Below are 227,088 nucleotides of genomic sequence, written 5' to 3'. Positions count from 1 at the left end.
CACAGTGGGCTCCATAAGCACTCATCAGGAGCCACACCATGAGCCTAAGACTGGGCGACATCGCCCCCGACTTCGAACAGGATTCCAGCGCCGGCAAGATTCGCTTCCACGAATGGCTGGGCGACAGCTGGGGTGTGCTGTTTTCCCACCCTGCGGACTTCACCCCGGTGTGCACCACCGAGCTGGGTTTCACCGCCAAGCTCAAGGATGAATTCGTCAAACGTGGCGTCAAGGCCATCGCCCTGTCGGTAGATCCGGTGGACTCGCATCACAAGTGGATCGACGACATCAACGAGACCCAGAACACCGTGGTCAACTTCCCGATCCTGGCCGATGCAGACCGCAAGGTCTCGGACCTCTACGACCTGATCCACCCGAATGCCAGCGATACTCTCACCGTGCGCTCCTTGTTCGTGATCGACCCGAACAAGAAGATCCGCCTGACCATCACCTACCCGGCCAGCACCGGGCGTAATTTCCATGAAATCCTGCGGGTGATCGACTCGCTGCAGCTGACCGACAACCACAAGGTGGCAACACCGGCCAACTGGCAGGATGGGGATGAGGTGGTCATCGTGCCGTCACTCAAGGACGAGGAAGAGATCAAGAAACGCTTTCCCAAGGGCTATCGCGCGGTGAAGCCGTACCTGCGTCTTACCCCACAACCCAATCGTTAAGGCTTATATCGCCATCGCCGGCAAGCCCGGCTCCCACAGTTGACCGCATTCCCCTGTGGGAGCGGGGCTTGCCCGCGATGGCGGCCTCATGAACAGCACAGGCTGCAAGTTGCAAACCGTCTCACACAGCAGGGGTTTTCAGGCCGTTTCCACGGCCTTTTTTTTCGCCTGGGGATTGATCAATCGCTTATGTTTTTATGGAATAAACAAATGAATAAATAAGATTTATAGATATATAAATCTGCTGATAAGGTCTATCCCATCTTGGCGCCATCGCCGTACAGCGAACCGCCGACACTTGCTCAAGGAATCTCCTGCATGCTGGTCGTAACACTTGGAGGCAGTCCCAGCCAGCGTTCCCGCTCTGGGGTCTTGCTGGATAAAACCCGTCAGTGGCTGCAACAGCAGGGCGTGGAAGTAGTGAGTTACCAGGTACGGGACTTCCCGGCTGAAGACTTGCTGCATGCGCGCTTCGACAGCCCCAAGGTGATCGACCTGCTGCAACAAGTCGCCAATGCCGACGGCCTTGTGATTGCCACGCCGGTGTACAAGGCGTCGTTTTCCGGGGCGTTGAAGACCGTACTGGACCTGCTGCCGGAGCGTGCGTTGGCCCATAAGGTGGTGCTGCCGATGGCGACCGGCGGCAGCATCGCCCACATGCTGGCGGTGGACTACGCCCTGAAGCCGGTGCTGTCGGCCCTCAAGGCCCAGGAATTGCTCCACGGTATTTTTGCCGAAGACAGCCAGATCGCCTATGGCGAAGGCAGCGTGCAGGCGCAACTGGTGCCGGTACTCGAACAGCGTTTGCACGAAGCCCTGGAGCAGCTCTACAGCGCCATGGCGCGCCGGCCAAAACCGCTGGACCCTGACGTATTGAATGAACGTTTGTTGAGTGCTCGCTGGAGCATCTGAGCCTCACCCCGAAAAGCTGGAAACACTCACCTTACTCAGCCGACAACGGCCAAGCAGGTGCAGCCAAAACCCTAATCGCACAGTTGGAGAGAGCGCCATGCGCACTGTCATCTTGCGTCGTGGTCTGGTCGCACTCTTTGCTGCGGCTGTGTCCCTCGGCGCCATCGTTCAAGCCCAAGCCGCCGAGACCTTGCGGATCGGTTATCAGAAGTACGGCACCCTAGTGCTGCTCAAGGCCAAGGGCACCCTGGAAAAACGCCTGGCCGACCAAGGCGTGCAGGTGCAGTGGACCGAGTTTCCCGGTGGACCGCAATTGCTCGAGGGCCTGAACGTCGGCTCCATCGACTTCGGCGTTACCGGCGAAACCCCACCGGTGTTTGCCCAGGCGGCTGGCGCCGATCTGCTCTACGTCGCCTACGAACCACCCGCGCCTACCAGCGAAGCGATCCTGGTGCCCAAGGATTCGCCGATCAAATCGGTGGCCGAGCTCAAGGGTAAAAAGGTCGTGCTCAACAAAGGCTCCAACGTGCACTACCTGCTGGTGCGTGCCTTGGAAGACGTCGGCCTCAACTACACCGACGTGAAGACCGTGTTCCTGCCGCCCGCCGATGCCCGTGCTGCGTTCGAGCGTGGCAGCGTGGACGCCTGGGTGATCTGGGACCCTTACCAGGCCGCCGCCGAGAAGCAACTACAAGCGCGCACCCTGCGAGACGGCACCGGGATTGCCGACAACCATCAGTTTTACCTGGCCACCAAACCCTACGCCGAACAGCACCCGCAAGTGATCAAGGCGTTGGTGGAAGAGGTGCGTGCGGTAGGCGAATGGTCCAAGGCCAACCCGCAGGAAGTGACTGAGCAGGTCGCCCCACTGCTCGGCCTGCCGGCAGATATCACCCTCACGTCGGTGAAACGCCAGGGCTACGGCGCGCTGTTCCTGACCCCGGAAGTGGTCGCCGCCCAGCAGAAAATCGCAGACACCTTCTACCAACTCAAATTGATCCCCAAGCCCTTGAGCATCAAGGACGTGATCTGGACGCCACCCGCCGCGGTTGCCAAAGCGCCGTAATCCGACTTCATTCAGGAGACAACTCCATGAGCCTCAATATTTTCTGGTTCCTGCCCACCCACGGCGACGGTCACTACCTTGGCACCGCCGAAGGCGCCCGCGCTGTCGACCACGGTTACCTGCAACAGGTGGCCCAGGCTGCCGACCGCCTGGGTTTCGGCGGGGTGTTGATCCCTACGGGCCGCTCTTGCGAAGACTCGTGGTTGGTGGCCGCCTCGCTGATCCCCGTGACCCAGCGCTTGAAATTCCTGGTTGCCCTGCGCCCTGGGATCATCTCCCCGACCGTGGCCGCGCGTCAGGCCGCGACCCTGGATCGCCTGTCTGGTGGCCGTGCGCTGTTCAACCTGGTCACCGGTGGCGATCCGGAAGAACTGGCTGGCGACGGATTGTTCTTGAGCCATGAAGAGCGCTACCAGGCGTCGGTGGAATTCACCCGCATCTGGCGCCGTGTGCTGGAAGGCGAGACCGTGGACTACGACGGCGAGCACATCAGCGTCAAAGGCGCAAAATTGCTCTACCCACCGATTCAACAGCCACGCCCGCCGCTGTATTTCGGGGGTTCCTCCGAAGCCGCCCAGGACCTGGCGGCCGAACAGGTCGAGATGGTGCTGACCTGGGGCGAGCCGCCGGCAGCCGTGGCGGAAAAGATCGCGCAGGTACGCGCCAAGGCCGCAAAACTGGGGCGCACGGTGCGCTTTGGTATTCGTTTGCATGTGATCGTGCGCGAGACCAACGACGAAGCCTGGAAAGCCGCCGACAAACTGATCTCCCACCTGGACGACGAGACCATCGTCCGGGCCCAGGCGTCCTTGGCGCGCTTCGATTCGGTGGGCCAGCAACGCATGGCAGCCTTGCACGGCGGTAGCCGTGACAACCTGGAAGTCAGCCCCAACCTGTGGGCTGGCGTCGGCCTGGTACGTGGCGGCGCAGGGACGGCGCTGGTGGGCGATGGCCCAACGGTTGCGGCGCGGGTCAAGGAGTACGCGGACCTGGGTATCGATACCTTTATCTTCTCCGGTTATCCACACCTGGAAGAGTCGTATCGGGTCGCCGAGCTGTTGTTCCCGCACCTGGATATCGAACGTCCCGAGCTGCCAAAAAGCGCCGGCTACGTCAGCCCGTTTGGCGAGATGGTGGCCAACGACATCCTTCCCAAAGCTGCGTCGCAGAGCTGAGGCGCCGTTATGGACTTAGAAAAAATCAGCCATCGCGTGGCGCCTTGGGTGCTGCCGATCTTATTGCTGGCGGTGTGGCAGTTGTCGGTGTCGGCGGGTTGGTTGTCGACGCGCATTCTGCCAGCGCCGAGTGCGGTGATCGAAGCCGGGGTGAACCTGGTGGTCAGCGGCGAAATCTGGACGCACCTGGCCATCAGCGGCTGGCGCGCCGGTCTGGGCTTTGTGATCGGTGGCAGCATCGGTCTGGCCCTGGGCTTTATCACCGGCTTGTCGAAGTGGGGCGAACGCTTGCTCGACAGCTCCGTGCAGATGATCCGCAACGTGCCGCACCTAGCGCTGATTCCGCTGGTGATCCTGTGGTTCGGCATTGATGAGACCGCGAAAATTTTCCTGGTGGCCCTGGGGACCTTGTTCCCGATCTACCTGAACACTTACCACGGCATTCGCAATGTCGACCCGGCATTGGTGGAGATGTCGCGCAGCTATGGCTTGTCCGGTTTCAGCCTGTTCTGGCAAGTGATTCTGCCGGGCGCGCTGCCGTCGATCCTGGTGGGGGTGCGCTTCGCCCTGGGCTTCATGTGGCTGACGCTGATCGTGGCGGAAACCATTTCGGCAAGTTCCGGCATCGGTTACCTGGCGATGAATGCCCGTGAATTCCTGCAAACCGACGTGGTGGTGCTGGCCATCGTCATGTACGCCATCCTCGGCAAACTGGCCGACCTGGCAGCCCGCGGGCTGGAACGTGTGTGGCTGCGCTGGCACCCGGCGTACCAAGTCAAAGGAGGTGCAGCATGACGGCTCAACAACCTCCGCGTCTGTTGAAGGGCATCCCGCTGGCAGTGCGCAAATTGCGCAAGGCCTTTGGTACCCGCCAAGTGCTCAAAGAGATTGACCTGCATATTCCCGCGGGGCAGTTCGTGGCCGTGGTCGGCCGCAGTGGTTGCGGCAAAAGTACCTTGCTGCGCCTGTTGGCGGGGCTGGACAAAGCCAGTGGCGGCGAGCTGCTTGCCGGCTCCGCGCCACTGCACGAAGCGATTGAAGATACGCGGTTGATGTTCCAGGAAGCGCGCTTGCTGCCATGGAAGAAGATCATCGATAACGTCGGCCTGGGCCTCAAGGGCGACTGGCGGCCCAAAGCGCTGGATGCGCTGGAAGCGGTTGGCCTGGCCGAGCGCGCCAATGAATGGCCGGCGGCGTTGTCCGGTGGCCAGAAACAGCGCGTGGCACTCGCACGGGCGTTGATCCATCAGCCGCGCCTGTTGCTGCTTGATGAGCCGCTGGGCGCACTGGATGCCCTGACCCGCATCGAGATGCAGCAACTGATCGAAAACCTGTGGCGCAAGCACGGTTTCACGGTGTTGCTGGTGACCCACGACGTCAGCGAAGCCGTGGCGATTGCCGACCGCGTGATTCTGATTGAAAACGGCGAAATCGGCCTCGACCTGAACATCGACCTGCCACGCCCACGGGCCCGTGGCTCACACCGCCTGGCCGCGTTGGAAGCCGAAGTGCTCAACCGCGTGCTGTCGCTACCCGGTTCCCCACCGGAACCCGAACCTGTTTCACCGCTGCCGACGCAATTGCGTTGGGCTCAATAACTCACACAGGAAAAACACCATGACTATTAAAGCCATCAACGTGCGTAACCAGTTCAAAGGCACCATCAAGGAAATCGTGGTCGGCGACGTGCTGTCGGAAATTGACGTGCAGACCGCGTCCGGCATTGTCACTTCGGTGATCACCACGCGTTCGGTCAAGGAGTTGGAGCTGGTGATTGGCAGTGAAGTGATTGCCTTTGTGAAATCCACTGAGGTGTCGATTGCCAAGTTGTGATTGGCGTCGCCCTTGAGATTGCTATCGCAGGCAAGCTCACATTTTGATGTGTGAACGCATTCAAATGTGGGAGCTGGCTTGCCTGCGATGAGCATAGGTATCTACACAACTTCGGCACGACGCTAAATCTGTGGCGAGGGAGCTTGCTCCCGTGACGGCCTGGCAGCCGACACAGATATAACTGATGCCCCGCGATCCAATGTGGGAGCTGGCTTGCCTGCGAAGACGGCCTGACAGTCAACACAGTTGGACCGTGTACATATCCATTCCTGCGGTAACGGCCACTTAGGGTTCCGCCCTGACGGCGGCTCACTTTGCAAAAGCGGCAAAGTAAGCAAAACGCTCTTGCCCCACCACTCGGCACCTCGCTTAGGCTCGGTGTGCCCGTAATCCGCCAGTGATTTGGGGGGGCCGCCGCCACGCGCCATCCATGGCGCGGGGCGGCTAAACCGGCATCCCTGCCGGTTTACCCCCCAAATCCCTGTCGAATTCCGGCCAGCGTGGTTTAACGGGGCGCCTAAGATCAAAAGCAGATCAAGATCAAGATCAAGAGCGGCTCGCTTCGCATCGTGGTTACCGTTGAGCTAACAGAGTTATGTAGATACCTATGCTGCGATGAGGCCGGCCCAGACAACACAGCATTCAGCGCTTGGGCAGATAGGCCGGCAAATAAAGCCCCACATACGCATCAAACACCCGCATCCCTTCCTCCGCCATGCGCGGCGTAATCAGCCCATGCTGATGCACCGAGCGCGCGTACACGCGATCGCTCAACTCCAGTGCCAGGGCAAACACATCCACATCGCTCGGTAGCGTTGGCACTTCAAAGTGGCGATTGAACACCGCCAGCATCAAGTCGCCTAGTTCCAGATCATGCTGGCGATCAGCCTGGGTCACTTCGGTCAACCCATGCTGGGCCAGGATCAACTGGCGCGCCGCGGCATCGTTGCTGTAGATGCTGAGCATGCGTTGTTCAACGATGTAGGACAGGTCGCGCCAATGCTTGAGAGATTCATGCTCGATGGGCGCCTGGATGGCAGCGCGAAAGGCTGCGTGAACGTCAGCGGTCAACGCTTCAAGCAACGCCGGCACACTGGCGAAAAAGTGGTACACCGATGACGGTGGAATCTGTGCCCGTTCGGCCACGCTGTAGATCGACAAGCTCGCCACACCTTCGGTGGCCAGCAAAGTGCGGGCGGCGTCCAGAATCGCGTCGATCCGGGCCTGGCTGCGGGCGCGGGGTTTGCGAACAGTGGCGGGGCGGGTGGTCATGGATGTCTCCTACAAGGCAGCAGGCATTGTATGAGCAGGAATCTGTGTTGTCTGCCAAGCCGCCTTCGCGAGCAAGCCCGCTCCCACATTTAACTGCATTCCAAAGTTGAGACCCCTGTGGGAGCGGGCTTGCTCGCGAAGAGGCCAACTCGGTCTACCGGTAGAAACCCATAAAAAAACGCCACTGACCAAAATCAGCGGCGTTCTTTTATTGCAGCAACCGCTTACACGGTATGCAGGTACCAGTTGTACTCAAGGTCGGAGATGGAGTGTTCAAACTCCTCCAACTCACTTTCCTTACAGGCGACGAAGATATCGATGTATTTAGGATCGATGTACTTGGCCATCACCTCGCTGTCGTCCAACTCGCGCAGGGCATCGCGCAGGTTGTTCGGCAGGCTCTGCTCGTTCTGCTCGTAGCTGTTGCCTTCCACCGGAGCGTTCGGCTCGATCTTGTTGGTCAGGCCGTGGTGTACGCCCGCCAATACCGAGGCCATCAGCAGGTAAGGGTTGGCATCGGCGCCAGCCACACGGTGTTCGATACGCACGGCATCGGACGAGCCGGTGGGTACGCGAATCGCCACGGTGCGGTTATCCAGGCCCCAGCACGGCGAGTTCGGCACGTAGAACTGTGCGCCGAAACGACGGTAGGAGTTGACGTTGGGGCACAGGAACGCCATTTGGGCGGGTAGGGTCTCCAGCACACCGCCGATCGCGTGACGCAATGCGGCGTTCTGCTCGGGATCCTCGCTGGCAAAGATGTTCTTGCCGTCCTTGTCCAGAATGGAAATGTGTACGTGCAGCCCGTTGCCTGCCTGGCCTGGGTAAGGCTTGGCCATGAAGGTGGTGTCCATCTCATGGTCGTAGGCGATGTTCTTGATCAGGCGCTTGAGCAGTACCGCGTAATCGCAGGCCTTGATCGGGTCGGCGACGTGGTGAAGGTTCACTTCGAACTGCGCCGGGGCACTTTCCTTGACGATGGCATCGGCCGGAATGCCTTGCTCCTTGGCACCTTCCAGAATGTCCTGGAGGCAGTCGACGTATTCGTCGAGGTCGTCGATCAGGTAGACCTGTGTCGAGTGCGGGCGTTTGCCGGAGATCGGCGAGCGGGGCGGTTGTGGGCGGCCGTTCACGTTCTCCTGGTCGATCAGGTAGAACTCAAGCTCGAAGGCGGCGCAGATGGTCAGACCGAGGTCGTCAAACTTGGTAACAACTTGGCGGAGCACTTCGCGCGGATCGGCGAAGAAAGGTTCACCTTCGAGTTCGTGCATGGTCATCAGCAGTTGCGCGGTAGGGCGCTTTTGCCAGGGTTCATTGCACAGGGTGTCGGGGATTGGATAACAGATTCGGTCAGCATCACCGATGTCCAGGCCCAGGCCGGTGCTTTCCACCGTAGAGCCGTTGATATCCAGGGCAAATAAAGAGGCAGGCAGGTTAATGCCCTTCTCGTAAACCTTGTGGAGGCTGGTGCGTTCGATGCGCTTACCGCGCACCACACCATTCATATCCGCAATTAGAAGGTCTACGTACAGAACCTCAGGATGATCCTTAAGGAACGCGTTCGCTTCGTTAAGCTGAACGGCACGCGGGGGTACCGACATGATGCAACACCTTTGTTGTTAAAAATATCAATCATTGATCTTTTCTGGTTTCAGTCAACCCGAACGGCCTGCCGAAGTCAAGCGAGGCATTTTTGCCCTAAAAAAGCGCCACGAAGCCTTTTTTGCGGGGTTTTGGGGCGATTTTTTGGGTTTGAGGGGCTTGGGACCTGCAGGCTTGAGCGGGCCGTGTAGGATTTTTTACGGGGGTGTTGTGTAAAAAAATGAACAAGGCTAAGCTCGATTCAAACCCATAACAGCAATAATACCGGGGTGCTTCATGTTTCACCTGCCGCCAATCGGCGTCTCTGCCTGCTCCAGCCAGGCTTTGTCCGCAGATCGTTCGCCCCGCGTGAATGTCCAGGCACCGGCCAATATTCTTGACGGCCCGGCCGATCTCCTTTTTGCCATCTCCGACGCCACTGAGCGACCCTCATCCGCCGTGCCGATCATAATTGCGCACAACTTTGGCCTGAGGAATGCAACCCATGGGCAAATGGCAGGTAAGCTCCTACCCTGAATGAAAAAACGACGCGGATGCTGCGTCAACCAACGCCTGGCCTTTAATGGATGCCAGGAAACCCAGCCCAGAGGCATTTATGAGTAACAACCTCGACCAGCTCACCGATTGGTTGAAAGACCACAAGATCACAGAAGTCGAATGCATGATTGGCGACCTCACCGGTATTACCCGGGGCAAGATCTCGCCGACCAACAAGTTCATTGCCGAAAAAGGCATGCGCCTGCCCGAGAGTGTTCTGTTGCAGACCGTGACCGGCGACTATGTCGAAGACGACATCTATTACGAATTGCTCGACCCGGCCGACATCGACATGATCTGCCGCCCCGACCAGAACGCGGTATTCCTGGTGCCCTGGGCCATCGAGCCGACCGCCCAGGTGATCCACGACACCTACGACAAGCAAGGCAACCCTATCGAGCTGTCGCCGCGTAACGTGCTCAAGAAAGTCCTCAAGCTCTACTCCGACCGCGGCTGGCAGCCCATCGTGGCGCCGGAGATGGAGTTCTACCTGACCAAGCGCTGCGAAGACCCGGACTTCCCGCTGCAACCGCCGATTGGCCGCTCCGGCCGCCCGGAAACCGGTCGCCAGTCCTTCTCTATAGAAGCAGCCAACGAATTCGACCCGCTGTTCGAAGACGTCTACGACTGGTGCGAACTGCAGGAACTGGACCTCGACACCCTGATCCACGAGGACGGCACCGCGCAGATGGAAATCAACTTCCGTCACGGCGATGCCCTGTCCCTGGCCGACCAGATTCTGGTGTTCAAGCGCACCATGCGCGAAGCCGCGCTCAAGCACGACGTGGCCGCCACCTTCATGGCCAAGCCCATGACCGGCGAGCCCGGCAGCGCGATGCACCTGCATCAGAGCATCATCGACATCGCCACCGGCAAGAACGTCTTCTCCAATGAAGACGGGACCATGAGCCAACTGTTCCTCAACCACATTGGCGGCCTGCAGAAATTCATCCCTGAATTGCTGCCTTTATTCGCCCCCAACGTGAACTCGTTCCGCCGCTTCCTGCCCGATACCTCGGCGCCGGTGAACGTGGAATGGGGCGAAGAAAACCGCACCGTCGGCCTGCGCGTACCGGATGCCGGCCCGCAGAACCGCCGCGTGGAAAACCGCCTGCCGGGCGCCGACGCCAACCCGTACCTGGCGATTGCTGCCAGCCTGTTGTGCGGCTACATCGGCATGGTCGAAGGCCATAACCCGAGCGCGCCGGTGGTGGGCCGCGGTTACGAGCGACGCAACCTGCGCCTGCCGTTGACCATCGAAGATGCCCTGGAACGCATGGAAAACAGCAAGACCATCGAGAAATACCTGGGGCAAAAATTCATCACAGGCTACGTCGCGGTCAAGCGGGCCGAGCATGAAAACTTCAAGCGCGTGATCAGTTCGTGGGAGCGGGAATTCCTGCTCTTCGCCGTCTGATGCGCCGGGCGCGCCCTTCAAACGGCGCGCCTTCACTGAAAAGTCTAGGAGATTGGTATGTCCAGCAACAACCCGCAAACCCGTGAATGGCAAGCCTTGAGCAATGATCACCACCTGGCGCCGTTCAGCGACTTCAAGCAATTGAAAGAGAAAGGCCCAAGGATCATCACCAAAGCCCACGGCGTTTACCTGTGGGACAGCGAAGGCAACAAGATCCTCGACGGTATGGCCGGCCTGTGGTGCGTGGCGATCGGTTACGGTCGCGATGAACTGGCCGATGCCGCCGCCAAGCAGATGAAAGAACTGCCGTACTACAACCTGTTCTTCCAGACCGCACACCCGCCGGTATTGGAGTTGGCCAAGGTCATTTCCGATGTCGCGCCGGCTGGCATGAACCACGTGTTCTTCACCGGCTCTGGCTCCGAAGGCAACGACACCATGTTGCGCATGGTCCGCCACTACTGGGCGATCAAGGGCCAGCCCAACAAGAAAACCATCATTGCCCGCAAGAATGGCTACCACGGCTCTACCGTGGCCGGCGCCAGCCTGGGCGGCATGACCTATATGCACGAGCAGGGCGACTTGCCGATCCCGGGCATTACCCACATCGCGCAGCCGTACTGGTTTGGCGAAGGCGGCGACATGAGCCCCGAGGAATTCGGTGTGTGGGCCGCCAACCAGTTGGAAGAGAAAATCCTGGAGCTGGGCGTGGACAACGTCGGCGCCTTTATTGCCGAGCCGATCCAGGGTGCCGGTGGCGTGATCGTGCCGCCTGCCACGTACTGGCCGCGCATCAAGGAAATCCTCGCCAAGTACGACATCCTGTTTGTCGCCGACGAAGTAATCTGCGGCTTCGGCCGTACCGGTGAGTGGTTCGGTAGCGATTTCTACGACCTCAAGCCGCACATGATGACCATCGCCAAGGGCCTGACCTCGGGCTACGTGCCCATGGGCGGCCTGATCGTGCGTGACGAAGTGGTGGCGGTGCTTAACGAAGGTGGCGATTTCAACCACGGCTTTACCTACTCCGGCCACCCGGTGGCCGCGGCCGTGGCGCTGGAAAACATCCGCATCCTGCGCGATGAAAAAATCGTTAACCGTGTGCACGACGAAACGGCACCGTATTTGCAAAAGCGTCTGAGGGAACTGGGCGATCATCCGCTGGTGGGTGAAGTCCGCGGCGTCGGTATGCTCGGTGCGATCGAGCTGGTGCAGGACAAGGCGACGCGCAAGCGTCATGAAGGCAAAGGCGCGGGCATGATCTGCCGAACCTTCTGCTTTGAAAATGGCCTGATCATGCGCGCCGTGGGCGACACCATGATCATTTCGCCGCCACTGGTCATCAGCAAGGCTGAAATCGATGAGCTGGTAACCAAGGCCCGCCATTGCCTGGACCTGACTTTGGCTGCCTTGCAGGGCTAAGTGCTAGGCTCAGTGCGCGGTGCACCGGGCAGTTAAAAATGCAGGGGCTTTGGTTGAAAGCCGGCCCCTGAACTTGCCAGACTGTCGCCCTGTTTTGTTGCCCTTCGGTTGGGCCGTAAAACATACAACGCTTGTGGCCCAAAAAAGAAAAAATTGGAGCATCACCAAATGAAGGCATTAGGTTTGAAGAACGCTGGCAAGACCCTCCTCGCCTTGTCCCTGATGGGTGCAATGGCGGGCGCGGCCCAGGCAGACAATAAAGTGCTGCACGTCTACAACTGGTCCGACTACATTGCACCGGACACCATCGCCAACTTTGAAAAAGAGTCGGGCATCAAAGTGGTGTACGACGTTTTTGACAGCAACGAAACCCTGGAAGCCAAGTTGCTGGCAGGCAAGTCCGGCTACGACATCGTTGTGCCGTCGAACAGCTTCCTCGCCAAGCAGATCAAGGCCGGTGTCTACCAGGAGCTGGACAAGTCCAAGCTGTCCAACTACGACAACCTGAACAAATCCCTGCTCAAGGCTGTATCGGTCAGCGACCCGGACAACAAGCACGCCTTCCCGTACATGTGGGGCTCGATGGGCATCGGCTACAACCCGGAGAAGGTAAAGGCCGCACTGGGCGTGGACAAGATCGACTCCTGGGACGTACTGATGAAGCCGGAAAACATCGCCAAGCTGAAAAGCTGCGGCGTGAGCTTCCTCGATTCGCCAACCGAAATGCTGCCGGTAGCGCTGCATTACCTGGGCCTGCCGACCGACACTACGAAGAAGGCTGATCTGAAACAGGCCGAAGACCTGTTCATGAAAATCCGTCCTTCGATCGGCTACTTCCACTCCTCCAAGTACATCTCCGACCTGGCCAACGGCAACATCTGCGTGGCTGTGGGCTACTCGGGTGACATCGAACAGGCCAAAACCCGCGCGGCTGAAGCCGGTGGCAAGGTCAAGATCGCCTACGACATTCCCAAGGAAGGTGCTGGCAGCTTCTTCGACATGGTCGCCATTCCCAAGGATGCCGAAAACGTCGAGGCTGCCTACGCATTCATGAACTACCTACTCAAGCCAGACGTCATGGCCGCGATCACCAACAGTGTGCGTTTCCCGAACGGTAACGAGAAAGCCACTGCCCTGGTCGATAAAGACATCACCAGCGACCCGGGTATTTATCCGTCGGCCGAAGTGCAATCCAAGCTCTACGCCATTGCCGACATGCCGGCGGCAACTCAGCGTGAAATGACCCGTAGCTGGACCAAGATCAAGTCCGGTAAATAACGCCAGAAACCTGTAGGAGCGAGCTTGTGTGGGAGCGGGCTTGCTCGCGAATGCGGAGTGTCAGCCAGCATATGTATCAACTGATACGCCACTTTCGCGAGCAAGCCCGCTCCCACACAAAACAGCTCTCACAAATTAAATGACAGAAAGTTTTGCCGGATCGGTTTATCGACGGTAAGTTGCGCGCCGGTTTTGTTGCCGGGCAACAACTTCAAGGCCCCAACTATTCAAGAGGACCTCCACTTGCCAATTTCTTTATTTCGCAAAGCCATGCTGGTGGGTGCAGGTATCACGCTGGCTGCCAGCGTACAGGCCGCACCGACGGTGCATATTTATAACTGGTCGGACTACATCGGCCCCGACACCCTGGCCAACTTCGAAAAGGCCAGCGGTATCAAGCCTGTGTATGACGTGTTTGACTCCAACGAAACCCTGGAAGGCAAGTTGCTCGCCGGGCGTACCGGCTACGACGTCGTGGTGCCGTCCAACCATTTCCTGGGCAAGCAGATCAAGGCTGGAGCGTTCCAGAAGCTCGACAAGTCACTGCTGACAAACTACGCCAACCTCGACCCGGTGCTGCTCAAGCGCCTGGAAAAGAACGACCCGGGCAACCAGTACGCGGTGCCGTACCTGTGGGGCACCAACGGCATTGGCTACAACGTCGACAAAGTGAAGGAAGTGCTGGGCGTCGACAAGATCGACTCCTGGGCGGTGTTGTTCGAACCGGAAAACATGAAGAAGTTGGCCACTTGCGGCGTGTCGTTCATGGACTCGGCCGATGAAATGCTACCGGCGGTACTCAACTACATGGGCCTGGACCCCAACAGCACCAACCCGGCCGACTACAAGAAAGCCGAGGAAAAACTGCTGAAAGTGCGGCCCTACGTGACCTACTTCCATTCCTCCAAATACATCTCGGACCTGGCCAACGGCAACATCTGCGTGGCGGCCGGTTTCTCCGGCGATGTGTTCCAGGCCAAGGCCCGTGCGGCGGAGGCAGGCAAAGGCGTGAACATCGCCTACACGATTCCCAAAGAAGGCGGCAACCTGTGGTTCGACGTGCTGGCGATTCCCAAGGATGCCAGCAACGTCAAGGAAGCCCACGCCTTCATCAACTATTTGCTGCAGCCTGAGGTGATCGCTCAGGTCAGCGATCAAGTCGGTTACGCCAACCCTAACCCAGGGGCGGACAAACTGATGGAGCAATCGATACGCACCGACGAAGCGGTTTACCCACCGCAGGCGGTTCTCGAGCGGACATTCGTCAACTTTGAGCTACCCCCGAAAGTGCAGCGTTTAATGACCCGTAGCTGGACCAAGGTCAAGACGGGCAAGTAAGGCTAAAACTATCCAAGGCTGGCCCGCATTGGGCCGGCTGCACAGTTTTTTTTGGGAGTTTCGTAAATGGCAGTTGCCTCCGGCGCCTATAAGAAAGCCCTCGAGGGCGACCAGACACCGAAAAAGGTGCTGGTCAAAATCGACCGGGTCACGAAGAAGTTCGACGAGACGATTGCCGTGGACGATGTGTCCCTGGAAATCAAGAAAGGCGAGATCTTCGCCTTGCTCGGCGGTTCGGGTTCGGGCAAATCCACCTTGCTGCGCATGCTTGCAGGTTTCGAGCGCCCAACCGAAGGTCGCATCTACCTCGACGGTGTGGACATCACCGACATGCCGCCCTACGAGCGGCCAATCAACATGATGTTCCAGTCCTACGCCTTGTTCCCGCACATGACCGTGGCGCAGAACATCGCCTTCGGCTTGCAACAGGACAAGATCCCCAAGGCTGAAGTCGACGCACGCGTGGCCGAGATGCTCAAGCTGGTGCAGATGAGCCAGTACGCCAAGCGCAAGCCGCACCAATTGTCCGGTGGCCAGCGCCAGCGTGTGGCCTTGGCCCGTTCCTTGGCCAAGCGCCCGAAACTGCTGCTGCTCGATGAGCCGATGGGCGCACTGGACAAGAAGCTGCGCTCGCAGATGCAACTTGAGTTGGTGGAGATCATCGAGCGCGTTGGGGTGACCTGCGTGATGGTGACCCACGATCAGGAAGAGGCCATGACCATGGCCGAACGCATCGCGATCATGCACCTGGGCTGGATCGCTCAGATCGGCAGCCCCATCGATATCTACGAAACTCCCACCAGCCGCCTGGTGTGCGAGTTCATCGGCAACGTCAACATCTTCGACACCCAGGTGGTGGACGACGCCGAAGGCCACGCGGTGCTCAAGTGCCCGGACCTGGACCGCGACATCTACGTGGGTTACGGCATCGCCACCTCGGTGGAAGACAAGTCGGTGACCTACGCGATTCGCCCGGAAAAACTGCTGGTCACCACCGAAATGCCGACCTGCGAACACAACTGGTCCAGCGGCAAGGTACACGACATCGCCTATCTGGGCGGCCACTCGGTGTTCTACGTGGAGCTGCCGAGCGGCAAGCTGGTGCAGTCTTTCGTCGCCAACGCCGAACGCCGTGGCCAGCGCCCAACCTGGGGTGACCAGGTGTACGTGTGGTGGGAAGACGACAGCGGCGTGGTACTTCGCTCATGAACATGAAGAAATTCAAGCGGCGCTTGGATCGCATCGTGCCCAATGGCAAGCAGGTGGTCATCGGGATTCCCTTCCTCTGGCTGTTCCTGTTTTTCGCACTGCCGTTTTTCATCGTGCTGAAAATCAGCTTTGCCGAAGCCGATGTGGCGATCCCGCCCTATACCGAGATCTATACCTACGTTGAGCAAAAGCTGGAGGTGGTGCTGAACCTGGCCAACTACAGCTTGCTGGCGGGCGACGAGTTGTACATCGCCGCTTACCTGGGCTCGCTGAAGATGGCGTTTTTCAGCACGCTGCTGTGCCTGCTGATCGGCTACCCGATGGCCTACGCCATTGCCACCGCGCGCAAAGAGATGCAGACCGTGCTGGTGCTGCTGATCATGATGCCCACCTGGACCGCGATCCTGATCCGGGTGTATGCGTGGATGGGCATCCTCAGCAACAACGGCCTGCTCAATGGCTTCCTGATGTCCATGGGCTTGATCAACGAGCCACTGCAGATCCTCAACACCAACATCGCGGTGTACATCGGCGTGGTCTATTCGTACCTGCCGTTCATGATCCTGCCGCTGTACGCCAACCTGGTTAAGCACGACCAGAGCCTGCTGGAAGCCGCCTCCGACCTGGGGTCGAGCACCTTCAACAGCTTCTGGAAAATCACCGTGCCGCTGTCCAAGAACGGCATCATCGCCGGTTGCATGCTGGTGTTTATCCCGGTGGTGGGCGAGTTCGTGATTCCTGAACTGCTCGGCGGCCCGGAAACCCTGATGATCGGTAAGGTGTTGTGGCAAGAATTCTTCAACAACCGTGACTGGCCGGTGGCGTCTGCCCTGGCGGTGGTGATGCTGGCGATCCTGATCGTGCCGATCATCCTGTTCAACCGCAGCCAAGCCAAAGAGCTGGAGGGCAAGATATGAAGCGCTTTCGTTTCTCCAGCTTCATGCTGGTCGCAGGCTTGTTGTTCATCTACCTGCCGATGTTGATCCTGGTGATCTACTCGTTCAACGAATCCAAGCTGGTGACAGTGTGGGGCGGTTGGTCGATCAAGTGGTACGTGGGCCTGTTGGACAACACCCAGTTGATGGGCTCGGTGGCCCGCTCCCTGGAAATCGCCTGCTACACGGCGGTGGCGGCGGTGGCGTTGGGTACCCTGGCCGCCTTCGTGCTGACGCGCATCAGCCAGTTCAAGGGCCGCACGCTGTTCGGCGGCCTGGTGACGGCACCGTTGGTGATGCCCGAAGTGATCACCGGCCTGTCGCTGTTGCTGCTGTTCGTGGCCATGGCGCAGATGATCGGCTGGCCCCAGGAGCGTGGCATCGTCACCATCTGGATCGCCCACACCACCTTCTGTGCGGCGTATGTGGCGGTGGTGGTGTCGGCGCGCTTGCGTGAGCTGGACCTGTCGATCGAAGAAGCGGCGATGGACCTGGGCGCGCGGCCGTGGAAGGTGTTCTTCCTGATCACCATCCCGATGATCGCGCCATCGCTGGCAGCGGGCGGCATGATGTCGTTCGCGTTATCGCTGGACGACCTGGTACTGGCCAGCTTCGTGTCGGGCCCCGGTTCCACCACCTTGCCGATGGAAGTGTTCTCGGCGGTGCGTCTGGGGGTTAAACCCGAGATCAACGCCGTGGCGAGCCTGATTCTGTTGGCGGTGTCGCTGGTGACCTTCCTGGTGTGGTTCTTCAGCCGTCGGGCCGAAGAGCATCGCAAGAAGGCTATTCAGCAAGCGATTGAAGAAGCCGCAGCGGATGGCTGGCAGCAGCCGGACAAGCGCCGGGCGCCAGCGCCGGTCTGACTGCCGGAACAGGGTGAAAATGTGGGAGCTGGCTTGCCTGCGATGGCGGTGTATCAGTCACTTATTAGGTGCTGACCCACCGTCATCGCAGGCAAGCCAGCTCCCACATTTGATTGCATTTCAGGTTGATTATGCAGCCCACGGCGACGTGCGGATCACCTGCACAAAATTCATCGGCTTGAACCCCGGCTCCTGGTCCGCCAGCACGTCGGTCTTAACATTGCCAAACGTGGTCTGCGGGCGATGGCGCAAGCCGTCGGCGAACGCGCAGATAATGCACTCCTTGAACCCTTCACCCCGTGGATGCGCGTGCACCACCGCTTCGCGCTGCGCGCTGCTGAACGCGGCGTAGTCGATGCCCAGCACGTCCATCTCCACACCGGCGGTCACCAGCGCTACGGTGGGGCGCAGGTGTTTCGGCACACCCGGCGTGGTGTGCAGGGCGATGGACAACCACACTTGTTCGATATCGTCATCGCTCAACCCATAGGGCTTGAGAAATGCGGCGGCGGCGTTGGCGCCGTCCACTTCAAAACGCTCGTCGTCACTGCGGTGGCCTTCCACCAGGCCCAGGTCATGGAACATCGCGCCGACGTAGAGCAACTCCGGGTTGTAGGCCAATTGCTTGCGCTCACCGCTCAAGGCGCCGAACAGGAAGACGCGGCGCGAATGGTGGTAGAGCAGGTCCGATTCGACGTCGCGGATGTATTCGGTGGTGGCCTTGGCCAAGGCGCTGTCAGGGATCTGGATACCGGCTATGGTGGTGCTCATGGTGGATCTCCTCTGGAAAGACTTCAGTCTGGTCCCATGACCCTGAAGCGGCTATTGCGACAGGGAGGCGATCCCGGCCAATGTGCCGCCACATCGTGCCAAGCATGTAGGCGATCCCCTGTGGGAGCTGGCTTGCCTGCGATAGCATCACCTCGGTGTACCTGCGGTACCGAGTCGTCTGCATCGCAGGCAAGCCAGCTCCCACAAGGGAGTCGCGTTTATCCAGTTGGAAAAAGGTATTTGTGACCATGGGCAAAACCGTCGCCATCCTGATCTTCCCCGGTGTCCAGTCGCTGGACGTGAGCGGGCCGATGGATGTGTTCTGCGAGGCCAACCGCTTCCTGGCGCCCGAGGATCACTATCGGCTGGAAGTACTCGGCTTTGGCCACGGCGCCATGGCGGCCTCCAACGGTTTGTCACTGCAGGCGCACAAGCACTACAGCGAAGCCCGGCAACCCTATGACCTGTTGCTGGTCGCCGGTGGCCCGCAGTTACCCTTCGAAGATTTCGGCCCCGAGTTTGACGCTTGGCTGCGCGCGGCCGCCGCGAAGGCGCAGCGCTTTGGCTCGATCTGCAATGGCGCCTTCATGCTGGCCCGTGCAGGTCTGCTGGACGGCAAGACCGTCACTACCCATTGGAACGATGCCGCCAGCCTGGCGCGCCTGTGCCCCTCGGCCCAGGTCGAAGCCGACCGTCTCTATGTGCAGGACGGCAAGCTCTACACCTCCGCTGGGGTTACGGCGGGTATCGACCTGTCGTTGTACTTGCTGGCCCAGGATCACGGCCCGGAAGTGGCCCTGAGCGTGGCCAAGCGCCTGGTGGTGTTCACCCAGCGCTCGGGCGGGCAATCGCAGTTCAGCCCGTTCCTCACGCCCCATGCCGAAACCACGTCGGCGGTGGCGCTGGTGCAGCTGTACGTGCTGGCCAACCTGACGGGAGACTTGACCATTGCCGACCTGGCCAAGGCGGCCAATATGAGTGCGCGTAATTTCTCGCGGGTGTTTGCCCGTGAAGCGCGGATTACGCCGGCGGAATTTGTCGAGAGGGCGCGCGTGGATGCGGCGCGCGTGATGCTTGAAAGCAGCCACGCACCCCTTAAGACCGTGGCCTATCAATGCGGCTTTCGCGACGCCCAGCACATGCGCAGTGTGTTCAACCGCCGGCTGGGCGTCACGCCGCAACAGTTCAGGCTTAACTTTGCGGCGCCGGTTTGAGCGTGTCGTAGGCTGCGTGATCGTTCCTACGCTCTGCGTGGTAACGCCTCTTGGGACGCTCTGCGTCCCGCTTCTAAGGGCGGACGCGGAGCGTCCATGGCTGCATTCCCACGCGGAGCGTGGGAACGATCATCGGGCGGGCAGCAGTTTCAAGGTGCCGCGGGTATTGGCCGTCACTTCCTCCTCACTGAAGTGCGCCTGCTCATACCTGCCCTCGATATAGCTCTGCGCCTGGTCGCCATAGTGCGTATCAAAGGGCACACCGCTTTGCCCCACCGGGTTGATGGTGAGGGCGTGGGCCGGGTCGGCGAAGTCGATCAGGCGCCGTGTCGACGGACCGTAGGTCACAGGCCACGGCGCCGGGCCAATCGGGGCGGTCTGGTTGTTCGGCACTTCGTGGCTGCCCGGTGCCGGGAACGGGCCGACGTTGAAGATTTTATCCAGCGGTTTTTGCAGGCCCAGCGGGTGGCCGTGGGTCAGGGTGTGCGCCTTGCCCCACTGCCACTGTGCCGGGTCATCGCCGAACGTAGCCTTGAGGTGGGCCAGGCTATTGTCCCAGGCGAGCTTGACGGTGTCGGCCCGATTGCCGTTCCACCAGGGCGAGTCTGCCGACGCGGCCAGGCGGGGCAATGCGGCGTCGATCACGCGGGTGCCGAGCAGGGTCTTGAACAAGGCATCGCCGAGTTTGGGGTGAAAGGTTGCGTCGCTGAGGTTGAACAGCAACTGGTTGAACAGCGTGGCATTGGTGGAGTCCAGCGGGTAGTCACCCTTCCAGTTGGCAAGCTGTTCCACCAGTTTGAGTTGCGCCTGGTCCTTGACCACCTCGCGCAGTACCGGCAACAGCGATGCCAGCAGGCGTGGGCCGTAGGCGGTGGTGGTGCCCAGTTGCAGGGCCTGGCTGTTGGTCACATCCCACTTCACGCTTGTGTCGCTCAACTGCGCGTTCAACTGCTGGCCGCGGTCAGCCAGGTTGTAATAACCGGGGATCGGCATGCCGGTGGGCGATGCCGGCTGGGCATTGGCGGACACCACATAGCCGCGCGGCGGGTTTTCTTCCTGGGGGTTGGCACTGAAGGGGTAGAAACCCAGCTTGTCGGCCTGGGCAGTGCTGCCGTCGAGGATGAACGCCGGGTCGACGCCGGCCGGGCGGATCGGCAACTGCGCTGCCGCCCACCAGCCGATATCGCCTTTGGCATTGGCCCACACGATGTTCAGGCCAGGCGCCGAAACCTTGGCGGCTGCGGCGCGTGCCTTGGGCAGGGTGTCGGCACGGTTGAGTTGGTAGAAACCATCGAGGATCGGGTTTTCACTGTCCAGAAATGCCCACCACATGGCAATCGGTGTGCTGCCGGCGTTCTCACCGAGCACGTCGTTGATGATCGGGCCGTGGGGCGAACGGCGCAGGGTGAGGGTTACCGGCGCCTGGCCCTTGACCTGGATCTGCTGCTCGCTGCTGCTCATGTCCACCCATTGGCCGTGATACCAAACCTGGTTGGGGTTGTCCGGGTTGACCTTCTCGGCGACCAGGTCGAGGTCGTCGTTCTGGAACATGGTCAGGCTCCAGCCGAAGTCCAGGTTGTGCCCCAGGAACGCCACCGGTACCAGCGCGTTGTGGTAGCCGTACAACTCGAAGCCTGGCGCCGACAGCTGCGCCTCGTACCAGACCGAAGGCACCGAGAAACGGATATGAGGGTCACCCGCCAGCAACGGTTTGCCGCTTTGGGTATGGCTGCCGCTGACGGCCCAGGCATTGCTGCCTTCGAACTGCGGCAGGCCGTTGTCGGCCAGGGCCTGTTCGCTCAGGGCGGCGATGGCGCCAAGGGTCTGCCAATCGCTGGCCGCCAGGTTGAGGGCGCCCTTGGGTTGCCAGTCGAGATCGAAGACGTTCAAGTAGGCGCTGCCCAGCCGGTCGCGCACATAGGTCAGTACCGGCTCGGTGCGAAAGGCTGCTGCAAAGCTGTAGGCCATGTACCCGGCGACGCTGATGCTGTCTTCGGCGGTAAACGGGCGCTTGGCGATGCCCAGCACATCGAATTCCATGGGGCTGGCGTGGCTGTCCTGATACTGGTTGATCCCGTCCAGGTAGGCTTGCAGGGCCTTGGACGAGGCTGAGCCAGGGTCCATGTGCTCCACATAGCTCAAGGCACGCTCGCGAATGCGCAGGCTGCGAAACAGTTTGTCGGTCTCCAGCAGCTTGGGCCCCAGCACCTCGGCCAGTTCGCCACGGGCCAGGCGCCGCATGATCTCCATCTGGAACAGGCGGTCCTGGGCATGCACATAGCCCAGGGCGCGGTACAGGTCGGCTTCGTTTTCGGCGCGGATATGCGGTACGCCACGGTCGTCGTAGCGCACCGTGACCGAACCTTGCAGGTGCGCCAGCGTCACCGTGCCCTGGCGCGTGGGTTGTTTGCTGTAGACGTACCAACCGACGCCCAGGGCGACCAGCACAATCAGCACCGCAAAAACCTGCAAGACGCGCTTCATGAACATTCCTTACGAGAGTGGACGGACTACAGATCCTTAGGCCACGAACAATAGCAGCCTACCGCGAGGGTGTGAGTGGCATTCACTTCGCGTCCGGCTCCGAGGGCCTTGAGGATCGGCTCGATAAAACTGTTGCTGGCGTTGCACGTCAGGCCTTCGCTGTAGGGGCCGAAATACGCCAGCTTGCCGGTGCGGTCCCAAATGCCCACGGCCGGGCTGGCGGGGAGCTGGTCCGCGCCGGGCAGGGTATCGAGGACTTTCAGGTGGCGCAGGTTCTCGGGCAACTGGCCGTGGCTGCCGGGTTTTTGCAGGGCATAGAACTCCACCCCTTGGGGCGCGTACTGCTCGATCAACTCGCCCAGGTGTTGCTGGTTACCGACATTGCACGGGCACGCCGGGTCCCAGAAGTGCACCAGGCGAATCGGGCCAGGGCCGCTGAGAGCTGCGGGTAGTTGCAGCGCATCGCCGGAAAATACCGCGGTGTGTTCGCTGAAGGCGCGCAGGTAGCGGCCCTGGAACCAGTCATAGGCCGCCCACAGCACCCCGGCGCAGATAACCAGGATCAGGCTGGCGAACAGGGCGTTACGGTAGGGCGGTCGCATTGGATGTATCCTCGCAGGTCGCGTAGCTTGCCATGCTTGTCCTGACAGATGAATATCGCAGCTCGATATTCATCTTCACCGCAAGTCTGGAAGCCTTTATGCCCGTCACCTTTGACCCTGATCATCTGCGCGAAAGCTTGCGCCCCCTGGTGGATGCGCAGCCGCTGTCAGCCGAGGCGAGGGTTTACCAGCGTTTCTACGGGCTCGACCTGGCCGCACGTCAGGTGCCGGCGGTGAGCCGCCTGGGGCGCTTGCAGGTGGATGGGTTCGAGGTGGTGGCCCAGGTCTGGTGGCCGCCAGCGCCAGTGGCGACGATGTTCCTGTTCCACGGTTTCTACGATCACATGGGGCTGTATCGCCATGTGGTGGACTGGGCGTTGGGCCAGGACTTCGTGGTGATCGCCTGCGACCTGCCTGGCCATGGCTTGTCCAGCGGCGCACGCGCCAGCATCGATGACTTTGCGGTGTACCAGAGCGTGGTGCAGGCCTTGTTCGTCGAGGCCAAGGCGCTGCAATTGCCGCAACCCTGGCACCTGTTCGGACAAAGCACCGGCGGCGCCATCGTGGTGGACCATCTGCTCAACCACGGCGCCCAAAGCCCGGCCCAGGGCAAGACCTTCCTGCTGTCGCCGTTGGTGCGGCCGCGTGCCTGGGGTTGGTCGCAGGTCAGCTATTACCTGCTGCGCCCGTTCGTCAAAGGCATCGCCCGGCGTTTCAGCGATAACTCCAACGACCCTGCGTTCAAGCCGTTCCTGGAAGCCGACCCGCTGCAGCCTCGCCAATTGCCTACCGCCTGGGTGGGGTCGCTGGCGCGCTGGATCAAACGCATCGAAGCCGCACCACGCAGCCCCCGGCGCCCGGTGATCGTGCAGGGTGAGGAAGATATGACGGTGGACTGGCAGCACAATTTGCAGGTGTTGCGGGGTAAGTTCGACCGGCCTGAGGTGTTGATGCTCAAGCAGGGGCGGCATCACTTGGCCAATGAAATTCCGCAGATTCGCGAAGCATATTTTAACTTCCTCACGGATCACCTGAAATAACGCAGTCCAAATGTGGGAGCTGGCTTGCCTGCGATAGCGGTGTCACTGACACAGCGCAATCGCAGGCAAGCCAGCTCCGACAGGGTTTACTGCGTCAGGCTTGAGGTGCTTTGACCAACGGCAAGCCCTGCGCGAATGGCTGCAAGGGCGGCCTGGTAATAGGCCTTGCCCTCCGGCGACTCGGCAAAGGTGGCGAACTCTTCCAGCTCCGGGTCGGACAAATCCCGATAGACATACAGCAAGGTATTGTTCAAATCCTTGTCGATCTGCTGCATCAACCGCTCACGCTGGCCATTCAACATTCCTTGCGCCTGACCGCCGCCGAGCAGGCCAGGGATCATCTGGCTCAAGCTGTCGGCCGCCACGCCAGCAATCGCCAGGCTGACCTCGGCGCCGGCCTCGCGGGCGGGCAGGGCCTGGGCCAAGTGGCCGATGATCAGGCTGCGGGTGGCATCGGCTTCAAGTTTAGGCAGACCCTGGGCGTTTTTTGCCAGTTGGTCGCGGCGCGTGGCCAGCAACTCGGCGGCGACGATCTTGCGGCCCAGGGGCGATTGGAAAAACGCCAGGGCAGGTTTCGGGTCGGGCAAGTGCTTGCGCAATTGCGCCTCGGCACGCTGGTCCATGGCCTGGGCGGCAAAGCGTTTATTGCTGTTGTCCACCAGCGCCTGGTACACCACCGGCGGCAGGCTATTGCGGTAGCGCTGCTGGGCGGCACTGAGGGCGTCATTGAAGTGCGCACGTTGTTCGGCCCAGCCGGCGACCTTGTACAACTGGTCATGGCCGTCTGCCCAGGCGGGCAAAACGCAGAACATCAACACAGAAAAAAACAAACGACGCATAAGGACTCCTGTCAGTCGGCCACTATTGTCCGTGTCGGGCGTAGGATTTGTCGAGAAGTCCTATCAGTCACCTGACTAAAGTGTATTCAGACGCTCAACGGCGCTGTCGGATTTTCAGGCGTATGGATACTATGCGCGCCATGCAAATACCCCTCGATCACCCGCTGCTGCAACGCATCGTCGACGACCTGGCCGAAAAAGGCTGGTCGCAGCAAAATGGCTTCCTGCCCCAGGCTCTGACCCTGGAGCTGGCGGCTGAGTGCCGTAAACGTGCGGCGCAAGGTGAACTGGCGCCCGCAGCAGTAGGTCGGGGGCCGGCCCAGGAGATTCGCGAGGGCATTCGCGGTGACCATATCCAGTGGTTGGAGGAGGGGGACGCGCCTATCTGCGATACCTACATGGGCGTGATGGACGGCCTGCGCCTGGCGATGAATCGCAGCCTGTTCCTGGGCCTGGAAGATTTCGAAAGCCACTTCGCGATGTATCCGCCGGGCGCGTTTTACCTCAAGCATGTAGACCGTTTTCGCGACGATGACCGGCGCATGGTCTCGGCGGTGATCTACTTGAACGACGCCTGGCTGCCTGAGCATGGCGGCCAACTGCGCATGTACCTCAAGGGCGGTGTCGAATACGACGTGGTGCCCACCGGGGGTTGCCTGGTGGTATTCCTGTCGGGCGAGGTGCCTCACGAAGTCCTGCCCGCTACGCGCGAACGCCTGTCCCTGACGGGCTGGTTTCGCCGGCGGGGCAATGAGCCGTTTTAAGCATGGAAAAGATTCTGGTCAGCCGCTGCCTGCTCGGGCACAAGGTGCGCTATGACGGCGGGGCCAGCGGCCCATTCGACCCACTGGCAGCGTGGCAAGCTGAAGGCCGCGTGGTTGCCATCTGCCCGGAAGTGGCGGGCGGCTTGCCCACGCCGCGGCCATCGGCCGAAATCCCAGGCGGGCAGGGCATCGACGTGTGGGAAGGCCGCGCCCAGGTGCTGACGGCCGAGGGCGAAGACTTCACCAGCGCCTTTCTCGACGGTGCCCGCCAAGCCTTGGCGCTGGTGCAACGGCATCACATCCGCATCGCCATTCTCAAGGCCAACAGCCCATCCTGCGGCAATCTGTTGACCTATGACGGCACCTTCAGCGGGGTGAAGGTCAGTGGCGAAGGCGTCACGGCGGCGCTGCTCAAGCGCCATGGTGTGCAGGTGTTCAGTGAGTTGCAGTTGCCAGAGGCGGCGATCGCCCTCACGCAGCTTTAATGAAGCTTAAACAGATCAAATGTGGGTGCAGCTTGCCTGCTCCCACATTTATTGCACCTTGAGCCATTTCTGCGACAGCGCCTTCAACCGGCCATCGTCCTTAACCCGCTTCAACGCCCCGTTCAAACTGGTCTTGAACGCCGGGTTGCCCTTCTGGAACGGGATCGCCAATGCCGGCTTCTGGTGATAAGGCTCACTGAAATCGAAACGATCCTCAAGCTCGGCAGTCATAGCCATATGGTTAATGGCCACGTCGTACTTGCCGGTTTCCACACCGGACAGCAGGTCCGCGTTATCGGTGGTAATAAACGAGGAGCGCACCTCCATCTCCTTGGCCAGCAGTTCACCCAGCTCCACTTCAAAGCCGGCGAGTTTGTCGCCCTCTTTGAAATTGTACGGCGGGGTGTTGGCTTCCAGGGCGATGCGCAGTTCACCGCGATCGTTGACGTCGTCAATCAGTTCGGCATGAGCCAAGGGGCTCAGAAGAGGAAGCAACAGCAACAGGCCAGGCGAAAAGCGCATGGTCACTCCTAAAGAATTCGTACAGGCGAGGCGCCGTTCAGCAACGTTTTGTTATGGTGTCGGGTGCCTTGGACCGCAATTTATCGCGAAGTTGTCATAACCCTACAGATTTCACCGAAAAACTGGAGAAGCGAATGAAAGCCCTTTTGTCCCGTGCAACGATTGCCAGCCTTTTGCTGGGTACCTCGATGTTGGCCAGTGCCGCAGACCTTCCTCGTACACCTGCGCCTGAAGGTGCCGAAGTGTTCATCGTCTCGCCGAAAGATGGCGCCACCGTTGATAAAACCTTCACCGTCAAATTCGGCGTCAAGAAGCTGGACCTGGAACCGATCGACAAGCAAGTGCCTAACGCCGGGCACCACCACCTGCTGGTAGACCAGAAGGTGGAGTCGCTCAACGCCAATGAGGCGATCCCGGCCACGCCTACCTCGATTCACTTCGGCAAGGCGCAGACCGAAACCGAGCTGACCCTGACGCCAGGCAAGCACACCCTGCAACTGGTGGCCGGCGACAACGTGCATCGCCAGTTCGAGCCCACAGTCGCTTCGAAAGTGATCACCGTTAACGTCAAATAAGCGTTATTCGGGCAAAAAAATGGGAGACCCCTGCGGGTCTCCCATTTTTTATCCAGCGCTTGAAGCCTTAGAACAACACGCGGCTACGAATAGTGCCGTTGATGTGCTGCAGCTTCTCTTGCGCCAGGTCCGAGTACTCGGCGTCGACGTCGATCACCACGTAGCCGACCTTCTCGTTGGTCTGCAGGAACTGACCGGAGATGTTGATGCCGTTTTCCGCGAAGACCTTGTTGATCTCCATCATCACGCCAGGGATGTTCTGGTGGATGTGCAGCAGGCGGTGCTTGCCCGGGTGAGCCGGCAGGGCCACTTCCGGGAAGTTGACCGACGATACCGAGGTACCGTTGTCGCTGTACTTGACCAGTTTTTCCGAGACTTCCAGGCCGATGTTGGCTTGGGCTTCAGCGGTGGAGCCGCCGATGTGCGGGGTCAGGATCACGTTGTCCAGGCCACGCAGCGGGCTTTCGAAGATGTCATCGTTGGAGCGTGGCTCCACCGGGAACACGTCGATGGCAGCGCCGATCAGGTGCTTGTCCTTGATCGCGTCGGCCAGGGCATCCAGCTCGACCACGGTGCCGCGAGCGGCGTTGATCAGAATCCCGCCTTTCTTGATCGCACGGATTTCCTTCTCACCGATCATCCACTGGGTCTCGGCCGTTTCCGGAACGTGCAGGGTGACGATGTCGGACATGCCCAGCAGCTCGGTCAGGCTGGCCACTTGGGTGGCGTTGCCCAATGGCAGCTTGGTCAGGGTGTCGTAGAAGAACACCTGCATGCCCAGGCCTTCAGCCAACACCGACAGTTGCGTGCCGATCGAGCCGTAGCCGACGATGCCCAGCTTCTTGCCGCGGATTTCGAAGGAGTTGGCCGCGCTCTTGATCCAGCCGCCACGGTGGCAGGAAGCGTTCTTCTCAGGGATACCGCGCAGCAGCAGGATGGCCTCGGCCAGCACCAGCTCCGCTACGGAACGGGTGTTGGAGTACGGTGCATTGAACACCGCGATGCCGCGCTCGCGCGCTGCATTGAGGTCGACCTGGTTGGTGCCGATGCAGAAACAGCCGACAGCCACGAGTTTCTTGGCGTGGTCGAAGATCTCTTCGGTCAGCTGAGTGCGGGAGCGAATGCCGATAAAGTGCGCGTCGGCGATCTTTTCCTTGAGCTGGGCTTCCGGCAGAGAACTGGTGATGTACTCAATGCTGGTGTACCCGGCGGCTTTCAGAACGTCGACAGCCGATGGGTGGACGCCTTCCAGAAGAAGGAACTTGATCTTGCTCTTATCGAGAGAAGTCTTGCTCATCTGCGTAAACCTGTATCCCGGAGAAAATTGGCAGGGAGTCGAGCAGCCGGATGTGCCCTGATTCACCAATACTGTTTCTGTTTGACGGCGTCTGTTGCCGTCATGCTGCGTTGCCGCTCCTCCCCATAGCCAGCTATGAGTCGTCGCGGCGCCTTGCCTGACGACAACAGCCACTCGTCAAACAGAAACGTATTGGTAAATCAGGGCACAGAGCTGACCCGGACGGCAGGAAAGCCGTCACCGCAGAAACGCCCTTTGGGTCTGTCCTGCGGGGGCGGTATGCTAGCATACGCACCCCGCTAAACACCTATTCCTGCGACGTGAAGCGTTCTCAGGATGACCATGAATTGTTCGAGAGTTCTGTCGATGACCCATCCTGCCCTGATTGATGAGCTAAAGACCCTGGTTGAGCCCGGCAAAGTGCTGACCGACGCCGACTCCCTGGAGGCTTACGGCAAGGATTGGACCAAGCACTTCGCCCCCGCACCCACCGCTATCGTATTCCCGAAGACCACCGAGCAGGTGCAGGCCATCGTACGGTGGGCCAATGAGCACAAGGTGGCGCTGGTGCCATCGGGCGGGCGCACGGGCTTGTCGGCTGCTGCCGTTGCCGCCAACGGCGAAGTGGTGGTGTCGTTCGACTATATGAACCAGATCCTCGACGTGAACCTCACCGACCGCACCGCCGTGTGCCAGCCGGGTGTGGTCACCAAGCAACTGCAGAACGTCGCAGAAGAAAACGGCCTGTATTATCCGGTGGACTTCGCCTCGTCCGGTTCCAGCCAGATTGGCGGCAATATCGGCACCAATGCCGGCGGGATCAAAGTGATTCGCTACGGTATGACACGCAACTGGGTGGCCGGCATGAAGGTCGTCACCGGCAAAGGAGATGTGCTGGAGCTGAACCGCGACCTGATCAAGAACGCCACCGGCTACGACATGCGCCAGCTGTTTATCGGCGCCGAGGGCACCCTGGGCTTTGTGGTCGAAGCCACCATGCGCCTGGACCGTGCGCCAAAGAACCTCACGGCGATGGTGCTCGGCACGACTGATTTCGACTCGATCATGCCGGTGCTGCACGCCTTCCAGAGCAAGCTGGACCTGACCGCCTTCGAATTCTTCTCGGACAAGGCCCTGGCCAAAGTCCTTGGCCGTGGCGACGTGCCGGCGCCGTTCGAAACCGAGTGCCCGTTCTACGCGTTGCTCGAATTTGAAGCTACCACCGAAGAAGTCGCCAACCACGCCCTGGAAACCTTCGAACATTGTGTGGAGCAGGGCTGGGTGCTGGATGGCGTGATGAGCCAGAGCGAAACCCAGCTGCACAACCTGTGGAAGCTGCGCGAGTACATCTCCGAAACCATTTCCCACTGGACGCCGTACAAGAACGACATCTCGGTGACCGTTTCGAAAGTGCCGGCCTTCCTGAGCGAAATTGACGCGATCGTCGGCGAACACTACCCGGACTTCGAAATTGTCTGGTTCGGCCATATCGGCGACGGCAACCTGCACCTGAACATCCTCAAGCCGGAAAACCTGAGCAAGGATGAGTTTTTCGCCAAGTGCGCCACCGTGAACAAATGGGTATTCGAGACCGTCGCCAAGTACAACGGCTCGATCTCCGCCGAACACGGGGTGGGCATGACCAAGCGCGATTACCTGACCTACAGCCGTTCACCGGTTGAAATCGAATACATGAAGGCCGTCAAAGCCGTGTTCGACCCTAACGGGATCATGAACCCCGGCAAGATCTTCGCTGTTTAACCGCACCTGAAGGAGTCGTTCCATGAGCTACCAGCACAAGTATGTCGACGGCACCAACATCCACTTCCCGGTGGGTAAAGTGGTGTGCATCGGGCGTAACTACGCCGAACACGCCAAGGAACTGGACAACCCGGTGCCTACCGAGCCGCTGCTGTTCATCAAGCCGGGCAGTTGCGTGGTGCCGTTGGAAGGCGGCTTTGCCATTCCGACCGAACGCGGTTCGGTGCACTACGAGGCGGAAATCGCCGTGTTGATCGGTAAGCCTTTGTCCGCCAAGCCGAGCCGGGAAGAAGTGCTGGACGCCATCTCGGGCTTCGCCCCGGCCCTGGACCTGACCCTGCGCGACAAACAGGCCGAGCTCAAAGCCAAGGGCCTGCCGTGGGAAATCGCCAAGTCGTTCGATGGCGCGGCGGTGATTGCCCCCTTCGTGGTCAGCAGTACCTTTGCAGACGTGACCGATATCGGCATTCGCCTGAGCATTAACGGCGAAGTGCGCCAGGACGGCAACAGCGCGCAGATGCTCAACCCGATTGTGCCGATGATTCAGTACATGGCGGGTTGCTTCTCCCTGCAAGCGGGCGACGTGATCCTGACCGGCACACCGGCGGGCGTTGGCCCGTTGAATGTGGGGGATGAAGTGGTGTTGGAGCTGGCGGGTGTCAATCGCTTCGAAAGCGTTGTGCGCTAAATCACTGCCAAACTGCGATCAAACTGTGGGAGCGGGCTTGCCCGCGATGGCGGTGTGACAGTCACTGAATAGTTGACTGAACGCCCTCAATCGCGGGCAAGCCCGCTCCCACAGTTGTTTGTGTACATCTGCAGGATCCGGCGTTTTGCATTTTTTTCACACGCCATCCGGATAATTCCCTGCTCTTGCGCGCGGGGCCTTGAATCCTGTGCTATCCCCTACAGCTGACTTTCCGGAAAAGCGCTCAATGGTCGTGCCTCTGCCTACTTCGAAAACCTCGCTCCGCTCTCGCTTGTCCATGCGCTGGTATTCCTGGGTGTTCTTGGCCGGTGCCATTTTGTATGGCGTGGCCTGGGCCATGCACTGGGACGATCGCGGTCTGCTGTGGGTGCTGGAGCGTTTCGAAAGTTCGGCTGAGCGCCGGGAGAGTGTGTGGCTGCCCGACTATCACGCGGTGATCGACGCCAAGTTGCTGCCCGGTATGGAGAAGGATGAGGCTTCGGACCTGTCCTACAACCCTCAGACCAAAACCCTGTTTTCGGTGATGGGCAAGAACCCCTTCCTGGTCGAACTGAGCCTGCAAGGCGATGTGTTGCGCAAAATGCCGCTCAACGGTTGGAACAACCCGGAAGGCGTGGCGGTGATGGAAAACGGCTTGATGGCGGTGGTCGATGAACGCGATCACAGCCTGACCGTGGTCAAGGTCGACGCCGGCACTACGGCGCTGAACAAGGCCGATTTCCCCAGTCATGACCTGGGCCCGTCCAAAGATCAGAACAAAGCCTTTGAAGCCGTCACCTGGGACAAGCGCAACCAGCAGTTGGTGCTGGGCGAAGAGCGTCCGCCGGCCTTGTTCACCTGGAAAAGCGATGGCAATACGCTGACCGGCGACAAGCAAAAACTCGCCAGCACCGAACTGGATGTGCGCAACCTGTCGGCCCTGTCCATCGACCCCCGTACCGGGCATTTGCTGGTGTTGTCGGCCGATTCCCACCTGCTGCTGGAACTGGATGAAACGGGCGAGCAAGTCAGCTTCATGACCTTGCTTGGCGGCTTCAATGGCCTGAAAGACACGATCCCACGTGCCGAAGGCGTGACCATGGACGAGAGCGGCAATCTGTACATGGTCAGCGAGCCAAACCTGTTCTATCGCTTTGAAAAGCAGAAATAACTGACGAATTACGTCAGAGTTATCTTTATAAACGGCATTCGCCAGGCAGCCCGGTGCGTTTAAGTTTAAATTCAGGTGACCTTGATATCTATTCGCCAGTTTTTTCTCTGAGCCCGCCCCGATGCGTCGACTTGCCCGCCCCAAACCTGCTGTTTTTATCCTGCTGTTGCTCGCCTTGGTCGCTGCCGGGCTGGTGGCACAGCAGTTCCGTCTGTTCGAACGCGCCTGGTTCAACTGGCAGGTGTGGTACCAGCCTGCGGATGAGCGCGCCATTGGCCTGGCGGACTACCGTGTCACCCTCGAAGGCCAGGTGATAGAAGGGCTCGACGACGATGTCTCGGCCCTGACCTACGACCCCGTGCGCAAAAGCCTGTTTACCGTCACCAATAAAAACGCCGAACTGGTCGAGTTGTCGCTGGAGGGCAAGATCCTGCGGCGCATTCCGCTGGTGGGCTTTGGCGATGCCGAAGCGGTGGAATTTATCAGCGACAACATCTACGTCATCAGCGATGAGCGCCAGCAGCGCTTGATCAAAGTGCATGTGGACGATGACACCACGTTCCTCGACGCTGCCGATGCGGAGCAAATGACCCTGGGCGTGCACGTTGGCGGCAACAAGGGCTTTGAAGGGTTGGCCTACGACTCGGTGGGCAAGCGCTTGTTCGTGGCCAAGGAACGCGACCCCATGCTGATCTACGAGGTGCACGGGTTTCCCCATTTCAAGCCGGAAAAAACCTATTCGGTACATGTGATCAACAACCCCAAGCGCGATGCCGGGCTGTTTGTGCGCGACCTGTCGAGCCTGCAATACGACGAACGCAGTGGCCATCTGTTGGCGCTGTCGGATGAGTCGTTCCTGGTCTTGGAGCTCGATATTGATGGTCGCCCTCTAAGCAGTCTGTCGTTGCTTAAAGGGCGCCATGGCCTGAGCAAGCGCGTGCCCCAGGCCGAAGGGATCGCCATGGATGACGACGGCACGCTGTACATGGTCAGCGAGCCCAACCTGTTTTACGTGTTCAAGAAACCCTGATCAGAACATCCATTGCACACCCAGCGAATAACCGGTCTGGCTGCCTTCAGCATGCCCGAGGCGGCCATTGACCTCGGCAAACACGCCCAACTGTGGGGTGATCGCCAGTTGGCTGCCCAGTTGTGCGCGAGCGAAGCTCTTATCCACTGAGCCCAGCCTGGCGGTGCGGGCCTGGCCATCGGCGCGTGCGGTGAGTTGCAGGTCGTCCAGGCGGCCGTCGGCCAATTCCTTGACCCAGGCGATGTCGCCGTAGGGCATCAGGTTCAGGCCAAAGGGCAGGGCAACAGCGCCGCGCACGCGCCAGCCGAGGCTGGCTTCCAGCGAGTCGAAAGACTGCTCTTCGTACTCCAGGGCCGTGCGCAGGTTCTGCTTTTCGTGGAACTTGTCGATGCGGTAATGGCTGTAGTCCAGGCCGGCGAACGGCCCGCTCTTGATCGCGCCAAAGTCAAAGTCATAGCCACCCAGCACCCGTGCGCCCAACGCCAGGGCATCGGTGTCGCCCGTCAGTTGCTGATTGAGCAGGATCGGCCCGCCATTGGCCTGGATGACCAGGTTGCGCTTGGAGTCGAAGCGGGTGTGGCCCAGGCTCAGGTCACCGGCCAGCCAGCTTGGCCCGCCATCGTTGAGCAGCGCATAGACGGCTGCCTGCCAGGTGTCGCTGTCGAGCTTGCCGCGATGTTCCAATTTGTCGCGCCCATTGAGGTAGCTGAGGCTGGCGCCGATATTCAGGCTTGAAGTCAGTTGGTAGTCACCGAGGGCATGCAGACCCACGCGCCGGGCTTCGGGGTTGGGGGCCGTGTCGAAGCCGCTGTCCGGGTTGTATTCGCCATCCACACCGATCTCGCCATCAAAGCTTGCGACCTCGCGGCTGGCCGCTTGCAGGGTCAGCCAGCGGCGATCATGCAGGCGCACCAGGGCCTGATGCTGGCGCTGCAGGTTGTCTTGCATATTGCGCGCAACGGCACCGCCAGAAGCGGTCGAGGCCATCAGGTCGGCGTTGGTCAGTTCCAGCACCAGGCGGCTGAGCAGGCGTGAATAGTCACGCAGGCGCTGGTCAATGCGCGCCTGGCCGAACGCATCGGTCAGCACGGCTTGGTTGTCTTCGTTCGGGTCGTGCCAGGTCGAGCCGCCGGGGATTTTCGGGTTGTCGGTCTGGGTGTAGCCGTCCAGGTCGCCCAGTTCCCAGTTGGTGGCCTCTATATAAAGGATCGGGATATTCAGCGGTTCGAACGCTTCACCATCGCTGCAGCAGCCGGTGCCCTTTGGGTACTGCGGGTCCAGGCCGGGGTTGCTGAACAAGGGGATGTTCAATTCCCTGGCGATCTGGAAGGTGTGCTCGCGCAAGGAGGCCAAGGCCGGGTTGGCGGTGCTGTTCTGGCCGGCGTGGGCGTACATCATGTCGCCGGTGATCAGGCTGTCGAGGTTGATCATCGCGAGCATGTTGGCGCGCTGGCTGGCGCTGAGTGAGTCGACAAAGGCACGGGAGCCGCGCAGGCCTTCTTCTTCGGCGCCGAAGCCAACGATTTGCAGGCCATTTTCCAGTGACAGGCCGCCGAGGTTCTTCGCCACCTCGGTCAACACGCTGGCGCCGGAACCGTTGTCATCCAGGCCTTGCAGGGTCGGGCGGCCGAAGTAAGTGTCGAAGTGCGCGCCAATCACCACGTATTGGGCCTTGGTACCAGCGGCAGAGGCCACCACGTTTTGCGAAGCCCGGCTGCCGTTGTTCCAAGTGAAGTCCTGGCGGCTGAAGTTATAGGCCGTGCCCATCTGGCTCTGCATCCAGTCGGCTGCTCCGGCAAAATTTGCCGTGCCGCGATATCGGCCAGGGTAGTCGTTGATCAGTTTTTCCAGGGTGGTGTTGGCGTGCTGGCCGTAATCGTAGGCCTGGGTATGCGTGGACAGCAGGGCACCGGCAACGCTGATGGCGAAGGCTAGAGGCTTTATCACAAGGTCTTCCTTGAGGTGAGGGGGACGTTCAAGCCCAGACCCTTTGCACAATGCGCGCCTCATTCCATGGGCGGCTGCGAATTGGCGCATTGTTAAACGCGTGGGTCGCGTGGCTGTAATTTGTAACGGATTGGATACCAGGCGGGGCAGGGGATGCCGTGACAGAGCGCACGGTTTTGGCGAGGAGTGCTGCGAAAAGTAGCGTTTTTGTTACATCGCTCTAGAGTCGAGCGCTAACACATGTGGGAGCTGGCTTGCCTGCGATGGCATCGCCTCGGTATCCATTGATACACCGAGTCGTCTGCATCGCGGGCAAACCCGGCTCCCACAAGGTCAGGCCTTGAGGGTTTTCACGCCTTCCGGTGTGCCCAGCAGCAATACATCCGCCGGGCGCGCCGCGAACAGGCCGTTGGTGACCACGCCCACAATGGCGTTGATCTGCGTCTCCAGCTCCACCGGGTTGGTGATCTGCATATTGAACACGTCGAGGATGATGTTGCCGTTGTCGGTCAACACACCTTCGCGGTACACCGGGTCGCCGCCCAGTTTTACCAGCTCGCGGGCCACGTGGCTGCGGGCCATGGGGATGACTTCCACCGGCAGTGGGAACGTGCCCAGCACGGGGACCAGCTTGCTCGCGTCGGCGATGCAAATGAAGGTCTTGGCCACGGCCGCGACAATCTTCTCGCGGGTCAGGGCCGCGCCGCCGCCTTTGATCAGGTTCAGGTGCTCGTCGCTTTCATCCGCGCCGTCGACGTAGAACTCCAGGTCGCTCACGGTGTTGAGCTCGTACACCGGAATGCCATGGCCCTTGAGGCGGGCAGCGGTGGCTTCGGAACTGGCCACGGCGCCGTCGAACGCGCCCTTGTGCTGGGCCAGTGCGTCGATAAAGCAGTTGGCGGTGGAGCCGGTGCCGACACCGACGATGCTCTTGTCGTCGAGTTTAGGAAGGATTAAATCGACAGCGGCCTGGGCCACTGCCTGTTTGAGTTGATCCTGGGTCATGCGGGCTCCGGAACGGGCGGGGAATTAACGAGGGCGGCGAGTATAACCCAACAAAACCTCGGGATTCGTGTGGTCGCCCGGCCAAACGCTGGGTTAGACTCCTTGGCCCTGCCCAACCCGTGAAGTAGATGCCTGCCGATGCTTGAACACTACGTCAAAAAAATCCTCACCTCGCGTGTTTACGACATCGCTGTCGAAACCCCCTTGCAGACTGCCCGCCAGCTCTCCGAGCGGCTGGGTAACAAGATTTGGCTCAAGCGCGAAGACTTGCAGCCGGTGTTCTCGTTCAAGATTCGCGGCGCCTACAACAAGCTGACCCAGCTCAGCGCCGAAGAACGTGCGCGCGGCGTCGTCACCGCGTCGGCCGGCAACCATGCCCAGGGCCTGGCCCTGGCGGCCAAGGTGCTGGGGGTGAAAGCCACCATCGTGATGCCCAAGACCACCCCGGAGATCAAGGTCGAAGGCGTGCGCTCCCGTGGCGGTAAAGTGGTGTTGCACGGTGATTCCTTCCCGGAAGCCCTGGCCTACTCGCTCAAGCTGGTCGACGAAAAAGGCTACGTCTACATCCACCCCTACGATGATCCGCACACCATTGCCGGGCAGGGCACCGTGGCGATGGAAATCCTGCGCCAGCACCCAGGGCCGCTGGACGCGATTTTCGTACCGGTGGGCGGCGGCGGTCTGATCGCCGGGATTGCGGCGTACGTGAAATACCTGCGCCCGGAGATCAAGATCATCGGCGTGGAGCCTGACGATTCCAACTGCCTGCAAGCCGCCATGGCGGCGGGCGAGCGCGTGGTATTGCCGACCGTCGGCCTCTTTGCCGACGGCGTGGCAGTGGCGCAGATCGGCCAGCACACCTTCGACATCTGCAAGCACTATGTGGATGAAGTGATCACCGTCAGTACCGATGAAATCTGTGCGGCGATCAAGGACATCTACGACGATACCCGCTCCATCACCGAGCCGGCCGGCGCGCTGGGCGTGGCCGGGATCAAAAAGTACGTCGAGACCCGCGGTGTCAGCGGCCAGACCTTTGTCGCCATCGACTCGGGCGCCAACGTCAACTTCGACCGTTTGCGCCATGTGGCCGAGCGCGCCGAACTCGGTGAAGGCCGTGAGGCTATCATCGCGGTGACCATCCCCGAGCGGCCGGGCAGCTTCAAGGCCTTCTGCGAAGCGGTGGGCAAGCGCCAGATCACCGAATTCAATTACCGCTACCACTCCGGCAGCGAAGCGCACATTTTCGTCGGCGTGCAGACCCACCCGGAGAACGACCCGCGCAGCGCGTTGGTAGCCAGTTTGACCAGCCAGGGTTTCCCGGTGCTGGACCTTACCGAGAACGAACTGGCCAAGTTGCACATTCGCCATATGGTCGGCGGGCATGCGGCCAAAGTCAGCGACGAGTTAGTGTTTCGTTTCGAGTTTCCGGAGCGGCCGGGGGCGTTGTTCAACTTTCTCCACAAGCTCGGCGGGCGCTGGAACATCTCGATGTTCCACTACCGCAACCACGGCGCGGCTGACGGCCGAGTGGTGGCGGGCTTGCAAGTACCGGCGGACGAGCGCCACCTGGTGCCTGCCGCGTTGGCGCAAATCGGTTACCCGTACTGGGATGAAAGCGAAAACCCCGCTTACCAGCTGTTCCTCGGTTGAGCGACTACGCTGACTGAGCGGCCTATAAGGAATAGAGACCATGGAAACGCTGACTACCCTCAAGGTGATCCACATCACCGCCACCGTATTGCTGCTGCTCAGCGGCCTCGGCCTGGCCGTATTGGCGTGGCGTAAACGCAGCGCCGGCCCGGCCGCGACCGTGCAGCGCCCCTGGGCATTTGTATGGCTGCTGATGGGGATTTGCCTGGTGAGCATGCCATTTACCGGGTGGTGGCTGGTGCACCTGCTCGGCTGGCCACTGGGGCAAACCTGGATCTTGGGCTCCAGCATTCTCTACACCGTGGCGGCGCTGGCCTGGTTCTGGCTGGTGGCGCGGCTCAATCGGCTGCGCAAGGGCGAGGGCGGGAGCCTGAATTTCACCCTGGTGCTGGCGGTGGTCAGCCTGGTGGGGTTTGTGGCGATTGCCGGGCTTATGGGCGCCAAGCCTGTTTGAAACCGCGTCGCCTTCATCGCAGGCAAGCCAGCTCCCACACTTGACCGGATTCAAACATGAGAACAGAGTCAAAATGTGGGAGCTGGCTTGCCTGCGATAGCGTTGTCAGCTGCGCAGCGTAATCACCGGCCAACCCCGTTTCTGGGCCTCAGCACGAAGATTCGGATCCGGATCCACTGCCACCGGGTGCGTCACCTGCTCCAGCAACGGCAAATCATTCATCGAATCGCTGTAGAAGTAGCTGTCTTCCAGGCTATGCCCGGTTTCTTCCAACCAGCGGTTCAAACGCGTCACCTTGCCCTCGCGAAAGCACGGCACATCGGTGCTGCGCCCGGTATAACGGCCATCCACCATTTCGCACTCGGTGGCGATCAGGGTCTCGACGCCCAGGCGTTCGGCAATCGGCGCGGTGACGAAGCGGTTGGTGGCGGTGATGATCACCAGCTTGTCACCGGCGGCGCGGTGCTTGGCCAGCAGTTCAACGGCCTTGGGGAGCATGATGGGCTCGATGCAGTCGCGCATGTAGTCGTTGTGCCACGCGTCCAGCTGGGCCATCTCGGTGCGGCCGAGGATTTCCAGGCAGAAGTTCAGGTAGGCGGCGTTATCCAGCCGGCCGGCCAGGTAGTCCTGGTAGAACTCGTCGTTGCGGGCCTTGTAGGCTACCGCGTCGAGAATCCCGCGTTCACACAGGTAATCGCCCCAGGCGTGATCGCTGTCACCGCCCAGAAGGGTATTGTCCAAGTCGAATAAAGCCAGGCGCATTGCAGTTACTCGCTGAAAAGTCTGTAAAAAGGCGTCCAGAATACGGTCTTTTCACAAGAGTGCACATAAGGTAAGAAGCCTCGTTGCCGCTGGAACAACCTTTGTGGAACAATGCGGCGACATGCGTTTGCGAGGTTGTTGCCGTGATCGACCCCGATGGTTTCCGTCCTAATGTCGGCATTATTCTGACGAATGATGCCGGACAGGTGCTATGGGCTCGCCGAATCAACCAAGATGCCTGGCAGTTTCCTCAAGGTGGAATCAACCCCGACGAAACCCCTGAAGACGCCTTGTACCGTGAGTTGAACGAAGAAGTCGGCCTTGAGCGCGAAGATGTGCAAATTCTGGCCTGTACCCGTGGCTGGTTGCGCTATCGTTTGCCGCAACGCCTGGTGCGTACCCACAGCCAACCGCTGTGCATCGGCCAGAAGCAGAAATGGTTTCTTTTGCGCCTGATCTCCAACGAGCAGCGGGTGCGGATGGATTTGACCGGTAAACCGGAGTTCGATGGCTGGCGCTGGGTCAGCTATTGGTATCCGTTGGGCCAGGTGGTGACATTCAAGCGCGAGGTTTATCGTCGCGCTCTCAAAGAGCTTGCCCCGCGCCTTTTAGCGCGCGACTGACGACGGAGTTCGACCCCGAGCCATGCTCAATACGCTGCGCAAGATCGTCCAGGAAGTTAACTCCGCCAAGGATCTCAAGGCGGCGTTGGGGATTATTGTGTTGCGCGTCAAGGAAGCCATGGGCAGCCAGGTCTGCTCGGTTTACCTGCTGGACCCCGAGACCAACCGTTTTGTGCTGATGGCCACGGAGGGCTTGAACAAGCGCTCCATCGGCAAGGTCAGCATGGCGCCCAATGAAGGTCTGGTGGGCCTGGTGGGGACGCGTGAAGAACCCCTGAACCTCGAGAACGCGGCCGATCACCCGCGTTATCGCTACTTTGCCGAAACCGGTGAAGAGCGCTACGCCTCGTTCCTTGGCGCACCGATCATTCACCACCGCCGTGTTGTCGGCGTGTTGGTCATCCAGCAAAAAGAGCGTCGCCAGTTCGACGAAGGCGAAGAAGCCTTCCTGGTGACCATGAGCGCGCAACTGGCCGGGGTTATCGCCCACGCCGAAGCGACCGGCTCGATTCGCGGCCTGGGGCGCCAGGGCAAGGGCATCCAGGAAGCCAAGTTCGTCGGCGTACCGGGTTCGCCAGGCGCCGCGGTGGGTACCGCGGTGGTCATGCTGCCGCCAGCCGACCTCGATGTGGTGCCGGACAAGAGCGTCAGTGATATCGACGCCGAGATCAAACTGTTCAAGACCGCCCTCGAAGGCGTGCGCGCCGACATGCGCAACCTGTCGACCAAGCTGGCCACCCAGTTGCGCCCCGAAGAGCGTGCGCTGTTCGACGTGTACCAGATGATGCTCGACGACGCGTCCCTGGGTAACGAAGTCAAGACCGTGATCAAGACCGGCCAGTGGGCCCAGGGCGCGTTGCGCCAGGTGGTCACCGATCACGTCAACCGTTTCGAAATGATGGACGACGCCTACCTGCGCGAGCGGGCATCGGATGTGCGCGACCTGGGTCGCCGTCTGTTGGCGTACCTGCAGGAAGACCGCAGCACCAACATGGTCTTCCCCGATAACACCATCCTGGTCAGTGAAGAATTGACCGCCACCCAGCTTGGCGAAGTGCCTGAAGGCAAGCTGGTAGGCCTGGTCTCGGTATTGGGTTCGGGTAACTCCCACGTGGCGATCCTGGCCCGCGCCATGGGTATCCCGACGGTGATGGGCCTGGTGGACCTGCCGTATTCCAAGGTCGATGGTATCGACATGATTGTCGACGGGCATCGCGGCGAGGTATTCACCAACCCCAGCGACGTGCTGCGCAAGCAATACGCCGAGGTGGTGGAAGAAGAGAAGCAACTGGCCCAGGGCCTGGATTCGCTGCGCGAGCTGCCGTGTGTCACCCCCGACGGCCACCGCGTACCGCTGCTGGTCAACACCGGCCTGCTGGCGGATGTAGCCCGTGCGCAACAACGCGGCGCCGAAGGGGTGGGTCTGTACCGCACCGAAGTGCCGTTCATGATCAACCAGCGTTTCCCGAGCGAGAAGGAGCAGCTGGCGATTTATCGCGAGCAACTGCAAGCCTTCCACCCGTTACCGGTGACGATGCGCAGCCTGGATATTGGCGGCGACAAGTCACTGTCCTATTTCCCGATCAAGGAAGACAACCCCTTCCTTGGCTGGCGTGGTATTCGCGTTACCCTCGACCATCCCGAAATCTTCCTCGTCCAGACCCGCGCCATGCTCAAGGCCAGCGAGGGCTTGAACAACCTGCGTATCCTGCTGCCGATGATCTCCGGCACCCATGAACTGGAAGAAGCCCTGCACCTGATCCACCGCGCCTGGGGCGAAGTGCGCGACGAAGGCGCCGATGTGCCGATGCCGCCGATTGGCGTGATGATCGAAATCCCGGCGGCGGTGTACCAGGCCAAGGAACTGGCGCGGCAGGTGGACTTCCTGTCGGTAGGCTCCAACGACCTGACCCAGTACCTGCTGGCCGTGGACCGTAACAACCCACGGGTGGCCGACCTCTACGACTACCTGCACCCGGCGGTGCTGCAAGCGCTGCAACACGTAGTGCGCGACGCCCATGCCGAAGGCAAGCCGGTGAGTATCTGCGGCGAAATGGCCGGCGACCCGGCGGCGGCGGTGCTGTTGATGGCGATGGGCTTTGACAGCCTGTCGATGAACGCCACCAACTTGCCGAAAGTGAAGTGGATGCTGCGCCAGGTGGAGTTGAGCAGGGCCAAGGATTTGCTCGCCGAGTTGATGACCATCGACAACCCGCAAGTTATCCACAGCTCGCTGCAATTGGCGCTGAAAAACCTGGGGTTGACCCGGATGATCAACCCGGCCTCGGCCAAAACCCTCTAGACCGAGGCGCCTTCATCGCAGGCAAGCCAGCTCCCACCTGTGGAATGCATTCCCCAGTGGGGGCTGGCTTGCCTGCGATAGCGGTGGTCCAAGCAACGCTAAAACATCAGGTCCACCTCACCCAGCCGCCCACCGTGCGGGCCAAAGCTGCGCTCCAGCATCCGCCGCGTCCCATCGGCATTCACAATCAGCGCTGTGCTTGCCCGTGTCCCATAACTGGGGCTGGCGATAAACACGCTCGACAGCAGGCTTTCGGTCGCCAGGCCTACGCCGGTGTCCGGCAACTCAGCAAACGGGGCAGTCTGCGGGTCGCTGAGAATTCCCAGCAGTGCCTCAGGCTCGGGGTTTTCCAGCACGGCGCTGAACGCTGCTTTGGCCTTCACCAGCTTCGGCCATGGCGTATCCAGCCCGGCATTGGATAACCCGTACACCCCAGCCTTCAGCAGCGTAGGCTCGGTGTCATTGGCGTTGTAGTGCCACAGCTCATCCTGCGTGCCCACCAGCAGGTTGAACCCGGCATATTCAATCGAGCGGCCATTCACATCGGCCAAATAATCGTCGATCGGCAGCGAACCGCTGAGAAACCGCGCAACCAGTTCGCCGCGAGACTTGCGTGCCGGTGGCTGGTGCGGGTCGCGGATGTTGGTCAAGGCGGCAAAGCGCCCATCCGCGTTCATCCCCAGCCAGGTGCCCCCGGCCTCCTGATCGCGACCGGCATAGACCTGGGGCGCATCCGCCCACTGGGTCAGCGGCAGGCTGGGGCGGGCGTAGAACTCATCGCGGTTGGCCGCGACGATCAGTGGCTGGGCATGGCCCGGTCGCCAGGCGAAAACAATCAGGCACATCGGGTGACCCCTTTTGTGTTTTTGCCACTCTACCCACAGACGCGCCGGTGTTCCATCGTCTCGAAGTTGGGCCGCGCACCTCTGATCCGTTAACATGCCGGGCTGTTTGGTGTGTATGTGAACTTCTTAATTTGATCTCGCAGCTGTAACGCAGGCTTAATCGCACATCGGCATGGTCCGGTGCGTCATGACTAAATGTTTTAACGAGGAGTCGCAATGCTGCCTTACCCGCAGATCGACCCGGTGGCCCTGGCCATCGGTCCGCTGAAAATCCATTGGTACGGGTTGATGTACCTGATCGGCATCGGCGGTGCCTGGCTGCTGGCTTCCCGGCGCCTGAACCGTTTCGACCCGACCTGGACCAAGGAGAAGCTCTCCGACATGGTGTTCTGGATGTCGATGGGCGTGATCGTCGGCGGGCGCCTGGGGTATGTGCTGTTCTACGACCTGTCTGCGTATCTCGCTAACCCGACCCTGATCTTCGAAGTGTGGAAGGGCGGCATGGCGTTCCACGGTGGGTTTATCGGCGTGATGATTGCCGCCTGGTGGTTTGGTCGGCGCAATGGCAAGTCGTTCTTCCAGCTGATGGACTTCGTCGCACCCTTCGTGCCGATCGGCCTGGGCGCCGGGCGCATTGGTAACTTTATCAACGCCGAGCTGTGGGGCAAGCCGACCGACGTACCGTGGGCGATGGTGTTCCCGCCGTTCAGCGACCCGGCGCAATTGCCGCGCCACCCGTCGCAGCTGTACCAGTTCGCGTTGGAAGGTGTGGCGCTGTTCCTTATTCTCTATATCTTCTCGCGCAAGCCACGCCCAACCATGGCCGTGTCGGGCATGTTCGCGCTGTTCTACGGGTTTTTCCGCTTTATCGTCGAATTCGTACGGGTACCGGATGCGCAGTTGGGCTACCTGGCGTGGGGCTGGCTGACCATGGGTCAGGTGCTTAGCCTGCCGATGATCCTGGCGGGCCTGGGCATGCTGTGGTGGGCGTACAATCGCCCGCAGCCGCTGAAGAACGCCGCGCTTTAAATTCGAATGCCAAGACCAGGAGGTCTTGGCTTCAACGATACGGGTAAAAACATGAAGCAATATCTCGAACTGCTGCAGGACGTCGTGACCAATGGCCTGACCAAGGGCGACCGCACGGGCACCGGCACCAAGGCTGTGTTTGCGCGTCAGTATCGGCATAACCTGGCCGACGGCTTCCCGCTGCTGACCACCAAGAAGCTGCACTTCAAAAGCATCGCCAACGAACTGATCTGGATGTTGAGCGGCAACACCAACATCAAGTGGCTCAACGAAAATGGCGTGAAGATTTGGGACGAGTGGGCCACCGAAGACGGCGACCTGGGGCCGGTCTACGGCGAGCAGTGGACCGCCTGGCCGACCAAGGACGGCGGCACGATCAACCAGATCGACTACATGGTGCACACGCTCAAGACCAACCCCAACAGCCGTCGCATCCTGTTCCACGGCTGGAACGTCGAATACCTGCCGGACGAAACCCAGAGTCCGCAGGAAAACGCGCGTAACGGCAAGCAAGCCCTGCCGCCGTGCCATTTGCTGTACCAGGCGTTCGTGCATGACGGCCATCTGTCGATGCAGCTGTATATCCGCAGCTCCGACGTGTTCCTGGGCCTGCCGTACAACACCGCTGCGCTGGCGTTGCTGACCCACATGCTGGCCCAGCAGTGCGACCTGATCCCCCACGAGATCATCGTCACCACCGGCGACACCCACGCCTACAGCAACCACATGGAACAGATCCAGACCCAGTTGGCGCGTACGCCGAAAAAACTGCCGGAACTGGTGATCAAGCGCAAGCCTGCGTCGATCTACGACTATAAGTTCGAAGACTTCGAAATCGTGGGCTACGACGCCGACCCAAGCATCAAGGCCGACGTGGCGATCTAAAGCCTGTTGCGGGAAGAAATTGTGGGAGCTGGCTTGCCTGCGATAGCGCAGTGTCAGGCGACGTCAATGTCGCTGGTCCACCGCCATCGCAGGCAAGCCAGCTCCCACATGGGTTCGGTGTTCGCTTGAGTTAATGGCCGTGGCTTCTGCCCACATGCGAAGGCTCGGCCTCGCTGGCCGAAATCCCTCCGCTGACCTCCAACTGCTGCAAGATCCCGCACTGGTTCCCACCGCCGCAACGTTGGCGCAAGTCCAGCAGTTGCTCCTGCAAGGCCAGCAATCCATCGATCCGCGCTTTCACATGATGGATATGCTCGTCGATCAACGCATTTACGCTTTCACACTGGTCCTGGGGGCTGTCACGCAGCCCCAGCAGGCTGCGTATTTCTTCGAGGGTCATATCCAGGCTGCGGCAGTTGCGGATAAAGGTCAGCCGCTCGGTGTGCGCCTGGGTGTATACGCGGTAGTTGCCGTCGGTGCGTGCCGGGGGCGGCAGCAGGTTTTCCTTCTCGTAATAACGGATGGTTTCCACCGGGCAATCGGTGAGTTTGGCCAGTTCGCCGATCTTCATCGCAGCAATCTCCAAATGGGTGCTTGACCCTATAGTGGCTACAGGGTCTTTACTTGGCAACAGGCACCTTTACGGACGCGACCTGATGAGCCACTCCATTCATACCCCGCACAAGCACGACCACAAGCATGATCACGATCACGATCACGATCACGATCACGCTCATGACCACGGCCATGATCACAAACATGACCATGGGCCTGCCAAACTCACGCCAGTGGATAACCACGGCCATTCCGGCTCCTGCTGCTCCGGCGCTGCCGGGCCTGCCATCGTGACCTTGAGTGAAGCGCCCACCGCCGGCTCGCGCCTGAGCACCTTCCGCATCGAAGCCATGGACTGCCCTACCGAGCAGACGCTGATCCAGAACAAGCTGGGCAAGCTCGCTGGCGTGCAGCAACTGGAATTCAACCTGATCAACCGCATCCTCGGCGTCACCCATGACCTGCCGAACACGGCGCCGATCATTGAGGCAATCAAGTCCATCGGCATGCAGGCCGACCCTATCGAAGAAGGCAGCCCCGCTGCCGCGCCGCCCGCCAAGAAACATTGGTGGCCGCTGGCGGTGTCGGGCGTGGGTGCCCTGGGGGCTGAGGTGTTGCACTTCACTGGTGTGGCGCCCACCTGGGTAATCGCGCTGGTGGCGTTGGTGTCGATTCTCAGCGGCGGCCTTACCACCTACAAGAAGGGCTGGATTGCCCTGAAGAACTTCAACCTCAATATCAATGCCTTGATGAGCATCGCGGTGACGGGCGCGATCCTGATTGGCCAGTGGCCGGAAGCGGCGATGGTGATGTTCCTGTTCACCGTGGCCGAGTTGATTGAGGCCAAGTCCCTGGACCGGGCGCGCAACGCCATCAGCGGCCTGATGCAGATGACCCCGGAACAGGCCACGGTGCGCCAGGTCGACGGTTCCTGGTTGGAACAAGAGGTCAAAAGCATTGATCTTGGCGCGATTGTCCGAGTAAAACCCGGCGAGCGCATCGGGCTCGACGGTGAAGTCACGGCCGGCCAGTCCACCATCGACCAGGCACCGATCACCGGGGAAAGCCTGCCGATAGAAAAAACCGTGGGCGATAAAGTGTTTGCCGGCACCATCAACCAGGCCGGCGCCCTGGAGTACAAGGTCACCGCCGCGGCCAACAACTCCACGCTGGCGCGGATCATCCACGCGGTGGAACAGGCTCAAGGCGCACGCGCCCCAACCCAGCGGTTTGTCGACAGTTTCTCCAAGGTCTACACCCCGGCTGTCTTCCTGTTTGCCCTCGGTGTGGCGGTGATTCCGCCGCTGTTCATGGCGGGCGTGTGGTTTGACTGGATCTACCGCGCCCTCGTGCTGCTGGTGGTGGCCTGCCCTTGTGCCTTGGTGATCTCCACCCCGGTGACCATCGTCAGCGGCCTGGCAGCAGCGGCGCGCAAAGGCATCCTGATCAAGGGCGGCGTGTACCTGGAGGGTGGCTACAAGCTCGACTACCTGGCCCTCGACAAGACCGGCACCATCACCCACGGCAAACCGGTGCAAACCGACTACCTGCCGCTGTTCCCGAATATCGAAGACAGCGCGCCGGCCCTGGCGGCCAGCTTGGCATCGCGTTCCGATCACCCGGTGTCCCTGGCGATTGCCAACGCGGCTGTGGATAAAAACCTGTCGACTCACGCTGTGGATAACTTCGAGGCCCTGGCCGGGCGCGGTGTGCGGGGTGACATCAACGGCCAGACCTATCACCTGGGTAACCACCGCCTGGTGGAAGACCTCGGCCTGTGTTCCGCGGCCTTGGAAGAGAAACTCTTTGCCCTGGAAAAACAAGGCAAGTCCGTGGTGTTGCTGTTGGACAAGTCTGGCCCGCTGGCGCTGTTTGCCGTGGCCGACACGGTCAAGGAGAGCAGCCGCGAAGCCATCCAGCAGTTGCACGACCTGGGCATCAAGACCCTGATGCTCACCGGCGACAACACCCACACTGCCAAGGCCATTGCGGCCCAGGTGGGTATCGACCAGGCCCAGGGCGACCTGTTACCCACCGACAAACTGCAAGCCATCGAAACCCTCTACGGCCAGGGCCATCGGGTGGGCATGGTCGGTGACGGTATCAACGACGCCCCGGCCCTGGCTCGTGCCGAGATCGGCTTTGCCATGGCCGCAGCGGGCACCGATACCGCTATCGAGACCGCCGACGTGGCGCTGATGGACGATGATTTGCGCAAGATTCCGGCTTTCATTCGGTTGTCGCGGCAAACGTCGAGTATCCTCAAGCAGAACATCGCCCTGGCGCTGGTGATCAAGGCGATCTTCCTGGCCGTCACGTTCATGGGCATGGCGACCATGTGGATGGCGGTCTTCGCCGACATGGGCGTGAGCCTGCTGGTGGTGTTCAATGGCCTGCGCCTGGTGCGCAAATAGAGGATGAGAGGGTGGTGTGCTGAGTGCTGAGTTAAAGGCGTTTTTCATGGTCGCCCGCCTGGGCAGCATTACCCAGGCGGCGAAGAAACTCGGCTTGAGCCAGCCCACGGTGACCACCCAGATTCGCAACCTCGAAGGCCACTACGGCGTCGAGTTGTTCTACCGTGGCGGCCGCCGCCTCACCGTCAGCGACGAAGGCGCGCGGCTGTTGCCGATGGTCAAGGCGCTGTTGCAGCAGGAAGCGGATATCGAGTTTTTCCTGCGCAACAACGGCCAGGTGCAGGGTGCGCTGAGAATCGCCGCAACGGCGCCGTATTACATCCTCGATCTGGTCAAAGCCTTTCGCGAGCGCCTGCCCCAGGTGGACGTGTCGGTGGAAATCGGCAACTCCCAGCAGGTGCTTGAGGCGCTGGACGATTACCGCGTCGATGTCGCGGCCTCATCGCAATTGCTGGAAGACGCCCGGCTGATCCGCCGCGTGCTGGGCACCGACCCGCTGGTGCTGGCGGTGCACCGCAATCACCCGTTGGCCAAGCTCGATCACGTTTCGTTGAGCGCGCTAGTCGGGCATACCTTGCTGATGCGTGAAGCGGGCTCCACTACCCGCAGGCTGACTGAAGAGATGTTGAAGAATGCGGGTGTCGGATATGGGCCGTTGTTGGAGATTGGCAGCCGTGAGTCGATTCGCGAGGCGGTGCTGCGCAATATCGGCATCAGCATCATCGCCCGCCAGGAAGTGCCCCATGACCCGCAGTTGCGCGTGCTGACCATCGAGAATGCACCGCAGATTCCGGAGTATCTGTATTGCCTCAAGGAGCGCAAAGGAGCGCGCCTGCCGGCGGCGTTCCTTGGCCTGGCTCAGGAAATGTCACCCCTCTGAACATTGATGGCGGCTTTTAAATAGCCATCGCAGGCAAGCCAGCTCCCACATTTTTGATTGGTGAACCCATTCAAGTGTGGGAGCTGGCTTGCCTGCGATAGCGGTCGTGAGTCCTACACAAATCCACCAATACCACTATCACCTCCTTTTGCCTTTCTGCCACACCCGCTACGCATTGCCTCCCTAGCATGGCCTTCATCCGTTCGATGAGGTGCCACCATGCACACAGCCCTGACCCAACCCGGCGCACCGATGAAAGTGCGCGCAATCCAGAAACGCTTTGGCGCCTTCACCGCGCTGGACAACGTCTCCCTGGACGTCGCCGCCGGCGAGCTGGTGTGCCTGCTGGGCCCTTCCGGCTGCGGCAAGACCACACTGCTGCGCTGCATCGCCGGCCTGGAGCGCCAGGACAGCGGTGAGCTTTACCTGGGCGAGCGGGACGTGTCCTTGCTGCCACCCCAGGCGCGGGACTACGGCATCCTGTTCCAGTCCTACGCGTTGTTTCCCAACCTCAGCGTTGAAGCGAACATCGGCTACGGCCTCAACGGCAGCGGCCGCGATGAAGTGCGCAAGCGGGTCGCGCAGATGCTTGAGCTGGTGGGGCTGGTGGGCAGCGAAAAGAAGTACCCCGGCCAACTCTCCGGCGGCCAGCAACAGCGCGTCGCCCTGGCCCGCGCACTGGCGCCGGCGCCGTCGTTATTGCTGTTGGATGAGCCGATGTCGGCCCTCGATGCCCGGGTGCGCGAGCACCTGTGCACCGAACTGCGCCAACTGCAGCGGCGCCTGGGCATCACCACCTTGATGGTGACCCACAACCAGGACGAAGCCATGTTGATGGCCGACCGCATCGCCGTGATGAACAACGGCAAGGTCGAGCAGTACGCCACGCCCCAGGAAATCTACGACCGCCCGGCCACGCCGTTCGTGGCGGAGTTTGTCGGCCAGGGCAACTGGTTGCCGTTCAGCCGTAACAGCGCCAGCCATGCCCAGGTGGGTGGGTTGAACATGCGCCTGGCTGAGGACGCGGGTGTCGCCCAGTCCGGCCGCTTGTTTTGCCGCCCGGAAGCCATTTGCGTCAACCCGCCGGTGCATGAAGAAAACCTGTTCCCGGCCAAGGTTCGCGAGATTACCTTCCTCGGCAACCGCTGCCGCATGAGCTTTGAGTTGGAACAATTGCCGGGCCATGCGTTGCTGGCTGAACTGGCGCCGGAAGCGATGCCGCGCCTGGGCGCCCAGGACATCTGGGTGGCGTTGCCGCCGCGCAGCCTGCAGGTGTTTGCCTGAGATGGGGGCTGTGATGACATTGCCGGTGCTGCGTCAGGTATCACGCGCCGAGTGGGGCGACCGCCTCTTCGTGGTCGGCGGCAAGTGGCTCTGGCTGGGCCTGTTAGTGGTGGCGGTGCTGTTGCCGCTGTTGGCGATCTTCTGGCGCGGCTTCAGCAGCGAAGCCGGGCAGGGCGGTGGCTTGGTAGCCGCTCGCGAACTGCTGGGCAGCGCCAACTTCCACTGGTTGCTGGGCAATAGCCTGAAAGTTTCCCTCAGCGTCGCGGCCATCGTCGTACCGCTGGCCTACTTGTTTGCCTATGCCCTGCAACGCACGCTGATCCCCGGCAAGTCCATCTGGCGCGGCCTGTCATTGCTGCCATTGATGGCGCCGTCGATGCTGCCGGGCATTGCCCTGGTTTATCTGTTCGGCAACCAGGGCCTGCTGCGCGGCTTGTTCTCGGAAAATATCTACGGCTTCTGGGGCATTGTGCTCGGTGAGGTGATCTACACCTTTCCCCATGCCTTGATGATTTTGCTGTCGGCGTTGTCCCTGGCGGATGCACGCTTGTTCGACGCCGCTTCGAGCATGGGTGCCAGCCCGGCACGGGCGTTTCGCAGCATTACCTGGCCGGCCACGCGCCAGGCGGTGTTCGCCGCATTCTGCCTGGTGTTCACCCTGACCATCACCGACTTCGGAGTACCGGTGGTGGTGGGCGGCGATTATCAGGTGCTGGCGCTGGAAGCCTACAAGGCGGTGGTCGGCCAGCAACAGTTCGGTCGCGGCGCATTGATCGGCATGGTGTTGCTGCTGCCGGCACTGTTCAGCTTTGGCGTGGATGCGTGGTTGCGCCGTCGGCATGGCAACGCGATGAGCGGTCGCGCCCAGGTGTTCCAGCCAGCGCCATCGCGGCTGCGCGACGGGTGCTATCTGGCCGTCGTGCTGCTGATTTGCGCGGCGTTGCTGCTGGTGTTCGGCATGGCGGTGTACTCCTCGCTGGTGAAGTTCTGGCCCTACAACCTGTCGCTGTCGCTCAACCACTACCAATTCGAAGACACCGCCGGCGGCGGCTGGCTGGCCTATCGCAACAGCCTGACCATGGCGCTGTGCACAGCGTTGATCGGCAGCGTGCTGATTTTCACCGGCGCCTACCTGATGGAAAAAACCAAGGGCCAGAAGAACCTCAACCTGGCGCTGCGCATGCTCAGCTTCGTGCCGATGGCCGTGCCGGGCCTGGTCCTGGGGCTGGGCTACGTGTTCTTCTTCAACCTCAACGGCAACCCGTTGCATGTGTTGTACGGCAGCATGGCGTTGCTGGTGGTGTGCACCACTGCGCACTACCTGACCACCGCGCAGATGACCGCGACCACTGCCTTGCGCCAGTTGGACGCCGAGTTCGAAGCCGCCGCGTTGTCCCTCAAGGCACCGTTGTACCGCCACTATCTGCGCGTCACGGTGCCGATCTGCCTGCCGGCGCTGCTGGATATCCTGCGCTACCTGTTTGTCTCGGCGATGACCACCGTGTCCGCCGCGATCTTCCTCTACAGCCCCGACACCATCCTCGCCGCCGTCGCCGTGCTGAACATGGACGACGCCGGCAATGTGGGCGGCGCGGCGGCCATGTCGACCCTGATCCTGTTCACCTCGGCCAGCGTCTCGCTGCTGCTGGCGTGGGCTTCACGTGGCGCGCTGCGCCGCTCCCAAGCCTGGCGCCAGCGCGCACCTGGCCAATAAAACATCCCTGAAGGAGGTGCTCCATGTTCAAGCCCCTGGCGCTGGTCGCTGCAGTCCTCACGGCATTCAGCCTGAATGCCTTCGCCAAGACCGAGTTGACCGTGTACACGGCCCTTGAAGCCGAGCAATTGAAGACCTACAAAAAAGCTTTTGAACAGGCCAACCCCGACGTCGAGATCAAGTGGGTGCGCGACTCCACCGGCATCATCACCGCCAAACTGCTGGCCGAGAAAGACCGCCCCCAGGCTGACGTGGTGTGGGGCCTGGCCGCCTCCAGCCTGGCGATCCTCGATCAGCAAGGCATGCTCGACAACTACGCGCCCAAGGACCTGGACAAGATCGGCAAGCACTACCGCGACGCCGCCAACCCTCCGGCCTGGGTGGGCATGGACGTGTGGGCCGCCACCCTCTGCTTCAACACCGTCGAAGCCGAGAAGCAGGGCCTCACCAAACCGGTGAGCTGGCAGGACCTGACCAAGCCCGAATACAAGGGCAAGATCGTGATGCCTAACCCGGCGTCTTCAGGCACCGGCTTCCTGGATGTCAGCGCCTGGCTCCAGACGTTCGGCGAGAAGCAAGGCTGGCTGTACATGGACGACCTGCACCGGAACATCGGCCAGTACGTTCACTCCGGCTCCAAGCCGTGCAAGCTGGCGGCGTCCGGTGAGTTCCCGATTGGCATTTCCTTCGAATACCCGGCGGTTCAGCTCAAACGCCAGGGCGCGCCGCTGGAGATCATCCTGCCCAAAGAGGGCCTGGGCTGGGAGATCGAAGCCACCGCTGTGATCAAGGGCACTGCCCATGCCGACGCGGCGAAAAAACTCGCCGACTTCTCTGCTAGCACCGCGGCGATGGACCTGTACAAGGAAAACTTCGCCGTGCTCGCGCAACCGGGTATCGCCAAGCCGCAGACCGAATTGCCGGCAGACTATGAGCAACGGTTGATCAAGAACGACTTTGTCTGGGCTTCCAGGAACCGTGACAGCATCCTGGCCGAATGGCGTAAGCGTTATGACGGTAAGTCGGAGAAGGTAGCCGGTCAGTAGGACTTTCGTTAGGGCTGATGGCCTCATCGCAGGCAAGCCAGCTCCCACATTTTGATGTGTGAACCCGTTCAAGTGTGGGAGCTGGCTTGCCTGCGATTGCGGCCTCAAGGACAGGAACATCATGTCATGACACAACACAGCGATTTACTGATCGTCGGCGCCGGCATCCTCGGCCTCTCCCACGCCTATGCCGCCGCCAGGCGCGGCCTCAAGGTCAAGGTGTTCGAGCGCAGCGCCACGCCATTGGGCGCCTCAGTGCGCAACTTCGGCCAGGCACTGGTCACCGGTCAACCACCAGGGCCAATGCTGGACCTGGCGCGGGAAAGCCGCGAAATCTGGGGCCAGTGGGCGCAAGCGGCGGGCCTGGCGCTCAAGCGCAATGGCTCCTACCTGTTCGCCCGCACCGAAGCCGAAGAACATCTGCTCGAAGCCTTCTGCGCCGGGCGCGCGCGGGAGCACGGCTACAACGTACAGCTGCTGCAAGGCGCTGCCATGAACGACCTGTACGCCGGCCAGTTCCGCCATCACCGCGCCGCCTTGCATGGCAAGGATGACCAGCAGCTGTACTCCCGCGAGGCGATCCCGGCGCTGATCCATTACCTGAGCCAGCACTTGCACGTGGAGTTTCACTTCTCCACGCTGGTACGTGACGTAGAGCCGGGCCAGCTGCACAGCACGGCCGGCAGCTTTCGCGGGGAGCAGATCGTTGTCTGTTCAGGCCACGACTATCAAACCCTGCTGGCCGAATCCATCGCCCCGCTCAACCCGCACACCTGCCGCCTGCAAATGCTGCGTGCGCGGCCGGTGCTTAATCTGAACCTGCAACACGCCCTGCTCACCGGCTTAAGTTGCGTGCATTACGGCGCTTTCGCCGACCTGCCGGAAGCCGCTGTGGTCCAGGCGCAGATTCTGCGCGAAACGCCACATTTGCAGGAACACGGCATTCACCTACTGATCAGCCCCACGCCCCATGGCGAACTGATCATCGGCGACTCCCACCATTACGACAGCGACCCGACGCCCTTCAATGCCGAGCAGATCGATGACTGGATGATCGAGCTGGCGCAGCAGACCCTGGGGTGCAACATCCAGGTGGTCGAGCGCTGGCAAGGCGTCTACGGCGCTCGCGGCCCCGGGCCGTTTTCGTTTGTGCAGGCGGCACCTGGCGTCAGCGCTGCCTTGATGCACACCGGCGTAGGGATGAGCGTGGGGCCGGCCATGGCCGAGCGCAATATCCGCAGGTTATGGGGAGAAGCGTGATGAACCCGGAACAGGCAGGCATTGGCGGTTCAGGTCTGGTCCAGGCGTTGGGCCAGGGCTTCAACCTGCTCCTGGCGCTCGGCCTGGCTTAGTTTCGCGTGAGGGTTGAGGGATGACCATTGCGGATAGGCGCGGGCCTTGTTCAAGGCGTCGGGCAGTTTGCCCTCGCGCCAGGTTTTGTCCTGGGGCGTGTCGACCTTGATGCTGTGCATCGCCGCATGGCCGCGCAGGTTCAAGGCCTTGAGCAGTTGGCGTTGGCGCAAGGCGAGCAGGCGCAATACGCTGTCGTCGACGGTCAGCTCGCGCTGGCCCTTGATCTTGCCGAGCAGGCGACTGCCGTAGCTGCGTGCGGTTTGCAGGGCGCCACCAGCGATAGCGCCTGCCAGGGCCGCGGCGCCAAGGGTCAGGCCGCCGACCAGTAGATCCACGCCAGCACCGGCAGCGGCTCCGGCAGCTATCCCGCCGCCGACCCGCACGCCAAGTTGCTTGAGGGTTTCGGGGTTGAACAAGTCATCGCCCCAGCGACCGTCGAGCAGCGGCAGGTCGCTGGCCGCCGCGTCCTGTGGGCGAAAGCCGAACAGTTTGAGCAGGGCTTCAACGCACTTTTGTTCGCGTTGGCGCACGGCCTTGCGTAAGTCGCTGACGGCTTGGGGCTCATTCTCGGTTGTCACACTGCGACGGCAGGCCGCGCAGTCGATCAACAGTTCGGCGATCAAGCGGGCGGCGCTTTGCTGGCGGGCCTGGCGCTGGGCTTCTTGATCGAGGATCAGGCGTTCCAACTGCGGCCGTGAGTTTTCCAGCAGCAGGGCCAGGCTTTCATACAGCCGGCGTTCGCCGTCTTCGGGCGGTGCCACGCTGTCGAAACGCACCAGCGCATGCAGGCCGAGGCGGGCCAGGGCTTCGCGCCAGTCCGGTTCGCGGTGGTCGCTGCTGCTGACGAAATTGAGCACCGGCAACAACGGCTTGCCGCAACTGGCTAGCACTTGCAGCTCGTCGCGGTACTTGGCCAGCACCGGCTCGCGAGCGTCGATCACGTACAGGCCGGCATCCGAGGCCAGCAATTGGCGCAACACCTTGGCTTCCTGTTCGAAACGCTGGCGCGCCTCGCTGCCTTCCAGGAAACGCGCCAGCCGCGCAGGGCCATCCAGGCGTTCGCCGGGGCGGTCGAGGCGTTCCAGGTAATCGAGCAGGGCGATGGCGTCTTCCAGGCCGGGAGTGTCGTACAGCTCCAGCAAAGCTTCGCCATCTACCGATAGGCGTGCACCTTCCACGTGCCGCGTGGTGCTGGGGCGATGGGACACTTCGCCAAAGCCGACATCGCGGGTGAGGGTGCGCAACAATGAGGTTTTGCCCACGTTGGTATGGCCGACCACGGCGAGTTTCAGCGGTTTAGTCATGACCTGTCTCCAGCCAAGTGAGCGGCGCGCAATCGGCAAACGACACTTCAAGCTGTTGCAACGCGGCATGCCAGTCGCCCAGGCGCTCGGCGTCCAGCGCCTGGCCCGGTGGTGCCTGCAGCAGCCATACGCGAGTGTCGGTGGCGCTGCGTGCCAGCTCGGCGATCAGTGCCAGGCTGCCACGGTCGGGCGAGCGGCGCGGGTCACAGGCGATGGCCAGGCGCGCGGGTGGGAAACGGCTGAGTTGCTCCAGCAGTTTGTTGCGTGATTCGCGGCTGTCGAGGATGCCGGCGTTCTTGACGTTGGCAGGCAGTTTGGGGGGCCAAGGGTGTTGGTCGTCGAGTTCGATGGCGACCAGCAAGGCGCCATCACTCTCCAGCTCACTTGCGCCGCCGCTGATCGGGTGCAGGTGATCGGGCGCCACATCGTTGACCCCCAGGCGCTCGCTGCTGGGCATCAGGCGTTCGCGCAGTTGGGCGTAGCCGGGCAGGTTGAGGTCCAGGTGCAACGCTGCGCGCCCGCGTTTCCATCGCCACAGGCACAGTAAGGCAAGGATCAACCGCGGCAGCAGACCGTAGACCAGCAACACGCCCACCAACCAGGCCGCCCAGGCCTGGCGGGCGCTTTCGATATTCAGCGCGGAGTCGCCGCTGGCGCGGATCATCTCCACGGTGGGCACATTGAAACCGAGCAGAGCCGGGAATGTGCCGAGGGCCTGGGTCACGGCGACAAAGGTATCGGCGCCGAGAATGGTGGTTTCCCACACAAACCCATAGCGGCGGGTGGCGAGCAGGGTCAGCAGGATCACCAGGGCGCTGAGCAAGGCCAGCAGCCACAAGCTGTTGACCAGCACACCCACCGCCCAGCGATTGAGTTTTTGCCGTTGCAACAACAGCAGCAGCGCGGGTGCCAACTGTGCGGCCTTGGCGTCACGGGCCAGTTTCTCGCTGAGCCACAACCACAGCCGGCCAAGGCTGGCGCTGTGTTCGCCGGCAAACAGCAGGCCCAGGGCCCAACTGATCAGCAAGATCAGGTTCAGGCCGAGCAGGCTGCCCAAGGCCCAGAACACATTCACCGGGGCCAGGCCATTACCCAGCGCGGCGAACGCCAAACCGGCGCCGCTGATGACGGCGACCGCCGCCAGTAACAACAGCGCCAGGCGTGCGCCTTGCAGCCAGCGGCTGAGCGCGGCGGCCAAACCATCGCGCTCGGCCAGGTGCAGCGCACGCTGCTGGATGCGCGTGGCCAGGTCGCCCCCGGCGGTGCGGGCCAAGCGGTTGGCTTCCAGGTCTTCCAGGGGGCCGGCGTGTTCTTCCCGCAGGCGCACGGTTTCTGTCAGCCAAAGTCTGTGCAGCGGGTTCAGTGCAGTCACGCGCCGTCCTGTCGTGTTGATGAGGTTGGAGCATAACCGCTGGCTCGCCGCTCTGGTATTCTCGTCGCCATGAAAAAAACTCTCCCTTTAAGCCTGATCGCAGCCCTCGGTGAAAACCGTGTGATCGGCGTCGACAACAGCATGCCCTGGCATTTGCCGGGGGATTTCAAATATTTCAAAGCCACCACCCTTGGCAAGCCGATCATCATGGGGCGCAAGACCTGGGACTCCCTGGGCCGACCGCTGCCGGGGCGCTTGAACCTGGTGGTCAGCCGTCAGACCGATCTTGTGCTGGAAGGTGCGGAAGTTTTTCCTTCACTGGGTGCAGCGGTCGAGCGCGCTGAGGAGTGGGCCAAGGCGCAAGGCGTGGACGAGCTGATGCTGATCGGCGGCGCGCAGCTATATGCGCAGGGGCTGGAACAGGCCGATCGCTTGTACCTGACCCGCGTGGCGCTGAGCCCGGAAGGGGATGCGTGGTTTCCGCAGTTTGATGGGAACCAGTGGAAGCTGGTGTCGAATGTCGAGAATCCGGCTGAAGGTGATAAGCCGGCCTACAACTTCGAGGTGTGGGAAAAAGCCTAAAAGCATCGCAGGCAAGCCAGCTCCCACAGTTTGATGTGTGAATACATTAAATGTGGGAGCTGGCTTGCCTGCGATAGCGGTCTATCAGACCTGCGCTAACTCGGCATGCTCATCGGCATCCAGCAACGCTTTATCCGTCTGCCCCATGATCTGGCTGGTAATCGCCCCCGCCGTCATCGAACCATTGACGTTCAACGCCGTACGGCCCATGTCGATCAACGGCTCCACGGAAATCAACAGCGCCACCAGTGACACCGGCAAGCCCATGGCCGGCAGCACGATCAGCGCGGCAAAGGTCGCACCGCCGCCCACGCCGGCAACGCCCGCCGAACTCAAGGTCACTATCGCCACCAGGGTCGCGATCCACAGCGGGTCCAGCGGGTTGATGCCCACGGTCGGCGCGACCATCACCGCCAACATCGCAGGGTAAAGACCGGCACAACCGTTCTGGCCGATGGTCGCGCCAAACGAGGCGGCGAAGCCGGCGATGGATTGCGGGATGCCCAGGCGACGGGTCTGCGCTTCAATGCTCAGCGGGATGCTTGCAGCGCTGGAGCGGCTGGTGAAGGCGAAGGTCAGCACCGGCCAGACCTTGCGGAAGAAGCGCAGCGGGTTGATCCCGGCCAAGGACAGCAGCAGGCCGTGCACCACGAACATCAGGCCCAGGGCCAGGTACGACACCACCACGAAACTGCCCAGCTTGATGATGTCTTGCAGGTTGGAACCGGCGACCACTTTGGTCATCAGCGCCAGCACACCGTAGGGGGTCAGCTTCATCACCAGGCGCACCAGGCGCATCACCCAGGCTTGCAGGGTGTCGATGGCGTTAAGGACTTTCTGGCCTTTTTCCACGTCGTCCTTGAGCAGTTGCAGCGCGGCAACCCCAAGGAACGCGGCGAAAATCACCACGCTGATGATCGACGTCGGCTTGGCCCGGGCCAGGTCGGCGAACGGGTTGGCCGGTACGAACGACAACAGCAACTGCGGGATATTCAGGTCGGCAACCTTGCCTGCGTAATCACTCTGGATCACTTGCAGGCGCGCCATTTCCTGGGTGCCGGCCACCAGGCCTTCGGCGGTGAGGCCGAACAGGTTGGTCAGGCCGATGCCGATCAGGGCCGCGATGGCCGTGGTGAACAGCAGCGTGCCGATGGTCAGGAAGCTGATCTTGCCCAGGGACGAGGCGTTGTGCAGGCGTGCCACGGCACTGAGGATCGAGGCGAATACCAGCGGGATCACGATCATTTGCAGCAGCTGCACATAGCCGTTGCCGACCAGATCAAACCAGCCGATCGAAGCTTTGAGCACCGGGTTGCCGTCGCCGTAGATCGTATGCAACGCCGCACCGAACAGCACGCCAAGCACCAGGGCGAACAGGACCTTCTTGGCCAGGCTCCAGTTTGTACGGCGGGTTTGTGCCAGGCCCAGCAACAGGGCCACGAACACCAATAAATTGAGAATCAGGGGCAGATTCATTGAAGCTCCGTTGAGAAGGCAGCCAATCGCGTGAGCCTGCGATTGCGAACCGGGAAGCCTAACAGCTTGAAATATATTGATTTAATACCAATATGGAATGGCGACTGTCGTTTTTGGAATAAGTGTTTGACGCCCAAGCGTATGCGCTTGGCGCAATCGCGACGTCAGCGGTCGCGCTCGGGCGATAACTGTCATACGGATTTGTTAGCGTCGATGTCTTTCACTTGAGGGAGACAACGCCTATGAAGCTCGCGCCGAAACTATTGGTATCCGCCGCCTTTTGCCTCGGGCTCGCCAGCCAGGCGTTTGCCGCCACCGAGTTGAAACACTGGCCGGCACCTGCCGCCAAACAACTCAATGAAATGATCGCCGCCAACGCCAACAAGGGTAACTACGCGGTGTTCGATATGGACAACACCAGTTACCGCTACGACCTTGAAGAGTCCTTGCTGCCGTTCATGGAAAACAAGGGCCTGATCACCCGCGAAACCATGGACCCTTCGCTCAAGCTTATCCCCTTCAAAGACACCGCCGACCACAAGGAAAGTCTGTTCAGCTACTACTATCGCCTGTGCGAAGTCGACGACATGGTCTGCTACCCCTGGGTTGCGCAGATTTTTTCCGGCTTCACCCTCAAGGAACTCAAAGTGCAGGTCGACGAGCTTATGGCCTCCGGCAAGCCCGTGCCGGTCAGCTATTTCGAAGGCGACGTGGTGAAAAAATCCGAGGTACAGCCGCCAAAAGTCTTCACCGGCCAGGCCGAGCTGTACAACAAGCTGATGGAAAACGGCATCGAGGTATATGTGATGACCGCCGCGTCCGAGGAGCTGGTGCGCATGGTCGCGGCTGATCCGAAGTACGGCTACAACGTCAAACCCGAGAACGTTATCGGCGTGACCACGATGCTCAAGGACCGCAAGACCGGCGAGCTGACCACCGCACGCAAACAGATCACTGCCGGCAAGTATGATGAGAAGAGCAACCTCGGCCTGGAACTGACCCCCTACCTGTGGACCCCGGCGACCTGGATGGCCGGCAAGCACGCGGCGATCCTCACCTACATCGACGAATGGAAAAAACCAGTGATTGTCGGCGGTGACACACCGACCAGCGACGGCTACATGCTGTTCCACGACGTTGACGTGGCCAAGGGCGGCGTCCACCTGTGGATCAACCGCAAAGACAAGTACATGACCCAACTCAACGGCATGATCGCCAAGCACGCGGCGGCGCAAGCCAAGGAAGGGCTGCCGGTGACGGCGGACAAGAACTGGGTGATCGTCAAGCCGGAAGAGATCCAGTAAGACCGAGTCACTGCATCGCAGACAAGCCAGCTTCCACCGTCGACCGCATTCTCATGTTGGGCGCGGTCAACTGTGGGAGCGGGCTTGCCCGCGAAGGCGGTCTTAAGAACACCGCAGACTCAAAGGCAAAATAGATATCAATTGCGAACTAATCTCATTCTTTGCTAGCGTGCGCACTCCCTGAACCGTCCGTTCTTCTCAAGGTAGTGCTGTGTCCTCCTGGAATACGCAGATCGCGCGCCTGTTCGCGGAGCAGAAGAAAGCCCTCGAAGCCTTCGTCACGCGCCGCACCGGCAGCGCCCAGGTGGCTGCCGACCTGACCCAGGAATCCTTCCTGCGCCTGGCGCGCCTGGAGTCCGGCGAGAAGATCGATAACCTACCCGCGTTCCTCTTCACCATTGCCAGCAACCTGGTGCGCGACCACCAGCGCCAGGCTATCCGCCGCGAGCGTCTGGATGCCGGCGCACCGAGCGAAGAACTGCCCTGCAGCAACCCCGGTGCCGACGAACAACTGGCCGCCTATCAGCAGGAGCAACTGATGCAGGATGCGATCCTGGGCCTGCCCGAGGCGACTCGGCAGATCTTCCTGCTCTATCATGTCGACGAGCTTTCCTACCGCGAGATTGGCGAACGCCTGTCGATCAGCCCGCGCAGTGTGGAATACCAATTGCGTCGCGCCTTGATTGAATGCCGTGGGTACATCAAGACGCGCCTAGCCTGCGATGCACAAGGACGTCGGTAATGACTGCCCTGCCTACTGCTGATGTGTTGTTCGAAGAGGCGTCCGGCTGGTATTTCCGCCTGCACGCCGAGGACTTGACCCCGGCTGAAATGGACGCCTTTGCTGCGTGGCTCGGTCAGGGCCAGGCGCAGGATGATGTCTGGCAGGAAGTGCAGGCGATGCTCGGCGGCCTGCGTGAGCCGGCGCGCGTCATTCGCCGTGCCGAGCAGGCCACCTGGCGTACACCGCTGCGGCGCTGGGCGTATGCGGCTGCCGTGTTGCTGGCCGTGGGCCTGACCGTGCAGAACACTCCCTGGCTTGACCGCTTGCGCGCCGACTACGCCACTGGCACTGGCGAGTCGCGCAGCATTGAACTGGCCGATGGTTCCCACCTTCAACTCAACACCGACAGTGCGGTGCAAATCCGCATGAGTGCGGGTGAGCGGCAGATTCGTTTGCTGCGTGGCGAAGGTTTCTTCGATGTGACCAAGGACCCCGCACGGCCCTTCGTGGTGCAGTCGGGCGACGGCTGGGTGCGAGTGGTCGGCACCCAGTTCAGTGTGGCGCGGCGGGATGACCAGACGCGTGTGCAGGTGGCGCAGGGCAAGGTTGAAGTCAGTGCAGGGAGCGGCACGCCGGTCTATCTGGAACCGGGGCGGGCCGTGGAGTATCAGGACCGGCACCTTGCACACGTCCACGGTTTCGACCCGGCCAGCGGCTTTGCCTGGCGTCAGCGGCAACTGGTGTTCCGTCAGCAACCTTTGTCGGTGGTGGTCTCTGAACTGAACCGTTACTGGCCCGGCAAGACGCTGGTGCTCGGTGATGCGTTGCGCAGTCGGGTAGTGTCCGGCGTGTTCGAAATCGACAAACCCGATGCCGTGCTCAAGGCGTTGGAATACACCCTCAACCTGCGTGCCGAGCACTACACCCCGTATTTGCTGGTGTTGCGTGAAGGCAATGCGTCCTGACGGCAATTTCTCAAAATATTTTCAGGGTTTCCCCGCAAGCCATCGTCCTTGATCACTGAGGCGTAAATAGTAAGCACTCTCAAGTAGTGCGGCGCCGATCACAGACTTTTGTACCGGGGAGCACCATTCATGGCACACCGATTCGCCACACGGCCCTTGCTGGCCTTGGCCATTTCCTTGGCTAGCTGTATCGCGCCGTCGTACCTGCAGGCCGCTGAGGCCAACCAGGCCCAGACCTACCGCTTCGATATTCCCGGGCAGGGCCTGGACGCTGCGCTGGCGGCGTTCTCGGCGGTGACGCGGGTTCAGGTGCTAGTGAATGGGGAGTTGACCCAGGGGGTGATATCGCCGGGTGTGAAGGGCAACCTGGGGCAGCGTGAAGCCTTGGGGCAACTGCTCGGCGGCACGGGACTGAGCGCGGCGTTTATCAATGCCGATACCGTCACCCTGGAAAAACGTGTGGTACCAGGTTCAGCCCTGGAAGTGGGCGCCACCACCATCACGGCCGAACGCCTGGGCGTCACCACCGAAGGCACGGGCTCGTACACCACGGGGGCCGTGACCCTGGGCAAGGGCGAGCAAAAACTCAAGGACATCCCGCAGTCGGTCAGCGTCATGACCCGCAAGCAGATGGATGATCAGAACACCACCAAGCTCTCTGAAGTGGTCAAGCGCACGCCCGGCCTGACAGCGACCAAGTCTCCCGGCTCCGGTATGTTCATCTTCTCCCGTGGCTTCGAGGTTGGCACCCTGCAATACGACGGTGTGGGGATTCCACGTAACACTTACACCTTGGGCAGCTATCTCACCGAAAACATGGCCATTTACGACCGCGTCGAGACGCTGCGCGGCCCGGCCGCCTTGCTGCAAGGTGCCAACAGCCCCGGCGGCACCATGAACCTGGTGCGCAAGCGCGGGCAGCAAGCGCCGACGGCGACCATTACCGCCAAGGCTGGCTCATGGGACCACTACGGCACTCAGGTCGATGTCGGTGGCCCGCTGAACGCCGCAGGCACCTTGCGCGGACGCTTCGTGGCGGATTACGACACCACCGATTCCTTCGTCGACTATGCGGGCGGCTGGAACCAGACGGTTTATGGCGCCGTCGACTACGATTTCACTCCCGACACCACCGTCGGCCTGGGCATCAGTAACCAGAAGGGCCATTCGCGCCCCAACTTCATGTCGTTGCCCCGTTATGCCGACGGCAGTGATATCGGTCTGCCGCGTTCGACATTTGTCGGCGCCAGTTGGAACCGCAGCGTCAACAATCAGACTCAGGTGTTTGCCGACATCGAGCACCGCTTCAACGATAACTGGAAAGTGAAAGCCGCACTGGTAGCCATGGATGAGCACAACGACGCAACCTACCAGGCGACGTGGGACACGGTACCCGTCGGCGGTGGCGCTGTGCCCTATGTAGATTGGATCACCGACTTCAATACCAAGAGCCGCGGCGCGGATGTGTATGTAAACGGCAAGTTTGAGGGGCTGGGCTTCCAGCAGGAAGTGGTGCTGGGCGCCAACTATTCCAAGCTCACCACCGACGACCAGTGGGCACGGGCTTCAAACCCCGGCGCGGATATCTTCAACATCGACCACAACCGCCCACAGCGCGACAAGTACCAATTGTTCCAAGAGGGTGCCGCCTCGAAGAGCTGGTATGACATTCGCCAGAAAGGCATCTATGGTACCTGGCGTGTGAAAGTCCTGGACCCGCTGACGTTGATCGTCGGTGCGCGTACCAGTTGGTATGACTATTCCTACATTGGCCAGAGTGGTTTCAAAGGCACATATGGTGCCCCGCAAGACAATACCACCCAGTCCAATGGCAAGGTTACGCCCTACGCCGGCCTGGTCTATGCGCTCAACGAGCAGTGGTCGGCCTACGCCAGCTATGCCGATGCCTTTGAGCCGCAAACCAACCTGACCACCTCCGGCTCCCTGCTCAAGCCTATCGAGGGCAAAAACTACGAGTTGGGCATCAAGGGAGAGCTGGCTGACGGGCGCCTCAATACCTCGTTTGCGATCTTCCGTTACGATCAGGAAAACCGTAGCGTGCAGGACCTGCAAGGGCCAATGAACTGCAATGGTTGGTACTGCTCGGTCGCCTCTGGCAAGGTCCGCAGCCAAGGCTTTGAAGCCACACTCAGTGGTGAGGTGCTGCCAGGCCTGCAGCTGGCCTCCAGCTACACCTACAACACCACTGAATTCCTCAAGGACGACACCTACGAAGGCAAGATTTTCAGCACTTGGACCCCCAAGCACTTGCTCAAGGTCTGGGGTGATTACCAGTTGCCGGGCGATTGGCAACATTGGAGCGTGGGTGCCGGTGTGACCGCGCAAAGCAGCACCGAAGCCTATGACCGTACGTTCAGCGTGCCGGGCAATGCATTGTGGGATTCGCGGGTGGCCTACAAGATCAACCAGGAATTCACCGTGGCGGCAAACCTGAACAACATGTTCGACAAGAAGTATTACATCCCGGCCTACAACGCGAACTGGGGCAGCAACTACTACGGGGACCCACGCAATGTGATGTTCACCATGACCTATACCCCACAGTTCTAAGAGATTACCTATATCCAATGCGGGGGCTGGCTCGCCCGCAATGGCGGTGTGCCAAACAAGAACTCACCGGCAGGCCTATAGCTATCGCAGGCAAGCCAGCTCCCACAGTTGATCCTCGGTGTTGTGGAGGTTTTGGCCAGGCATAAAAATGCCCCGCACCTGGCGGGGCTTTTTTATGCACGGGGCTTACAGGCCGTCGAGCATGGCTTTGTTGCGTACCGCACCTTTGTCGGCACTGGTGGCCAACAACGCGTAGGCCTTCAATGCGGTGGTGACTTTGCGCGGGCGCTTCTCCACTGGCTTCCAGCCTTTCTTGTCCTGCTCAACGCGGCGTGCTGCCAGTTCTTCATCGCTGATCAACAGGTTGATCGAGCGGTTCGGGATGTCGATCAGCACCTTGTCGCCATCCTGCACCAGGCCAATCGCGCCACCGGCAGCGGCTTCCGGCGAAGCGTGGCCGATGGACAGGCCCGACGTGCCGCCGGAGAAACGGCCGTCGGTCAGCAGGGCGCAGGCTTTGCCCAGGCCTTTGGATTTCAGGTAGGACGTGGGGTAAAGCATCTCCTGCATACCCGGGCCGCCTTTGGGGCCTTCGTAGCGGATGATCACGATATCGCCTTCCTTGACTTCGTCCGCGAGGATGCCGCGTACCGAGCTGTCCTGGCTTTCGTAGATCTTGGCGCGGCCTTCGAAGACGTGGATGGACTCATCCACGCCTGCCGTTTTGACCACACAGCCGTCGAGGGCGATGTTGCCGTACAGCACGGCCAGGCCGCCTTCTTGCGAGTAGGCGTGCTCGACACTGCGGATGCAGCCGTTTTCACGGTCGTCATCCAGGGTGTCCCAACGGGTCGACTGGCTGAACGCCGTCTGCGTCGGGATACCGGCCGGGCCGGCCTTGAAGAAGGTGTGCACGGCTTCGTCGTCGGTCTGGGTGATGTCCCACTTGGCGATGCCTTCGGCGATGGACTTGCTGTGCACGGTCGGCAGGTCAGTGTGCAGCAGACCACCACGGGCCAGGGAACCGAGGATCGAGAAGATCCCGCCGGCGCGGTGCACGTCTTCCATGTGGTACTTCTGGATGTTCGGCGCGACCTTGCACAGTTGCGGCACGTGACGGGACAGGCGGTCGATGTCGCGCAGGTCGAAATCGATCTCGGCTTCCTGGGCGGCGGCCAGCAGGTGCAGGATGGTGTTGGTGGAACCGCCCATGGCGATGTCCAGGGTCATGGCGTTTTCGAACGCCTTGAAGTTGGCGATATTGCGCGGCAACACCGACTCATCGTTCTCGCCGTAGTAACGCTTGCACAGCTCGACGATGGTACGGCCGGCCTGCAGGAACAACTGCTCACGGTCGCTGTGAGTGGCCAGTGTGGAACCGTTGCCCGGCAAGGCGAGCCCCAGGGCTTCCACCAGGCAGTTCATCGAGTTGGCGGTGAACATGCCGGAGCACGAACCACAAGTCGGGCAGGCGCTGCGCTCGTATTCGGCGACCTTCTCGTCAGAAGCGCTGGAATCGGCGGCGATCACCATGGCGTCGACGAGGTCGAGGCCGTGGGAGGCGAGCTTGGTCTTGCCGGCTTCCATCGGGCCGCCGGAGACGAAGATCACCGGGATGTTCAGGCGCAAGGCAGCCATCAACATGCCGGGGGTGATCTTGTCGCAGTTGGAGATGCACACAATGGCGTCGGCGCAGTGGGCGTTGACCATGTACTCCACGGAGTCGGCGATGATCTCGCGGCTCGGCAGGGAATACAGCATGCCGTCATGGCCCATGGCGATACCGTCGTCCACGGCGATGGTGTTGAATTCCTTTGCCACGCCACCGGCGCGTTCGATCTCGCGGGCGACCAGTTGGCCCAGGTCCTTGAGGTGGACATGGCCCGGCACGAATTGGGTGAACGAGTTGGCAATCGCGATGATCGGCTTTTTGAAGTCGTCATCTTTCATCCCCGTGGCACGCCACAGCGCGCGCGCACCGGCCATGTTGCGGCCGTGGGTGGATGTTTTCGAGCGGTAATCAGGCATTGGAGCACTCCGGGCGGCTAATCAAGTACTAAAGGGGAGTGAGCTTCTAATTGACGACTGGAACACTCAGAAAATGGCCGTGTGTCCGGAAGTTGCCACTCGCGTCGCGGGATCGCCGCTTGCTTGGGCCTCGAGCTCATAAACCCGCCGGGGGATGACTGGCGATGAATAGGGCCGATTCTACACCGCTGGCGGCTGGAGGGAATGGGCGCAACCTTGAAGTTAGCCGCTACAGGACGTGCGGGTGGCGCCGTGCCCATGAGTTCAACGCAAGGGCGGCGAGGCTCAGAATCAGAAAACACAAGCCAAGCGCAGTACTCAACTGGTGAGTAAAGGTGCTGATAAACGCACTGATACAGCCGCCAGCAATGAACAGCACTGCCGCAACGGCGGAAGCCGCGGCTCCCGCATTGTCTGGAAATAGGCTCATGGCCTTGGAGTTGGAAATGGGCCGGGTGATGGTGGTGCCCGCCGTGCAGAGCAGCATGGGCACCAACACTGTCGGGGTTGATAAGCCGAACAGGTAAGCCAACAGCAGCATGACCACGCCAGAGATAGCGATCAGAACCAGCCCGACTGCCATCTGGGTAGCCGCCGGCAGCCGTTTGTGCAGGACGCCTGCACAGAGGCCACCCACTACGTAGGCGGCGCCGTAGAGAAGCAAGGTCAATGAGTACTCATGGGGTGACAGCTTTAACTGGTCCATGAAAATGAGCGGTGACACAACGATGAATGAGAAATGACAGGCGAAGGTGATCGCGGAGATCGTGGCGTAGCTGGCGAAATGTCTGTTGGCGAAAACCTTGGCGTAGGCCCTGAAAATACCCCGCTCGCTTGGCGCGGTTGGAGGGAAGCCGCCATGCAGTAATCGGTGAGCCATAATCCACGTTGCGGCACAGAGGGCGATAAACGCGTAGAAGCTGGCTTTCCATCCCCAGTGCAATTGCAGCCATGCGCCCAGCACCGGGGAAATCGAGATGAAGATGCCTCCGGCCGTGGCCATTGCTATGCGCAACCGCTCCTGTTCCCTGCCGAAAAAAAGGTCCTGCACCAGCGCTTGGGACAGTATGAAACCACCGCAGCCTATGGCCTGAATGACTCGGAAGAACAGGAATTGGGGTGTGTTTCTGGCGGCCAGACACCCGGCTGCACCCAGGATGGCCACTACCATACTGGCCAGTAGTAACTTCTTGCGGCCGACCCTGTCGGACAGCGGGCCGATCAGCAGCATTGAGCAGGAAAACCCAATGGCGAACAGGCTGACGGATCGAGCGATATGGGTGGTCGAGGTATGGAAGTGTTCCGCCAGGGCGGGAAAGGAGGGCAGTACGACGTCAAGGGGGAAGACGCCCAGCAAAGTCATGCTCATCAGCCAGAAAACCAAGAACGGTTTTTCAGCCTGTGTAATTGCCTTCGACATGCGCGAGCCTCGGTTCCATGAGAGGGGCGCGGATCGAGTCTGCGCTACTGAAAGTCAAAGCCTGGGGCAGTACGACATTTCCTGAAAACCTGTAGGAACCCGTAAGTCCCTACAGGGGAACGCCATCAGCTATTGGGCAACAACCGGCACGTAATGCTCTTGATATAGCGCGTTTCGGCAATCGCTGGGTGCACCGGGTGGTCCGGGCCTTGGCCGCCACGTTCGAGCATCTGGATGTTGCGGTCCAGGTGGCGGGCGCTGGTCAGCAGGATGTTCTGCAGGTCGTCTTCCGGCAGGTGCATGGAGCAAGAAGCACTGACGAGGATGCCGTCTTTGCTGAGCAGGCGCATGGCTTGCTCGTTGAGGCGGCGGTAGGCGCCTTCGCCGTTCTTCATGTCTTTTTTGCGTTTGATGAAGGCCGGTGGGTCGGCGACGATCACGTCGAAGCGTTCTTCGCTGGCTTTCAGTTCTTTAAGCGCTTCAAAGACGTCGCCTTCGATGCAGGTCATCTTCTCGGCAACGCCGTTCAGCGCGGCGTTGCGCTCTACGCCGTCGAGGGCGAAGGCGGAGGCGTCGACGCAGAACACTTCACTGGCACCAAAGGCGGCGGCTTGCACGCCCCAGCCGCCGATGTAGCTGTACAGGTCCAGTACACGCTTGCCCTTGGCATACGGGGCCAGGCGGGCGCGGTTCATGCGGTGGTCGTAGAACCAGCCGGTCTTTTGGCCCTGGATCACCGGGGCTTCGAATTTCACGCCGTTTTCTTCCAGCGCCACCCACTCCGGCACCAGGCCGAACACGGTTTCGACGTAGCGGTTGAGGCCTTCGGCGTCACGCGCGGCGGAGTCGTTCTTGAACAGGATGCCGCTGGGCTTGAGCACCTGGGTGAGCGCAGCGATCACGTCGTCTTTATGCGCTTCCATGGTCGCCGAGGCGATCTGCACCACCAGGATGTCGCCGAAACGGTCGACCACCAGGCCCGGCAGCAGGTCGGAATCACCGTAGACCAGGCGGTAGAACGGCTTGTCGAACAGGCGGTCACGCAGGGACAGCGCCACGTTGAGGCGGTGTACCAGCAGCGACTTGTCCAGCGGCAACTTGATGTCGCGCGACAGCAGGCGGGCACAGATCAGGTTGTTCGGGCTCATGGCCACGATGCCCAGGGTCTTGCCGCCGGCCGCTTCCAGGATAGCCTGGTCGCCTGCCTGGAAGCCGTGGAGTGGGGTGGCGGCCACGTCGATTTCGTTGCTGTAGACCCACAGGTGGCCGTTGCGCAAACGACGATCGGCGTTGGCTTTGAGACGCAGGCTTGGCAGGGACATGACGTCGCTCCGGAAAAAAGAGCGGGAGTATACCCTTTGCGCACTCTTTCATGTGGGAGCTGGCTTGCCTGCGATGCGGGCGGTGCGGTGTATCAGACGTACGGTGGTGATGCTATCGCAGGCAAGCCAGCTCCCACATTCGATCGGGTTTCACTTGGGTTTTTGGGTGTCGGCCACATCTGCATAAGGGGTAGAATTCGCGCCTAGCCCAGAGTGTGTACTTATGTCCCAAGAGCTTTCCGCCGAGCAGATCCAACAGGCCCTGCAAGGCATCAGCGTGCCGCCTCAACCGCAAATCATGGTGGATTTGCAGATGGAGCAGTACATGCCCGACCCGGACCTGGAAGTGATTGCAAGGTTGATCTCCCAGGACCCGGGCTTGTCCGGCGCGCTGCTCAAGATCGTCAATTCGCCGTATTACGGCCTGAGCAACAAAATTGCATCGATCCAGCGCGCGGTAAACCTGTTGGGCAGCCGCTCAATCATCAACTTGATCAACGCGCAGTCGATCAAGGGCGAGATGAGCGACGACACCATCGTCACCCTCAACCGCTTCTGGGACACCGCCCAGGATGTGGCCATGACCTGCCTCACACTGGCCAAGCGCACCGGCTCGCAAACCGTCGACGAGGCCTATGCCTTGGGCCTGTTCCACGATTGCGGCGTGCCGTTGATGCTCAAGCGCTTCCCCAACTACATGTCCGTGCTGGAACAGGCTTACGCCAACGCCGGCCCTGATTGCCGCGTGGTCGATACTGAGAACAATGCGTTCCACACCAACCATGCCGTGGTCGGCTACTACACCGCCAAATCCTGGCGCCTGCCGGAGCATGTCACCGACGCCATCGCCAATCACCATAACGTCCTGGCGATTTTCAGCGATGAGACGTCGCGCAACCCGCAGCTCAAGAACCTGCTGGCCATTTTGAAGATGGCCGAGCATATCTGTTCGTCCTATCGCGTACTGGGTAACCAGGCGGTGGACCATGAGTGGAATGCCATCGGCCATCTGGTGCTGGATTACGTGGGCCTGTCGGACTACGACTTCGAGAGCCTGAAGTTGTCGATCCGCGAACTGGGCGCGCACTGACCCGTCATTCAAGAGGTACACATGCCCGAGTTACCAGAAGTCGAAACCACCCGACGCGGCATTGCCCCGCACCTGGAAGGCCAGCGCGTCAGCCGCGTGGTAGTGCGTGAGCGGCGCCTGCGCTGGCCAATTCCGGAAGACCTGGATGTGCGCCTGTCGGGGCAGCGCATCGTGCTGGTGGAGCGCCGGGCCAAATACCTGTTGATCAATGCCGAAGTGGGCACCTTGATCAGCCACCTGGGCATGTCGGGCAACTTGCGCCTGGTTGAGGTAGGTATGCCGGCGGCCAAGCATGAACATGTGGATATCGAGCTGGAATCGGGTATGGCCCTGCGCTACACCGACCCGCGGCGCTTCGGTGCGATGCTCTGGAGCCTCGACCCGCACAACCATGAGTTGCTGATGCGGCTGGGGCCGGAGCCGTTGACCGACCTGTTTGATGGCGAGCGTTTGTTCCAGCTGTCACGCGGCAAGTCCATGGCGGTGAAGCCGTTCATCATGGACAACGCGGTGGTGGTGGGCGTGGGCAATATCTATGCGACAGAGGCGCTGTTTGCAGCGGGGATTGACCCGCGCCGCGCCGCCGGGGGAATTTCACGCGGGCGTTATTTGAAGCTGGCGATTGAGATCAAGCGGGTGCTGGCCGCTGCCATTGAGCGGGGCGGTACCACGTTGCGGGACTTTATCGGTGGCGATGGGCAGCCGGGGTATTTCCAGCAGGAACTGTTCGTGTATGGCCGGGGCGGCGAGGCGTGCAAGGTCTGCGGCACTGAGCTGCGCAATGTGGTGCTTGGGCAGCGGGCGAGTGTGTTTTGCCCTAGGTGTCAGAGCTGATGGTTGGTTGAGGGCTGATATCGCTATCGCAGGCAAGCCAGCTCACACATTTGAAGGTATTCACATATCCAAGTGTGGGAGCTGGCTTGCCCGCGATGAGGCCTTTACGGGCAATGAAGAGGCTTAGGCCTTACCGGTAATCTTGCGGTACTTCTCCATCAACTGCTCTTCAGTCTCAGGGTGTGCCTCATCCAGCGGAATGCAATCGACCGGGCACACCTGCTGGCACTGCGGCTCGTCGTAATGACCGACGCACTGGGTGCACAGGTTAGGGTCGATCACGTAGATCTCTTCGCCCTGGGAAATGGCGGCGTTCGGGCACTCGGGTTCGCAGACGTCGCAGTTGATGCAATCGTCGGTGATGATCAGGGACATGGAAACTCCTGCCAGGGCACTCTGCCAAGGCATCTGAAAACTAATGCGCGCAATTGTGCCGCATTGGCGCCCGCAGTGCGAGCCTGTCTCTGTGGTGAGGGATGAAAGGATTGGGACTGCTGCGCAGTCCAGCGGGAGCAAGCTCCCTCGCCACAATGAGTCTTACTTCTTGAAGCGCAATGTCAGTGCATCAGCTACAGCTGGATGCACGAACTTGGTGATATCTCCGCCCAAAGCAGCGATTTCACGAACCAACGTCGAGGAAATGAACGAATAACGCTCCGACGGCGTGAGGAACAGGCTTTCCACGTCCGGCGCCAATTGGCGGTTCATGTTGGCCAGCTGGAATTCGTATTCGAAGTCCGACACCGCACGCAGGCCACGCAGGAACACATTGGCGTTCTGCTCCTTGGCGAAATGCGCCAGCAATGTCGAAAAACCCACTACTTCCACATTCGGCAGGTGCTTGGTGACCTCTTGCGCCAGCTCCACACGTTGTTCCAGGGGAAACAGCGGGTTTTTCTTGGGGCTGGCCGCGACCGCGATGATCACATGGTCGAACAGGCGAGAGGCGCGTTCGACCAGATCGCCATGGCCTTTGGTAATCGGGTCGAAGGTACCTGGGTACAACACTCGGTTCATCGCGTCGTCCTGGCGGAGTCCGTTGGGGAACCGGATGGTATCGCAGCATTACCGGTGGGCCAAGTCGACTTATGTAGATAGATAACGTGAATACCCTGTCTTTTCATGCCGTTTTCAGACGTTCGGCCAATGCGCTCGCCAGTTGCGCGGTCAATCCGTACACCGACAATTGCGGGTTGGCGCCAATGCTGGTGGGGAACAGCGAGCCATCGTGGATCGACAGGTTACGCAACTGATGATGGCGACCCAGGCTGTCGGCAACGGCATTTTTCGGATCTTCACCCATGGCACAACCGCCCATCACGTGGGCGCTGCCCAGGGTGGTGCGATGCAGTTCCAGGCTCAGACCGTCGATCACGCTGCGCGCTTCGGCCAAGTTGTTCACAAAGCGCGCGTCGTGATGCAGGGGCTTGACCGATTTGGCCCCCGCCGCGAACTGAATCTCGGCCATGCTGTGGAAGGCCCGGCGCAGGCCGTCCCAGGCGTAGGGCGAGACCTGATAGTCGAGCACTGGGGTGCCGTCACCGCGTAACTCCACCGTACCGCCCGGGCTGTCGGGGTGAAAGCCGTCGCGCAGCAGGGCGAGCATGGCGTGGGTGTGGGGTAATTGGTTCATGTCCAGGGCGTTCTGGTTGCCATAGCCACCAAACAGGGTGCTCGCCAGGCCTGGATGCAGGGGCGGTGCTTCCAGTTTGTAGGACATTTTGCCGGTAGTGCCGTCCTGCCATTGGAAATGGTCGGAGTAGATCGATTGCGGCGCACCGTAGAAGGGGTTGATCACCTCGTCGAACAGCCCAGCGGAGAAATTGACCAGGTGCAGGAAGGTGCGCTTGCCCAGCCGCGAGTGTGGGTCGGGCGCGTCCGAGCGCATCAGCAGGGCCGGGCTATTGATACCGCCGCCCGCCAGCACATAGTGCTTGGCTTTCACGCTGATCTTGCGCCCTGTGGGCGCTACGCAGCGTTCGTCCATGGCCACGCATTCGAGGCTGCTGATGGTGTCGCCGCTGTATGTGAGCCGTTCGGCGCGGGCCAGGTAAAGCAGTTCGCCGCCCTTTTCCAGGGTGGACGGGATGGTCGTCACCAGCATTGACTGCTTGGCGTTGACCGGGCAGCCCATGCCGCAATACCCCAGGTTGAAGCAGCCGCGCACATTGCGCGGGATCACATGCCAGCTGTAGCCGAGCTTTTCGCAGCCTTTGCGGATCACATCGTTATTGGCATTCGGCGGCAGCGCCCACGGCGCGATGCCCAGACGCTGTTCCATTTTTTCGAACCAGGGCGCCATTTCGGCGCTGCTGTGGCCTTTGACCGCATATTCGCTGGCCCAATGCGCGAGGGTAGCGTCAGGGGTGCGAAAGCTGGAGGTCCAGTTGATCAAGGTGGTACCGCCCACCGCCCGGCCCTGCAGGATGGTGATAGCGCCGTCCTTGCTCATGCGGCCGATACCTTCCTGGTAAAGGCTGGCGTAGGCTTCGTCTTCCAGCAGCTTGAAATCACTGCTGGTCTTAAGCGGGCCTTCTTCGATCAGCAACACCTTGTAGCCGGCGGCGCTGAGGATTTCGGCGGTGGTAGCGCCCCCGGCGCCGCTGCCGATGATGGCGACATCCGCTTCCAGGGTCAGGTCGTTATCCAGGGCGGCGCCATTGTGGGTTTTCCAGCCACGGGCCAGGCCGTCGCGGAACAGATCGGGTACGGGCATAGGTGTGCTCTCTTATTCTTGTCGGAAGATGCAATCTTGGGGGATTGCCCAGGCTAGATCTTGGGCGGGCCGGGGTAGCCGCAATGGGCCCAGGACTCGGGCCGGAAGTACCAGGCCATGATCACCAGTTTGAGCAGCGAGCCCTGGCCCATGCGCAAAAGGTTCAGGTAACTGTTTTCCCAGCGGTGCAGGAAATTGCGGATCTGTTCGCTGCTGGCGTTTTCCCAACTGCCCCAGATACCGGTCAGCGGGCCGCGGGTAATGCCCATGCCCAGTACGTCGAATAATTGCTGGGTGAGCTTGAACATCTCGGGCGACAAGTGCTGCAGGCTGTAATCGAGCTTTTTCAGGGTGTCTTCAATACCGGCAAGCACTTGCTCGGCACTGGCCGCTCCTTCTAGCAGCACCGGGATTACCGCCCGCAAGAACGGCAAGTCGCTGGTGCGCAACATCGCAAAGCCGCTGGCTGGCGTACTGCTGGAGCAACCGCTGAGGCTGGCGCCCAACCCGGCGGTGGCGAGGAAGGCGCTGGCACACAGGCCGATTTTCAAGACGCCGCGCCGTGACAGCGCGGGTGAATCAGTCAGGCTGGGGTTCATTGTTTTTATAGTCCCGAAGGTGGCGGTTATCAGCGGATAAACAGCTTCTGGATCAGCTTCTGGATCGACTTGCCATAGGGCGGGTAGATCAACTTCGCTGCGTTCAGGCGCTGTTTGACCAGCACACCCTTGGCCTTGCTGAACGTCAGAAAACCTTCGTGACCGTGGTAATGGCCCATGCCTGACGGGCCGATACCACCGAACGGCATATCGTCCTGGGCGACGTGCAGCAAGGTGTCGTTCAGGCACACACCGCCGGAATGGGTTTCGTGGAGCACCCGCGCTTGTTCGCCTTTGTTGTAGCCGAAGTAATACAAGGCCAGTGGGCGTGGGCGCTGGTTGATGTAGGCAAAGGCTTGGTCAAGGCCGCGATACGGCACGATGGGCAGGAGCGGGCCGAAGATTTCGTCCTGCATCACGGTCATGTCGTCGCTGACATTCAACAGCAGGCTGTGGGCCATTCGCCGAGCCTGGCCTTGCTCGTACAGCGGGATCAAGGTGGCGCCTTTGTCGATGGCGTCCTTGGCGTAGGCATTGAGCCGGGCCAGTTGGCGTTCGTTGATGATGGCGGTGTAGTCCGGGTTGTCGGCCAGCGTCGGATAAAACCCGCGCACGGCTTTGGAATAGGCCTCGACAAAGCCCTCCACGCGATCTTCCGGTACCAGCACATAATCTGGTGCCACGCAGGTTTGCCCGGCGTTCAAGGCTTTGCCGAAGGCGATGCGTTCGGCAGCATCCTTGAGCGGCACGTCGGCCGAGACAATGGCTGGCGATTTGCCGCCCAGCTCCAGGGTCACCGGCGTGAGGTTTTCGGCCGCCGCACGCATCACGTGCTTGCCTATGCTGGTAGCGCCGGTGAACAGCAGGTGATCGAAGCGTAACTTGGAAAACGCCATGCCCACGTCAGCTTCGCCCAGCACGACGCACACCAGGTCCTCGGGGAAGATCTTGGCCAGCAACGCCTTGAGCAGCTCGCCGGTGGCCGGCGTGGATTCGCTGAGCTTGAGCATCACCCGGTTACCGGCAGCCAATGCCCCAACCAGCGGGCCGATGGCCAGGTACAGCGGGTAGTTCCACGGCACGATGACGCCGACGACGCCCAGTGGCTGGTAAATGACTTTGGCTGAGGCGGGCTGGAAGGCAATGCCTACAGCGCGGCGGGAAGGTTTCATCCAGCCCTTGAGGTGTTTGCTCGCGTAGTGAATGCCATGCAGGCTAGGCATCAATTCGGCAAACAGGGTTTCGTCGGCGCTGCGATGGCTGAAATCCTGGCTGATCGCATTGATCAGCGCCTGGCGTTCGTCGCTCAGCAGATCCCGCAGAGCTTTGAGCCATTGCTGGCGCTGCCCGGCCGGCGGCATCGGGTTGGCGGCATAGGCGCGGCGTTGGGCGTCGAACAGGTCCTGGAGTTGATCCAGCGCCTGGGAATCTTGCAGGTAGGCAACGTTGGCAGACATGGCGCGGCACCGATTGTTATTGGTCTGCCTGGATTTTTAGAGTCATTGCTCTAAATTGTCAAATAACATTGCAGTAACATCCAGATTTATCCTGGCCGGGTTAGGCCGTAAGATGCCCCATCCCGTGTATAGAAGCTGATCCCCTATGGCACCACGAGTAAAGACCAGCGAGCGCATTGTGCAAACCAGCCTGGAGCTTTTTAACCAGCAGGGCGAGCGCAGTGTCAGTACCAACCACATTGCCGCCCACATGGAAATTTCCCCGGGCAACCTGTACTACCACTTCCCTAACAAGCAGGCGATCATCGCCGTGCTGTTCCGCGAATATGAAGCGTTGGTAGACAGTTTCCTGCGCCCACCCCAGGGACGCACGATGGTGGTGGAGGATAAACGCTTTTACCTGCAAGCCGTATTGGCCGGCATGTGGCGTTATCGCTTCCTGCATCGCGACCTCGAACACCTGCTGGAGAGCGACCCGGAACTGGCGACCGGCTACCGGCGTTTTTCCCAGCGTTGCCTGATCCAGGGCGGCGCGATCTACCAGGGCTTTGTCGATGCCGGCATTCTCAATATGGACCCGGTGCAAACCGAAGCCCTGACCCTGAATGCGTGGATCATCCTCACCTCGTGGGTGCGCTTTTTGTGTACCACCAATGAAAAATCCACCCACCTGAGCGCCGAGGCGATCAAGCGTGGGGTCTATCAGGTGCTGGTGCTGGAGGCGGGGTTTGTCACGCCGCAGGCCAAAGAGGCGGTGGACGCCTTGTTCAAAGAGTTTTATGTGCCGTTGAATCAGGCACTGGAAGAAGTGAAGTAAGACCTTTCCCCTTTGTATTCACAGGAGTCAGTCATGCCGCTTGCCCAACTGATCAGCCCCCAGCAATTGGCCGAGCGCCAACAGTCGAGCGGGTGGGTGATCCTGGATTGCCGCTTTGCCCTGGAAGACCCCGACTATGGCTTGTGCAGTTACGCCGAAGGGCATATCGAGGGCGCGCAATACGCCGACCTGGAGCGCCACCTGAGCGGCCCGGTGACCAAGGGCGTGACCGGTCGTCATCCTTTGCCGGCGGCGGACACGTTCGCCAGGCAACTGCGGGCCTGGGGTATCAGTGCCGACACCGATGTGGTGCTGTATGACGACGGCCCCGGTGCCTACGCCGCCCGTGCCTGGTGGCTGCTGGCCTGGCTGGGCAAGCGTGATGGCGTGTTTATTCTGGATGGGGGCCTCAAGGCCTGGCATGCCGCCGGTTTCCCCCTGAGCCTGGATGCGCCCGTGGTTGAGCCAGGTACCTTCGCCGGTACGCCGGGTCATCGTCTGTTGCTGGATGCCGAACACCTGCAAAAGCGCCTTGGCCAACCCGGCCTGACCTTGATCGACGCCCGCGCCCAGCCGCGCTTTCGTGGCGAAGTAGAACCCATCGACCCGATTGCCGGGCATATCCCTGGCGCGCAATGCGCGGCGTTCAGTGAAAACCTGGGCAGTGATGGTCGTTTCTTACCGGCTGATCAGCTCAAGCAACGCTTTGCCGCGCAGCTGCAAGGGCGCCCGCCGCAGGAGTTGGTGGCGTATTGCGGGTCTGGGGTGACGGCCTGCCATAACCTGTTTGCGTTGAGCCTGGCGGGGTACCCGTTGGGTAAGTTGTATGCGGGGTCGTGGAGTGAGTGGATTACCAATCCGGCGCGGGAAATTGCGAAGGGCGACTAAACGATCGGTGTGAACACTTGCTTAAAATGTGGGAGCTGGCTTGCCTGCGATAGCGGTGGGCCAGCTCCCACACTATTGACCGTATTGGGTCTGGAGCCATTGCGGGATCCGGCGCTCCAGATAGTAACCAGGACGCTTCAGCGAACCCTCCACAAACCCCACATGCCCGCCCTTGGCCAGCAACTCGAACTCGGTGCAGGCCGACAGCTCACTGGCGTCAGGCAAGCTGTGCGCAAACACAAACGGATCATCAGCCGCCTGGATAATCAGCGTCGGCGTGCGGATACCGCCCAGGTAATAGCGACTGGAGGCGCGGCGATAGTAATCCTCGGCACTCAAGAAACCGTGCAGCGGCGCGGTTACCCGCCCGTCGAAGTCCCAGAACGTGCGCATCTTTTCCAGGGAGCCAAGGGCCTCGAGGGTTTTGAGCCCATCCTCACGACCGTCCTGCAGGAATTGGCGTTGCTTGACGCGGATATACGCCAGCATCTCGCGCATGAAGTGCTTCTGATACACCCGCGAGAACCCCAGCCCAATGCGATCCGCGCATTGATCCAGGCGAAACGGCACCGACACCGCCGCCGCGCCCTGCAGCCCTGAAGCCTCGCCGGTTTCCCCCAAATGCTTGAGCAACACGTTGCCGCCCAGGGAGTAACCCACCGCGTACAAGGGCGCCAAAGGCCGCTTGGCGCGCAGATGAGCGATCGCGGCTGCCAGGTCTTCGCTGGCGCCGGAGTGATAGCTGCGAGCCAGCAGGTTGGGCTCGCCCGAGCAGCCGCGCCAGTTCAACGCAGCACTGGCCGAGCCTTGGGTGGCGAGGACTTTTTGCAGGCCGGCCACATAGGGCGAATTGGACGAACCGGTCAGCCCATGCAACACCAGCACCAAGGGCGCTTGCACGTCATGGGGGCCATGCCAGTCGAGGTCGAGAAAATCGCCGTCCTCCAGCCACAGGCGTTCGCGCTGACGCTCGATGTGGGTGGTCGGCCGCCACAGCGGCCCCCACAGTGTCTGCAAGTGTGGGTTGCCGAGGCCGAAGGCGGGTTTGAATAAATCGGAAGAGGGGGTCATGAAACTCTCGGTAGCCAGTGAGCTCGCCGTGGCAAGCTCCCCAGCCACAGGTTAAGCGGCGTTTTCGACCAAACGATGCCACAACGCGTAATACACCCGCCCGGACTTCTGCTCCCGGTGCAGGCGCCAGCCACTTGGCAGGCCGAGCGTGGACGGCGCGGTCTCGCTCTCAGTGTAGATCCAGGCATCCGGTGCCAGCCACTGGCGCTCTTCGAGCAAGGCACACACGGTCGGCAGCAGGTTCTGGTTGAACGGTGGGTCGAGGAACACTACGTCGTATTCAGTCGCTGCCTGGGTTTCCAGGTAGCGCAGCGCGTCGGCCGTCTGCACCTGGCCGGTGGTGCAACGCAGCGTGCCCAGGTGCTCCTTGAGGCTGGACACCGCCACATTGCTGGCGTCCAGCGCCTGGCCCTGGGCCGCGCCACGGGACAGCGCCTCCAGGAACAGCGCGCCGCTGCCGGCGAACGGGTCCAGCACTTTGGCCCCGCCTATGTACGGCGCGAGCCAGTTGAACAGGGTTTCACGCACGCGATCGGGCGTCGGGCGCAGGCCCACGACGTCGGGGAAGCTCAGCTTGCGGCTGCCCCATTCACCGCCAATGATGCGCAGTTGGCCCACACCGTTATGCACGTTGTGGACAGGTTTTTTCGGGCGAGATGAACTGGCCATTAATGCTCCGGAACCCCGAGCGGCTGCTCGGCAGGTTTATCAGTGGGGGGCGGTAGTGGCTTTTGCGCAATCGTCGGGCCGGCGGTCACGATGACCATCTTGTCGGCGCTCAAGTGTTTGTTCATTGCAGCCTTGACCTGATCGACGGTCAGGGCCTGGGATTGTTTCATGAAATCTTCCAGATAGCTCAGCGGCAGGTTGTAGAAACCCATGGCGCCCAACTGCCCGACGATATCGGCGTTGCTGGCGGTGGACAGCGGGAAGCTGCCGGCCAGTTCGCGCTTGGCGTCGTCCAGTTCCTTTTGCGTCGGGCCGTTCTTGAGGTAATCAGCCAGTACATCCTCAACCAGGCGCAGGGTGCCGCCGCTCATTTCGGCGCGGGTCTGCAGGTTGATCATGAACGGGCCGCGCACCTGCATCGGTGAGAAACCGGAGTACACGCCGTAGGTCAGGCCGCGTTTTTCACGCACCTCGCTCATCAAACGGGTACCGAAGCCGCCGCCGCCAAGGATCTGGTTGCCCAGGGACAAGGCTGCGTAGTCCGGGTCGGCGCGGTCGATGCCCAATTGCGCAAACAGCAGGTGGGTTTGCTTGGACGGAAACTCGATACGGCTCAGGCCGGCTTTTGGCTCGGTCGGTTGAGCGATCTTGGCCATGGCCGGGCCTTTGGGCAGCGATGCCGACACTTTGGCCGTCATGGCCTCGGCTTCTGCACGGGTCAGGTCGCCGACGACCGCAATCACCGCATTGCCCGCCGCATAGGCTTTGGCATGGAACGCCTTCAGCTGTGCCAGGGTAATTTTCGGCACGCTTTCTGGGGTGCCTTCGCTCGGATGCGCGTAAGGATGGTCGCCGTACAGACGCTTGAACAGCTCGATGCTCGCCAGTTTGCCGGGGTTCTGTTTCTGGTACTCGAAACCGGCCAGGATCTGGTTCTTGATCCGCGCCAGGGAATCCGCCGGGAACGTCGGCTGGCCAATCACCTGGTCGAACAGGGCCAGGGCGGCGGTGCGCTTATCGTTGTCGCTCAGGCTGCGCAGGGTCACCAGCGCCATGTCGCGATAGGCGCCGTTGCCGAAATCGGCCCCCAGGCCTTCGAACCCACTGGCGATCTGGCTGACATCCTTGCCCGGCACACCTTCGTTAAGCATGGCGTTGGTCATCAGCGCCAGGCCTGGCACGTCGCCATCCTGGCTGCTGCCGGCGGCAAACAGCAGACGCATGTCGAACATCGGCAATTCGTGGGCTTCGACGAACAGCACCTTGGCGCCTTCGGCGGTGGTCCAGGTTTGTACGTCGAGCTTGCGGTTGGTCGGTGCCTTGCCATCCAGTTCCGCCAGGGACTGCAGGGTGCTGGCCGTTTGAGCCTTGTCCAGGGCCTGGCTGGCGACCGACTCGCTCGGGCGCAAAAAGTAAACGGCGCTGGCCGCCATCAGGGTGACGGCGATCAGGCCGGGCAGGATCAGGCGGCTGTTTTTGCGATCACTCATGAGCGGTCTCCTCTGGCAAAACATGGGCGACGCTCAGACGTTCGCGGGTGAAATAAGTGCGTGCGGCCTTCTGGATCTCTTCCGGGGTCACGCTTTGCAGATCGGCAAGCTCCGTGTCCATGAGCTTCCAGGACAGACCAACGGTTTCCAGGGAGCCGATGGCCGTGGCCTGGCTGGTGATGGAATCACGCTGGTACACCAGGCCGGCAATGACCTGGGCACGGATGCGCTCCAGTTCTTCGGCGGTCGGCGGTTTGGCCTTCAACTCATCGAGCAGGCGCCACAGGCCGGCTTCGGCTTGGGCGACCGTTTTCTTCTTCTGCTGGTTCGGCGTGGCCGAGAGGGTAAACAGGCTGTCGCCACGGGTATAGGCGTCGTAGTTGGTGGAAGCCGCGGACACAAGTTCCTCACCGCGCTCCAGTTGCTCGGAGATCCGTGCGCTGTAGCCGCCGTCCAGCAGGGCCGAGATCAGGCGCAGGGCCTGCACCGAGCGTTTGTCTTCGGCGGTGGCCAGGCCAGGCACGTTGAAGCCCAGGAACACGCTTGGCAGTTGGGTCTGCACGTGCAGGGTCAGCAGGCGCTCGCCGGGCTCGGCCAGTTCCATCGGGATTTTTGCCGGCGGCACGTCACGCTTGGGGATCGGGCCGAAGTAACGTTGGGCGAGGTTTTTCACCTCGTCCGGGGTCACGTCGCCGACCACCACCAGGGTGGCGTTGTTCGGCACGTACCAGGATTGGTACCAGTGGCGCAGTTCCTCGACCTTCATGCGGTCCAGGTCGGCCATCCAGCCGATGGTCGGCGTGTGGTAGCCACTGGCCGGGAACGCCATGGCCTTGAAGCGCTCGAACGCCTTGGACATGGGGTTATCGTCGGTGCGCAGGCGGCGTTCTTCCTTGATTACCTCGATTTCCCGGCTGAACTCGTCTGCCGGCAGGCGCAGGCTGGCCATGCGGTCGGCTTCCAGCTCAAAGGCCACACCCAGGCGATCACGGGCCAATACCTGGTAATACGCGGTGTAGTCGTCGCTGGTGAAAGCGTTTTCTTCGGCGCCCAGGTCGCGCAGGATCAGCGAGGCTTCGCCGGGGCCAACCTTGGCGCTGCCCTTGAACATCATGTGTTCCAGGGCGTGGGACAAACCGGTCTGGCCCGGTGTTTCGTAGCTTGAGCCAACCTTGTACCAGACCTGGGAAACCACCACCGGCGCGCGATGATCTTCGCGCACGACCACTTTGAGGCCGTTATCGAGGGTGAATTCATGGGTGGGTTGTGGATCGGCAGCCAAAGCTGAGAGAGGCAGACAAACTGTGCTGAACAGCAGGCCTGCGGCGCGGCGGGCTAGAGCATTCATTCGTTTTTAAACCTGTTGGGCTGCCCGCTTGGTCTTAGCGTCGGCGGGCGAGGAGGTGCTAGGATACTGATCCGACTTAAGGACGGCCACTGCGGCTGTCTTGTTGAGGCTCTATTTAGGCCTTACAAAATGTTGCGCATGAACGAGCTGGCTAAAAAACAGTCTGTTACGCATCGAATTTTATTTACCGACGCGCCCTGTGGCGCGTCGCTACCTTGAGATAGCCGTCTCCATGTTTGGTTCCAACGACGACAAGAAGACCCCAGCTGCGGCTGGCGAGAAGAAAGGCCTGTTCGGATGGCTGCGCAAAAAGCCGCAGGAAACCGTCGTCGAACAGCCGCAGGTTCACGCTGAACCGACCCCTGAACCCGTAATAGAAGCCGAACCGGTTGCCGAGACGCCAGTTCCGGTGGTGTTGCCGATGGCTGAGCCGGTGTTGCAGCCGGTCGTCGAGGCCGAGCCGGAACCTGAGCCTGCGCCCGAGCACAAGCCCTGGTTGGATCTGCCGGTGGCCGAAGAGCCTGTGGCGTTGGTAGAGGATGTTCAGGCCGAGCACGTCGTGCCGCCGATTCCTGCAGTGGTTGAGCCGGCGCCGGTAGAGGTGGTGGCTGAAGTACCGCCCGTCGTTGAAGTGCCGGCACCGGTTGTTGCCGCACCTGCCGTCGTCGAGCCAGAGCCTGTCGTCGCCACCACCGAAACCAGCAAAACCGGATTTTTCGCGCGCCTCAAGCAGGGCCTGAGCAAGACCAGCGCCAGTATTGGCGAAGGCATGGCCAGCCTGTTCCTGGGCAAGAAAGTCATTGATGACGAGCTGCTGGAAGACATCGAGACCCGCCTGCTCACCGCCGACGTGGGCGTCGAAGCCACCGCCGTGATCATCCAGAGCCTGACGCAGAAGGTCGCGCGCAAGCAGTTGACCGACGCCGACGCCCTGTACAAATCCCTGCAGGCTGAGCTGGCCGCCATGCTCAAGCCGGTTGAAGCGCCGCTGGTGATCACCCCGAAAAAGCCGTTCGTCATCCTCGTTGTAGGGGTTAATGGCGCTGGCAAGACCACCACCATCGGCAAGCTGGCCAAGAAGCTGCAAGGTGAAGGCAAGAAAGTCATGCTCGCCGCCGGTGACACCTTCCGTGCCGCAGCCGTCGAGCAGTTGCAGGTGTGGGGCGAGCGCAACAAGATCCCGGTGATTGCCCAGCACACCGGTGCCGACTCTGCGTCGGTGATTTTCGATGCTGTGCAAGCCGCCAAGGCGCGCAACATTGACGTGCTGATTGCCGACACCGCCGGTCGCCTGCACACCAAAGACAATTTGATGGAAGAGCTGAAGAAAGTGCGCCGCGTGATCGGCAAGCTTGACGCCGATGCACCCCACGAAGTCTTGCTGGTGCTCGACGCCGGTACCGGCCAGAACGCCATCAGCCAGGCCAAGCAATTCAACCAGACGGTGCAACTGACCGGCCTGGCATTGACTAAGCTCGACGGCACGGCCAAGGGCGGTGTGATTTTCGCCCTGGCCAAACAGTTCGGGTTGCCGATTCGCTATATCGGCGTCGGTGAAGGCATCGACGACCTGCGCACCTTTGAAGCCGAACCCTTTGTACAGGCACTGTTTGCCGAGCGGGAGCGTTCATGATTCGATTCGAACAGGTCGGTAAACGCTATGCCAACGGGCATGTGGGCTTGCATGAGCTGAGCTTTCGAGTGCGTCGCGGCGAATTCTTGTTTGTCACCGGCCATTCAGGCGCGGGCAAAAGTACGCTGTTGCGCCTGCTGCTGGCCATGGAACGCCCGACCACCGGCAAGTTGCTGCTGGCGGGCCAGGACCTGGCCACTATCAGCAATGCGCAAATTCCATTCCTGCGCCGCCAGATCGGCGTGGTATTCCAGAACCACCAGTTGCTGTTCGACCGCACGGTGTTCAACAACGTGGCCCTGCCGTTGCAGATCCTCGGGCTGTCCAAGGCCGAGATCGTCAAGCGCGTGGATTCAGCCCTGGAGCGCGTAGCCTTGTCGGACAAGACCGACCTCTTTCCCGGCGACCTGTCCACCGGCCAGCAACAGCGTGTCGGTATCGCCCGTGCCATCGTCCATCGCCCGGCTTTGCTGCTGGCGGACGAACCCACTGGTAACCTCGACCCGCGCCTGGCGGCCGAGATCATGGGGGTGTTCGAAGACATCAACCGCCTGGGCACCAGCGTCTTGATCGCCAGCCACGACCTGGCCCTGATTGCCCGTATGCGCCATCGCATGCTGACCCTGCAACGCGGCCGCCTGATCGGCGATGGGGAGGCTGGCGTATGAGTGCTACACGCAGCCCTAAAGTATCCGAACGCGTGGCGCCGAAACCGGCCGACCCGCAACCGAAAAAGAAGAAGCACGACGACGACGACGGCCCGGACTTCGGCACCCTGGTGCACGCCTGGATCGAAAGCCATCGCGCCAGCCTGCTGGACAGCCTGCGGCGCCTGGGCAAGCAGCCGATTGGCAGCTTTTTCACCTGCCTGGTCATGGCGGTGGCCTTGAGCCTGCCGATGGGCTTGTCGCTGTTGCTTAATAATGTGGAGCGCCTGGGCGGTTCCTGGCAGCGGGCGGCGCAGATTTCGCTGTACCTGAACCTGGACACCAGCAGCAAGGAAGGCGAAGCGCTGCGTGACGATATCAAGAACATCCCGGGGGTAGCCGAGGCCGAGTACATCAGCCGCGACCAGGCTCTCGAAGAGTTCCAGCAGCAATCCGGCCTGGGCGAGGCGCTCAAGGAGCTGCCGCAGAACCCGCTGCCGGGCGTGGTGCTGGTAACGCCGAACGAGGTCGACAAGCCGGCGCTGGAAGCCCTGCGACAAAAACTCGCAGAGATGCCGAAGGTGCAACAGGCGCAACTTGATCTAGTCTGGGTAGAGCGCCTGGCCGCGATCCTCAAGCTGGGTGACCGCTTTGTGTTCGGCCTGACGGTGTTATTAGTGTCTGCATTACTTTTGGTGATAGGTAATACCATTCGTCTTCATATTGAAAACCGTCGCACCGAGATAGAAGTGATTAAACTGGTGGGCGGCACAGACAGCTATGTGCGTCGGCCTTTCCTATACATGGGCGCGCTGTACGGCCTGGGTGCGGGGATCTTGTCTTGGGGGGTACTGGCGTTTGGCCTGGATTGGTTGAACGACGCGGTTGTCGGCTTGGCCGGGCTCTACGGCAGTGATTTCGCTCTGGCCGGTGTGCCGGTAGCCGATGGTCTGAGTCTCTTGCTTGGCGCGGTGTTGTTGGGGTATATCGGTGCGTGGATTGCGGTGGCACGGCATTTACGCGAGCTGGCGCCGAAGTAGTTAATGCCAGATTAATGTGGTTTCGTTTGTATTGACCGTATCAGCGGTTTAGGGAACTTGTCCTACGGTTCCCAGGTCAATTTTCGCAGTGCTGAACTGCACGAGTTATGTGAGTCGGAGGTTTTTTCGTATGACCACTTCTTTGCAACCTGCTTATGCCTTGGTCCCGGGTGCGAACCTGGAGGCTTATGTGCACACGGTCAACAGCATTCCATTGCTGACGCCCGAGCAGGAGCGTGAACTGGCCGAGAGTCTCTACTATGAGCAGGATTTGGGGGCGGCTCGGCAGATGGTGCTCGCCCACCTGCGTTTTGTCGTACATATCGCCCGTAGCTATAGCGGCTACGGTCTGGCCCAGGCCGACCTGATTCAGGAAGGCAACGTTGGCCTGATGAAGGCAGTGAAGCGTTTCAACCCTGAAATGGGCGTGCGCCTGGTGTCGTTTGCCGTGCACTGGATCAAGGCGGAAATCCACGAGTTCATCCTGCGCAACTGGCGCATCGTGAAAGTGGCCACCACCAAGGCCCAGCGCAAGCTGTTCTTCAACCTGCGCAGCCAGAAAAAACGCCTGGCGTGGCTGAACAACGAAGAAGTCCACCGCGTGGCCGAAAGCCTCGGCGTGGAGCCGCGTGAAGTGCGCGAGATGGAAAGCCGCCTGACCGGCCATGACATGGCCTTCGACCCAGCCGCCGAAGCGGATGACGACAGCGCTTTCCAATCGCCGGCCAATTACCTGGAAGACCACCGGTACGACCCGGCGCGTCAACTGGAAGACGCCGACTGGAGCGACAACTCCAACCACAACCTGCACGAAGCGCTGGAAGTGCTGGACGACCGCAGCCGTGACATTCTCTACCAGCGTTGGCTGGCAGAAGAAAAAGCCACGCTGCACGACCTGGCGCAGAAGTACAACGTGTCGGCCGAGCGGATTCGTCAGCTTGAGAAAAGCGCGATGAACAAGCTGAAGTTGTCGATCGCCGCTTAAAACGCAGCGAACAAAAAATGCCCCGGTCGAAAGATCGGGGCATTTTTGTATGTGTTCGAAAAGTCTCAAGCCCAACTCGGTTTAATGTGGGAGCTGGCTTGCCTGCGATGAGGCTGTGTCAGCTGAAGCATGGGTTACTGACCCACCGCTATCGCAGGCAAGCCAGCTCCCACACGTCCCATATTGTGTCAGTCGGACCAGGGTGCCTTTCGAGAGTTGTTCAGCTCCATCAGATAAGCATCCCCGCCCAATTGGCTCATCTGCTGACGAATCCACGCTGCCCGCCGCGCCACATAAGCGGTCGGATGGCTGGCACTCCACACCCGAGGATTGGGCAACACCGCCGCCAGGTAACTGGCCTGCTGCCGCGAAAGCCCCTTGGCGCTCACGCCAAAATGGTGCCGCGCCGCTGCCTCTGCGCCGAACACGCCCTCATCCCATTCCACGCTGTTGAGGTACACCTCAAGAATTCGCTCCTTGGGCCACAGCACCTCGATCAACCCGGTAAACCACGCTTCCAGGCCCTTGCGCAAATAGCTGCGGCCGGCCCACAGGAACAGATTTTTCGACACTTGCTGGCTCAGCGTACTGGCGCCGCGAATCGAGCCGCCGCGTTCGTTGTGCAGGATCGCGGCCTGGATCGCGCCAAAATCAAAGCCCCAATGTTGCGGGAAGCGCTGGTCTTCACCGGCCATCACCGCCACTTTAAGGTCATCGGAAATCTCATCCCACGGCACCCAGCTGCGTTGCAGGTCAATGGGTTCGCCGTCGATCCAGGACTCGATCTTGCGCTCCACCATCAGCGCGGTGAACGGGGGCGGTACCACACGAAACAGCAGCACCAGCAACACACTGCCGATGGCGAACCATTTCATGACGTTGAGAAAGCGGTTGAAGAGGACACGCAGCATAGAGATGGCTTGGCCGAACCCGTTGAGCGGGCCATTATACAGACCCTGCCCGATGAGTCTGACTGGAGTTCCCCATGCTGCGTAGCTTTCTGATGCTGGCTGCCTTTTTCGGCTTTACCGGCGTTGCGCTGGGCGCTTTCGCCGCCCACGGCCTGAAAAACCGCCTGAGTTCCGACTACCTGGCGATCTTCCATACCGGTGTGACCTATCAGTTGGTGCATGCCTTGGCACTGTTCGGCGTGGCCTTGCTGGCGGCGCATATTCCGGGCCGGCTGGTCACTTGGGCGGGTATTTCGTTTACCGTCGGTATCCTGCTGTTCTCGGGTAGCCTGTATGTGCTGACGATGACCGGCATCAGTAAACTGGGGATCATCACGCCGTTTGGCGGGCTGGCGTTCCTGCTCGGCTGGTTCTTCCTGGGCCTGGCGGCGTGGCGTTTGCAGCTTTGACCGCTTGACGCTTGGAGCTGACCTTCAGGTTCCAATCGCGCTAGAATGCGGGCCCCTAAAAACGATGGCGGCCCGTGGCATGCGCATTCAGTTGAACGGCGAACCCTTTGAACTGCCCGACGGCGAAACCGTTGCGGCCCTGCTGACCCGTCTGAACCTGACCAGGCGTCGCGTCGCAGTGGAGCTCAACCTGGATATCGTCCCGCGTAGCCAGCACGCCGAGACTGCGCTCACCGAAGGTGACCAGATCGAAGTGGTCCATGCCATCGGCGGCGGCTAGCCCGCCACGGCCGCAACGCATTCTGCAGAACCTCATCCAACCAGAGGATTTCCCATGAGCATCGTTCGTAGCGACAAGCCTTTCGTCCTGGCCGGTCGTACCTACCAGTCCCGTCTGCTGGTCGGCACCGGCAAATACCGCGACATGGAAGAAACCCGCCTGGCCATCGAAGCCTCGGGTGCCGAGATCGTCACCTTCGCCGTACGCCGCACCAACCTCGGCCAGATCGAGGGCGAGCCGAACCTGCTCGAAGTGCTGTCGCCGCAGCGTTACACCTTCCTGCCGAACACCGCTGGCTGCTACGACGCCATCGAAGCCGTGCGCACCTGCCGCCTGGCTCGTGAGCTGCTCGACGGCCATAACCTGGTGAAGCTGGAAGTGCTGGCCGACCAGAAAACCCTGTTCCCCAATGTGATCGAAACCCTCAAGGCCGCCGAGACTCTGGTCAAGGAAGGCTTCGATGTGATGGTCTACACCAGCGATGACCCGATCATTGCCCGCCAGCTGGCAGAAATCGGCTGCATCGCGGTGATGCCACTGGCCGGCCTGATCGGGTCAGGCCTGGGCATCTGCAACCCGTACAACCTGCAAATCATCCTCGAAGAAGCCAAAATCCCGGTGCTGGTGGACGCAGGCGTAGGCACAGCCTCCGACGCAACCATCGCCATGGAACTGGGTTGCGACGCAGTGTTGATGAACTCGGCCATCGCCCATGCCCAGCAGCCGGTCATGATGGCCCAGGCCATGAACCACGCCATCGTCGCGGGCCGCCTGGCCTACCTCGCCGGGCGGATGCCGAAAAAACTCTATGCCAGCGCCTCTTCGCCGCTGGATGGTCTGATCAAGTAAGAGCTATTGATGACTGAATCAAACGAAACACCGAACACTGTGCAAGACGGCGACGAGTCCAAGCACCGCCGCATCAAGAGCTTTGTGATGCGCGCCGGCCGTATGACCGAAGGCCAGCAAAAGGGCCTGGAACAAGGTGCGCCGCTGTTTGTGTTGCCGCTGTCCGACGCGCCGGTGGATTACGACCAGGTGTTCGGTCGTTCGGCCCCGCGTTCGCTGGAAATCGGTTTCGGCATGGGCCATTCGCTGCTGGAGATGGCCGCTGCCGCGCCGGAGCAGGATTTCATCGGTGTGGAAGTTCACCGTCCAGGTGTCGGTGCATTGCTCAATGGCGTGCTGACCCAAGGCCTGACCAACCTGCGAGTCTACGACTGCGACGCGATTGAAGTGCTCAACCGCTGCATCGCCGACAACAGCCTCGACCGCCTGATGCTGTTCTTCCCCGACCCATGGCACAAGGCCCGTCACCACAAGCGCCGCATCGTCCAGGCGTCCTTCGCCGAACTGGTGCGCAGCAAGCTGAAAGTGGGCGGCATTCTGCACATGGCCACCGACTGGGAACCCTACGCGGAATACATGCTGGAAGTGATGAATGTCGCCCCCGGCTACCGCAACCTGGCCGAAGACGGCAAATGCGTGCCACGCCCGGCCGAGCGGCCGATCACCAAGTTCGAGCGCCGCGGCGAGCGATTGGGGCATGGGGTGTGGGATTTGAAGTTTGAGAAGCTGGCTTAAACAGTCATCCGCTTGAAACGCAATCGAATGTGGGAGCTGGCTTGCCTGCGATAGGATCACCTCGGTATCACTGATACACCGAGGTGTCTGTATCGCAGGCAAGCCAGCTCCCACATGTGTTTTGTAGTGCCTGCTGGGTCAGCGGCGGTCTGCTACCACCCCAATCAACACCAGCACCACGATCAACACCGGCGCCAGGCTGTAGTTATTGAACTGGCTCAACCCCCGCACAATCCACGGCGTGGCATAGATCAACGCCGCGCCGCTGCCGATCAGGCACAGCAGGGCCATCAAGGGCACGCGCAAGGCGCCGGCAATGTTGCCCAGGCGTGCTTCCACCCAGCCTTTGATATCGGCGCCGAACAGCACAAGCAAACACCCCACCAGGGCCAGGGAGATTTCCGACAGGTTGCTACGGCTCCAGCGGGATACGGTGGCGAGCAGGTCGAGTACCAGATCCATTCGATTTCCTTAAAAAGCGTCAGCTCAAAAACGTCTGCAACAGGTCATTGAGAAAGAGTTGCCCGCGGTCGGTTGCCGCCAGGCGTGACGGTTCGACCTGCATAAGGCCACTTTGTTCTGCCTCGCGGCGGCCTTCGTCGAGGCTGGCCAGGTCAAGGCCGGTGCGTTCGGCGTAGAGCCTGGCGTCGACGCCCTCGGTCAGGCGCAAAGCGTTCATCAGGAACTCGAACGGCAGCTCCTCGTTGGTCAGCTCTTTCGCTCCAGCCTGGAAGCTTTTGGCCGGGTTGAGGTAGTCCTTCGGTGCACGGGTTTTCCAGGTGCGCACGATGCGCCCGTCCGGGTGGCTGAGCTTGCCGTGGGCGCCGGCGCCGATGCCGATAAAGTCGCCAAAGCTCCAGTAATTCAGGTTATGCCGTGCCGGTCGCCCTGGTTGGGCGTAAGCCGACACTTCATATTGGGCGTAACCGTGTTCGGCGAGCAGCGCCTGGCCGGCTTCCTGGATATCCCACAGGGTGTCGTCTTCGGGCAGCGTCGGCGGCTGATTCCAGAAGACGGTGTTGGGCTCCAGGGTCAGTTGGTACCAGGACAGGTGCGTCGGTTTGAGCGCAATGGCCTGGCGCAAGTCGCCCAGGGCGTCGTCGAGGGACTGGTTGGGCAGGCCGTGCATCAAGTCCAGGTTGAAGTTATCGAACCCGGCCTGGCGCGCCATGCCGGCGGCACGTACGGCTTCGTCACCATTGTGGATGCGGCCCAGGGCCTGGAGCTTTTCCTGCTGAAAGCTCTGAATGCCGATGGACAGGCGGTTGATCCCCAGCTTGCGGTACGCCACGAACTTCTCTTGCTCGAAAGTCCCCGGGTTGGCTTCCAGAGTGATCTCGATATCGCTGGCAAACGGGATGCGTGCTTGCACACCCTCAAGCAGGCGGCCCAACGCAACGGCGCTGAACAGGCTCGGCGTACCGCCACCGAAGAAGATCGAGCTCAACTCGCGGCCGTAGACTGCGTGCAGGTCCTGATCGAGATCGGCCAGCAGGGCGTCTACGTACTCTTCTTCCGGCAGTACTTTACTGGCGGTGTGGGAGTTGAAGTCGCAATACGGACATTTGCGCACGCACCACGGGATATGGATGTACAGCGCCAGAGGCGGCAGCACAGGCAAGGCCGCCCGAGGTGTTTGCGCGCCGCCGTGAATCAGCGGCTGCGCAGAGGTGTTCTGGGTCATTTCAAACCCAGGCGCTGGCGCAGCAACGCCATGGCGCGGGCACGGTGGCTGATCTGGTTCTTGTCGGCCGGGCTCAGCTCGGCGCTGGAGACATTGCGCTCCGGCACCCAGAACAGCGGGTCATAACCAAAGCCATGTTCACCGCTGGCCGCGTGCAGGATGCGCCCGTGCCACAAGCCTTCGCACAGGATCGGTAGCGGGTCATCGGCATGGCGCACCAGGGCCAGCACACAGACGAACTGTGCGCCGCGCTCGGCGTCGGGCACATCCTTCAGAGCGTCCAGCAGCTTGGCGTTATTGGCGGCGTCGCCCTTGCCGTCGGCGTAACGCGCCGAATAAATGCCGGGCGCGCCGCCGAGAAAGTCCACCGCCAGGCCCGAGTCATCCGCCAGGGCCGGCAGGCCGGAGATGCGTGCTGCGTTGCGCGCCTTGAGGATGGCGTTCTCAACGAACGACAAGCCGGTTTCTTCCGGTTCGACCTGGCTGAACTCGCCAATCGAACGCAGTTGCACGGACTCACCGAGCATGGCCTGCAGTTCTTTGAGTTTGCCGGCGTTATGGCTGGCCAGTACGAGTTGAGTAAGGTTCATCATTCGGCCGGGAACAGTTCTTGGTTGAATTGAAAACTATGGCCTTTGCCACCGGTTTCAACGTTGATGGTAAACGTCTTGTATTCGCGCTGGGTCACCGAGTAGGGCGCCAGGTAGCTGATGCCGCCTTTCTCTTCGATTTGCTTGAAGGTCAGGATCTCGCTCTTGCCGCCCAGGTCCTTGATGGTGCCCGTCACTTGGGCCTCGACCGGGGCCAGGCCCTTGATCACGGTCACATTGATCAGGCCCTTCTCCTTGCTGCGCACCACGCCAACATTCTGTGCGGTCTCCGGTGGCAGGAAGCTGGAGGTGAAGGTGTTGTAATGAACGGTGATATCGCCAAAGTCTTTTTTGCGATTAGCGTCGATAGTGTCGGCGGCCATGGCGCTGGCGCCCAGGCATGCGGTCAATAGAAAAATAGCCAAACGACTCATGAACGTCCCTCTTGAAGATGATTAGACGGCAACTTTGTGGTCGGTCAGGCCGGGGCTACTGACCCGGTAAATACCGATTTCGCCCAACAGATTGGGCCATAGCTTACTCGCCCAGCCGTGGCGGTGCTGTTGATCGACGGCAAGGCGGTTGATGACCTTGGCTTCACGCTCGCCACACAGCGCTTCGAAGTCTTCGAAGGTGCAAAAGTGGATGTTCGGCGTGTTGTACCAGGTGTACGGCAGGAAGTCGGAGACCGGCATGCGCCCCTTGGTGGCCAGGTACCAGCGGCAGCGCCAGTGGCCAAAGTTGGGGAAGGTGATGATGCATTGGCGGCCCACGCGCAGCATTTCGTCGAGGATGCGGTCCGGGTAGTGCACCGCTTGCAGGGCTTGGGTCATCACCACGATATCGAAGCTGTTGCTGGCAAAGTTACCCAGGCCCTTGTCCAGGTCCTGCTCGATCACGTTGATGCCCTTGGCCACGCACTGGGCGATGTTGTCCGGGTCGTTTTCCAGGCCGTAGCCGGTGACTTGCTTGTGGTCGCGCAGCCAGCTCAGCAGTTCGCCGTCGCCGCAGCCCAGGTCGAGCACGCGGCTGCCGGCGGGGATCCAGTCTTGGATGATTTCCAGGTCGGCTCTCATGGCGTTCTCACAAGCGAAATACGGTTCATGTAGTTACTGAACGCCTGCAGGTAGCGTGGGATCGGAATCAGGAAGGCGTCGTGGCCTTGCGGTGCATCGATCTCCAGGTAGCAGACGTCTTTCTTGGCGGCCATCAGGGCATCCACCAGCTCACGGGAGCGCGCTGGCGAAAAGCGCCAGTCGGTGGTGAACGACATCACGCAGAACTTGGCCGTGGCGTGCTCGAAGGTTTTCGCCAGGTCGTCATCGTGATTGGCGGCCGGGTCGAAGTAGTCCAGGGCCTTGGTCATCAGCAGGTAGGTATTGGCGTCGAAACGCCCCGAGAACTCCTCGCCCTGGTAACGCAGGTAGCTTTCCACCTGGAACTCGACGCTGTGGAAGTCGTAGTTGAGCTTCTCGCTCTTGAGGCCACGGCCGAATTTCTCGCCCATGGAGTCATCGGACAGGTAGGTAATGTGGCCGACCATCCGCGCCAGCATCAAGCCACGCTTGGGGATCACTCCGGCTTCCTGGAACGAACCGCCGTGAAACTCGGGGTCGGTGAGGATTGCCTGGCGCGCCACTTCGTTGAAGGCGATGTTCTGCGCTGACAACTTGGGCGCCGAGGCGATAGCCAGGCAATGGCGCACACGGTCCGGGTAAGTGATGGTCCATTGCAGCGCCTGCATACCGCCCAGGCTGCCGCCAATCACGGCGGCCCACTGGCTGATGCCCAACAGGTCGGCGAGGCGTGCCTGGCTGTGCACCCAGTCCTCTACCGTCAGCACCGGGAAGTCGGCGCCGAACGGCTTGCCGGTTTCCGGGTTGAGGCTGCTGGGGCCGGTGGAACCGTTGCAGCCGCCAAGGTTGTTCAGGCTGACCACAAAGAACTTGTTGGTGTCGATGGGCTTGCCGGGGCCGATGCAACTGTCCCACCAGCCGGGCTTGCGGTCGTCAACGCTATGGAAGCCGGCGGCGTGATGATGGCCGGATAAGGCATGGCAGATCAGCACGGCGTTGCTCGCCGTGGCGTTCAACTGGCCATAGGTTTCGTAGATCAGGTCGTAGGCTGGCAACGAACGGCCGCAGGCCAGGGCCAGCGGTTCGCTGAAGTGCGCCACTTGTGGCACGACCAGTCCAACAGAATCGGGGGGGAAGGCAGCTGGCATCGACCCTGCTCTCGTTTAAATGAGGCGTAAGTCTAAAGAGCGGGGACCCTAGCGGCAAGCAAAGGCCTGCACCCTTACGCAGATACAAAATACGGGAAGGGTTTCTGTGGGAGCCGGGCTTGCCCGCGATGCAGGCACCGCGGTTTTTCAGACACTCCGAGGTGATGCTATCGCAGGCAAGCCAGCTCCCACACAAGCCAGCTCCCATAGGGGCTACGGCATTCAGATCAGGCCAAACAACTCTTTTGGCATGTAGGCAAAGTACGCCAGGCGTGGAATCACCCAGCTCTGCAGCAGCTGAATCACGATAAACGCGAAGATCGGCGAGATATCCAGGCCACCCAGGTTCGGGATCAGGCGACGGAACGGCGCCAGCACCGGCTCGGTGATCTGAGAGACCAACTCGGCACCCGGGCTACGGCTGCCGGGTGCGACCCACGAGAGGATCACGCTAATGATCATCGACCAGAAAATGATCTTCAGGAACAGCGAGAAAATGCCGATCAGGCCCCATGGCAACAGCAGCACGGTGAAGGCCTGGTAGCCATTGAGCATCAGGATCACCACGAACAGCAAAATCTGCAGCAACAGCGCCAGCACCAGCGACGACATGTCCAGGCCGAACAGGCTCGGGATCACCCGGCGCAGCGGCTTGAGCAGCGGTTGGGTGGCCTTCACCACGAATTGGCACAGCGGGTTGTAGAAGTTCGCACGCACCAGTTGCAGGATAAAGCGCATCAGCACGATCAGCAGGTACAGGCTGCCCAGGGTCTGGATGATGAAAATGGCAGCGTCATTGATTCCGAGCATGTTTGATTACCTTGGTAAGGGACGACTATTTGCCCAGTTGCTCAGCCATCTCGGCTGAACGATGTGCGGCGGCACCCAGTGCTGTTTCCACCAGGGCTTCAAAACCCCCGGCCTGGAACGACTCGATAGCCGCTTGTGTGGTACCACCTGGCGAGGTGACGCGACGGCGCAGTTCGGCGGCATCCACCTCGCTGCCGACCGCCATTTTCGCGGCGCCCAGGGCGGTTTGTTCCGCCAGTTGCTCGGCCACGTCGTGGGGCAGGCCCAGCTTGACGCCGGCGGCCGTCATGGCCTCGATCAACAGGAAGAAATAGGCCGGGCCGCTGCCGGAGACGGCGGTGACCGCGTCCAGTTGCTGTTCCTGCTCGAGCCACACGGCGATGCCCACCGCAGACAGCAGTTCCTGGGCCTGGTCACGTTGCTGCGCGGTGACTTCGCCAGTGGCATACAAACCGCTGACGCCCTGGCGCAGCAGCGCCGGGGTGTTGGGCATGCAGCGTACGATGGGCTGGGCGCCGAGCCAGTTGGTCATGCTGGCGCAGGTGATGCCAGCGGCAATCGACACCACCAGTTGGTGAGGTTGCAGGCTCGGGCGCAGGCTCTCGCACACGGCCTTCATGGCCTGGGGCTTGACCGCCAGCACGATCACATCGACGCCGTGGATGGCCTCGGCGTTATCGGCGAAGGTCTGGATGCCGTGTTCGGCGCTGACGCGCTCGCGGGTCTCGGCGCCCGGGTCGCTGGCGCGGATCTGCTCGGCGTCCAGGCCCTTGGCCCGCAGGCCACCGATCAGGCTGGCCGCCATGTTACCGGCGCCGATAAAGGCAATACGCGTGTTGCTCATGACAGGTCCTTATTTTCGAGGGATGTCAGCCATTTCACGGCTGGCCGTAGTCGCGGGCGCCAAACAGGGCGGTACCGATCCGCACCCAGGTGGCGCCTTGGGCAATGGCCGACTCAAGGTCATGGCTCATGCCCATGGAAAGTGTGTCCAGCGGCAGGTTCAGGCTGGCTTGCAGGTCGCGCACCGTGGCAAACGCGGCATCCTGTTCCGCACGGTCTTCAGTCGGCTCGGGAATTGCCATCAAACCCCGCAGCTTCAAGCGCGGCAGGGCGCTGATCGCCGTGGCCAGGGCCGGCAGGTCGGCGGGTGTGCAGCCGGACTTGCTGACTTCGCCACTGACATTGACCTGAATGCAGATATTGAGCGGCGGCAGGTCGGCCGGGCGTTGTTCGGACAGGCGTTGCGCGATTTTCAGGCGGTCCACGGAATGCACCCAAGCGAAGTGCTCGGCGATAGCGCGAGTCTTGTTCGATTGAATGGGGCCGATGAAGTGCCAACTCAAGGGCAGGTCGGTCAAATCCGCCTGTTTGCCCAAGGCTTCCTGCAGGTAGTTTTCCCCAAAGTCGTGCAGCCCGGCGGCATAGGCTTCGCGTACCGCCTGCGCGGGTTTGGTCTTGCTCACGGCCAGCAGGTGGATGCTGCTTGCGTCACGTTGCACGGCGTCGGCTGCGGCGCGGATGCGCTGGCTAACCAGGCCGATGTTGTCTGCTATCGTCGACATTCAAGATGCGCCCGTGGATATGGAGTCCGCGGCATTCTACTGGAAATGGAAAGCCCTATGGATATCACGCAATTGCTGACGGCCAGCGTAAGCCGAGGCGCCTCAGACCTGCATCTGTCAGCCGGCCTGGCACCGATGCTGCGCATTGATGGCGAGGTTTGGCCGCTGGATGGGCCAGCGCTGAACGCTACCCAAGTGGTCGACTTATTGAGCCCTTTGCTGAATAAACATCAACAAAAGGATTTCGAAACATCTCTTGAAACGGATTTTGCCTTCGAATTGCCAGGCGTCGCCCGGTTCCGGGCGAACGTGTTCCGCCAGGATCGCGGCGTGGGTGCGGTGTTCCGGGCTATTGCGACGGAGGTCCAAAGCCTGGAGGATCTGGGACTGGGCGAGGTGTTCCAGCGTATCGCCCGCCTTCCTCGCGGCCTGGTGCTGGTGACCGGGCCCACCGGCTCGGGCAAGTCCACGACCCTGGCGGCGATGATCGACGACCTCAACCGGCATCGACGCCAGCATATCCTCACGCTGGAAGACCCCATCGAGTTTATCCACAGGCCGAAACTGGCGCTGGTCAACCAGCGCCAGGTGCATCGCGACACCCACAGTTTCTCGGTGGCCCTGCGTTCAGCCCTGCGGGAAGATCCGGATGTGATCCTGGTGGGTGAATTGCGCGATCTGGAAACCATACGCCTTGCGCTGACGGCGGCAGAGACCGGGCACCTGGTGTTCGGCACCCTGCACACCTCATCGGCGGCAAAGACAGTGGACCGGCTGGTAGACGTCTTCCCGGCCGGGGAGAAGGCCATGGTCCGCTCGATGCTGTCGGAGTCGTTGCAGGCGGTGGTGTCTCAGGTGCTGGTGAAGAAGGTGGGCGGTGGGCGCGTGGCCGCCCATGAAATCATGCTGGGTACCCCGGCGATTCGTAACTTGATTCGCGAAGACAAGGTGGCGCAGATGGTTTCGGCTATCCAGACGGGAGGGGCGTTGGGGATGAAGACCCTGGATATGAGTTTGAAGGCGTTGGTCGGCGCGGGGCTGGTCAGTCGGGAAGAGGCGCGGGAGAAGGCGAGGGTACCGGCAGATATCTAGAACAGGCAGATACACAATGTGGGAGCTGGCTTGCCTGCGATAGCGGACTGTCAGGCACTCTCTCTGCCAACTGACACACCGTCATCGCAGGCAAGCCAGCTCCCACATTTGATTGCATTTCAAATGGGGAGCTTCAGTGGCGCCTGGCTTAGCGCTGCACGATTCGCAGGTTGTTGTTCTGCTCTTTAGGCAGTACCCGCTTGGCAATCACGTAGTTCTTGTCCCAGAACGGCTTTTTCAGTGTGTCGATGCTCACCGACTTGCCACGGCGCGGTGCGTGGATAAAGCGGTCGTTGCCCAGGTAGATGGCAACGTGATTGACCTGGCGGCTCTTGAGTTTGAAAAACAACAGGTCGCCCGGTTTCAGGTCTTTACGGTCAACCTTCAGCCCATGGCCGGCCGCCATGGCGTTGGAAGTGCGTGGCAGGTCCACCGCTTTTACATCGTTAAATGCATATTTCACCAGGCCGCTGCAGTCGAACCCTTTACTTGGGCTGCTGCCGCCCCAACGATAAGGTGTACCGAGCACGTTGACGGCACGGCTCAAGACGTTGCTGCTTTGCTTGGTGTTCACGGCCAGCTGGGTGGAAAGCGCTTTGCCGTGGGCCTTGCTCAGTTGAGTCGGGCGGCTGACGGTCGGCTTTGCCGATTTGGCAGTGCTGGGCGTGCTATGGACTTTAGGGGTGAAACCGTTAACGTTCGGAAGTCGTTGCTCACGATTGGTGGCGTGGGCGGCCAGTGGCATTAATAGGCAAATGGTTAGCCATGTCTTGAAAAATGGTCGCATTAGGCGTGGCTCTTAAGGGTTTGCGCGCAACTTTATAACAGCTTTTTGTGCTGTTCTCAGGCCGTTTGTCGACTGAACCTTGGGGTCAAACTCAGGAAAAACGCGACGATTCGCCGCAATTGTCCTACACAAGTCAGGCGCTACAAGGCTTTGAGGGCAGGACGATACCATTTACCGTACGTCGGGCGCCCGTAAAAAAGTCACAAAGAAAATGAAAAAATTTATCTATCGAAGCAAAAGAGGTCCTTCATGAACACCTATCAACAGGTTGCTCAGCAACAAGACACCCACAGTAAGGCGATTGGTTACCTGTTGTGGATTTTCGGTTTTACCGGGGCTCATCGCTTTTATTACGGCAAGCCTGTGACGGGCACGATCTGGTTTTTCACCTTCGGCTTGTTCGGCATTGGCTGGTTGATCGACTTGTTCCTGATCCCGGCCATGGACCGTGAAGCCGACCTGCGGTTTACCGCTGGGCCGATTGAATACAGCGTCGCGTGGATTCTGTTGGCGTTCCTGGGGGTGTTTGGTGTGCACCGTATGTACCAGGGCAAATGGATCACCGGCCTGATCTACCTGCTGACCGGCGGTTTGTTCCTGATCGGGGTGCTGTATGACTTCTGGACGCTGAACACGCAGATCTCGATCCGCAATGCCGAGCGCAACAGCGGGCGCTGAGCACTTTAGCGCAGTGTGGGAGCTGGCTTGCCTGCATCGCAGGCAAGCCAGCTCCCACATTGACCGTAACCACATTAGATAGGCGAGCTATCAAGCCTGGTAGCTGATCCGCCCATCCATCAAGGTATACCTCACCGTCGCCGGCAGGCTGTGGCCGATGAACGGGCAGTTTTCGCCCTTGGACAGCCAACGCTCACCAGCCACCGTCGAGCTTGCCAGGTCGAACAGCACCAAGTCCGCCGGTGAACCCACCGCCAACTGGCCCGCCGGCAAGCGCAGGGCCTCGGCCGGGCCGGCGCTCAGGCGTGCCAGCAGTGTCGGCAGGTCCAGCAAGCCGTCTTCCACCAGCGTCATCGCCAGTGGCAACAACAACTCCACGCTGCTGATGCCTGGCTCGGTCGCGCCAAACGGTGCCAGCTTGGCGTCTCGCTCGTGAGGTTGGTGATGGCTGGAAATCGCCGACACCACACCCGACTTCACCGCCGCACGCAAACCGTCACGGTCAGCCTGGGTGCGCAGCGGGGGCTGTACGTGGTACAGGCTGGAGAAGTCGATCAGCGCCTCATCCGTCAGGATCAATTGGTACAGGGCGACATCCGCGGTGACCCGCAAGCCGCGGGCCTGGGCCTGGGCGATCAGAGCCACGCCCCGGGCGCTGGTCAACTGGCTGAAATGCGCACGCACGCCGCTTTGTTCCACCAGCAACAGGTCACGAGCGAGAGCCACGGTTTCTGCTGTTTCCGGAATGCCCGGCAGGCCGAGGAAGCTGGCCACTGCGCCTTCGTGGGCCAGGCCGCCTTCGGCCAGGTCGCGATCCTGGGAATGGAAGATCACCGTCAAGTCGAAGGTGGCCGCGTATTCCAGGGCGCGGCACAAGGTGCGCGTGCTGCGAAAGCTTTCCAGGCCGTTGCCGAAGGCCACGCAACCGGCGTCACGCAGAGCGATCAATTCGGCGAGTTGTTCGCCATCCAGGCCCTTGCTCAAGGCACCAATGGGAAACACTTTGCAGTTGCCGGCTTCGCGGGCGCGGTCGAGGATCAGCTCGGTCACGGCCGACGTGTCCAGCACCGGCTTGGTATTGGGCGGGCAACACAGGCTGGTCACGCCACCGGCTGCCGCGGCCTGGGTTTCGCTGGCGATATTGCCTTTGCGGCTGTAGCCCGGTTCACGCAGGGCGACATTCAGGTCCACCAGCCCAGGCGCGGCCACCAGGCCCTTGGCATCGATGCTCTGGCCGGCGTTGAAGCCTGCGGGGGCGGCGCCCATGGCGACGATCTTGCCGGCGTCCAGGTGTAGATCGGTAACTTGGTCCAGGCCACTGGCCGGGTCGATGACTCGGGCGCCGAGAATGCTGAGCTTCACTGGGCCTGCTCCTGCTCGAATTGACGTTGCGCGGTTTGCCCGCTCATGGCCATGGACAGCACGGCCATGCGCACGGCGATGCCGTAGGTCACTTGGTTGAGAATCACCGACTGCGGGCCATCGGCCACCGCCGACTCAATTTCCACGCCGCGGTTGATCGGCCCCGGGTGCATCACGATTGCATCCGGCTTGGCCATGGCCAGGCGTGCGGTGGTCAGGCCGAACAGGCGGTAGAACTCACCTTCGCTGGGCAACAAGCCCCCGGCCATGCGCTCGCGTTGCAGGCGCAGCATGATCACTACGTCCACATCCTTGAGGCCCTCGGCCATGTCGGTGTAGACCTTCACGCCATACTGTTCGATGCCGATTGGCAACAGGGTCTTGGGCGCGATCACGCGGATATCCGGGCAACCCAGGGCCTTGAGAGCCAGCATGTTCGAACGCGCCACCCGCGAATGCAGGATGTCGCCGACGATGGCTACCGAGAGGTTTTCAAAGCTGCCCTTGTGCCGACGAATGGTGAGCATGTCGAGCATGCCCTGGGTCGGGTGCGCGTGACGGCCGTCGCCGCCATTGATGATCGCCACGTTCGGGCACACATGCTCGGCGATGAAATGCGCAGCGCCGGAGTCGCCGTGGCGTACCACGAACATGTCGGCTGCCATGGCTTCCAGGTTGCGCAGGGTATCGAGCAGGGTTTCGCCCTTGCTCGCCGACGAGGTGGACACGTTCAACGTGATCACATCGGCCGACAGCCGCTGGGCCGCCAGTTCAAAGGTGGTGCGGGTGCGGGTGGAGTTCTCGAAGAACACGTTGCAGATGGTTTTACCGCGCAACAGCGGGACTTTCTTCACTGCCCGGCCACCGACTTCCAGGAACGAGTCGGCGGTGTCGAGGATCTCGGTGAGCAACTCGCGGGGCAAACCGTCGAGGGACAAGAAGTGTTGCAACTGGCCCTGAGCATTGAGCTGCAGCGGGCGCTTGGCATCTAGAGGCGTCATCGCGGGGACTCTTTACAAGGCGGTTTAAAGGGCAAGGTCTTGCAGTTCGAGTTCGAGCGGCGTAGGACCGGATAATTTTACCCGCTGCTGGGGGGCAAGCGACAGGGTCGCGCCTACGACGTCCGGGCTGATCGGCAGTTCGCCGGCATCCAGGTCCAGCAGGCACACCAGGGTCACGCTGGCCGGGCGGCCATAGTCGAACAGTTCGTTCATGGCGGCGCGGATGGTGCGGCCGCTCATCAGCACGTCGTCGATCAGTACCAGGTGCTGGCCTTCGATCTCGAAGGGCAGGGCCGAAGGGCGCACTTGTGGATGCAGGCCGTTCTGGCTGAAATCGTCGCGGTAGAAGGACACATCCAGGGTGCCCAGGGGCGAATCGCTGCCCAGTGCTTCCAGCAATGCCTGGGCTACCCACACGCCACCGGTGCGTATGCCGATAAAACGCGGTTCGCTGATGGCACGGTGTTCCAGGTGCGCCTTGAGGCGTATCGCCATCTGGCTGATCAGTTCGGCAGGGTTCGGCAAGCTCATGGTGGCTCCTTATCAAGTGTGTAGGAGCGAGCTTGCCCGCGAAAAACTCATGGGCACCGCGTTCATCCAGCCTTATCGCGGTATCGTTAACGTTCTTCGCGGGCAAGCCCGCTCCCACAGGATCGCGGCGGGTCAGGATTCAAATAAAGCGGTGTTTTCATCCAGCCAGCCCTGCAACAGCAAGGCCGCGGCGATGGCGTCTACCGGGTTGTCGCGGTAACTGCCCTTTTGCCCGCCACGGTCGCGGCGCTCCCCCTTGGCTTCGAAGGTGGTGAGGCGTTCGTCGTGGGTATAGAAGGGCAGGTTGTAGCGGCCATTGAGGCGGCGCGCGAATTTCTCGGCGCGCAGGCACATGTCACTGGGGGTGCCATCCATGTTCAGGGGCAGGCCGACCACCACCGCGTCAGGCTTCCACTCTTTAATCAGGGCTTCGACCTGGCTCCAGTCCGGCACGCCGTTCTGGGCCTTGAGGGTGCACAGCTCGCGGGCCTGGCCGGTGATGACCTGGCCAACCGCTACGCCGATCTGTTTGGTGCCGTAGTCAAAACCGAGGATCAGACGCAAGGCCATCAGGCGTGCCCCGCCTGGCTGGTCAGCAGGCTGAGGTTGACCCGCAGCTTGGCTGCTGCCGCTTCCAGGCGCAGTTCGCTGGCGGTGTTGAACAGGATGTCAGCGTCGAACGGGCAGGTCAGCCAGGCATTGCTGGCCAGTTCGGCCTCCAGTTGCCCGGCTTCCCAACCGGCGTAGCCCAGGGTGATCACACTTTGCTCAGGGCCGACGCCGTCGGCGATGGCGAACAGCACGTCCTGGGATGTGGACAGTGACACCCCCTCAAGGTCTACCGTGGCCTGAAACGTCGGCCCGGTGGGGTGCAGCACAAAACCGCGATCGGTCTGCACCGGCCCGCCGATGTAGATCGGTACGCCCTGGCAACGCGCCGGCGGGTCGATTTCCGGGCGCAGTTGCTCAAGGATATCGGCCAGGTTCAGCTCCTGCGGGCGGTTGACCACCAACCCCATGGCACCATTGGCCGTGTGCTCGACGATGTAGGTCAAGGTCTGCGCAAAGTTCGGGTCGGCCATATGGGGCATGGCGATCAGGAATTGGTGCTTGAGGTAGGTCGGGCTGACGTTTTTCATGTCCGCTAGTGTGGCGTTGGAGGGACGAACTGACAAGTGCGGGCGCGAGCCCGGTCGCGGAGCGTGGGAACGATCTGTGCGATCAGTTGCTGGACAACCGGTCGCCCTTGGCGAACCGCCAGGTGCGGATGATTTCCAGGCGGTCCACGTCGCTCAAGTCGCCGCTGAACGGCGCAAAGGGCGCGGCCAGGCGCACGATGCGTTGCGCAGCCTGGTCCAGCAGCGGCTGGCCGGAGGACTCCAGCACCTGCACCTCATACAGCGAGCCGTCACGGTTGATCGACACCAGCAAGCGCAAATTGCCATAAATCTGTTGGCGCCGCGCCTCGTCCGGGTAATTGAGGTTGCCGATGCGTTCGACCTTCTTGCGCCACTCGTCCTTATACCAGGCACCTTTATCGCGCATGGTTGAGGCGGCGTTCAGGCGGTAGATGCGCGGGCGCTTGGCATAAAGCTGTTGCTCATGGGCCAGTTCGGCTTCCAGGCTGGAAATTTCGTCGGATAACGTCGAACTGTCGAACGTCGGCGCAGGTTTCACTGGCTCGGGCTTGGGTTCGGTCTTGGCCTTTTCGCGCTGGGTCGGGGCTTTTTGCGGTTTGGGCGCGACAGTGGTCACCGCAGCCTTGGGCGTGGCCTGCCTGACCTCAGGCTTGGGCGCTGGCGGCGGAGTGACCTTCTTGACCTGGTTGTCGTGGAAGGGCGCTACCTCGGTGGTCTTGGGCACTGCTTTCTTGTCGAGGGTGCCGCTGCCCTGTTGGTTGTCCTGGGCGAGAAAGTCAGCCTTTTCGGGCTTCTTTTCGCTCTTGAACGTGGCGAGAGTGATTTCCAGGGTCTTGGTGATCTGCTTGGGTTCGACCAGGGTGAACCCCACACCCAGGAGCAGGGCGAGATGAATCAAGGCAGCGAGAAACAGGGTAAAACCGAGACGATCGGCCGGGCGCACGCCGCTGGGGGAGAATTCGGGGGGCAGATCGGACGGGAGTGTCATGACAAGAAAACCAACATCGCGCGTTTCACAGGTGGCGCATGATAACGCAATGTTGGTAGGTGTCCGGCTGTTCTATGTCACTTGGCTTGTAGCTTGCGTTCAATGGCGGCCATCAGCATTTCGCCGATGTTCGTGCCAAATGCGTTGTCGATCTCGCGAATACAGGTCGGGCTGGTGACGTTGATTTCAGTGAGGTTCTCGCCAATTACGTCTAATCCGACAAATAGCAGACCTTTTTCCCGCAGGGTTGGACCGACTTGAGCGGCAATCCAGCGGTCTTTTTCTGATAACGGCCGCGCTTCACCGCGACCACCGGCCGCCAGGTTGCCACGGGTCTCGCCGGCTGCCGGGATGCGCGCCAGGCAATAATCCACCGGCTCGCCGTCAATCATCAGGATACGCTTGTCGCCATCCTTGATCGCCGGCAGGTAGGCCTGGCCCATGATCTGCTGGGTGCCTAGGGCGGTCAGGGTTTCGAGGATCACCGACAGGTTCGGGTCGCCGGCGCGGTGACGGAAGATCGAGGTGCCGCCCATGCCGTCCAGCGGCTTGAGGATCACGTCGCCATGCTTGGCGGCGAATTCACGCAGTACATCGGCGCGGCGGCTGACCACGGTCGGTGGCGTGCACTGCGGGAACAGGGTGGCGAACAGCTTTTCATTACAGTCGCGCAGGCTTTGCGGCTTGTTGACGATCAGCACGCCGGCACGTTCAGCCTGCTCCAGCAGGTAGGTGGAGTACACAAATTCCATGTCGAACGGCGGATCCTTGCGCATCAGGATCACGTCGAGGTCGCTCAGCGGGCTGTCGATTTCGTCAGAAAGCTCGAACCACTTCTCGGGGTTGGCAAACACCTGCAGCGGGCGCATGCGTGCGCGGGCCTCGCCGTCACCCTGGTAAAGGTCGCGCTGCTCCATATAGAACAAGGTCCAGCCGCGGGCCTGGGCGGCCAGGAGCATGGCCAGCGAACTGTCCTTTTTATAGGAAATGCTGGCGATAGGGTCCATGACAATGCCGACGCGAACGCTCATGGGGATTTCCTCTAGCAAATTGGGGCGCATAAAAGTGGCGTCAGAGTGGCGCTGCGGCTGTTGTGGGTCAAGGAAAAACCACTGGGCGGGTGCCTCGATAGATTGCGCCAGGAGACTGTGCTAAAAAGGCTGGCACGGCGCAGCAGCCCTTGAATTCCAAGGCTTGCGGCGTTCATCCTGTGCAACATCAGGCAGTACACACCGAAAACCGATTCGCTGTGGCGATGGTAGAGCAGATATGGAACAGCATTCCAACGCCTTGAAGGTGATGGTGATCGACGATTCGAAAACGATCCGCCGCACCGCCGAGACGCTGTTGAAGAACATGGGGTGCGAGGTCATCACGGCGATCGACGGTTTCGACGCCCTGGCCCGTATTGTCGATCATCACCCGCACATTATCTTCGTCGACATCATGATGCCGCGCCTGGACGGCTACCAGACCTGCGCCCTGGTGAAGAACAACCCGGCGTTCAAGTCGATCCCGGTGATCATGTTGTCTTCCAAGGACGGCCTGTTCGACAAGGCCAAGGGGCGCATCGTGGGTGTCGATCAATTTTTGACCAAGCCTTTTAGCAAGGAAGAACTGCTGGGGGCGATCAAGGCCTATGTGCCTGGGTTCGCCGCAGTAGAACAAGCACACTGACGCCGCCTCACGAGGGCCGGCGCCGACCAATGTAGCGGGGAAAACCATGGCACGTGTTCTGATCGTCGACGATTCGCCGACCGAAATGTACAAACTCACCGGCATGCTGGAAAAGCATGGCCACCAGGTGCTCAAGGCCGAAAACGGCGCGGACGGCGTGGCCCTGGCCCGCCAGGAAAAGCCCGACGCGGTGCTGATGGATATCGTGATGCCCGGCCTCAACGGCTTCCAGGCCACGCGCCAGTTGTCCAAGGAGCCGGAAACCAACGGTATCCCGATCATCATTATCACCACCAAGGACCAGGAAACCGACAAGATCTGGGGCGCACGCCAGGGCGCCAAGGACTACCTGACCAAGCCTGTGGATGAAGAAACCCTGATTGCCACCCTGAACAAGGTGTTGGCCGGCTAAGGCTTGCGATCATGACCGAGTCGCAAACCGCCTTCGAGCTGCTGCTGGACATCGACCGCCGCTGCCGCTTGCTGGCCGCGGACCTGCCGTCGCAGGAAACGCGCCTGCAACGCTGGAGCGGCATCGCTTTCCGCATAGGGCCAAACGCCTACGTGGCGCCCATGGGCGAAGTCGCCGAGGTGTTGCATGAGCCACGTTGCACCTTGATGCCGGGGGTCAAGCCCTGGGTCAAGGGCGTGGCCAACCTGCGCGGGCGCTTGCTGCCGGTGATGGACCTGGGCGGTTTCCTGGGCCTTGAGTTGTCCAGGGCGCGCAAGCAACGGCGGGTGCTGGTGGTGGAGTTCAACGACCTGTTTGTCGGGCTGCTGGTAGATGAGGTGGTAGGCATGCAGCATTTCCCATTGGATGCCTGGGTGGCGAGCGCTGCCTCGAGTGCGCCGTTTATTCAGGGCCAGTTCGACGGCGACCCGCCGTGGCACGTCTTCAGCCCCTTCGCCCTGGCCCAGGCCCCTGGCTTCATGGATGTTGCCGCATGAGCACCGCTACCACGCCCAAACCCCAGGCCGCTTCACGCAGCCGTTCGCAGATCATCGTGCTGTTTATCGCCTTGATCGTGTTCATCATGCTGCTGTTCGCCAACTTCGCGTACCTCAACACCCAGTCCACCTACGATAAGCAGTACATCGGCCACGCCGGTGAGCTGCGCGTGCTGTCCCAGCGCATTGCCAAGAACGCCACCGAGGCCGCTGCCGGGAAAGCGGCGGCGTTCAAGCTGCTGGGCGATGCGCGCAACGATTTTGCCCAACGCTGGGGCTACCTGAAAAAAGGTGACCCGCAAACCGGCTTGCCGGCGGCGCCCAGTGCGGTGCGCGCCGAAATGCGGGCGGTGCAGACCGACTGGGAGGCGCTGCTGAAAAACACCGACGCCATCCTGGCCAGCGAGCAAACCGTGTTGTCGTTGCACCAGGTGGCGGCGACCCTGGCCGAAACCGTGCCGCAACTGCAAATGGAGTCGGAAAAGGTCGTCGATATCCTGCTGCAACGCGGCGCTCCGGCCAGCCAGGTGGCGTTGGCCCAGCGCCAGTCGCTGCTGGCCGAACGTATCCTGGGGGCGGTCAACACGGTGCTGGCGGGGGATGAAACCGCCGTGCAGGCCGCCGATGCCTTCGGTCGCGATGCCAACCGTTTTGGCGTGGTGCTCAATGGCATGCTCAACGGCAACCCGGGGCTGCGTATCACCCAGGTTGAAGACCCGGACGCTCGGGCGCGGCTGGCGGACATCGCCGAGCTGTTCGAATTTGTCTCCGGCTCCGTGGATGAAATTCTCGAGACCTCGCCGCAGTTGTTCCAGGTGCGCGCCTCGGCGAGCAATATTTTCAACCTGTCGCAAACCCTGCTCGATGAAGCCTCGCACCTGGCCACGGGTTTTGAAAACCTCGCCAGCGGGCGCAGCTTCGACACCATCGGCGGTTACGTGCTGGGCTTGCTGGCGCTGGCCTCGATCATCCTGATCGGCCTGGTCATGGTGCGCGAGACCAACCGCCAACTGCATGAAACCGCGCAGAAGAACGAGCGCAACCAGAACGCGATCATGCGCCTGCTGGATGAAATCGAAGACCTGGCTGACGGCGACCTCACCGTCACCGCCTCGGTCACCGAAGACTTCACCGGCACCATCGCAGACTCCATCAACTATTCCGTGGATCAACTGCGCGACCTGGTCGCCACCATCAACCTCACTGCCGGGCAGGTCGCCGGTGCGGTGCAGGACACCCAGGCCACCGCCATGCACCTGGCCCAGGCGTCGGAGCATCAGGCCCAGCAGATTGCCGAAGCGTCCACGGCGATCAATCAGATGGCGCAGTCCATCGACCAGGTGTCGGCCAACGCGGCCGAATCCTCGGCGGTAGCTGAACGCTCGGTAGAGATCGCCAACAAAGGCAACGAGGTGGTGCACAACACCATCCACGGCATGGACAACATTCGCGAGCAGATCCAGGACACCGCCAAGCGCATCAAGCGTTTGGGCGAATCGTCCCAGGAAATTGGCGACATCATCAGCCTGATCGACGACATCGCCGACCAGACCAACATCCTCGCTCTCAACGCCGCGATCCAGGCCAGCATGGCCGGTGACGCCGGGCGCGGTTTTGCGGTGGTGGCCGATGAAGTGCAACGGTTGGCCGAACGCTCCTCGGCGGCCACCCGGCAGATCGAAACCCTGGTGCGCACCATTCAGGCCGACACCAACGAAGCGGTGATTTCCATGGAGCAGACCACCACCGAAGTGGTGCGCGGCGCACGCCTGGCCCAGGACGCCGGGGTGGCGCTGGAAGAGATCGAAGGCGTGTCCAAAACGCTGGCAGCGCTGATCCAGAGCATTTCCAACGCGGCGCAGCAACAGACCTCATCGGCGGGGCAGATTTCCCTGACCATGAACGTGATCCAGCAGATCACCACCCAGACGTCGTCGGGTTCCACCGCCACCGCAGAAAGCATTGGTAACCTGGCGAAGATGGCCAGCCAGTTGCGCAGGTCGGTATCGGGTTTTACCTTGCCGCCGCCCAAGCAGGTCGATGATTGAAATACGGCCTGAAGAACACCACAGTCCAACTGTGGGCGCTGGCTTGCCTGCGATAGCGGTCTGTCAGATACAGATATAGTGCTGACCCAACGCTATCGCAGGCAAGCCAGCTCCCACATTGGATCTCCATTGTTTGTGAGATACCAGTAACTCATGAATTCTAAGCGGAGCAGTTATGGTTGATCGGCACGACTATGTGGCCCTCGAATGGGTCAAGGGCGATATTGCCGAAACCCTGAAGCAGGCCCGGTCGGCCCTGGACGCGTACGTTGAAACCCATGACGACGACGCTCTAAGCGAATGCCTGGCCGGTATTCATCAGGTACATGGCGCGCTGCAAATAGTCGAGTTCTACGGCGCGGCGCTGCTGGCCGAAGAGATCGAGGAACTGGCCCTTGCGCTACAGGCCGGGCAAGTTGGCCAACGCGATGAAAGTATCCGCCTGCTGCAACAAGCCCTCGGCCAACTGCCGCTGTACCTCGACCGCGTGCACAGTGCCCGCCGCGACTTGCCGCTGGTGGTGCTACCGCTGCTCAACGACCTGCGCAGCGCCCGTGGTGAAAGCCTGCTATCGGAAACCAGCCTGTTCAGCCCGCAACTGCTATCGATCGAACCGTTGCCTGAGCAAGCCCTGGCCCAACGGGCCACGCCGGATCTGCATGAGCAGTTGCGCCAATGGCGCCACCTGCTGCAACAAGCCCTCGCCGGGTTGCTGCGTGAAGACCACGGCCCCAGCAACCTGGAAGACATGGCGCGGGTGTTCGCACGCCTTGAAGCGCTATGCCAGGGTGCGCCGCTGCTGCCTTTGTGGCAGGTCACCTCGGCGTTGGTCGAAGGCATGCTCACCGGCGTGGTCGCCAACAGCCCGGCGCTGCGCAGCCTGCTCAAGGCCAGCGACAAGCAACTCAAGCGCTTGCTGGTTCAAGGCATCAATGGCATCAACCAGCCGGCACCGGATGAGTTGCTCAAGAGCCTGTTGTTCTACGTCGCCAAAGTCACCCGGCCGACGCCGCGCATGCAGAGCCTGAAGGAACGCTACGGCTTGGACGAAGCCTTGCCCGACAGCGCCGTGGTCGATGCTGAACGTGCACGGCTGGCCGGGCCGGATCGCAATGCCATGGGCTCGGTACTCGGGGCGTTGTGTGAGGAACTGGTGCGGGTCAAGGAACGCCTGGATCTGTTCGTGCGCAGTGATCGGCAGCACACCCAGGACCTCGAGCCGTTGCTGGCGCCGTTGCGGCAGATCGCCGATACCCTCGCGGTGCTGGGTTTCGGCCAGCCGCGCAAAGTGATCATCGACCAACTCGCCGTGGTGTTGAGCCTGGTCCAGGGGCAGCGCGAACCCAATGACGCGGTGTTGATGGATGTGGCCGGCGCGTTGCTGTATGTCGAAGCGACGTTGGCCGGGATGATCGGCACCGTCGAACCGCAAAGCCGTGAAGACAGCCGCTTGCCCACCACCGACCTGACCCAGATCCATCAGTTGGTGATTCGTGAGTCGTGCCAGTGCCTGCGCCAAGCCAAGGAGCTGGTGATCGACTGCATTGAGGCTGATTGGGATCGTCAGCGCCTGGAGTCCTTGCCCGAGCTACTGAGCCAGGTGCGTGGTGCCCTGGCGATGATTCCCTTGCCGCGTGCGGCGAGCCTGATGCGCGGTTGCACCGATTACGTCGACGAGCAATTGATGATCAACGAGGCCGCCCCTTCGGCGACACAACTGGCGCATTTCGCCGAGGTGGTCAGCAGCCTGGAGTACTACCTCGAGCGCATGCTTCAAGACCCTGACGCGGCAGGGGAAAAAGTGCTGGAGTTGGCCACCCAGGGCTTGAATGCATTGGGCTACCTGCCGGTGGAAAAACCCTGGCGGCAGGCCCTGGCTGCGCCCGAGGGGGCGCTGTCCACCGAGGCTGCGCCAAACCAATCCCAGTTCGATGCCTTGGCCAGCCCTGCATCACGTCTCAACCCTCCAGCCTTGCAGCGTCCCGGTAGCCTGTTGCCGCCGCCGGCCGGTGAAGAACCGATTGACGATGAACTGCGCGAAGTCTTCCTGGAAGAAACCGATGAAGTCCTCGACGTGTTGCATCGCTACCTGCCCGACAGCGCGGACAAAGCCGCCCAGGGCGAAATGCGCCGGGCTTTCCATACCCTCAAGGGCAGCGGCCGCATGGTGCGCGCCCTAGTGCTGGCCGAGCTGGCCTGGGCCGTGGAGAACCTGCTCAATCGCGTGCTGGAACGCAGTGTAGTCCTTGGCCCTGAGGTGCGGCAGGTGTTGGATGAGGCCGTGGCCCTGCTGCCGGAGCTGATCGCCGATTTCGCCAGCGACGACCAGCGCCAGCGCGATGAAGTCGACGCCTTGGCCGCCCGTGCCCATGCCCTGGCCAGTGGCGCTGCAACGTCGACCACCGAGCCCCATGACCCAATGCTGCTGGAGATCTTCCGCAACGAAGCCCTGGGCCATCTGGACAGCCTCGACCACTTCCTGCAACAGGCCGCCGAGCAGGTGCCGCTGCAGGTCAGCGATGAACTGCAGCGCGCCTTGCACACCCTCAAGGGCAGCGCCTACATGGCCGGCGTGTTGCCCATTGCCGAACTGGCGCGCCCGCTGGATCACCTCACCCGTGAGTACAAGGCCCACCGCGTGCCGCTGGACAAGGACGAAATGGCGTTGTTGCTTGAGGCACAAGGGCTGTTCCAGCGCGGGGTGCGTGACCTGGACAACAATCCCCTGGCGCCGATCCACGGCGCGGCCAGCGTGATCAGCCGCACCCAACACCTGCTGGAGCATCAACTGGCCGCCTTGCTCGACGCGCCCACGGCCGGCCTGCGCGTCAAGCGTGACCCGCACTTGATCACCAACTTCCTGGCCCAGGGCATGGACATCCTGCTCGACGCCGAAAGCCTGCTGCGCCGCTGGCAGCAACACCCCGGCGACCGTCAGGAACTCACGGCGTTGCTGGACGAACTGACCACCCTGGGCGAGGGTGCGCACCTTGCCGACCTGCATCCTATCGACGCGTTGTGCGAAGCCTTGCTCGACCTGTATGGCGCGGTAGAGGAAAGCAGCCTGGCGGTCAGCGCCCGGTTCTTCCACGAGGCCGAACAGGCCCATGACGCGCTGATCAACATGCTCGACCAGTTGGCCGCCGGCCAGGAAATCAGCCCCGCGCCCGCACGGCTGCAGGCGTTGCGTGCGTTGCTGGACGAAGCCTTGGACCCGTCCGCCACAGGCCTGATCAAAAGCGACGGCAGCCGCACCCTGAGTATCTCCGAGTTGGGCGCGGCCACTGCGCAGCTGGATCACGCCACCGCGATGGACGACGAGATTGTCGAGATCTTCCTTGAGGAGGCCGTAGACATCCTCGACAGCGCCGGCCAGTCGCTCAAGCGCTGGTTACTGGAGCCCGACAGCGCTGCGCCCTTGTCCTCGTTGCAGCGGGATCTGCACACCCTCAAGGGTGGTGCGCGCATGGCCGAAATCGACCCGGTGGGCGACTTGGCCCATGAGCTCGAATGCGTTTATGAGGGTCTGGTAGACCGCCGCTACAGCTATTCCGTCGAGCTGTCCCAGGCACTGATGGCCAGCCACGAACGCTTGGCACAACAATTGGAAGAACTGCAACAACAGCAACCCTTGAGTGACGGCGCCGAACTGATCGAAGGGCTGCGGCAATTGCGCCAGGCCAGCAGCCCGGCAGCGCCGGCTGCGGTGGCGCCAGCCTCGGGTGCCGACCCGGAATTGCTGGATATATTCCTCGAAGAAGCCGCCGATATCCTCGACAGCTCAGGCAGCGCGCTTTTGCGCTGGCAAGACGAGCCGGGCAATCGCCAAGAGGTGGAAACCCTGCTGCGTGACCTGCACACCCTCAAGGGTGGTGCACGCATGGTCGAGATCGGGCCGATCGGCGATCTGGCCCATGAGCTGGAATTTCTTTACGAAGGGCTTTCCGCCGGTTTGCTCGCGCCGACCCCTGAGTTGTTTGCACTGCTGCAAGGTTGCCATGATCGCCTGGCGCAGATGATCGACGCCGTGGCAGAGGGGTTGCCGGTGGGTTCGGTGGATAAACTCATCGAACGCATCAAGAGCCTGGTGCACCCCAGTGATGAGCCGGTCACACCGGTGGCGCTGCCGGCGGGCAAGGCCGAAGCGGTCGCCGATCCGGCTGCCGACATGGTGAAAATCTCTGCCGACTTGCTCGATGACCTGGTCAACCTGGCCGGCGAAACCTCGATCTTCCGTGGGCGTATCGAGCAGCAAGTCAAGGATGCGCGCATTGCCTTGAGTGAGATGGAAACCACCATCGAGCGCATGCGCGACCAACTGCGTCGGCTCGACAGCGAAACCCAGGGCCGCCTCTTGAGCCGCCAGCAAGCCGAGGCCGAACGCCTGGGCTACGAAGAATTCGACCCGCTGGAAATGGACCGCCACTCGCAGCTGCAACAGCTGGCCCGTGCGCTGTCCGAATCTGCCTCCGACCTGCTCGATCTCAAGGACACCCTTGAGCGCCGCAACCAGGATGCCCACAACCTGCTGCAGCAACAGGCACGCATCAACACCGAATTGCAGGAAGGCCTGATGCGCACGCGCATGGTGCCTTTCGAGCGCATGTTGCCACGCCTCAAGCGCATCGTGCGGCAAGTGGCGGGCGAGTTGGGCAAGGACGTGGAGTTTATCGTCGGCAATGCCGAAGGCGAGATGGACCGCAATGTGCTGGAACGCATGGCGGCCCCCTTGGAGCATATGCTGCGCAACGCCGTCGACCACGGCCTGGAGTCCCGCGAAGTGCGGCTGGCTGCGGGTAAACCGGAAAAGGGCCGCATCACCCTGGACCTGACCCACGAAGGCGGCGACATCGTCTTCGACATGCGTGACGACGGCGCGGGTGTGCCCCTCGAAGCGGTGCGACGCAAGGCGATCAAGCGCGGCCTGCTCGCGCCCCATCAAGAGATCAGCGACCGTGACGTGTTGCAGTTCATCCTGCAACCGGGCTTTTCCACTGCCGAAAAAATCACCCAGATTTCCGGGCGCGGCGTGGGCATGGACGTGGTGCATGAAGAAGTGCGCCAGCTCGGCGGCTCGATGGTGATCGACTCGACGCCGGGCATGGGCGTGCATTTTCGCATTCGCCTGCCGTTTACCGTGTCGGTCAATCGTGCGCTGATGGTGCACTGCGCGGACGACCAATACGCGATCCCGCTCAACACCATCGAAGGCTTGGTGCGCGTGCTGCCCCACGAATTGGCGGGGCACTACCAGCAAGACCCACCGCACTATGAATACGCCGGCCAGCGCTACGAGTTGTTCTACCTCGGTGACCTGCTGCATACCGCCAGCCGCCCTAAACTGCTGGGCCAGTACCAGCCGGTGCCAGTGCTGCTGGTGCACTGCAATGAACGCCGCGTGGCGGTGCACGTGGATGCCATGGCCGGTACCCGCGAGATCGTGGTCAAGGGCCTGGGGCCGCAATTCTCCGGGGTGCAGGGCGTGACCGGCGCGACCATCCTGGGCGACGGCCATGTGGTGCTGATCATCGACCTGCTGGCGCACATCCGCGCTCGGCAACCGGCCTTGCCGGCCCAGGCAGTGGATGCGCCGCTGATCCTCAACGACCCATTGAAAAAACGCCCGCTACTGGTGCTGGTGGTAGACGACTCGGTCACCGTGCGCAAAGTCACCAGCCGCCTGCTGGAGCGCAACGGCATGAACGTGCTCACCGCCAAGGACGGCATCGACGCCCTCGCGGTGCTTGAGGAGCACACCCCGGACCTGATGCTGCTCGACATCGAAATGCCGCGCATGGACGGCTTCGAAGTGGCCATTCAGATACGCAACGACCCGCGCCTGATGCGCTTGCCGATCATCATGATCACCTCGCGCACCGGCCAGAAACACCGCGACCGCGCCATGGCCATTGGCGTCAACGACTACCTCGGCAAGCCGTACCAAGAGTCGGTGCTGCTGGAAAGCATCGCTTATTGGAGCAAGTCCCATGCTTGAACACCGCACCAGCCAGCTCACCGGCCTGCTACTGCCCCTGGCCGACCGCCACCTGGTGCTGCCCAACGTTGCCGTGGCCGAACTGATCGACTTCCAGCGCGGCGAACCGGCCAGCGATGCGCCGCCGTGGTATCTGCGGCAAGTGACCTGGCGCGATCGGCAGATTCCGTTGATCAGCTTTGAGGCGGCCTGCGGTGAAGCCAGCATGACGGGAGAACGCTCACGCATCGTGGTGTTGAATGCACTGGGCGGGCGACCGACGTTGAAGTTCATTGCCCTGGTGATCCAGGGTATTCCCCGCTCGTACAAGCTCGACAGCGAATTGAGCTACGTGGACGTCCCCCTGTGCCCGCTGGAACTGGCGGCGGTGCAAGTGGGGGAGCAGGTGGCGAAGGTGCCGGATTTGATGGGGCTTGAAGCGCTGCTGGTAGAGTCCGGCCTGGCCTGATCCTGAGCCCTATGACGATCAAATGTGGGAGCTGGCTTGCCTGCGATAGCGGCCTGTCAGTCAACATCTCTGCAACTGACCCATCGTTATCGCAGGTAAGCTGCTCCCACACTGAGCTGCGCTCATCTCCAGGTCTCAACCAATCCACGCAGAGCGTGCAAATAATCGATGAGTGTCGGAATAGGATGGAGTTGCTGTAGGCGAGTTCTGAATTTGGAATAGGCGGGTTTTCAGGCCGTAGTGCAGTGGCTAGTTTCTGCACTCCTCACTGCCAGCAAGGACTCGCAAATGGCCGTACCGTTAATGCCGCCCGGTGTTTCAATTCTTGAAAACATGGCGATATCCAACTGCAAACGCATTTATCTCAAGCCCGGCTCGGCATTCGCCTATTCCCGGTTTTACTCCCAGGTCCGTGCGGCCGGCCCTTGGAACTACAAGAAGCAGGGGCGTCAGTACGAAGCCTTTGGTAACTTCAATTACGGTGCCACGGGCACGGTGCTGGGCATTCCCGAAAATGTGTTGCTGCGAGCCGCCGGTGTGGCTCAAACCGTCGTCAGAACGACTCGTCCGGATTTTGGATCATGGTGGGGCGGTGAGCCTTTTGGTGATGACCCACGGGACCAATATTGGATAAGAAGAGGTATCGAATATGCCATTTCGCAAGGCCACTAAGCGCCTCATACCTGTTCTGCGTAATTGCCTGCTTGTGATCTGCCTGCTCTATATCGGCGGCAGTTGGGTCCTGTCGCCCGGAACACCGGACCTGGATGAAGTGGTGTTGAAGCATTCCCTGGGCAACGGTATGTCGATCTATGGTGCGCGAGATGCCCAAGGTGGCGCGACGGTGGGGTTTTCCTACAGGTACTACGTGCATAAGGATTTGGGAAGTGATCAGGAAATACTCAGCGCATTAGTGTCGGCACCTGCTTTTCTCAAAACAAAAGAGCCGGATGTTCAAGTCAATAATGAGGGTGGTGCCCTGCATCTGGTTATTCAGGGAGAAGTGTATGAGTACCACAGTTATGCGCTGGAGGGCCTTGGGAAGGTCAGGGTGATGATGGTGTTGTGATGGGCCGGCGCTCAGATTTTTCCTGCAAGCGGGCCTTTTTTATGCCTGCCGTACTCGTTATGACAGCTGTGCGTGGGAGAATCTTCGGAATCTGCCGGGGTCCGATATGCCCGGTCTTGCACACCTGCGCACGGCTGCCACCTTATCTGCGTGCAAGCGGAAGAGGGCAGCCTCCATCACATATCGGAGCTGTAAATCATGGTCAATGCCAGCGAAACCCTGTCCTCGCTCAATGCGCTCACCTGCAACCTGGCCTTCGACCTGGACACTTCCCAGCGCGCCATCATGCTGGGGGTCCAGCAAATGGCAGAGTTGGGGCAGTTGTTGGTCGATAGAGCGCTGGAGCAAGTCAGCCCGTCGCCAGCAACTTGAAACGGTCCCAAAAAGGGGCTGATCGTTCCCTCTTTGGGACCGCTATCTAACCAACACCACCGACCAATGTGGGAGTAGGCAAGCTCCCACAACGAGCTACGCGCATCTCTAGGTCTCAATCAATCCGCGCAAACCGTTCAATCACTGGCTGCTCCCGGTGCTCGGCCTGCCATAAGTCATAAGCACTTTGCATCGACAACCATAACTGGGCGGTACTCACGCCCGCGCGCTCCAACCGAACGGCAAGATCCGGGCTGACCGGGGCGTGGCCATGCAAGATCCTTGAAAAAGTCTCACGGGCGAAACCCAGGCGTCTCGCCATCTCGGTGATGGTGATGCCCAAGGCAGGGATCACATCTTCAAGCAGGATCTCACCTGGGTGAGGTGGATTGTGCATACCCATATCAATGCCTCTACTCAGTGGTAGTCAAGATAGTCGACTAGTTCGACCTGATCGTCGAACATCCGAAAAATAATGCGCCAGTTACCACTTATGCTGACGGACCAGTAGTCAAGCAGGTCGCCCTTCAAACGATGGAAGCGCCAGCCGGGCAGGTCCAGTGCATCTGGGTGCTCGGCTTTGTCCAGAATGAGCAGAACGCGGCGCAAGCGCTTTGCATGATTTGCGTTGATGCCTCTGGTTGAACCGGTCTCATAGAAGGCCCTGAGTCCCTTATGTTTCCAGCTAACGATCATGGCATGATTGTGATGTGATGCATCACACTCTGCAATGGCCTTGCATCGGGTTTAACGGTCGGATTCATGATGTCTGCCCGTGGCACGATTCGGATGGAAAAGGCTAGAGAGGCGAGTTCCGAGCAACAACCTGAAAAGCCTGTCGGAGCATTCTTTGCTGCCTATCGGAAGGATGATGGTGGAGGTGGACTTAGGATTTTTCCCGCAAGATTTTGGGCTATGCATGAACTTGTGGTGAGAGGTCCGCACGCCTAGTCTTCGCTCCGTCATCGCAAAAAACGGTGACACGGACGTGCAAGTCCGAGAAACCTGTTTAGGCGCACAAGACGCCTAGAACCAAAGGCGTTCCTTAATGAGACATTCAGGAACCGCATACCATGTCGAACTCCTCCTCATCCAACCTCTTCACCGTAAACCCGCACCAAGACACCGAAACCCTGCTGGTCAACGCCAGCGAAACCCTGTCCTCCCTCAACGCACTCACCTGCAACCTGGCCTTCGACCTAGACACTTCCCAGCGCGCCATCATGCTGGGGATCCAGCAATTGGTAGAGTTGGGGCAGTTGTTGGTTGATAGAGCGCTGGAGCAAGTCAGCCCGTCGCCAGCAACTTGAAACGGTCCCAAAAAGTGACTGATCGTTCCCTCTTTGGGACCGCTATCTAATCAACACCACCGACCAATGTTGGAGCAGGCAAGCCAGCTTCTACATCAAGCTTTATGTGCTACGGCCGATAAGGAGGATTCAGTTTTAGGGATGGAGTGATGTGGGCGTGATGGAATTTCTTGGCGCAGTAGGCAACAGTTTTTCATTTCTCTACAACATGGTTACCGGCGCTTTGATCTTATGGGGCCTGACAGTGACCGCAACAGCGTCCGCAGTCAGGTCATTGGCTGAGGGGCGTGGTGCGCTATGGGGGCCATGATTTCGACTGTAGGTGCAGTGATCATCCTACTGCTGATCCAGTTGATCGGTGTTCCCGAAGACACAATTAACGTTTTAAACAACTTCATCATCATGACCCTTGGAGGGCTGGGGTCCGGTCTGCTAGCTGTTGCACTCGTGACCAAGCCGAACGCGGTCGAGGCGTTGAAATTCAAACTGGCGTTGTTCAACATTCTTGATTACGCCTTTGTCTGGTTGGGGCTGTCCTCTCTGTCCATGATTTTTCTTTTCCTTATTTCGAAGCTCTCCGGTCGCATAGTGGCAACTGATCATGCGCTTGGCATCATGCTTATTACCTTCCTGTTCACCTTTTTGAGCATTGTGCTGCTTGAGTGCCGTAACAAATTCGCTAAATGGGAAGAGTCGGTCGGACTGGGTCTATTCCTTTTACTACTTGTGCTCTTGGTGCTCTATACAGGGACGCTCGCCTCGGTATGGTCCAAGGCACCGGGTTGGATACTGACGTTAAATAGTCTGGTGGCTTGCTCGATAGTGAGCACATCAATGTATTACCGCAGGCGTGGTGCTGCACCGTTACTCCAGCCGTAACGATCCAGCACCAAGCTTGATTGATGCCTCTCCACATTCGCTCCTAAGGTACAGCCCACGACAGCAAACCCCGTGGAGCGACCATGACAACAACCATCACCCCCGACTCGCGCTGGACGCGGCGGCGCGACGAGAAGCAGCGGCGGCTCGGGCTGGTCAAACAGTATGCAGACGGGGCGGTGTTGCCCAGTGACAAGATCGTCGAGGCCCTTGAAGCCTTGATCCTCCCCGGCGACCGCGTGGTGCTGGAGGGCAACAACCAGAAGCAGGCCGATTTTCTCTCGCGCTCCCTGGCCAAGGCCGACCCGGCCAAGCTCCACGATTTGCACATGATCATGCCCAGTGTCGGGCGCTCCGAGCACTTGGATTTGTTCGAGAAAGGCATCGCCCGCAAGCTCGACTTTTCCTTCGCCGGCACCCAATCCCTGCGCATCAGCCAGTTGCTGGAAGACGGCCTGCTGGAAATCGGCGCGATCCACACCTACATAGAACTTTACGCCCGGCTGGTGGTGGACCTGATCCCCAACGTGGTGCTCTCCGCTGGTTTCATGGCTGACCGGGCCGGTAACATTTACACCGGCGCCAGCAACGAAGACACCCCGGCGCTGATCGAGCCCGCCGCCTTCAGCGATGGCATCGTCATCGTGCAAGTCAACCAGTTGGTGGATGACGTCACCGACTTGCCCCGCGTCGACATCCCCGCAAGCTGGGTCGATTTCGTGGTGGTGGCCGACAAGCCGTTCTACATCGAACCGCTGTTCACCCGCGACCCGCGCCATATCAAGCCGGTGCATGTGTTGATGGCGATGATGGCGATCCGTGGCATCTACGAAAAACACAATGTGCAGTCGCTCAACCATGGCATTGGCTTCAACACCGCCGCCATCGAATTGATCCTGCCCACCTACGGCGAATCCCTGGGCCTCAAAGGCAAGATCTGCCGCAACTGGACCCTCAACCCGCACCCCACATTGATCCCGGCGATTGAAAGCGGTTGGGTGCAAAGCGTGCATTGCTTCGGCACCGAACTGGGCATGGAAAACTATATTGCCGCACGCCCGGATGTGTTCTTCACCGGCCGCGATGGCTCGATGCGCTCCAACCGCATGTTCTGCCAACTCGCCGGCCAATACGCCGTGGACCTGTTTATCGGCGCCACCCTGCAAGTGGATGGCGACGGGCATTCCAGCACCGTGACCCGTGGCCGCCTCGCAGGTTTCGGTGGCGCGCCGAACATGGGCCACGACCCACGGGGCCGCCGTCATGGCACACCAGCCTGGCTGGATATGCGCCACGACGATGCGCCTGAGGCCTTGCTTGAACGCGGCAAAAAACTCGTGGTGCAAATGGTCGAGACCTTCCAGGAAGGCGGCAAACCGACCTTTGTCGACACCCTCGACGCGGTGGAAGTGGCCCGCAAAAGCGGTATGCCCCTGGCGCCGATCATGATCTACGGTGACGACGTCACCCACTTGCTCACCGAAGAAGGCATCGCCTACCTGTACAAGGCGCGCTCCCTGGAAGAACGTCAGGCAATGATCGCCGCCGTCGCCGGGGTGACCGCCATCGGTATGCGCCACAACCCCAAGGACACTGCGCGCATGCGCCGCGAAGGCTTGATTGCCTTGCCCGAAGACTTGGGTATTCGCCGCACCGACGCCACCCGCGAGTTGTTGGCCGCCAAGAGCGTGGCCGACCTGGTGGACTGGTCCGGTGGCCTCTACAACCCGCCCGCCAAATTCAGGAGCTGGTAAATGCGCGCGCTCAAACAGCATGAACTGAGCCTGGCCGATCGCCTGGCGGATATGGCCGTGGATGCGCTGATCGACGAAGCGGATTTGTCGCCTAAACCTGCCCTGGTAGACCGGCGCGGTAACGGCGCCCACAGCGATTTGCACCTGGGGCTGATGCACGCCTCGGCGCTGTCGCTGTGGCCGATGTTCAAGGAAATGGCCGAGGCCGCGCTCGACATCGGCGAAGTCGGCCTGCCCCTGCGCGAAGCGCTCGGGCGTATTGGCCGGGAAGGTGAGCAGGCCATGCTCGCCACCACCCAGGGCGTGAACACCCATCGCGGTGCGATCTGGGCCCTGGGGTTGCTCACCGCTGCGGCGGCCCTGGAGCCGCGCACCATAACCCTGACCGCCGCCAAGCTGGCCCTGCTCAACGACCGCTTCGCCCCGCAGCCCATGAGCCATGGTGCCCAGGTTGCGCAGCGCTACGGCGCACGCGGTGCCCGTGAAGAAGCCCAGCTCGGTTTTCCCTCGGTGATGCAGCGCGGCCTGCCGCAACTGCACAAGAGCCGCCGCGAAAACGCCGGTGAGCAGAACGCCCGGCTGGATGCTTTGCTGGCGATCATGACGGACCTGGCAGACACCTGCGTGCTCTACCGCGCCGGTACCGAAGGCCTGGCTGCCATGCAACAGGGCGCCCAGGCCGTGCTCGACGCCGGTGGCAGCGCAACCCTGGCCGGACGCCGCCAACTGCATGAACTGGACCTGCAACTGCTGGCCTTGAATGCCTCCCCCGGCGGCGCCGCCGACCTGTTGGCCGCCTGCCTGTTTATCGACCGCCTCGACGGAGCGTTGTGATGGAAACCTTATCCTTTGAATTCCCCGCCGGGCAGCCCCCCAAAGGCCGTGCGCTGGTGGGTTGCGTCGGCTCGGGCGACCTGGAAGTGCTGCTGGAGCCGGGCACGCCCGGCACCTTGACCATCCAGGTGCAAACCTCGGTCAATGGCGCGCAGCAACGCTGGCAGCACCTGTTCGAACGCATCTTCCAGGAGCAGACGCCACCGGCCCTGAACATTGATATCCACGACTTCGGTGCCACGCCCGGTGTGGTGCGCTTGCGATTGGAGCAAGGTTTCGAGGAGGTCGGCCATGACTGACTTACTCGCTAAACACAGCTTTGTCGAACTTGGCGCCCGGCAGCGCGCCAAGGCGCTGTTGGATGCGGGCACCTTCCGCGAGTTGATCGACCCGTTCCAGCGGGTCATGTCGCCGTGGCTCAGCCGCCAGGGCGTGGTGCCCCAGGCCGATGATGGTGTGGTGATCGCCAAGGGCAGCATCGGCGCCAAGCCTGTGGTGATTGCCGCGATCGAGGGTAATTTCCAGGGCGGCAGCCTGGGTGAAGTTGGCGGCGCGAAAATCGCGGGCGCCTTGGAGCTGGCGGCCGAAGACAACCGCAACGGCATCCCCACCTGCGCGGTGCTACTGCTGGAAACGGGCGGCGTGCGCTTGCAGGAAGCCAACCTGGGCCTGGCTGCCATTGCCGACATTCATGCGGCGATTGTCGACCTGCGCCAGTACCAGCCAGTGATCGGCGTGGTGGCCGGCAGTGTCGGTTGCTTTGGGGGCATGTCCATCGCGGCTGGCTTGTGCAGTTACCTGGTGGTCACTCGCGAAGCACGCCTGGGCTTGAATGGCCCGCAGGTGATCGAGCAGGAGGCTGGCCTGGAGGAATACGACTCCCGCGACCGCCCCTTTATCTGGAGCCTTACCGGTGGCGAGCAGCGCTTCAACAGTGGCTTGGCCGACCGTTATGTGGCCGACGATGTGGCGCAGATCCAGCAGACCGTCAGCACACTGTTGCAGCAGGGCGTGCCCGCACAACCGCGCAGCCGGCGCGCTGATTTTTACCTGGCGCGCCTGGCCGAACTGGACGCGAGCGCGCAAATCGAGCCGGCGACGGTTCGCGCGCTGTATCAGGGAGAACGCTCATGAGAGGCTTGCAGTGGTTCAACGCATTGAGCGCCAACGCAACGCCGGTCGAAGGTTTGCCGGGCTCATTGAAAGTGGCGGATGGTGTGTTGGGTGAACAGGCGGTGCGCTATATCGCCGTGGTCCCCGACCCGCACAACCGCTTCCCCCGCGCCCGCAATGGCGAAGTCGGCCTACTGGAAGGCTGGGGCTTGGCCAAGGCTGTGGACGAAGCCATCGCCCGGGGTGACAAGCGCCCCATCATCGCTATCGTCGACGTACCCAGCCAAGCCTATGGTCGTCGCGAAGAAGCCCTTGGCATTCATCAGGCCTTGGCCGCCGCCGCTGACAGCTACGCTCGCGCTAGGCTCGCCGGCCACCCGGTGATCGCCCTGCTGGTGGGCAAGGCCATGTCGGGGGCGTTCCTCGCCCACGGCTACCAGGCTAATCGCCTGATCGCCCTGCGCGACCCGGGCGTGATGGTGCATGCCATGGGCAAAGCCTCGGCCGCCCGGGTGACCTTGCGCAGCGTCGAAGAATTGGAAACCCTGGCCGCCAGCGTGCCGCCGATGGCCTACGACATCGACAGCTATGCCAGCCTGGGGTTGCTGTGGGAGACGTTGTCAGTCACCCAGATTGAACACCCCACGGCGGATGACGTGGCGCGAGTCAGCGATTGCCTGGTGCAGGCGGTCAAGGATATCGGCAGTACCGACTTGAGCTCACGCCTCGGCGCCACCAACCGAGCCGCCTCCAGCCGAGTGCGCCAGCTGTTGCGGGAGCAATGGTGAACGCCCACGACTTGCTCTGGGGCATGACCCTGGCGCATCTGCCTGCCGATGCCCCGGCCTGGGTGCGGGACGCGATCCGTGCCGGGCATCCGGTAGTGGTGCGGCGTGCCATCGCCGAGCCGGGCCATGTGGCGGTCGGTGTGCGTGGGCGTTTGCGTGAGCAGCGTTTTGCCGCCCGGATGCCCGTGGCGGCGGTGCAACGGCGGGTGGCTCCGCAAGCTTTGCGAGCGGTGGTCTCACCTCGGGATTTACCGGCGCTGCGGGCCCTCGATCAACTGCGGCCGGTGCTGGCGCAGCAAGACTGGGGCGTCAGCGGCAGTGCCGGGTTTGAATTGGCCAGTGGCATTGAAGCGCTGCATGCCAACAGTGACCTGGATTTGATTCTGTGCACGGCCAAGCCCCTGGATCGTAGCGAGGCGCGAGCGCTGTTGGCGATTCTGGACACCGCGCCCTGTGCCGTCGACCTGCAACTGCAAACCCCTTTCGGCGCCGTCGCCTTGCGCGAATGGGCCGGCCCCTCACGCCGTGTACTGCTCAAGACCGTCAGCGGTGCGCACCTTGTGCTCGACCCTTGGCAGGCCGTGGCATGAGTAGCCTTCTGGTGTTTCCGGGGCAGGGCGCCCAACGCAGCGGCATGCTCCAGGCGTTGCCGGCCGACATTCTGCAAGAGGCCAGCGATGCCCTGGGTGAAGACGTTCGTCGGCTCGACTCGGCGCAGGCGCTTGAATCGACGCGGGCTGTGCAACTGTGCCTGTTGATCGCCGGCGTGGCTCATGCCCGGCGATTAGAGTGCACGCCGAATTATGTGGCGGGCCTGTCCATCGGCGCCTACCCAGCCGCGGTGATGGCCGGGGCCCTGGACTTCGCTGATGCGATAAAACTGGTCAGCCTGCGGGGCGAACTGATGCAGCAGGCTTATCCACAGGGCTATGGCATGACGGCGCTGATCGGCCCTGATCTTTCCAGCGTCGAGGCCTTGCTGGCGGATATCCACAGCCCGCATACGCCGGTGTACCTGGCCAATATCAATGCCGACAACCAGACCGTCATCGCCGGCAGCAACGAGGCGATGAAGCGAGTTGCCGAGCGCATCAAAGGCAACGGTGTCGCCAAGCGCTTGGCCGTCAGCGTGCCGTCTCACTGCCCGTTGCTGGAGCAACCCGCCCAGGCACTGTTCCAAGCCTTCGTCCCACTCAAGGCGCCGCGCATTACTTACCTGAGCAGCACCCGCGCGCGACCTATCCACAACCCCGAACAACTGCGTGACGACCTGGCCTTCAATATGTGCCGCGTCGTCGATTGGCGCGGCACCGTGCAAAGCGCCTACGAGCGCGGTGTGCGCCTGCAAATCGAACTGCCTCCGGGCGCGGTGCTCACCGGTCTGTCACGCCGTGTTTTCGAACAAGGCACGGTGATCGCCTGCGAAGGCGCCCGCCTGGATACCTTGCAGGCCCTGCTGCAAGAGGAGGAGCGCCGCCACCGATAACGCAGTACCCAAGGCTTTCGAAGCACAAAAACAACAATTTCGAACGAGCACTTTGAGGACAACAACCATGATTATCTACGGTGTGGCTTTTTTGGCGTTCTGCACGTTGGCAGGGCTGTTTGTGGGTGAACTGCTGGGCAAGCTGTTGGGTATTCCGGCCAACGTCGGCGGGGTGGGTATTGCCATGCTGCTGTTGATCGGCCTGGGCAGCTACCTGAGCAAACGCGGCCTGTTTACCGGCAAGTCAGAGCAAGGCGTGAGTTTCTGGGCTGCGATCTATATCCCGATTGTGGTGGCGATGGCCGCCCAGCAAAACGTGTATGGCGCGATCAGCGGTGGGCCTATGGCGATTCTGGCCGGGACCCTCGCCGTGGTGCTTGGCTTTGCCCTGGTGCCCGTGCTGGTGCGTATCGGTAACCGCGAGCCGGTTGCGGTTGCTCCCACTAAAGAAGCGGGGTGATCGCCATGTACGAATCGATGATGAAAGTGATCACCGGCTACGGCTTGATCAGTGGTTTCGCCGTGATCGGCCTGACCATGTGGGTGTCTTATTGGATCTCCGATACCTTCACCAAGGGCCGCCTGCATGGTTCGGCCATTGCCATTTTGCTGGGGTTGGCGCTGTCGTATGTGGGCGGTGCGTTTACGGGTGGTTCCAAGGGCGTGGTGGATATTCCACTGTTGTCGGGCATCGGTTTGCTGGGCGGTGCGATGCTGCGCGACTTTGCCATTGTCGCCACGGCGTTTGGCGTGAGTGTCGATGAGCTCAAACGCGCCGGCTTCGTGGGTGTGCTGGCGCTGTTTGTCGGCGTGGGCTCGTCGTTCGTTGCCGGGGTAGGGGTGGCGATGGCGTTCGGGTACACCGATGCGGTGAGCCTCACCACCATCGGCGCCGGGGCCGTGACCTATATCGTCGGCCCGGTGACCGGCGCGGCGATTGGGGCCAGCTCCGAGGTGATGGCGCTGTCGATTGCCGCAGGGTTGATCAAGGCCATTCTGGTGATGGTGATGACGCCGTTCGTGGCGCCGCTGATCGGGCTGAACAACCCACGCAGCGCGGTGATCTTCGGTGGCTTGATGGGCACCTCCAGCGGCGTGGCGGGCGGCCTGGCGGCGACTGATCCGAAGCTGGTGCCTTATGGGTGTTTGACCGCGGCGTTCTATACGGCGCTGGGGTGTTTGCTGGGGCCGTCGTTGTTGTTTTTGCTGATGCGTGGGTTGGTGGGCTGACGGGTCGGGCCTCATCGCAGCATAGGTATCTACACAACTTCGGCACGACGCTAAATCTGTGGCGAGGGAGCTTGCTCCCGTGACGGCCTGGCAGCCGACACAGATATAACTGATGCCCCGCGATCCAATGTGGGAGCTGGCTTGCCTGCGAAGACGGCCTGACAGTCAACACAGTTGGACCGTGTACATATCCATTCCTGCGGTAACGGCCACTTAGGGTTCCGCCCTGACGGCGGCTCACTTTCGAAAAGCGCGAAAGTAAGCAAAGCGCTCTTGCCCCACCACTCGGCACCTCGCTTAGGCTCGGTGTGCCCGTAATCCGCCAGTGATTTGGGGGGCCGCCGCCACGCGCCATCCATGGCGCGGGGCGGCTAAACCGGCATCCCTGCCGGTTTACCCCCCAAATCCCTGTCGAATTCCGGCCAGCGTGGTTTAACGGGGCGCCTAAGATCAAAAGCAGATCAAGATCAAGAGCGGCTCGCTTCGCATCGTGGTTACCGTTGAGCTAACAGAGTTATGTAGATACCTATGCTCATCGCAGGCAAGCCAGCTCTACAGGCGATCTCGGTCCCTTGTGGGAGCTGGCTTGCCTGCGATGGCGGCCTCAAGCCTGGCGATTGGCATACATCCGACACTCCGCCAACAACGCCAGCAAGTTCGGATCGCGCTCCTTGGCTTTCAGGAACACCACACCGATCTGCTGTTGCAAGCGATACCTGGGCTGCAGCGGTATCAGCTTCACGCGGTTCTCATACACCGCTGCGATACGTCCTGGCAGCAGCGCATAACCCACCCCTGAACTGACCATGCTCAGCAAGGTGAAGATATCGTTCACCTGCATCGCCACCTTCGGCTCGAACCCGGCCTGATGGAACACCCGGTTGCCGTCCTGATGCGTGGCGAAGCCCTGGGTGAGGGTGATGAAGGTGGCATCGCGCACGTCGGCCAGGTCGATTTCCTGATCGCGGTCCAGGGGCGAATCGGCCGGGGTGGCGAGGAAGATGTCATCGCTGAACAGCGCGATCTGCTCGCAGTCGGGGTCGTGGGCGTGTTCGTCGAGGGAGATGAGGATCGCGTCCACTTCCATGTTCTTGAGCTTATAGAGCAGGTCGAAGTTGGAGCCCAGGATCAGGTCGATATTCAGTTCGCTGCGCCGGATTTTCAGGCCCATGATCAATTGCGGCACGGTCTTGACCGTCAGCGAATACAGCGAGCCGAGCTTGAAACGTTCGGCCGAGAACCCGGCGGCTTCGCGGGTAAGGCGCACGCTGTCGACCACATCAGCCACCAGTTTCTGCGCACGCTCTTCGAGCACGTAGGCGCTTTCCAGCGGGGTGAGGTTGCGCCCTTCGTGTTTGAACAGCGGGCAGCGCAGGGCACTTTCCAGGGAGTGAATGGCGCGGTGCACGCTGACATTGCTGGTTTGCAACTCGGCGGCGGCGCGGGCCAGGTTGCCGGTGCGCATGAACGCCAGGAAGATCTCCAGCTTCTTGAGGGTGAATTCTTCGTCGATCAGCATGGCCTTGGGCTCTTGTTCGATTGCACTCGATTGTGCCCGTAAACGCGACTGTCGTCGCCGGAACGTCACGTGCCGCTTGCACTCTGATGCGCAAGGCTGGACGCTTGTCCGCCTGTTCTTGAGGGTTACGGGAGGTCAATGGCAGATGTACCACGGGGAACGATTCAACGCCTGGAGCCATTTGCTCGGTGCAGTCGCGGCCTGTATTGGCGCCGTGTGGATGTTGGTAGTGGCGAGCCTTGACGGCAGCCCCTGGAAGATCGTCAGCGTGGCGATTTATGGCTTTACCCTGATGGTGCTGTACAGCGCGTCGACGGTTTACCACAGCGTGCGGGGGCGGCGAAAAGCGATCATGCAGAAGGTCGATCACTTTTCCATTTACCTGTTGATAGCCGGCAGTTATACGCCATTCTGCCTGGTGACCCTGCGCGGGCCGTGGGGCTGGACGTTGTTCGGGATTGTGTGGGGGCTGGCGGTGATCGGCATCCTGCAGGAGATCAAGCCGCGGTCGGAGGCGCGGATTTTGTCCATCGTGATCTACGCCGTGATGGGCTGGATCGTACTGGTAGCGGTCAAGCCGCTGATGGCGGCATTGGGCACGGCAGGGTTTATCTGGTTGGCGTCCGGTGGGGTGCTGTACACCGTAGGCATTATCTTTTTTGCCCTGGAGGATCGCTTGCGCCATTCCCACGGCATCTGGCATTTGTTTGTGATTGGCGGCAGCCTGCTGCATTTTGTGGCGATCATGCATTACGTGCTCTGATTGTGGGAGGGGGCAAGCCCGGCTCCCACACTTAAAGGCGTTCCAGTAACGCCTGGGCGCGGCTACCAAAAATCTCTAGCAACTTGGCCAGCATATGCGGTGGAGGTTCGTTGGCACGGGTCAGCGCGTAGAGGGTGATCGGCAGCGGCGGGGTGAGCGTTCGGATATGTGTGGTGGCGGTTGAGGCACCCAACGCCGTGAACGGATCGATCACGGTCAGGCCCGCGCCGGATTCGACCATCGCGCGGGCCAGTGAGTAGGTCTGCACCGAGATCGTCACGCGTGGTGGCGGGTCGACGCTTTCCAGATAACTCTCCAGCTTGGCGGCCAGCGGGTCTGCGCTGGAGAGGCCGATCAAGGGCGCACCGGCCAGTTCGGCCAACGGCAGGGGCTGATGCCGTTCGGCATCGGGCCAATAGCCTTTGGACGCCAATGCCACCAGCACGCCGTTGGCCAGTACTTGAGTGGTAAGCCCCGGATGCCCGGAAAAGTTGAGCGTCAGCGCCAGGTCGATCTCGCGCATCAACAGCTTTTGCACCAGCTCGTGGCTATGGTCACTGGACAATTCACAGGCAATGTCCGGGTAATCGCGCCTCCATTCCAGGACCGCCGGCGGTAGCAGCGCCAGCGCCAGCGCCGGGATTGCGCCGATGCGAATGCTTTGTCCCGGTTCGCGGCGCAAACTTTTCGCCAGGCGCCGCACGCCTTGCAGGCTTGCGCTGACTTTCTCGACTTCGCGTTCCAGCGCCAGTGCTTCCGGGGTGGGTTGCAATTTACCCCGTACCCGCAGGAATAACGCAAAGCCCAGCTGCATTTCGGCGTGCTGCAACACTTTGGTCACCGCCGGTTGCGAGACGTGCAGCAACTGCGCGGCGGCACTGATCGAGCCAGTCTGGCGAATGGCCTGGAAGATTTCGATATGACGCAAGCGCATGGCAGGTCCATAACCTTTGTTTATAGGTGACCCATCTTTATTCATTGTCGGTGGTCTGTCACCTGCGCCTACGCTTGGCCTTCAGTTAATCAACGGTCCGGGGGCTGGGATGGCGAGGCAGGTTTGCATCATCGGTGGTGGGGTCATCGGCCTGGCCAGTGCTTACGCACTGGTGCGGGCCGGCCACGAGGTCACGGTGATAGACGCCCGTGACTCCCTGGGCAGCGAAACCAGTTTTGCCAACGGTGGGCAACTGTCCTATCGCTATGTTGCGCCACTGGCTGACGCGGGCGTGCCCTTGCAGGCAATCGGGTGGTTGCTGCGGGGCGACTCGCCCTTGAAGTTGCGACCCCGCCTCGACCCACAGCAATGGCGTTGGATGGCGGCCTTTATCGGCGCTTGCCGGGGTTCGGTCAATAAGCGTAACGGTGCCCATCTTCTGCGCCTGGCTACCCTGAGTCAGAGCACGTTACAGCAGTGGCGCGAGGATGATCGCCTGGGCGACTTCGACTGGAGACGCAACGGCAAGCTGGTGATGTTTCGCAGCGCCAGCACCTTTGAACATGCCCGCGCCAAGGTCACAAATTTCCTGCAGCAACAAGTGTTGTCGTCTGTTGAGTGCGCTCGCCTGGAGCCCGCACTGGCGGCCGGTGGCTTTGTCGGCGGCATCTACACGCCGAACGAGGAAGTGGGGGATTGCCACGCTTTTTGCCGGCAATTGGCGGCCCGGCTTGAGGCGTCGGGGCGTTGCAGGTTCTTGCTCGGGCGCAAGGTCACCGGGCTGCGCCATGCTGGCGGTGCGGTGCAGGCCATCGAACTGGGTGACGAGGTGATGCCGGTCGAACAGTTGGTCCTGGCGGCCGGTTATCGCAGCGCTGAGTTGGCACTGCCGGGGCTGTCACTGCCCTTATATCCGCTCAAGGGGTACAGCCTGAGCGTGCCGATTGGCCCGCAACACAAGGCGCCGAATGTGAGCATCACCGACTACGACCGCAAGATCGTCTACGCGCGCCTTGGCGAGCAACTGCGGGTCGCGGCCATGGTGGATATTGTGGGATTCGATGCCGGCCTCGAGCCTTCGCGCCTGGCGTTGATAAAGCGCCAGGCAGTAGAGACATTTCCCCATGCAGCTGACTACGCGCACGCGCTCGAATGGGCTGGCATGCGCCCGGCCACGCCAACGGGCGTGCCGCTGATTGGTGCCAGTAGCTATCGCAACCTGTGGCTGAACCTGGGCCACGGCGCGCTTGGCTTTACCCTGGCCTGCGGCAGCGGCCAACTGCTGGCCGAATTGATCGACCAGCGCACCCCTTCCATTGATATGCAGGGCCTGACGCCCCGCGCCGCTTGAGGATGCAGCCGTGACCATTACCCGAATCAACAGCAACGAACGACTCAGCGGTGCCGTGACGTTCAAGGAACTGGTGTTCCTGTCGGGCCAGGTGCCGGGCGACGGCCTGGATGTGGCTACCCAGACCCGGGAAGTGCTTGCCAGAATCGACACGCTGTTGGCCGAGGCGGGCAGCGATAAGGACCACTTGCTCAACGCGACGATTTACCTGAAGGACATCGCTGCCGGTTTTACGCCGATGAATGAAGTCTGGTCCGCATGGCTCTCGCCAGGCATGGCGCCCACGCGCACTACCTTGCAGGCAGAGCTGGCGCGGCCGAGTGTGCTGGTGGAAATCAGCGTGATCGCAGTCCGTAAATAACCTCAAATACCCACGGAGAATAACAATGAAAACAATCCTGTTGACCGGCTGCGCGCTGGGGCTTTTGTTGAACGCACAGGCCCATGCAACCGAAGCGCCGCTGGAGGGCACTTTGAGCAAGATCGCCAGCGCCAAGTCCATCACCCTGGGCTACCGTGATGCGTCGGTGCCGTTTTCCTACGTGGGGGATAACAGTGGTAAACCGATGGGCTACTCGGTGGACCTGGCAAACAAGATTGTCGAGCGTATTCAGCAGAAAACCGCATTGGGCGACCTCAAGGTGAAGTACAACCTGGTGACGTCCCAAACCCGCATCCCGCTGGTGCAGAACGGCACTGTCGACCTGGAGTGCGGCTCCACCGGCGTGACGGCTGAGCGGCAGAAGCAGGTGGCATTCTCCTACGGGTTTATCTACGTAAAGGGCCAGTTGCTCACGGCCAAGAACAGCGGGATCAAAGGCTTTGCCGACCTTGCGGGCAAGAATGTGGTGACCACTGCCGGCACCACCAATGAGCGCTTTCTCAAAAGTTATAACGCTGAACACAAAGCCAATATGTTCGTGATCAGCGCCAAGGACCATGGCGAAGCGTTCAAGATGCTCGAGACTGGCCGGGCGGTAGCGTTCTATATGGACGACGCGTTGCTCTACGGCGAGCGCGCCAAGGCCAAGGACCCGCATCACTGGGTGGTCGTCGGCGAGGAGCAGTCGCGGGAGATCTACAGCTGCATGGTGCGCAAGGATGACCCGCAGTTTCTGGCTGTGGTCAACGAAACCCTGGGCGATCTGTACCGCTCGGGAGAGATCAACGGGATTTACCAGCGCTGGTTCGAGCAGCCGATTCCGCCCAAGGGCTTGAACCTGGAGTTCCCGATGACCAGCGAGTTGAAAGCGATCATCGCCAAGCCGGTGAGTGACCCAGTGGAGTAAGCCTGGGGTAACCCGATAAAACTGTGTGTGGCTTGCCTGCGATAGCGGTGGTTCAGGCAGTTAATCTGCAACTGACAGACCGCTATCGCAGCATAGGTATCTACACAACTTCGAGGCGACGCTGGACCTGTGGCGAGGGAGCTTGCTCCCGTGACGGCCTGACATCTGACGCTGATCTAACTGACGCACCGCGATCAAAATGTGGGAGCTGGCTTGCCTGCGAAGACGGCCTGGCAGCCAACTGGGATGTTGGATCAGAGCGCGTACATATCCGTTATTTAGGTAACGGCCACTTAGTGTTCAGCGGCGGCTCACTTTGCAAAAGCGGCAAAGTAAGCAAAACGCTCTTGCCCCAACTATCTCCACGCCGGTGCAAAAGCTACCAGTTTGGATACATCCATAAGCAAGGATATTTTATAGCCTTCCCGAATGCGAGCGCATTGCGGTGCATCGCGCTGATTGATGGCGGCCGCTCACGGGATCTCTAAACGGCCTATTGTTCTGCGTTTAAAGTTTCTGCTGATAGCTAAGCGACTTCGACATCCGTATCTGCCGCGTTCAATAGCATTTCCAATGCTTCGTAACCCTCATCGCGCCGCATCAGAAAGCCAACGATATCTTCCGCGTTGAAAGTGAATGGCTCGGTAATCAAGACTGTTCTGAAGAACGTGTTGGCGAGGACGATGCCTCCCTGGTTTAGAAATCTTTGTTCGTTCTCGCCGGCGAGTTGCTCAAAGAAAACCGACAACAGTGCAGTGGCGAGCGGGCGCATGTCGATTGACGAGGACGATAGTTCCCAGTGCCAGCGCCCCTTGGTTGGGCAGAACGTTGGAGCGTCATCGTTGAGCATGTAGTTCCAGTTATCGCTTTCCCACATCCACTGCGGCGCGAGCAATAGTTGGGGTGCTGCATCTTCTCGATAAACCATCACCTCGTGGGTGCGGCCATTGCCCCAGATCGTCACTGGGCGCTTGCGCAGGAAGTTCAGCGCACGCTGGCGTAATTTGAAGGCGGCCAGTTGGGCGGTGATGCCTTTTTGTACCTTTGCCGGTGTCATCCCTTCGGCAGCACTCATTAAGGCCATTCCGATATCGATGTTCAGTTGGTGTAATGGCTGCAGATTCAGGTATAGCCGACCAGCCAAAGGCTCAGGAAGTTTGTCGATGCATCCGCTTTCAAGAATGAGCGGGACGATCCGTACTCCAGGCTCGTCGGCAATCTTGGTCAGCATCTGCAGCTCGCGATAGAGGCCTGAGCCCTCTTGGTGAGCGGCCCTTACATAATCCTGATCGCATAGGCAGAGGACCAGTATCGGACGCTTGGTCAGCGCCTGGGCAATAACGCCGTCGATCGATTCGCCATAGGCAATGCTGTCTCGATCCCAAAATACGTCGTGGTTCCAGTCCAAACTGCTGACGATGCGCTGGCGTACCCATTCCTTGTTTTCTAATCCATTGCCCCATGCGTAGGAGATGAAGATCGAGCCGCGGTTTTCGACTTCTGTCATTTTTTACTCTTTGGGATGTATTGAGGGGGCAGCAACCAGGCCACCTTGCTGGATTGACGGCAGTGGAACGAGCATCAATGAAGGGAAACCAATCCACCCACTTAGTCTCTGCACGTTTGAAATTTCCTGATCTCGTCATGAAAAATAAAACGGCCACCGCCTCTCTGGAGTAGTGCTCCAGCAGAGAGTCGGAGATCCGCTCTTGAAATTTGCGCTGCTCCTTGATGTCCTGATATCTGTCTCGCAGATAACAACCCCGATAACCCAGCACGTGTCGCCCGATTTCTTCGACTTCATCATCATCAATGAGGGCCACCACGCGCCTGCAGATACGTGGCGAAAGAGAACCGCCGGCTAGTGACCCGCTTCGACAAGCTCGCGACAAGCTATGCAGCCGTGGTCTCACTGGCCCGTCCCATGCGGTGTTTGCGACATCTCTCTTCGTACAGAGCCTAAAGTACAAAGCTCAGGGCGTCCTCGGAAGGAGACATCTTGGAAGCTCGGGATCTCTACTTCAGCAGTGCACAAGATCTGGCATATGCCAGCGGGGAAGCCATGAGGGCTTGAGGCTACGCTAGGCAATCAACCTAGGCGTTCTTGAAAAGCGGCTTCCACTCAATCGTTTTGCCACCCCACTGAACAGGGCCACTGCCCCACAGTAATGGAAGGCTGGCTTTTGGCACAGAGTGGCCGAATGCGTGAGTCAGCCCCAGACCATGCATACCCAGGGCACAGTTATCCAGCTTCTCGTCAGGCCACATGTCCCAGTCCTTCAGGGTCTTCATTTGAGTGAGATAATTGACCCATAATTGACGACCTAGCGAATTGCAGAACAAGCGAGCATTTTCGCACTGATCAGGTGTAAGCGCGGAAGACAAGCTGCTGATCAGGAATGGATTAATGTCGCCGGCCATGGGCCCGTTCGCACGCAGCCCGTCAATCGGGAACGCCGGGTCACCGATTTTCGTCAGCAGTGTCGGCGATGCCAACTCCAATGGGCTAGCACTGAATATGGAGATATTGTTGAGGCCTTCGTCCTGCAGGTAGCGCCTTACCATGGCTTCGCCATAGTCAGTACTCATGCCGAAGACCAGAGTAAGCGACACCCCCTTCAGAAGGCTAGGATCGTCGAGTGGCTTGGTCTTTTCTCGACCAGCCCGCCGGCCAAGAAGACTGTCAAACACACCGATGAGCTCAGTACCACTCCACAGCCCGTCCTCAACCACCACTACATTGCCATTCGGAAATTTCGCAATGGCATCGGCAGGTGAATCAAGTAGCTCTAGATCTGGACGCCTCTTATTCAACAGATTCGCCAGGATGTCTCCGCTTTTGACCGCGCCGCGACGATCCTTGTTAAATGCAGCGATCTCAGCGTCCATCACTGGGGAGTTCATGAAAATCTCACCCAATTCTGGCGCGGTCATCAATGCCACCCTCGCCAGGATCGCGTCAGCCAACCAAGAGAGCTTTCCTAGACGACCGAACTGACCTTTCCACGCGGTTAGCGCATTGATGTCGATCAGCGAGTGAGTCCAGTTGGAAATGATGCTGAGCGCTGCGGCATCAATCGACAAACCACAATTGGCAATGATCTTTGCCAACTGTGGTTTAGCTTGCCCACCGGCAGGAAAAACCTTCGCGAGTTCCTGCGCATTGTAAAGCTGGAATTCTGCCTGCTGGGTTTTGAGAAACCCCTTGAGCCTCAACTCCCTTTCGATGTCATGCGTAGCGCAGATCAAGTAGCCCTGCCGTGCTCCAGCAGGCATCTGGTCTTGCAACACCTTCATGATTTCGTAGTGGAAGTGCTGAGGGTTAACCTCAAGATTGAGATCCACCTCGATGCGACGAATGAAGCGGCTTATGGCCTGAGGATGACCATACCTGCGGATAACTTCTGAGATCTGATTAGCTTGTCGGGCTTCAGAAATAATCAACAATGGCCGCATGAATCATTCAGTCCGCTTGCTCTTGGAAAATTTCGAGCAGCAAACCTGCAGGAACGCGAATGTCTTTGAGGTCAGCGAGGGACATCTTATCAATCGCCCGGTGCATTACAGCGCGCAGTTCCTCAAGATCGTTCGACTCAGCTCCTGGTACCGCCGTAGGCGCTTCAGGCTGGCGAGCAGTCTTTGGTGCGGGCACTGCGGCTGGTTTGGCGACCGACCGAGCAGGCTTGGGACGAATATCGTTGGCGATAACAACCGCCCGAGCAGTTCCCAGGCCAGCCCTTTCAAGCTCCTCCTGTAGCCGCGCTATCACTAACTCAGTGCGCTTGATCTCCCAAGTTCGTAGGAAGTTGGCCGTGGAGCGATGCGCTCGCAGAGCAGCGATCCACTTCGAATAGAAGTTGGGATGATCGAGCGCCTCGTACAGCGCCGCTTGAAGTGGAATATCCTTCTGCTCATTAGCAAAAACCTGGGCGAGGTCGTAAAACTCATCCGAGGTCATCTTTTTGAGCAGTGTAAAATCGGCACCAAACGGCTTAGCAGACGTCGTGACGTAAGTCACACCAGCCGAGTCAACGCCAACCAGGCAATCTATCGTCGGGTTCGAGAAGCTTTCCCAGAGCTTCGCGCCTGCAGCAGGCACAAACTCGGAGTTGAATGTGATAGGACCCTGACCAGGACCGGAAACCAAGTACAGGGAATCGGAGGGTAGGGCCTCAACGAAAGACAGCAGCTCTCGAAGCTCGATATCCACGAGGCTCCGAAGATTGCCGATAAACTTGATGGATTTTGGCGAAATCGCACGCCTGATGCACTGGCCCAGTTGAGCTCCTAAGATGCTAGGGCCCTTTTTCTGGACATGTTCATTCAGGAGCGTTTGAATTTTGGCGATTTCATTGCCAGTCAAGCGAGGGTTCATATGCAAATCATGTCCTGACGGATGTTCATCTCAAGCCCGAAGGCTCGAGATGAACCATAAATATTCGTCGGATAGTAATCAGCATGCCGAAGTCCGTTTCTTCGACAAGGAAGGTCAGAAATCCCTCACGTGCCCTACTGACAAAATGTGCCAGATCTGCTTCCAACAGATTACAGAGCGTTGCCCCTTTGCGGTCACTCTTGGTCGAGGCTGTTGCGCCAAGAGAAGGAACCGTTGCAGCTCACGGTAGCCAATGTCCAAAGAAGGGTTGCTACCCCTCATGCTGACTGCGCCGAATGTGCATCTCCTAGGACTGGATGCCGACATTCGTTGGATAAACACATTCTGGAGGCCTAGCCCGGGCTTTGTCAAATATATGTGTGTGGTCTCATAGCGGCTTTGCGGTTCGCTGAGATCGTCAGAAAGCACTCCAAGCCAACGTTCGGCTTTCGAAACCAGAGTCTCGCTCAGAGCGCATTTTCAGGGCTGAATGCGGCAAAATCGCGAAAAATACCAATCTGCTGCAAGTCCACAACTCTAACCGAAGCGCGGTGGATCAGGAATCCATCAGCCCTTCCACATGAGCCCCGATGCGACGAACGGCCCCTAGGCAGCTTTCATCTTTAGCACTGTCGGTGCGGCAAGAAAGCGGATAGCTGAGCCAAGTGGGCGAGCTATCCGCAGCGACTCATTTGGAAAAGAGGTTTTCTACCATGACGCCGGAGGCACACCATCGCCTTTGGCGTCGGGGTCAGGAAAGTGAGTTGGCCGGACGGTTATCACTGTATCAACTATCCACCGACAGCATTGATCGTTCCGGTCAGTGGCAGTGGCCCAATGAACATTTGTACATTTCTGGACAGGTTGAGAGTGGCCGCATGAAAAGGCCGGTGTCACGCCAGCTAGGACAGGAGCAGCGCAAGCCGCGAAAGCCATGATTGTTCGCGCTGATGCCGAATTGACCTATATGCAGGAGCCAGGCTGACCCACCACCAGAAGTGTATAACCCGGGACAGGTGATGGTTCGGGAACTATCAGACTGGTCTGGCCTCTCTCTGCAATCGGGTCAATTCAAAACCGGCGCCCACAGCCATGCAAAAGGAAGTGTCAGATGGGAAAGAAATCTCGGGAAAAACGCGAGCGTAAGGCCGCAAAAGCAACTCTGGATTCGCAACTATGGCCTGAGGATTTCGAGTCTTTGTTCAGGCAGGCGCGCCTGATCCAGAGATCGGTGGAGAATTTCAGAAACGTATTGAACAGACTCGCCAGGTTTTTTTGCGTTACAAACGCACGGATACAGCGCTGGCCCTGTGCGCATCTGATCTGTGGCCTGCCAACGTAGCCAGCCAAGTCAAACATATGTTTGCGTGGGCGGTTCTGCTAAGAACCGAGGAGTCGGTTCTTGAAGCATTGCCTATCGAAACCTATGAAGAATTCGAGAACTTCACCAAGGCGCTTTATGCGGTTTGGCCGGAGTTTCCAATGCTTGAAAATTTCTCTCCAGAAGCTGACTGGGGTCAGACCAAAGTGAGACTGGATTCTGATTTCGTACCCATTTTCTACGGAAGCTCTATTGAGCAAATTCCGGATTTTGTGGAAGCGTTTCGCATCTCTTATGCGTGCGTCGACAAAGCTCAGATCGACATGGATTTTGTCATCACCCCGACAATGATTCCACACCGATACCGTGCAGGCCACTCTCCCACTCGGGTGCTGACACGCCAGTGCCGGCTACGGCCTTTGCCCCGTACGCGTTCTTCAACTTTACGATGAACCAGTTTGATGCGCGACAGCGCTATGTCGAAGACTTAGTGGGGCCTCCCACATTTGATTGGGTTTACAGGGTGAGGTTAGAAGTCGCCCCAGAGTTGTTGGGCGACGGATAGTGCGACGACGGGCGCGGTCTCGGTACGCAACACCCGCGGGCCGAGGCGAGCGGCGTGGTAGCCGGCGCCCTGGGCGGTCTCGACTTCATTATCGGTGAGCCCACCCTCGGGGCCGATCAAGAACGCCAGGGTTGATGGCTTGGCGTGGCTGATCATCGGTTCTGCCACCGGGTGCAGCACCAGCTTCAAATCCGCCTCGGTTTGCTTGAGCCAGTCTGCCAGCAAGAGCGGGGGGTGAATCACCGGCACCGTCGAACGCCCACATTGCTCACACGCACTGATTGCCACCTGGCGCCAGTGCAGCAAGCGCTTGTCGGCGCGTTCGTCCTTGAGGCGCACTTCGCAGCGGTCGCTGAAGATCGGTGTGATGGCGTTGACGCCCAGTTCAGTGGCCTTCTGGATCGCCCAATCCATGCGCTCGCCCCGGGACAGGCCCTGGCCGAGGTGAATATGCAGGGGCGATTCGGCCTGGCCGGCAAAGCTATCCGTGAGTTGCACGGTGACGCGTTTTTTACCGACTTCCAGCAAGGTGCCACCAAACTCCTGGCCGGAGCCGTCGAACAATTGCACGGCATCGCCTTCACTCATGCGCAACACACGGCTGATGTAATGCGCCTGGGCTTCGGGCAGTTCGTGGTCACCGAGACTCAGCGGGGTGTCGGTGAAAAAGCGGGACAGTCTCATGTCTGTTCTCTGGAAAATTCAACATCGATAGGGCTGTTTTTTGTGGCGATGGAGCGGTCAGCCTGGGTCTCGGAAGCCTGGGTGAAAATCTTTGGGCACCGCCACACTGACCTTGCTGTTGGTGGCGATATCGATCCCCTCGCTGGCGACCTCAGCCAGGAAGTCGATCTGCTCGGGTGTAATCACATAGGGCGGCAGGAAATACACCACGCTGCCCAGTGGCCGCAACAGCGCCCCACGCTCCAGCGCGTGCTCGAAGACCTTCAGGCCACGGCGTTCCTGCCATGGGTAGGCGGCCTTGGTGGCTTTGTCCTGCACCATCTCGATCGCCAGCACCATGCCGGTCTGGCGCACTTCCGACACGTGAGGATGGTCGACCAAGTGCGCGGTGGCCGTCGCCATGCGCTGGGCCAGGGCCTTGTTGTTTTCGATGACGTTGTCTTCTTCAAAGATATCCAGCGTCGCCAACGCCGCCGCACAGGCCAGCGGGTTGCCGGTGTAGCTGTGGGAGTGCAGGAAGGCACGCAGGGTCGGGTAGTCGTCGTAGAAGGCGCTGTAGACCTCTTCGGTGGTGACCACGGCGGCCAGCGGCAGGTAACCGCCGGTGAGCGCCTTGGACAGGCACAGGAAGTCCGGGCGGATGCCGGCCTGTTCACAGGCGAACATGCTGCCGGTGCGGCCAAAGCCCACGGCGATCTCGTCGTGGATCAAGTGCACGCCATAGCGGTCGCAGGCTTCGCGCAGCAGCTTGAGGTACACGGGGTGGTACATGCGCATGCCACCGGCACCCTGGATCAGCGGCTCGACGATCACGGCAGCGACGGTGTCGTGATGCTCGGCCAGGGTCTGCTCCATCGCCATGAACATGTTGCGCGAGTGTTCTTCCCAGCTCATGCCGTCGGGGCGCAGGTAGCAATCCGGGCTCGGCACCTTGATGGTGTCGAGCAGCAACGCCTTGTAGGTCTCGGTAAACAGCGGCACGTCGCCCACCGACATCGCGGCGATGGTTTCGCCGTGGTAGCTGTTGGTGAGGGTGACGAAGCGCTTTTTGTTCGGCTGGCCGCGGTTGAGCCAGTAGTGGAAGCTCATCTTCAGCGCCACTTCGATGCAGGACGAACCGTTATCGGCATAGAAGCAGCGGGTCAGCCCTTCGGGTGTCATCGCGACCAGGCGCTCGGACAGCTCGATCACCGGTTGATGGCTGAAACCGGCGAGGATCACGTGCTCCAGCTGATCGACCTGATCCTTGATGCGCTGGTTGATACGTGGGTTGGCGTGGCCGAATACGTTGACCCACCATGAACTGACGGCATCAAGGTAGCGCTTGCCTTCGAAGTCTTCCAGCCATACGCCTTCACCGCGCTTGATGGGCACCAGGGGCAATTGCTGGTGGTCTTTCATCTGGGTGCAGGGATGCCACAGCACCGCGAGGTCGCGTTGCATCCACTGGTTGTTCAAGCCCATCGGTGATCTCCTCGAAGCGGTCCTGCGGCGGGCGCAGGCGAAACAATCGCGCAAGCCTATGCAATGGTGGCTTGGGTCACAAGCCATTGTGGGGAAATTCGCGGTAAATGCAGGACGGTCTGTCACGTTTCCCAGGGATAGTCTTAATCCCTTGTTAATTTATGATGCCTAGCCTCTTTATCGTATTTTCCGATATTTCAAAGCAAAATTTTCCGCTTTAATTCGATAGGTAAAGCGCTAGTCTTGGGCACAGTTCTTACGGGATTAAGTACATGCAGCTACGTAATTCGCCGGCCCGCTATGGTTGGGTCAGCATGGTTCTGCACTGGGGCGTAGCCCTGGTGGTGTTCGGTTTATTTGCCCTGGGCTTGTGGATGGTCGGTCTCGATTACTACAGCGCCTGGCGCAAAGATGCGCCCGACTTGCACAAGAGCATTGGCATCACGCTGTTCGCCATCATGCTGGTGCGGATCGTCTGGCGCCTGGTCAGCCCGCCGCCACCACCGCTGGCCAGCTATAGCCGCATGACGCGCCTGGGTGCTGCATTTGGGCACGCTTTTCTTTATCTCGGGCTTTTTGCCGTGATGATTGCCGGTTACCTGATTTCCACCGCAGACGGTGTCGGTATCCCGGTGTTTGGCCTGTTTGAAATTCCTGCCGTGGTTTCCGGTCTACCGGACCAGGCAGATACCGCCGGTTGGGTGCATCTGTACCTGGCCTGGGTGCTGGTGGTTTTCGCCGGCTTGCACGGTGTGGCAGCACTGAAACACCATTTTATCGATCGTGATGCGACCCTTACGCGAATGCTGGGACGCAAAGCCTGATGTTCAACCTCGACTCACAAGGAATAGAAAGCATGTTGAAAAAAACACTCGCTGCGCTGGCAATCGGTTCTGCCCTGCTGTCCGCAGGTTCGGCGATGGCCGCTGACTACGTGATCGACAAGGAAGGCCAGCACGCCTTCGTCGATTTCAAGATCAGTCACCTGGGCTACAGTTTCATCACCGGTACCTTCAAGGACCTGGACGGTAAGTTCAGCTTTGACGCTGCCAAGCCTGAAGACGCCAAGGTGGAAGTGAATGTTCGCACCGCCAGCGTGTTCTCCAACCACGCCGAGCGCGACAAGCACGTCACCAGCAAAGACTTCCTGGATTCGGGCAAATTCCCTGATGCCAAGTTCGTCTCCACCAGCGTCAAGCCAACCGGCAAGAACGCTGATGGCAAGCAGACTGCGGACGTAACTGGCGACCTGACCTTCCACGGCGTGACCAAGCCTGTCGTGGTCAAGGCCACGTTCCTGGGCGAAGGCAAGGATCCATGGGGCGGCTACCGTGCCGGCTTTGAAGGCACCACCTCGATCAGCCGCAAAGAATTCTTCCCGGCTGGCATGGACGTAGGCCCACAGTCCGACGCTGTTCAGCTGTACATCACCTTTGAAGGTGTGAAAGCGAAGTAATGCTTTGTATGTAGGTGCGAGCTAGCTCGCTCCTACAGGCAAAAAAAACCCGTATCTCGCGATACGGGTTTTTTTTATGCTTCGCGGTTGCGAGTCAGCAGCGCTGGTTTCTCACCACGAGGACGGCCTGGCAGTTGATCCAACTGCTCAGGTGTCGGGAAGCGATCCGCTTTCGACTCCTTGTGGATGATCTTCGGCGCCGGGCCACCCCGTGGGTTTTGTACTGCAGGCTCGGACGAGCGAGGCTGATCGTCACGGGCCGGGCGGCGGTTGTTGCTGCGTGAATCTTCGCGACGGGCCTGGCCGTCACGCGGTGCGCCATTACGCGGGCCGCTGCGCTTGGCAGGTGGGGTACCGGTGGTACCGCCGCTGCTGCTGCGCGGGGCGTTCTGGCGACCGCCCTGTGGCTGGCCGCTACGTGGAGCGCCTGCGCCCTGAGCCGGAGCCCCTGGACGACGGCCACGGCCCTGGGCCGGTTTGGCCTGGGGCACGTAGTCGACGCGGTTACCGAAGTTATCGATATCGTCGTCAAGGAACTCGTCCGGGGCGCGGTCGGCCGCGGCGCGTGGTGGCTGGCTCGGCTGGCGCTGTTCGCGGGCCGGGGTGCCTTCACGGGGCTTCTGCTCACGGGCCGGGCGTTCGCCACGGCTGCTGGTCGCGGATTTTTCCTTGCCCTTGTCCTTGCCTTTGTCGCGACGACCGCCACCACCACCGCCGCCGTTCGGGCCATCGCCCTTCGGACCACGTGGGTTGCGAGGGTTGCGCACATCCGGACGCTCGCGCGCTTCTGGCTTCTCGGCCTCCACGGCGCTGGCATCGAAGCCCATCAGGTCGCCATCGGCGATTTTCTGCTTGGTCATGCGCTCGATGCTTTTCAGCAGTTTTTCTTCGTCCGGCGCGACCAGCGAAATGGCCTCGCCCGAGCGACCGGCACGGCCCGTACGGCCGATACGGTGCACATAGTCTTCATCGACGTTTGGCAGCTCGAAGTTGACCACGTGTGGCAACTGGTCGATATCCAGGCCGCGTGCGGCGATATCGGTGGCCACCAGGATACGCACGCTGCCGGCCTTGAAGTCGGCCAGGGCTTTGGTGCGCGCGTTCTGGCTCTTGTTGCCGTGAATGGCGACGGCGGTGAGGCCGTGCTTGTCCAGGTACTCGGCCAGGCGGTTGGCGCCGTGCTTGGTGCGGGTGAATACCAGCACCTGTTCCCAGGCACCCTGGGTGATCAGGTGCGCCAGCAGCGAGCGCTTGTGGCTGGCGGCCAGGCGGAACACGCGTTGCTCGATACGCTCGACCGTGGTGTTGGGCGGCGTGACTTCGATGCGCTCGGGGTTGTGCAGCAGCTTGCCGGCCAGGGCGGTGATGTCGTTGGAGAACGTTGCCGAGAACAGCAGGTTCTGACGTTTGGCCGGCAGGCGGGCGAGGACCTTTTTCACGTCATGGACAAAGCCCATGTCGAGCATGCGGTCGGCTTCGTCCAGCACGAGGATTTCCACGTGGGACAAATCGACGCTGCCTTGGCCGCACAGGTCGAGCAAACGACCCGGGCAGGCCACCAGTACATCGACGCCACGGGACATGGCCTGAACCTGAGGGTTCATGCCGACGCCGCCGAAGATGCAGGCGCTGACGAACTTCAAGTCGCGGGCATACAGCTTGAAGCTGTCGTGCACCTGAGCGGCGAGTTCGCGGGTTGGGGTCAGGACCAGTACACGCGGTTGGCGCGGGCCGTGACGTTGGGATTTGTCCGGGTGACCGTTGGGAAACAACCGCTCCAGGATCGGGAGGGCGAAACCGCCGGTTTTACCAGTACCTGTCTGAGCCGCGACCATCAGGTCGCGACCTTGCAACACGGCGGGAATGGCCCGCTGTTGCACCGGAGTAGGCTCGGTATAGCCCGCTGCCTCGATGGCGCGGACTAAAGCCTCGGAGAGACCGAGGGAAGCAAAGGACATGAGTAATCCTGTTTTAGTTAGGGCTTGGCCCAAAGGGATAATCTTGCCGGGCGTGAATGGCGCTTAGGGGAGCGCAACCCCGTCCGGTCCTGCTGCGTCTGGCGGGCACTCCACCGGCTCGCGCGGGCTGCAAAGCTGCGCAGTAGCTGGGTTGGGTGCCGTTTTCAAGACCCGAGCGGCCGGGCGTAAGCCTGGCGGAAAGGCCGCAGTATAACAGAGCAATCACTGCGCGCTGCTTTCCTGCTGCTCAACGGCGTGTTCGGGGGCTGGTATGGGGGCTGTTTGCTCGTGCATCCGCCCATATTTGGCGCTCAATGTGGCATAGGCGGGCTCTTGCTTGAAGCGCTTGAGCTCGGCGGCAAAGCGTTGCACCAGCAGGTCCATGCCTGCGCCACGGCGTACCGCAAGAAATTGCTGCTGGCGGCTGACCACCACCGACGCCTGGCTGACTTTACCTTCCAGGCCCAGCGCCTTGAGCACGTGGTGCCCCACGCGCCGGTCAGTCACCACCATATCGACGCGACCCAGCATGAGTTTGCCAAAGTTGGCTTCATGGCTGGGTGCGGGTTCGCGCTGGAAGGTGTTGGACTTACTGAACGCGTTGCCATAAAGGTAGCCAGGCGAAACGCCAACGGTCAGGCCGCGCAGGTCGTCGAGCGTGGCGGCGGGGTGAGGGCGTTCGTTGGCATAGAACAAGACAAATTCGACTTCCGACAACGGCTCGCTGGGATAGAGCAGCAACGCGTCGCGCTCCTGGCTATGAAAGATATCCAGTGCGCCGTCGGCGTGGCCCTGCTCGAGCATCGCCAGGCAGCGCTTCCAAGGAAGGAACTGCCATTGCACGTCCACCCCCAGGCGCTGGAACACGATCACTGTGGTTTCATAATCCAGGCCGGCCATGGTGCCGTTGTCTTCGTAGACATAGGGCGCCCAGGGTTCGGTGACAATGCGCAGTTTCTCGCCATGAGCGGTCAGGCTCAGGCAAGAAAACAGCACAGCGGTCAACAGCTTGAAGAGGACGGGCATACCCTGAGGTTACGACGCTCCCCGAAGAAAGAGAAGCTCTGGCACGCGCATTGGCGGGCGGTCCTACTTCGCAGGAGCGTTCAGCAGGTGTTCGTGGATCGCGGCCCGGCGCTCACCCAGAATCAAACGCACCACGGGGTTGGCGAACCAGTGTTCCAACTGGTGGGCATCAATCGGGCGCTTCTGGCGTTCTTCCTGGTTTTGTCGGGCCTTGTCCCACCAGACCGGGCCGCACGCCTGGTCGAACTCGTTTTCGTGTTCGTAGCAGCCGTAGAGAATCTCGCGGATGAACTGTTGCTGATGCTTGGGCAGCAGCAGGGTGATCAGCTTGTACATCAAACGCTGCAAACGCGGCGGGCGCGGCAGGTGCGAGGAGACTTGGCGCGTATCGGCCAGGGCTTGTGCGCTGGTGGGTGCGCTGGCGTGCTTGGCGATCCACGCCTTGACCTTGGCCCGGAACAGCTGTTTGCGGCTCCAGTAATGATGGATCAGGTCCGGGCACTCGCGCACCTTGACGGTACGGTAGGCGGCTATGGACAGGCAGAACTCTTCCAGGGTGTAGGCGCCCTGGGCGTGGGGGAACAGTTCATCCATCAACTCGATGGAGTGGTCGAGGATGTGCGCATCCTGTTGGGTCAGGCCCATGACGCCGGAGTTGAGGGTCATCATGTCATCGTCGGCCACGCCCATGTCCAGCAGGCGCTGGCGCAGGGCGGTGTAAAGGATGCTTTCGTGATTGTCGCCGTACTTGGTGTAGAAAGCGTTGCACAGCAGGGTGCCGGGCTGTACGCGTTCGAACAGGGCCATGGGCGAATGATGGAAGAAGGTGTCGGTGTCGATCAGCAGTGCCACCGGGGATTCTTGCAGCACCTGGCGCAGCACCACGTGTTTGGTACGAAAGTGATAGCCGTGGGGCTCGCTCCAGCGTTTGCGGGTGGCCTCATCCAGCGGGCGGACGCGCACTGGCAGCAAGCGATAGGGCTCGGGGTTGTCGCTGAATACCTGAATGTCGATGTTCGCGTCCGGCGTGTCCTGCAGGAATGCCAGTGCGCTGGCGATGCTGAATACGGCTTCCTGATGGTAGGTGTCGGCGCCGAAGACCAGGTAGACCAGTTGCGGGCGGGACGTCGAGGGCACTGTATTCATGGACTGCGGGGTTCCGTGGGTAACGTAAAACGACAAAGGCCCTCGTCAGAACGAGGGCCTTGGTACAACCGGTCAAGCGTTAACGTGGCAGCTTGAGGTTGTTCCAGATGGCAAGGCTGGGTTCAGCTTGGTTCAGGGTATAGAAATGCAACCCTGGTGCACCACCTTGCAACAATTGCTCACACATCTCGGTGATGACCTGCTCGCCGAACGCCTGGATGCTTTTGACGTCATCGCCATAGGCTTCCAGTTGCTTGCGCACCCAGCGCGGGATCTCGGCGCCGCAGGCGTCGGAGAAGCGCGCCAGCTTGCTGTAATTGGTAATCGGCATGATGCCCGGCACGATCGGGATGTTCACGCCCATCGCCCGTACACGCTCGACGAAGTAGAAGTAGCTGTCGGCGTTGAAGAAATACTGGGTGATCGCACTGTCGGCGCCGGCATTGGCCTTGCGCACGAAGTTCTGCAAATCGTCTTCGAAATTGCGCGCCTGGGGGTGCATCTCCGGGTAAGCGGCTACTTCGACATGGAAGTGATCGCCACTTTCTTCGCGGATGAAGCTCACCAGATCGTTGGCGTAGCGCAGCTCACCGCTGGCCATGCCCATGCCTGATGGCAGGTCGCCACGCAGGGCAACGATGCGCTTGATGCCGGCGGCTTTGTATTGGGTCAGCAGGCTACGCAGGTCGGCCTTGCTGTCGCCCACGCAGGACAAATGCGGAGCGGCGGGAACTTTGACTTCACTTTCAAGCTGCAACACGGTGTTGATCGTGCGATCACGGGTCGAACCGCCAGCGCCGTAGGTGCAGGAGAAGAAGTCAGGGCTGAAGCTGGCCAACTGCTTGGCAGTTGCCATCAGTTTTTCATGCCCAGCATCGGTCTTGGTCGGGAAGAACTCGAAGCTGTAGCGACGGTCTTGGGACATGGTCATACCCTTGGAAACTCGAAAGCCTGGAAGGCATACGCAATCGATGCGGGTGCCTGGCTTTCTGTGGGAGCTGGCTTGCCTGCGATAGCATCAGCTCGGTGTTACTGGAACACCGAGGCGTCTGCATCGCGGGCAAGCCCGGCTCCCACAGAAGAGCCGGCGCCAGCAAGGCCGATCAGTAGCGGTAAGCGTGCGGCTTGAACGGGCCTTCAACCGTCACGCCGATGTAGTCGGCCTGGGTCTTGGTCAGTTGAGTCACCACGCCGCCGAAGCCGCGGACCATTTCCAGGGCCACTTCTTCGTCGAGTTTCTTCGGCAGTACTTCCACGGTCAGGCGCTCGGCTTTCTGGGCTGGCGACAGGTCGGCGTACTTTTGTTCGAACAGGAAGATCTGCGCCAGCACCTGGTTGGCGAACGAGCCATCCATGATGCGGCTTGGGTGACCAGTGGCGTTGCCCAGGTTCACCAGGCGGCCTTCGGCCAGCAGGATCAGGTAGTCATCGTTCTGTGGGTCGAAATCACCAGCGCCGGTACGGTGAACCTTGTGTACCTGCGGCTTCACTTCTTCCCATGCCCAGTTCTTGCGCATGAAAGCGGTGTCGATCTCGTTGTCGAAGTGACCGATGTTGCAGACAACGGCGCGCTTCTTCAGGGCCTTGAGCATGTTCGCATCGCACACATTCACGTTACCGGTTGTGGTGACGATCAGGTCGATCTTGCCCAGCAGGGCTTTGTCGATGCTGGCTTCGGTGCCGTCGTTCTGGCCGTTGATGAACGGCGAAACCACTTCGAAACCGTCCATGCAGGCTTGCATGGCGCAGATCGGGTCGACTTCGGAGACCTTGACGATCATGCCTTCCTGACGCAGGGACTGGGACGAACCCTTGCCCACGTCACCGTAGCCGATCACCAGGGCTTGCTTGCCCGACAGGAGGTGGTCGGTGCCGCGCTTGATCGCATCGTTCAGGCTGTGACGGCAGCCGTACTTGTTGTCGTTCTTGCTCTTGGTCACCGAGTCGTTGACGTTGATGGCCGGGATTTTCAGCTCGCCCTTGGCCAGCATGTCCAGCAGGCGGTGTACGCCGGTGGTGGTCTCTTCGGTCACGCCGTGGACGCGGTCGAGGATCTGCGGGTATTTCTTGTGCAGCAGCTCGGTGAGGTCGCCGCCGTCGTCAAGGATCATGTTGGCATCCCATGGCGCGCCATCTTTGAGGATGGTTTGCTCCAGGCACCACTCGTACTCTTCTTCGGTCTCGCCTTTCCAGGCGAATACCGGGATACCGGCAGCAGCGATAGCGGCAGCGGCCTGGTCTTGAGTCGAGAAGATGTTGCAGGACGACCAACGCACTTCGGCACCCAGGGCAACCAGGGTTTCGATCAGCACGGCAGTCTGGATGGTCATGTGGATGCAGCCGAGAATCTTGGCGCCCTTGAGCGGCTGCTCAGCGGCGTACTTGCGACGCAGGCCCATCAGGGCTGGCATTTCGGATTCGGCGATAAAGGTTTCGCGACGGCCCCAGGCAGCAAGGGACATGTCGGCGACTTTGTAGTCGTTGAAATCTGCAGGCGTCATTACAGCGCTCATAGAGAGCCTCCATTCGTAGTGTGCGAATGGGCGCCGTTGTGCGTTTAGTATCAGGCCAGGGCAACCAGGCCGGACAACGCCCCATCCGAGCCTGACAGGTTGAACCTGCTGCAGCGCCCCTCGGACAGGTGGCGGGAGAACGGTATCAATCGAAGATGACCGTTTTGAAGCGGAGGCGATTATAGCCGTGTAAGCGGCACTTCCCAAGCCTTTCTGTCGGCGGCATGAAGATCGTTCATGGGCTTGATAGCTAACGGCTCATAGAGCTTGGGTCCTTGCTCTGCCATGATGTTGCCTATCATTTGGCAAGACGCTTTGGAGTGACCATGAACTTCCACACCCGCAAATGGGTAAAACCCGAAGACCTCAACCCCAACGGCACACTGTTCGGCGGCAGCCTGTTGCGCTGGATCGACGAAGAAGCGGCCATCTACGCCATTGTCCAACTCGGCAACCAGCGCGTGGTCACCAAGTACATCTCGGAAATCAACTTTGTCAGCGCCTCGCGCCAGGGCGACATCATCGAGCTGGGGATCACGGCCACCGAGTTTGGTCGTACCTCTATTACCCTGACCTGTGAAGTGCGTAACAAGATCACGCGCAAAAGCATCCTGACGGTAGAAAAAATGGTCTTCGTCAACCTCGGCGAAGACGGTTTGCCCGCGCCTCACGGCCGTACAGAGATCAAGTACGTCAAGGATCAGTTCCAGGAAGACGGCCTCAGCGAGTAATCCCGCGCAGGACCAGTGAACGCTCTTCATCAACCATAGGTCGTACCTGAACATCGCCCCCCGTTCAGGTATCACCATGGCTACGCAAGAAGACGGCAAGACCCCCAACCTGTCCCAGGAAGAGCAGCAGGACGTCGACAAGAACCAGCCGCCCCGCGCAGCGGTATTGCACGAAATCATTCGTACCCAGGGCGACCAGGAGCTGGAGCGCAGTGTCGCCGCGTTGTGGTGGTCGGCCTTGGCAGCCGGGCTGACCATGGGCTTGTCACTGATGGCCATGGGGCTGCTCAATTCACGCCTGCCTGAGGGCGAAGCCTTCAAGGTAATTGCCAGCTTCGGCTACTGCGCGGGCTTCCTCGCGGTGATCCTGGCACGCCAGCAACTGTTTACCGAAAACACCCTGACCGCCGTGCTACCGGTGATGAGCAAGCCAACCCTGGCGAATGCCGGGCGTCTGTTGCGGCTGTGGTCAGTGGTGCTGGTGGGTAACCTCTGCGGCACACTGTTGGTGGCGTATGTGATGCTGCACCTGCCGATTTTCGACAGCAAGACCGACCTGGCCTTCCTCGAAATCGGGCGCAAGATCATGGAAAACGACGCCGGCCAGATGTTCGCCAAGGGCATCGTCTCCGGCTGGATGATCGCCACCATGGTGTGGATGATCCCGTCGATGGAAAGCGCCAAGATGTGGATCATCATTCTGATCACCTACCTGATGGCCCTGGGGGATTTCACCCATATCGTGGTGGGTTCGGCGGAAGTGTCATACCTGGTGTTTGCCGGCGAGTTGCCGTGGAAGGATTTCTGGCTGGTGTTTGCCGGCCCTACACTGGCCGGCAACATCATCGGTGGCAGCTTCATTTTTGCGCTGATCAGCCATGCGCAGATTCGCAGCGAGGGTAGCTTGCCGGGCAAGAGCGCCGCGGACCCGAGGCATCCGCAGCGGATCAACAAGGATCAGTGAGCGTCAGGTGTGGCCTGGGATTCGTCTTGGGTCACGCGCTTGACCAACTTGCCGATGCTCAAACCCTGCAACAGGATCGACGACAGCACCACGATGTAGGTGATGCTCAGCAACAGATCGCGCTCTGGGCCCAGTGGCAGGGCCAGCGCCAGTGCCACTGAAACCCCGCCGCGCAAGCCGCCCCAGGTCAGGATACGGATGGTGCCGCGCGGTACCGTGCGCCAGCGCCGCAGCAACAGGATCGCCGGGGCCACCGTCAACAAGCGCGAGAGCAGGATCGCCACTGCCAGCAAACTGGCCGCCAACACATGCAGCCAGTTGAAGGGCAATAGCAGCAGCTCCATGCCGATCAGCGCAAACAGCAAGGCATTGAGCATGTCATCGAGCAGTTCCCAGAAACCATCCAGGTAGCGACGCGTCATGTCGTTCATCGCCAGTTTGCGCCCCAGGTTGCCGATGATCAGCCCTGCGACCACCATCGCAATCGGTGCGGACACATGCAGCTCCGAGGCCATGGCCGAGCCGCCGATCACCAGGGCGAGGGTCAGCATGACTTCGATCTGGTGCTGTTCGATGCTCTTGATCATCAGGTACACGAGATAGCCGATCAGCCCGCCAAACAGCACGCCGCCAATGGCTTCGTGGGCAAACAGCATGGCCGTGGCGCTCACGGTGGGCGTCTCACCCAACTGCGCGATACCCAGCAGCACGGTAAACACCACCACCGCGGTACCGTCGTTGAACAGAGACTCGCCGACGATGGTGGTCTTCAACGGCTTCGACGCGTTGGCGGTACGCAGCACGCCGAGCACCGCGATCGGGTCGGTGGGGGAAATCAGAGCGCCGAACAGCAGGCAGTAGAGGAAGCTAACGTGCCAGCCAAACAGGGCGAAGATGTAGTACGCCAGGCTGCCGATGACCACGGTGGCAATCAACACACCAAAGGTTGCCAGCAGGCCGATGGGCCAGCGGTAACTGCGCAAGTCGTTCAAGTTGACGTGCAAGGCACCGGCGAACAGCAGGAATGAGAGCATCCAGTTCATCAGCAAATCGCCGAAGTCGATCTGGCCGATCAGTTGCTGGACGCGTTCCTCCAGGCCCGGGTAGCCGAGCACGCTCAAGCCTTGCAGGATCAGCGAGAAGATCAGCGCGGTGACCATCACGCCGATGGTCGGCGGCAGTCCGATAAAACGGAAGTTCACATAGGTGAGCAGGGTGGTGAGGCAGATGAAGGCGGCGACAAGTTCAAGCATCCGGGGTCCTTGGAGCAGGGAAATATAGGCGCACGGGGTGCGTCGAATCGGTGGTTAGTATAAACAGGTGCTGTTACATGACGTATCAATTAAGGAGGTTCTGGTGGTAGCGACAGCCCTGGTGCTGGTAGCGGCGCTGTTGCATGCGACGTGGAACACCTTGATCAAGTTCAGTGGCGAGCGCCTTTTAGTCATTGCCTGCATGGACAGTGTGGCGCTGCTGTTCGTGTTATTCGCGGTGGGCTTCGTGTCCTTGCCGCCGCTGGACATCTGGCCGTGGATCATGGCCTCTGCGCTGTTTGAATTGCTCTATCGCTATTTATTGATCCAGGCCTATCGGGTGGGTGACCTGGGCCTGGTGTATCCGTTGATGCGCGGTTTGTCGCCGCTGGTGGTGCTGGTGCTGACCCTGGTGTTTGCCGGCGAAGTATTGAATACCCAGCAGATTCTGGGGATTCTGCTGATTCCGTTCGGCATGGTGTGCCTGCTGTGGCAGGGCGGCGGCGGTGACCGGTTGCCCTGGTCGATGCTACCGGTGGTGGTGTTGATTGGTCTGTGCATCGGCTGCTACACCTTTCTGGACGGGCAGGCGCTGCGGCGCTGGTCGCATCCGCTGGATTATCTGGTGTGGCTGACGCTGATCAGCGCCTGGCCGTTTCCGTTGCTGGCGCTGGTGCGCAAGCGTGCGGCCTTCAGCCTGTTCTGGCGTACCCAGTGGCGGTTGGGCTTGAGCGTGGGGCTTTGCGTATTGTTGAGCTACGCTTTGGTACTTTGGGCCATGCAGTTGGGCTCGATTGCCGAAGCCGCCGCGCTGCGCGAAGTCAGTGTGATTCTGGTGGTGCTGTTCGGCATGCGTTACTTGAAAGAACCTTTTGGCCGTCCACGGCTCATAGCCTGTGGGGTGGTGTTGATTGGCATGTTGGTGATGAAACTCTAACCGTCGGATAAAACTAAAAGGAATCGGTGATGACAGTCGCTTTATGGTGTGTATTGATCGCAATCTTTCTGCCGTACATTTGCACCGGTGTGGCCAAGTTCAGCACAGGCAAGTTCGGGTTACGGCATAACCACGACCCGCGTGCCTTCCTCGATAGCCTGGAAGGCGTCGCCAAGCGTGCTCATAGCGCGCAACTCAACAGTTTCGAAGTGACCCCGGCGTTTGCCGCTGCAGTCATCATTGCGCACTTGGCCGGCAACGCCGAACTGGTGACGATCAACGTGCTGGCAGTGCTGTTTATCACCAGCCGCCTGCTGTACATCATTTGCTACCTGGCGGACTGGGCGATCTTGCGTTCGCTGGTGTGGGCCGTGGGTATGGCGTTGATTGCGAGTTTCTTCTTCGTTTCGATCTGAGGGACGACGCCGTCGCTATGCGGGAGGGAGCAAGCCCTCATGTCGATCAATTAAATGTGGGAGCTGGCTTGCCTGCGAAAGCGGTCGCGCAGTAACAGATGCAGTGACTGACACACCGCCTTCGCGGGCAAGCCCGCTCCCACAGGGGATTTGCGATAACTGACTGGGTTCAGGGCACGCCTCTCCCACATTGATTATCAGCGTTTGTCAGGTTCCGGCAGGCGCATCCGGCAACTGGGGCAACGCCGCGCCTTTGGGCCACAGCATCCAGATCTGCCCTTGCTGTTTCATATTCCCCGCCAACTCGCCTGCGGCATTGCCTGTGCCCCAGAACAGATCTGCGCGCACTTCTCCGGTGATTGCGCCGCCGGTATCCTGCGCGGCGACAGGGCGTGCCAGTGGCGTGCCGTCTGGTTTGGTGGTCGACAACCACAAGAGGCTGCCCAGCGGAATCACCTTGCGATCCACTGCCACACTGTAGCCGGCGGTCAATGGCACGTTCAGCGAACCGCGCGGGCCTTCGTTGCTGTCGGGGCGGGCGCTGAAGAATACGTAGCTGGGGTTGCTCGCCAACAGTTCTGGAATGCGCTGCGGGTTGGCCTTGGCCCAGGCGCTGATGGCGCCCATGGTCACGTCTTCTTTTTTCAGTTCGCCTTGTTCCACCAGCCAACGGCCAATAGGGCGGTACGGGTAGCCGTTCTGGTCGCCGTAACCCACACGCAGTTGACGCCCGCCGGCCAGTTGAATACGTCCCGAGCCCTGGATTTGCAGGAACTGCAGGTCCATCGGGTCGGTCAGCCAGGCGATCGGCTTGGCGGTAGAGCCTTGGCTGTTGAGGGTGCTGGCGTCGTCATACGGCTTGAGCACACGGCCTTCCAGGCGCCCGCGCAGGCGCTTGCCCTTGAGCTCCGGATAGATGCTGTCGAGGTTGACGACAATCAGGTCGTCCGGCACGCCGTATACCGGCACGTGGGCGGTGGCGGTCTTGGTCAGGCTGCCGGGGTAGACCGGCTCGTAATAACCCGTGATCAAGCCGTTTGGCGTGTTGTTGGCCGAACGCAGGCCGAAGACATCCAGGTGTTCCTTGAGAAAGCTACGAACCGCTACGGCATCGCCCGGTACGCTGGCCGCTGTCGCGCAGGTCGCGCCCCAGATCGGGTCGGCCTTGAGGCGCTGGCAGGCGCTGCGCCAGGATTCAAACCCGGCGAGCAAGTCGCTGTCGGAAACGCTCGGCAGGGCTTCCCACGGTGCGCTCACATAGGTGGCAACGGCGTGAGGTTTGGTTGGCTCCTGGGCCACTTCTTTGTCGGTGTCTTTACCAGCATCGCAGCCGGCCAGTAGCGCGAACATTGGCAGAGCCCAAGCCAGGCGGCGGCCCCAGGGTTTGAAGGTGGTATTCATGCAAGCAATTCCTGAAACGATTGCCCGCGCTTCACTGCATCCGGGCAACCTTGTTATTAATAGGGCTATTGGTCTTTGTGGGCGGTGCGAGGATACTGGCCGCCGTTTCCCGTGACCTTGAAGCCATGATGATGTTAAAAAAACTGACCGTTGTATTGCTGGCCTGCCTGGCTTTGTCTGCCTGTGGCGGTGTTGATCCCAATTCCCCCCTTGGCCAGCGCAAGGCGATCTTCAAGCAGATGCTCAAGACCGGTGAAGACCTGGGCGGCATGCTGCGCGGACGTATCCCATTTGATGGCGCCAAGTTCGCCGAGGGTGCGGTCAAGCTGGATGCGTTGTCCCATGAACCGTGGAAACATTTTCCGAGCGTACGCGAAGAAGACCACACCAGTGCCAAAGATGATGTGTGGCAAAAACAGGCGCAGTTCCAGCAACTGGCCCGCGAACTTGAGGCGGCCACCGGTGAATTGGTGATCGCCAGCCAGGTGCAGCCCTACAAGGCCAGCAACCTGCAACCGGCGGTGCAAAAAGTTGAAGATGCCTGTAGCGCCTGCCATAAACAGTTCCGCGATCATTGATCGGTTTTACTGGTCGAGTTCTTCCACTGCGTCCTGCAGCTCTTTACGCGAGTCGGCCAGCTTCTCCTTGCGCTTGTTGATCTTGTCCGGGTCGCCTTTTTTCATGGCCTTGTCGAGGTCGGCCTGACGGCGGCTGACTTCGTGCTTGGCGTCGAGCACCTTGTTTTCACGTTCTTTCTTCAAGCCGGCATCGGTGCAGTGGGCGGTAACTTCGGCCAGGGCTTTTTCCAGGCCAGCCTGTTGCGCGCTGTTGCCGTGGGCCTTGGCTTGTTCGATCTGGCTGCTGATGGCCTGGCGCTTGGCGGCGCAGCCGGTGAGGGGTTGTGCGTCTTCGGCGGCCAACAGCGGCGTGGCCATGAAGCTCGCGAAGGTCAGCAAGGCAAAGGGGGCGAGAAATTTCATATAAGGCTCCAGGTTCGCAATCAGGTGGCGGAGGGGATCAAAACCCATCTATCCCGGCTCCGCGTAATGTTTCAGCCAAGGCTTGTACCTGCGGGTCGCGAAAAAAAGCGCTGAGTTGCGCCGCGCGTCCCGGGCCGATGCCATCTGAGGCCAGCCAGGCTTGAGTGTCTTTGGCGACCAGCGTCTGCCAGTCTCCTTCCAGGTTGTTGCGCGCCGCCGGCGGCACGCCCAAGGCCTTGAGCCATAGTGAAAAAGGGCGTTGCCGGGCGCTTTGAATACTGTCGAGCACCCGCGCACGGGTACGTTCGCCTAAGCCCTCAATGGTAGCAAGCTCGGCCGCATCAAGTGTCAACCAATCGAGAAAGCCTGCGATTAGACCGGCCTGGATCAATACGTTCCAGGTTTCGCGCCCCATGTGGGGCAAGGCCAGGCCGTGTTTACCGCTCAGCCAGGTGAGGCGGGCGAGCAGTTGGTCTTCGCAGCCAGGGTCCAGTTGCCAGCAGCTCAAGGCATGAAAGTCTTGAGGGTCGGGTACCTGCATGTCCACGCGTGTCTCGTTGCGCAGGATCACCTTGTCCAGTCGCGGTATGACCTGGCCCGCCAGGCTGATCGACACATGATCGCCAGGGCGGATATCCAGGGTTTGCCAGCGTTTCAGGGAGCCGACGCTCACTCGGCTGATCTGCCGATCATCCAGCCGTACGGGCTCCAATTCGAGAATAGGTGTAATACGCCCGGTACGTCCGACCCTGAACTCGACCTTGCGCACCAGGGCCAGTGCCTTGATAGCCGGGTACTTCCAGGCAACCGACCAGTAGGGCGCACTGGCTTGCCAGCGCTCGGCGGGCGCTCGCGCACCCTGGTGCAGCACCACGCCGTCGCTGGCGAAGGGTAGTGGTGCGTTGTACCAGTGCGTGCGCCAATGCGCAGCTTCGCTGATGGTGCCCACGGGTTGGCTGTACTGTTGGCTATCGGTGAAGCCCCAGCGCGCCAAAGTGGCCAGGTGTTCGGTGAAATCCGTCGGGCCGTCGGGCCACGCCCAGATGAACAGGCCGATCCCGGCAGCCTCGGCATCGCTCAACTGACGACGGTTCATCAGGCCAGCCACTTTGCTGCGCGCATTGAGCCCGCCCTTGAGCGATTGCACATGGTGGTTGAGGCGCCAATAGAGTTCGCCTTGCAGCACCACATCAACGGCGTCGGGCAACTGTTGGACAATGCCGGGGATCTTGGCGGCGGAGGCTGACCAATCGTGGCCCAGCAGGCCGTCGCCCCGACTGATGAGCTGATGCAAGCGGCCCTGGCGATACACCAGTGTCACCGCAACGCCATCGACCTTGGGTTGGACCCAGACATCCTGTCGAGTGCTGAGCCAGTCACTGACGGCGGGCTCGCTCGGCAGCTTTTGCAGGCCCGTGTGCGCAACCGGGTGAGGTAAGGTACCGCGCGCACTGGCCAGCGGGTTATCAGGCTTGGGTGTCTGCTCGCGGGTGCACTCCTGCCAATGCGCCAGGCGTCTGCGGGCTTGGTCGTAGAGCTCATCGCTGATCAGGGCTTGGCCCTGTCGATGGTAGCTGTCGTCCCACTGCTGGATTTGCCCGGACAGAGTTTCCAGCTGTGAGTGAACGTCATCGGGGCAGGTTTCGGCCCAGGCCCAGGCTGGTACGGCGCTTATGAGAACAGCCAGTAATACGTGCATCGTGAGCATCCTTGCTCGAAAAGGGGGCCCAGCCTAAGTGATCCACGCGCCCACAAAAAAGCCCCGACCGAGCGGGGCTTTTTACCGGGTATTTCTGTTTACTTGAACAGGCCGCCCAAGGCCTTCACAGCATCATTGTTTTCCGCCTTGGCCTGCTGTTTTTGCTGCTTGGCGTCGACTTTTGCCTGGCTGTCGGCGAGTTTGTTGCAAGCTTTGTTGACCTGCTCCAGCGCAGCCTCATACGCCCGCACTTTCAGCAGATCGTTCTTGGCATTGGCCGCGTCGATCTTGGCTTGCAGGTCTTTGGGTTGCTGCTGGCAGTCGCCGGCATTGCCGCCACCGAGCTGGGCACTCAGGGCGCCGCTCAGAGCGTTCAGGTCAGCGGCCTGGGCCGACAGGGTGAACAGGCTGAGCAGAAGGGCGGCAGGGGCGAGCGTTGAAATACGCATGAAAACCTCAATGTTCGATTGCCTGCGCGCTTATCCATCCCGGGCGGGCGCAGTGCAATATCCAAATAAGGTGAAGGGCCCGAGAAGGCGCGGATTCTAGTGGGCCATCATTTGGCCTGCAAGTCTTGGATCCAAAAAAGCCCGAAGTGGTCCTGCAGGCAACAAAAAGCCCCGCCAGGCAGACCTGGCGGGGCTCTATTTACCGCGAACGATTACAGGCCGGCGGCGGTACGCAGGTCGTTGGCGCGGTCGGTTTTTTCCCAGGTGAAGGTGCTGAAGGTGTCATCACCCACAGTCTTCTGCGCAGGGGTGCGGCCGAAGTGACCGTAGGCTGCGGTTTCCTGGTACATCGGGTGCAGCAGGTCGAGCATGGTGGTGATTGCGTAAGGGCGCAGGTCGAAGATCTCACGCACCAGCTTGACGATCTTGTCATCGCTGATCTTGCCGGTGCCGAAGGTGTTCAGCGAGATCGACGTAGGCTGGGCCACGCCAATGGCGTAGGAAACCTGGATTTCGCAGCGCTCGGCCAGGCCGGCAGCCACGATGTTCTTGGCCACATAACGACCGGCGTAAGCCGCAGAGCGGTCAACCTTGGAAGGGTCCTTGCCGGAGAATGCACCACCGCCGTGACGGGCCATGCCGCCGTAGCTGTCGACGATGATCTTGCGGCCGGTCAGGCCGCAGTCGCCCACGGGGCCACCGATGATGAACTGGCCGGTCGGGTTGATGTGGAACTGGGTGTCCTTGGTCAGCAGTTCGGCAGGCAACACGTGCTTGACGATCAGTTCCATCACGCCTTCACGCAGGTCGGCGTAGGACACGTCCGGGTTGTGCTGGGTCGACAGTACGACGGCGTCGATGCCCACGACTTTGCCGCCTTCGTAGCGGCAGGTCACCTGGGACTTGGCGTCAGGGCGCAGCCATGGCAGTACGCCGGATTTACGCGCCTCGGCCTGGCGTTGTACCAGTTGGTGCGAGAAGGTGATCGGCGCGGGCATCAGTACGTCGGTTTCGTTGCTGGCGTAGCCGAACATCAGGCCCTGGTCGCCGGCGCCCTGGTCTTCAGGCTTGGCCCGGTCAACGCCCTGGTTGATGTCCGGGGACTGCTTGCCGATGATGTTCATCACGCCGCAGGTTGCGCCGTCAAAGCCGACGTCGGAGCTGTTGTAGCCAATGTCGGTGATCACGTCACGCACGATCTGCTCCAGGTCGACCCAGGCAGTGGTGGTAACTTCGCCGGCGATGATCGCCACGCCCGTTTTCACCAGCGTCTCGCACGCCACACGGGCGAACTTGTCTTCAGCGATGATAGCGTCCAGCACCGCGTCAGAAATCTGGTCGGCGATTTTGTCCGGATGCCCTTCAGACACGGACTCGGAGGTGAAAAGGGAGTATTCGCTCATCTCGATGTTTTCCTGATATTTACCGATGGTGAGTGTCGCCAGCCGGTCGCTGAAAATGGCGGACCTGAATCTGGAAACCATTACGTAAACCTACATAGAGGCTTTCCCCGGGAACGAGTCCCGCAGCGGTGGCCCAACGGGCCAGATCGTCCTGTTCAAAACCCAGCCAGAGATCACCGCAGGCCTCCTTGGCCCAATTCTGGTTGTGGCTGCATAAATCCGTAACCAGCAGGCTACCGCCGGGGTGCAGCAACCCGGCCATTTGCTTGAGAGCTTCTGCCGGTGCGGCGAAATGGTGCAAGACCATGTTCAGCACCACGCAATCGGCTCGCAGGCCGGTGTCACTCAGGGCGTCGGCCAACTGTAGGCGCACATTGCCCAAGGCTTCGCGCTCACAGAGTTGGCGCGCCAGTTCAAGCATCGCCGGGCTGTTATCCAGCGCGGTGACCTGCTCGAAGCGACGCGCCAGTTCGGGCAGGAAACCGCCGTCGCCAGGGCCGACTTCCAAGGCCGTGGCCTCTTCACTGAAGCTCAGCTTGTCCAGCAGCGCCAGTACGCTTTCGCGGTACTGGGCCAAGCCGGCGATCAGATCCTGCTGGGCGCGAAACTTATCGGCCACCCGTGAGAAAAAATCCTGGCTGGCGGCGGCGCGTTGCCCGTGCACCTGGCCGATACGCGATTGCACATCGCCGGGCAGGCACAAGTTATCCACTTCTTCGAGCAGGGCAGCGTGCAATTTGCCGCCAAGCAGTTCGGTATGGGGCAGTGCACGCCGGTAGAAAATCGCATTACCTTCGCGACGGGTGGCCACCAGGTCGGCCTGGGCCAGCACCTTCAAATGGTGGCTCATGCCGGACTGGCCGATGGCAAAGATCTGCGCCAGCTCCAGTACCCCGAAAGAATCGTTGGCCAGTGCGCGCAGTACGTTCAAGCGCAACGGATCGCCAGCGGCCTTGCACAAGGCAGCCAGTTCATCGCCGTCGTCAGGACGCAGGGAGGGCACGGGTAGGTTCATAAGGCCAGCAGTCTAGTGACGGGTGTAGATCCTCGCAAGGCCAATATCAAAAAGTTTTGATATTGAACGATAAGTGGCGGTTATAAGCCGTCGCTATAACCTTTAGACGAACCGGTTAAAGGTTTCTGCAAGGGATTGATGCCCAAAGCACAGGAAAAACGCCCTCAAGTGACTATCTGTCATTGCCCGCAGGCGGTGGCTGAGGGAAAATGCCGGTCCTTTTTTCCGTTTCTTTTCCGCAAACTCCAGGAGATCAGCGATGCCCAGCCGTCGTGAGCGTGCCAACGCCATTCGTGCCCTCAGCATGGATGCCGTGCAAAAAGCCAACAGCGGCCATCCCGGTGCCCCGATGGGCATGGCGGATATCGCCGAGGTACTTTGGCGTGATTACCTGAAACACAACCCGAGCAACCCGTCGTTCGCCGACCGTGACCGCTTCGTGCTGTCCAACGGCCACGGCTCGATGCTGATTTATTCGCTGCTGCACCTGACCGGCTACGATGTCACCATCGACGACCTCAAGAGCTTCCGTCAGCTGCACAGCCGCACCCCGGGCCACCCGGAATTCGGCTACACCCCGGGCGTTGAGACCACCACCGGTCCCCTGGGCCAAGGCCTGGCCAATGCGGTTGGTTTCGCCCTGGCGGAAAAAGTCCTGGGCGCGCAGTTCAACCGCCCTGGCCACGACATCGTTGACCACCACACCTATGTATTCCTGGGTGATGGCTGCATGATGGAAGGCATCTCCCATGAAGTCGCCTCCCTGGCCGGTACCCTGGGCCTGGGCAAGCTGATTGCCTTCTACGATGACAACGGCATCTCCATCGACGGCGAAGTCGAAGGCTGGTTCACCGACGACACGCCCAAGCGTTTCGAAGCCTACAACTGGCAAGTGATCCGCAACGTCGACGGCCACGATCCGGAAGAGATCAAGACGGCCATCGACACCGCTCGCAAGAGCGCGCAACCAACCCTGATCTGCTGCAAGACCACCATCGGTTTCGGCTCGCCGAACAAGCAAGGTAAAGAAGACTGCCACGGCGCCCCACTGGGTGACGCGGAAATCGCCCTGACCCGCGAAGCGCTGAAGTGGAACCACGGCCCGTTCGAAATCCCGGCCGACATCTACGCCGAATGGGATGCCAAGGAAAAAGGCCTGGCGGCTGAATCCGAGTGGGACCAGCGTTTCGCTGCGTACTCCGCCGAATTCCCTGAATTGGCCAACGAGCTGGTACGCCGCCTGGCCGGTGACCTGCCTGCCGACTTCTCGGAAAAGGCCTCGGCCTACATCGCTGAAGTCGCGGCCAAGGGCGAGACCATCGCCAGCCGTAAAGCCAGCCAGAACACCCTGAACGCCTTTGGCCCGTTGCTGCCTGAGTTCCTCGGCGGTTCGGCTGACCTGGCCGGTTCCAACCTGACCCTGTGGAAGGGTTGCAAAGGTGTCTCGGCCGAAGACGCCAGCGGCAACTACATGTACTACGGCGTGCGCGAGTTCGGCATGAGCGCCATCATGAACGGCGTGTCCCTGCACGGCGGCCTGGTGCCATACGGCGCGACCTTCCTGATGTTCATGGAATACGCACGTAACGCCGTACGTATGGCGGCGCTGATGAAGAAGCGCGTGATCCACGTCTACACCCACGACTCCATCGGCCTGGGCGAAGACGGCCCGACGCACCAGCCGGTCGAGCAGCTGACCAGCCTGCGCACTACGCCGAACCTGGATTGCTGGCGCCCAGCCGACGCCGTGGAATCCGCCGTGGCCTGGAAGCACGCCATCGAGCGCAAGGATGGCCCTTCGGCGCTGATCTTCTCGCGTCAGAACCTGCAGCACCAGGTGCGTACCGACGCGCAGATCGCCGACATCAGCCGTGGCGGTTATGTGCTCAAGGACTGCATCGGCGAGCCGGAGCTGATCCTGATCTCCACCGGTTCCGAAGTGGGCCTGACCGTTCAGGCGTACGACAAGCTGACCGAGCAAGGCCGCAACGTTCGCGTTGTATCCATGCCGTGCACCAGCGTGTTCGAAGCCCAGGACGCCGGTTACAAGCAATCGGTGTTGCCGTTGCAGGTCAGTGCGCGTATCGCCATCGAGGCGGCTCACGCCGACTACTGGTACAAGTACGTGGGCCTGGAAGGCCGTGTGATCGGCATGACCACCTACGGTGAGTCGGCACCGGCGCCAGCGTTGTTCGAAGAATTCGGTTTCACCCTGGAAAACATCCTGGGTCAGGCTGAAGAGTTGCTGGAAGACTAAGTCAGTCTGCGTTGTCTGTACTGGCGCCATCGCGGGCAAGCCCGCTCCCACATTTGGATCACGGTCCACTGTGGGAGCGGGCTTGCCCGCGATGGCGCCAGTACATTCATCACTGAACTAACCTTGATCGAGAACCCCATGCCCCAACCGCGTCCCTACAAAGTTGCACTCAACGGCTACGGCCGCATTGGTCGTTGCGTCTTGCGTGCTCTGTTCGAGCGAGGGGCGGCGGCCGGGTTTGAAATTGTCGCGATCAATGATTTGGCCGACATGGCCAGCATCGAATACCTGACACGCTTTGACTCCACCCACGGCCGCTTCCCTGGCGAAGTGCGGGTTGAAGGCGATTGTCTGCATATCAATGGCAACTGCGTGCAAGTGTTGCGCAGTGCCACCCCCGAAGGCATCGACTGGAAAGCACTGGGCGTCGACCTGGTGCTGGAATGCTCCGGTGTTTATCACACCCGTGCCGATGGCCAGCGTTTTCTCGACGCCGGCGCCCCGCGTGTGCTGTTTTCCCAGCCGATGGCCAGCGAGGCGGATGTCGACGCGACCATCGTCTACGGCATCAACCAGGATTGCCTGACCGGCGATGAGCTGCTGGTGTCCAACGCGTCATGTACCACCAACTGCAGCGTGCCGTTGTTACGCCTGCTGGACCAGGCGATCGGCCTGGATTACGTGTCGATCACCACGATTCACTCGGCGATGAACGACCAGCCGGTCATCGACGCCTATCACCACGAAGACCTGCGCCGCACGCGTTCGGCGTTTCAGTCAGTGATTCCGGTGTCCACCGGCCTGGCGCGCGGCATCGAGCGACTGCTGCCGGAACTTGCCGGGCGAATCCAGGCCAAAGCCGTACGCGTGCCGACGGTGAATGTGTCTTGCCTGGATATCACCATGCAAACCGTCAGTGACACTGACGCGGCCGAGGTCAACCGAATCCTGCGCGACGCCGCCACCAGCGGCCCGCTCAAAGGTCTGCTGGCCTACACCGAGTTGCCCCACGCCAGTTGCGATTTCAACCATGACCCGCATTCGGCAATTGTCGATGCCAGCCAGACCCGCGTTTCCGGCCCCAGGCTGGTGAACATCCTGGCCTGGTTCGACAACGAATGGGGCTTTGCCAACCGCATGCTGGATGTTGCCGAACACTATCTGCACATCGCTTCTAAACAACCTCAACAGTAATTCAGGAACTGCGACCCATGACCGTGTTGAAGATGACCGACCTCGATCTGCAAGGTAAGCGCGTACTGATCCGCGAAGACCTCAACGTCCCCGTCAAGGACGGTGTTGTCACCAGCGATGCGCGAATCCTGGCCTCGCTGCCGACCATCAAGCTGGCCCTGGAAAAAGGCGCGGCCGTGATGGTCTGCTCCCACCTGGGTCGCCCGACCGAAGGTGAGTTCTCCGCCGAAAACAGCCTCAAGCCGGTCGCCGAGTACCTGAGCAAGGCCCTGGGCCGTGACGTGCCATTGGTCGCAGACTACCTGGGCGGCGTGGATGTGAAAGCCGGCGATATCGTGTTGTTCGAAAACGTGCGCTTCAACAAGGGCGAGAAAAAGAACAGCGACGAACTGGCCCAGCAATACGCCGCCCTGTGCGACGTGTTTGTGATGGACGCGTTCGGCACCGCCCACCGCGCCGAAGGTTCGACCCACGGCGTGGCCAAGTTCGCCAAGGTCGCCGCGGCGGGCCCGTTGTTGGCTGCCGAGCTGGATGCGCTGGGCAAGGCCCTGGGCGCTCCGGCCCAACCGATGGCGGCCATTGTTGCCGGCTCCAAGGTATCCACCAAGCTGGACGTGCTCAACAGCCTGAGCCAGATCTGCAACCAACTGATCGTCGGCGGCGGCATTGCCAATACCTTCCTGGCCGCTGCCGGCCACCCGGTGGGCAAATCCCTGTACGAGCCAGACCTGCTCGACACCGCCCGCGCCATCGCTGCAAAGGTCAGCGTGCCGTTGCCGGTGGACGTGGTGGTTGCCAAGGAATTCGCGGAAAGCGCCGCGGCGACCGTCAAGCTTATCGCTGACGTGGCCGACGACGACATGATCCTGGACATCGGCCCGCAAACGGCGGCCAACTTCGCCGAGCTGCTCAAGGCATCCCAGACTATCCTGTGGAATGGCCCGGTGGGCGTATTCGAGTTCGACCAATTTGGCAACGGCACCAAAGTGCTGGCTAACGCGATCGCTGAAAGCTCGGCGTTCTCCATCGCTGGCGGTGGCGATACCCTGGCGGCTATCGATAAATACGGTGTGGCTGATCAGATCTCCTACATTTCTACCGGTGGCGGCGCTTTCCTCGAGTTCGTCGAGGGCAAGGTGTTGCCCGCTGTGGAAGTGCTGGAAACCCGAGCCAAAGGTTAAGGCTCGCGTGATCAGGAAAAGGAGCGTTCCCATGATCAAGTCGTTGGCACTGGTGATCGCAGCGGGCCTGTTGGCCGGCTGCGGCAGCACACCCAGCGCGGCGCCCGAGGCGGATAACGCCAAGGCACCGTTGAGAAAAAGCTGTTACCAGGCTGACTGGCAAGCCGAGACCATGCCGGTGATCAACAAGCGCATCGGCAACGAACGGCTGGAGAAATACGACTCCGCGCCCAACGGTCAGGAACAGGGTTGCCCATGACGGGTCTGATCCACTAACCGATAGCAACGGCGGCCCCAGGTCGCCCTGCGAGGATTGGCAATGAAAGGCGTTTTCGCCCTGGCAGCCCTGGCCCTGTTGGCCGGCTGCAGTAGCATGAACCTGTTCGACAAGGCAGAGCCAGCCGACAAATGGACCACCTGGACCTGCGACAGCAAAGCCGAGGTCAACTGGCGCTTTGCCAACCAGGCCCGCTCCGAAGTGGATGTACGCCTCGGCGGTTCGGACCAGGTTTACCGTCTCAAGCAAGAGGTAGCCGCCTCCGGCGTGCTGTACAGCGACGACCAGTTGGCGTTTCACACCAAAGGTGAGGAAGGCCTGGTGTACTGGGTAGCGACGGATGATTTGATTGGGCGCGGCTGCAAAGCCAACTGAACCCAGCAGCAATAACGATTCAGCAGCTCAAGCTCAACCCCTTGATCTGCAATAACTTGAATAGCAGCCGCCGCTACGGCAGGCTTGCACGATTAACGACCCTCGACCGGGAGAGACAACACAATGGCACTTATCAGCATGCGTCAAATGCTGGACCACGCAGCCGAGTTCGGCTACGGCGTCCCAGCCTTTAACGTCAACAACCTTGAGCAGATGCGCGCCATCATGGAAGCCGCTGACAAGACCGACTCTCCAGTGATCGTCCAGGCTTCGGCCGGTGCGCGCAAATACGCTGGCGCCCCGTTCCTGCGTCACCTGATCCTCGCCGCCATCGAAGAATTCCCGCACATCCCGGTGTGCATGCACCAGGACCACGGCACCAGCCCTGACGTGTGCCAGCGCTCGATCCAACTGGGCTTCAGCTCGGTGATGATGGACGGTTCCCTCGGCGAAGACGGCAAGACCCCAACCGACTACGAGTACAACGTACGCGTCACCCAACAAACCGTGGCCATGGCGCACGCCTGCGGCGTTTCGGTTGAAGGCGAGCTGGGCTGCCTGGGTTCGCTTGAAACTGGCATGGCCGGCGAAGAAGACGGCATCGGCGCCGAAGGCGTGCTGGACCATAGCCAGATGCTGACCGACCCGGAAGAAGCCGCCGACTTCGTCAAGAAGACCCAGGTCGACGCCCTGGCTATCGCCATTGGCACCAGCCACGGCGCCTACAAGTTCACCAAGCCACCTACCGGCGACGTGCTGGCCATCGACCGCATCAAGGAAATCCACAAGCGCATCCCTAACACCCACCTGGTGATGCACGGTTCTTCCTCGGTACCGCAAGAGTGGCTGGCGATCATCAACCAGTACGGCGGCGACATCAAAGAAACCTACGGCGTACCGGTTGAAGAAATTGTCGAAGGCATCAAGTACGGCGTGCGCAAGGTCAACATCGACACCGACCTGCGCCTGGCATCCACCGGTGCGATGCGTCGCCTGATGGCGACCAACCCGAGCGAGTTCGACCCACGTAAATTCTTCGGCGCCACTGTGACGGCGATGCGTGATGTGTGTATTGCGCGTTATGAAGCCTTTGGTACTGCGGGTAATGCTTCGAAGATCAAGCCGATCTCGTTGGAAGCGATGTACCAGCGGTATTTGAAAGGTGAGTTGAACGCTAAGGTGAACTGAGCCTCAAGTGTTAATAAAAGCCCGCAGCGATGCGGGCTTTTTTATGGACACCATTTAATCAACTTGCAGATGAAGCGCCGAAACCACGGTGTTCTTTGGCTTGTCGCAACGGTGCTGTAGCATCCACCCCGGACCTTGAGCCGACGCACGGTCAATGTGGGAGCCGGGCTTGCCCGCGATGGCAGTGTGTCAGGCGCCGAGGATATTGGCTGATACGCCGCTATCGCGGGCAAGCCCGGCTCCCACAGGGTTCAACGGTGTGTTTAAGACTTTGGGTTTATCTGGGAAAAATCCTGTGTCTCACGGGACGATTCACTCGTGATCAATATCCAATTTCGCAAACGTCACCCGCGCACCCTCATTGGTGTCGCCCTTATTGTCCTGCACATACACCCCCGCCTTGAAGTACAACGGCTTGTCGCCCCAGGCCGCGCCAATCCGTTCATTCCACTCACTGTCAGCGGCATACACGCTCAGCAGCCCGGCTTTGTTGAGGTTGATCACGTAGGTGAAGCTCTTCTGCAGTGGCACATTGGAGGCGACGATGATCACCTGGCTTTCGGCCTCGTCCGGGCGCATGCGCACTTTGGCGACGATGTTGCCGGTCTGGGTTTTCTCCTTGAATTGGTACTCCAGCTTGATCAACGGTTTCTGGCTGTCGTAGGCGTGGATCTGGCCGATCACGATCTTGCCGGAGGAGGGCACCTGGTTGACGGTGAGGGTGGCGCGCAGGAAGTTGTCGGCCTCGGGGTAGGTCCAGTTACGCAGGCGGCCGTCGGCGTAGGTTTCGCGCAGTTCGCTGCGTGGGTAGATGGCGTTTTCGGTGCGCGAGCCCGTCACAGGTGTCCAGAACTGCACGTCGCTGCCTTCGGCCTGGAAGTATTGATCGTTGAAGCCGCTCAGCAGCCTTGGCGTTTCAATGGTCGTGGGTGGGGAGCCGACCGGAATGCTCAGGTTCCAGGTGGAAAGGTCGATCATGGTGTTGGCCTTTTTACAGAGGGTGTAGGCATTGGCCCAAAGGGCCTTCCAGGTTCTTTATAGGCCGTGCTGGTGAGATTGTTAAACAATTGCTGGCAATTTATTGGCGTCATCTAAATGTCAAAAAGCCATGTCGCCCGTGAACCGCGGGCTACAGGGCCTTACCGTTAGTCGGCTTCCTGGCCTTTGGCACAATGAGGGCACCCACGTCACTTCTGCTTTTTTGGCCGCGCGGCTAGAGTGAGCCCTCAGTGTTTATCCGGCCTTGGTAGCAAAAGTGACCGGTGCAGCTCCCTAAGGAAGAGACGTAGCATGGATGGCGCTCCACAACACGACGATGCAATTTCGGTTCTGTTGGTGGTCGATGACTACCCGGAAAACCTCGTCAGCATGCGTGCGCTGTTGCAGCGTGACGACTGGCGGGTAATAACCGCCGCGTCTGGCCTGGAAGCCTTGGAGTTACTGCTGGCCCACGAGGTCGACCTGGTGCTGCTGGACGTGCGCATGCCGGGCATGGACGGTTTCGAGGTGGCGCGCCTGATGCGTGGCAGCCAGCGTACGCGCATGACGCCGATTATCTTTCTGACGGCCACCGCCCATTCGCCCGACGCGGTGCTGGAAGGCTACGCCAGTGGGGCGATCGACTACCTGTTCAAGCCCTTTGACTCGCACATCCTCAAGCCCAAGGTGCAGGCGTTGCTCGAACACCAGCGCAATCGCCGTGCCTTGCAGCGCCTGAGCCATGACCTGGAATTGGCCCGCGCTTTTAATGCCTCGGTGCTGGATAACGCCGCCGAGGGCATTCTGGTGGTGAGCGAAAACAGTGTGATCGAGTATGCCAACCCGGCCATTTCCCGGCTGTTGAATGCAACGATGGCTGAGTTGCAGGGCGAAAGTTTCCTCAGTTTCCTGCAAAAGCCCCATGTGCCAGCCTGGTTGGGCTTTCCCATGTACGAGGCGTATCGCCGGGGTGAGACGTGGCGCCAACACGATGCCATTTTGCGCACCGGTCGGGGGCAGCAGGTGCCGGTAGCGTTGTCCTGCGCGCCTTTGCCTGCGGAGCAGAAGGCAATGGTGGTGACGGTGCTGGACATGTCTGAAGTGCGTCACCTGCATCAGCAACTGGAATTCCAGGCCGTGACCGACCCGCTGACCGGGCTGCTGAACCGGCGCGGTTTCCATCAGGCGATGGAGAATACGTTGCTGCGCAGCGAACGTAGCGAGCAGGCGCTGGTATTGCTGTACCTGGACCTGGATGGCTTCAAGCGGGTCAACGATACGTTGGGCCACGACGCCGGGGATCGCGTGCTGCGGTGGGTTTCGGAGCAGATGCAAGCATGCCTGCGTTCCTACGACATTCTCGGGCGCATGGGTGGGGATGAATTCACCGCGTTGCTGGAGCTGGAGTTTCCCGAGCAGGCCGCGAAGATCGCGGAAAAGCTCATCGAGCGGGTATCGGTGTGCCAGCAGGTCGATGGTCTGGAGGTGATGCTTGGGGTCAGTATTGGCATCGCGACGTTCCCGGATTGCGGCTCGGACTTGAGCGGCCTGCTACGGGCCGCGGACATTGCCATGTACGAAGCCAAGCGCGCCGGCCGTCAGCAGTATCGTTACTACGACCAGGAAATGAACGGCCGCGCCCGCTCGCGGTTGATGCTGGAAGACAGTGTACGTACCGCCATCGCCAACAAGGATTTCACCTTGGTGTACCAGCCTCAGGTCTCTCTGGAAGACGGGCGTTTGCGCGGCGTCGAAGCGCTGTTGCGCTGGCAGCATCCCAGCGTCGGCGATGTGCCGCCGGGCCTGTTCTTGCCACTGCTGGAAGAGGCGCGGTTGATCAACCAGTTGAGTGCCTGGATCTACCAGCAAGTCGCCGCCCAGCGCCAGGCCTGGCAAGCCACCTTCGACCCCGAACTAGTGTTGAGCGTGAGCCTGAGCAGCAGCCAGTTCAACATGCCCAACCTGGCCAACCAACTGCAGCAGATGCTGGAGCGACATGGGTTACAGGCGCGACAACTGGAGGTGGAAATCGGCGAAGACTGCTTGATGAGCAATCTCGCCGAGTCCACCAAGCAACTCCAGTTACTGCGCCGGATCGGGGTGCGGATTGCCCTGGACGATTTTGGCTGCGGCCAGTGCTCCCTGGCCCATTTGCGCGACTTGGCGTTCGACACCCTCAAGCTCGACCCTCAACTGGTGGCGCGCCTGCCTGGCTCGGTACGGGATGCGGCGATGGCGCGCAGCATCATCCAACTGTGTGAGCATTTTGGTGTGCTGGTGATCGCCGAAGGCGTGGAGACTCTTGAGCAAACACAGTGGCTCAAGGCCAATGGCTGTGCCCATATCCAGGGGCCGTGGGCGGCGCTGCCGTTGATGGCCGAGGACGTTGCCGGCTGGTCGTACCCTCGCGCGCTTTGAATTCGCTACACTGGCGCCCGTCCCAATTGCGTTGCAGAGCCCATGACCGCGTTGAAATACCTCCAGGCATACCCCACCGCGCTCCAGGAGCAAGTGCGCCAACTGATCGCCAAGGACCAGTTGGGGGCTTACCTGGACCAGCGTTACCCCGAACGCCATGCGGTGCAGAGCGACAAGGCCCTGTACGCCTATGCCCTGGCCTTGAAGCAGGAGCACCTGCGTAACGCGCCGTCTATCGACAAAGTGCTGTTCGACAACCGCCTGGACCTGACCCATCGTGCCTTGGGTTTACACACCACGATTTCCCGGGTGCAGGGCGGTAATCTCAAATCCAAGAAAGAGATCCGCATCGCTTCGCTGTTCAAGGAGGCGGCCCCGGAGTTTCTGCGCATGATCGTGGTGCACGAGCTGGCGCACTTCAAGGAATCGGACCACAACAAGGCGTTCTATAAACTCTGCCAATACATGATGCCGGGCTACCATCAGGTGGAATTCGACCTGCGTGTGTACCTCACCTGGCGCGATTTGCAGGGCAAGCCCTAACCCCAAGGCGACTGACCATGGATGTGAGCAAGACCAAAAGCAGCTTCTACCGCCGCCTGTACGTGGCGTACTTGATCGACAGCCAACTGGCCAGCAGCGTCCCGGCGTTGACCGAGGCCACCGGCATGCCTCGGCGTACCGCCCAGGACACCATTGCGGCGTTGGCCGACCTGGATATTGTGTGTGAGTTCGAGCAGGAGGACGGTGCGCGCCACCATGCCGGGCGCTATCGGATTCGGGACTGGGGGGCGATTGATCGGGGGTGGATCGAGGCTAATCTGGCGTCGATCAAGCAGGTGTTGGGCTATCCCTGAAGGTCGGCTTAGGCAGGACTGACGCTATCGCGGGCAAGCCCGGCTCCCACAGTCCAATGTGGGAGCTGGCTTGCCTGCGATGGCGCCCTCAGATGCGCCGCATACCAATATGTGGAATATCATCTTCCAGGTATTCCTCACCCGCCACCACAAACCCATACCGCCCGTAATACCCCTGCAAATGTGCCTGGGCCGAGAGAAAAATCGGCGTTTGCGGCCAGATATCCTCAATACGCTCAAGCGCCTCCTCCATCATTTGATGCCCCAGCCCGGTGCCCCGTGCCGCTGGCGAAACGATGACGCGACCAATCACCACATCGCCGCCCTGGGATTCCGGGTCCAGCAGGCGCAGGTAAGCCAATAGCTCATTATCTTGCCAGGCCATCAGGTGATGGGTGTCACCCGCCAGGTCCTGCCCGTCGATGTCCTGATACGCGCATTTCTGCTCGACGACGAATACCTCGCTGCGCAAACGCAGGACGGCATACAGCTGGTCCTTGCCCAAGTCGTCGTGATGTTTGCAAATCCAATCAACCGTCATGATGTGTGCTCTTGTAAAGACGTGCCTGGATAGTAAGCGCGGCGGGCGCTGCTGTCTAAAATTGGCAAATGTGTGAATGGCGTCAATTTGCCATCATTGAGTGCGTGCGCTGTTGGCTGCTTTGTGTAATCTGCAATGCAGGCTCATTGATGAGCTACTGTTATCAGGCCACCGCCTGCCCGCCAAGGACTTTGAGCATGCCGAGATTGACTCGTGCCGTTGCTTTGATCGCAGTGCTGCTGCTGGCCCAGCCGGTGCTGGCACAGCGTCTGCGTCTGGTGGCGGATGGCTGGCCGCCCTTCACCGATGCCACCTTGATCAATGGCGGTTTGGCCACGGATATCGTCAGCACGGCCCTGGCCCGTGCGGGGTACGCCAGTGATTTTGAACAGGTGCCTTGGGCCCGTGCGCTCAAGGGCGTGGGAGATGGGCGTTACGATGTGCTGATCAACGCCTGGTACGACGAGTCCCGCACGCAGTTTGGCCAGTTTTCTGCTGAGTACCTGCTTAACCGTGTGCGCTTTCTCAAGCGCAGCGACGATGACATTGTTTATCACAGCCTGGCCCGACTGCGCGACGAGACCATCGCCGTGGTACGCGGTTACGCTTACTCGGCGGCATTCGATCAAGACACCCAGCTACAGAAAGTACCCGTGCACAACTTCGCCATGGCGGTGCGCATGCTCGCTGCGCGGCGGGTGCGGTTGACGCTGGAAGACGAATACGTAGCGCGTTATTACCTGGCTCGGGAGTCGCCGCGGGTGCGCAATGCGGTGGCGTTTGTGGACAAGCCGTTGAGCGAGAACAGCCTGCACATTCTGGTCAGTTTGAAGAACCCCGAGCATGCGCAGATTGTCGCTAGCTTTGATCGGGAGATTGCCAGGATGAAGGCTGATGGCAGTTATGCGCGCTTGATGAAGACGCATGGGATGTAGCGTGCTTGCGGGCCTCATCGCGGGCAAGCCGGGCTCCCACATTTTGCCCGCATTCTTATGTTGGAACTCGGTTAAATGTGGGAGCTGGCTTGCCTGCGATAGCGGTCTAAGCCGCACCGGTATCCTTGATCAGATGCGCCGCCAACGTACGCAACGGCCCCAACTGCCGGCATATCAACGCCAACTGCGTTTGTACCAACCGCTGCGCCTCATCGATCTCATCGGGCATTTGCTCCAGCTCTGCCGCCAACCCTTCCTCGGCATCACTCTGGATCGCAATCGACTGTTTGTTGGCCAGGCCCGTGGCAATCTCATCGATGCTCGCCGCCAGGCTGTTGCCCGCGCCTTCGATCAAGTGCTCGCGCACGTCGGCCGGTAACTGAGTATCGCGGTGCGCACCCAACCCCGACAAATAGCTGAGCAAGGTGTGAGACAGCACCAGGAACCGAAAACCCACGTCGGCTTCCTTACGAAAGTGCCCAGGCTCCATCAGCATATTGGCCAGGGTGGTGGACAACGCGGCGTCGGCGTTGTGCGCGTTGCGGCGGGCCAGGCGGTAAGCCAGGTCGTCGCTCTTGCCGGCGGCGTATTGCTGCATGATCTGGCGCAGGTAGATGCTGTTGCAGGTCAGGGTGTTGGCCAGCACTTTGTTCAAGCGCCGGCCTTGCCAGTCCGGCAGGAACAGGAATACCGCCAGGCCAGCGATCAGGCTGCCGAGCAAGGTATCGAACAGGCGTGGCAGGAACAGCCCGTAGCCATCACCCACCTGGTTGAAGCAGAACAGCACCATCAGGGTGATCGCCGCCGTCGCCAGGGTGTAGCGGGTGGTGCGGTTGATAAAGAACACCAGGCCCGCGGCGATAGCGAACATCGACTGCACCACCGGGTTGGGGAACAGATCAAACAGCGCCCAGGCCACGGTGAGGCCGATGGCGGTGCCGATAATCCGCTGGCCGAGCTTGCGCCGGGTGGCGCCGTAGCTCGGTTGGCAGACGAACAGGGTGGTGAGGATGATCCAGTAACCCTGGGACGCGTGGATAGCGTGCAGGGTGGCGTAGCCGACGGTCAACGCCAGGGACAGGCGCAGGGCATGGCGAAACAGCAGCGAGGTGGGTGTGAGTTGGGTGCGCAGGCGCGTCCACATTTCCTTGAGGTTGCGCGGGGCGCGGTCCAGCAGGTTACTGTCGGTGGCGTCCGCCAGGGCATCGGGATTGCTGGCGTCGCCCAGCAGGCGGTCGAGTGTGGACAGGTTGGCCGCCAAGGCGCGCAATGAACGCAGCAGGCCGCGCCAAGCCGGGTTGCTCTGGATGCGCAGGTGCTCCAGGGACGCGTTGAGGTCGCCCAGGGCTTGGGCGAAGCTGTCGTCATAGATGAACGGTTGGCGCAGTTGGATCGACTCGGCCAGGGTCTGGCAGGCCTTGCCTTGCTGGCGCAGCAAGCGCTGGCAGCGAAACAGCACATCGCTATGGAAGAAGGCTTCAGTGAGGGCGTTGTAGGGGTAGTGGGAGGAACTGGCGCGCTCGTGGATGTCCTGGGCCAGGAAGTACAGTTTCAGGTAGCGGCTGACCTTCGAGCCCGGTCGCCCATTGCCGACGCGGTGCAGGATGATTTCCTTCGCGGCATTCAGCGCAGCCACTACCCGGCCATTTTGCTGGGCCAACTCCAGGCGCCGCGCTTCCACGTCCAGCTGCCGGATCGGTTCGAACAACGATGACTTGAGCTTGAGGTAACGCCCCAGCTCGCGGAACAATCGCGCCAGGCTCTGCTGCACCGGCTGGTTGGAAAACAGCGCCTGCCACAGCACGGACAACACGCCGTACCAGGCGGCACCGGCCACCAGCAGCAGCGGCTCATGCCAGAAATCCGTGACGGCGCCACCGCGCTGGTCCACGCCGATCATGGTGTAGACCGACAGAATCAAGGTGGCCGAAGCAATCGCGCCATAGCGTTCGCCCAGTGCGCCGAGCATGGTCAGGCCGAAACTGGCCAGGGCCAGGGCGATGGCAAATATCCAGGGGTAAGGGAACAGCAGCTCCACCGACAGCGCGGCAATGCTGAAACACACCAGTGTCACCGCCAGCGCGTTGAGGCGGCCTTGCCAGCTGTCATCGGTCTCGGCCAGGGCGCTGGCGATAATCCCTAGGAACAGCGGGATCAGCAGCGTCATTTCATCCTGGTACCAACACAACGCCATGCTGCCGGTGAGGGCGATGAACACCCGTACGCTGTAGCTGAATTTATCCAGCGCCCACAGGCGCCGCATGGACTGCTTGAACGAGGTCGATGACATGAAGTCTGGAGTCTTCCGGGACGTTGTCGCTAAATTGAGCTATCAAGGACGCCACGGCAAGCGTGGCGATCACATCCAAGCGCAAAATTTTCAGGATCACTGCAAAACCAATGTGGGAGCTGGCTTGCCTGCGATAACGATGTGGGATTCACCGCCGCTATCGCAGGCAAGCCAGCTCCCACAGGGGATTGCATCTCAAGGTGCACATCAGGCGTATTGCGCGGCCGCGTAGCCCGAGGCCCAGGCCCACTGGAAATTGAACCCGCCCAGGTGGCCGGTCACGTCCAGCACTTCGCCGATAAAGTACAGGCCGGGGCTTTTCAGCGATTCCATGGTCTTGGACGACACTTCCCGCGTATCCACCCCGCCCAATGTTACCTCGGCGGTGCGATAACCCTCGGTGCCGGCCGGTACCAGTTGCCAGCTCCCCAGCTTTTGCGCGATATCGGCAATTTCAGCGTGGGTGTACTGCTTCATAGGCTTGGATTCGAACCAGCTTTGGGCCAGCAGGTTGGCCATCTTCTTGGTGAAGATCTCACCCAACAGGGTTTTCAATTCGCTGTTGGGGTGTTCGGCCTGTTGCTGTTGCAGCCAGGCATGGGCGTCGTGGTCGGGCAGCAGGTTGATTTCTACCGTGTCGCCGGAGTGCCAATACGAGGAAATCTGCAAAATCGCCGGCCCGCTCAGGCCGCGATGGGTGAACAGGATGTTCTCGCGAAAGCTCTGGCCGTTGCAGCTCACCAGGCAGTCGACCGAGGTGCCGGACAACTCGCCGCACAACTCCTTGAGCTGGTCGGTGATGGTGAACGGCACCAGCCCGGCGCGGGTCGGCAGCAGTTCATGGCCGAATTGTTTGGCCACCTGGTAGCCGAAACCGGTGGCGCCCAGCGTCGGGATCGACAAACCGCCCGTGGCGATCACCAGGGATTCACAGCGCAGCTCACCCAAGGTGGTTTGCAGTTGATAGCCGCTTTCGAGCTTGGCGATTGCCTCGATGGAGGTGTCCAGGTGCAGGCTCACGCCGGTCTGGAGGCACTCGTCGAGCAGCATGCCGAGGATGTCGCTGGACTTGTTGTCGCAGAACAGTTGGCCGAGTTTCTTCTCGTGGTACGGCACGCTGTGCTTGGCCACCAACCCGATGAAGTCCCACTGGGTATAGCGGGCCAGGGCGGATTTGCAGAAGTGCGCGTTGTGCGAGAGGAAGTTGGCCGGCTCGGTGTACATGTTGGTGAAGTTGCAGCGGCCGCCACCGGACATCAGGATTTTCTTGCCGGCCTTGTTGGCGTGGTCGATCAACATCACCTTGCGCCCACGCCCGGCGGCGGTCAGCGCGCACATCAAGCCTGCGGCGCCGGCGCCAATGATCACAACTTCGGTCGAGCGCACAGCCATGTCCTCACAAAACTATTGATTTGAAATGCAATCAACACTGTGGGAGCTGGCTTGCCTGCGATGGCGGTAGTGGATTCACCGTCGCTATCGCGGGCAAGCCAGCTCCCACAGTGATTCGGTCCCTGCAGTCACTATGTTGTTACAGGATCCGCACGCGCAGCGAGCGGCCTTTGATCTTACCGTCATTCAAACGCTGCAACGCCTGCTTGGCGATGCCGCGTTCCACGGCCACGAAGGCCTGGAAGTCAAAGATAGCGATCTTGCCGACCTGGGCACCCGGAATGCCGGCTTCACCGGTCAATGCACCGAGGATGTCGCCTGGGCGCACCTTGTCTTTACGCCCGGCGGCGATGCACAGGGTGCTCATCTGCGGCAGCAACGGGCCACCGCTTTGCGGCTTGAGGTTGTCCAGTTGGTCCCAGTTCAGCGGCGACTTCTGCAGTTGCTCGATGGCCTGGGCGCGGTGGGCTTCGGACGGCGCTACCAGGCTGATGGCGATGCCGGTCTCACCGGCACGGCCGGTACGGCCTACACGGTGGATGTGAATTTCCGAGTCGCGGGCCAGTTCGACGTTGATCACCATGTCCAGTGCGTCGATGTCCAGGCCTCGTGCGGCGACGTCGGTGGCCACCAGCACCGAGGTGCTGCGGTTGGCAAACATCGCCAGTACCTGGTCACGGTCGCGCTGTTCCAGGTCACCATGCAGGCCAACGGCGCAAATGCCTTTGGAGGTCAGGTGGTCGACGGTTTCCTGCACTTGCTGCTTGGTAAAGCAGAACGCCACGCAGGAGGCCGGGCGGAAGTGCGCCAGCACCTTGGTCACGGCGTCCATGCGCTCTTCCGGGGAGATCTCGTAGAAGCGTTGTTCGATCTGGTCGTCGGAGTGGAACGCTTCGGCTTTCACTTGCTGAGGCGCACGCATGAACTTGGAGGCCAGTTGCTTGATGCTCACCGGGTAAGTGGCCGAGAACAGCAGGGTCTGGCGGCGCGGTGGGGTCTTGCTGATGATGTCTTCGATGGCGTCGTAGAAGCCCATGTCGAGCATGCGGTCGGCTTCGTCGAGGATCAGGGTGTTCAAGCCGTCCAGCACCAGCGAACCTTTACGCAGGTGCTGCTGGATGCGGCCCGGGGTGCCGACGATGACGTGGGCGCCGTGCTCCAGGGAGGCGATCTGTGGGCCGAGGGACACGCCGCCGCACAGGGTCAGTACCTTGATGTTGTCTTCGGCACGGGCCAGGCGACGGATTTCCTTGGCGACCTGGTCGGCCAGTTCGCGGGTCGGGCACATCACCAGCGCCTGGCACCCGAAGTAGCGCGGGTTGATCGGGTTCAGTAAGCCGATGCCAAATGCGGCAGTCTTGCCGCTGCCGGTCTTGGCCTGGGCAATGAGGTCCAGCCCTTTGAGGATCACCGGCAAGCTTTGCGCCTGGATCTGCGTCATCTCGACGTAACCCAGCGAGTCGAGGTTAGCCAGCATGGCGGCGGACAGGGGCAAAGTATTAAAAGCGGTGGCGATGGTAGTCACGGGACTGGCTCTGCAAAACAAAATGTCGCGCAGTGTACCAGCCTCGTGGGATTTTCCCCGCAAGTTCTCGACGAGACGCCCGTTAGTGCTCGATATCGTGCTCGCGGCTGACCACCCGTTTGCCGTCCTTGGGCGACAGCTGCAGGAAGATCGCCGCCGCCAGCATCGCCATGAGGCCCACGGTGAGGAAGGTCAGTTGGAAGGCGCCCAGCACGGTATTGACCCCGTCATTGCCGGCTTCGGCGGTAAAGCCGCCGAGCAATGCGCCGGCACAGGCCACGCCCAGGCTCAGGGACAATTGCGCCACCACCGACAGCAAGCTGTTACCACTGCTGGCCTGGGCGTCGTCGAGGTCGATCAGGGTGACGGTGTTCATGGCGGTAAATTGCAGGGAGTTGATGGCCCCCAGTACCGCCAGCATGGCCAACAGCAGCGGGTAGGGCGTTTGTTCGCTGACCAGGCCCATGCTCGCCAGCATCAGGCCCAGGGCCAGGGTGTTGCCGGTCAGGACGATGCGGTAGCCGAGGCGCTCGATAAGCGGGCGTGCGATGGACTTGGCGAACATCGCCGCCGCCGCCAGCGGCAACATGCTCATGCCGGCTTCCGACGGCGAATAGCCCAGCGCCACCTGCAGCAGCAGCGGTACCAGGAACGGCAATGCGCCGCTGCCCAGGCGCGCAAACAGATTGCCCAGAATCCCCACGGCAAAGGTGCGCGTCTTGAACAGCACCGGCGAGAACAGCGGGTTATCGATATGCCCGGCGCGCAGCCAGTACGCCGCCAGGCAGGCGAACCCGCCGAACAGCAGCAATATCACGCGCAGATGCGGCAGGTGCAGTTCGCCCAGGCCTTCCATGGCGATGGTGATCAGCACCATCGCCGCGCCGAACAGCAGAAAGCCCAGGCCGTCGAAGCGCGTGCGCTCGCTGCCGCGCAGGTCGGGGATGAATTTCCACACGGCGTAGCAGCCGATCATGCCCACCGGCAGGTTGATCAGGAAGATCCAGTGCCAGGTCAGGTATTGCACCATCCAGCCGCCCATTGTCGGGCCAAGCAAGGGGCCAAGCAGGCCGGGAATGGTGATGAAGCCCATGATCCGCACCAGCTCGGAGCGCGGATAAGCCCGCAGTACCACCAGCCGTCCGACCGGCAGCATCAGCGCACCGCCCAGGCCCTGGATCACCCGTGCGCCCACCAGCATGCTCAAGCTACTGGACAGCGCACACAGCAGCGACCCGATGCTGAACAGCATGATCGCGCCAAAGAAAATCTTCTTGGTGCCAAAGCGGTCAGCGATCCAGCCCGACGCCGGAATCAGCAAGGCAACGGTGAGCATGTAGGCGATCACTACCCCTTGCATGCGCAGCGGGTTTTCCGCGAGGTCTTGCGCCATGGCTGGTAGCGCGGTGTTGAGAATCGTCCCGTCCAGCGACTGCATGAAGAAGGCAATCGCTACCACCCAGGGGAGCCAGCGGGCGGTCTTGGCATCGAGAGGGGCACGATTCGGCATGGGATCCCTTTTAATTAGCAGGCTATGTGTTGGCGATTATGCGCCATCCGTCGCCGCTTTTCCCACTGGCGGTTCGTCTATATCTGACAATGTCACATGCTCGCCCACCAGGAAATCCAGCAACGCCCGATGCACTGCCAGCGCGGCTTCGCGGGACTCCAGGTCCAGCAGATGGCCGGCGTGTTCGGCCACCGCAAAGCTGCTGCGGCCTACGTAGTGTTTGAACAGTTGGGCTTCGTCGGCCGGCGTGTATTCGTCCAGCGCGCCGTTGAGAAAGTGCACCGGTGTTTCAATCTGCCGCAGTGCCGGCAAGTAGTTGCCATCGCCCAAGCCCAGCACCTGATGGATATGAAAGCGCGCCTGGCGGTATTCGGTAGTGGCCATGGTCGACAGGTGTCGATGGTTATTGCGCTTGAGGCGCGGCGACAGGTATTTGCCAACCGTTTCGTTGAGCAGATGGCCGACCGCCGACTTGTCATCGGCCTCGATCAGCACACGCACGCGCTCGACATATTCCAGCATCGCCTGGTTGAGGTTGGGCGCCAGGGCCATCACCACCGAGCTTTCGATGGAGGGCGGGTTGTGCGCCAGGGTCAACAGCGTGGAGATGCCGCCCCAGGAGGCCGAAACCAGATGGTTGACCGCAAAGCGCGCCACCAAGGCACGCAGGATTTGCACCTCGTCGTCCTTGGTGACCAGGTCGAGTTCGGTGTTGTGCTCGCGTGACAAGCCAGAGAAGGGCAAGTCGAACAGCAGCACATTGAAGTGCTCGGCCAGGCATTTGCTGGTGCGGGCAAAGGAGCGCGTGGTGGACAACGCGCCATTGACCATCAGTACGGTTTTTCTATGCGGGTCGTTACCCAGTTGCTCTACGTGAACGTTGTAGTGCTTGTACAACTTCTCAATGACGAAACTTCCATGGTTCATCGCAGTACTTCCAGTGTGTGGCGGTATGCCACCAGCTGTTATAGCGAGGTTTTTTGCGGGCGACAACAGGTTGCCCGTGCAAACGGGGAGGAAGAGAATTTACGGTAGGAAGGACCGAAGCCGAGCCGTCTGAAATCAGCCCTTCCCACAGGTGTTTTGGATGTTTAGAGGGTCAGCGTCAGGCGTTTTACCAAAGCGCCTGGCAACAGGTTGGAAGCGGTGTTGCGCTGGTCATAGGTACTGGCCGACAACAGCAGTTCCCGATCAGCGGTCAGCGCTTCCAATTGCGAACCGAGCAACTGATAGACACTGTCATCAAAGCGCATGGTGCTGACTGGCGCCTTGATCTCGCCGTTTTCCACCCAGAAGGTCGCAAAGCGCGTCATGCCGGTCAGGCGCGCTGCCGGCAGGTCGGAGTAGTTCAGGTACCAGAGGTTGCTGATATACAGACCGGTGCCCAACTGCTTGAGAATATCGGCGTGGGCCAGGCTGCCGGCCGCCATTTGCAGGGCGCTGGGCGACTCGTCGCTGCTGGCGCCGTTGGTGTTCAAGCCGTATTCGGCGGCGCTGCGCGAGTTGACCAACTGGCCCTCGGCCTTGCCTGCGTTGATCAGGGTGACATCCTCACGCGGGTAGCCTTCAGTGGAAAACGCCTGGCTCAGGGAGCCGCTGATCTGCTCATCTACCGTCACCAGCGGGCTCAATGACTGATCACCCGCGTACAGGCGTTGCAACGAACTGCCTTTGCTCGCAATGGCCTGGGCTGAAAAACCACCCCAGGTGATGATGCTGATGATTTCTTCCAGCGCTGCCGGCGCCAGGTAGGCGCGGTACTGGCCGGGCGCCAGGGTGTGGAGCGGGCGACCGAGAAACGCCAGTTGCTCACGGGCCTGTTGGAAACGGGCGGCGAATTCGGCGCTGTTCCAGGTGTGCCCGGCGTAGCTGGCTTTTACCGCTTCGCCATTGGCGTGGAACAGGCTGAAGTCGAAATTGAAGCTGTTAGCCCGGTGCCAGCCGAACGCCCCCGATGAGCTGGCGAAACCACGACTGATCGGGCCGGCGGCGTAGAAGCCAACAAGGTCCACGCCATCGGCGGCCTGGCTGATATCGTCCAGCACCTGGGCCAGTTCCGGCAGCGGGCGCAGCTGTTCGTTATGGCTGTGCCAGGCGTCGGGGTTCAGCAGCAGGTACGGGTCAGGCGGCAACAGCGGCAAGGTTTCGCGCAATTGTTGCAGGCCGTCGGCCAGGCGCTGGCGATCCAGCTGCGCCTCGCCCGACAGGGTGATACCCAGGTCGGCGTGGCGCCCATCGTTGATCAGCTTGAGGTTCAGGCTGGCCTGCTGTACCTGGCCCGCCTGGCGTACCTGCGCGTGGTTGAAGCGCACGAACTCGGACGCCTCATCCGCGTAGCCGAGGTGAAAGTGTTCTTGATCGGTGACCGCCTGCTTGAGCCAATCCACCAGAGCCTTGAAGTGGTTCATCAGGCATCTCCCCCAAATACATCGACATTGCTGAATACACAGGCCGGCGACGCATGGCCGACACGGATCACCTGGTTGGGTTCGCCCTTGCCGCAGTTCGGCGTGCCCAAGACCTTGAAGGTGCTGGCGTCGCCTACCGCGCTGAGCTTGCGCCAGAACTGCGCGGAAATCGCGCGGTAGTTGGGGTTCTTCACCACGCCCTTGAGTTCGCCGTTTTCGATCAACTGGCCCCACTCGCAGCCGAACTGGAACTTGTTGCGCGCATCGTCGATGGACCACGAACGGTTGGTCGACATCAGGATGCCGCTCTCAATGCCGCTCACCAATTGCGCGAGGCTTTTATCCCCAGGTTCGATATTCAGGTTGGCCATGCGGTCGATGGGCGCACGGTTCCAGCTGCAGGCGCGGCTGTTGGCGACGCCTGGCAGGTTGGCGCGAAATTGCGATAAGGCCCCGCCCAAGGGCTTGAGCAGCAGGCCTTCGCGAATCAGAAATTGCTTGCTGGCAGGCGTGCCGTCGTCGTCATGAGCGTAGCTGGCAAGCTGTTCGGGGATGTCCGGGTCGAAGGTGACGTTGAGCAGCGGTGAGCCATATTGCAGGTGGCCGAAGTCGCTGGCTTTCACAAAACTGGTGCCGGCGTAATTGCGCTCGTCACCAAGGATGCGATCCAGCTCCAGCGGATGGCCGATCGACTCGTGGATCTGCAGGATCATCTGGTCGGGCATCAGCAGCAGGTCACGCGGGCCGTGGGGCGTATTCGGTGCGAGCAGCAATTGCAGGGCTTCGTCGGCCACCTTGCGGGCGGCGCCCACCAGGCCAAAACGCTGGATCACCCCGGCACTGCCTTGCTGGCCGAAGTTGGTACCGCCCAGGGTACGGGTCTGGCTGTCGTTGCCGTCGAAGGCGGTCACACTCAGGCCGGGGAACACGAAGCGCTGGGCCTGACGCAATTGCGCACCGGCGCTGTTGAGATAGATCTGTTCAACCCGCGTGGTCCCCAAACTGACTTCCCAGCTCACCAGGCGCTCATCCTTGGGCACGGCGGCGGACTCATCGCCGAGCAATTGGTAGCAGTCGCTCAGGGATGGGAAGGGCTGGTCGAGGTCGGGTGACAGGTAGTCGGCGACGTCGCTGGACACTGGCTGCTGGTGCAGGTCGAGCAGGGCGTGGGGCTTGATCAACCGGGCTTGCTGTTCCGCGCGCTCAAGGGCGGCTTGCAGGCCGGCAAGGGAAATGTCGTTGGTCGCGGCGTAGGCTTCCACGCCGTTGAGACGCACGGTAAGCATGGCGCCTTCGTCATGGCCCAGGTGAGGCGGCTCGGCGACGTTCTTGCGTACTGACAGGTACTGACCGGATTCGCGCACGTAGCGCAGGGAGAAAAATTCGGCGGTGGTGCGCAGGGCACCGAAGTGTTTCTTGAGCGTGGCGTGGTGTTCGAACATGGGGCCTTCCTTGTGGGCGGCTCGGCGCGGGCAGGCGAACAGAGTAGGCCTGGGCGGGGAGCTGATCAAGGAAAGCTGATGACCCGTGGCGAGGGAGCTTGCTCCCGCTGGAGTGCGAAGCGCTCCCAAGATCCTGGGGCCGCTACGCAGCCCAGCGGGAGCAAGCTCCCTCGCCACAAGGTGTTTCGGTTACTGCGCCAATGGCCCTACTTCACGCATAGGCTTGCCACGCACCGGCGCATCGCCTGCTACGTAGTAGTCAGCGGTGCTGCGCGGCAGTGGCTGGCGGCCACGGATCTTGTCGGCGATTTTCTCGGCGATCATGATCGTTGGCGCGTTCAGGTTGCCGGTGGTGATGATCGGCATGATCGAGGCATCGACCACACGCAAGCCCTGCATGCCATGCACGCGGCCTTCGCCATCGACTACGGCCATCTCGTCGGTGCCCATCTTGCACGAGCAGGACGGGTGGAACGCGGTCTCGGCGTGCTCGCGGATGAACTTGTCCAACTGTTCATCGGTTTGCACTTCAATGCCGGGGCTGATTTCGCGGCCACGGTACGGGTCCAGTGCCGGCTGCTGCATGATTTCACGGGTCAGGCGGATGCCATCGCGGAACTCCTGCCAGTCCTGCTCGGTGGCCATGTAGTTGAAGAGGATGCTCGGGTAGTCCCGTGGGTTCTTCGACTTCAGCTGGATACGGCCACGGCTTGGCGAACGCATGGACCCCATGTGCGCCTGGAAACCGTGCTCTTTCACACCGTTGCTGCCGTTGTAGTTAATCGCCACCGGCAGGAAGTGGTACTGGATGTTTGGCCACTCGAACTCTTCACGGGTACGGATAAAACCGCCCGCTTCGAACTGGTTGCTGGCGCCGATGCCGGTGCCGTTGAACAGCCATTCGGCACCAATCGCCGGCTGGTTGTACCAGAGCAGCGAAGGGTACAGCGACACCGGCTGGGTGCACGCGTATTGCAGGTACAGCTCAAGGTGGTCCTGCAGGTTTTCACCCACGCCCGGCAGGTCGTGGACCACCGGGATGTCGAGGCTTTCCAGCAGTTTGGCCGGGCCGACACCGGAGCGTTGCAGCAGTTGCGGCGAAGCGATTGCGCCGCTGCACACCAGTACTTCTTTGCGCGCACGGGCTTCAACGCGCTCTTCGGCGGCGCCGATCAGGTAACGCACGCCCACTGCACGCTTGCCTTCGAACAGCACTTTGTCGGTGAGGGCATGGGTGACGATGGTCAGGGTCGAACGCTTTTTAGCCGTGTCCAGGTAACCGCGTGCGGTGCTGGCGCGACGGCCGTTCGGCGTGACGGTGCGGTCCATCGGGCCGAAGCCTTCTTGCTGGTAGCCGTTCAAGTCTTCGGTACGTGGGTAACCGGCCTGTACGCCCGCTTCAACCATGGCGTGGAACAGCGGGTTGTTGCCCGCTTTCGGCGTGGTCACGCTGACCGGGCCGTCACCACCGTGCCAATCGTTGGGGCCGATGTCGCGGGTTTCGGCTTTGCGGAAATACGGCAGGCAGTCCAGGTAGGTCCAGTCTTCCAGGCCCGGCAGCTTCGACCAGTTGTCATAGTCCATGGCGTTGCCGCGGATGTAGCACATGCCGTTGATCAGGGAAGAGCCACCCAGGCCCTTGCCGCGCCCGCATTCCATCCGGCGGCCGTCCATGTGTGGCTCTGGATCGGTTTCGTAGGCCCAGTTGTAGCGGCGGCCTTGCAGCGGGAAAGCCAGGGCGGCTGGCATCTGGGTGCGGAAGTCGAGGCGGTAGTCCGGGCCACCGGCCTCCAGCAGCAAAACAGTGACGCCTTCGTCTTCGGTCAGACGGGTCGCCAGGGTGTTACCGGCAGAGCCGGCACCCACAATGATGTAATCGTATTCTTGGGACATGAATGTACCCTCTTTGAAGTGTGGTCAGGTCTGGCGAGTGCTTCGCACTCGATCGCAGGCAAGCCAGCTCCCACATTTGATCGGGTTCACACAGAACAAATGTGGGAGCCGGTCTTGCCCGCGATGGCCTCACGGGCAATACAAGACTCGCAGGTGTTAGAACACCGAGGCGTAATCGCCCAACTCAACCTGTACCGATTTGATGCGGGTGAAGTTGTTCAGCGAGCTGATCCCGTTCTCACGGCCCACACCCGACTGCTTGTAGCCGCCAACCGGCATCTTCGCGTCGGACTCGCCCCAGGCGTTGATCCAGCAGATACCGGCTTCCAACTGATGAATCACGCGGTGGGCGCGGTTCAGGTCCTTGGTCACCAGGCCAGCGGCCAGGCCGAAGTCGGTGTCGTTGGCGCGGCGGATCACTTCTTCTTCGGTTTCGTAGGTGAGGATGCTCATCACCGGGCCAAAGATTTCTTCACGCACGATCACCATGTCATCGGTGCAGTCGGTGAACACGGTCGGGGCCACGAAGGCGCCTTTGGCGAAGTTGCCGTCGGTCAGACGGTCGCCGCCGCACAGCAGGCGGGCGCCTTGCTCTTTGCCTTTGGCGATGTAGCCCAGCACGCTTTCCATGTGGGCGAAGCTGACCAGCGGGCCGAAGTTGGTGTTTTCGTCTTCCGGGTTGCCGATGCGAATACGCGCAACACGCTCGACGATCTTGGCTTCGAACGCGGCTTGCAGGTGCTTGGGCACGAACACGCGGGTGCCGTTGGTGCAGACCTGACCGGAGCTGTAGAAGTTGGCCATCATGGCGGTGTCGGCGGCGCGGTCGAGGTCGGCGTCGTCGAAAATGATCAGCGGGGACTTGCCGCCCAGCTCCATGGTCACGTCCTTGAGCGAGGAGCTCGACGCGCTGGCCATGACTTTCTTGCCGGTGTCGGTGCCGCCGGTGAACGAGACTTTCTCGATGCGCGGGTGTTCGGTCAGCCAGGTGCCGACTTCACGGCCGCTGCCGGTCAGTACGTTGAACACGCCCGCTGGAACGCCAGCCTCGGTGTAGATCTCGGCCAGTTTCAGGGTGGTCAGCGAGGTGACTTCGCTTGGCTTGAAGATCATCGCGTTACCGGCAGCCAGGGCCGGTGCGGATTTCCACAGGGCGATCTGGATCGGGTAGTTCCACGCGCCGATACCGGCAACCACGCCCAGCGGCTCGCGGCGGGTGTAGACAAACGAGGTGTCGCGCAGTGGGATCTGCTCGCCTTCGATGGCAGGTACCAGGCCGGCGTAGTATTCCAGCACGTCAGCGCCGGTGACGATGTCGACGTACTTGGTTTCGGAGAAGGCTTTACCGGTGTCCAGGGTTTCCAGGGCGGCCAGTTCATCGTTGCGCTCGCGCAGGATGTCCACGGCGCGGCGCAGGATGCGCGAACGCTCCATGGCGGTCATGGCGGCCCAGATTTTCTGGCCTTTTTCAGCGCTGACCACGGCACGTTCAACGTCGTCTTTGGTGGCGCGTTGCACTTGGGCGAGAACTTCACCGTTAGCCGGGTTGATGGCTTCGAAGGTGGCATCGCTGCCAGCGTCGCTGTAGCCGCCGTCAATGTAGAGTTTTTGCAGGTCGAAACGGGCCATAAAGTCCTCGCAAGTGCATAAGTGGTTGGCGTTACCCGCCGAACAGTGGGCCATGGGGGTGTGGCAACACTGAGCGGCGGACGTTCAGGGGTTGAGCATTTATAAGGGCTCTAACTCACCTGCTTGGCCAATTGGAAATCCATGTATTCGTAAGCGATCCGTTGCGCCTGCTCCGTGTCGAAAGCGTCTCCCGACAGGGCGCCGCGCAACCACAAACCGTCGATCAAAGCCGCCAGCCCGCGGGCTGCGCTGCGTGCCTCGGGTAACGGCATCGCACGGCGGAACTGGCAACACAGGTTGGAATACAGACGGTGATCGTTGATCCGCTGCAACCTGTGCAATGACGGGTGGTGCATGCTGGTGGCCCAGAAGGCCAGCCAGGTTTTCATTGCCGGGCCGTTGACCTGGCTGGCGTCGAAGTTGCCTTCGATGATCACCTGAAGGTGCGCCCGTGGGCTGTCATCCTTCAAGGCACGCCTGCGCTCTTGCACGTTCTCGATCAGCGCATTCATCAGGTAGCGCATCGTCGCTGCGATCAGGCCGTTCTTGTCCTGAAAGTAGTGGCTGATGATGCCGTTCGAGACGCCGGCCAGACGGGCGATCAGCGCAATGCTGGCATCTCCCATCCCGACCTGATCGATGGCCGTCAACGTGGCTTCGATCAACTGCTGGCGGCGTATGGGTTGCATACCGACCTTGGGCATGTAGCACCTCTCCTTAGGCCTGCCGATGGGCGATCCACGTCCGTCGGCTTGAGGGCCAGTCTATTTTGTTTTGATTGAACGTTCAATCAACAAAGAATAAGATCTGCGACAAATGGTCGCTGCCTACAGATGTTTCCTACCTGCGAGCTGCAACCTTCGACACCTGCAAAAACCCTTGAAACAGGCCACTTCAGAGCCTGATCACCGCTTCGGCGGGCTCAAGAATTTTGGGGTGTCTTTATAACACCCGTCCGTCGACTGCCGAAAAATCGATGTCCCGGGATAACCGTTGCCTTGTGTTTCTCTCTCGCACTGCCTGGAGCATCTGCGCCATGAGTTCTGCCTCTCTTATAAAGACCCCACCGGAAAAGGTCCGGGTCAACGGTTGGGTGTTCTACACCTCCACCGCGCTGATTTTATTGTTGACCGCCATTCTGATCGTCGCCCCGCAGGAGGCCGGGCGCATGCTCGGTGTCGCACAGGCCTGGCTGTCGAAAAGCTTTGGCTGGTACTACATGGTGGTCATCGCTGCCTACCTGGTGTTTGTGGTCGGCCTGGCGTTTTCGTCCTATGGGAAACTTAAGCTGGGTGCGAAGGACGATACCCCAGACTTCAGCTACGGCGCCTGGGCCGGCATGTTGTTCTCGTCGGGTATCGGCATCTCGCTGTTGTATTTCGGTGCGTCCGAGCCGTTGGACCATTACTTCAACCCGCCCGAAGGCGCTGCCGCCAGCAATGGCGCGGCACGCCAGGCGCTGCAGCTGACCTTCCTGCACTGGGGCCTGCACGGCTGGGCGATCTATGCGCTGGTCGGCCTGGCCGTGGCGTACTTTGCGTACCGCCACAACCAACCGCTGGCCCTGCGTTCGGCGCTGTACCCGCTGGTGGGCGAGCGTTGGGTGAAGGGCGCGGCTGGCCACGCGGTAGACGGTTTCGGCATGTTCGTGACCCTGCTGGGCCTGGTGACCAACCTGGGGATCGGCTCGATGCAAGTGTCGTCGGGGCTGGAAAACCTGTTCGGCATGGAGCACAGCAATACCAATTTGCTGATCGTGATCATCGTGATGAGCACCGTGGCGACCATTGCCGCTGTGTCGGGTGTGGAAAACGGTATTCGCCGCCTGTCCAACCTCAACATCGTGCTGTTCAGCGGTTTGCTGATCTTCGTGCTGTTGTTCGGCCCTACCTTGCACCTGCTCAATGGCCTGGTGCAGAACACCGGTGATTACCTCAACGGTATCGTGCTGAAAACCTTCGACCTGTATGTGTACGAAGGCGACGGTGCCAAGACCGAACGCTGGATGGGCCTGTGGACCTTGTTCTACTGGGCCTGGTGGATTTCCTGGGCGCCATTTGTGGGCATGTTCATCGCGCGTATTTCCCGTGGTCGTACCGTGCGCGAACTGGTGGCTGGCGTATTGCTGATCCCGCTGGGCTTTACCCTGGCGTGGCTGTCGATCTTCGGCAACTCGGCCCTGGATCTGGTGTTGAACCATGGGGCGGTGGAGTTGGGCAAGACGGCGCTGGAGCAACCGTCCATGGCCATCTACCAACTGCTTGAGCATTACCCGGCGTCGAAAGTGGTGATCGGCGTGTCGATCTTCGTGGGCTTCGTGCTGTTCCTGACGCCTGCGGATTCCGGCGCGGTGATGATGGCCAACCTTTCCTGCAAAGGCGGTAATGTGGATGAAGATGCGCCGCACTGGTTGCGTATCTTCTGGTCGGCGGTGATCACCCTGGTGACCATCGGCCTGCTGTTTGCCGGCAACTTCGAAGCCATGCAAACCATGGTGGTGCTGGCGGGGCTGCCGTTCTCGGTGGTGCTGGTGTTCTTTATGTTCGGTTTGCACAAGGCCATGCGCCAGGACGTGGCCACCGAACAGGAGCAGGCGCAATTGGCCGAACGCGGGCGTCGTGGTTTCAGCGAGCGCTTGACGGCGCTGGACCTGCAACCGAGCCAGGCCACCGTGCAGCGCTTTATGGACAAGCACGTAACGCCGGCGTTGGAAGAAGCCGCGAGTGCGTTGCGTGATCAGGGCCTGGAAGTGCAGACCTTGCTGGGCAAGTCCAAGCGCTGCATCGGCGTGCGGATCGAGATGGACGAGGGCAACCCGTTTGTCTACGAAGTGAGCCTGGATGGCTACTCGGCGGCACCGGCTGACCTGCCTGAAGAAGAGCGCACCCGTTACTATCGTGCCGAGGTGTACCTGCACAACGGGCCGCAGGAGTATGACCTGATGGGCTTCACCCAGGAGCAGATTACCCGGGATGTGCTCGATCAGTTTGAAAGCCATCGGCAGCTCCTTGGCCGGGTCTATAGCTGATAGTTGAGCTGGCGGCGCCTTCACTGGCGCCGCTGTTGCAAGCATTGAATGCGGTCGAATGTGGGAGCTGGCTTGCCTGCGATAGCAAGGGTGAATCCAACATAGCTATCGCAGGCAAGCCAGCTCCCACACTGACCCAGTTTTTTCAGTAGGTTTTGCAGGGTTGCCTTAACCCAGGTTCTTGCCCAGCAGGGCATGGTAGAGCTCACTGTCCCCCAGTATCCCCACCACCTTGTTGTTGTCGTGCAGCACCAGCTTGTTGCCTGTCTGGTAGCGAATCTGCAGTGCATCGCGCATGCCGATGTTCGAGTCCACCAACGTCGGTACGCGGCCCAAGCCTTCCACGGCTTGCCCTGGCGCCCAGTTCTGCAGGTTCATCGTCACGCCATTCTGGCGTGCGCCCTGGATGGTGTTGCCTTCAGCCAGGTCCAGCCAGGAGTCGCCACCCGGATCAAGGCACACCGAACCATTCACACGCGTGCAGTTATCCAGGGTGCGCATCAGGCTGCGCCCGCACAGCACGTTCAACGGGTTGGTATGGGCGACGAAGGTGCGCACATAGTCGTCCGCCGGGTTCAGCACGATCTCTTCCGGCACGCTGTACTGGATGATCTTGCCGTCTTTCATGATCGCGATACGGCTGCCGAGCTTGAGTGCTTCATCCAGGTCGTGGCTGACGAACACGATGGTCTTGCTCAATTTGCGTTGCAGTTCCAGTAGCTCATCTTGCAAGCCTTGGCGGATCAGCGGGTCGAGGGCCGAGAAGGGTTCGTCCATCAGCAGGATATCGGCGTCCATCGCCAGGGCGCGAGCCAGGCCGACGCGCTGCTGCATGCCACCGGACAACTCGTCGGGCTTCTTGTTGCGCCATTGGCTCAGGCCCACCAGTTCGAGTTTCTCGTCCACCAGCGTGCGCCGTTCTTTCTCTGGGCGGCCCTGCATCTCCAGGCCGAAGCTGATGTTCTCGCGCACCGTCAGCCAAGGCATCAGGGCAAACTTCTGGAACACCATGGCGATGCGTTTGGTACGCATCATTTTCAGCTCGGCGGGGGTGCAGGAGGCGATGTCGATCTGACGCCCTTCATGCTCCACAAACAGCTGGCCACGGCTGACGGTATTGAGGCCGTTGATGCAGCGCAGCAAGCTGGATTTGCCTGAGCCCGAGAGGCCCATCAGCACACAGATCTCGCCTTTCTCGATGTCCAGGCTGGCGTTCTCGACGCCGACGATCTGCCCGGTCTTCTTCAGGATTTCGTTACGGCTCATGCCCTGGTCCAGCAGCTTGAGCGCTTCGCGTGGGTCTTTGGAAAAGATCACGTCGACTTTGTCGAATCGGATAATGCTCATGCATCACCCCCTACTTTAGCGTCGGGTTGTTTGCAGATACGGTCGAGCATGATGGCGAGCAACACAATGGCCAGGCCCGCTTCAAAGCCCAGCGCAATATCGGCAGTGTTGAGTGCGTTGACCACCGGCTTGCCGAGGCCGTCGGCGCCTACCAGGGCGGCGATCACCACCATCGACAACGACAGCATGATGCATTGGGTAATGCCGGCGGCGATGCTCGGCATGGCGTGGGGCAGTTCAATGCGCGAGAGCAACTGGCGGCGCGAGCAGCCAAAGGCCTTGCCGGCGTCCATCAGCTCTTGCGGCACATCGCGGATACCCAGGTAGGTCAGGCGGATCGGCGCGGCAATCGCGAACACCACCGTGGAAATCAGCCCAGGCACCACACCCAGCCCGAAGAGGGTCAGGGTAGGGATGAGGTAGACGAAGGTCGGCACGGTCTGCATCAGATCGAGTACCGGCCGCATCATGGTGTAGAACATCGGCTTATGCGCGGCAACAATGCCCAGCGGCACACCGATGACCACGCAGACCAGGGTGGCGAACAGCACCTGCGCGAGGGTTTCCATGGTTTCCTGCCAGTACCCCAGGTTGAGGATCAGCAGGAAGGAGGCGATGACAAAAACAGTCAGTCCCCATTTACGTTGAATAAAGTGAGCCAGCAGCGCAATCAGACCGATCAATGCCAGTGGATTGAACCAGGTCAGCGCAAACGTCACGCCGTGGATCATCGTTTCCAGTGTCGAAGCGATTGCGTCGAAGTAGTTGGCACCGTGTTGGGTCAACCAGTCGACGAAGGCAGCGATGTACTGGCCTAGTGGGATTTTCTGTTCAGTCAGCATGGTAGTGAATGTCCACATGCGAAGGGGAAAACATCCCAGGCCAGCGCACCGGCCTGGGGTCAGCGGGTGCTATTTGGCGAGGTAAGCTTTAACGGCATCGAGCCCTGGTTTGCCATCAACGGTGGTGACACCGGCGAGCCAGGTGTCGAGCACTTGCGGGTTCTTCTGCAGCCAGGCCTTGGCGGCAGCATCGGCCTTCATCTTGTCGTCCAGGACGTTACCCATCAGGGTGCTTTCCATGTCGAGTGTGAACACCAGGTTTTTCAGCAACTGACCAACGTTGCTGCATTCCTGGGTGTAGCTTTTGCGGGTGTTGGTGTAGATGGTGGCCTGGCCGTAGTTGGGGCCGAACGAGTCGTCACCACCGGTCAGGTACTTCATCTTGAAGCGAGTGTTCATCGGGTGCGGTTCCCAGCCGAGGAACACGATGGCCTGGTTGCGCTTGGAGGCGCGTTCGACCTGGGAGAGCATGCCGGCTTCGCTGGATTCGACCACCTTGAAACCGGCGGTTTTCAGGCCGAAGGCATCTTTGTCGATCAGCGTCTGGATGGTGCGGTTGCCATCGTTGCCCGGCTCGATGCCGTAGATCTTGCCGCCCAGCTCATCCTTGAATTTGGCGATGTCGGCGAAGTCTTTCAGGCCCTTCTCATACAGCGCCTCTGGGACCGCCAGGGTGTACTTGGCGTTCTCCAGGTTGGCGCGTACGGTTTCCACGGTGCCGGCATCACGGTACTGCTTGATGTCGTTTTCCATGGTCGGCATCCAGTTGCCGAGGAAAATGTCCATGTTCTTGCCGTCGGCCAGGGACTTGTAAGTCACAGGTACCGAAATCATCGTGGTGCGCGGCTTGTAGCCCAGGCCCTTGAGGATCTCGCTGGTGGTCGCGGTGGTGACGGTGATGTCGGTCCAGCCGACATCGGAGAAGTTGACGGTCTTGCACTGTTCCGGTTCTGCGGCGTGTGCCACGACTGGCAGACTCAGCATGGCGGCCAACAACAACGAGGGTGAACCTTTCATGTGGGTAGACTCCTGTGTCTTTTCTGGCGGCATTCGCCGCGCTTTATAAGTGTTGCGGTCGGAGCGTGCGACAACAGCTCTGGCGCGGTGCCTTGCAAACGAGTCGAGACTGATCATGTACCAGTGAAAATCTGACGCCTACAGGGGGCGTCGTATCCAGTACAGGGAGGGTCGCATCCAGTACCGATGACGTCGCTTACAGGTTTTTCCGAAGGTAAAACTGCTGTTTTTACCCTTCTGCACCGCAAAAAACGGCCAAAACTGGCGTTCGCACGCGAGCGCCGCTGGTGAGCATGAGTGCGTCGGTGTGAGACGCCGTGATGACGAATAAAAGCTTGATGATGCCGCCATCTGGGCGATCTGAGCGTAGCACCTCGTTCAAGCCCGGCCCGTGCTTATCGAGGAGTTCCACGTTAATGGCTATCAGCGTTTTCGACCTGTTCAAGATCGGCATCGGGCCTTCGAGTTCCCACACCGTGGGGCCCATGCGCGCCGCGGCGTTGTTCGTTCAAGGGTTGCGTGAGCGTGGGTGGCTGGAACAGGTGCAGCGTGTCGAAGTGCAACTGTACGGCTCGTTGTCGGCCACCGGCATCGGCCACGGCAGCGACACCGCCACCATCATGGGCCTGATGGGCGAGTGGCCAGACGTAATCGACCCCACGCAAATCGGTGCACGTATCCACACCCTGCGCGAAACCGACACGCTGCTGCTGGACGGGCGTTTGCCGGTGCCCTTTGTGTGGGCGCGGGACATGCGCCTGCTCGATGAGAACCTGCCGTTCCATCCCAATGCCATGACTCTGGTGGTGTTTGGCGAAAACGGCGAGTTGCACCGCGACACCTATTACTCGGTGGGCGGCGGTTTTGTGGTGGATGAGGCCCAGGCCCAAAGCGGTGTGGCGGATATGGACCGCACCGAGCTGCCTTATGACTTTTCCAGTGCCGTGGAGCTGTTGCAGTTGTGCAAGACCCACAACCTGCGCGTTGCCGAACTGATGCTGGCGAATGAAAAAACCTGGCGCAGCGAAGAAGAAATCCGCAGCGGCCTGATGAAGCTCTGGCGCGCCATGCAAGATTGCGTGGAGCAGGGCCTCAAGCACGAAGGCATCTTGCCCGGCGGCTTGAACGTACGCCGTCGCGCCGCCAAGTTGCACCGCAGCTTGCAGGAGCTGAACAAGCCCAATGTGATCGGCTCGACCTTGAGCGCCATGGAATGGGTCAACCTGTTCGCCCTGGCGGTCAACGAAGAAAACGCCGCAGGTGGGCGCATGGTCACGGCGCCCACCAACGGCGCGGCGGGAATCATCCCGGCGGTGTTGCACTACTTCATGAAGTTCAGTGAAGAAGTCACCGAAGCCAACGTGGTTGACTACCTGTTGGGCGCGGCGGCGGTGGGCATCCTGTGTAAAAAGAACGCCTCGATCTCCGGTGCCGAAGTCGGTTGCCAGGGCGAGGTCGGTTCCGCGTGTGCGATGGCCGCAGCCGGGCTGGCGGAGATCCTCGGCGCCACGCCGGAGCAACTGTGCAACGCTGCCGAAATCGGCTTGGAACACAACCTCGGCCTGACCTGCGACCCGGTGGGCGGCCTGGTGCAAGTGCCGTGTATCGAGCGCAATGCAATTGCGGCGGTGAAGGCGATCAACGCGGCGCAAATGGCGTTGCGTGGCGATGGTCAGCACTTCATCTCGTTGGACCGGGTGATCCGCACCATGCGTGATACCGGGGCCGATATGCATGACAAGTACAAAGAGACATCACGCGGTGGGCTGGCGGTGAGTGCGGTTGAATGTTGAGTCAATGATATCGCTATCGCAGGCAAGCCAGCTCCCACAGGAAACGCATTCCAAAGGTGGGAGCCGGGCTTGCCCGCGATGGCTATAGTGCTGACGCAATTGCTCACAAAGTGAACACCCTAAGCCAAAATCGCCACCTTTTAGCGCGTCGCAAATAGATAAGTAGCTTCCGAACGAATTCCTACACGATCACACGCCTGATGTGCTTTGGGTGACAGACTCCTCCTACGCCCGCAAAGCGCCTTCCCACAAGTGCTACCGATCTGCTCACCCCCCTTGAACTCCGCCCGTTATGCGTCATATCCCGCACTTCGCGCGTGGGCTCATATAGACACATAAACAGGTCGTTTTCAGGAGTTCTTGAATAGCCATTCAATTTTAGGCATGGCATTTGCTCTATCAATTACAAAGCCTCTCCTTTCCAGGACGAGCGCAATAACAAGAGCCTCGCCTGAGGCCGCCACCCGCTTTGTGTGATGTGAGGAGATACCGCGATGACGTCGACCAACTCCGGGGCCCAACCCCAGAACCGTGCGCCTCAATCCATCGGCTTTTTGCTGCTGGACAATTTCACGCTGATTTCCCTGGCGTCTGCCGTGGAGCCACTGCGCATGGCCAACCAGCTGTCCGGCCGCGAGCTGTATCGCTGGACAACCCTGAGTGTCGACGGCAACCAGGTGTGGGCCAGCGATGGCCTGCAAATCACACCCGATGCCTCCATGCACAAAGCACCCGTGCTGGACACGGTCATCGTGTGCGGTGGCGTGGGTATCCAGCGCACCGTCACCCGTGAACATGTGTCGTGGCTGCAAAGCCAGGCACGCCAGTCTCGTCGCCTTGGCGCAGTGTGCACCGGCAGCTGGGCCCTGGCCTGCGCCGGCTTGCTCGACGGCTTTGATTGCAGCGTGCACTGGGAATGCCTGGCGTCGATGCAGGAAGCCTTCCCGCGGGTGGCCATGAGCACGCGCCTGTTCACCCTCGACCGCAACCGCTTCACCAGCTCCGGTGGTACCGCGCCCCTGGACATGATGTTGCACCTGATCAGCCGCGACCACGGCCGTGAATTGTCGGCCGCCATCTCCGAGATGTTCGTGTACGAACGCATCCGCAACGAACAGGATCACCAGCGTGTGCCGCTCAAGCACATGCTTGGCACCAACCAGCCGAAGCTGCAGGAAATCGTTGCGCTGATGGAAGCCAACCTCGAAGAGCCGATCGACCTGGACGAACTGGCAGTGTATGTCGCCGTGTCGCGCCGGCAGTTGGAGCGGCTGTTCCAGAAATACCTGCACTGCTCGCCGTCGCGCTACTACCTCAAGCTGCGCCTGATCCGCGCACGGCAACTGCTCAAGCAGACGCCGATGTCGATCATCGAAGTCGCCTCGGTGTGCGGGTTTGTGTCTACGCCACACTTTTCCAAGTGCTACCGCGAATATTTCGGCATTCCGCCACGGGATGAGCGCGTAGGCTCCAACACCACCCAGCAAGTAGCGATGATGCCGATTCCGCCGGCACTGGTGTTGTCACCGTTGTCGGGGCCGATGTCGGCGTTGAGCCAGGCCAGGAACGAGTCGACGTTTGCCAGTGTAAGGCTCTAAACCGAGTCGTCTGCATCGCAGGCAAGCCAGCTCCCACCTTGGAATGCGTTCTCCTGTGGGAGCTGGCTTGCCTGCGATAGCGGTATTTTCAGGCGCCGGAGTTCTGTTTGAATTGCATCAGCGCCGGCAGCAACTGCTTGTCGATCGCCTGCCTCACCGTTGGCAAAATCGTCGCGCTGCCGCTGTACATCTGTTCCACCATGCCCTTGAGCGCCTTGGCCCGCGCTTCGCTCAACCCGCGCACCGCACATTCGCAGGCCTGCTCGGCGGTAGCGCCGCTGGACACTTCAAAACCCAGCGAGCGTAGTTGGCTCAGCAGGTCATCCTGGTCAATCAAATCCGCGTGCATCATGACGGTCATCCTGGTGTAGGGAGCGGGAATGACTTGGATTCTGGTAGGCCACAGGACTGGCGGCAAGGGCAGAATCCAGCGATGGCTCGCATGGCTATGAACAGGTCGTTTTCGGGTTACTTGACCTGACCCGTAACGGGCACACTGAACCCAGGCACGCAGCTTGAAGGTTTGGTCACCCTCGAAATGCACCGCTCACACAAAGCACTCTGCCCCGATCCCGTCACGGCTGGATCGGGGCTTTTTTTTGCGCGGGCAGCCCGATCACCCTGCCGAGCAGGGCCGGCCGGGGTAGATCGGCGTGTGCCTGGCTGAGGGCGATGAGTTTTTCCAGCGTCGCGTCGGTAAACGGCGCCGACTGCGGACCGGCCAGGTCGACATGCAGCAGCATCTGTTCGTTACCCGCCAACTCGCGTGCTTCGCCCACAAGGTGCAGGCTGTGATAGAGGTGCAGGCGCTTGGCGTCATGGGCGATCAGTTGGGTATGCACCTCAACCTCGGCCCCGAGCTTCACCTCATGCAGGTAGTTCAGGTGCAGCTCCAGGGTGAACAGCGAGTGGCCACTGGCTTCGCGGTTTTCGCTGTCCAGCCCCAGCGCGTCCATCAGCGCATCGGTGGCGTAGCTGAAGATCAGCAGATAGAACGCGTCACGCAGATGGCCGTTGTAGTCGACCCAGTCGGGCAGGATTTTCGTGGTGTAGGTGGTCAGTGCGGGCATGGCATGAATCCAATTCAGTGTGCGGTCAAGTGTGCTGGCCGGCCTGCGATAGCAATGGTGAGGCCAACACCGCCATCGCAGGCAAGCCAGCTCCCACAGGGTTATTCGGCGAAGTTCATGCCGTGCTTGGCCTTGGTTGTTTTTACGGCTTCCAGTACCGCCAGCAGGCAGTCATCACGATAGCGCTCCAGCGCCGAGATGCTGTGGTTACCTAACTGCTCCGCGGTGCCATCGACCACATCATCAATTAATTTTTCAGTCAATTCAGGCGCCGGTAGATAAGTCCACGGTAGCTGCAACGCCGGGCCGAACTGTGCCATGAAGTGGCGCATGCCGGCGTCGCCGCCCGCCAGTGTGTAAGTGAGGAAAGTGCCCATGAACGACCAGCGCAACCCGGCACCAAAACGAATGGCGTCGTCGATTTCGCCGGTGGTCGCCACCCCGTCATTGACCAGGTGCAGCGCCTCACGCCACAGCGCTTCCAGTAGGCGATCGGCAATAAAACCCGGCACTTCCTTGCGCACATGCAGCGGGCGCATGCCGAGGGATTCATACACCGAGATCGCCGCCTGGATTGCCTCTGGTGCGGTGTTTTTGCCGCCCACCACTTCTACCAGTGGCAACAGGTAGACCGGGTTGAAGGGGTGGCCGACCACGCAGCGTTCCGGGTGGGTAGAGCTTTCATAGAATTCGCTGGGCAATAGCCCTGAGGTGCTGGAGCCGATCAATGCGTTCGGCTTGGCCGCGGCGCTGATCTGGCTGTGCAATTGCAGCTTCAGCTCCAGGCGTTCCGGGGCGCTTTCCTGGATGAAGTCGGCGTCTTTTACGCAGTTTTCGATGGTAGTGACAAAGCGCAGGCGGTCCTGGGAGGCACCTGACGCCAAGCCCTGTTGTTCAAGGGCTGGCCAGGCGTTGGCGACGCGTTTGCGCAAGGCCGCCTCGGCACCGGGCGCCGGGTCCCAGGCCACCACATCCAGACCATGGGCAAGGGCACGGGACACCCAGCCGCTGCCGATGACTCCGCTGCCCAACGCAGCAAAGGTTTTGATTTCGGTGATAAAGCGCATGGCATATTCCTAAAGTGTTCGATGATCCTTTGTGGGAGCCGGGCTTGCCCGCGATGGCGGCATTGCAGGCTACAAAGATGTGGCAGATTTACTGGCCTCATCGCGGGCAAGCCCGGCTCCCACAGGAGTGGTGGTGTCTGTGTTAGCCGCGTTGAGTCAGGCCCATCTTGATGCGGCCTTCGGCTGGGGTCAGGACCCTCGCGCCTAACCGGCTGAGAATTTCACTGGCGCGATCCACCAATTGCCCATTGGTGGCGAGCACGCCTTTGTCCAGCCACAGGTTGTCTTCCAGGCCCACCCGTACGTTGCCGCCCAGCAGCACCGCCTGCGCGGCCATTGGCATTTGCATGCGGCCAATGCCGAAGCCGGCCCACACCGCGTCGGCGGGCAGGTTATCGACCATGGCTTTCATGGTGGTGGTGTCGGCCGGTGCGCCCCAGGGAATGCCCAGGCACAGTTGGAACAGCGGGTTATCCAGCAGCCCTTCCTTGATCATCTGCTTGGCGAACCACAGGTGGCCGGTATCGAAAATTTCCAGCTCGGCCTTTACGCCCAATTCCTGGATACGTTTGGCGCCGGCACGCAGTTGCGCCGGGGTGGACACGTAAATGGTGTCGCCATCGCCGAAGTTCAGCGTGCCGCAGTCCAGGGTGCAGATTTCCGGCAGCAGTTCTTCAACGTGGGCCAGGCGGGTCAGCGGGCCCACGAGGTCGGTATTGGGCCCGAACTCCATGGGATTCTCGCCGCCACCGATCTCCAGGTCGCCACCCATGCCGGCGGTGAGGTTGACGATGATGTCGATGTCGGCCTCGCGGATGCGCTCCATCACTTCGCGGTACAGCGCGACGTCGCGACTGAACTTGCCGGTCTCGGGGTCGCGTACGTGGCAATGCACGACCGTGGCGCCGGCCTTGGCGGCCTCCACGGCAGCGGCGGCGATTTGCTTGGGAGTGACCGGCACGTGGGGGCTTCTGGCGGTCGTGTCGCCAGCACCGGTGAGTGCGCAGGTGATGATGACGTCGTGGTTCATGGGGCGGTTCCTTACAGGCGGGTGATTTCAAGGCGCAGGGCGCCGTTCGCAACCTTCAGGGGTTGCGAAGCGGTGATCTGGATGGGTTATTTCGTGGTCAATTGCAGGTTGGCGGCAGCCGGTTTGCCGTCGAAGGTGGTCACACCCTCCAGCCAGCGCGCCTGGTCTTGCGGGTGATCCTTGAGCCACTGCTTGGCGGATTCGATGGCATCCTTGTGGTCCAGCAGCGGTTGCATCATGCGGCTCTCGTCGGCGGCGGTGAACGTCAGGTTGGTCAGCAGCTTATGCACGTTGGGGCACTGCTCGGCGTAGGCCGGCGCGGTCACGGTCCACACGGTGGCCATGCCTTCGTTCGGGCCCAGGGCGTCTTCGCTGCCGGTGAGGTAAGTCATCGCCACATTGACGTTCATCGGGTGCGGTGCCCAACCAAAGAACACCACGGCTTCCTTGCGGCGCACGGCACGGTCTACGGCCGCCAACATGCCGGCTTCGCTGGACTCCACCAACTGGAACTTGCCCAGGCCGAACTGGTTTTTGGCGATCATCGCCTTGATCTGCGTATTGGCGCCCGAGCCCGGCTCGATGCCATAAATCTTGCCGCCCAGGTCTTTTTCGAACCTGGCGATGTCAGCAAAGGTTTTCAGGCCCTTGTCGGCCAGATAAGTCGGCACGGCGAGGGTGGCGCGGGCGTCTTCCAGGCTGGGTTTTTCGAGGACCTTGACTTGCTTGGCGTCGACGAACGGCGTGATGGTCTGGGTCATCAGCGGGTTCCAGTAACCCAGAAACAGGTCCAGGCGCTGGTCGCGGATGCCGGCAAAGATGATTTGCTGCGAGGCGCTGGTTTGTTTGGTCTTGTAGCCGAGGCCATCGAGCAGCACCTGGGCCATGGCGCTGGTGGCGATGACGTCGGTCCAGTTGACCACGCCCATGCGTACGTTCTGGCATGAAGCGGCATCCGCTGCCAGGGCGTTAGTGCTCAAAATGGCGCTGGCGCTGAGTGCAAGTACGCAGCGGCTGATCAGTCGGTTCATGGGTGGAGCCCTCGGCAGTCGTTATTGTGGGTGCCGGCGTCTTTGTGCGCCGTGGGATCACGTTACGCAGCTTGGCGCCCCGCAAAGCGCACGGCGGCGACCCGCTTTTGCACTGCAGCGACCTGGGCTCTTGAATGGCCGGTTGAACTGGCGTATCACAGTGAGCACGCTGCCCGTACGACGAGAGCGCCACCATGTCCCAGGATGTCTATTTCTTGCTGATGCCGGGGTTCTCGGCCCTCGGTTTTATCTCCGCGCTGGAACCGTTACGCGTGGCCAATCGCTTTCGCGGCGAGCTGTACCGCTGGCACATCTTGAGTGCCGATGGCGGCGCGGTACTGGCGAGCAACGGCATGTCGGTCAACGCCGATGCCGCGCTGGAACCGTTGAAAAAAGGCGCGACCTTACTGGTGGTGGCCGGCTTCGAACCCCTGCAGTTCGCCACGCCCGCCCTGGAGCATTGGCTGCGCCGCCTCGACCATGAGGGTGTGACCCTCGGTGCCATCGACACCGGCGCCTGCGTGCTGGCCGAGGCGGGCTTGCTTGACGGCCACCGCCTGACCTTGCACTGGGAAGCCATCGACGCCTTCAAGGAGGCCTATCCGCACCTGAGCGTGACCCAGGAACTGTTCGAAATCGACCGGCGCCGCATCACCTGCGCCGGCGGCACCGCGTCCATCGACTTGATGCTCGATCTCATCGCTCAGGCCCACGGCCCGGAGCTGGCGATCCAGGTTTCCGAGCAATTCGTACTCGGCCGCATCCGCCCCCGCAAGGACCACCAGCGCATGCAGATCGCCACGCGCTACGGCATCAATAACAAGAAACTGGTGCACGTGATCGGCGAAATGGAACAGCACACCGAACCGCCCCTGAGCACCTTGGCCCTGGCCGAAACGATCAAGGTCACCCGACGCCAACTGGAGCGGCTGTTTCGCCTGCACCTGAACGATACGCCGAGCAATTTCTACCTGGGCCTGCGCCTGGAAAAAGCCCGCAAACTGCTGCGCCAGAGCGACATGAGCGTGCTGGAAGTGAGTATTGCGTGCGGGTTTGAGTCACCGTCGTATTTCACCAGGAGCTATCGCGCAAGGTTTGCCAAATGCCCGCGGGAGGATCGGCGACGGGAGGTGGTTTGACGGACAATTATAGTCAATTATACTCTTCACTATAATTTATAGTGCTTTCCATAATTGAGTATAAAACCATGTCCAAACTCAGCGGCTTTGTGTTTCGCCGCCCCACCCTGGCAAGCAGTATTGCCGATGGCCTGGTGGGGGCCGGTATTCAGGATTTCACCTCCGGTCTGTTTCTCGCGGCGCCCCGACGCACGGGCAAAAGCACTTTTCTGCGCGAAGACCTGATTCCGGAATGTCAGCTGCGGGGCTGGCTGGCGGTGTATGTCGACCTGTGGGCCGACAAGGAAAAAGACCCCGCCGAGCTGATCGCAGGTGCCATTGCGGGGGCGTTGGTGCCGTTTGAAAAGGGCATTCGCAAACTGGCAAAGAGCATTGGCATCGAGAAACTAAGCTTTCTGCGTACGCTTTCGTGGGACTTTACCAAGCCACAATTGCCTGTCGGTGCGACGCTGACCCAAGCGTTGGAATTGCTCCATAGGGCTGCAGAAAAACCCGTTGTACTGGTGATTGACGAAGCACAGCACGCATTAACCACCGAGTCAGGTATCAATGCGATGTTCGCGTTGAAGGCTGCCCGGGATCAGCTCAACCAAGGCCGTGACGAGGAGGGCAGCGGTTTGCGCCTGGTGTTTACCGGCTCCAATCGCGACAAACTCGCCCATCTGGTATTGGGTAAAAGCCAGCCATTCTTCGGTTCCAGCATCACGCCGTTTCCGCTGCTGGGCAAAGCGTTCACCCAGGCCTACACCGTGCACCTCAACGCGCACCTGGCCAAGAACAACCAATTCAACGCGGCTGACATTGATGAGGCGTTTGAGCTGGTAGGTCGGCGTCCCGAGATGTTGCGCACGATCATCGGTGAAGTCGCATTGGAGCTGGGCGAGGCGAGCAATCTTGGCCAACTGCTGCACAGTCGCGCAGAACTGCTGCGCGCGGGTGTATGGACCGAGTTCGAAAGCGCCTGGAACGCCCTGACCATCCCGCAGCGTGCGGTGTTGCAGGTGATGGTGGTGCGTTCGCAAAGCAATGAGCCATTTGCGCCGTTTACCGACAGCACGATTACCGCAGTCAGCAAGGCATTGGAGGTTATGCGCAGCGATGTGGTGCCCGGGACCCAGACCATTCAGGCCTGTATCGATGCCCTGCGCGACAAGGAATTGGTATGGAAGTCGAGCCGGGGAGGGTATGCCCTGGAAGACAAGTCGTTCGGGGATTGGCTGCTGCACAAAACCCGCATACCGACTAACGAGTGAAACCCGATGTAGCGCAGTTTATAAGGGAATCATGGAAGGTGTAGGAAGTTTCTTTTTTTCATCGCTAACGGAGACTTATAGCCAAGGACTGCTAACGTCCTATGGGTCTTAGAAGTGGCTCTTGACCAAATGCTTTTGAAATGAAGCGCGCAGGCCAGGAAGCCACTACTTAACCAGAAGAGGTTGGCATGCTTAGAAAACTAGTTACTGTCATCGCGTTCGCGACCACCCCGGTGTGGGCAGTCCAGGCGTCTGCACCTTTCACCGGAGCCGACTACAGCGGGCGCTATGAATGTACCGGCCAGGATAAACATATAGGCAGCTATAAGGGTGTTGTTGATATGGCGCTCGACGCCAAGCAAAGCACTGGCAAGTACGCCGCCTACACCTTCACCTTGACCTTGGAAGACAAGTCCCGTTATGACGGAATGGCCGCAGGGACTTCGGATGCGCTGGGCGTTTATTTTGCTCACACCGACCCTGTCTTGAAAGACTTCGGCGTGGGGGTCGCACAAATGACGTCAACCCCGGAGGGCAAAGTGTCTTTCGTTAAGTACTACTACACGCCTGAATACGAAAGCGGTGGTCACGGCTTGGAACACTGCGTCAAAAGCTGATGGGTAGTTACTTTTTCATCAGGGTTGAACAGGCTGTTTTATAAGCTTCATGCTGATACTTGTTCAACGTCGTCGGCAGATCAAAGCTGTGCTTCTTGTTCTGTGCATTGATGGTCTGCGGCGACAGCAGCGTCACCTCCACCCCATCCAGCAACTGAAACACCCCTTCGATCTTGAACGTCGTCGGGCCACCGGCGAACTCGCCTTTTTTACTGCGTTTCTTGATGGCAATGCGCGTGATGCCGTTGGCTTGAACGAACGCCTTCACCTGGGCGGCGAAGGCTTTGACGTTGGCTGCATCATCGTCGTCTTCAAGGACGATTTTCTTGGTGGCCAGGGCGACGTGGGTCAGCGTCTGGTTGTCCAGGGAGGCGACGGCGATGATGGCTTCGCTGCCTTTGATTTCGATGCCGCAGATGGTCATGAGCGGGTCCTTTACGAGGGAGAGGCTTCAGGAAAGGGCTTATTGAAATGCAATTCAAAGAGCTGCTCTATTGTCTTGCTCATTGGTTGAAGTTGGGAAATTTCTATCTTAAGTTTCAATAAGCTTGCTTCTTTGATTTTAATATCTAGCTCATTCAGTACTTCGCCGGGCTTTTGTATTTTCTGAAACCAGCGGCTAAAACCTATCACCGTGCACAGTGACGTGAGCGTCGCGTACAGACCTATGAAAATATAAAACTCTTTTCGTGGACGAGCAGATAGTCCATGAACGTGTCGAGGTTATCTTTCTCTCGTTCTTTGTATGTAGAAAGTTTTCTTTCTTGTATAACGAGGCTGTTCTTCAGGAAGGTGACGTCGTTGTTGAATGAATCCGGCAGATCTGCGATTTTATGCAGCTCCGGTGTGCCTTTCTCAAGTGCTCCAATGCGTTTGGTGAAGTCGTTTACCATTTGCTCCGTTTGCGAATGGTGGCTTTCCTCGCGTGTTTCTTTTTGGAATCTGTAGTCCAGATAAGAAAAAATAGACACCAGTGTCAGCGCACCTGCAATTAGCCATAAACCAAATACAGCAAGCAACTTATAAATATTGTCGGTGGGTGGGGATGGAAGCCATTGCATGCCGAAAATTCCTTAAGTCAGCGTCAGGTAGCGAAAAGCGACAGTGGGACGCTTCTAGTGTAGGAATATAGTTACTGTTCTTGGCCAATCGACTCCAAAAACTCCGACCGCTCATCACTCATGCGCGCCAGGCAGTCGTTGTGCGCAATCGCATAGGCCTTGGTGCCGGTCACTGCCGGGAAGGTGTCCACTGCACAATCGGCGTCGCGCAGTTTTTCCCACTTCTGCTGTGCGTCCTTCAGACGGGCGGTAATGTCCGCCAGTTTGGTCTTGTCGCTGCCGTAGGTCGAACCCATGCGCTCCAGCAACCCCTGATAATTATCTTTGAGCAATTGCTCGGCGGTGGTCTTGTTGTAGGTGGCGCATTCCAAGGTTTGCTGGTCGTTCTCGATACCGTCGCACGGCGTGCTGTCGGTGTCTTCGGCCGCGTGGGCGGTGGTTGCGATGAGTGCCAAAGCCAGGAAAATCGATTTCATTGCGCCGTCTCATATCACGTGATGCGCAATTCTGGCTCAAGCGTAAGACAAAGAACAGCCGACCGTGGGGCCTGTCTTCACAGGCTTTGTCGCGGATTGACGCTTTCGGCAATTCCCCTGTCGTTTTTGCACCCGGCTCCGTCGGTCCCTGGGCATATGCTGGCCCCAAAGCGCCGGCAGACGATTCGGCGCATGAATCGCCAATAAGGGGACGCCTGATGAGCCCAGCCGAGTTGCACGCCGACAGCATCGTTATCGACGGTCTGATTATTGCCAAGTGGAACCGCGACCTGTTCGAAGACATGCGCAAAGGTGGCCTCACCGCCGCCAACTGCACGGTGTCGGTGTGGGAAGGCTTCCAGGCCACGATCAATAACATTGTCGCCAGCCAGACCCTGATCCGTGAGAACAGCGACCTGGTGATCCCGGTGAAAACCACCGCCGACATCCGCCGCGCCAAGGAGCAGGGCAAGACCGGCATCATCTTCGGCTTCCAGAATGCCCATGCCTTTGAGGACCAGCTCGGCTATGTCGAGATCTTCAAGCAGCTCGGCGTGGGGGTGGTGCAGATGTGCTACAACACCCAGAACCTGGTGGGCACCGGCTGCTACGAGCGTGATGGCGGCCTGTCGGGTTTCGGTCGCGAGATCGTCGCCGAGATGAACCGCGTCGGCATCATGTGCGACCTGTCCCACGTGGGCTCCAAGACCAGCGAAGAGGTCATCCTCGAATCGAAAAAGCCGGTGTGCTACTCCCACTGCCTACCGTCCGGGCTTAAAGAGCACCCGCGCAACAAGTCCGATGAAGAGCTGAAGTTCATCGCCGACCATGGCGGTTTTGTCGGCGTGACCATGTTCGCGCCGTTCCTGGCCAAGGGCATCGACTCGACCATCGACGACTACGCCGAAGCCATCGAATACACCATGAACATCGTCGGCGAAGACGCCATCGGCATCGGCACCGACTTCACCCAGGGCCATGGCCAGGATTTCTTCGAAATGCTCACCCATGACAAGGGCTACGCCCGCCGCCTGACCAGCTTCGGCAAGATCATCAACCCGCTGGGCATCCGCACCGTGGGTGAGTTCCCCAACCTCACCGAGACCCTGCTCAAGCGCGGCCACAGCGAGCGCGTGGTGCGCAAGATCATGGGCGAGAACTGGGTCAACGTGCTCAAGGACGTCTGGGGCGAATAAGCCACTGCTCGCTTAATCCTTCACCCGCCGCCATCCGCGTGGCGGGCATCAAAACGAATTTTCTGGAGTTAAGTTTCCATGGCCAAGATCGCCCCGCAATTGCCAATTGAAGTCGACAGCGAAACCGGTGTCTGGACCTCCGACGCCCTGCCGATGCTGTACGTGCCACGCCATTTCTTCGTCAACAACCACATGGGTATCGAAGAAGTGCTGGGGGCCGACGCCTACGCCGAGATCCTCTACAAGGCCGGCTACAAATCCGCCTGGCACTGGTGTGAAAAAGAAGCTGAATGCCACGGCCTGGAAGGCGTCGCGGTGTTCGAACACTACATGAAGCGCCTGTCGCAACGCGGCTGGGGCCTGTTCAAGATCCAGGACATCGACCTGGACAAAGGCACCGCCAGCGTCAAGCTGGAACACTCGGCGTTCGTCTACGTGTACGGCAAGGTCGGCCGCAAGGTGGACTACATGTTCACCGGCTGGTTTGCCGGCGCCATGGACCAGATCCTTCAAGCGCGTGGCAGCAAGATTCGCACTGTCGCCGAACAAGTCTACGGAGGCTCCGAAGAGGGCCACGATGATGGTTTGTTCACCGTCAAACCGTTGTAAGCCGAGGACCGTGCCATGGCTTTCGAAGCAATGTTCCAGCCGATCCAGATCGGCAAACTGACCATCCGCAACCGGGTGCTCAGCACTGCGCATGCCGAGGTGTATGCCACCGACGGCGGCATGACCACCGACCGCTATGTGAAGTACTACGAAGAGAAAGCCAAGGGCGGTATTGGCCTGGCGATCTGCGGTGGCTCCTCCGTGGTGGCCATCGACAGCCCGCAGGAATGGTGGGCGTCGGTGAACCTGTCCACCGACCGCATCATCCCGCACTTCCAGAATCTGGCCGATGCCATGCACAAGCATGGCGCCAAGATCATGATCCAGATTACCCACATGGGCCGGCGCTCGCGTTGGGACGGCTTCAACTGGCCGACCCTGATGTCGCCGTCCGGTGTGCGTGAGCCGGTGCACCGTGCCACCTGCAAGACCATCGAGCCGGAAGAAATCTGGCGTGTGATTGGCAACTACGCCCAGGCAGCGCGTCGGGCCAAGGCCGGTGGCCTGGACGGGGTGGAATTGTCGGCCGTGCACCAGCACATGATCGACCAGTTCTGGAGCCCGCGGGTCAACAAGCGTACCGACGAGTGGGGCGGCAGCTTCGAGGGCCGCATGAAGTTCGGCCTGGAAGTGTTGAAGGCCGTGCGTGCCGAAGTGGGGGATGACTTCTGTGTGGGCATGCGCCTGTGCGGTGACGAGTTCCACCCGGACGGCTTGTCCCACGAGGACATGAAGCAAATCGCCAAGTACTACGATGACACCGGCATGCTCGATTTCATCGGCGTGGTGGGCTCGGGTTGCGACACCCACAACACCCTGGCCAACGTCATCCCGAACATGAGCTACCCGCCGGAGCCGTTCCTGCACCTGGCGGCCGGCATCAAGGAAGTGGTCAAGGTTCCGGTGCTGCACGCGCAGAACATCAAGGACCCGAACCAGGCCACGCGCATTCTGGAAGGCGGCTATGTGGACATGGTCGGCATGACCCGTGCGCACATCGCCGACCCGCACCTGATCGCCAAGATCAAGATGGGCCAGATCGACCAGATCAAGCAGTGCGTGGGCGCCAACTACTGCATCGACCGCCAGTACCAAGGCCTGGATGTGCTGTGCATCCAGAACGCCGCGACCTCCCGTGAATACATGGGCGTGCCGCACATCATCGAGAAGTCCACCGGGCCCAAGCGCAAGGTGGTTGTAGTGGGGGCCGGCCCGGCCGGGATGGAAGCCGCGCGCGTGGCGGCTGAACGTGGCCACGACGTGACGCTGTTCGAGAAAAAAGAGTTTATCGGCGGGCAAATCACCACGGCATCGAAAGCGCCGCAGCGTGACCAGATCGCCGGTATCACCCGTTGGTATCAACTGGAACTGGCGCGTTTGAAAGTCGACCTGCGCCTGGGTGTTGCAGCCGATGCCGAGACCATCCTGGACGTGCGTCCGGACGTGGTGGTGCTGGCGGTGGGCGGGCATCCGTTCATCGAGCAGAACGAACACTGGGGCGCCGCCGAAGGCTTGGTGGTGAGCAGTTGGGACGTGCTCGACGGCAAGGTGCTGCCTGGCAAGAACGTGCTGGTGTACGACACCATCTGTGAATTCACCGGCATGTCGGTGGCCGACTTCCTGGCCGACAAAGGCAGCCAGGTGGAGATCGTCACCGACGACATCAAGCCGGGCGTGGCAATCGGCGGTACGTCGTTCCCCACGTACTACCGCAGCATGTACCCCAAGGAAGTGATCATGACCGGCGACATGATGCTGGAAAAGGTCTACCGCGAGGGCGACAAGCTGGTGGCCGTGCTGGAGAACGAATACACCGGCGCCAAAGAGGAGCGGGTGGTCGACCAGGTCGTGGTGGAGAACGGCGTGCGTCCGGACGAGGCCATTTACTACGGGCTCAAGGAAGGTTCGCGCAACAAGGGCCAGATCGACGTTGAAGCGCTGTTTGCGATCAAGCCGCAGCCATGCCTGAGCGAGGCGGGCGAGGGGTACTTGCTGTTCCGCATTGGTGATTGTGTGGCCCAGCGCAATACCCACGCCGCCATCTATGACGCCCTGCGCTTGTGCAAGGATTTCTAAGCCGAAAGTGGACCCGGTCTGAATGTGGGAGCTGACCAGTGTGGGAGCCGGGCTTGCCCGCGATGCAGGCGACTCGGTCTTGAGTGAGACCGAGTCGATGCCATCGCAGGCAAGCCAGCTCCCACATTGATCCGGCCCCCATGCAAGACCTGTGTGGTCTGTGGGAGCTTCACCATGTTGAATACCTTGCTGCCTATTCTCTTGTTTGCCGCCCTGGGCCTCGCCGTCCTCGGCGCCTTGCGCCGGGTGAACATGTGGCGTCGTGGCCGCTCATCCAAAGTCGACCTGCTGGGTGGCCTCTTGGCCATGCCCAAGCGTTACATGGTCGACCTGCACCACGTGGTCGCCCGTGACAAATACATCGCCAATACCCACGTAGCGACGGCGCTGGGCTTTGTGCTGTCGGCGCTGCTGGCGATTGTGGTGCACGGTTTCGGCCTGCAGAGCCGCATTCTTGGTTATGCCCTGCTGCTGGCGTCGACATTGATGTTTGTCGGCGCGATCTTCATGTACCTGCGCCGCCGCAATCCGCCTGCCCGCCTGTCCAAAGGCCCGTGGATGCGCCTGCCGAAAAGCCTGATGGCCTTCTCGGTGAGCTTCTTCCTGGTGACCTTGCCGGTGGCCGGGATTCTGCCCGCCGATTTCGGCGGCTGGCTGCTTGCGGCATTGCTGAGCGTGGGCGTGTTGTGGGGCGTGTCCGAGATGTTCTTCGGCATGACTTGGGGCGGGCCGATGAAACACGCGTTTGCCGGAGCCCTGCACCTGGCCTGGCACCGTCGCGCCGAACGCTTTGGCGGCGGCCGCTCCACCGGTTTGAAACCCTTGGACCTGAGCGATAAAACCGCGCCGCTGGGCGTGGAAAAACCCAAGGACTTCACCTGGAACCAACTGCTCGGCTTCGACGCCTGCGTGCAGTGCGGCAAGTGCGAAGCGGCGTGCCCGGCGTTTGCTGCCGGCCAGCCACTGAACCCGAAAAAACTCATTCAGGACATGGTGGTCGGTTTGGCCGGTGGCACCGATGCCAAGTTTGCCGGCAGCCCGTACCCCGGCAAACCGGTGGGCGAACACGGCGGCAACCCGCACCAGCCGATCGTCAACGGCCTGGTGGACGCCGAGACCCTGTGGTCGTGCACCACCTGCCGCGCCTGCGTGGAAGAGTGCCCGATGATGATCGAGCACGTGGACGCCATTGTCGACATGCGTCGCCACCTCACCCTGGAGAAAGGCGCCACGCCGAACAAGGGCGCTGAAGTCCTAGAAAACCTGATCGCTACCGACAACCCCGGCGGGTTTGCCCCTGGTGGTCGTCTGAACTGGGCGGCAGACCTGAACCTGCCGTTGCTCAGCGACAAAGGCAGTTGCGATGTGCTGTTCTGGGTCGGCGATGGCGCCTTCGACATGCGTAACCAGCGTACCCTGCGCGCTTTCGTCAAAGTGCTCAAGGCCGCCAAGGTCGATTTCGCCGTGCTCGGCCTGGAAGAACGCGACAGCGGTGACGTGGCGCGGCGCCTCGGTGACGAAGCGACATTCCAGTTGCTGGCCACGCGCAATATCCAGACCCTGGCCAAGTACAGCTTCAAGCGCATAGTCACCTGCGATCCGCACAGCTTCCATGTGCTGAAAAACGAATACGGCGCCTTCAACGGCAACTACCGCGTGCAGCACCACAGCACCTTCATGGCCGAGCTGATCGGCGAGGGCGCGCTGAACCTGGGCCAGCACAAAGGCAACAGCGTGACCTACCACGACCCGTGCTACCTGGGCCGCTACAACGGCGAATACGAGGCGCCGCGGCAAGTGCTGCGGGCTTTGGGTATCGAGGTCAAGGAAATGCAACGCTCGGGCTTCCGTTCACGCTGCTGCGGTGGCGGTGGCGGTGCGCCGATCACCGACATCCCCGGCAAGCAACGTATCCCCGATATGCGTATGGACGACATCCGCGAGACCGGTGCCGAACTGGTGGCCGTGGGTTGCCCGCAATGCACGGCGATGCTTGAAGGCGTGGTCGAACCGCGCCCGTTGATCAAGGACATCGCCGAACTGGTAGCCGACGCGTTGCTTGAAGACGCCGCGCCGGCCAAAGCCCCCGTCAAGCGTGAACCTGCGGAGGTGCACTAATGAGCGATATTATCCGCCGCGACCCCCGGGCCGAATGGATCGCCCGTAACCGCCTGCACCCGTTGCACGCGGCGATGCAGCCGGTGCAACACAGCTGGATGGGGCCCAACGGCATCATTCGCAAAAACGTGCATGGTGTCGGTTTTATCGGGCCCAACGGCATCAAGCGCATCGACCGCAGCGGTGCCCAGCAGGGCGGCGCGGCCAAGCGTACCGCGGCAGTGGAAGTGCAATTGCCGCTGCATCAGGTGCCGGCTCCGGCGTTCTACATCAACGTGGTGCCGGACATGGTCGGCGGCCGCCTGAGCAGCCACGACCGCGACCTGCTTGGTCTGGCGCGTCAACTGGCCGGCAGTGAGGGCGCGGTGTTGGCGGTGGTATTCGGTGAACACAAGGAAAGCGCGTTTGCCACGGCGGGCGTCGACCGTCTGCTGGTGCTGGAGGGGCATGAGTTCGAGGGTTATGCACCGGAGCAACGCGTGCAGGGCCTGCGCGCTGTGGATAACCAATTCAGCCCGCGCCACTGGTTGCTGCCAGACAGCCGCAGCGGTGGTGGTGAGCTGGGGCGACGCTTTGCCGCCAGCCTCAAGGAACGCCCGGCGACGCGGGTGTGGCAGATCAAGGGCGAGGAATGCATCGGCCGTGCCGGTGCCGGCCAGGAAGACCTGGCGCGGCCGTTGCCCCGTCTGATCCTCGCTGCCGCCGAATGTGCCGATCCGGTCAGCGAGACCCGCCACGAAGTCTTGCCCGTGGAGTTATCCACAAGCCTGGCGCGCAGTTTGCCTCGTATCGAAGACCTCGGCGCGGTGGCGGTCGATCCGGCAGCGATTCCGATGGCCGAGGCAGAGTTCATTTTCTCCGGTGGCAACGGCGTGAAGGATTGGGCGCTGTTCCACCAGACCGCCGCGGCCCTGGGCGCTACCGAAGGCGCCTCGCGGGTGGCAGTGGACGATGGCTTCATGGCGCGTGATCGCCAGGTCGGCGCCAGCGGAACCTGGGTCACTGCGCGGGTGTACGTGGCGGTGGGCATTTCCGGGGCGATCCAGCACCTGCAAGGCATCGGTGCCTGCGACAAGGTGGTGGCGATCAACCTCGACCCAGGGTGCGACATGATCAAGCGTGCCGACCTGTCGGTGATCGGCGAAAGCGCCGCGATACTGCACGCCTTGATCGCGGCGGTCGAAACCTACCGCAACGGCGCCAAGCGCGATGCAGCCTGAGGATATGACCATGACGAACACTGTATTCAGCCTGGTGTCCATCGGCGCTCACCCCACTTCCGGACGACCCCGCCGCGCCGAGCAGGACGCGCGCGCGGTTGAGCTGGGGCTGCAACTGGCTGGGGATAAGTTGCAGGTGCTGCACGCTGGTGATGTCAGCGAGCCGACCCTGCGCAGCTACCTGGGCATGGGCCTGCCGCAACTGCAGGTATTGGAGCAGCCGGCCGGCTCGGATGCCTTGCCGGTGCTCTGTGAGTATCTGCGCGACGCCGGTGCTCAAGTGGTACTGACCGGGAGCCAGGCAGAAACCGGCGAAGGTTCGGGAATGCTGCCGTTCCTCTTGGCCGAGCAACTGGGCTGGCCGCTGATTGTGGGGCTGGCCCAGGTGGAGTCCATCGACGCCGGCGTAGCCCTGGTGCTGCAGGCGCTGCCTCGCGGCCAGCGACGGCGCTTGAAGGTGCGCCTGCCGTTTCTCGCCACTGTGGATAACGCCGCGCCCAAGCCACGCCAGAGCGCCTACGGCCCGGCGCAACGGGGTGAGCTGGCAGCTCATGACGTCGAGATTGAACACGACGAGTTATTCACAGGCGCACTGCTGCAGCCGGCCAAGCCACGGCCAAAGCGCCTCAAGGTGATCAAGGCCAAGAGTGGTGCTGACCGTATGAAAGCCGCAACGGCCAAGGCCAGTGGCGGCGGTGGGCAGGTGCTCAAGGGCGTGAGCGCTGAAGAGGGCGCGCAAGCGATTCTCAAGCTTCTGGTAGAAGAGGGCGTCGTACGCTGAACCCTGACCACCACCAAACCTTTTGGGAGCTGGCTTGCCTGCGATAGCGGTGGGTCAGCAACCCATGCAGCCGTTGACGTATTGCAATCGCGGGCAAGCCCGCTCCCACATTTCCCTGCTTTATGTTGGGCTTACCCACAATGCCTGTTGATCCGCCTGTGGATAACCTGTTCGCGGGTGTCCACAAGCCCGGCATATCAAGCTCTGCAGCCCTCTGTACGAAAAACAACCAACCTAACTTACGGTTTTTGCTCGGGTTTTCACCGGCTTGAGGCCTCGACTTGCCCCCAAAGTCTGTTGGCGCTTTTGTGGATAAGATGTTCGCTATCCGCTACAGGCCTTGTAAAGCGTGGTCTTCGAGGGGTTGGTCAATAATTGATCAGATCTCACTTATTCGCCGTTTAAACGGCTGGATATCCCCGATTCATGAGGGTTTAAAGGGCTTTTCCACAACCCGGAAAAAGTTGCCCCCAAAGTCTGTTGGTGCATCTGTGGATAAGGTGTTCGCTTACCGCTGCAAGCCACGCTAATCAAGGCTCTTGGAGGCTTGATCAATAAATGAGCAGCTCAAGATAAAACCCGCAAGTTTGAATAAGTCACGGATTTTCTTGATTTAATTTGCGAGCGCGGCGCACTTGCCCACAATTGCTGTGGGTGGCTCTGTGGATAAGTTGTTGGGGAAAGGCTGGAGGGCAGGGTGGTAAAGGGCTGTATCGGAGTTGATCGAATTTTGAACAGTTAATCTGTCCAAATGTGGGAGCTGGCTTGCCTGCGATAGCGGTCTGTCAGCCAATACGGGCTTTGACAGACACAATGCCATCGCGGGCAAGCCCGCTCCCACACAAGCGTTATTCGTGAGCAGCTACGCCTTTGAGATAAGGCGCTGGCGCCGCGCCCAGGTTGCTCAACATCCGCTCGCTGTACCAATCCACAAAATTCACCACGCCAAACTCATAGGTTTTGGAGTAAGGGCCTGGCTGGTAAGCGGTGGAGTTGATGCCGCGCTGGTTCTCTTCGGCCAGGCGGCGGTCCTGGTCGTTGGTGGCATCCCACACCTGGCGCATGCGTTCCACGTCGTAGTCCACGCCTTCCACGGCGTCTTTGTGCACGATCCACTTGGTGGTAACCATGGTTTCCTGGGCGCTGATGGGCCACACGGTGAACACAATGATGTGGTCGCCCATGCAGTGGTTCCAGGAGTGCGGCAGGTGCAGGATGCGCATCGAGCCCAGGTCCGGGTTCTTGATGCGGCCCATCAGTTTGGCGCAGCCCTGCTTGCCGTCCAGGGTCATCGACACAGTGCCCTTGAGCAGTGGCATGCGCACGATGCGGTTACGCAGGCCGAAGCTGGCGTGGGCGTAAGGGATCTTCTCGGCGTCCCAGGCGGCAGCAGAAGCAGCCACGTGATCCTTGAACGCCTGGTCGGCGCGCGGGTCGGTAACGTCGTCCCATTCCAGCAGGGTTTTCAGCAGTTCCGGGTGCGAGGCGTTGCAGTGGTAGCACTCGCGGTTGTTTTCCAGCACCAGCTTCCAGTTGGCTTTTTCGAACAAGGTGGTCTGGATCGCCACCTTGGTGTTCTCCATGTCGTAGGGCTCCATGTAATGGCTGAGCGTCGACAGGAAGTCATCAATGGCCGGTGGGTTTTCGGCCAGGCTGATAAAGATGTAGCCGCCAGCAGTCTTCACGTTCACCGGCTTGAGGCCGTACTGCTTCATGTCGAAATCGGCGCCCATCTCTGTGCCGGCGAACAGCAGGCGGCCGTCCAGCTCATAGGTCCACTGGTGGTAGTGGCATACCAATTTTGCGACCTTGCCCTTGTCGCTGGTGCACAAGCGCGAGCCACGGTGGCGGCAGACGTTGTGGAACGCATGCACCACGCCGTCGGCACCCCGGATCACGATGATCGGGTTTTTGCCCACTTGCAGGGTCAGGTAGTTGCCCTTGGTGGGGATTTCGCAGGTCATGCCGGCGATCAACCACTCTTTCTGGAAGATCTCCTGCATGTCGATATCAAACAACCGCTCATCAGAGTAGAACGGCTGCGGCAGCGAAAAAGTGCGCTCGCGCTCTTGCAGCATTTGCGCGGTGGCCTTGCGTGCGGGTTCCAGCGGATCGCCCAAGCTTAAGGTTGCGGTGACGTCCATCGTGTGTGTCCTCATGGCCATTCTGTGTGGCCGGCGAATAGTGGCTACGGTTGGTGCTGTGCAAGGCGTAAAGAACGCGTCTTTGTTGGGAGCGAGTGTGGGCCCGGCGTAACGTCGAACCTTATCCATGGGCGACATGGCCCAATCTGATCCCGACGCGCAAGCCCCTGTCTTTGGGGGCTGGTCGCCGTAAGTATGTGAATGTCGCAGATAGGTAAATGGGTGGTTCTCGCGTTACGCAGAATCGCCACCATAAGGCCGACGTCGGCGGTGGAGAACAACATGTCCAATAATTTCCTGAATCCGGTAACCACCCAGACCTGGGCCAATGGTCGGCACATCGTCCGCTGCGTCAAAGTCATCCAGGAAACCTGGGATGTGCGCACCTTCTGCTTCATGGCCGACCAGCCGATCCTGTTCTTTTTCAAGCCGGGGCAATTCGTCACCCTGGAGTTGGAAATCGAAGGCCAGCCGATCATGCGCTCGTACACGATTTCCAGCTCACCGTCGGTGCCTTACAGCTTTTCGGTGACCATCAAGCGTGTGCCGGGCGGCCGGGTTTCCAATTGGCTGCACGACACTTTGCACGAAGGCCAGGAGCTGGCGGTGCACGGGCCGGTCGGGCTGTTCAATGCCATCGACTTCCCGAGCCCGAAAGTGCTTTACCTCAGCGGCGGCGTTGGGATCACGCCGGTGATGTCCATGGCGCGCTGGTTCTACGACACCAACGCGAACGTCGACATGACCTTTATCCACAGCGCCCGCTCGCCCAAGGACATCATCTATCACCGCGAGCTGGAGCACATGGCGTCGCGGATCGACAACTTCAGCCTGCACCTGATTTGCGAAAAACACGGCCTGGGCGAGCCTTGGGCCGGGTATCGCGGCTATCTGAACCACAAGATGCTGGAGCTGATGGTGCCGGACTTCCTGGAGCGCGAAGTGTTCTGCTGCGGCCCTACGCCGTACATGAACGCGGTTAAGCGTTTGCTGGAAGTTGCCGGTTTCGACATGACGCGTTATCACGAAGAATCCTTTGGCGCGACACCGCCCGAAGCCCGTGCCGATGCGGTGGAGCAGGCCGAGCAAGCGGCGGATGCGCCGGAGATCGACCTGGCAGACCTGCACCAAGTGGAGTTTATCGCGTCCGGCAAGAGCATTCGCGTGGCGCCGGGGGAAACGGTGCACGCCGCGGCGGCCAAGCTCGGCCTGCTGATCCCCAAGGCCTGCGGCATGGGCATCTGCGGTACGTGCAAGGTCATGAAGCTGGGCGGCGAAGTGGAGATGGAGCACAACGGCGGGATTACCGAAGAGGACGAAGCCGAAGGCTATATTCTGTCGTGCTGCAGTGTGCCGAAGGGTGATGTGCGGATTGAGTTCTGAGGGTCAGTACAAGCCCGGTCGGCGGTCCTGGTGAACGTGATTGTAGTCGCTGATAGACTTGTGCCTGGCCTGGGCCACTGGCAGGTCAGCGACTAACTGCTGTTCCTGCGGGTGGTAGGCTGCTCCGGCCAGCGGGTAGCCATCGGCATCGACGATGACTGAACCGCCTACCCAATTGACGCCACGTTCTTCGCCATAGCGGTCGCACGCAGCGATGAACATGCGGTTGACTGCGGCGTTCGCCTGGACTCGTACGATCTCTGCCGGCCGCTCACCTACGGGACGCGGGCCGTCGGGCCAGTTCACCGGCGCGCAGAGCAGGTCGGCCTGCGCCAGCGCTGCCAGGCGAACCCACTCGGGCAACTCCAGGTCGTAGCAGACCATCACGCCGATGCGCCCGACGGTAGTGTCGACCACTGGAGGTGGCGCCTCACCGGGGGTGAATATCAATTTTTCGCGGTCCCACAGGTGGGCCTTGCGATACACCGTCATCCGCCCCGAAGGCTCGATCAGTGCGGCACTGTTGGCAACCCGGCCCGCGCTCAGACGCTCGCAGAAGCCTGCGACGATAATGATCCCCAGCTCACGTCCCAGGTTTTTCCACAGGGCCAAGGTCGGGCCGTCGAGAGTCTCGGAGACGCTGTGGGCTTCCTCCCGGTCCGTGAACGTATAGCCGCTCTGGACTAGTTCCGGCAGCACGATTACCTGGGCGTCTCGGTCGGCTGCGGCGCGAATCGCGTGCTCGGTCAGCGCCCTGTTATAGCGGGTATCGCCGATACGCGGCGCCAATTGATGACAAACGACGCGTAGCGGTGTCATGGCAAGGCCTCTTCCAACGCTCGTTCACTGGCTTGTACGGCGCGCGCTTCGGTGGCGTGGTCGAGGTGGCGACTCATTGTGCAGTACACCCCCGCCGCAATCGCCAGGCCGACGATGAACGCAATATCGGCGCCGCCCAGTATCACGCTGATCGGCCCCTGATAGAAACCCAGCGACATGAACGGAACCATCGCCGCCAGGCCGAGGAAATATGCAATAAGCCCTGCGCTCGACCAGCGACCATAGATTCCGGCCGGGTTGAAAATGTCGCTGATTGCGTAGCGCCCTTTTCGTACCGCGTAGAAATCCGCCAGGTTCACTGCTGTCCAAGGCACAAGGAAATACAGCATCAAGAGGACGAAGGTGTTGAAGCTGCTCAGGTAACTTTCGGGGATGCTCAAGGCGATCACAAAAATGACTGCGGCCACCAGGCTTATCCCGACGATTCGGCTCTTGATCCGTGGTTTGATCGGCACAAAGCCGTCAATGGCACTGATCCCGGTGAGCATCGCGCCATAGCAGTTGACCGCCATGATACCCACCAGCGCGGGGACTGCGATCAACACGGTAAAGGTGCCAAACCCCGGAAGCAGTTGGTTGCCCACCGCCTGCACGCTACTGATGGCATCCGGCGAGGGCAGTGCAGAGGCGAGAAAGGCGCCCAGCGACATCAGCCACAGCGCCGAGCCGGCAGCGCCCAGGTAGGTCCAGGCAATGACACTGCGTGACGGCGTGTTATGGGGCAGGTAGCGCGAGTAGTCCGAAACGTAGACGGCGTAGCTGATCTGGTAACCGGCAGCGGCCGAAAGCTGGATCAGGAAGGCCGACCAGGAAAAATGTGCGTCGGCCACCGCCGTGTCGGCCTGCAGGGTCATTACGGCAGCGACCGTGAGGACCGCGAACACGCTGATCATCAGGTAGGTCAGCCAGCGTTGCACGGTGTGCAACAGGTCATGGCCGATCACCGCGATCACCACTGCCAGGATAATCATCAAGGCATACCACGGTGCCCGGTTGCCGGGCAGCACGGTATTGATGGCGTCGGTCGCCAGAATCACGTTGAACACGTTAAAACCGATGTAAACGAAGACCACCGCGATAAAGGGGACGATGGCTCCGCGCAGGCCGAATTGCGCCCGCGACTGGATCATCTGTGGCAAGCCCATGCGCGGTCCCTGGTTGGCGTGGAAGGCCATGGCGAACGTGCCAAGGCATACGCCGATGACAATCGCCAGGACTGCGTATACCAGGCTCAGCCCCAATGCGGCGCCGGTAAAACCGGTAACCATGGTGGTGAGTACGAAGTTGCCGGTGAACCAGAACGGCGCCTGATGCCAGACCTTGCCGTGGCGTTCGTTGCGCGGCACATAGTCGATGGAACGGGTTTCTATTTTCAGCGCGGGACGGGGAGCTGCCGCTTGGTCGCAGGGCAAGTTCATAGGCTTCACGGTCTGTTTATTATTGAGTGATCGCTGAAGAGTCTTACAAGCAAACGTACGATTGAATCTGTAATTGCAAATAATCACTTCAGGAATCTCTGAACTGACTGTGCAAAACCTTGCGGAGGTGAGGTTTGACTGACAATAGGCTTTGTTATTTCCAAGTGGTATAGAGCCAATTCCTACAATCTTCTACGCTGATGGTCGAACGCGTCGTTGTCGCCCTTCGTAATAGAGCAGTAGGTGGACGTCCTTTTTTCAGCCAAGGATGCTCGACATGTCTGCTATACCTTCCCGTACCAAAAGCGCTGCACGCTTACTGAGCAATGATGTCACCGCGCTTATCCCCGATTTCCCTTTTCACTACGCCCGTTTCCTCAACCAGGCGGCCAGCAACGGGACGGCACTGGCGCAGGTTTCCAGCAGTGCCCACGGCAGTAAGGTATTGATCGTGGGGGCTGGCGTCGCCGGCCTTGTCGCGGCTTATGAAGCCCTGCGCATGGGTTTGCATCCCGTGGTCGTGGAGGCCAGTCATCGCATGGGTGGGCGACTCTATTCCCAGGTGGTGGGCGACCCACAAGACCCGGCCAACAGTGTCATCTGCGAAATGGGGGCCATGCGTTTCCCCGTTTCCGGCAAGGCGCTGATGCACTATTTCGACAAGGTCGGCATGACCGCCAACTCGGCGGACTTTCCCAACCCTGGCTCGGCTGCAACCCCCAGTACGGTAGTCGACTATCAACAAAAACAGGTCTATTACGAAGGCAAGAATTTGCCCGATGAATATCTGGAAATCGAGCGTAAGTTGTTTGAGGTTTTTCTGGAGCAGGCCCCGATCCATTTCACTGAGATGGAAGCTGCAATGTCCGAGGGCAGCCTTGACCAGGCGAAGATCAAGACGTTGTGGAATGCGATACTGGATGCCGGTTGGGACAATCTCAGCTTTTTTGCCGCCATGGTGGAGCAGGCCGGTTGGAGTCGTGAGGACATTGATTTGTTTGGCCAGATCGGTTTTGGTACAGGAGGGTGGAATACCGACTATCCAAACTGCTTTCTAGAGGTGTTACGGGTGCTGTACACCGGCCTGGATACCAACCATAAGTTGATGTACGACGGCTCCACTGAACTGCCTCGTCGGCTATGGGCGCGTAGCCCGGATGCGATGGGCGACAGCGTGGCGCACTGGCCTTCGGGTACGACCGTCGAAAGCTTGAGCGCTCAAGTCATTCCCCAGGTTTTCGGGCAGGAAGTGCGGCAGATCATAAGACGGCAAGACGGCGAATTCGACGTGTACATCTTTGATCATAATCAGGGGAGCGAATACCAATACACCTTTCCTGCCGTGATCTACACGCCCCACAAGCGGATTCTGGACAAGTTTCGCTATATGAGCGGCGACGATCATTTCAACGCCATGAATAGCCTGCTGTCTGTCAAAGAATGGGAGGCGGTGATGTACACCCATTACATGCAGTCGGCCAAGATTTTTGCCCGGACTAAGCGGCCTTTCTGGACTGATGTCGGGGTGGACTATCAATACAAGATGAGTGTGACCTTATCGGACCGGATTACCCGTGGCACTTATCTGTTGGATTACGCTGCGAGTCAAGGCGCCTACAAGGGCAGCGGAATGTTTTTGTCTTATACCTGGAACGACGACAGCCTCAAGTTTCTGGGGGATCGGGCTGCGCCTTTGCCTTCCCATGTTGCGCTATGTTCGACCTTGTTGGACTCGGTGTATGCCCACCATCAGTTGGACCTTGCGGCGGAGTTCGGCATGACCGATCCCTTTGTCGAAATCAACTGGGAAGAACAACCGTTTTTTCTCGGAGCTTTCAAGATGAACTTGCCTGGGCAGTACGAATACCAGCGCCTATTGTTTTCGCAGTTCATGAACGGTGTGTCTGCTAAAACACCCGATGGGTTCATTCTGGCGGGGGACGATGTGTCCTTTACTGGCGGCTGGGCGGAAGGCGCAGTGACCACTGCCTTGAATGCAGTTAATAAGCTGGCGGTGATATTTGATGGCGGCACCTTTGACGGTAACAGTGGCCCCATTGATGAATGGATGGAGCTCCAGCCGAAGGCTTTGTAGGTAACAGGTAACCCAGCTTTTTCGGACCGCGCCGCAGGTCATGAGGCTGCGGCGCGGCCTGCGGTGTTAACAGTTATTGGGCATAGATATGGACAACGAAGTGCTGGCCTGAGTTTGTCAATTCGTAGGCTTTGTCGTAGATGGTCAGCGTCCTTGATGACTCCTGAATGGTGTCCCCGACCTTGGCGTGTTTCCTGAACTCATCCCAGTCAATGACTGTGGTGCTAGTGCTGCCGCCGCTTTGCAGTGTGTTGCCATTGCTTTGATATTCCATGATAAAGCTCTCCATTGATGTGCCTTTGCCGCCGATTATTCGGTTGGCGGTGAAACCCGCAAGGTGGCAGTTACCGCTGCGTTTTCCTTGCGGGTAACGAGAGGCTAGACAATGAAAACGAGCTGCGTAGCTGTCAGAAATATCAAAAAACAGTCTCGGCAATCGGCCAGTACCAACTGGCCGAATTCGTACGTTAAGCGTTCATCACTTCCCGAATATCGGCAGCCAATTCCCTTACACGCTCTTCCTCGGTATCCCACGCACACATGAAGCGCGCACCGCCTTTGCCGATGAAGGTGTAGAAACGCCAGCCCTTGGCAGTCAGCGCTGCAATCGCGGGCTCGGAGAGTTGCAGGAACACGCCGTTGGCCTGTACCGGGAACATCAATTCCACGCCGGGAATATCCGCCACCAGGCTGCTCAGCAATTGCGCGCAATGGTTGGCGTGGCGTGCATGCTTGAGCCAGGCGTCATTTTCCAGCAGGCCCACCCATGGCGCAGAAAGGAAGCGCATTTTCGACGCCAACTGACCGGCCTGTTTGCAGCGGTAGTCGAAGTCTTCAGCCAGTTTGTGATTGAAGAACAGGATGGCTTCACCCACCGCCATGCCGTTTTTGGTACCACCAAAGCACAGCACGTCGACGCCGGCTTTCCAGGTCAGGTCGGCCGGTGAGCAACCCAGGAATGCACAGGCATTGGCGAAGCGGGCACCGTCCATGTGCAGGTTCAGGCCCAGTTCCTTGCAGGTGGCGCTGATGGCGCGGATTTCTTCCGGGGTGTACACGCTGCCGACTTCGGTGGCTTGGGTCAGGGTGACTACGCGGGGTTTGGGGTAGTGAATGTCCTGGCGCTTGAGGGCGATCTCACGGATCGACTCCGGGGTCAGCTTGCCGTTTTCGGTGCGGGCAACCAACAATTTGGAGCCGTTGGAGAAAAACTCCGGCGCGCCGCATTCGTCGGTCTCGACGTGGGCAGTTTCCGAGCAAATCACGCTATGGTAGCTCTGGCACAACGAGGACAGCGCCAGGGAGTTGGCAGCTGTACCGTTGAAGGCGAAGAACACCTCGCAGTCGGTCTCGAACAGATTGCGGAAACCGTCGGCGGCGCGGTGGGTCCATTCATCATCGCCGTAGGCACGTTGATGGCCCTGGTTGGCTTGTTCCATGGCGGCCCAGGCTTCCGGGCAGATGCCGGAATAGTTGTCGCTGGCAAATTGTTGGCTCTTGTCGGTCATGGCCCGTTCCTGTGGTCGATGTTGGTGCGCACTTTACCCAAGATTGCCGGGGGCACGCACGCACTGTAAATGCAAAGTCGTTGGGGAATTATGCACGGTACTGAGACCTTGCCTGTCGGACCTGTCCGAGATGGCGCTTTGGATCTGCTCAAGTGGCTGGCGCTGTTGAGTATGGTGCTCGATCATTTGCGCTATGTGGGGCTGAGCCTGGATGGGCTATATGTGCCGGGGCGCCTGGCGTTTCCATGGTTTTGCCTGGCGATTACGGCCAATTTGCACCGTGTCCGTTACGCCCCAGTGACGGGCCATTGGCGCTACCTGGGTTGGTTGCTGCTGTTCAGCGTGATCAGCGAAGTGCCTTATCGGATGTTCATCGAAGATGCCGATACCTTGAACGTGTTGCCGACCCTGGCGCTGGGCATGCTGGTTGCCCGAGGTTGGCAGCAAAAGGCGTTGGTTGATCGAGGATTGGCGCTGATCGCCGTCACAATGGCGGCCGTGTTTTCACACCAGTTGATGTTCGGTTTCTTTGGTGTATTGCTGCCACTGGCGTTATTGCTGGTGTTTCGCCGGCCCTGGTATTTCAGCGTGCTGCCGGGTTTAGTCTGCGTCGCCGCCAATCAGTGGCAGATTCTGCTCAATAGCGGCACGCTTGTGGCGCTGTTGGGTTTGGCTGCATGTCTGATTGCGCCGCTGGCAGGATTGGTCTTATTGCGACATGGCAAAAACGCCAAACCCCCCGCCATGCGCCGCTGGGCCTATGCCCTGTATCCCATGCATTTTCTTCTGTTGCTACTCGTTCGCAAGCTCATTGCCTAGCTCCCACACAAGCTTTTGCACATTCTTCAGTCCATGTCGTAAACGCACCTTTGCGTGGCGTGCGCAGGCATTTGGCCCGCACGCGCCAGCCCTACCATCGCATCAAAGGGCCCTGCGAGGGCCTCAACAATACGAAAGGCTGGGAGAGACGCGATGTTCAGCAAACAAGACCAGATCCAGGGATATGACGACGCACTGCTGGCGGCGATGAATGCCGAGGAGCAGCGCCAGGAAGATCATATCGAGCTGATCGCGTCGGAGAACTACACCAGCAAGCGCGTAATGGAAGCTCAAGGCAGTGGCCTTACCAACAAATACGCCGAAGGCTACCCGGGTAAGCGCTACTACGGCGGCTGCGAAAATGTGGACAAGGTCGAAGCCCTGGCCATCGAGCGCGCCAAGCAGCTGTTCGGCGCCGATTACGCCAACGTGCAACCGCACTCTGGTTCCTCCGCCAACAGCGCCGTGTACCTGGCGCTGATCAATGCCGGCGACACCATCCTGGGCATGAGCCTGGCCCACGGCGGTCACCTGACCCACGGCGCCAAAGTGTCGTCTTCGGGCAAGCTGTATAACGCGGTGCAGTACGGCATCAACACCGACACCGGCCTGATCGACTACGATGAAGTCGAGCGCCTGGCAGTCGAGCACAAGCCGAAGATGGTGGTGGCAGGTTTCTCGGCCTACTCCAAGACTCTGGATTTCCCACGCTTTCGTCAGATCGCCGACAAGGTAGGCGCGCTGCTGTTCGTCGACATGGCCCACGTCGCCGGCCTGGTTGCCGCCGGCCTGTACCCGAACCCGCTGCCTTACGCCGACGTGGTCACCACCACCACCCACAAGACCCTGCGCGGTCCACGGGGCGGTTTGATCCTGGCCAAGGCCAACGAAGAAATCGAAAAGAAACTCAACGCTGCGGTATTTCCCGGCGCCCAGGGCGGCCCGCTGATGCACGTGATCGCCGGTAAGGCCGTGTGCTTCAAGGAGGCGCTGGAGCCCGGCTTCAAGGCTTACCAGCAGCAAGTGATCGATAACGCCCAGGCCATGGCCGAAGTGTTCATCAAGCGTGGCTACGATGTGGTCTCCGGCGGCACCGACAACCACCTGTTCCTGGTCAGCCTGATCCGCCAGGGCCTCACCGGCAAAGAGGCGGACGCCGCCTTGGGTCGCGCCCACATCACCGTCAACAAGAACGCGGTGCCGAATGACCCGCAGTCGCCGTTCGTGACCTCGGGCCTGCGCATCGGTACCCCGGCGGTGACCACCCGTGGCTTCAAAGTGCCGCAGTGCGTCGAGTTGGCCGGCTGGATCTGCGACATCCTCGACAACCTCGGCGACGCCGACGTCGAGGCCAACGTGGCCAAGCACGTGTCTGCCCTGTGCGCTGATTTCCCGGTTTATCGCTGAGCGCGGTTTTGGAGTAATGACTATGCAACGCTACTCAGGCTTCGGCCTCTTCAAGCACTCCCTCAGCCATCACGAAAACTGGCAGAAGATGTGGCGCACGCCGACCCCTAAAAAGGTCTACGACGTGGTCATCGTCGGCGGCGGCGGGCATGGTCTGGCGACCGCCTACTACCTGGCCAAGGAACACGGCATCACCAACGTGGCGGTGGTCGAGAAAGGCTGGCTGGGCGGCGGTAACACCGCGCGCAACACCACCATCGTGCGTTCCAACTACCTGTGGGACGAGTCGGCGCACCTGTACGAACACGCCATGAAACTCTGGGAAGGTTTGTCCCAGGACCTGAACTACAACGTGATGTTCTCCCAGCGTGGCGTGTACAACCTGTGCCACACCCTGCAGGACATCCGTGATTCCGAGCGCCGAGTGAGCGCCAACCGCCTAAACGGCGTGGACGGCGAGCTGCTGAATGCCCAGCAAGTGGCCGACGAAATCCCGTATCTGGATTGCTCCAAGAACACCCGTTACCCCGTGCTCGGCGCCACCGTGCAACGCCGCGGCGGCGTAGCCCGTCACGATGCCGTGGCCTGGGGCTTTGCCCGTGCTGCCGATGCTTTGGGCGTGGACCTGATCCAGCAGACCGAAGTGATCGGGTTCCGCAAGGAAAACGGCGTATGCATCGGTGTGGAAACCAACAAGGGCTTTATCGGCGCCAAGCGCGTCGGTGTGGTGACTGCCGGTAACTCCGGGCACATGGCTTCGCTGGCGGGCTTCCGCCTGCCGATCGAATCCCACCCGCTGCAAGCCCTGGTGTCGGAGCCGATCAAGCCGATTATCGACAGCGTGATCATGTCCAACGCCGTGCACGGTTACATCAGCCAATCCGACAAGGGCGACCTGGTGATCGGCGCCGGTATCGACGGCTACAACGGTTACGGCCAGCGCGGTTCGTACCCGGTGATCGAGCACACCATCCAGGCTATCGTCGAGATGTTCCCGGTGCTGTCGCGGGTGCGCATGAACCGCCAGTGGGGCGGCATCGTCGACACCACGCCGGATGCCTGCCCGATCATCTCCAAGACCCCGGTACCGAACATGTTCTTCAACTGCGGTTGGGGTACGGGCGGCTTCAAGGCCACCCCAGGCTCAGGCAACGTATTTGCCGCCAGCCTGGCCAAGGGTGAAATGCACCCGCTGGCCGCACCTTTTTCCATCGACCGTTTCCACAACGGTGCGCTGATCGACGAACACGGCGCTGCGGCCGTCGCCCACTAACAGGAGAAATTCCCTATGTTGCATATCTTCTGTCCTCACTGTGGCGAACTGCGCTCCGAAGAGGAATTCCACGCGTCCGGCCAAGCGCACATCCCGCGCCCGCTGGACCCGAATGCCTGCACCGACGAGCAGTGGGGCGACTACATGTTCTTTCGCGATAACCCGCGCGGCCTGCACCACGAACTGTGGATCCACGCCGCCGGTTGCCGTCAGTATTTCAACGCCACCCGCGACACTGTGACCTACGAAATTCTTGAAACCTACAAGATCGGTGAGAAGCCTCAGTTCACCGCCAAGGCCTCTGGAGAGAAGGTATGAGCCAGATCAATCGCCTGTCCAACGGTGGCCGCATCGACCGTAATAAGGTCCTGACGTTTACGTTCAACGGTCAGAGCTACAAAGGCTTTGAAGGCGACACCCTGGCCGCAGCCCTGCTGGCCAACGGCGTCGACATCATTGGTCGCAGCTTCAAGTACTCGCGCCCTCGGGGCATCTTTGCCGCGGGCGCCGAAGAGCCGAACGCGGTGCTGCAGATCGGCGCCACCGAAGCCACGCAGATCCCCAACGTGCGCGCCACCCAACAGGCGCTGTACCAAGGCTTGGTTGCTACCAGCACCAACGGCTGGCCGAGCGTGAACAACGACATGATGGGGATTCTCGGCAAGGTCGGCGGCAAGCTGATGCCGCCGGGTTTCTACTACAAAACCTTCATGTACCCGCAATCGTTCTGGATGACCTACGAGAAGTACATCCGCAAGGCGGCGGGCCTTGGCCGTTCGCCCACCGAGAACGACCCGGACACCTACGACAACTTCAACCGTCATTGCGACGTGCTGGTCGTGGGCGCGGGCCCCGCTGGTCTCGCCGCAGCATTGGCCGCTGCGCGCAGCGGTGCTCGGGTGATCATCGCCGACGAGCAGGAAGAATTTGGTGGTTCGCTGCTCGATTCCCGTGAAAGCCTCGATGGCAAGCCGGCCACTGAATGGGTTGCCAGCGTCATTGCCGAATTGAAAGCCCTGCCAGACGTGGTGCTGCTGCCCCGCGCCACCGTCAACGGTTACCACGACCATAACTTTCTGACCATTCACGAGCGTCTCACCGACCATCTCGGTGACCGTGCGCCGATTGGCGTGGTGCGTCAGCGCATCCACCGCGTACGTGCCAAGCGTGTGGTGTTGGCCACCGGTGCGTGCGAGCGTCCGCTGGTGTATGGGAACAACGATGTGCCGGGCAATATGCTCGCGGGTGCGGTGTCTACCTACGTGCGTCGCTACGGCGTGGCACCGGGTAAAAAGCTGCTGCTGTCGACCAACAACGATCATGCCTACCGCGTTGCGCTGGATTGGTTCGATGCGGGCCTCACCGTTGTTGCGGTGGCCGATGCGCGCCACAACCCACGCGGGGCTCTGGTTGAAGAAGCTCGCGCCAAAGGTATTCGCATCCTCACCGGCAGCGCCGTGATCGAGGCCCGTGGCAGTAAGCACGTAACCGGCGCCCGCGTGGCTGCCATCGACGTCAAGGCGCATAAAGTGACCAGCCCCGGCGAATGGCTGGACTGCGACCTGGTCGCCAGCTCCGGCGGTTACAGCCCGGTGGTGCACCTGGCTTCGCACCTGGGCGGCAAGCCGACCTGGCGTGAAGATATTCTCGGGTTTGTACCCGGTGAAGCACCGCAAAAACGCGTGTGCGTGGGTGGCATCAACGGTGTCTACGGCCTTGGCGATTCCCTCGCTGATGGCTTTGAAGGCGGCGTGCGTGCGGCCAGCGAAGCCGGTTTTGCCCCGGTTGAAGGCACGCTGCCAAAAGCCTTGAGCCGTCTTGAAGAACCCACCCTGGCGCTGTTCCAGGTGCCCCACGAAAAAGCTACCGCACGGGCGCCAAAGCAGTTTGTCGACCTGCAAAACGACGTGACCGCCGCCGCCATCGAACTGGCCACCCGCGAAGGTTTCGAGTCGGTGGAGCACGTCAAACGCTACACCGCGCTGGGCTTCGGCACTGACCAGGGCAAGCTGGGTAACGTCAACGGCCTGGCCATCGCCGCCCGTTCGTTGAACGTGACCATCCCGCAGATGGGCACCACCATGTTCCGTCCCAACTACACGCCGGTGACGTTCGGCGCCGTAGCGGGCCGTCACTGTGGGCATATCTTCGAGCCGGTACGCTACACCGCGCTGCAGGCCTGGCACGTGAAGAACGGCGCCGAGTTTGAAGACGTCGGCCAGTGGAAACGCCCGTGGTATTTCCCGCGTAACGGTGAAGACCTGCACGCCGCAGTGAAGCGCGAATGCCTGGCCGTGCGTGACAGCGTCGGCCTGCTGGACGCGTCCACCCTCGGCAAGATCGACATTCAGGGCCCGGATGCCCGCGAGTTCCTCAACCGCATCTACACCAACGCCTGGACCAAGCTCGACGTGGGCAAGGC

At 60.7% G+C, this 227,088-nt stretch carries 210 protein-coding genes, 1 pseudogene and 1 riboswitch (1 of these 212 only partly in view); of the genes and pseudogenes, 116 read left to right on the top strand and 95 right to left on the bottom strand.

The window, feature by feature from the left end:
- The first annotated feature begins 38 nt into the window (after positions 1–38).
- The 7 genes from CLM72_RS27060 to CLM72_RS27030 all read left to right on the top strand — a co-directional run bounded on the left by CLM72_RS27060 (position 39) and on the right by CLM72_RS27030 (position 5,663).
- Positions 39–677, top strand: a complete 639-nt coding sequence (locus tag CLM72_RS27060; RefSeq protein WP_105228904.1) for a peroxiredoxin — start codon at positions 39–41, stop codon at positions 675–677.
- A gap of 318 nt (positions 678–995) precedes the next feature.
- Positions 996–1,589, top strand: coding sequence for an NADPH-dependent FMN reductase (gene ssuE / locus CLM72_RS27055; RefSeq protein WP_014720392.1), 594 nt, complete (start codon positions 996–998; stop codon positions 1,587–1,589).
- Positions 1,590–1,686: 97 nt separating this feature from the next.
- Entirely contained in the window at positions 1,687–2,655 is a 969-nt protein-coding gene (locus tag CLM72_RS27050) for a sulfonate ABC transporter substrate-binding protein (protein ID WP_105228903.1), read from the top strand.
- Between the two features lie 26 nt (positions 2,656–2,681).
- On the top strand, positions 2,682–3,830 hold the full coding sequence (gene ssuD, locus CLM72_RS27045) for an FMNH2-dependent alkanesulfonate monooxygenase (protein WP_060763929.1): 1,149 nt from the start codon (positions 2,682–2,684) through the stop codon (positions 3,828–3,830).
- Positions 3,831–3,839: 9 nt separating this feature from the next.
- On the top strand, positions 3,840–4,625 hold the full coding sequence (gene ssuC, locus CLM72_RS27040; protein WP_003195258.1) for an aliphatic sulfonate ABC transporter permease SsuC: 786 nt from the start codon (positions 3,840–3,842) through the stop codon (positions 4,623–4,625).
- Entirely contained in the window at positions 4,622–5,428 is an 807-nt protein-coding gene (ssuB, locus tag CLM72_RS27035; RefSeq protein WP_014720389.1) for an aliphatic sulfonates ABC transporter ATP-binding protein, read from the top strand. Before ssuC ends, ssuB begins: the two co-directional genes overlap by 4 nt.
- Before the next feature lie 19 nt (positions 5,429–5,447).
- Positions 5,448–5,663, top strand: coding sequence for a molybdopterin-binding protein (locus CLM72_RS27030; RefSeq protein WP_003176783.1), 216 nt, complete (start codon positions 5,448–5,450; stop codon positions 5,661–5,663).
- A 642-nt stretch (positions 5,664–6,305) separates the two neighbouring features.
- Here CLM72_RS27030 and CLM72_RS27020 read toward each other — a convergent pair.
- Together CLM72_RS27020 and CLM72_RS27010 are read right to left on the bottom strand one after the other, a co-directional pair.
- Positions 6,306–6,935: a TetR/AcrR family transcriptional regulator gene (locus CLM72_RS27020; RefSeq protein WP_105228902.1), complete on the bottom strand. Its 630-nt coding sequence runs from the start codon at positions 6,933–6,935 to the stop codon at positions 6,306–6,308.
- Between the two features lie 224 nt (positions 6,936–7,159).
- The gene (locus tag CLM72_RS27010; RefSeq protein ID WP_003195252.1) at positions 7,160–8,536 is read right to left on the bottom strand and encodes a glutamine synthetase family protein; all 1,377 of its coding nucleotides are present in this window, start codon (positions 8,534–8,536) and stop codon (positions 7,160–7,162) included.
- Positions 8,537–9,132: 596 nt separating this feature from the next.
- On the opposite strand from CLM72_RS27010, the gene CLM72_RS27000 reads away from it, so the two are divergent.
- The 7 genes from CLM72_RS27000 (at position 9,133) to CLM72_RS26970 (ending at position 17,536) form a co-directional block, all read left to right on the top strand.
- The gene (locus tag CLM72_RS27000) at positions 9,133–10,491 is read left to right on the top strand and encodes a glutamine synthetase family protein (protein WP_003195249.1); all 1,359 of its coding nucleotides are present in this window, start codon (positions 9,133–9,135) and stop codon (positions 10,489–10,491) included.
- A gap of 57 nt (positions 10,492–10,548) precedes the next feature.
- Positions 10,549–11,913, top strand: coding sequence for an aspartate aminotransferase family protein (locus tag CLM72_RS26995; protein ID WP_014720386.1), 1,365 nt, complete (start codon positions 10,549–10,551; stop codon positions 11,911–11,913).
- Between the two features lie 183 nt (positions 11,914–12,096).
- On the top strand, positions 12,097–13,191 hold the full coding sequence (locus CLM72_RS26990; protein ID WP_034129075.1) for a polyamine ABC transporter substrate-binding protein: 1,095 nt from the start codon (positions 12,097–12,099) through the stop codon (positions 13,189–13,191).
- Positions 13,192–13,434: 243 nt separating this feature from the next.
- The gene (locus CLM72_RS26985; protein WP_034128995.1) at positions 13,435–14,529 is read left to right on the top strand and encodes a polyamine ABC transporter substrate-binding protein; all 1,095 of its coding nucleotides are present in this window, start codon (positions 13,435–13,437) and stop codon (positions 14,527–14,529) included.
- A 66-nt stretch (positions 14,530–14,595) separates the two neighbouring features.
- Positions 14,596–15,738, top strand: coding sequence for an ABC transporter ATP-binding protein (locus CLM72_RS26980; protein WP_003195240.1), 1,143 nt, complete (start codon positions 14,596–14,598; stop codon positions 15,736–15,738).
- A complete protein-coding gene (locus CLM72_RS26975) occupies positions 15,735–16,655 on the top strand; it encodes an ABC transporter permease subunit (RefSeq protein WP_003195238.1) in 921 nt (306 codons plus the stop codon). The genes CLM72_RS26980 and CLM72_RS26975 overlap by 4 nt, the downstream gene beginning before the upstream one ends.
- Positions 16,652–17,536, top strand: a complete 885-nt coding sequence (locus tag CLM72_RS26970; RefSeq protein ID WP_003195236.1) for an ABC transporter permease subunit — start codon at positions 16,652–16,654, stop codon at positions 17,534–17,536. The genes CLM72_RS26975 and CLM72_RS26970 overlap by 4 nt, the downstream gene beginning before the upstream one ends.
- A gap of 129 nt (positions 17,537–17,665) precedes the next feature.
- On the opposite strand, the gene CLM72_RS26965 is transcribed toward CLM72_RS26970, so the two are convergent.
- Positions 17,666–18,307 (bottom strand): HD domain-containing protein, encoded by a 642-nt coding sequence (locus tag CLM72_RS26965; protein WP_105228899.1) that lies wholly within the window; start codon positions 18,305–18,307, stop codon positions 17,666–17,668.
- Positions 18,308–18,555: 248 nt separating this feature from the next.
- On the opposite strand from CLM72_RS26965, the gene CLM72_RS26955 reads away from it, so the two are divergent.
- Complete coding sequence (locus tag CLM72_RS26955) at positions 18,556–19,521, top strand: GlxA family transcriptional regulator (protein ID WP_105228897.1); 966 nt, start codon at positions 18,556–18,558, stop codon at positions 19,519–19,521.
- Between the two features lie 129 nt (positions 19,522–19,650).
- On the opposite strand, the gene CLM72_RS26945 is transcribed toward CLM72_RS26955, so the two are convergent.
- Both CLM72_RS26945 and CLM72_RS26940 read right to left on the bottom strand, forming a co-directional pair.
- Complete coding sequence (locus CLM72_RS26945; RefSeq protein WP_105228895.1) at positions 19,651–22,005, bottom strand: penicillin acylase family protein; 2,355 nt, start codon at positions 22,003–22,005, stop codon at positions 19,651–19,653.
- Between the two features lie 26 nt (positions 22,006–22,031).
- Complete coding sequence (locus CLM72_RS26940) at positions 22,032–22,607, bottom strand: DUF6436 domain-containing protein (protein WP_105228894.1); 576 nt, start codon at positions 22,605–22,607, stop codon at positions 22,032–22,034.
- 98 nt (positions 22,608–22,705) lie between these two features.
- Here CLM72_RS26940 and CLM72_RS26935 point away from each other — a divergent pair, with 98 nt between their 5' ends.
- Entirely contained in the window at positions 22,706–23,647 is a 942-nt protein-coding gene (locus tag CLM72_RS26935) for an alpha/beta hydrolase (RefSeq protein WP_105228893.1), read from the top strand.
- 86 nt (positions 23,648–23,733) lie between these two features.
- Here the strand turns inward: CLM72_RS26935 and CLM72_RS26930 are convergent, their stop codons facing one another.
- Positions 23,734–24,486, bottom strand: a complete 753-nt coding sequence (locus CLM72_RS26930) for a DUF2059 domain-containing protein (protein ID WP_003195224.1) — start codon at positions 24,484–24,486, stop codon at positions 23,734–23,736.
- Between the two features lie 131 nt (positions 24,487–24,617).
- Between CLM72_RS26930 and CLM72_RS26925 the strand changes: the two genes are divergently transcribed.
- Together CLM72_RS26925 and CLM72_RS26920 are read left to right on the top strand one after the other, a co-directional pair.
- Entirely contained in the window at positions 24,618–25,250 is a 633-nt protein-coding gene (locus CLM72_RS26925; protein WP_003195222.1) for a 2OG-Fe(II) oxygenase, read from the top strand.
- 2 nt (positions 25,251–25,252) lie between these two features.
- Entirely contained in the window at positions 25,253–25,735 is a 483-nt protein-coding gene (locus CLM72_RS26920; RefSeq protein ID WP_105228892.1) for a DUF523 domain-containing protein, read from the top strand.
- A 48-nt stretch (positions 25,736–25,783) separates the two neighbouring features.
- Here the strand turns inward: CLM72_RS26920 and CLM72_RS26915 are convergent, their stop codons facing one another.
- Positions 25,784–26,257 (bottom strand): transporter substrate-binding domain-containing protein, encoded by a 474-nt coding sequence (locus CLM72_RS26915; protein ID WP_105228891.1) that lies wholly within the window; start codon positions 26,255–26,257, stop codon positions 25,784–25,786.
- Between the two features lie 134 nt (positions 26,258–26,391).
- Between CLM72_RS26915 and CLM72_RS26910 the strand changes: the two genes are divergently transcribed.
- A complete protein-coding gene (locus CLM72_RS26910) occupies positions 26,392–26,832 on the top strand; it encodes a DUF4399 domain-containing protein (RefSeq protein WP_034128985.1) in 441 nt (146 codons plus the stop codon).
- A 67-nt stretch (positions 26,833–26,899) separates the two neighbouring features.
- Here the strand turns inward: CLM72_RS26910 and serA are convergent, their stop codons facing one another.
- On the bottom strand, positions 26,900–28,129 hold the full coding sequence (serA, locus tag CLM72_RS26905) for a phosphoglycerate dehydrogenase (RefSeq protein ID WP_003195214.1): 1,230 nt from the start codon (positions 28,127–28,129) through the stop codon (positions 26,900–26,902).
- A 366-nt stretch (positions 28,130–28,495) separates the two neighbouring features.
- Between serA and CLM72_RS26890 the strand changes: the two genes are divergently transcribed.
- The 4 genes from CLM72_RS26890 to CLM72_RS26875 all read left to right on the top strand — a co-directional run bounded on the left by CLM72_RS26890 (position 28,496) and on the right by CLM72_RS26875 (position 32,779).
- Positions 28,496–29,890: an FAD-binding oxidoreductase gene (locus tag CLM72_RS26890; RefSeq protein WP_003195210.1), complete on the top strand. Its 1,395-nt coding sequence runs from the start codon at positions 28,496–28,498 to the stop codon at positions 29,888–29,890.
- A gap of 22 nt (positions 29,891–29,912) precedes the next feature.
- On the top strand, positions 29,913–30,578 hold the full coding sequence (locus CLM72_RS26885; RefSeq protein WP_034128983.1) for a fumarylacetoacetate hydrolase family protein: 666 nt from the start codon (positions 29,913–29,915) through the stop codon (positions 30,576–30,578).
- A gap of 247 nt (positions 30,579–30,825) precedes the next feature.
- Positions 30,826–31,749, top strand: coding sequence for an SdiA-regulated domain-containing protein (locus CLM72_RS26880; RefSeq protein WP_034128982.1), 924 nt, complete (start codon positions 30,826–30,828; stop codon positions 31,747–31,749).
- A 121-nt stretch (positions 31,750–31,870) separates the two neighbouring features.
- Complete coding sequence (locus CLM72_RS26875; protein ID WP_034128981.1) at positions 31,871–32,779, top strand: SdiA-regulated domain-containing protein; 909 nt, start codon at positions 31,871–31,873, stop codon at positions 32,777–32,779.
- Here CLM72_RS26875 and CLM72_RS26870 read toward each other — a convergent pair whose 3' ends face one another.
- Both CLM72_RS26870 and rpiA read right to left on the bottom strand, forming a co-directional pair.
- Positions 32,780–34,726: an autotransporter domain-containing protein gene (locus CLM72_RS26870; RefSeq protein ID WP_105228890.1), complete on the bottom strand. Its 1,947-nt coding sequence runs from the start codon at positions 34,724–34,726 to the stop codon at positions 32,780–32,782. It abuts the gene before it with no gap.
- A gap of 333 nt (positions 34,727–35,059) precedes the next feature.
- Positions 35,060–35,731: a ribose-5-phosphate isomerase RpiA gene (gene rpiA, locus CLM72_RS26865; RefSeq protein ID WP_003195201.1), complete on the bottom strand. Its 672-nt coding sequence runs from the start codon at positions 35,729–35,731 to the stop codon at positions 35,060–35,062.
- Positions 35,732–35,869: 138 nt separating this feature from the next.
- Between rpiA and ilvA the strand changes: the two genes are divergently transcribed.
- Positions 35,870–37,384, top strand: a complete 1,515-nt coding sequence (gene ilvA, locus CLM72_RS26860) for a threonine ammonia-lyase, biosynthetic (RefSeq protein ID WP_105228889.1) — start codon at positions 35,870–35,872, stop codon at positions 37,382–37,384.
- Between the two features lie 40 nt (positions 37,385–37,424).
- A complete protein-coding gene (locus tag CLM72_RS26855; RefSeq protein WP_014720366.1) occupies positions 37,425–37,838 on the top strand; it encodes a DUF2269 family protein in 414 nt (137 codons plus the stop codon).
- A gap of 105 nt (positions 37,839–37,943) precedes the next feature.
- On the opposite strand, the gene CLM72_RS26850 is transcribed toward CLM72_RS26855, so the two are convergent.
- Entirely contained in the window at positions 37,944–38,600 is a 657-nt protein-coding gene (locus CLM72_RS26850) for an HAD family phosphatase (protein WP_105228888.1), read from the bottom strand.
- A 143-nt stretch (positions 38,601–38,743) separates the two neighbouring features.
- On the opposite strand from CLM72_RS26850, the gene CLM72_RS26845 reads away from it, so the two are divergent.
- Positions 38,744–39,223: an RNA pyrophosphohydrolase gene (locus CLM72_RS26845; RefSeq protein WP_003176750.1), complete on the top strand. Its 480-nt coding sequence runs from the start codon at positions 38,744–38,746 to the stop codon at positions 39,221–39,223.
- A 22-nt stretch (positions 39,224–39,245) separates the two neighbouring features.
- On the top strand, positions 39,246–41,525 hold the full coding sequence (ptsP, locus tag CLM72_RS26840) for a phosphoenolpyruvate--protein phosphotransferase (protein ID WP_003195193.1): 2,280 nt from the start codon (positions 39,246–39,248) through the stop codon (positions 41,523–41,525).
- A 98-nt stretch (positions 41,526–41,623) separates the two neighbouring features.
- Here the strand turns inward: ptsP and CLM72_RS26835 are convergent, their stop codons facing one another.
- Positions 41,624–42,370: an NRDE family protein gene (locus CLM72_RS26835; protein WP_105228887.1), complete on the bottom strand. Its 747-nt coding sequence runs from the start codon at positions 42,368–42,370 to the stop codon at positions 41,624–41,626.
- Positions 42,371–42,586: 216 nt separating this feature from the next.
- Here CLM72_RS26835 and lgt point away from each other — a divergent pair, with 216 nt between their 5' ends.
- Both lgt and CLM72_RS26825 read left to right on the top strand, forming a co-directional pair.
- The gene (gene lgt, locus CLM72_RS26830) at positions 42,587–43,399 is read left to right on the top strand and encodes a prolipoprotein diacylglyceryl transferase (RefSeq protein ID WP_105228886.1); all 813 of its coding nucleotides are present in this window, start codon (positions 42,587–42,589) and stop codon (positions 43,397–43,399) included.
- A gap of 51 nt (positions 43,400–43,450) precedes the next feature.
- Positions 43,451–44,284 carry a thymidylate synthase gene (locus CLM72_RS26825; RefSeq protein WP_014720362.1) on the top strand — a complete coding sequence of 278 codons (834 nt, stop codon included), beginning with the start codon at positions 43,451–43,453 and terminating at the stop codon, positions 44,282–44,284.
- A gap of 130 nt (positions 44,285–44,414) precedes the next feature.
- On the opposite strand, the gene cadR is transcribed toward CLM72_RS26825, so the two are convergent.
- The gene (gene cadR / locus CLM72_RS26820) at positions 44,415–44,855 is read right to left on the bottom strand and encodes a Cd(II)/Pb(II)-responsive transcriptional regulator (protein ID WP_105228885.1); all 441 of its coding nucleotides are present in this window, start codon (positions 44,853–44,855) and stop codon (positions 44,415–44,417) included.
- Positions 44,856–44,940: 85 nt separating this feature from the next.
- Here cadR and CLM72_RS26815 point away from each other — a divergent pair, with 85 nt between their 5' ends.
- The 6 genes from CLM72_RS26815 to CLM72_RS26790 all read left to right on the top strand — a co-directional run bounded on the left by CLM72_RS26815 (position 44,941) and on the right by CLM72_RS26790 (position 53,437).
- Positions 44,941–47,253 carry a heavy metal translocating P-type ATPase gene (locus CLM72_RS26815; RefSeq protein WP_105228884.1) on the top strand — a complete coding sequence of 771 codons (2,313 nt, stop codon included), beginning with the start codon at positions 44,941–44,943 and terminating at the stop codon, positions 47,251–47,253.
- A gap of 16 nt (positions 47,254–47,269) precedes the next feature.
- Positions 47,270–48,133: a LysR family transcriptional regulator gene (locus CLM72_RS26810; protein WP_105228883.1), complete on the top strand. Its 864-nt coding sequence runs from the start codon at positions 47,270–47,272 to the stop codon at positions 48,131–48,133.
- A 219-nt stretch (positions 48,134–48,352) separates the two neighbouring features.
- The gene (locus tag CLM72_RS26805) at positions 48,353–49,417 is read left to right on the top strand and encodes a putative 2-aminoethylphosphonate ABC transporter ATP-binding protein (RefSeq protein ID WP_105228882.1); all 1,065 of its coding nucleotides are present in this window, start codon (positions 48,353–48,355) and stop codon (positions 49,415–49,417) included.
- Position 49,418: 1 nt separating this feature from the next.
- Positions 49,419–51,131 carry a putative 2-aminoethylphosphonate ABC transporter permease subunit gene (locus CLM72_RS26800; RefSeq protein ID WP_105228881.1) on the top strand — a complete coding sequence of 571 codons (1,713 nt, stop codon included), beginning with the start codon at positions 49,419–49,421 and terminating at the stop codon, positions 51,129–51,131.
- Between the two features lie 23 nt (positions 51,132–51,154).
- Positions 51,155–52,177, top strand: coding sequence for a putative 2-aminoethylphosphonate ABC transporter substrate-binding protein (locus tag CLM72_RS26795; RefSeq protein ID WP_105228880.1), 1,023 nt, complete (start codon positions 51,155–51,157; stop codon positions 52,175–52,177).
- A gap of 126 nt (positions 52,178–52,303) precedes the next feature.
- Positions 52,304–53,437 carry a TIGR03364 family FAD-dependent oxidoreductase gene (locus tag CLM72_RS26790; RefSeq protein WP_105228879.1) on the top strand — a complete coding sequence of 378 codons (1,134 nt, stop codon included), beginning with the start codon at positions 52,304–52,306 and terminating at the stop codon, positions 53,435–53,437.
- A gap of 29 nt (positions 53,438–53,466) precedes the next feature.
- Here the strand turns inward: CLM72_RS26790 and CLM72_RS26785 are convergent, their stop codons facing one another.
- Positions 53,467–54,834, bottom strand: coding sequence for a DUF3482 domain-containing protein (locus tag CLM72_RS26785; protein WP_034128968.1), 1,368 nt, complete (start codon positions 54,832–54,834; stop codon positions 53,467–53,469).
- A complete protein-coding gene (locus CLM72_RS26780) occupies positions 54,827–56,206 on the bottom strand; it encodes a DUF2868 domain-containing protein (RefSeq protein WP_105228878.1) in 1,380 nt (459 codons plus the stop codon). The genes CLM72_RS26785 and CLM72_RS26780 overlap by 8 nt, the downstream gene beginning before the upstream one ends.
- Positions 56,207–56,275: 69 nt before the next feature.
- Between CLM72_RS26780 and CLM72_RS26775 the strand changes: the two genes are divergently transcribed.
- Positions 56,276–56,788, top strand: a complete 513-nt coding sequence (locus CLM72_RS26775) for a dihydrofolate reductase (protein WP_105228877.1) — start codon at positions 56,276–56,278, stop codon at positions 56,786–56,788.
- Positions 56,789–56,872: 84 nt separating this feature from the next.
- On the opposite strand, the gene CLM72_RS26770 is transcribed toward CLM72_RS26775, so the two are convergent.
- Positions 56,873–58,264 carry an L-cystine transporter gene (locus CLM72_RS26770; protein ID WP_014720352.1) on the bottom strand — a complete coding sequence of 464 codons (1,392 nt, stop codon included), beginning with the start codon at positions 58,262–58,264 and terminating at the stop codon, positions 56,873–56,875.
- Positions 58,265–58,506: 242 nt separating this feature from the next.
- On the opposite strand from CLM72_RS26770, the gene CLM72_RS26765 reads away from it, so the two are divergent.
- From CLM72_RS26765 to CLM72_RS26750, 4 genes are all read left to right on the top strand, one after another.
- Complete coding sequence (locus tag CLM72_RS26765; protein ID WP_105228876.1) at positions 58,507–59,568, top strand: phosphorylcholine phosphatase; 1,062 nt, start codon at positions 58,507–58,509, stop codon at positions 59,566–59,568.
- A 211-nt stretch (positions 59,569–59,779) separates the two neighbouring features.
- Positions 59,780–60,310: an RNA polymerase sigma factor gene (locus CLM72_RS26760; protein WP_105228875.1), complete on the top strand. Its 531-nt coding sequence runs from the start codon at positions 59,780–59,782 to the stop codon at positions 60,308–60,310.
- Positions 60,310–61,257: a FecR family protein gene (locus CLM72_RS26755; protein ID WP_105228874.1), complete on the top strand. Its 948-nt coding sequence runs from the start codon at positions 60,310–60,312 to the stop codon at positions 61,255–61,257. Before CLM72_RS26760 ends, CLM72_RS26755 begins: the two co-directional genes overlap by 1 nt.
- A gap of 129 nt (positions 61,258–61,386) precedes the next feature.
- Positions 61,387–63,828, top strand: coding sequence for a TonB-dependent siderophore receptor (locus tag CLM72_RS26750; RefSeq protein ID WP_105228873.1), 2,442 nt, complete (start codon positions 61,387–61,389; stop codon positions 63,826–63,828).
- Positions 63,829–64,014: 186 nt separating this feature from the next.
- Here CLM72_RS26750 and ilvD read toward each other — a convergent pair whose 3' ends face one another.
- The 3 genes from ilvD to CLM72_RS26735 all read right to left on the bottom strand — a co-directional run bounded on the left by ilvD (position 64,015) and on the right by CLM72_RS26735 (position 68,598).
- A complete protein-coding gene (gene ilvD / locus CLM72_RS26745) occupies positions 64,015–65,856 on the bottom strand; it encodes a dihydroxy-acid dehydratase (protein ID WP_003195159.1) in 1,842 nt (613 codons plus the stop codon).
- Positions 65,857–66,085: 229 nt separating this feature from the next.
- Positions 66,086–67,276: an MFS transporter gene (locus tag CLM72_RS26740; protein WP_105228872.1), complete on the bottom strand. Its 1,191-nt coding sequence runs from the start codon at positions 67,274–67,276 to the stop codon at positions 66,086–66,088.
- A gap of 125 nt (positions 67,277–67,401) precedes the next feature.
- On the bottom strand, positions 67,402–68,598 hold the full coding sequence (locus CLM72_RS26735; protein WP_105228871.1) for a class I SAM-dependent rRNA methyltransferase: 1,197 nt from the start codon (positions 68,596–68,598) through the stop codon (positions 67,402–67,404).
- 277 nt (positions 68,599–68,875) lie between these two features.
- Between CLM72_RS26735 and CLM72_RS26725 the strand changes: the two genes are divergently transcribed.
- Positions 68,876–69,688, top strand: a complete 813-nt coding sequence (locus tag CLM72_RS26725) for an HDOD domain-containing protein (protein ID WP_177430956.1) — start codon at positions 68,876–68,878, stop codon at positions 69,686–69,688.
- Between the two features lie 21 nt (positions 69,689–69,709).
- A complete protein-coding gene (gene mutM / locus CLM72_RS26720) occupies positions 69,710–70,522 on the top strand; it encodes a bifunctional DNA-formamidopyrimidine glycosylase/DNA-(apurinic or apyrimidinic site) lyase (RefSeq protein ID WP_003195148.1) in 813 nt (270 codons plus the stop codon).
- A gap of 123 nt (positions 70,523–70,645) precedes the next feature.
- Here the strand turns inward: mutM and CLM72_RS26715 are convergent, their stop codons facing one another.
- The 5 genes from CLM72_RS26715 to CLM72_RS26695 form a co-directional block, all read right to left on the bottom strand.
- Positions 70,646–70,897 (bottom strand): YfhL family 4Fe-4S dicluster ferredoxin, encoded by a 252-nt coding sequence (locus CLM72_RS26715; protein WP_003195146.1) that lies wholly within the window; start codon positions 70,895–70,897, stop codon positions 70,646–70,648.
- 162 nt (positions 70,898–71,059) lie between these two features.
- On the bottom strand, positions 71,060–71,539 hold the full coding sequence (gene coaD / locus CLM72_RS26710; RefSeq protein ID WP_003195136.1) for a pantetheine-phosphate adenylyltransferase: 480 nt from the start codon (positions 71,537–71,539) through the stop codon (positions 71,060–71,062).
- Positions 71,540–71,642: 103 nt separating this feature from the next.
- On the bottom strand, positions 71,643–73,238 hold the full coding sequence (locus CLM72_RS26705) for a GMC family oxidoreductase (protein ID WP_105228868.1): 1,596 nt from the start codon (positions 73,236–73,238) through the stop codon (positions 71,643–71,645).
- A gap of 53 nt (positions 73,239–73,291) precedes the next feature.
- On the bottom strand, positions 73,292–73,837 hold the full coding sequence (locus CLM72_RS26700) for a hypothetical protein (RefSeq protein WP_034128957.1): 546 nt from the start codon (positions 73,835–73,837) through the stop codon (positions 73,292–73,294).
- Between the two features lie 29 nt (positions 73,838–73,866).
- The gene (locus tag CLM72_RS26695; RefSeq protein ID WP_105228867.1) at positions 73,867–75,294 is read right to left on the bottom strand and encodes a coniferyl aldehyde dehydrogenase; all 1,428 of its coding nucleotides are present in this window, start codon (positions 75,292–75,294) and stop codon (positions 73,867–73,869) included.
- Positions 75,295–75,439: 145 nt separating this feature from the next.
- On the opposite strand from CLM72_RS26695, the gene CLM72_RS26690 reads away from it, so the two are divergent.
- Together CLM72_RS26690 and CLM72_RS26685 are read left to right on the top strand one after the other, a co-directional pair.
- Entirely contained in the window at positions 75,440–76,111 is a 672-nt protein-coding gene (locus tag CLM72_RS26690) for a TetR/AcrR family transcriptional regulator (RefSeq protein ID WP_005792294.1), read from the top strand.
- A gap of 33 nt (positions 76,112–76,144) precedes the next feature.
- The gene (locus CLM72_RS26685; RefSeq protein ID WP_105228866.1) at positions 76,145–76,999 is read left to right on the top strand and encodes a sulfurtransferase; all 855 of its coding nucleotides are present in this window, start codon (positions 76,145–76,147) and stop codon (positions 76,997–76,999) included.
- Positions 77,000–77,071: 72 nt separating this feature from the next.
- Here the strand turns inward: CLM72_RS26685 and CLM72_RS26680 are convergent, their stop codons facing one another.
- Genes CLM72_RS26680 through CLM72_RS26665 form a run of 4 tightly spaced genes read right to left on the bottom strand, consistent with a single transcriptional unit; the run spans position 77,072 to position 81,577 of the window.
- On the bottom strand, positions 77,072–78,070 hold the full coding sequence (locus CLM72_RS26680) for a hydrolase (protein WP_105228865.1): 999 nt from the start codon (positions 78,068–78,070) through the stop codon (positions 77,072–77,074).
- A 51-nt stretch (positions 78,071–78,121) separates the two neighbouring features.
- The gene (gene rsmD / locus CLM72_RS26675; protein ID WP_105228864.1) at positions 78,122–78,739 is read right to left on the bottom strand and encodes a 16S rRNA (guanine(966)-N(2))-methyltransferase RsmD; all 618 of its coding nucleotides are present in this window, start codon (positions 78,737–78,739) and stop codon (positions 78,122–78,124) included.
- Positions 78,739–80,229 carry a pitrilysin family protein gene (locus CLM72_RS26670; protein ID WP_105228863.1) on the bottom strand — a complete coding sequence of 497 codons (1,491 nt, stop codon included), beginning with the start codon at positions 80,227–80,229 and terminating at the stop codon, positions 78,739–78,741. The genes rsmD and CLM72_RS26670 overlap by 1 nt, the downstream gene beginning before the upstream one ends.
- Positions 80,222–81,577 carry a pitrilysin family protein gene (locus CLM72_RS26665; RefSeq protein WP_105228862.1) on the bottom strand — a complete coding sequence of 452 codons (1,356 nt, stop codon included), beginning with the start codon at positions 81,575–81,577 and terminating at the stop codon, positions 80,222–80,224. Before CLM72_RS26665 ends, CLM72_RS26670 begins: the two co-directional genes overlap by 8 nt.
- Before the next feature lie 232 nt (positions 81,578–81,809).
- Here CLM72_RS26665 and ftsY point away from each other — a divergent pair, with 232 nt between their 5' ends.
- The 4 genes from ftsY (at position 81,810) to rpoH (ending at position 85,882) form a co-directional block, all read left to right on the top strand.
- A complete protein-coding gene (gene ftsY / locus CLM72_RS26660; RefSeq protein ID WP_105228861.1) occupies positions 81,810–83,210 on the top strand; it encodes a signal recognition particle-docking protein FtsY in 1,401 nt (466 codons plus the stop codon).
- A complete protein-coding gene (gene ftsE / locus CLM72_RS26655; protein ID WP_003195112.1) occupies positions 83,207–83,878 on the top strand; it encodes a cell division ATP-binding protein FtsE in 672 nt (223 codons plus the stop codon). Before ftsY ends, ftsE begins: the two co-directional genes overlap by 4 nt.
- On the top strand, positions 83,875–84,897 hold the full coding sequence (gene ftsX / locus CLM72_RS26650) for a permease-like cell division protein FtsX (RefSeq protein WP_054897584.1): 1,023 nt from the start codon (positions 83,875–83,877) through the stop codon (positions 84,895–84,897). Before ftsE ends, ftsX begins: the two co-directional genes overlap by 4 nt.
- Positions 84,898–85,027: 130 nt before the next feature.
- Positions 85,028–85,882, top strand: coding sequence for an RNA polymerase sigma factor RpoH (gene rpoH, locus CLM72_RS26645; protein ID WP_003176698.1), 855 nt, complete (start codon positions 85,028–85,030; stop codon positions 85,880–85,882).
- A gap of 188 nt (positions 85,883–86,070) precedes the next feature.
- Here the strand turns inward: rpoH and mtgA are convergent, their stop codons facing one another.
- On the bottom strand, positions 86,071–86,793 hold the full coding sequence (gene mtgA, locus CLM72_RS26640) for a monofunctional biosynthetic peptidoglycan transglycosylase (RefSeq protein ID WP_105228860.1): 723 nt from the start codon (positions 86,791–86,793) through the stop codon (positions 86,071–86,073).
- Positions 86,794–86,867: 74 nt separating this feature from the next.
- On the opposite strand from mtgA, the gene CLM72_RS26635 reads away from it, so the two are divergent.
- The 4 genes from CLM72_RS26635 to trmB all read left to right on the top strand — a co-directional run bounded on the left by CLM72_RS26635 (position 86,868) and on the right by trmB (position 89,106).
- Entirely contained in the window at positions 86,868–87,242 is a 375-nt protein-coding gene (locus tag CLM72_RS26635) for a DUF423 domain-containing protein (protein ID WP_057702111.1), read from the top strand.
- A gap of 79 nt (positions 87,243–87,321) precedes the next feature.
- Positions 87,322–87,522, top strand: coding sequence for a sulfur carrier protein ThiS (thiS, locus tag CLM72_RS26630; protein WP_168220186.1), 201 nt, complete (start codon positions 87,322–87,324; stop codon positions 87,520–87,522).
- Between the two features lie 54 nt (positions 87,523–87,576).
- Positions 87,577–88,371 (top strand): thiazole synthase, encoded by a 795-nt coding sequence (locus CLM72_RS26625; protein ID WP_057702112.1) that lies wholly within the window; start codon positions 87,577–87,579, stop codon positions 88,369–88,371.
- A 9-nt stretch (positions 88,372–88,380) separates the two neighbouring features.
- The gene (gene trmB, locus CLM72_RS26620; RefSeq protein WP_105228858.1) at positions 88,381–89,106 is read left to right on the top strand and encodes a tRNA (guanosine(46)-N7)-methyltransferase TrmB; all 726 of its coding nucleotides are present in this window, start codon (positions 88,381–88,383) and stop codon (positions 89,104–89,106) included.
- 138 nt (positions 89,107–89,244) lie between these two features.
- Here trmB and CLM72_RS26615 read toward each other — a convergent pair whose 3' ends face one another.
- The 9 genes from CLM72_RS26615 to CLM72_RS26570 form a co-directional block, all read right to left on the bottom strand.
- Complete coding sequence (locus CLM72_RS26615; RefSeq protein WP_005792278.1) at positions 89,245–89,568, bottom strand: DUF3392 domain-containing protein; 324 nt, start codon at positions 89,566–89,568, stop codon at positions 89,245–89,247.
- Between the two features lie 19 nt (positions 89,569–89,587).
- Positions 89,588–90,790, bottom strand: coding sequence for a radical SAM family heme chaperone HemW (hemW, locus tag CLM72_RS26610; RefSeq protein WP_105228857.1), 1,203 nt, complete (start codon positions 90,788–90,790; stop codon positions 89,588–89,590).
- Entirely contained in the window at positions 90,787–91,383 is a 597-nt protein-coding gene (gene rdgB, locus CLM72_RS26605; protein WP_005792276.1) for an RdgB/HAM1 family non-canonical purine NTP pyrophosphatase, read from the bottom strand. Before rdgB ends, hemW begins: the two co-directional genes overlap by 4 nt.
- The gene (locus CLM72_RS26600; RefSeq protein ID WP_105228856.1) at positions 91,380–91,814 is read right to left on the bottom strand and encodes a DUF4426 domain-containing protein; all 435 of its coding nucleotides are present in this window, start codon (positions 91,812–91,814) and stop codon (positions 91,380–91,382) included. Before CLM72_RS26600 ends, rdgB begins: the two co-directional genes overlap by 4 nt.
- A 21-nt stretch (positions 91,815–91,835) precedes the next feature.
- Positions 91,836–92,456, bottom strand: a complete 621-nt coding sequence (metW, locus tag CLM72_RS26595; protein WP_003195091.1) for a methionine biosynthesis protein MetW — start codon at positions 92,454–92,456, stop codon at positions 91,836–91,838.
- Complete coding sequence (locus CLM72_RS26590; protein ID WP_034128945.1) at positions 92,453–93,604, bottom strand: homoserine O-acetyltransferase; 1,152 nt, start codon at positions 93,602–93,604, stop codon at positions 92,453–92,455. The genes metW and CLM72_RS26590 overlap by 4 nt, the downstream gene beginning before the upstream one ends.
- Before the next feature lie 222 nt (positions 93,605–93,826).
- The gene (locus CLM72_RS26580) at positions 93,827–94,414 is read right to left on the bottom strand and encodes a YggT family protein (RefSeq protein ID WP_105228854.1); all 588 of its coding nucleotides are present in this window, start codon (positions 94,412–94,414) and stop codon (positions 93,827–93,829) included.
- 25 nt (positions 94,415–94,439) lie between these two features.
- Positions 94,440–95,258, bottom strand: a complete 819-nt coding sequence (proC, locus tag CLM72_RS26575; RefSeq protein ID WP_032902278.1) for a pyrroline-5-carboxylate reductase — start codon at positions 95,256–95,258, stop codon at positions 94,440–94,442.
- A 34-nt stretch (positions 95,259–95,292) separates the two neighbouring features.
- Complete coding sequence (locus CLM72_RS26570) at positions 95,293–95,979, bottom strand: YggS family pyridoxal phosphate-dependent enzyme (RefSeq protein ID WP_105228853.1); 687 nt, start codon at positions 95,977–95,979, stop codon at positions 95,293–95,295.
- A gap of 57 nt (positions 95,980–96,036) precedes the next feature.
- Between CLM72_RS26570 and CLM72_RS26565 the strand changes: the two genes are divergently transcribed.
- Positions 96,037–97,071: a type IV pilus twitching motility protein PilT gene (locus tag CLM72_RS26565; RefSeq protein ID WP_054897576.1), complete on the top strand. Its 1,035-nt coding sequence runs from the start codon at positions 96,037–96,039 to the stop codon at positions 97,069–97,071.
- 148 nt (positions 97,072–97,219) lie between these two features.
- On the opposite strand, the gene CLM72_RS26560 is transcribed toward CLM72_RS26565, so the two are convergent.
- Positions 97,220–97,858 (bottom strand): C40 family peptidase, encoded by a 639-nt coding sequence (locus CLM72_RS26560; RefSeq protein ID WP_034128941.1) that lies wholly within the window; start codon positions 97,856–97,858, stop codon positions 97,220–97,222.
- Positions 97,859–98,107: 249 nt separating this feature from the next.
- Between CLM72_RS26560 and CLM72_RS26555 the strand changes: the two genes are divergently transcribed.
- Positions 98,108–98,536, top strand: a complete 429-nt coding sequence (locus CLM72_RS26555; RefSeq protein ID WP_054897575.1) for a TM2 domain-containing protein — start codon at positions 98,108–98,110, stop codon at positions 98,534–98,536.
- 90 nt (positions 98,537–98,626) lie between these two features.
- Here CLM72_RS26555 and CLM72_RS26550 read toward each other — a convergent pair whose 3' ends face one another.
- The 7 genes from CLM72_RS26550 to gshB form a co-directional block, all read right to left on the bottom strand.
- On the bottom strand, positions 98,627–99,898 hold the full coding sequence (locus tag CLM72_RS26550) for a dihydroorotase (RefSeq protein ID WP_105228852.1): 1,272 nt from the start codon (positions 99,896–99,898) through the stop codon (positions 98,627–98,629).
- A complete protein-coding gene (locus CLM72_RS26545; RefSeq protein WP_034128938.1) occupies positions 99,895–100,899 on the bottom strand; it encodes an aspartate carbamoyltransferase catalytic subunit in 1,005 nt (334 codons plus the stop codon). The genes CLM72_RS26550 and CLM72_RS26545 overlap by 4 nt, the downstream gene beginning before the upstream one ends.
- 24 nt (positions 100,900–100,923) lie before the next feature.
- On the bottom strand, positions 100,924–101,430 hold the full coding sequence (pyrR, locus tag CLM72_RS26540) for a bifunctional pyr operon transcriptional regulator/uracil phosphoribosyltransferase PyrR (protein ID WP_019817751.1): 507 nt from the start codon (positions 101,428–101,430) through the stop codon (positions 100,924–100,926).
- A 132-nt stretch (positions 101,431–101,562) separates the two neighbouring features.
- Entirely contained in the window at positions 101,563–102,000 is a 438-nt protein-coding gene (gene ruvX, locus CLM72_RS26535) for a Holliday junction resolvase RuvX (protein ID WP_105228851.1), read from the bottom strand.
- Positions 102,000–102,569: a YqgE/AlgH family protein gene (locus CLM72_RS26530; protein WP_060763957.1), complete on the bottom strand. Its 570-nt coding sequence runs from the start codon at positions 102,567–102,569 to the stop codon at positions 102,000–102,002. The genes ruvX and CLM72_RS26530 overlap by 1 nt, the downstream gene beginning before the upstream one ends.
- A gap of 82 nt (positions 102,570–102,651) precedes the next feature.
- The gene (locus CLM72_RS26525; protein WP_034128937.1) at positions 102,652–103,557 is read right to left on the bottom strand and encodes an energy transducer TonB; all 906 of its coding nucleotides are present in this window, start codon (positions 103,555–103,557) and stop codon (positions 102,652–102,654) included.
- Positions 103,558–103,634: 77 nt separating this feature from the next.
- Entirely contained in the window at positions 103,635–104,588 is a 954-nt protein-coding gene (gene gshB, locus CLM72_RS26520; RefSeq protein WP_034128936.1) for a glutathione synthase, read from the bottom strand.
- Positions 104,589–104,826: 238 nt separating this feature from the next.
- Here gshB and pilG point away from each other — a divergent pair, with 238 nt between their 5' ends.
- The 9 genes from pilG to CLM72_RS28870 all read left to right on the top strand — a co-directional run bounded on the left by pilG (position 104,827) and on the right by CLM72_RS28870 (position 116,114).
- Positions 104,827–105,234 carry a twitching motility response regulator PilG gene (gene pilG, locus CLM72_RS26515; RefSeq protein ID WP_014720321.1) on the top strand — a complete coding sequence of 136 codons (408 nt, stop codon included), beginning with the start codon at positions 104,827–104,829 and terminating at the stop codon, positions 105,232–105,234.
- 46 nt (positions 105,235–105,280) lie between these two features.
- Positions 105,281–105,646 (top strand): twitching motility response regulator PilH, encoded by a 366-nt coding sequence (pilH, locus tag CLM72_RS26510; protein WP_014720320.1) that lies wholly within the window; start codon positions 105,281–105,283, stop codon positions 105,644–105,646.
- A gap of 11 nt (positions 105,647–105,657) precedes the next feature.
- Entirely contained in the window at positions 105,658–106,182 is a 525-nt protein-coding gene (locus CLM72_RS26505; protein WP_105228850.1) for a chemotaxis protein CheW, read from the top strand.
- A complete protein-coding gene (locus CLM72_RS26500; RefSeq protein WP_105228849.1) occupies positions 106,179–108,230 on the top strand; it encodes a methyl-accepting chemotaxis protein in 2,052 nt (683 codons plus the stop codon). Before CLM72_RS26505 ends, CLM72_RS26500 begins: the two co-directional genes overlap by 4 nt.
- Before the next feature lie 175 nt (positions 108,231–108,405).
- Positions 108,406–114,225 (top strand): Hpt domain-containing protein, encoded by a 5,820-nt coding sequence (locus CLM72_RS26495; RefSeq protein ID WP_105228848.1) that lies wholly within the window; start codon positions 108,406–108,408, stop codon positions 114,223–114,225.
- On the top strand, positions 114,218–114,673 hold the full coding sequence (locus CLM72_RS26490) for a chemotaxis protein CheW (protein WP_003195048.1): 456 nt from the start codon (positions 114,218–114,220) through the stop codon (positions 114,671–114,673). Before CLM72_RS26495 ends, CLM72_RS26490 begins: the two co-directional genes overlap by 8 nt.
- Before the next feature lie 288 nt (positions 114,674–114,961).
- Complete coding sequence (locus CLM72_RS26485) at positions 114,962–115,345, top strand: polymorphic toxin type 44 domain-containing protein (protein ID WP_105228847.1); 384 nt, start codon at positions 114,962–114,964, stop codon at positions 115,343–115,345.
- A complete protein-coding gene (locus tag CLM72_RS26480; protein ID WP_105228846.1) occupies positions 115,323–115,742 on the top strand; it encodes a hypothetical protein in 420 nt (139 codons plus the stop codon). The genes CLM72_RS26485 and CLM72_RS26480 overlap by 23 nt, the downstream gene beginning before the upstream one ends.
- A 195-nt stretch (positions 115,743–115,937) precedes the next feature.
- Complete coding sequence (locus CLM72_RS28870) at positions 115,938–116,114, top strand: DUF6124 family protein (RefSeq protein ID WP_219848556.1); 177 nt, start codon at positions 115,938–115,940, stop codon at positions 116,112–116,114.
- Positions 116,115–116,229: 115 nt separating this feature from the next.
- Here the strand turns inward: CLM72_RS28870 and CLM72_RS26475 are convergent, their stop codons facing one another.
- Together CLM72_RS26475 and CLM72_RS26470 are read right to left on the bottom strand one after the other, a co-directional pair.
- Positions 116,230–116,517 (bottom strand): HigA family addiction module antitoxin, encoded by a 288-nt coding sequence (locus CLM72_RS26475; RefSeq protein ID WP_020301914.1) that lies wholly within the window; start codon positions 116,515–116,517, stop codon positions 116,230–116,232.
- Between the two features lie 14 nt (positions 116,518–116,531).
- Complete coding sequence (locus CLM72_RS26470; RefSeq protein WP_056783018.1) at positions 116,532–116,810, bottom strand: type II toxin-antitoxin system RelE/ParE family toxin; 279 nt, start codon at positions 116,808–116,810, stop codon at positions 116,532–116,534.
- A gap of 377 nt (positions 116,811–117,187) precedes the next feature.
- Between CLM72_RS26470 and CLM72_RS26465 the strand changes: the two genes are divergently transcribed.
- The 11 genes from CLM72_RS26465 to madM all read left to right on the top strand — a co-directional run bounded on the left by CLM72_RS26465 (position 117,188) and on the right by madM (position 125,508).
- Complete coding sequence (locus CLM72_RS26465; RefSeq protein ID WP_105228845.1) at positions 117,188–117,424, top strand: DUF6124 family protein; 237 nt, start codon at positions 117,188–117,190, stop codon at positions 117,422–117,424.
- A 306-nt stretch (positions 117,425–117,730) separates the two neighbouring features.
- The gene (locus CLM72_RS26460; RefSeq protein ID WP_146120451.1) at positions 117,731–118,303 is read left to right on the top strand and encodes a hypothetical protein; all 573 of its coding nucleotides are present in this window, start codon (positions 117,731–117,733) and stop codon (positions 118,301–118,303) included.
- Positions 118,304–118,386: 83 nt separating this feature from the next.
- A complete protein-coding gene (mdcA, locus tag CLM72_RS26455; protein ID WP_105228843.1) occupies positions 118,387–120,057 on the top strand; it encodes a malonate decarboxylase subunit alpha in 1,671 nt (556 codons plus the stop codon).
- On the top strand, positions 120,058–120,891 hold the full coding sequence (locus CLM72_RS26450) for a triphosphoribosyl-dephospho-CoA synthase (RefSeq protein WP_105228842.1): 834 nt from the start codon (positions 120,058–120,060) through the stop codon (positions 120,889–120,891).
- Positions 120,891–121,190, top strand: a complete 300-nt coding sequence (locus CLM72_RS26445; RefSeq protein ID WP_054897567.1) for a malonate decarboxylase subunit delta — start codon at positions 120,891–120,893, stop codon at positions 121,188–121,190. Before CLM72_RS26450 ends, CLM72_RS26445 begins: the two co-directional genes overlap by 1 nt.
- Positions 121,183–122,025 (top strand): biotin-independent malonate decarboxylase subunit beta, encoded by an 843-nt coding sequence (locus CLM72_RS26440; RefSeq protein ID WP_105228841.1) that lies wholly within the window; start codon positions 121,183–121,185, stop codon positions 122,023–122,025. The genes CLM72_RS26445 and CLM72_RS26440 overlap by 8 nt, the downstream gene beginning before the upstream one ends.
- Positions 122,022–122,792, top strand: coding sequence for a biotin-independent malonate decarboxylase subunit gamma (gene mdcE, locus CLM72_RS26435; RefSeq protein ID WP_105228840.1), 771 nt, complete (start codon positions 122,022–122,024; stop codon positions 122,790–122,792). Before CLM72_RS26440 ends, mdcE begins: the two co-directional genes overlap by 4 nt.
- A complete protein-coding gene (locus tag CLM72_RS26430) occupies positions 122,786–123,382 on the top strand; it encodes a malonate decarboxylase holo-ACP synthase (protein WP_105228839.1) in 597 nt (198 codons plus the stop codon). Before mdcE ends, CLM72_RS26430 begins: the two co-directional genes overlap by 7 nt.
- Positions 123,379–124,278, top strand: a complete 900-nt coding sequence (mdcH, locus tag CLM72_RS26425; RefSeq protein ID WP_105228838.1) for a malonate decarboxylase subunit epsilon — start codon at positions 123,379–123,381, stop codon at positions 124,276–124,278. Before CLM72_RS26430 ends, mdcH begins: the two co-directional genes overlap by 4 nt.
- 67 nt (positions 124,279–124,345) lie before the next feature.
- A complete protein-coding gene (gene madL, locus CLM72_RS26420; protein WP_057976496.1) occupies positions 124,346–124,738 on the top strand; it encodes a malonate transporter subunit MadL in 393 nt (130 codons plus the stop codon).
- A 5-nt stretch (positions 124,739–124,743) separates the two neighbouring features.
- Positions 124,744–125,508, top strand: a complete 765-nt coding sequence (gene madM / locus CLM72_RS26415) for a malonate transporter subunit MadM (protein ID WP_032897715.1) — start codon at positions 124,744–124,746, stop codon at positions 125,506–125,508.
- Between the two features lie 604 nt (positions 125,509–126,112).
- On the opposite strand, the gene CLM72_RS26405 is transcribed toward madM, so the two are convergent.
- Positions 126,113–127,027, bottom strand: coding sequence for a LysR substrate-binding domain-containing protein (locus CLM72_RS26405; RefSeq protein ID WP_105228837.1), 915 nt, complete (start codon positions 127,025–127,027; stop codon positions 126,113–126,115).
- A gap of 145 nt (positions 127,028–127,172) precedes the next feature.
- On the opposite strand from CLM72_RS26405, the gene CLM72_RS26400 reads away from it, so the two are divergent.
- On the top strand, positions 127,173–127,790 hold the full coding sequence (locus CLM72_RS26400) for a hemolysin III family protein (RefSeq protein ID WP_003195019.1): 618 nt from the start codon (positions 127,173–127,175) through the stop codon (positions 127,788–127,790).
- Positions 127,791–127,821: 31 nt separating this feature from the next.
- Here CLM72_RS26400 and CLM72_RS26395 read toward each other — a convergent pair whose 3' ends face one another.
- Positions 127,822–128,724: a LysR family transcriptional regulator gene (locus CLM72_RS26395; RefSeq protein ID WP_105228836.1), complete on the bottom strand. Its 903-nt coding sequence runs from the start codon at positions 128,722–128,724 to the stop codon at positions 127,822–127,824.
- Between the two features lie 109 nt (positions 128,725–128,833).
- Between CLM72_RS26395 and CLM72_RS26390 the strand changes: the two genes are divergently transcribed.
- The 3 genes from CLM72_RS26390 to CLM72_RS26380 are packed head-to-tail and all read left to right on the top strand — an operon-like array spanning position 128,834 to position 131,364.
- Positions 128,834–130,075 (top strand): D-amino acid dehydrogenase, encoded by a 1,242-nt coding sequence (locus CLM72_RS26390; protein ID WP_105228835.1) that lies wholly within the window; start codon positions 128,834–128,836, stop codon positions 130,073–130,075.
- 10 nt (positions 130,076–130,085) lie between these two features.
- On the top strand, positions 130,086–130,436 hold the full coding sequence (locus tag CLM72_RS26385) for a RidA family protein (RefSeq protein ID WP_034128923.1): 351 nt from the start codon (positions 130,086–130,088) through the stop codon (positions 130,434–130,436).
- Between the two features lie 25 nt (positions 130,437–130,461).
- Positions 130,462–131,364 carry a transporter substrate-binding domain-containing protein gene (locus tag CLM72_RS26380; RefSeq protein ID WP_105228834.1) on the top strand — a complete coding sequence of 301 codons (903 nt, stop codon included), beginning with the start codon at positions 130,462–130,464 and terminating at the stop codon, positions 131,362–131,364.
- A 526-nt stretch (positions 131,365–131,890) separates the two neighbouring features.
- Here CLM72_RS26380 and CLM72_RS26375 read toward each other — a convergent pair.
- A complete protein-coding gene (locus CLM72_RS26375) occupies positions 131,891–132,871 on the bottom strand; it encodes a toll/interleukin-1 receptor domain-containing protein (protein ID WP_105228833.1) in 981 nt (326 codons plus the stop codon).
- A gap of 339 nt (positions 132,872–133,210) precedes the next feature.
- Between CLM72_RS26375 and CLM72_RS29410 the strand changes: the two are divergent.
- Positions 133,211–133,327 (top strand): annotated as a pseudogene (locus CLM72_RS29410) (IS5/IS1182 family transposase); the annotation flags it as partial.
- 131 nt (positions 133,328–133,458) lie between these two features.
- Here CLM72_RS29410 and CLM72_RS26365 read toward each other — a convergent pair.
- Complete coding sequence (locus CLM72_RS26365; RefSeq protein ID WP_105228832.1) at positions 133,459–134,820, bottom strand: hypothetical protein; 1,362 nt, start codon at positions 134,818–134,820, stop codon at positions 133,459–133,461.
- Positions 134,821–134,827: 7 nt separating this feature from the next.
- Positions 134,828–135,739 carry a hypothetical protein gene (locus CLM72_RS26360; RefSeq protein ID WP_105228831.1) on the bottom strand — a complete coding sequence of 304 codons (912 nt, stop codon included), beginning with the start codon at positions 135,737–135,739 and terminating at the stop codon, positions 134,828–134,830.
- A gap of 1,275 nt (positions 135,740–137,014) precedes the next feature.
- Between CLM72_RS26360 and CLM72_RS26350 the strand changes: the two genes are divergently transcribed.
- Positions 137,015–137,512 (top strand): hypothetical protein, encoded by a 498-nt coding sequence (locus CLM72_RS26350; protein ID WP_146120439.1) that lies wholly within the window; start codon positions 137,015–137,017, stop codon positions 137,510–137,512.
- Positions 137,513–137,589: 77 nt separating this feature from the next.
- On the opposite strand, the gene CLM72_RS26345 is transcribed toward CLM72_RS26350, so the two are convergent.
- Positions 137,590–138,309: a 16S rRNA (uracil(1498)-N(3))-methyltransferase gene (locus CLM72_RS26345; RefSeq protein WP_105228828.1), complete on the bottom strand. Its 720-nt coding sequence runs from the start codon at positions 138,307–138,309 to the stop codon at positions 137,590–137,592.
- Positions 138,310–138,366: 57 nt separating this feature from the next.
- Entirely contained in the window at positions 138,367–139,773 is a 1,407-nt protein-coding gene (locus tag CLM72_RS26340; protein ID WP_105228827.1) for an adenosylmethionine--8-amino-7-oxononanoate transaminase, read from the bottom strand.
- 272 nt (positions 139,774–140,045) lie between these two features.
- Here CLM72_RS26340 and CLM72_RS26335 point away from each other — a divergent pair, with 272 nt between their 5' ends.
- The gene (locus CLM72_RS26335) at positions 140,046–140,597 is read left to right on the top strand and encodes a cytochrome b (protein ID WP_105228826.1); all 552 of its coding nucleotides are present in this window, start codon (positions 140,046–140,048) and stop codon (positions 140,595–140,597) included.
- 32 nt (positions 140,598–140,629) lie between these two features.
- Positions 140,630–141,229, top strand: a complete 600-nt coding sequence (locus CLM72_RS26330; protein ID WP_105228825.1) for a YceI family protein — start codon at positions 140,630–140,632, stop codon at positions 141,227–141,229.
- 74 nt (positions 141,230–141,303) lie between these two features.
- On the opposite strand, the gene CLM72_RS26325 is transcribed toward CLM72_RS26330, so the two are convergent.
- The 5 genes from CLM72_RS26325 to ahcY form a co-directional block, all read right to left on the bottom strand.
- On the bottom strand, positions 141,304–143,187 hold the full coding sequence (locus CLM72_RS26325) for a DEAD/DEAH box helicase (protein WP_105228824.1): 1,884 nt from the start codon (positions 143,185–143,187) through the stop codon (positions 141,304–141,306).
- 222 nt (positions 143,188–143,409) lie between these two features.
- Positions 143,410–144,213, bottom strand: coding sequence for an ABC transporter substrate-binding protein (locus tag CLM72_RS26320; RefSeq protein WP_105228823.1), 804 nt, complete (start codon positions 144,211–144,213; stop codon positions 143,410–143,412).
- A 63-nt stretch (positions 144,214–144,276) separates the two neighbouring features.
- Positions 144,277–145,359: a hypothetical protein gene (locus CLM72_RS26315; protein ID WP_105228822.1), complete on the bottom strand. Its 1,083-nt coding sequence runs from the start codon at positions 145,357–145,359 to the stop codon at positions 144,277–144,279.
- 79 nt (positions 145,360–145,438) lie between these two features.
- Positions 145,439–146,284 carry a methylenetetrahydrofolate reductase [NAD(P)H] gene (gene metF / locus CLM72_RS26310; RefSeq protein WP_034129073.1) on the bottom strand — a complete coding sequence of 282 codons (846 nt, stop codon included), beginning with the start codon at positions 146,282–146,284 and terminating at the stop codon, positions 145,439–145,441.
- Between the two features lie 178 nt (positions 146,285–146,462).
- Positions 146,463–147,872 (bottom strand): adenosylhomocysteinase, encoded by a 1,410-nt coding sequence (gene ahcY / locus CLM72_RS26300; protein WP_034128916.1) that lies wholly within the window; start codon positions 147,870–147,872, stop codon positions 146,463–146,465.
- A gap of 21 nt (positions 147,873–147,893) precedes the next feature.
- A riboswitch (S-adenosyl-L-homocysteine riboswitch) is annotated at positions 147,894–148,000 on the bottom strand.
- Between the two features lie 198 nt (positions 148,001–148,198).
- On the opposite strand from ahcY, the gene CLM72_RS26295 reads away from it, so the two are divergent.
- Entirely contained in the window at positions 148,199–148,603 is a 405-nt protein-coding gene (locus CLM72_RS26295; protein WP_034128915.1) for an acyl-CoA thioesterase, read from the top strand.
- Positions 148,604–148,679: 76 nt separating this feature from the next.
- Complete coding sequence (locus CLM72_RS26290; RefSeq protein WP_105228820.1) at positions 148,680–149,567, top strand: formate/nitrite transporter family protein; 888 nt, start codon at positions 148,680–148,682, stop codon at positions 149,565–149,567.
- Here the strand turns inward: CLM72_RS26290 and CLM72_RS26285 are convergent.
- On the bottom strand, positions 149,561–150,820 hold the full coding sequence (locus tag CLM72_RS26285) for a sodium:proton antiporter (RefSeq protein ID WP_105228819.1): 1,260 nt from the start codon (positions 150,818–150,820) through the stop codon (positions 149,561–149,563). The two genes, CLM72_RS26290 and CLM72_RS26285, sit on opposite strands and share 7 nt — an antisense overlap.
- Before the next feature lie 103 nt (positions 150,821–150,923).
- Between CLM72_RS26285 and CLM72_RS26280 the strand changes: the two genes are divergently transcribed.
- The gene (locus CLM72_RS26280; protein ID WP_105228818.1) at positions 150,924–151,757 is read left to right on the top strand and encodes an EamA family transporter; all 834 of its coding nucleotides are present in this window, start codon (positions 150,924–150,926) and stop codon (positions 151,755–151,757) included.
- A gap of 29 nt (positions 151,758–151,786) precedes the next feature.
- Entirely contained in the window at positions 151,787–152,173 is a 387-nt protein-coding gene (locus CLM72_RS26275) for an MAPEG family protein (RefSeq protein WP_105228817.1), read from the top strand.
- 207 nt (positions 152,174–152,380) lie between these two features.
- Here CLM72_RS26275 and CLM72_RS26270 read toward each other — a convergent pair whose 3' ends face one another.
- A complete protein-coding gene (locus CLM72_RS26270) occupies positions 152,381–153,574 on the bottom strand; it encodes a murein transglycosylase A (protein ID WP_105228816.1) in 1,194 nt (397 codons plus the stop codon).
- Between the two features lie 128 nt (positions 153,575–153,702).
- On the opposite strand from CLM72_RS26270, the gene CLM72_RS26265 reads away from it, so the two are divergent.
- Positions 153,703–154,152, top strand: coding sequence for a cytochrome c (locus tag CLM72_RS26265; RefSeq protein ID WP_105228815.1), 450 nt, complete (start codon positions 153,703–153,705; stop codon positions 154,150–154,152).
- Positions 154,153–154,158: 6 nt separating this feature from the next.
- Here CLM72_RS26265 and CLM72_RS26260 read toward each other — a convergent pair whose 3' ends face one another.
- The 5 genes from CLM72_RS26260 to CLM72_RS26240 form a co-directional block, all read right to left on the bottom strand.
- The gene (locus CLM72_RS26260; RefSeq protein ID WP_034129072.1) at positions 154,159–154,554 is read right to left on the bottom strand and encodes a DUF1090 domain-containing protein; all 396 of its coding nucleotides are present in this window, start codon (positions 154,552–154,554) and stop codon (positions 154,159–154,161) included.
- A 37-nt stretch (positions 154,555–154,591) separates the two neighbouring features.
- Positions 154,592–156,253, bottom strand: a complete 1,662-nt coding sequence (gene ligB / locus CLM72_RS26255; protein WP_105228814.1) for an NAD-dependent DNA ligase LigB — start codon at positions 156,251–156,253, stop codon at positions 154,592–154,594.
- 98 nt (positions 156,254–156,351) lie between these two features.
- Entirely contained in the window at positions 156,352–156,702 is a 351-nt protein-coding gene (locus CLM72_RS26250; protein ID WP_014720281.1) for a DUF1090 family protein, read from the bottom strand.
- Between the two features lie 212 nt (positions 156,703–156,914).
- Positions 156,915–158,105: a methionine adenosyltransferase gene (metK, locus tag CLM72_RS26245; protein WP_003194964.1), complete on the bottom strand. Its 1,191-nt coding sequence runs from the start codon at positions 158,103–158,105 to the stop codon at positions 156,915–156,917.
- Positions 158,106–158,124: 19 nt separating this feature from the next.
- Complete coding sequence (locus tag CLM72_RS26240) at positions 158,125–159,120, bottom strand: metalloregulator ArsR/SmtB family transcription factor (protein ID WP_054899040.1); 996 nt, start codon at positions 159,118–159,120, stop codon at positions 158,125–158,127.
- A gap of 259 nt (positions 159,121–159,379) precedes the next feature.
- Between CLM72_RS26240 and tkt the strand changes: the two genes are divergently transcribed.
- The 6 genes from tkt to fba all read left to right on the top strand — a co-directional run bounded on the left by tkt (position 159,380) and on the right by fba (position 165,592).
- On the top strand, positions 159,380–161,377 hold the full coding sequence (gene tkt, locus CLM72_RS26235) for a transketolase (RefSeq protein WP_019817446.1): 1,998 nt from the start codon (positions 159,380–159,382) through the stop codon (positions 161,375–161,377).
- A 138-nt stretch (positions 161,378–161,515) separates the two neighbouring features.
- Positions 161,516–162,571: an erythrose-4-phosphate dehydrogenase gene (gene epd / locus CLM72_RS26230; RefSeq protein ID WP_003194958.1), complete on the top strand. Its 1,056-nt coding sequence runs from the start codon at positions 161,516–161,518 to the stop codon at positions 162,569–162,571.
- A gap of 17 nt (positions 162,572–162,588) precedes the next feature.
- Positions 162,589–163,752 carry a phosphoglycerate kinase gene (locus CLM72_RS26225; RefSeq protein WP_096143752.1) on the top strand — a complete coding sequence of 388 codons (1,164 nt, stop codon included), beginning with the start codon at positions 162,589–162,591 and terminating at the stop codon, positions 163,750–163,752.
- Between the two features lie 31 nt (positions 163,753–163,783).
- The gene (locus CLM72_RS26220; RefSeq protein WP_003194953.1) at positions 163,784–164,011 is read left to right on the top strand and encodes a hypothetical protein; all 228 of its coding nucleotides are present in this window, start codon (positions 163,784–163,786) and stop codon (positions 164,009–164,011) included.
- Between the two features lie 60 nt (positions 164,012–164,071).
- Complete coding sequence (locus tag CLM72_RS26215; protein ID WP_105228813.1) at positions 164,072–164,404, top strand: MliC family protein; 333 nt, start codon at positions 164,072–164,074, stop codon at positions 164,402–164,404.
- Between the two features lie 123 nt (positions 164,405–164,527).
- On the top strand, positions 164,528–165,592 hold the full coding sequence (fba, locus tag CLM72_RS26210; protein ID WP_003177554.1) for a class II fructose-bisphosphate aldolase: 1,065 nt from the start codon (positions 164,528–164,530) through the stop codon (positions 165,590–165,592).
- A gap of 312 nt (positions 165,593–165,904) precedes the next feature.
- Here fba and CLM72_RS26205 read toward each other — a convergent pair whose 3' ends face one another.
- On the bottom strand, positions 165,905–166,570 hold the full coding sequence (locus CLM72_RS26205; protein WP_105228812.1) for a polysaccharide lyase family 7 protein: 666 nt from the start codon (positions 166,568–166,570) through the stop codon (positions 165,905–165,907).
- A gap of 312 nt (positions 166,571–166,882) precedes the next feature.
- On the opposite strand from CLM72_RS26205, the gene CLM72_RS26200 reads away from it, so the two are divergent.
- Genes CLM72_RS26200 through CLM72_RS26190 form a run of 3 tightly spaced genes read left to right on the top strand, consistent with a single transcriptional unit; the run spans position 166,883 to position 169,845 of the window.
- The gene (locus CLM72_RS26200; RefSeq protein WP_105228811.1) at positions 166,883–168,988 is read left to right on the top strand and encodes a bifunctional diguanylate cyclase/phosphodiesterase; all 2,106 of its coding nucleotides are present in this window, start codon (positions 166,883–166,885) and stop codon (positions 168,986–168,988) included.
- Between the two features lie 42 nt (positions 168,989–169,030).
- Complete coding sequence (locus CLM72_RS26195; protein ID WP_105228810.1) at positions 169,031–169,531, top strand: M48 family metallopeptidase; 501 nt, start codon at positions 169,031–169,033, stop codon at positions 169,529–169,531.
- Between the two features lie 17 nt (positions 169,532–169,548).
- The gene (locus CLM72_RS26190) at positions 169,549–169,845 is read left to right on the top strand and encodes a helix-turn-helix domain-containing protein (RefSeq protein ID WP_014720272.1); all 297 of its coding nucleotides are present in this window, start codon (positions 169,549–169,551) and stop codon (positions 169,843–169,845) included.
- A gap of 88 nt (positions 169,846–169,933) precedes the next feature.
- On the opposite strand, the gene CLM72_RS26185 is transcribed toward CLM72_RS26190, so the two are convergent.
- Positions 169,934–170,386, bottom strand: a complete 453-nt coding sequence (locus CLM72_RS26185) for a GNAT family N-acetyltransferase (protein WP_105228809.1) — start codon at positions 170,384–170,386, stop codon at positions 169,934–169,936.
- Positions 170,387–170,583: 197 nt separating this feature from the next.
- Between CLM72_RS26185 and CLM72_RS26180 the strand changes: the two genes are divergently transcribed.
- A complete protein-coding gene (locus CLM72_RS26180) occupies positions 170,584–171,321 on the top strand; it encodes an ABC transporter substrate-binding protein (RefSeq protein ID WP_105228808.1) in 738 nt (245 codons plus the stop codon).
- 106 nt (positions 171,322–171,427) lie between these two features.
- Here the strand turns inward: CLM72_RS26180 and yccS are convergent, their stop codons facing one another.
- From yccS to betI, 10 genes are all read right to left on the bottom strand, one after another.
- The gene (gene yccS, locus CLM72_RS26175) at positions 171,428–173,611 is read right to left on the bottom strand and encodes a YccS family putative transporter (RefSeq protein WP_034128901.1); all 2,184 of its coding nucleotides are present in this window, start codon (positions 173,609–173,611) and stop codon (positions 171,428–171,430) included.
- Positions 173,612–173,818: 207 nt separating this feature from the next.
- Entirely contained in the window at positions 173,819–174,997 is a 1,179-nt protein-coding gene (locus tag CLM72_RS26170) for an NAD(P)/FAD-dependent oxidoreductase (protein ID WP_105229194.1), read from the bottom strand.
- Positions 174,998–175,142: 145 nt separating this feature from the next.
- Positions 175,143–176,480 carry an ATP-dependent RNA helicase DbpA gene (gene dbpA / locus CLM72_RS26165; protein WP_233475092.1) on the bottom strand — a complete coding sequence of 446 codons (1,338 nt, stop codon included), beginning with the start codon at positions 176,478–176,480 and terminating at the stop codon, positions 175,143–175,145.
- Positions 176,481–176,610: 130 nt separating this feature from the next.
- Positions 176,611–178,038, bottom strand: a complete 1,428-nt coding sequence (mdtD, locus tag CLM72_RS26160; protein WP_034128900.1) for a multidrug transporter subunit MdtD — start codon at positions 178,036–178,038, stop codon at positions 176,611–176,613.
- A gap of 36 nt (positions 178,039–178,074) precedes the next feature.
- Positions 178,075–178,965, bottom strand: a complete 891-nt coding sequence (locus tag CLM72_RS26155) for an alpha/beta fold hydrolase (protein WP_105228807.1) — start codon at positions 178,963–178,965, stop codon at positions 178,075–178,077.
- 164 nt (positions 178,966–179,129) lie between these two features.
- The gene (locus CLM72_RS26150; protein WP_105228806.1) at positions 179,130–180,446 is read right to left on the bottom strand and encodes a TldD/PmbA family protein; all 1,317 of its coding nucleotides are present in this window, start codon (positions 180,444–180,446) and stop codon (positions 179,130–179,132) included.
- Positions 180,446–181,888, bottom strand: a complete 1,443-nt coding sequence (locus CLM72_RS26145) for a TldD/PmbA family protein (protein ID WP_105228805.1) — start codon at positions 181,886–181,888, stop codon at positions 180,446–180,448. The genes CLM72_RS26150 and CLM72_RS26145 overlap by 1 nt, the downstream gene beginning before the upstream one ends.
- Before the next feature lie 189 nt (positions 181,889–182,077).
- Positions 182,078–183,781 (bottom strand): choline dehydrogenase, encoded by a 1,704-nt coding sequence (gene betA, locus CLM72_RS26140; protein ID WP_073843781.1) that lies wholly within the window; start codon positions 183,779–183,781, stop codon positions 182,078–182,080.
- A gap of 156 nt (positions 183,782–183,937) precedes the next feature.
- Positions 183,938–185,410, bottom strand: coding sequence for a betaine-aldehyde dehydrogenase (betB, locus tag CLM72_RS26135; RefSeq protein ID WP_105228804.1), 1,473 nt, complete (start codon positions 185,408–185,410; stop codon positions 183,938–183,940).
- Positions 185,411–185,520: 110 nt separating this feature from the next.
- Positions 185,521–186,114 (bottom strand): transcriptional regulator BetI, encoded by a 594-nt coding sequence (gene betI, locus CLM72_RS26130; protein ID WP_105228803.1) that lies wholly within the window; start codon positions 186,112–186,114, stop codon positions 185,521–185,523.
- A gap of 389 nt (positions 186,115–186,503) precedes the next feature.
- Here betI and CLM72_RS26125 point away from each other — a divergent pair, with 389 nt between their 5' ends.
- A complete protein-coding gene (locus CLM72_RS26125; RefSeq protein WP_230633881.1) occupies positions 186,504–188,438 on the top strand; it encodes a BCCT family transporter in 1,935 nt (644 codons plus the stop codon).
- Positions 188,439–188,606: 168 nt separating this feature from the next.
- Here CLM72_RS26125 and choV read toward each other — a convergent pair whose 3' ends face one another.
- The 3 genes from choV to CLM72_RS26110 form a co-directional block, all read right to left on the bottom strand.
- Positions 188,607–189,785 carry a choline ABC transporter ATP-binding protein gene (gene choV / locus CLM72_RS26120; protein WP_054922367.1) on the bottom strand — a complete coding sequence of 393 codons (1,179 nt, stop codon included), beginning with the start codon at positions 189,783–189,785 and terminating at the stop codon, positions 188,607–188,609.
- Positions 189,782–190,627 carry a choline ABC transporter permease subunit gene (choW, locus tag CLM72_RS26115; protein ID WP_003194913.1) on the bottom strand — a complete coding sequence of 282 codons (846 nt, stop codon included), beginning with the start codon at positions 190,625–190,627 and terminating at the stop codon, positions 189,782–189,784. Before choW ends, choV begins: the two co-directional genes overlap by 4 nt.
- Positions 190,628–190,696: 69 nt before the next feature.
- Entirely contained in the window at positions 190,697–191,644 is a 948-nt protein-coding gene (locus tag CLM72_RS26110; protein ID WP_105228802.1) for a choline ABC transporter substrate-binding protein, read from the bottom strand.
- A gap of 416 nt (positions 191,645–192,060) precedes the next feature.
- Between CLM72_RS26110 and CLM72_RS26105 the strand changes: the two genes are divergently transcribed.
- Positions 192,061–193,437, top strand: a complete 1,377-nt coding sequence (locus tag CLM72_RS26105) for an L-serine ammonia-lyase (protein WP_105228801.1) — start codon at positions 192,061–192,063, stop codon at positions 193,435–193,437.
- A gap of 494 nt (positions 193,438–193,931) precedes the next feature.
- Positions 193,932–195,035, top strand: a complete 1,104-nt coding sequence (locus tag CLM72_RS26100; RefSeq protein ID WP_003194907.1) for a GlxA family transcriptional regulator — start codon at positions 193,932–193,934, stop codon at positions 195,033–195,035.
- Positions 195,036–195,123: 88 nt separating this feature from the next.
- On the opposite strand, the gene CLM72_RS26095 is transcribed toward CLM72_RS26100, so the two are convergent.
- The 5 genes from CLM72_RS26095 to CLM72_RS26075 all read right to left on the bottom strand — a co-directional run bounded on the left by CLM72_RS26095 (position 195,124) and on the right by CLM72_RS26075 (position 199,233).
- Positions 195,124–195,387, bottom strand: a complete 264-nt coding sequence (locus CLM72_RS26095) for a hypothetical protein (protein WP_105228800.1) — start codon at positions 195,385–195,387, stop codon at positions 195,124–195,126.
- A 223-nt stretch (positions 195,388–195,610) separates the two neighbouring features.
- Positions 195,611–196,105 carry a thioesterase family protein gene (locus CLM72_RS26090; protein ID WP_105228799.1) on the bottom strand — a complete coding sequence of 165 codons (495 nt, stop codon included), beginning with the start codon at positions 196,103–196,105 and terminating at the stop codon, positions 195,611–195,613.
- 101 nt (positions 196,106–196,206) lie between these two features.
- Positions 196,207–197,172: an L-carnitine dehydrogenase gene (locus CLM72_RS26085; protein ID WP_105228798.1), complete on the bottom strand. Its 966-nt coding sequence runs from the start codon at positions 197,170–197,172 to the stop codon at positions 196,207–196,209.
- 142 nt (positions 197,173–197,314) lie between these two features.
- Positions 197,315–198,202, bottom strand: coding sequence for a 3-keto-5-aminohexanoate cleavage protein (locus tag CLM72_RS26080; protein WP_105228797.1), 888 nt, complete (start codon positions 198,200–198,202; stop codon positions 197,315–197,317).
- Positions 198,203–198,288: 86 nt separating this feature from the next.
- The gene (locus CLM72_RS26075; protein WP_105228796.1) at positions 198,289–199,233 is read right to left on the bottom strand and encodes a choline ABC transporter substrate-binding protein; all 945 of its coding nucleotides are present in this window, start codon (positions 199,231–199,233) and stop codon (positions 198,289–198,291) included.
- A 194-nt stretch (positions 199,234–199,427) separates the two neighbouring features.
- Between CLM72_RS26075 and CLM72_RS26070 the strand changes: the two genes are divergently transcribed.
- The 3 genes from CLM72_RS26070 to CLM72_RS26060 all read left to right on the top strand — a co-directional run bounded on the left by CLM72_RS26070 (position 199,428) and on the right by CLM72_RS26060 (position 202,242).
- On the top strand, positions 199,428–200,372 hold the full coding sequence (locus CLM72_RS26070) for a GlxA family transcriptional regulator (RefSeq protein ID WP_054898194.1): 945 nt from the start codon (positions 199,428–199,430) through the stop codon (positions 200,370–200,372).
- Positions 200,373–200,440: 68 nt separating this feature from the next.
- The gene (locus CLM72_RS26065) at positions 200,441–201,625 is read left to right on the top strand and encodes an ATP-binding protein (protein ID WP_105228795.1); all 1,185 of its coding nucleotides are present in this window, start codon (positions 200,441–200,443) and stop codon (positions 201,623–201,625) included.
- 188 nt (positions 201,626–201,813) lie between these two features.
- Positions 201,814–202,242 (top strand): hypothetical protein, encoded by a 429-nt coding sequence (locus CLM72_RS26060; protein ID WP_105228794.1) that lies wholly within the window; start codon positions 201,814–201,816, stop codon positions 202,240–202,242.
- Between the two features lie 7 nt (positions 202,243–202,249).
- Here the strand turns inward: CLM72_RS26060 and CLM72_RS26055 are convergent, their stop codons facing one another.
- From CLM72_RS26055 to CLM72_RS26045, 3 genes are all read right to left on the bottom strand, one after another.
- Positions 202,250–202,666 carry a DUF3010 family protein gene (locus CLM72_RS26055; RefSeq protein WP_105228793.1) on the bottom strand — a complete coding sequence of 139 codons (417 nt, stop codon included), beginning with the start codon at positions 202,664–202,666 and terminating at the stop codon, positions 202,250–202,252.
- A 241-nt stretch (positions 202,667–202,907) separates the two neighbouring features.
- Positions 202,908–203,303: a hypothetical protein gene (locus CLM72_RS26050; protein WP_105228792.1), complete on the bottom strand. Its 396-nt coding sequence runs from the start codon at positions 203,301–203,303 to the stop codon at positions 202,908–202,910.
- 71 nt (positions 203,304–203,374) lie between these two features.
- Entirely contained in the window at positions 203,375–203,779 is a 405-nt protein-coding gene (locus CLM72_RS26045) for a lysozyme inhibitor LprI family protein (RefSeq protein ID WP_034128881.1), read from the bottom strand.
- Positions 203,780–203,997: 218 nt separating this feature from the next.
- Here CLM72_RS26045 and CLM72_RS26035 point away from each other — a divergent pair, with 218 nt between their 5' ends.
- The 6 genes from CLM72_RS26035 (at position 203,998) to CLM72_RS26010 (ending at position 211,779) form a co-directional block, all read left to right on the top strand.
- The gene (locus CLM72_RS26035; RefSeq protein WP_032879065.1) at positions 203,998–204,975 is read left to right on the top strand and encodes a dipeptidase; all 978 of its coding nucleotides are present in this window, start codon (positions 203,998–204,000) and stop codon (positions 204,973–204,975) included.
- A gap of 78 nt (positions 204,976–205,053) precedes the next feature.
- Complete coding sequence (locus tag CLM72_RS26030; RefSeq protein ID WP_008033249.1) at positions 205,054–205,584, top strand: DUF5943 domain-containing protein; 531 nt, start codon at positions 205,054–205,056, stop codon at positions 205,582–205,584.
- Positions 205,585–205,599: 15 nt separating this feature from the next.
- Positions 205,600–207,660 carry a dimethylglycine demethylation protein DgcA gene (dgcA, locus tag CLM72_RS26025; protein ID WP_003194876.1) on the top strand — a complete coding sequence of 687 codons (2,061 nt, stop codon included), beginning with the start codon at positions 205,600–205,602 and terminating at the stop codon, positions 207,658–207,660.
- Between the two features lie 174 nt (positions 207,661–207,834).
- Positions 207,835–209,778 (top strand): dimethylglycine demethylation protein DgcB, encoded by a 1,944-nt coding sequence (gene dgcB / locus CLM72_RS26020; protein ID WP_096143762.1) that lies wholly within the window; start codon positions 207,835–207,837, stop codon positions 209,776–209,778.
- Positions 209,778–210,998, top strand: coding sequence for an electron transfer flavoprotein subunit alpha/FixB family protein (locus CLM72_RS26015; protein ID WP_105228791.1), 1,221 nt, complete (start codon positions 209,778–209,780; stop codon positions 210,996–210,998). The genes dgcB and CLM72_RS26015 overlap by 1 nt, the downstream gene beginning before the upstream one ends.
- Positions 210,999–211,002: 4 nt before the next feature.
- Entirely contained in the window at positions 211,003–211,779 is a 777-nt protein-coding gene (locus CLM72_RS26010; protein ID WP_371920435.1) for an electron transfer flavoprotein subunit beta, read from the top strand.
- Positions 211,780–212,627: 848 nt separating this feature from the next.
- Here CLM72_RS26010 and gbcA read toward each other — a convergent pair.
- On the bottom strand, positions 212,628–213,923 hold the full coding sequence (gbcA, locus tag CLM72_RS26005) for a glycine-betaine demethylase subunit GbcA (RefSeq protein WP_032894948.1): 1,296 nt from the start codon (positions 213,921–213,923) through the stop codon (positions 212,628–212,630).
- A gap of 282 nt (positions 213,924–214,205) precedes the next feature.
- Here gbcA and gbcB point away from each other — a divergent pair, with 282 nt between their 5' ends.
- Complete coding sequence (gene gbcB / locus CLM72_RS25995) at positions 214,206–215,306, top strand: glycine-betaine demethylase subunit GbcB (RefSeq protein WP_014720237.1); 1,101 nt, start codon at positions 214,206–214,208, stop codon at positions 215,304–215,306.
- A 3-nt stretch (positions 215,307–215,309) separates the two neighbouring features.
- On the opposite strand, the gene CLM72_RS25990 is transcribed toward gbcB, so the two are convergent.
- Together CLM72_RS25990 and CLM72_RS25985 are read right to left on the bottom strand one after the other, a co-directional pair.
- On the bottom strand, positions 215,310–216,125 hold the full coding sequence (locus tag CLM72_RS25990; protein WP_105228790.1) for a nitrilase-related carbon-nitrogen hydrolase: 816 nt from the start codon (positions 216,123–216,125) through the stop codon (positions 215,310–215,312).
- Positions 216,122–217,564: a cytosine permease gene (locus tag CLM72_RS25985; protein WP_105228789.1), complete on the bottom strand. Its 1,443-nt coding sequence runs from the start codon at positions 217,562–217,564 to the stop codon at positions 216,122–216,124. The genes CLM72_RS25990 and CLM72_RS25985 overlap by 4 nt, the downstream gene beginning before the upstream one ends.
- A gap of 277 nt (positions 217,565–217,841) precedes the next feature.
- Between CLM72_RS25985 and CLM72_RS25980 the strand changes: the two genes are divergently transcribed.
- Positions 217,842–219,659: an NAD(P)/FAD-dependent oxidoreductase gene (locus CLM72_RS25980; protein ID WP_105228788.1), complete on the top strand. Its 1,818-nt coding sequence runs from the start codon at positions 217,842–217,844 to the stop codon at positions 219,657–219,659.
- 73 nt (positions 219,660–219,732) lie between these two features.
- Here CLM72_RS25980 and CLM72_RS29665 read toward each other — a convergent pair whose 3' ends face one another.
- The gene (locus CLM72_RS29665) at positions 219,733–219,933 is read right to left on the bottom strand and encodes a hypothetical protein (RefSeq protein WP_034129068.1); all 201 of its coding nucleotides are present in this window, start codon (positions 219,931–219,933) and stop codon (positions 219,733–219,735) included.
- A gap of 193 nt (positions 219,934–220,126) precedes the next feature.
- Positions 220,127–221,167: a low specificity L-threonine aldolase gene (locus tag CLM72_RS25970; RefSeq protein ID WP_003194862.1), complete on the bottom strand. Its 1,041-nt coding sequence runs from the start codon at positions 221,165–221,167 to the stop codon at positions 220,127–220,129.
- Between the two features lie 90 nt (positions 221,168–221,257).
- Between CLM72_RS25970 and CLM72_RS25965 the strand changes: the two genes are divergently transcribed.
- The 5 genes from CLM72_RS25965 to CLM72_RS25945 all read left to right on the top strand — a co-directional run.
- Positions 221,258–221,986, top strand: coding sequence for a TraX family protein (locus CLM72_RS25965; RefSeq protein ID WP_105228787.1), 729 nt, complete (start codon positions 221,258–221,260; stop codon positions 221,984–221,986).
- Between the two features lie 153 nt (positions 221,987–222,139).
- Entirely contained in the window at positions 222,140–223,393 is a 1,254-nt protein-coding gene (gene glyA, locus CLM72_RS25960; RefSeq protein ID WP_105228786.1) for a serine hydroxymethyltransferase, read from the top strand.
- Positions 223,394–223,415: 22 nt separating this feature from the next.
- The gene (locus tag CLM72_RS25955; RefSeq protein ID WP_003176546.1) at positions 223,416–224,666 is read left to right on the top strand and encodes a sarcosine oxidase subunit beta; all 1,251 of its coding nucleotides are present in this window, start codon (positions 223,416–223,418) and stop codon (positions 224,664–224,666) included.
- A 15-nt stretch (positions 224,667–224,681) separates the two neighbouring features.
- A complete protein-coding gene (locus CLM72_RS25950) occupies positions 224,682–224,984 on the top strand; it encodes a sarcosine oxidase subunit delta (RefSeq protein ID WP_003194855.1) in 303 nt (100 codons plus the stop codon).
- On the top strand, positions 224,981–227,088 hold the 5' portion of the coding sequence (locus tag CLM72_RS25945) for a sarcosine oxidase subunit alpha (protein ID WP_105228785.1). 910 nt of this gene lie beyond the right edge of the window; the window shows 2,108 of its 3,018 coding nt (coding positions 1–2,108); it begins with the start codon at positions 224,981–224,983; the stop codon falls past the right edge of the window. The genes CLM72_RS25950 and CLM72_RS25945 overlap by 4 nt, the downstream gene beginning before the upstream one ends.

The organism is Pseudomonas sp. MYb193 (genome assembly GCF_002966775.1).
In the GTDB taxonomy this organism is placed as follows: Bacteria; Pseudomonadota; Gammaproteobacteria; order Pseudomonadales; family Pseudomonadaceae; genus Aquipseudomonas; species Aquipseudomonas paracarnis.
This window is presented reverse-complemented; position numbering and strand designations above follow the sequence as displayed.

Excerpts from the sequence above, each read along its gene's own strand:
- CLM72_RS27060 (WP_105228904.1), top strand. The coding sequence starts at position 39 with ATGAGCCTAAGACTGGGCGACATCGCCCCCGACTTCGAACAGGATTCC.
- ssuE (WP_014720392.1), top strand. The coding sequence starts at position 996 with ATGCTGGTCGTAACACTTGGAGGCAGTCCCAGCCAGCGTTCCCGCTCT.
- CLM72_RS27050 (WP_105228903.1), top strand. The coding sequence starts at position 1,687 with ATGCGCACTGTCATCTTGCGTCGTGGTCTGGTCGCACTCTTTGCTGCG.
- ssuD (WP_060763929.1), top strand. The coding sequence starts at position 2,682 with ATGAGCCTCAATATTTTCTGGTTCCTGCCCACCCACGGCGACGGTCAC.
- ssuC (WP_003195258.1), top strand. The coding sequence starts at position 3,840 with ATGGACTTAGAAAAAATCAGCCATCGCGTGGCGCCTTGGGTGCTGCCG.
- ssuB (WP_014720389.1), top strand. The coding sequence starts at position 4,622 with ATGACGGCTCAACAACCTCCGCGTCTGTTGAAGGGCATCCCGCTGGCA.
- CLM72_RS27030 (WP_003176783.1), top strand. The coding sequence starts at position 5,448 with ATGACTATTAAAGCCATCAACGTGCGTAACCAGTTCAAAGGCACCATC.
- CLM72_RS27020 (WP_105228902.1), bottom strand. The coding sequence starts at position 6,935 with ATGACCACCCGCCCCGCCACTGTTCGCAAACCCCGCGCCCGCAGCCAG.
- CLM72_RS27010 (WP_003195252.1), bottom strand. The coding sequence starts at position 8,536 with ATGTCGGTACCCCCGCGTGCCGTTCAGCTTAACGAAGCGAACGCGTTC.
- CLM72_RS27000 (WP_003195249.1), top strand. The coding sequence starts at position 9,133 with ATGAGTAACAACCTCGACCAGCTCACCGATTGGTTGAAAGACCACAAG.
- CLM72_RS26995 (WP_014720386.1), top strand. The coding sequence starts at position 10,549 with ATGTCCAGCAACAACCCGCAAACCCGTGAATGGCAAGCCTTGAGCAAT.
- CLM72_RS26980 (WP_003195240.1), top strand. The coding sequence starts at position 14,596 with ATGGCAGTTGCCTCCGGCGCCTATAAGAAAGCCCTCGAGGGCGACCAG.
- CLM72_RS26975 (WP_003195238.1), top strand. The coding sequence starts at position 15,735 with ATGAACATGAAGAAATTCAAGCGGCGCTTGGATCGCATCGTGCCCAAT.
- CLM72_RS26970 (WP_003195236.1), top strand. The coding sequence starts at position 16,652 with ATGAAGCGCTTTCGTTTCTCCAGCTTCATGCTGGTCGCAGGCTTGTTG.
- CLM72_RS26965 (WP_105228899.1), bottom strand. The coding sequence starts at position 18,307 with ATGAGCACCACCATAGCCGGTATCCAGATCCCTGACAGCGCCTTGGCC.
- CLM72_RS26955 (WP_105228897.1), top strand. The coding sequence starts at position 18,556 with ATGGGCAAAACCGTCGCCATCCTGATCTTCCCCGGTGTCCAGTCGCTG.
- CLM72_RS26945 (WP_105228895.1), bottom strand. The coding sequence starts at position 22,005 with ATGAAGCGCGTCTTGCAGGTTTTTGCGGTGCTGATTGTGCTGGTCGCC.
- CLM72_RS26940 (WP_105228894.1), bottom strand. The coding sequence starts at position 22,607 with ATGCGACCGCCCTACCGTAACGCCCTGTTCGCCAGCCTGATCCTGGTT.
- CLM72_RS26935 (WP_105228893.1), top strand. The coding sequence starts at position 22,706 with ATGCCCGTCACCTTTGACCCTGATCATCTGCGCGAAAGCTTGCGCCCC.
- CLM72_RS26930 (WP_003195224.1), bottom strand. The coding sequence starts at position 24,486 with ATGCGTCGTTTGTTTTTTTCTGTGTTGATGTTCTGCGTTTTGCCCGCC.
- CLM72_RS26925 (WP_003195222.1), top strand. The coding sequence starts at position 24,618 with ATGCGCGCCATGCAAATACCCCTCGATCACCCGCTGCTGCAACGCATC.
- CLM72_RS26920 (WP_105228892.1), top strand. The coding sequence starts at position 25,253 with ATGGAAAAGATTCTGGTCAGCCGCTGCCTGCTCGGGCACAAGGTGCGC.
- CLM72_RS26915 (WP_105228891.1), bottom strand. The coding sequence starts at position 26,257 with ATGCGCTTTTCGCCTGGCCTGTTGCTGTTGCTTCCTCTTCTGAGCCCC.
- CLM72_RS26910 (WP_034128985.1), top strand. The coding sequence starts at position 26,392 with ATGAAAGCCCTTTTGTCCCGTGCAACGATTGCCAGCCTTTTGCTGGGT.
- serA (WP_003195214.1), bottom strand. The coding sequence starts at position 28,129 with ATGAGCAAGACTTCTCTCGATAAGAGCAAGATCAAGTTCCTTCTTCTG.
- CLM72_RS26890 (WP_003195210.1), top strand. The coding sequence starts at position 28,496 with ATGACCCATCCTGCCCTGATTGATGAGCTAAAGACCCTGGTTGAGCCC.
- CLM72_RS26885 (WP_034128983.1), top strand. The coding sequence starts at position 29,913 with ATGAGCTACCAGCACAAGTATGTCGACGGCACCAACATCCACTTCCCG.
- CLM72_RS26880 (WP_034128982.1), top strand. The coding sequence starts at position 30,826 with ATGGTCGTGCCTCTGCCTACTTCGAAAACCTCGCTCCGCTCTCGCTTG.
- CLM72_RS26875 (WP_034128981.1), top strand. The coding sequence starts at position 31,871 with ATGCGTCGACTTGCCCGCCCCAAACCTGCTGTTTTTATCCTGCTGTTG.
- rpiA (WP_003195201.1), bottom strand. The coding sequence starts at position 35,731 with ATGACCCAGGATCAACTCAAACAGGCAGTGGCCCAGGCCGCTGTCGAT.
- ilvA (WP_105228889.1), top strand. The coding sequence starts at position 35,870 with ATGCTTGAACACTACGTCAAAAAAATCCTCACCTCGCGTGTTTACGAC.
- CLM72_RS26855 (WP_014720366.1), top strand. The coding sequence starts at position 37,425 with ATGGAAACGCTGACTACCCTCAAGGTGATCCACATCACCGCCACCGTA.
- CLM72_RS26850 (WP_105228888.1), bottom strand. The coding sequence starts at position 38,600 with ATGCGCCTGGCTTTATTCGACTTGGACAATACCCTTCTGGGCGGTGAC.
- ptsP (WP_003195193.1), top strand. The coding sequence starts at position 39,246 with ATGCTCAATACGCTGCGCAAGATCGTCCAGGAAGTTAACTCCGCCAAG.
- CLM72_RS26835 (WP_105228887.1), bottom strand. The coding sequence starts at position 42,370 with ATGTGCCTGATTGTTTTCGCCTGGCGACCGGGCCATGCCCAGCCACTG.
- lgt (WP_105228886.1), top strand. The coding sequence starts at position 42,587 with ATGCTGCCTTACCCGCAGATCGACCCGGTGGCCCTGGCCATCGGTCCG.
- CLM72_RS26825 (WP_014720362.1), top strand. The coding sequence starts at position 43,451 with ATGAAGCAATATCTCGAACTGCTGCAGGACGTCGTGACCAATGGCCTG.
- cadR (WP_105228885.1), bottom strand. The coding sequence starts at position 44,855 with ATGAAGATCGGCGAACTGGCCAAACTCACCGATTGCCCGGTGGAAACC.
- CLM72_RS26815 (WP_105228884.1), top strand. The coding sequence starts at position 44,941 with ATGAGCCACTCCATTCATACCCCGCACAAGCACGACCACAAGCATGAT.
- CLM72_RS26805 (WP_105228882.1), top strand. The coding sequence starts at position 48,353 with ATGCACACAGCCCTGACCCAACCCGGCGCACCGATGAAAGTGCGCGCA.
- CLM72_RS26800 (WP_105228881.1), top strand. The coding sequence starts at position 49,419 with ATGGGGGCTGTGATGACATTGCCGGTGCTGCGTCAGGTATCACGCGCC.
- CLM72_RS26795 (WP_105228880.1), top strand. The coding sequence starts at position 51,155 with ATGTTCAAGCCCCTGGCGCTGGTCGCTGCAGTCCTCACGGCATTCAGC.
- CLM72_RS26790 (WP_105228879.1), top strand. The coding sequence starts at position 52,304 with ATGACACAACACAGCGATTTACTGATCGTCGGCGCCGGCATCCTCGGC.
- CLM72_RS26785 (WP_034128968.1), bottom strand. The coding sequence starts at position 54,834 with ATGACTAAACCGCTGAAACTCGCCGTGGTCGGCCATACCAACGTGGGC.
- CLM72_RS26775 (WP_105228877.1), top strand. The coding sequence starts at position 56,276 with ATGAAAAAAACTCTCCCTTTAAGCCTGATCGCAGCCCTCGGTGAAAAC.
- CLM72_RS26770 (WP_014720352.1), bottom strand. The coding sequence starts at position 58,264 with ATGAATCTGCCCCTGATTCTCAATTTATTGGTGTTCGTGGCCCTGTTG.
- CLM72_RS26765 (WP_105228876.1), top strand. The coding sequence starts at position 58,507 with ATGAAGCTCGCGCCGAAACTATTGGTATCCGCCGCCTTTTGCCTCGGG.
- CLM72_RS26755 (WP_105228874.1), top strand. The coding sequence starts at position 60,310 with ATGACTGCCCTGCCTACTGCTGATGTGTTGTTCGAAGAGGCGTCCGGC.
- CLM72_RS26750 (WP_105228873.1), top strand. The coding sequence starts at position 61,387 with ATGGCACACCGATTCGCCACACGGCCCTTGCTGGCCTTGGCCATTTCC.
- ilvD (WP_003195159.1), bottom strand. The coding sequence starts at position 65,856 with ATGCCTGATTACCGCTCGAAAACATCCACCCACGGCCGCAACATGGCC.
- CLM72_RS26740 (WP_105228872.1), bottom strand. The coding sequence starts at position 67,276 with ATGTCGAAGGCAATTACACAGGCTGAAAAACCGTTCTTGGTTTTCTGG.
- CLM72_RS26735 (WP_105228871.1), bottom strand. The coding sequence starts at position 68,598 with ATGTCCCTGCCAAGCCTGCGTCTCAAAGCCAACGCCGATCGTCGTTTG.
- mutM (WP_003195148.1), top strand. The coding sequence starts at position 69,710 with ATGCCCGAGTTACCAGAAGTCGAAACCACCCGACGCGGCATTGCCCCG.
- CLM72_RS26715 (WP_003195146.1), bottom strand. The coding sequence starts at position 70,897 with ATGTCCCTGATCATCACCGACGATTGCATCAACTGCGACGTCTGCGAA.
- coaD (WP_003195136.1), bottom strand. The coding sequence starts at position 71,539 with ATGAACCGAGTGTTGTACCCAGGTACCTTCGACCCGATTACCAAAGGC.
- CLM72_RS26705 (WP_105228868.1), bottom strand. The coding sequence starts at position 73,238 with ATGCCCGTACCCGATCTGTTCCGCGACGGCCTGGCCCGTGGCTGGAAA.
- CLM72_RS26700 (WP_034128957.1), bottom strand. The coding sequence starts at position 73,837 with ATGAACCCCAGCCTGACTGATTCACCCGCGCTGTCACGGCGCGGCGTC.
- CLM72_RS26695 (WP_105228867.1), bottom strand. The coding sequence starts at position 75,294 with ATGTCTGCCAACGTTGCCTACCTGCAAGATTCCCAGGCGCTGGATCAA.
- CLM72_RS26690 (WP_005792294.1), top strand. The coding sequence starts at position 75,440 with ATGGCACCACGAGTAAAGACCAGCGAGCGCATTGTGCAAACCAGCCTG.
- CLM72_RS26685 (WP_105228866.1), top strand. The coding sequence starts at position 76,145 with ATGCCGCTTGCCCAACTGATCAGCCCCCAGCAATTGGCCGAGCGCCAA.
- CLM72_RS26680 (WP_105228865.1), bottom strand. The coding sequence starts at position 78,070 with ATGACCCCCTCTTCCGATTTATTCAAACCCGCCTTCGGCCTCGGCAAC.
- rsmD (WP_105228864.1), bottom strand. The coding sequence starts at position 78,739 with ATGGCCAGTTCATCTCGCCCGAAAAAACCTGTCCACAACGTGCATAAC.
- CLM72_RS26670 (WP_105228863.1), bottom strand. The coding sequence starts at position 80,229 with ATGAGTGATCGCAAAAACAGCCGCCTGATCCTGCCCGGCCTGATCGCC.
- CLM72_RS26665 (WP_105228862.1), bottom strand. The coding sequence starts at position 81,577 with ATGAATGCTCTAGCCCGCCGCGCCGCAGGCCTGCTGTTCAGCACAGTT.
- ftsY (WP_105228861.1), top strand. The coding sequence starts at position 81,810 with ATGTTTGGTTCCAACGACGACAAGAAGACCCCAGCTGCGGCTGGCGAG.
- ftsE (WP_003195112.1), top strand. The coding sequence starts at position 83,207 with ATGATTCGATTCGAACAGGTCGGTAAACGCTATGCCAACGGGCATGTG.
- ftsX (WP_054897584.1), top strand. The coding sequence starts at position 83,875 with ATGAGTGCTACACGCAGCCCTAAAGTATCCGAACGCGTGGCGCCGAAA.
- rpoH (WP_003176698.1), top strand. The coding sequence starts at position 85,028 with ATGACCACTTCTTTGCAACCTGCTTATGCCTTGGTCCCGGGTGCGAAC.
- mtgA (WP_105228860.1), bottom strand. The coding sequence starts at position 86,793 with ATGCTGCGTGTCCTCTTCAACCGCTTTCTCAACGTCATGAAATGGTTC.
- CLM72_RS26635 (WP_057702111.1), top strand. The coding sequence starts at position 86,868 with ATGCTGCGTAGCTTTCTGATGCTGGCTGCCTTTTTCGGCTTTACCGGC.
- thiS (WP_168220186.1), top strand. The coding sequence starts at position 87,322 with ATGCGCATTCAGTTGAACGGCGAACCCTTTGAACTGCCCGACGGCGAA.
- CLM72_RS26625 (WP_057702112.1), top strand. The coding sequence starts at position 87,577 with ATGAGCATCGTTCGTAGCGACAAGCCTTTCGTCCTGGCCGGTCGTACC.
- trmB (WP_105228858.1), top strand. The coding sequence starts at position 88,381 with ATGACTGAATCAAACGAAACACCGAACACTGTGCAAGACGGCGACGAG.
- CLM72_RS26615 (WP_005792278.1), bottom strand. The coding sequence starts at position 89,568 with ATGGATCTGGTACTCGACCTGCTCGCCACCGTATCCCGCTGGAGCCGT.
- hemW (WP_105228857.1), bottom strand. The coding sequence starts at position 90,790 with ATGACCCAGAACACCTCTGCGCAGCCGCTGATTCACGGCGGCGCGCAA.
- rdgB (WP_005792276.1), bottom strand. The coding sequence starts at position 91,383 with ATGATGAACCTTACTCAACTCGTACTGGCCAGCCATAACGCCGGCAAA.
- CLM72_RS26600 (WP_105228856.1), bottom strand. The coding sequence starts at position 91,814 with ATGAGTCGTTTGGCTATTTTTCTATTGACCGCATGCCTGGGCGCCAGC.
- metW (WP_003195091.1), bottom strand. The coding sequence starts at position 92,456 with ATGAGAGCCGACCTGGAAATCATCCAAGACTGGATCCCCGCCGGCAGC.
- CLM72_RS26590 (WP_034128945.1), bottom strand. The coding sequence starts at position 93,604 with ATGCCAGCTGCCTTCCCCCCCGATTCTGTTGGACTGGTCGTGCCACAA.
- CLM72_RS26580 (WP_105228854.1), bottom strand. The coding sequence starts at position 94,414 with ATGCTCGGAATCAATGACGCTGCCATTTTCATCATCCAGACCCTGGGC.
- proC (WP_032902278.1), bottom strand. The coding sequence starts at position 95,258 with ATGAGCAACACGCGTATTGCCTTTATCGGCGCCGGTAACATGGCGGCC.
- CLM72_RS26570 (WP_105228853.1), bottom strand. The coding sequence starts at position 95,979 with ATGTCGACGATAGCAGACAACATCGGCCTGGTTAGCCAGCGCATCCGC.
- CLM72_RS26565 (WP_054897576.1), top strand. The coding sequence starts at position 96,037 with ATGGATATCACGCAATTGCTGACGGCCAGCGTAAGCCGAGGCGCCTCA.
- CLM72_RS26560 (WP_034128941.1), bottom strand. The coding sequence starts at position 97,858 with ATGCGACCATTTTTCAAGACATGGCTAACCATTTGCCTATTAATGCCA.
- CLM72_RS26555 (WP_054897575.1), top strand. The coding sequence starts at position 98,108 with ATGAACACCTATCAACAGGTTGCTCAGCAACAAGACACCCACAGTAAG.
- CLM72_RS26545 (WP_034128938.1), bottom strand. The coding sequence starts at position 100,899 with ATGACGCCTCTAGATGCCAAGCGCCCGCTGCAGCTCAATGCTCAGGGC.
- pyrR (WP_019817751.1), bottom strand. The coding sequence starts at position 101,430 with ATGAGCTTGCCGAACCCTGCCGAACTGATCAGCCAGATGGCGATACGC.
- ruvX (WP_105228851.1), bottom strand. The coding sequence starts at position 102,000 with ATGGCCTTGCGTCTGATCCTCGGTTTTGACTACGGCACCAAACAGATC.
- CLM72_RS26530 (WP_060763957.1), bottom strand. The coding sequence starts at position 102,569 with ATGAAAAACGTCAGCCCGACCTACCTCAAGCACCAATTCCTGATCGCC.
- CLM72_RS26525 (WP_034128937.1), bottom strand. The coding sequence starts at position 103,557 with ATGACACTCCCGTCCGATCTGCCCCCCGAATTCTCCCCCAGCGGCGTG.
- gshB (WP_034128936.1), bottom strand. The coding sequence starts at position 104,588 with ATGAGCGTTCGCGTCGGCATTGTCATGGACCCTATCGCCAGCATTTCC.
- pilG (WP_014720321.1), top strand. The coding sequence starts at position 104,827 with ATGGAACAGCATTCCAACGCCTTGAAGGTGATGGTGATCGACGATTCG.
- pilH (WP_014720320.1), top strand. The coding sequence starts at position 105,281 with ATGGCACGTGTTCTGATCGTCGACGATTCGCCGACCGAAATGTACAAA.
- CLM72_RS26505 (WP_105228850.1), top strand. The coding sequence starts at position 105,658 with ATGACCGAGTCGCAAACCGCCTTCGAGCTGCTGCTGGACATCGACCGC.
- CLM72_RS26500 (WP_105228849.1), top strand. The coding sequence starts at position 106,179 with ATGAGCACCGCTACCACGCCCAAACCCCAGGCCGCTTCACGCAGCCGT.
- CLM72_RS26495 (WP_105228848.1), top strand. The coding sequence starts at position 108,406 with ATGGTTGATCGGCACGACTATGTGGCCCTCGAATGGGTCAAGGGCGAT.
- CLM72_RS26490 (WP_003195048.1), top strand. The coding sequence starts at position 114,218 with ATGCTTGAACACCGCACCAGCCAGCTCACCGGCCTGCTACTGCCCCTG.
- CLM72_RS26485 (WP_105228847.1), top strand. The coding sequence starts at position 114,962 with ATGGCCGTACCGTTAATGCCGCCCGGTGTTTCAATTCTTGAAAACATG.
- CLM72_RS26480 (WP_105228846.1), top strand. The coding sequence starts at position 115,323 with ATGCCATTTCGCAAGGCCACTAAGCGCCTCATACCTGTTCTGCGTAAT.
- CLM72_RS26475 (WP_020301914.1), bottom strand. The coding sequence starts at position 116,517 with ATGGGTATGCACAATCCACCTCACCCAGGTGAGATCCTGCTTGAAGAT.
- CLM72_RS26470 (WP_056783018.1), bottom strand. The coding sequence starts at position 116,810 with ATGATCGTTAGCTGGAAACATAAGGGACTCAGGGCCTTCTATGAGACC.
- CLM72_RS26465 (WP_105228845.1), top strand. The coding sequence starts at position 117,188 with ATGTCGAACTCCTCCTCATCCAACCTCTTCACCGTAAACCCGCACCAA.
- CLM72_RS26460 (WP_146120451.1), top strand. The coding sequence starts at position 117,731 with ATGATTTCGACTGTAGGTGCAGTGATCATCCTACTGCTGATCCAGTTG.
- mdcA (WP_105228843.1), top strand. The coding sequence starts at position 118,387 with ATGACAACAACCATCACCCCCGACTCGCGCTGGACGCGGCGGCGCGAC.
- CLM72_RS26450 (WP_105228842.1), top strand. The coding sequence starts at position 120,058 with ATGCGCGCGCTCAAACAGCATGAACTGAGCCTGGCCGATCGCCTGGCG.
- CLM72_RS26445 (WP_054897567.1), top strand. The coding sequence starts at position 120,891 with ATGGAAACCTTATCCTTTGAATTCCCCGCCGGGCAGCCCCCCAAAGGC.
- CLM72_RS26440 (WP_105228841.1), top strand. The coding sequence starts at position 121,183 with ATGACTGACTTACTCGCTAAACACAGCTTTGTCGAACTTGGCGCCCGG.
- mdcE (WP_105228840.1), top strand. The coding sequence starts at position 122,022 with ATGAGAGGCTTGCAGTGGTTCAACGCATTGAGCGCCAACGCAACGCCG.
- CLM72_RS26430 (WP_105228839.1), top strand. The coding sequence starts at position 122,786 with ATGGTGAACGCCCACGACTTGCTCTGGGGCATGACCCTGGCGCATCTG.
- mdcH (WP_105228838.1), top strand. The coding sequence starts at position 123,379 with ATGAGTAGCCTTCTGGTGTTTCCGGGGCAGGGCGCCCAACGCAGCGGC.
- madL (WP_057976496.1), top strand. The coding sequence starts at position 124,346 with ATGATTATCTACGGTGTGGCTTTTTTGGCGTTCTGCACGTTGGCAGGG.
- madM (WP_032897715.1), top strand. The coding sequence starts at position 124,744 with ATGTACGAATCGATGATGAAAGTGATCACCGGCTACGGCTTGATCAGT.
- CLM72_RS26405 (WP_105228837.1), bottom strand. The coding sequence starts at position 127,027 with ATGCTGATCGACGAAGAATTCACCCTCAAGAAGCTGGAGATCTTCCTG.
- CLM72_RS26400 (WP_003195019.1), top strand. The coding sequence starts at position 127,173 with ATGTACCACGGGGAACGATTCAACGCCTGGAGCCATTTGCTCGGTGCA.
- CLM72_RS26395 (WP_105228836.1), bottom strand. The coding sequence starts at position 128,724 with ATGCGCTTGCGTCATATCGAAATCTTCCAGGCCATTCGCCAGACTGGC.
- CLM72_RS26390 (WP_105228835.1), top strand. The coding sequence starts at position 128,834 with ATGGCGAGGCAGGTTTGCATCATCGGTGGTGGGGTCATCGGCCTGGCC.
- CLM72_RS26380 (WP_105228834.1), top strand. The coding sequence starts at position 130,462 with ATGAAAACAATCCTGTTGACCGGCTGCGCGCTGGGGCTTTTGTTGAAC.
- CLM72_RS26375 (WP_105228833.1), bottom strand. The coding sequence starts at position 132,871 with ATGACAGAAGTCGAAAACCGCGGCTCGATCTTCATCTCCTACGCATGG.
- CLM72_RS26365 (WP_105228832.1), bottom strand. The coding sequence starts at position 134,820 with ATGCGGCCATTGTTGATTATTTCTGAAGCCCGACAAGCTAATCAGATC.
- CLM72_RS26360 (WP_105228831.1), bottom strand. The coding sequence starts at position 135,739 with ATGAACCCTCGCTTGACTGGCAATGAAATCGCCAAAATTCAAACGCTC.
- CLM72_RS26345 (WP_105228828.1), bottom strand. The coding sequence starts at position 138,309 with ATGAGACTGTCCCGCTTTTTCACCGACACCCCGCTGAGTCTCGGTGAC.
- CLM72_RS26340 (WP_105228827.1), bottom strand. The coding sequence starts at position 139,773 with ATGGGCTTGAACAACCAGTGGATGCAACGCGACCTCGCGGTGCTGTGG.
- CLM72_RS26335 (WP_105228826.1), top strand. The coding sequence starts at position 140,046 with ATGCAGCTACGTAATTCGCCGGCCCGCTATGGTTGGGTCAGCATGGTT.
- CLM72_RS26330 (WP_105228825.1), top strand. The coding sequence starts at position 140,630 with ATGTTGAAAAAAACACTCGCTGCGCTGGCAATCGGTTCTGCCCTGCTG.
- CLM72_RS26325 (WP_105228824.1), bottom strand. The coding sequence starts at position 143,187 with ATGTCCTTTGCTTCCCTCGGTCTCTCCGAGGCTTTAGTCCGCGCCATC.
- CLM72_RS26320 (WP_105228823.1), bottom strand. The coding sequence starts at position 144,213 with ATGCCCGTCCTCTTCAAGCTGTTGACCGCTGTGCTGTTTTCTTGCCTG.
- CLM72_RS26315 (WP_105228822.1), bottom strand. The coding sequence starts at position 145,359 with ATGAATACAGTGCCCTCGACGTCCCGCCCGCAACTGGTCTACCTGGTC.
- metF (WP_034129073.1), bottom strand. The coding sequence starts at position 146,284 with ATGTCCCAAGACCGTCGCTACAGCTTCGAGTTCTTCCCGACCAAGACC.
- ahcY (WP_034128916.1), bottom strand. The coding sequence starts at position 147,872 with ATGAGCGCTGTAATGACGCCTGCAGATTTCAACGACTACAAAGTCGCC.
- CLM72_RS26295 (WP_034128915.1), top strand. The coding sequence starts at position 148,199 with ATGAACTTCCACACCCGCAAATGGGTAAAACCCGAAGACCTCAACCCC.
- CLM72_RS26290 (WP_105228820.1), top strand. The coding sequence starts at position 148,680 with ATGGCTACGCAAGAAGACGGCAAGACCCCCAACCTGTCCCAGGAAGAG.
- CLM72_RS26285 (WP_105228819.1), bottom strand. The coding sequence starts at position 150,820 with ATGCTTGAACTTGTCGCCGCCTTCATCTGCCTCACCACCCTGCTCACC.
- CLM72_RS26275 (WP_105228817.1), top strand. The coding sequence starts at position 151,787 with ATGACAGTCGCTTTATGGTGTGTATTGATCGCAATCTTTCTGCCGTAC.
- CLM72_RS26270 (WP_105228816.1), bottom strand. The coding sequence starts at position 153,574 with ATGAATACCACCTTCAAACCCTGGGGCCGCCGCCTGGCTTGGGCTCTG.
- CLM72_RS26265 (WP_105228815.1), top strand. The coding sequence starts at position 153,703 with ATGATGTTAAAAAAACTGACCGTTGTATTGCTGGCCTGCCTGGCTTTG.
- CLM72_RS26260 (WP_034129072.1), bottom strand. The coding sequence starts at position 154,554 with ATGAAATTTCTCGCCCCCTTTGCCTTGCTGACCTTCGCGAGCTTCATG.
- ligB (WP_105228814.1), bottom strand. The coding sequence starts at position 156,253 with ATGCACGTATTACTGGCTGTTCTCATAAGCGCCGTACCAGCCTGGGCC.
- CLM72_RS26250 (WP_014720281.1), bottom strand. The coding sequence starts at position 156,702 with ATGCGTATTTCAACGCTCGCCCCTGCCGCCCTTCTGCTCAGCCTGTTC.
- metK (WP_003194964.1), bottom strand. The coding sequence starts at position 158,105 with ATGAGCGAATACTCCCTTTTCACCTCCGAGTCCGTGTCTGAAGGGCAT.
- CLM72_RS26240 (WP_054899040.1), bottom strand. The coding sequence starts at position 159,120 with ATGAACCTACCCGTGCCCTCCCTGCGTCCTGACGACGGCGATGAACTG.
- tkt (WP_019817446.1), top strand. The coding sequence starts at position 159,380 with ATGCCCAGCCGTCGTGAGCGTGCCAACGCCATTCGTGCCCTCAGCATG.
- epd (WP_003194958.1), top strand. The coding sequence starts at position 161,516 with ATGCCCCAACCGCGTCCCTACAAAGTTGCACTCAACGGCTACGGCCGC.
- CLM72_RS26225 (WP_096143752.1), top strand. The coding sequence starts at position 162,589 with ATGACCGTGTTGAAGATGACCGACCTCGATCTGCAAGGTAAGCGCGTA.
- CLM72_RS26220 (WP_003194953.1), top strand. The coding sequence starts at position 163,784 with ATGATCAAGTCGTTGGCACTGGTGATCGCAGCGGGCCTGTTGGCCGGC.
- CLM72_RS26215 (WP_105228813.1), top strand. The coding sequence starts at position 164,072 with ATGAAAGGCGTTTTCGCCCTGGCAGCCCTGGCCCTGTTGGCCGGCTGC.
- fba (WP_003177554.1), top strand. The coding sequence starts at position 164,528 with ATGGCACTTATCAGCATGCGTCAAATGCTGGACCACGCAGCCGAGTTC.
- CLM72_RS26205 (WP_105228812.1), bottom strand. The coding sequence starts at position 166,570 with ATGATCGACCTTTCCACCTGGAACCTGAGCATTCCGGTCGGCTCCCCA.
- CLM72_RS26200 (WP_105228811.1), top strand. The coding sequence starts at position 166,883 with ATGGATGGCGCTCCACAACACGACGATGCAATTTCGGTTCTGTTGGTG.
- CLM72_RS26195 (WP_105228810.1), top strand. The coding sequence starts at position 169,031 with ATGACCGCGTTGAAATACCTCCAGGCATACCCCACCGCGCTCCAGGAG.
- CLM72_RS26190 (WP_014720272.1), top strand. The coding sequence starts at position 169,549 with ATGGATGTGAGCAAGACCAAAAGCAGCTTCTACCGCCGCCTGTACGTG.
- CLM72_RS26185 (WP_105228809.1), bottom strand. The coding sequence starts at position 170,386 with ATGACGGTTGATTGGATTTGCAAACATCACGACGACTTGGGCAAGGAC.
- CLM72_RS26180 (WP_105228808.1), top strand. The coding sequence starts at position 170,584 with ATGCCGAGATTGACTCGTGCCGTTGCTTTGATCGCAGTGCTGCTGCTG.
- yccS (WP_034128901.1), bottom strand. The coding sequence starts at position 173,611 with ATGTCATCGACCTCGTTCAAGCAGTCCATGCGGCGCCTGTGGGCGCTG.
- dbpA (WP_233475092.1), bottom strand. The coding sequence starts at position 176,480 with ATGCTGGCTAACCTCGACTCGCTGGGTTACGTCGAGATGACGCAGATC.
- mdtD (WP_034128900.1), bottom strand. The coding sequence starts at position 178,038 with ATGCCGAATCGTGCCCCTCTCGATGCCAAGACCGCCCGCTGGCTCCCC.
- CLM72_RS26155 (WP_105228807.1), bottom strand. The coding sequence starts at position 178,965 with ATGAACCATGGAAGTTTCGTCATTGAGAAGTTGTACAAGCACTACAAC.
- CLM72_RS26150 (WP_105228806.1), bottom strand. The coding sequence starts at position 180,446 with ATGAACCACTTCAAGGCTCTGGTGGATTGGCTCAAGCAGGCGGTCACC.
- CLM72_RS26145 (WP_105228805.1), bottom strand. The coding sequence starts at position 181,888 with ATGTTCGAACACCACGCCACGCTCAAGAAACACTTCGGTGCCCTGCGC.
- betA (WP_073843781.1), bottom strand. The coding sequence starts at position 183,781 with ATGTCCCAAGAATACGATTACATCATTGTGGGTGCCGGCTCTGCCGGT.
- betB (WP_105228804.1), bottom strand. The coding sequence starts at position 185,410 with ATGGCCCGTTTCGACCTGCAAAAACTCTACATTGACGGCGGCTACAGC.
- betI (WP_105228803.1), bottom strand. The coding sequence starts at position 186,114 with ATGCCCAAGGTCGGTATGCAACCCATACGCCGCCAGCAGTTGATCGAA.
- choV (WP_054922367.1), bottom strand. The coding sequence starts at position 189,785 with ATGAGCATTATCCGATTCGACAAAGTCGACGTGATCTTTTCCAAAGAC.
- choW (WP_003194913.1), bottom strand. The coding sequence starts at position 190,627 with ATGCTGACTGAACAGAAAATCCCACTAGGCCAGTACATCGCTGCCTTC.
- CLM72_RS26110 (WP_105228802.1), bottom strand. The coding sequence starts at position 191,644 with ATGAAAGGTTCACCCTCGTTGTTGTTGGCCGCCATGCTGAGTCTGCCA.
- CLM72_RS26105 (WP_105228801.1), top strand. The coding sequence starts at position 192,061 with ATGGCTATCAGCGTTTTCGACCTGTTCAAGATCGGCATCGGGCCTTCG.
- CLM72_RS26100 (WP_003194907.1), top strand. The coding sequence starts at position 193,932 with ATGACGTCGACCAACTCCGGGGCCCAACCCCAGAACCGTGCGCCTCAA.
- CLM72_RS26095 (WP_105228800.1), bottom strand. The coding sequence starts at position 195,387 with ATGATGCACGCGGATTTGATTGACCAGGATGACCTGCTGAGCCAACTA.
- CLM72_RS26090 (WP_105228799.1), bottom strand. The coding sequence starts at position 196,105 with ATGCCCGCACTGACCACCTACACCACGAAAATCCTGCCCGACTGGGTC.
- CLM72_RS26085 (WP_105228798.1), bottom strand. The coding sequence starts at position 197,172 with ATGCGCTTTATCACCGAAATCAAAACCTTTGCTGCGTTGGGCAGCGGA.
- CLM72_RS26080 (WP_105228797.1), bottom strand. The coding sequence starts at position 198,202 with ATGAACCACGACGTCATCATCACCTGCGCACTCACCGGTGCTGGCGAC.
- CLM72_RS26075 (WP_105228796.1), bottom strand. The coding sequence starts at position 199,233 with ATGAACCGACTGATCAGCCGCTGCGTACTTGCACTCAGCGCCAGCGCC.
- CLM72_RS26070 (WP_054898194.1), top strand. The coding sequence starts at position 199,428 with ATGTCCCAGGATGTCTATTTCTTGCTGATGCCGGGGTTCTCGGCCCTC.
- CLM72_RS26065 (WP_105228795.1), top strand. The coding sequence starts at position 200,441 with ATGTCCAAACTCAGCGGCTTTGTGTTTCGCCGCCCCACCCTGGCAAGC.
- CLM72_RS26060 (WP_105228794.1), top strand. The coding sequence starts at position 201,814 with ATGCTTAGAAAACTAGTTACTGTCATCGCGTTCGCGACCACCCCGGTG.
- CLM72_RS26055 (WP_105228793.1), bottom strand. The coding sequence starts at position 202,666 with ATGACCATCTGCGGCATCGAAATCAAAGGCAGCGAAGCCATCATCGCC.
- CLM72_RS26050 (WP_105228792.1), bottom strand. The coding sequence starts at position 203,303 with ATGCAATGGCTTCCATCCCCACCCACCGACAATATTTATAAGTTGCTT.
- CLM72_RS26045 (WP_034128881.1), bottom strand. The coding sequence starts at position 203,779 with ATGAAATCGATTTTCCTGGCTTTGGCACTCATCGCAACCACCGCCCAC.
- CLM72_RS26035 (WP_032879065.1), top strand. The coding sequence starts at position 203,998 with ATGAGCCCAGCCGAGTTGCACGCCGACAGCATCGTTATCGACGGTCTG.
- CLM72_RS26030 (WP_008033249.1), top strand. The coding sequence starts at position 205,054 with ATGGCCAAGATCGCCCCGCAATTGCCAATTGAAGTCGACAGCGAAACC.
- dgcA (WP_003194876.1), top strand. The coding sequence starts at position 205,600 with ATGGCTTTCGAAGCAATGTTCCAGCCGATCCAGATCGGCAAACTGACC.
- dgcB (WP_096143762.1), top strand. The coding sequence starts at position 207,835 with ATGTTGAATACCTTGCTGCCTATTCTCTTGTTTGCCGCCCTGGGCCTC.
- CLM72_RS26015 (WP_105228791.1), top strand. The coding sequence starts at position 209,778 with ATGAGCGATATTATCCGCCGCGACCCCCGGGCCGAATGGATCGCCCGT.
- CLM72_RS26010 (WP_371920435.1), top strand. The coding sequence starts at position 211,003 with ATGACCATGACGAACACTGTATTCAGCCTGGTGTCCATCGGCGCTCAC.
- gbcA (WP_032894948.1), bottom strand. The coding sequence starts at position 213,923 with ATGGACGTCACCGCAACCTTAAGCTTGGGCGATCCGCTGGAACCCGCA.
- gbcB (WP_014720237.1), top strand. The coding sequence starts at position 214,206 with ATGTCCAATAATTTCCTGAATCCGGTAACCACCCAGACCTGGGCCAAT.
- CLM72_RS25990 (WP_105228790.1), bottom strand. The coding sequence starts at position 216,125 with ATGACACCGCTACGCGTCGTTTGTCATCAATTGGCGCCGCGTATCGGC.
- CLM72_RS25985 (WP_105228789.1), bottom strand. The coding sequence starts at position 217,564 with ATGAACTTGCCCTGCGACCAAGCGGCAGCTCCCCGTCCCGCGCTGAAA.
- CLM72_RS25980 (WP_105228788.1), top strand. The coding sequence starts at position 217,842 with ATGTCTGCTATACCTTCCCGTACCAAAAGCGCTGCACGCTTACTGAGC.
- CLM72_RS29665 (WP_034129068.1), bottom strand. The coding sequence starts at position 219,933 with ATGGAATATCAAAGCAATGGCAACACACTGCAAAGCGGCGGCAGCACT.
- CLM72_RS25970 (WP_003194862.1), bottom strand. The coding sequence starts at position 221,167 with ATGACCGACAAGAGCCAACAATTTGCCAGCGACAACTATTCCGGCATC.
- CLM72_RS25965 (WP_105228787.1), top strand. The coding sequence starts at position 221,258 with ATGCACGGTACTGAGACCTTGCCTGTCGGACCTGTCCGAGATGGCGCT.
- glyA (WP_105228786.1), top strand. The coding sequence starts at position 222,140 with ATGTTCAGCAAACAAGACCAGATCCAGGGATATGACGACGCACTGCTG.
- CLM72_RS25955 (WP_003176546.1), top strand. The coding sequence starts at position 223,416 with ATGCAACGCTACTCAGGCTTCGGCCTCTTCAAGCACTCCCTCAGCCAT.
- CLM72_RS25950 (WP_003194855.1), top strand. The coding sequence starts at position 224,682 with ATGTTGCATATCTTCTGTCCTCACTGTGGCGAACTGCGCTCCGAAGAG.